This is a genomic window from Streptomyces sp. Je 1-4 4N24 (genome assembly GCF_026239515.1).
Lineage (GTDB): Bacteria > Actinomycetota > Actinomycetes > Streptomycetales > Streptomycetaceae > Streptomyces > Streptomyces nigrescens.
The window spans coordinates 1,542,893-1,769,274 of the sequence record NZ_CP110836.1 but is presented as its reverse complement, the minus strand read 5'-3'; the positions used below and the strand labels follow the sequence as shown (position 1 = coordinate 1,769,274).

The 226,382-nt window shown below is 70.9% G+C and carries 194 protein-coding genes, 1 tRNA gene, 9 pseudogenes and 1 riboswitch (2 of these 205 running past the window's edge); of the genes and pseudogenes, 89 read left to right on the top strand and 115 right to left on the bottom strand.

The window, feature by feature from the left end; translation table 11 throughout:
* The 4 genes from SLV14N_RS07450 to SLV14N_RS07435 form a co-directional block, all read left to right on the top strand.
* Positions 1-2,493 carry the 3' portion of a DUF3500 domain-containing protein gene (locus SLV14N_RS07450; RefSeq protein ID WP_263268659.1) on the top strand. The gene continues 435 nt to the left of window position 1, outside the view, so only the last 2,493 of its 2,928 coding nucleotides appear in the window; its start codon lies beyond the left edge, outside the window; the stop codon is at positions 2,491-2,493.
* 27 nt (positions 2,494-2,520) lie between these two features.
* Entirely contained in the window at positions 2,521-3,303 is a 783-nt protein-coding gene (locus SLV14N_RS07445; RefSeq protein ID WP_208680302.1) for an SDR family NAD(P)-dependent oxidoreductase, read from the top strand.
* 84 nt (positions 3,304-3,387) lie between these two features.
* Positions 3,388-4,206, top strand: a complete 819-nt coding sequence (locus tag SLV14N_RS07440; protein ID WP_208680301.1) for a fumarylacetoacetate hydrolase family protein — start codon at positions 3,388-3,390, stop codon at positions 4,204-4,206.
* An 88-nt stretch (positions 4,207-4,294) separates the two neighbouring features.
* Positions 4,295-4,729, top strand: a complete 435-nt coding sequence (locus tag SLV14N_RS07435; protein ID WP_208680300.1) for a transposase family protein — start codon at positions 4,295-4,297, stop codon at positions 4,727-4,729.
* A gap of 106 nt (positions 4,730-4,835) precedes the next feature.
* Here SLV14N_RS07435 and SLV14N_RS07430 read toward each other — a convergent pair whose 3' ends face one another.
* The 11 genes and pseudogenes from SLV14N_RS07430 to SLV14N_RS07385 all read right to left on the bottom strand — a co-directional run bounded on the left by SLV14N_RS07430 (position 4,836) and on the right by SLV14N_RS07385 (position 18,731).
* Entirely contained in the window at positions 4,836-5,555 is a 720-nt protein-coding gene (locus SLV14N_RS07430) for a TetR/AcrR family transcriptional regulator (RefSeq protein WP_221174678.1), read from the bottom strand.
* Positions 5,556-5,643: 88 nt separating this feature from the next.
* On the bottom strand, positions 5,644-6,417 hold the full coding sequence (locus SLV14N_RS07425; protein ID WP_208680299.1) for an enoyl-CoA hydratase-related protein: 774 nt from the start codon (positions 6,415-6,417) through the stop codon (positions 5,644-5,646).
* Positions 6,414-8,183, bottom strand: coding sequence for an acyclic terpene utilization AtuA family protein (locus SLV14N_RS07420; protein ID WP_208680298.1), 1,770 nt, complete (start codon positions 8,181-8,183; stop codon positions 6,414-6,416). Before SLV14N_RS07420 ends, SLV14N_RS07425 begins: the two co-directional genes overlap by 4 nt.
* On the bottom strand, positions 8,180-10,180 hold the full coding sequence (locus SLV14N_RS07415; RefSeq protein ID WP_263268654.1) for a biotin carboxylase N-terminal domain-containing protein: 2,001 nt from the start codon (positions 10,178-10,180) through the stop codon (positions 8,180-8,182). The genes SLV14N_RS07420 and SLV14N_RS07415 overlap by 4 nt, the downstream gene beginning before the upstream one ends.
* Positions 10,181-10,188: 8 nt before the next feature.
* Entirely contained in the window at positions 10,189-11,787 is a 1,599-nt protein-coding gene (locus SLV14N_RS07410) for an acyl-CoA carboxylase subunit beta (protein ID WP_263268652.1), read from the bottom strand.
* 808 nt (positions 11,788-12,595) lie between these two features.
* The gene (locus SLV14N_RS07405; RefSeq protein ID WP_208680295.1) at positions 12,596-13,420 is read right to left on the bottom strand and encodes an enoyl-CoA hydratase/isomerase family protein; all 825 of its coding nucleotides are present in this window, start codon (positions 13,418-13,420) and stop codon (positions 12,596-12,598) included.
* A gap of 815 nt (positions 13,421-14,235) precedes the next feature.
* A pseudogene (locus tag SLV14N_RS38955) lies at positions 14,236-14,298 on the bottom strand (hypothetical protein); the annotation flags it as partial.
* An 86-nt stretch (positions 14,299-14,384) separates the two neighbouring features.
* A complete protein-coding gene (locus SLV14N_RS07400) occupies positions 14,385-15,233 on the bottom strand; it encodes an NAD(P)-dependent oxidoreductase (protein ID WP_208680294.1) in 849 nt (282 codons plus the stop codon).
* Positions 15,234-15,365: 132 nt separating this feature from the next.
* Positions 15,366-17,024 carry a long-chain fatty acid--CoA ligase gene (locus SLV14N_RS07395; RefSeq protein ID WP_208680293.1) on the bottom strand — a complete coding sequence of 553 codons (1,659 nt, stop codon included), beginning with the start codon at positions 17,022-17,024 and terminating at the stop codon, positions 15,366-15,368.
* Positions 17,012-17,515 (bottom strand): enoyl-CoA hydratase/isomerase family protein, encoded by a 504-nt coding sequence (locus SLV14N_RS07390; protein WP_263268650.1) that lies wholly within the window; start codon positions 17,513-17,515, stop codon positions 17,012-17,014. The genes SLV14N_RS07395 and SLV14N_RS07390 overlap by 13 nt, the downstream gene beginning before the upstream one ends.
* Positions 17,516-17,588: 73 nt before the next feature.
* Complete coding sequence (locus tag SLV14N_RS07385; RefSeq protein ID WP_263268648.1) at positions 17,589-18,731, bottom strand: acyl-CoA dehydrogenase family protein; 1,143 nt, start codon at positions 18,729-18,731, stop codon at positions 17,589-17,591.
* 330 nt (positions 18,732-19,061) lie between these two features.
* On the opposite strand from SLV14N_RS07385, the gene SLV14N_RS07380 reads away from it, so the two are divergent.
* Positions 19,062-20,519: a sulfatase gene (locus SLV14N_RS07380; protein WP_208680290.1), complete on the top strand. Its 1,458-nt coding sequence runs from the start codon at positions 19,062-19,064 to the stop codon at positions 20,517-20,519.
* A gap of 117 nt (positions 20,520-20,636) precedes the next feature.
* Here SLV14N_RS07380 and SLV14N_RS07375 read toward each other — a convergent pair.
* From SLV14N_RS07375 to SLV14N_RS07360, 4 genes and pseudogenes are all read right to left on the bottom strand, one after another.
* Positions 20,637-20,837, bottom strand: a pseudogene (locus SLV14N_RS07375) (DUF2236 domain-containing protein); the annotation flags it as partial.
* 45 nt (positions 20,838-20,882) lie between these two features.
* Positions 20,883-21,935 carry a polyprenyl synthetase family protein gene (locus SLV14N_RS07370; RefSeq protein WP_263268646.1) on the bottom strand — a complete coding sequence of 351 codons (1,053 nt, stop codon included), beginning with the start codon at positions 21,933-21,935 and terminating at the stop codon, positions 20,883-20,885.
* Positions 21,928-22,209, bottom strand: coding sequence for a hypothetical protein (locus SLV14N_RS07365; RefSeq protein WP_263268644.1), 282 nt, complete (start codon positions 22,207-22,209; stop codon positions 21,928-21,930). The genes SLV14N_RS07370 and SLV14N_RS07365 overlap by 8 nt, the downstream gene beginning before the upstream one ends.
* A gap of 334 nt (positions 22,210-22,543) precedes the next feature.
* Positions 22,544-22,711, bottom strand: a pseudogene (locus tag SLV14N_RS07360) (urease accessory protein UreD); the annotation flags it as partial.
* A gap of 71 nt (positions 22,712-22,782) precedes the next feature.
* On the opposite strand from SLV14N_RS07360, the gene SLV14N_RS07355 reads away from it, so the two are divergent.
* The 6 genes from SLV14N_RS07355 (at position 22,783) to SLV14N_RS07330 (ending at position 30,000) form a co-directional block, all read left to right on the top strand.
* Entirely contained in the window at positions 22,783-23,046 is a 264-nt protein-coding gene (locus SLV14N_RS07355) for an integrase core domain-containing protein (protein WP_208680289.1), read from the top strand.
* Positions 23,047-25,396: 2,350 nt separating this feature from the next.
* Positions 25,397-26,428 carry an IS110 family transposase gene (locus SLV14N_RS07350; protein ID WP_263268643.1) on the top strand — a complete coding sequence of 344 codons (1,032 nt, stop codon included), beginning with the start codon at positions 25,397-25,399 and terminating at the stop codon, positions 26,426-26,428.
* A 310-nt stretch (positions 26,429-26,738) separates the two neighbouring features.
* Positions 26,739-28,022 (top strand): 4-carboxymuconolactone decarboxylase, encoded by a 1,284-nt coding sequence (gene pcaC, locus SLV14N_RS07345; RefSeq protein ID WP_208680288.1) that lies wholly within the window; start codon positions 26,739-26,741, stop codon positions 28,020-28,022.
* 21 nt (positions 28,023-28,043) lie between these two features.
* Positions 28,044-28,685, top strand: a complete 642-nt coding sequence (locus SLV14N_RS07340; RefSeq protein ID WP_263268642.1) for an MBL fold metallo-hydrolase — start codon at positions 28,044-28,046, stop codon at positions 28,683-28,685.
* A 38-nt stretch (positions 28,686-28,723) separates the two neighbouring features.
* Complete coding sequence (locus SLV14N_RS07335) at positions 28,724-29,503, top strand: exodeoxyribonuclease III (protein WP_263268641.1); 780 nt, start codon at positions 28,724-28,726, stop codon at positions 29,501-29,503.
* Positions 29,504-29,559: 56 nt separating this feature from the next.
* Positions 29,560-30,000 carry a hypothetical protein gene (locus SLV14N_RS07330; protein WP_208680286.1) on the top strand — a complete coding sequence of 147 codons (441 nt, stop codon included), beginning with the start codon at positions 29,560-29,562 and terminating at the stop codon, positions 29,998-30,000.
* A gap of 73 nt (positions 30,001-30,073) precedes the next feature.
* On the opposite strand, the gene SLV14N_RS07325 is transcribed toward SLV14N_RS07330, so the two are convergent.
* The gene (locus tag SLV14N_RS07325; RefSeq protein WP_263268640.1) at positions 30,074-31,891 is read right to left on the bottom strand and encodes an SGNH/GDSL hydrolase family protein; all 1,818 of its coding nucleotides are present in this window, start codon (positions 31,889-31,891) and stop codon (positions 30,074-30,076) included.
* A 216-nt stretch (positions 31,892-32,107) separates the two neighbouring features.
* Here SLV14N_RS07325 and SLV14N_RS07320 point away from each other — a divergent pair, with 216 nt between their 5' ends.
* The 5 genes from SLV14N_RS07320 (at position 32,108) to SLV14N_RS07300 (ending at position 35,939) form a co-directional block, all read left to right on the top strand.
* The gene (locus SLV14N_RS07320) at positions 32,108-32,548 is read left to right on the top strand and encodes a DUF6278 family protein (RefSeq protein WP_208680284.1); all 441 of its coding nucleotides are present in this window, start codon (positions 32,108-32,110) and stop codon (positions 32,546-32,548) included.
* Between the two features lie 176 nt (positions 32,549-32,724).
* Positions 32,725-33,468: an amino acid ABC transporter ATP-binding protein gene (locus tag SLV14N_RS07315; RefSeq protein ID WP_208680283.1), complete on the top strand. Its 744-nt coding sequence runs from the start codon at positions 32,725-32,727 to the stop codon at positions 33,466-33,468.
* 14 nt (positions 33,469-33,482) lie between these two features.
* Positions 33,483-34,412 (top strand): glutamate ABC transporter substrate-binding protein, encoded by a 930-nt coding sequence (locus SLV14N_RS07310; RefSeq protein ID WP_208680282.1) that lies wholly within the window; start codon positions 33,483-33,485, stop codon positions 34,410-34,412.
* 19 nt (positions 34,413-34,431) lie between these two features.
* Complete coding sequence (locus tag SLV14N_RS07305) at positions 34,432-35,076, top strand: amino acid ABC transporter permease (protein WP_208680281.1); 645 nt, start codon at positions 34,432-34,434, stop codon at positions 35,074-35,076.
* The gene (locus SLV14N_RS07300; protein ID WP_208680280.1) at positions 35,073-35,939 is read left to right on the top strand and encodes an amino acid ABC transporter permease; all 867 of its coding nucleotides are present in this window, start codon (positions 35,073-35,075) and stop codon (positions 35,937-35,939) included. Before SLV14N_RS07305 ends, SLV14N_RS07300 begins: the two co-directional genes overlap by 4 nt.
* Positions 35,940-35,986: 47 nt before the next feature.
* On the opposite strand, the gene SLV14N_RS07295 is transcribed toward SLV14N_RS07300, so the two are convergent.
* Positions 35,987-37,591, bottom strand: a complete 1,605-nt coding sequence (locus SLV14N_RS07295) for an alpha/beta fold hydrolase (RefSeq protein WP_263268639.1) — start codon at positions 37,589-37,591, stop codon at positions 35,987-35,989.
* A gap of 271 nt (positions 37,592-37,862) precedes the next feature.
* Here SLV14N_RS07295 and SLV14N_RS07290 point away from each other — a divergent pair, with 271 nt between their 5' ends.
* The gene (locus SLV14N_RS07290) at positions 37,863-39,080 is read left to right on the top strand and encodes an FAD-binding oxidoreductase (RefSeq protein WP_263268638.1); all 1,218 of its coding nucleotides are present in this window, start codon (positions 37,863-37,865) and stop codon (positions 39,078-39,080) included.
* Positions 39,081-39,144: 64 nt separating this feature from the next.
* On the opposite strand, the gene SLV14N_RS07285 is transcribed toward SLV14N_RS07290, so the two are convergent.
* Positions 39,145-39,972 (bottom strand): alpha/beta fold hydrolase, encoded by an 828-nt coding sequence (locus tag SLV14N_RS07285; RefSeq protein ID WP_263268637.1) that lies wholly within the window; start codon positions 39,970-39,972, stop codon positions 39,145-39,147.
* Positions 39,973-40,087: 115 nt separating this feature from the next.
* On the opposite strand from SLV14N_RS07285, the gene SLV14N_RS07280 reads away from it, so the two are divergent.
* Positions 40,088-41,416: a PLP-dependent aminotransferase family protein gene (locus SLV14N_RS07280; RefSeq protein ID WP_263268636.1), complete on the top strand. Its 1,329-nt coding sequence runs from the start codon at positions 40,088-40,090 to the stop codon at positions 41,414-41,416.
* A gap of 71 nt (positions 41,417-41,487) precedes the next feature.
* Here the strand turns inward: SLV14N_RS07280 and SLV14N_RS07275 are convergent, their stop codons facing one another.
* The 5 genes from SLV14N_RS07275 to SLV14N_RS07255 all read right to left on the bottom strand — a co-directional run bounded on the left by SLV14N_RS07275 (position 41,488) and on the right by SLV14N_RS07255 (position 47,353).
* Positions 41,488-41,787 carry a hypothetical protein gene (locus SLV14N_RS07275; RefSeq protein ID WP_263268635.1) on the bottom strand — a complete coding sequence of 100 codons (300 nt, stop codon included), beginning with the start codon at positions 41,785-41,787 and terminating at the stop codon, positions 41,488-41,490.
* 127 nt (positions 41,788-41,914) lie between these two features.
* Positions 41,915-43,060 (bottom strand): glutathione S-transferase family protein, encoded by a 1,146-nt coding sequence (locus SLV14N_RS07270; RefSeq protein ID WP_263268634.1) that lies wholly within the window; start codon positions 43,058-43,060, stop codon positions 41,915-41,917.
* Positions 43,061-43,184: 124 nt separating this feature from the next.
* A complete protein-coding gene (ligD, locus tag SLV14N_RS07265; RefSeq protein WP_208680273.1) occupies positions 43,185-44,156 on the bottom strand; it encodes a non-homologous end-joining DNA ligase in 972 nt (323 codons plus the stop codon).
* A gap of 111 nt (positions 44,157-44,267) precedes the next feature.
* Positions 44,268-46,589, bottom strand: a complete 2,322-nt coding sequence (locus SLV14N_RS07260) for an MMPL family transporter (RefSeq protein ID WP_263268633.1) — start codon at positions 46,587-46,589, stop codon at positions 44,268-44,270.
* Positions 46,590-46,714: 125 nt separating this feature from the next.
* A complete protein-coding gene (locus SLV14N_RS07255) occupies positions 46,715-47,353 on the bottom strand; it encodes a bifunctional 2-polyprenyl-6-hydroxyphenol methylase/3-demethylubiquinol 3-O-methyltransferase UbiG (protein ID WP_263268631.1) in 639 nt (212 codons plus the stop codon).
* 216 nt (positions 47,354-47,569) lie between these two features.
* Here SLV14N_RS07255 and SLV14N_RS07250 point away from each other — a divergent pair, with 216 nt between their 5' ends.
* Positions 47,570-48,307 carry an SDR family oxidoreductase gene (locus tag SLV14N_RS07250; RefSeq protein WP_263268630.1) on the top strand — a complete coding sequence of 246 codons (738 nt, stop codon included), beginning with the start codon at positions 47,570-47,572 and terminating at the stop codon, positions 48,305-48,307.
* A 246-nt stretch (positions 48,308-48,553) separates the two neighbouring features.
* On the opposite strand, the gene SLV14N_RS07245 is transcribed toward SLV14N_RS07250, so the two are convergent.
* Positions 48,554-49,429: a polysaccharide deacetylase family protein gene (locus SLV14N_RS07245; protein ID WP_208680270.1), complete on the bottom strand. Its 876-nt coding sequence runs from the start codon at positions 49,427-49,429 to the stop codon at positions 48,554-48,556.
* Positions 49,430-49,624: 195 nt separating this feature from the next.
* Here SLV14N_RS07245 and SLV14N_RS07240 point away from each other — a divergent pair, with 195 nt between their 5' ends.
* On the top strand, positions 49,625-51,556 hold the full coding sequence (locus SLV14N_RS07240) for an APC family permease (RefSeq protein ID WP_263268628.1): 1,932 nt from the start codon (positions 49,625-49,627) through the stop codon (positions 51,554-51,556).
* A 73-nt stretch (positions 51,557-51,629) separates the two neighbouring features.
* On the opposite strand, the gene SLV14N_RS07235 is transcribed toward SLV14N_RS07240, so the two are convergent.
* Positions 51,630-52,373 carry a hypothetical protein gene (locus SLV14N_RS07235; protein ID WP_263268627.1) on the bottom strand — a complete coding sequence of 248 codons (744 nt, stop codon included), beginning with the start codon at positions 52,371-52,373 and terminating at the stop codon, positions 51,630-51,632.
* Between the two features lie 228 nt (positions 52,374-52,601).
* On the opposite strand from SLV14N_RS07235, the gene ggt reads away from it, so the two are divergent.
* The 4 genes from ggt (at position 52,602) to SLV14N_RS07215 (ending at position 58,707) form a co-directional block, all read left to right on the top strand.
* Complete coding sequence (ggt, locus tag SLV14N_RS07230) at positions 52,602-54,485, top strand: gamma-glutamyltransferase (protein ID WP_263268626.1); 1,884 nt, start codon at positions 52,602-52,604, stop codon at positions 54,483-54,485.
* A gap of 172 nt (positions 54,486-54,657) precedes the next feature.
* Complete coding sequence (locus SLV14N_RS07225) at positions 54,658-56,145, top strand: amidase (RefSeq protein WP_263268625.1); 1,488 nt, start codon at positions 54,658-54,660, stop codon at positions 56,143-56,145.
* A gap of 406 nt (positions 56,146-56,551) precedes the next feature.
* Positions 56,552-57,394, top strand: a complete 843-nt coding sequence (locus SLV14N_RS07220; protein WP_263268624.1) for a nitrilase-related carbon-nitrogen hydrolase — start codon at positions 56,552-56,554, stop codon at positions 57,392-57,394.
* A complete protein-coding gene (locus SLV14N_RS07215) occupies positions 57,391-58,707 on the top strand; it encodes an aspartate aminotransferase family protein (RefSeq protein ID WP_208680265.1) in 1,317 nt (438 codons plus the stop codon). Before SLV14N_RS07220 ends, SLV14N_RS07215 begins: the two co-directional genes overlap by 4 nt.
* A gap of 146 nt (positions 58,708-58,853) precedes the next feature.
* Here the strand turns inward: SLV14N_RS07215 and SLV14N_RS07210 are convergent, their stop codons facing one another.
* Entirely contained in the window at positions 58,854-59,738 is an 885-nt protein-coding gene (locus tag SLV14N_RS07210; protein WP_263268623.1) for an ABC transporter substrate-binding protein, read from the bottom strand.
* 372 nt (positions 59,739-60,110) lie between these two features.
* Between SLV14N_RS07210 and hydA the strand changes: the two genes are divergently transcribed.
* Positions 60,111-61,517 (top strand): dihydropyrimidinase, encoded by a 1,407-nt coding sequence (hydA, locus tag SLV14N_RS07205; protein WP_208680263.1) that lies wholly within the window; start codon positions 60,111-60,113, stop codon positions 61,515-61,517.
* Positions 61,518-61,528: 11 nt separating this feature from the next.
* On the top strand, positions 61,529-62,530 hold the full coding sequence (locus tag SLV14N_RS07200; protein WP_208680262.1) for a TIGR03842 family LLM class F420-dependent oxidoreductase: 1,002 nt from the start codon (positions 61,529-61,531) through the stop codon (positions 62,528-62,530).
* Positions 62,531-63,161: 631 nt separating this feature from the next.
* On the opposite strand, the gene SLV14N_RS07195 is transcribed toward SLV14N_RS07200, so the two are convergent.
* On the bottom strand, positions 63,162-64,397 hold the full coding sequence (locus SLV14N_RS07195) for a helix-turn-helix transcriptional regulator (RefSeq protein WP_208680261.1): 1,236 nt from the start codon (positions 64,395-64,397) through the stop codon (positions 63,162-63,164).
* Positions 64,398-64,860: 463 nt separating this feature from the next.
* On the opposite strand from SLV14N_RS07195, the gene SLV14N_RS07190 reads away from it, so the two are divergent.
* Entirely contained in the window at positions 64,861-65,118 is a 258-nt protein-coding gene (locus SLV14N_RS07190) for a hypothetical protein (RefSeq protein WP_208680260.1), read from the top strand.
* A gap of 603 nt (positions 65,119-65,721) precedes the next feature.
* Positions 65,722-66,897, top strand: coding sequence for a protein-L-isoaspartate(D-aspartate) O-methyltransferase (locus SLV14N_RS07185; protein WP_263268621.1), 1,176 nt, complete (start codon positions 65,722-65,724; stop codon positions 66,895-66,897).
* Positions 66,898-66,947: 50 nt separating this feature from the next.
* Here the strand turns inward: SLV14N_RS07185 and SLV14N_RS07180 are convergent.
* Positions 66,948-67,357: pseudogene (locus tag SLV14N_RS07180) on the bottom strand (integrase core domain-containing protein); the annotation flags it as partial.
* Positions 67,358-67,379: 22 nt separating this feature from the next.
* Positions 67,380-67,946, bottom strand: coding sequence for an alpha/beta hydrolase (locus tag SLV14N_RS07175; RefSeq protein ID WP_263268620.1), 567 nt, complete (start codon positions 67,944-67,946; stop codon positions 67,380-67,382).
* Between the two features lie 61 nt (positions 67,947-68,007).
* On the opposite strand from SLV14N_RS07175, the gene SLV14N_RS07170 reads away from it, so the two are divergent.
* The gene (locus SLV14N_RS07170) at positions 68,008-68,355 is read left to right on the top strand and encodes a MerR family transcriptional regulator (RefSeq protein ID WP_208680257.1); all 348 of its coding nucleotides are present in this window, start codon (positions 68,008-68,010) and stop codon (positions 68,353-68,355) included.
* Between the two features lie 252 nt (positions 68,356-68,607).
* Positions 68,608-69,318, top strand: coding sequence for a hypothetical protein (locus tag SLV14N_RS07165; protein ID WP_263273428.1), 711 nt, complete (start codon positions 68,608-68,610; stop codon positions 69,316-69,318).
* 144 nt (positions 69,319-69,462) lie between these two features.
* Here SLV14N_RS07165 and SLV14N_RS07160 read toward each other — a convergent pair.
* The 3 genes and pseudogenes from SLV14N_RS07160 to SLV14N_RS07150 all read right to left on the bottom strand — a co-directional run.
* A pseudogene (locus tag SLV14N_RS07160) lies at positions 69,463-69,555 on the bottom strand (transposase); the annotation flags it as partial.
* A gap of 110 nt (positions 69,556-69,665) precedes the next feature.
* Positions 69,666-70,430, bottom strand: coding sequence for a Sir2 family NAD-dependent protein deacetylase (locus tag SLV14N_RS07155; RefSeq protein WP_263268619.1), 765 nt, complete (start codon positions 70,428-70,430; stop codon positions 69,666-69,668).
* A 37-nt stretch (positions 70,431-70,467) separates the two neighbouring features.
* The gene (locus SLV14N_RS07150) at positions 70,468-71,364 is read right to left on the bottom strand and encodes a hypothetical protein (protein ID WP_263268618.1); all 897 of its coding nucleotides are present in this window, start codon (positions 71,362-71,364) and stop codon (positions 70,468-70,470) included.
* Between the two features lie 405 nt (positions 71,365-71,769).
* Here SLV14N_RS07150 and SLV14N_RS07145 point away from each other — a divergent pair, with 405 nt between their 5' ends.
* The 4 genes from SLV14N_RS07145 (at position 71,770) to SLV14N_RS07130 (ending at position 76,777) form a co-directional block, all read left to right on the top strand.
* Entirely contained in the window at positions 71,770-73,635 is a 1,866-nt protein-coding gene (locus SLV14N_RS07145; protein WP_263268617.1) for a gamma-glutamyltransferase family protein, read from the top strand.
* A 136-nt stretch (positions 73,636-73,771) separates the two neighbouring features.
* The gene (locus SLV14N_RS07140; protein ID WP_208680253.1) at positions 73,772-74,698 is read left to right on the top strand and encodes an inositol monophosphatase family protein; all 927 of its coding nucleotides are present in this window, start codon (positions 73,772-73,774) and stop codon (positions 74,696-74,698) included.
* Between the two features lie 40 nt (positions 74,699-74,738).
* Positions 74,739-76,160, top strand: coding sequence for an NAD(P)/FAD-dependent oxidoreductase (locus tag SLV14N_RS07135; RefSeq protein WP_208687754.1), 1,422 nt, complete (start codon positions 74,739-74,741; stop codon positions 76,158-76,160).
* Positions 76,161-76,264: 104 nt separating this feature from the next.
* Positions 76,265-76,777, top strand: a complete 513-nt coding sequence (locus SLV14N_RS07130; RefSeq protein ID WP_263268616.1) for an O-acetyl-ADP-ribose deacetylase — start codon at positions 76,265-76,267, stop codon at positions 76,775-76,777.
* A 112-nt stretch (positions 76,778-76,889) separates the two neighbouring features.
* Here SLV14N_RS07130 and SLV14N_RS07125 read toward each other — a convergent pair whose 3' ends face one another.
* The 4 genes from SLV14N_RS07125 to SLV14N_RS07110 are packed head-to-tail and all read right to left on the bottom strand — an operon-like array spanning position 76,890 to position 79,853.
* Positions 76,890-77,303 (bottom strand): hypothetical protein, encoded by a 414-nt coding sequence (locus tag SLV14N_RS07125; RefSeq protein ID WP_263268615.1) that lies wholly within the window; start codon positions 77,301-77,303, stop codon positions 76,890-76,892.
* 17 nt (positions 77,304-77,320) lie between these two features.
* Positions 77,321-77,812 (bottom strand): protease inhibitor I42 family protein, encoded by a 492-nt coding sequence (locus SLV14N_RS07120; protein ID WP_208680251.1) that lies wholly within the window; start codon positions 77,810-77,812, stop codon positions 77,321-77,323.
* Positions 77,813-77,820: 8 nt separating this feature from the next.
* Positions 77,821-79,422 (bottom strand): peptidoglycan-binding protein, encoded by a 1,602-nt coding sequence (locus SLV14N_RS07115; protein ID WP_263268614.1) that lies wholly within the window; start codon positions 79,420-79,422, stop codon positions 77,821-77,823.
* A gap of 59 nt (positions 79,423-79,481) precedes the next feature.
* On the bottom strand, positions 79,482-79,853 hold the full coding sequence (locus SLV14N_RS07110) for a hypothetical protein (RefSeq protein ID WP_208680249.1): 372 nt from the start codon (positions 79,851-79,853) through the stop codon (positions 79,482-79,484).
* Positions 79,854-80,129: 276 nt separating this feature from the next.
* On the opposite strand from SLV14N_RS07110, the gene SLV14N_RS07105 reads away from it, so the two are divergent.
* Together SLV14N_RS07105 and SLV14N_RS07100 are read left to right on the top strand one after the other, a co-directional pair.
* Positions 80,130-81,602 (top strand): DNA-3-methyladenine glycosylase 2, encoded by a 1,473-nt coding sequence (locus SLV14N_RS07105; protein ID WP_263268613.1) that lies wholly within the window; start codon positions 80,130-80,132, stop codon positions 81,600-81,602.
* A gap of 10 nt (positions 81,603-81,612) precedes the next feature.
* Entirely contained in the window at positions 81,613-82,158 is a 546-nt protein-coding gene (locus tag SLV14N_RS07100) for a methylated-DNA--[protein]-cysteine S-methyltransferase (RefSeq protein ID WP_208680247.1), read from the top strand.
* Between the two features lie 54 nt (positions 82,159-82,212).
* On the opposite strand, the gene SLV14N_RS07095 is transcribed toward SLV14N_RS07100, so the two are convergent.
* Entirely contained in the window at positions 82,213-83,022 is an 810-nt protein-coding gene (locus SLV14N_RS07095; protein ID WP_208680246.1) for a DUF4037 domain-containing protein, read from the bottom strand.
* A 44-nt stretch (positions 83,023-83,066) separates the two neighbouring features.
* Positions 83,067-83,576, bottom strand: a complete 510-nt coding sequence (locus SLV14N_RS07090) for an NUDIX hydrolase (RefSeq protein WP_208680245.1) — start codon at positions 83,574-83,576, stop codon at positions 83,067-83,069.
* A gap of 206 nt (positions 83,577-83,782) precedes the next feature.
* Here SLV14N_RS07090 and SLV14N_RS07085 point away from each other — a divergent pair, with 206 nt between their 5' ends.
* Positions 83,783-84,931 (top strand): glycerate kinase, encoded by a 1,149-nt coding sequence (locus SLV14N_RS07085; protein WP_263268612.1) that lies wholly within the window; start codon positions 83,783-83,785, stop codon positions 84,929-84,931.
* Between the two features lie 96 nt (positions 84,932-85,027).
* On the opposite strand, the gene pssA is transcribed toward SLV14N_RS07085, so the two are convergent.
* From pssA to SLV14N_RS07040, 9 genes are all read right to left on the bottom strand, one after another.
* Positions 85,028-85,888, bottom strand: a complete 861-nt coding sequence (pssA, locus tag SLV14N_RS07080; RefSeq protein WP_127153885.1) for a CDP-diacylglycerol--serine O-phosphatidyltransferase — start codon at positions 85,886-85,888, stop codon at positions 85,028-85,030.
* Positions 85,875-86,522 carry a phosphatidylserine decarboxylase gene (locus SLV14N_RS07075; protein WP_026169774.1) on the bottom strand — a complete coding sequence of 216 codons (648 nt, stop codon included), beginning with the start codon at positions 86,520-86,522 and terminating at the stop codon, positions 85,875-85,877. The genes pssA and SLV14N_RS07075 overlap by 14 nt, the downstream gene beginning before the upstream one ends.
* 170 nt (positions 86,523-86,692) lie before the next feature.
* The gene (locus tag SLV14N_RS07070) at positions 86,693-87,898 is read right to left on the bottom strand and encodes an acyl-CoA dehydrogenase family protein (protein ID WP_018090464.1); all 1,206 of its coding nucleotides are present in this window, start codon (positions 87,896-87,898) and stop codon (positions 86,693-86,695) included.
* Positions 87,899-87,900: 2 nt separating this feature from the next.
* Positions 87,901-88,425, bottom strand: coding sequence for a MaoC family dehydratase (locus SLV14N_RS07065; protein WP_127153888.1), 525 nt, complete (start codon positions 88,423-88,425; stop codon positions 87,901-87,903).
* Positions 88,426-88,430: 5 nt separating this feature from the next.
* Positions 88,431-89,405, bottom strand: coding sequence for a CoA ester lyase (locus tag SLV14N_RS07060; RefSeq protein ID WP_208680242.1), 975 nt, complete (start codon positions 89,403-89,405; stop codon positions 88,431-88,433).
* A complete protein-coding gene (locus SLV14N_RS07055) occupies positions 89,402-91,438 on the bottom strand; it encodes a methylmalonyl-CoA mutase family protein (protein ID WP_127153890.1) in 2,037 nt (678 codons plus the stop codon). The genes SLV14N_RS07060 and SLV14N_RS07055 overlap by 4 nt, the downstream gene beginning before the upstream one ends.
* 39 nt (positions 91,439-91,477) lie before the next feature.
* Positions 91,478-92,815, bottom strand: coding sequence for a crotonyl-CoA carboxylase/reductase (gene ccrA / locus SLV14N_RS07050; protein ID WP_148588295.1), 1,338 nt, complete (start codon positions 92,813-92,815; stop codon positions 91,478-91,480).
* Positions 92,816-93,380: 565 nt separating this feature from the next.
* A complete protein-coding gene (locus SLV14N_RS07045; protein WP_259670162.1) occupies positions 93,381-94,181 on the bottom strand; it encodes a TetR family transcriptional regulator in 801 nt (266 codons plus the stop codon).
* A 136-nt stretch (positions 94,182-94,317) separates the two neighbouring features.
* Positions 94,318-96,138 (bottom strand): 3-hydroxyacyl-CoA dehydrogenase family protein, encoded by a 1,821-nt coding sequence (locus tag SLV14N_RS07040; RefSeq protein ID WP_263268611.1) that lies wholly within the window; start codon positions 96,136-96,138, stop codon positions 94,318-94,320.
* Positions 96,139-96,526: 388 nt separating this feature from the next.
* On the opposite strand from SLV14N_RS07040, the gene SLV14N_RS07035 reads away from it, so the two are divergent.
* A complete protein-coding gene (locus SLV14N_RS07035; protein ID WP_208680238.1) occupies positions 96,527-97,267 on the top strand; it encodes a HEAT repeat domain-containing protein in 741 nt (246 codons plus the stop codon).
* A gap of 117 nt (positions 97,268-97,384) precedes the next feature.
* Here SLV14N_RS07035 and SLV14N_RS07030 read toward each other — a convergent pair whose 3' ends face one another.
* A complete protein-coding gene (locus SLV14N_RS07030) occupies positions 97,385-97,921 on the bottom strand; it encodes a GNAT family N-acetyltransferase (RefSeq protein ID WP_208680237.1) in 537 nt (178 codons plus the stop codon).
* Positions 97,922-98,086: 165 nt separating this feature from the next.
* On the opposite strand from SLV14N_RS07030, the pseudogene SLV14N_RS38950 reads away from it, so the two are divergent.
* A pseudogene (locus tag SLV14N_RS38950) lies at positions 98,087-98,200 on the top strand (ketoreductase); the annotation flags it as partial.
* Between the two features lie 73 nt (positions 98,201-98,273).
* Positions 98,274-98,480, top strand: a pseudogene (locus SLV14N_RS07025) (MerR family transcriptional regulator); the annotation flags it as partial.
* A gap of 14 nt (positions 98,481-98,494) precedes the next feature.
* On the opposite strand, the gene SLV14N_RS07020 reads toward SLV14N_RS07025, so the two are convergent.
* On the bottom strand, positions 98,495-99,544 hold the full coding sequence (locus SLV14N_RS07020; protein WP_208680234.1) for an Rv2578c family radical SAM protein: 1,050 nt from the start codon (positions 99,542-99,544) through the stop codon (positions 98,495-98,497).
* Between the two features lie 157 nt (positions 99,545-99,701).
* On the opposite strand from SLV14N_RS07020, the gene SLV14N_RS07015 reads away from it, so the two are divergent.
* The 3 genes from SLV14N_RS07015 to SLV14N_RS07005 all read left to right on the top strand — a co-directional run bounded on the left by SLV14N_RS07015 (position 99,702) and on the right by SLV14N_RS07005 (position 104,087).
* Positions 99,702-100,145 (top strand): SRPBCC family protein, encoded by a 444-nt coding sequence (locus SLV14N_RS07015; protein WP_018090476.1) that lies wholly within the window; start codon positions 99,702-99,704, stop codon positions 100,143-100,145.
* A 504-nt stretch (positions 100,146-100,649) separates the two neighbouring features.
* Complete coding sequence (locus tag SLV14N_RS07010) at positions 100,650-103,019, top strand: MFS transporter (RefSeq protein WP_263273049.1); 2,370 nt, start codon at positions 100,650-100,652, stop codon at positions 103,017-103,019.
* A 129-nt stretch (positions 103,020-103,148) separates the two neighbouring features.
* Positions 103,149-104,087: an alpha/beta fold hydrolase gene (locus SLV14N_RS07005; RefSeq protein WP_208680232.1), complete on the top strand. Its 939-nt coding sequence runs from the start codon at positions 103,149-103,151 to the stop codon at positions 104,085-104,087.
* Here the strand turns inward: SLV14N_RS07005 and SLV14N_RS07000 are convergent.
* Entirely contained in the window at positions 104,078-104,929 is an 852-nt protein-coding gene (locus SLV14N_RS07000) for a class I SAM-dependent methyltransferase (protein ID WP_259670161.1), read from the bottom strand. The two genes, SLV14N_RS07005 and SLV14N_RS07000, sit on opposite strands and share 10 nt — an antisense overlap.
* 344 nt (positions 104,930-105,273) lie before the next feature.
* Between SLV14N_RS07000 and SLV14N_RS06995 the strand changes: the two genes are divergently transcribed.
* Positions 105,274-106,077, top strand: a complete 804-nt coding sequence (locus tag SLV14N_RS06995) for a hypothetical protein (protein WP_263268610.1) — start codon at positions 105,274-105,276, stop codon at positions 106,075-106,077.
* Between the two features lie 107 nt (positions 106,078-106,184).
* On the opposite strand, the gene SLV14N_RS06990 is transcribed toward SLV14N_RS06995, so the two are convergent.
* Together SLV14N_RS06990 and SLV14N_RS06985 are read right to left on the bottom strand one after the other, a co-directional pair.
* The gene (locus tag SLV14N_RS06990; RefSeq protein WP_263268609.1) at positions 106,185-107,060 is read right to left on the bottom strand and encodes a class A beta-lactamase-related serine hydrolase; all 876 of its coding nucleotides are present in this window, start codon (positions 107,058-107,060) and stop codon (positions 106,185-106,187) included.
* A 291-nt stretch (positions 107,061-107,351) separates the two neighbouring features.
* Positions 107,352-108,155 (bottom strand): CdaR family transcriptional regulator, encoded by an 804-nt coding sequence (locus tag SLV14N_RS06985; RefSeq protein WP_259670160.1) that lies wholly within the window; start codon positions 108,153-108,155, stop codon positions 107,352-107,354.
* A 461-nt stretch (positions 108,156-108,616) separates the two neighbouring features.
* On the opposite strand from SLV14N_RS06985, the gene SLV14N_RS06980 reads away from it, so the two are divergent.
* The 5 genes from SLV14N_RS06980 to SLV14N_RS06960 all read left to right on the top strand — a co-directional run bounded on the left by SLV14N_RS06980 (position 108,617) and on the right by SLV14N_RS06960 (position 115,831).
* Entirely contained in the window at positions 108,617-109,450 is an 834-nt protein-coding gene (locus SLV14N_RS06980) for a M55 family metallopeptidase (RefSeq protein WP_208680228.1), read from the top strand.
* Positions 109,443-110,807 (top strand): M20/M25/M40 family metallo-hydrolase, encoded by a 1,365-nt coding sequence (locus tag SLV14N_RS06975; protein ID WP_263268607.1) that lies wholly within the window; start codon positions 109,443-109,445, stop codon positions 110,805-110,807. Before SLV14N_RS06980 ends, SLV14N_RS06975 begins: the two co-directional genes overlap by 8 nt.
* Positions 110,808-110,851: 44 nt before the next feature.
* Entirely contained in the window at positions 110,852-112,879 is a 2,028-nt protein-coding gene (locus SLV14N_RS06970) for a prolyl oligopeptidase family serine peptidase (RefSeq protein ID WP_208680226.1), read from the top strand.
* Positions 112,876-113,808: an LD-carboxypeptidase gene (locus SLV14N_RS06965; protein WP_208680225.1), complete on the top strand. Its 933-nt coding sequence runs from the start codon at positions 112,876-112,878 to the stop codon at positions 113,806-113,808. The genes SLV14N_RS06970 and SLV14N_RS06965 overlap by 4 nt, the downstream gene beginning before the upstream one ends.
* Positions 113,809-114,016: 208 nt before the next feature.
* Positions 114,017-115,831 (top strand): CocE/NonD family hydrolase, encoded by a 1,815-nt coding sequence (locus tag SLV14N_RS06960; RefSeq protein ID WP_263273047.1) that lies wholly within the window; start codon positions 114,017-114,019, stop codon positions 115,829-115,831.
* A 120-nt stretch (positions 115,832-115,951) separates the two neighbouring features.
* On the opposite strand, the gene SLV14N_RS06955 is transcribed toward SLV14N_RS06960, so the two are convergent.
* From SLV14N_RS06955 to SLV14N_RS06945, 3 genes are all read right to left on the bottom strand, one after another.
* On the bottom strand, positions 115,952-116,146 hold the full coding sequence (locus SLV14N_RS06955) for a ferredoxin (protein ID WP_085922650.1): 195 nt from the start codon (positions 116,144-116,146) through the stop codon (positions 115,952-115,954).
* Positions 116,147-116,181: 35 nt separating this feature from the next.
* Entirely contained in the window at positions 116,182-117,369 is a 1,188-nt protein-coding gene (locus SLV14N_RS06950) for a cytochrome P450 (protein ID WP_263268606.1), read from the bottom strand.
* 143 nt (positions 117,370-117,512) lie between these two features.
* A complete protein-coding gene (locus SLV14N_RS06945; RefSeq protein WP_263268605.1) occupies positions 117,513-118,151 on the bottom strand; it encodes a TetR/AcrR family transcriptional regulator in 639 nt (212 codons plus the stop codon).
* Positions 118,152-118,196: 45 nt separating this feature from the next.
* Here SLV14N_RS06945 and SLV14N_RS06940 point away from each other — a divergent pair, with 45 nt between their 5' ends.
* From SLV14N_RS06940 to SLV14N_RS06930, 3 genes are all read left to right on the top strand, one after another.
* Positions 118,197-119,090: a DUF2867 domain-containing protein gene (locus SLV14N_RS06940; protein WP_263268604.1), complete on the top strand. Its 894-nt coding sequence runs from the start codon at positions 118,197-118,199 to the stop codon at positions 119,088-119,090.
* 91 nt (positions 119,091-119,181) lie between these two features.
* Entirely contained in the window at positions 119,182-119,733 is a 552-nt protein-coding gene (locus tag SLV14N_RS06935) for a GNAT family N-acetyltransferase (protein ID WP_208680222.1), read from the top strand.
* Between the two features lie 13 nt (positions 119,734-119,746).
* Positions 119,747-120,160, top strand: a complete 414-nt coding sequence (locus SLV14N_RS06930) for a glyoxalase superfamily protein (RefSeq protein ID WP_208687749.1) — start codon at positions 119,747-119,749, stop codon at positions 120,158-120,160.
* Here the strand turns inward: SLV14N_RS06930 and SLV14N_RS06925 are convergent.
* Positions 120,141-120,476, bottom strand: coding sequence for a DUF6204 family protein (locus tag SLV14N_RS06925; protein ID WP_263268603.1), 336 nt, complete (start codon positions 120,474-120,476; stop codon positions 120,141-120,143). The genes SLV14N_RS06930 and SLV14N_RS06925 overlap by 20 nt on opposite strands.
* A 108-nt stretch (positions 120,477-120,584) precedes the next feature.
* On the opposite strand from SLV14N_RS06925, the gene SLV14N_RS06920 reads away from it, so the two are divergent.
* Together SLV14N_RS06920 and SLV14N_RS06915 are read left to right on the top strand one after the other, a co-directional pair.
* A complete protein-coding gene (locus SLV14N_RS06920) occupies positions 120,585-121,490 on the top strand; it encodes an arginase family protein (RefSeq protein WP_263268602.1) in 906 nt (301 codons plus the stop codon).
* 108 nt (positions 121,491-121,598) lie between these two features.
* A complete protein-coding gene (locus SLV14N_RS06915; RefSeq protein ID WP_263268601.1) occupies positions 121,599-123,626 on the top strand; it encodes a DUF5107 domain-containing protein in 2,028 nt (675 codons plus the stop codon).
* A gap of 124 nt (positions 123,627-123,750) precedes the next feature.
* On the opposite strand, the gene SLV14N_RS06910 is transcribed toward SLV14N_RS06915, so the two are convergent.
* The gene (locus SLV14N_RS06910; protein ID WP_208680218.1) at positions 123,751-125,079 is read right to left on the bottom strand and encodes an aldehyde dehydrogenase family protein; all 1,329 of its coding nucleotides are present in this window, start codon (positions 125,077-125,079) and stop codon (positions 123,751-123,753) included.
* Between the two features lie 63 nt (positions 125,080-125,142).
* Here SLV14N_RS06910 and SLV14N_RS06905 point away from each other — a divergent pair, with 63 nt between their 5' ends.
* Positions 125,143-125,811, top strand: a complete 669-nt coding sequence (locus SLV14N_RS06905; RefSeq protein ID WP_263268600.1) for a TetR/AcrR family transcriptional regulator — start codon at positions 125,143-125,145, stop codon at positions 125,809-125,811.
* Positions 125,812-126,207: 396 nt separating this feature from the next.
* Positions 126,208-127,131 carry an NADP-dependent oxidoreductase gene (locus SLV14N_RS06900; RefSeq protein ID WP_208680216.1) on the top strand — a complete coding sequence of 308 codons (924 nt, stop codon included), beginning with the start codon at positions 126,208-126,210 and terminating at the stop codon, positions 127,129-127,131.
* A 264-nt stretch (positions 127,132-127,395) separates the two neighbouring features.
* Here SLV14N_RS06900 and SLV14N_RS06895 read toward each other — a convergent pair whose 3' ends face one another.
* Complete coding sequence (locus SLV14N_RS06895) at positions 127,396-128,586, bottom strand: serine hydrolase (protein ID WP_263268599.1); 1,191 nt, start codon at positions 128,584-128,586, stop codon at positions 127,396-127,398.
* Positions 128,587-128,814: 228 nt separating this feature from the next.
* Here SLV14N_RS06895 and SLV14N_RS06890 point away from each other — a divergent pair, with 228 nt between their 5' ends.
* Positions 128,815-129,483: an HAD family phosphatase gene (locus SLV14N_RS06890; protein ID WP_263268598.1), complete on the top strand. Its 669-nt coding sequence runs from the start codon at positions 128,815-128,817 to the stop codon at positions 129,481-129,483.
* 77 nt (positions 129,484-129,560) lie between these two features.
* Here the strand turns inward: SLV14N_RS06890 and SLV14N_RS06885 are convergent, their stop codons facing one another.
* The 4 genes from SLV14N_RS06885 to SLV14N_RS06870 form a co-directional block, all read right to left on the bottom strand.
* On the bottom strand, positions 129,561-129,920 hold the full coding sequence (locus SLV14N_RS06885; protein WP_208680213.1) for a VOC family protein: 360 nt from the start codon (positions 129,918-129,920) through the stop codon (positions 129,561-129,563).
* 36 nt (positions 129,921-129,956) lie between these two features.
* Positions 129,957-131,135, bottom strand: coding sequence for a CapA family protein (locus SLV14N_RS06880; RefSeq protein ID WP_263268597.1), 1,179 nt, complete (start codon positions 131,133-131,135; stop codon positions 129,957-129,959).
* A 274-nt stretch (positions 131,136-131,409) separates the two neighbouring features.
* Positions 131,410-132,225: a class I SAM-dependent methyltransferase gene (locus SLV14N_RS06875; RefSeq protein ID WP_263268596.1), complete on the bottom strand. Its 816-nt coding sequence runs from the start codon at positions 132,223-132,225 to the stop codon at positions 131,410-131,412.
* Positions 132,226-132,379: 154 nt separating this feature from the next.
* Complete coding sequence (locus tag SLV14N_RS06870; protein WP_208680210.1) at positions 132,380-133,861, bottom strand: phosphatase PAP2 family protein; 1,482 nt, start codon at positions 133,859-133,861, stop codon at positions 132,380-132,382.
* A 162-nt stretch (positions 133,862-134,023) separates the two neighbouring features.
* Between SLV14N_RS06870 and SLV14N_RS06865 the strand changes: the two genes are divergently transcribed.
* From SLV14N_RS06865 to SLV14N_RS06855, 3 genes are all read left to right on the top strand, one after another.
* On the top strand, positions 134,024-134,464 hold the full coding sequence (locus tag SLV14N_RS06865) for a GNAT family N-acetyltransferase (protein WP_208680209.1): 441 nt from the start codon (positions 134,024-134,026) through the stop codon (positions 134,462-134,464).
* A 127-nt stretch (positions 134,465-134,591) separates the two neighbouring features.
* On the top strand, positions 134,592-135,806 hold the full coding sequence (locus SLV14N_RS06860; protein WP_263268595.1) for an aminotransferase class I/II-fold pyridoxal phosphate-dependent enzyme: 1,215 nt from the start codon (positions 134,592-134,594) through the stop codon (positions 135,804-135,806).
* A 76-nt stretch (positions 135,807-135,882) separates the two neighbouring features.
* The gene (locus SLV14N_RS06855; protein ID WP_263268594.1) at positions 135,883-137,118 is read left to right on the top strand and encodes an MBL fold metallo-hydrolase; all 1,236 of its coding nucleotides are present in this window, start codon (positions 135,883-135,885) and stop codon (positions 137,116-137,118) included.
* Between the two features lie 90 nt (positions 137,119-137,208).
* Here the strand turns inward: SLV14N_RS06855 and SLV14N_RS06850 are convergent, their stop codons facing one another.
* Positions 137,209-137,844: a DedA family protein gene (locus SLV14N_RS06850; protein WP_208680206.1), complete on the bottom strand. Its 636-nt coding sequence runs from the start codon at positions 137,842-137,844 to the stop codon at positions 137,209-137,211.
* Positions 137,844-138,623, bottom strand: a complete 780-nt coding sequence (locus tag SLV14N_RS06845; RefSeq protein WP_208680205.1) for an MBL fold metallo-hydrolase — start codon at positions 138,621-138,623, stop codon at positions 137,844-137,846. The genes SLV14N_RS06850 and SLV14N_RS06845 overlap by 1 nt, the downstream gene beginning before the upstream one ends.
* A gap of 323 nt (positions 138,624-138,946) precedes the next feature.
* Between SLV14N_RS06845 and SLV14N_RS06840 the strand changes: the two genes are divergently transcribed.
* Both SLV14N_RS06840 and SLV14N_RS06835 read left to right on the top strand, forming a co-directional pair.
* Positions 138,947-141,082, top strand: a complete 2,136-nt coding sequence (locus SLV14N_RS06840) for a phage holin family protein (protein ID WP_263273043.1) — start codon at positions 138,947-138,949, stop codon at positions 141,080-141,082.
* Positions 141,083-141,167: 85 nt separating this feature from the next.
* Positions 141,168-142,580, top strand: coding sequence for an amino acid permease (locus SLV14N_RS06835; RefSeq protein WP_208680204.1), 1,413 nt, complete (start codon positions 141,168-141,170; stop codon positions 142,578-142,580).
* On the opposite strand, the gene SLV14N_RS06830 is transcribed toward SLV14N_RS06835, so the two are convergent.
* Positions 142,510-143,559 carry an acyl-CoA desaturase gene (locus SLV14N_RS06830; RefSeq protein WP_263268593.1) on the bottom strand — a complete coding sequence of 350 codons (1,050 nt, stop codon included), beginning with the start codon at positions 143,557-143,559 and terminating at the stop codon, positions 142,510-142,512. The two genes, SLV14N_RS06835 and SLV14N_RS06830, sit on opposite strands and share 71 nt — an antisense overlap.
* A 173-nt stretch (positions 143,560-143,732) precedes the next feature.
* On the bottom strand, positions 143,733-144,227 hold the full coding sequence (locus SLV14N_RS06825; protein WP_208680202.1) for an SseB family protein: 495 nt from the start codon (positions 144,225-144,227) through the stop codon (positions 143,733-143,735).
* Positions 144,228-144,953: 726 nt separating this feature from the next.
* On the opposite strand from SLV14N_RS06825, the gene SLV14N_RS06820 reads away from it, so the two are divergent.
* A complete protein-coding gene (locus tag SLV14N_RS06820; protein WP_263268592.1) occupies positions 144,954-145,916 on the top strand; it encodes a hypothetical protein in 963 nt (320 codons plus the stop codon).
* Between the two features lie 358 nt (positions 145,917-146,274).
* Complete coding sequence (locus SLV14N_RS06815) at positions 146,275-146,775, top strand: lamin tail domain-containing protein (protein WP_263268591.1); 501 nt, start codon at positions 146,275-146,277, stop codon at positions 146,773-146,775.
* Positions 146,776-146,929: 154 nt separating this feature from the next.
* Here SLV14N_RS06815 and SLV14N_RS06810 read toward each other — a convergent pair.
* Positions 146,930-147,028 (bottom strand): annotated as a pseudogene (locus SLV14N_RS06810) (transcriptional regulator); the annotation flags it as partial.
* Between the two features lie 44 nt (positions 147,029-147,072).
* On the opposite strand from SLV14N_RS06810, the gene SLV14N_RS06805 reads away from it, so the two are divergent.
* Positions 147,073-147,735, top strand: coding sequence for an HAD family hydrolase (locus SLV14N_RS06805; protein ID WP_263268590.1), 663 nt, complete (start codon positions 147,073-147,075; stop codon positions 147,733-147,735).
* On the opposite strand, the gene SLV14N_RS06800 is transcribed toward SLV14N_RS06805, so the two are convergent.
* Complete coding sequence (locus tag SLV14N_RS06800) at positions 147,716-148,948, bottom strand: helix-turn-helix domain-containing protein (protein ID WP_263268589.1); 1,233 nt, start codon at positions 148,946-148,948, stop codon at positions 147,716-147,718. The genes SLV14N_RS06805 and SLV14N_RS06800 overlap by 20 nt on opposite strands.
* A gap of 195 nt (positions 148,949-149,143) precedes the next feature.
* Here SLV14N_RS06800 and SLV14N_RS06795 point away from each other — a divergent pair, with 195 nt between their 5' ends.
* Positions 149,144-149,527: a DUF6415 family natural product biosynthesis protein gene (locus SLV14N_RS06795; RefSeq protein ID WP_263268588.1), complete on the top strand. Its 384-nt coding sequence runs from the start codon at positions 149,144-149,146 to the stop codon at positions 149,525-149,527.
* A gap of 329 nt (positions 149,528-149,856) precedes the next feature.
* Here the strand turns inward: SLV14N_RS06795 and SLV14N_RS06790 are convergent, their stop codons facing one another.
* Together SLV14N_RS06790 and SLV14N_RS38945 are read right to left on the bottom strand one after the other, a co-directional pair.
* Positions 149,857-150,123 carry a hypothetical protein gene (locus SLV14N_RS06790; RefSeq protein ID WP_263268587.1) on the bottom strand — a complete coding sequence of 89 codons (267 nt, stop codon included), beginning with the start codon at positions 150,121-150,123 and terminating at the stop codon, positions 149,857-149,859.
* Between the two features lie 64 nt (positions 150,124-150,187).
* Positions 150,188-150,313, bottom strand: a pseudogene (locus SLV14N_RS38945) (helix-turn-helix domain-containing protein); the annotation flags it as partial.
* Between the two features lie 146 nt (positions 150,314-150,459).
* Here SLV14N_RS38945 and SLV14N_RS06785 point away from each other — a divergent pair.
* Positions 150,460-150,681 (top strand): hypothetical protein, encoded by a 222-nt coding sequence (locus SLV14N_RS06785; protein ID WP_263268585.1) that lies wholly within the window; start codon positions 150,460-150,462, stop codon positions 150,679-150,681.
* Here the strand turns inward: SLV14N_RS06785 and SLV14N_RS06780 are convergent.
* Complete coding sequence (locus tag SLV14N_RS06780) at positions 150,665-152,050, bottom strand: MFS transporter (RefSeq protein ID WP_263268584.1); 1,386 nt, start codon at positions 152,048-152,050, stop codon at positions 150,665-150,667. The genes SLV14N_RS06785 and SLV14N_RS06780 overlap by 17 nt on opposite strands.
* 108 nt (positions 152,051-152,158) lie before the next feature.
* Between SLV14N_RS06780 and SLV14N_RS06775 the strand changes: the two genes are divergently transcribed.
* Together SLV14N_RS06775 and SLV14N_RS06770 are read left to right on the top strand one after the other, a co-directional pair.
* Positions 152,159-153,133, top strand: a complete 975-nt coding sequence (locus SLV14N_RS06775; protein WP_263268583.1) for an Lrp/AsnC family transcriptional regulator — start codon at positions 152,159-152,161, stop codon at positions 153,131-153,133.
* Positions 153,134-153,569: 436 nt separating this feature from the next.
* Positions 153,570-153,983: a nuclear transport factor 2 family protein gene (locus SLV14N_RS06770; RefSeq protein WP_263268582.1), complete on the top strand. Its 414-nt coding sequence runs from the start codon at positions 153,570-153,572 to the stop codon at positions 153,981-153,983.
* A 13-nt stretch (positions 153,984-153,996) separates the two neighbouring features.
* On the opposite strand, the gene SLV14N_RS06765 is transcribed toward SLV14N_RS06770, so the two are convergent.
* Positions 153,997-154,812 carry a helix-turn-helix domain-containing protein gene (locus tag SLV14N_RS06765; protein ID WP_208680198.1) on the bottom strand — a complete coding sequence of 272 codons (816 nt, stop codon included), beginning with the start codon at positions 154,810-154,812 and terminating at the stop codon, positions 153,997-153,999.
* A 219-nt stretch (positions 154,813-155,031) separates the two neighbouring features.
* On the opposite strand from SLV14N_RS06765, the gene SLV14N_RS06760 reads away from it, so the two are divergent.
* A complete protein-coding gene (locus tag SLV14N_RS06760; protein ID WP_263268581.1) occupies positions 155,032-155,343 on the top strand; it encodes a 4a-hydroxytetrahydrobiopterin dehydratase in 312 nt (103 codons plus the stop codon).
* Positions 155,344-155,355: 12 nt separating this feature from the next.
* Here the strand turns inward: SLV14N_RS06760 and SLV14N_RS06755 are convergent, their stop codons facing one another.
* The 3 genes from SLV14N_RS06755 to SLV14N_RS06745 all read right to left on the bottom strand — a co-directional run bounded on the left by SLV14N_RS06755 (position 155,356) and on the right by SLV14N_RS06745 (position 158,924).
* Complete coding sequence (locus SLV14N_RS06755; protein ID WP_208680196.1) at positions 155,356-156,300, bottom strand: YihY/virulence factor BrkB family protein; 945 nt, start codon at positions 156,298-156,300, stop codon at positions 155,356-155,358.
* 89 nt (positions 156,301-156,389) lie between these two features.
* Positions 156,390-157,769 carry a deoxyribodipyrimidine photo-lyase gene (locus SLV14N_RS06750; protein ID WP_263268579.1) on the bottom strand — a complete coding sequence of 460 codons (1,380 nt, stop codon included), beginning with the start codon at positions 157,767-157,769 and terminating at the stop codon, positions 156,390-156,392.
* Positions 157,770-157,826: 57 nt separating this feature from the next.
* Positions 157,827-158,924 carry a DUF1266 domain-containing protein gene (locus SLV14N_RS06745; RefSeq protein WP_263268577.1) on the bottom strand — a complete coding sequence of 366 codons (1,098 nt, stop codon included), beginning with the start codon at positions 158,922-158,924 and terminating at the stop codon, positions 157,827-157,829.
* A 101-nt stretch (positions 158,925-159,025) separates the two neighbouring features.
* Here SLV14N_RS06745 and SLV14N_RS06740 point away from each other — a divergent pair, with 101 nt between their 5' ends.
* Positions 159,026-159,937, top strand: a complete 912-nt coding sequence (locus tag SLV14N_RS06740) for a trans-aconitate 2-methyltransferase (protein ID WP_208680194.1) — start codon at positions 159,026-159,028, stop codon at positions 159,935-159,937.
* Positions 159,938-160,001: 64 nt separating this feature from the next.
* Here the strand turns inward: SLV14N_RS06740 and SLV14N_RS06735 are convergent, their stop codons facing one another.
* The 5 genes from SLV14N_RS06735 to SLV14N_RS06715 form a co-directional block, all read right to left on the bottom strand.
* Positions 160,002-160,793 (bottom strand): VOC family protein, encoded by a 792-nt coding sequence (locus SLV14N_RS06735; protein ID WP_263268575.1) that lies wholly within the window; start codon positions 160,791-160,793, stop codon positions 160,002-160,004.
* A gap of 203 nt (positions 160,794-160,996) precedes the next feature.
* Entirely contained in the window at positions 160,997-161,830 is an 834-nt protein-coding gene (locus tag SLV14N_RS06730; protein WP_208680192.1) for an aldo/keto reductase, read from the bottom strand.
* A gap of 41 nt (positions 161,831-161,871) precedes the next feature.
* Positions 161,872-162,942, bottom strand: a complete 1,071-nt coding sequence (locus tag SLV14N_RS06725; RefSeq protein WP_208680191.1) for a hypothetical protein — start codon at positions 162,940-162,942, stop codon at positions 161,872-161,874.
* A 112-nt stretch (positions 162,943-163,054) separates the two neighbouring features.
* Positions 163,055-164,881, bottom strand: a complete 1,827-nt coding sequence (locus SLV14N_RS06720; RefSeq protein ID WP_208680190.1) for a long-chain fatty acid--CoA ligase — start codon at positions 164,879-164,881, stop codon at positions 163,055-163,057.
* 254 nt (positions 164,882-165,135) lie between these two features.
* The gene (locus tag SLV14N_RS06715) at positions 165,136-165,999 is read right to left on the bottom strand and encodes a LysR family transcriptional regulator (protein ID WP_018090532.1); all 864 of its coding nucleotides are present in this window, start codon (positions 165,997-165,999) and stop codon (positions 165,136-165,138) included.
* 211 nt (positions 166,000-166,210) lie between these two features.
* On the opposite strand from SLV14N_RS06715, the gene SLV14N_RS06710 reads away from it, so the two are divergent.
* The gene (locus SLV14N_RS06710; RefSeq protein ID WP_263268572.1) at positions 166,211-167,305 is read left to right on the top strand and encodes a bile acid:sodium symporter family protein; all 1,095 of its coding nucleotides are present in this window, start codon (positions 166,211-166,213) and stop codon (positions 167,303-167,305) included.
* 132 nt (positions 167,306-167,437) lie between these two features.
* Here the strand turns inward: SLV14N_RS06710 and SLV14N_RS06705 are convergent, their stop codons facing one another.
* Positions 167,438-169,396: a sialidase family protein gene (locus tag SLV14N_RS06705; protein WP_263268571.1), complete on the bottom strand. Its 1,959-nt coding sequence runs from the start codon at positions 169,394-169,396 to the stop codon at positions 167,438-167,440.
* A 247-nt stretch (positions 169,397-169,643) separates the two neighbouring features.
* The gene (locus SLV14N_RS06700) at positions 169,644-170,588 is read right to left on the bottom strand and encodes a zinc-binding dehydrogenase (protein WP_263268570.1); all 945 of its coding nucleotides are present in this window, start codon (positions 170,586-170,588) and stop codon (positions 169,644-169,646) included.
* A 138-nt stretch (positions 170,589-170,726) separates the two neighbouring features.
* Here SLV14N_RS06700 and SLV14N_RS06695 point away from each other — a divergent pair, with 138 nt between their 5' ends.
* Positions 170,727-171,170, top strand: a complete 444-nt coding sequence (locus SLV14N_RS06695; RefSeq protein ID WP_208680186.1) for a MarR family winged helix-turn-helix transcriptional regulator — start codon at positions 170,727-170,729, stop codon at positions 171,168-171,170.
* A 33-nt stretch (positions 171,171-171,203) separates the two neighbouring features.
* Here SLV14N_RS06695 and fdhD read toward each other — a convergent pair whose 3' ends face one another.
* Both fdhD and SLV14N_RS06685 read right to left on the bottom strand, forming a co-directional pair.
* Positions 171,204-172,061, bottom strand: coding sequence for a formate dehydrogenase accessory sulfurtransferase FdhD (gene fdhD, locus SLV14N_RS06690; protein ID WP_208680185.1), 858 nt, complete (start codon positions 172,059-172,061; stop codon positions 171,204-171,206).
* Positions 172,062-172,257: 196 nt separating this feature from the next.
* Positions 172,258-173,553 (bottom strand): FAD-dependent monooxygenase, encoded by a 1,296-nt coding sequence (locus tag SLV14N_RS06685; protein ID WP_263268568.1) that lies wholly within the window; start codon positions 173,551-173,553, stop codon positions 172,258-172,260.
* 816 nt (positions 173,554-174,369) lie between these two features.
* Between SLV14N_RS06685 and SLV14N_RS06680 the strand changes: the two genes are divergently transcribed.
* Positions 174,370-174,756, top strand: a complete 387-nt coding sequence (locus SLV14N_RS06680) for a chorismate mutase (protein WP_263268567.1) — start codon at positions 174,370-174,372, stop codon at positions 174,754-174,756.
* A 463-nt stretch (positions 174,757-175,219) separates the two neighbouring features.
* Positions 175,220-176,815 carry an aldehyde dehydrogenase family protein gene (locus SLV14N_RS06675; RefSeq protein ID WP_263268565.1) on the top strand — a complete coding sequence of 532 codons (1,596 nt, stop codon included), beginning with the start codon at positions 175,220-175,222 and terminating at the stop codon, positions 176,813-176,815.
* A 22-nt stretch (positions 176,816-176,837) separates the two neighbouring features.
* On the opposite strand, the gene SLV14N_RS06670 is transcribed toward SLV14N_RS06675, so the two are convergent.
* Positions 176,838-178,172 carry a DUF2254 domain-containing protein gene (locus SLV14N_RS06670; RefSeq protein ID WP_263268563.1) on the bottom strand — a complete coding sequence of 445 codons (1,335 nt, stop codon included), beginning with the start codon at positions 178,170-178,172 and terminating at the stop codon, positions 176,838-176,840.
* A gap of 105 nt (positions 178,173-178,277) precedes the next feature.
* On the opposite strand from SLV14N_RS06670, the gene SLV14N_RS06665 reads away from it, so the two are divergent.
* Positions 178,278-178,365, top strand: a tRNA-Leu gene (locus SLV14N_RS06665).
* Between the two features lie 282 nt (positions 178,366-178,647).
* Here SLV14N_RS06665 and SLV14N_RS06660 read toward each other — a convergent pair.
* On the bottom strand, positions 178,648-179,589 hold the full coding sequence (locus SLV14N_RS06660; RefSeq protein ID WP_263268562.1) for a carotenoid biosynthesis protein: 942 nt from the start codon (positions 179,587-179,589) through the stop codon (positions 178,648-178,650).
* Between the two features lie 131 nt (positions 179,590-179,720).
* Here SLV14N_RS06660 and SLV14N_RS06655 point away from each other — a divergent pair, with 131 nt between their 5' ends.
* Positions 179,721-180,362, top strand: coding sequence for a TetR/AcrR family transcriptional regulator (locus tag SLV14N_RS06655; protein WP_263268561.1), 642 nt, complete (start codon positions 179,721-179,723; stop codon positions 180,360-180,362).
* A gap of 301 nt (positions 180,363-180,663) precedes the next feature.
* A riboswitch (TPP riboswitch) is annotated at positions 180,664-180,806 on the top strand.
* 14 nt (positions 180,807-180,820) lie between these two features.
* Here the strand turns inward: SLV14N_RS06655 and SLV14N_RS06650 are convergent.
* From SLV14N_RS06650 to SLV14N_RS06640, 3 genes are read right to left on the bottom strand one after another with little or no spacing between them, the layout of a single operon-like run.
* On the bottom strand, positions 180,821-182,383 hold the full coding sequence (locus SLV14N_RS06650; protein WP_263268560.1) for a GMC family oxidoreductase: 1,563 nt from the start codon (positions 182,381-182,383) through the stop codon (positions 180,821-180,823).
* A 15-nt stretch (positions 182,384-182,398) separates the two neighbouring features.
* Positions 182,399-183,973, bottom strand: coding sequence for an APC family permease (locus tag SLV14N_RS06645; RefSeq protein WP_263268559.1), 1,575 nt, complete (start codon positions 183,971-183,973; stop codon positions 182,399-182,401).
* Positions 183,970-185,439, bottom strand: coding sequence for an aldehyde dehydrogenase family protein (locus SLV14N_RS06640; RefSeq protein ID WP_263268558.1), 1,470 nt, complete (start codon positions 185,437-185,439; stop codon positions 183,970-183,972). The genes SLV14N_RS06645 and SLV14N_RS06640 overlap by 4 nt, the downstream gene beginning before the upstream one ends.
* A 233-nt stretch (positions 185,440-185,672) precedes the next feature.
* Between SLV14N_RS06640 and SLV14N_RS06635 the strand changes: the two genes are divergently transcribed.
* Complete coding sequence (locus tag SLV14N_RS06635; RefSeq protein WP_263268557.1) at positions 185,673-186,182, top strand: DUF6314 family protein; 510 nt, start codon at positions 185,673-185,675, stop codon at positions 186,180-186,182.
* Positions 186,183-186,291: 109 nt separating this feature from the next.
* Here SLV14N_RS06635 and SLV14N_RS06630 read toward each other — a convergent pair whose 3' ends face one another.
* The gene (locus SLV14N_RS06630) at positions 186,292-187,812 is read right to left on the bottom strand and encodes a hypothetical protein (protein ID WP_208680175.1); all 1,521 of its coding nucleotides are present in this window, start codon (positions 187,810-187,812) and stop codon (positions 186,292-186,294) included.
* 196 nt (positions 187,813-188,008) lie between these two features.
* On the opposite strand from SLV14N_RS06630, the gene SLV14N_RS06625 reads away from it, so the two are divergent.
* Positions 188,009-189,376, top strand: a complete 1,368-nt coding sequence (locus SLV14N_RS06625; protein WP_263268555.1) for a CdaR family transcriptional regulator — start codon at positions 188,009-188,011, stop codon at positions 189,374-189,376.
* A gap of 78 nt (positions 189,377-189,454) precedes the next feature.
* Here the strand turns inward: SLV14N_RS06625 and SLV14N_RS06620 are convergent, their stop codons facing one another.
* Together SLV14N_RS06620 and SLV14N_RS06615 are read right to left on the bottom strand one after the other, a co-directional pair.
* Positions 189,455-190,327: a class I SAM-dependent methyltransferase gene (locus tag SLV14N_RS06620; RefSeq protein WP_263268554.1), complete on the bottom strand. Its 873-nt coding sequence runs from the start codon at positions 190,325-190,327 to the stop codon at positions 189,455-189,457.
* Positions 190,328-190,391: 64 nt separating this feature from the next.
* Positions 190,392-191,039 (bottom strand): TetR/AcrR family transcriptional regulator, encoded by a 648-nt coding sequence (locus SLV14N_RS06615; protein ID WP_263268553.1) that lies wholly within the window; start codon positions 191,037-191,039, stop codon positions 190,392-190,394.
* Between the two features lie 518 nt (positions 191,040-191,557).
* Here SLV14N_RS06615 and SLV14N_RS06610 point away from each other — a divergent pair.
* The gene (locus tag SLV14N_RS06610; RefSeq protein WP_093645434.1) at positions 191,558-192,373 is read left to right on the top strand and encodes an SAM-dependent methyltransferase; all 816 of its coding nucleotides are present in this window, start codon (positions 191,558-191,560) and stop codon (positions 192,371-192,373) included.
* 89 nt (positions 192,374-192,462) lie between these two features.
* Here the strand turns inward: SLV14N_RS06610 and SLV14N_RS06605 are convergent, their stop codons facing one another.
* The gene (locus SLV14N_RS06605; protein WP_263268551.1) at positions 192,463-193,371 is read right to left on the bottom strand and encodes a helix-turn-helix transcriptional regulator; all 909 of its coding nucleotides are present in this window, start codon (positions 193,369-193,371) and stop codon (positions 192,463-192,465) included.
* Positions 193,372-193,637: 266 nt separating this feature from the next.
* A complete protein-coding gene (locus tag SLV14N_RS06600) occupies positions 193,638-193,880 on the bottom strand; it encodes a DUF397 domain-containing protein (RefSeq protein WP_208680171.1) in 243 nt (80 codons plus the stop codon).
* Between the two features lie 196 nt (positions 193,881-194,076).
* Here SLV14N_RS06600 and SLV14N_RS06595 point away from each other — a divergent pair, with 196 nt between their 5' ends.
* Positions 194,077-194,586 (top strand): ATP-binding protein, encoded by a 510-nt coding sequence (locus tag SLV14N_RS06595; protein WP_208680170.1) that lies wholly within the window; start codon positions 194,077-194,079, stop codon positions 194,584-194,586.
* A 112-nt stretch (positions 194,587-194,698) separates the two neighbouring features.
* Positions 194,699-195,601, top strand: coding sequence for a LysR family transcriptional regulator (locus SLV14N_RS06590; RefSeq protein WP_208687744.1), 903 nt, complete (start codon positions 194,699-194,701; stop codon positions 195,599-195,601).
* Between the two features lie 126 nt (positions 195,602-195,727).
* Here the strand turns inward: SLV14N_RS06590 and meaB are convergent, their stop codons facing one another.
* From meaB to SLV14N_RS06575, 3 genes are read right to left on the bottom strand one after another with little or no spacing between them, the layout of a single operon-like run.
* Positions 195,728-196,735, bottom strand: a complete 1,008-nt coding sequence (gene meaB, locus SLV14N_RS06585; protein WP_208680169.1) for a methylmalonyl Co-A mutase-associated GTPase MeaB — start codon at positions 196,733-196,735, stop codon at positions 195,728-195,730.
* 10 nt (positions 196,736-196,745) lie between these two features.
* Positions 196,746-199,019 (bottom strand): methylmalonyl-CoA mutase, encoded by a 2,274-nt coding sequence (gene scpA / locus SLV14N_RS06580; protein ID WP_259670157.1) that lies wholly within the window; start codon positions 199,017-199,019, stop codon positions 196,746-196,748.
* On the bottom strand, positions 199,019-200,902 hold the full coding sequence (locus SLV14N_RS06575) for a methylmalonyl-CoA mutase subunit beta (protein ID WP_208680168.1): 1,884 nt from the start codon (positions 200,900-200,902) through the stop codon (positions 199,019-199,021). The genes scpA and SLV14N_RS06575 overlap by 1 nt, the downstream gene beginning before the upstream one ends.
* A 222-nt stretch (positions 200,903-201,124) precedes the next feature.
* On the opposite strand from SLV14N_RS06575, the gene SLV14N_RS06570 reads away from it, so the two are divergent.
* Positions 201,125-202,399, top strand: coding sequence for a DUF4185 domain-containing protein (locus SLV14N_RS06570; protein ID WP_208680167.1), 1,275 nt, complete (start codon positions 201,125-201,127; stop codon positions 202,397-202,399).
* Between the two features lie 54 nt (positions 202,400-202,453).
* Here SLV14N_RS06570 and SLV14N_RS06565 read toward each other — a convergent pair whose 3' ends face one another.
* The 4 genes from SLV14N_RS06565 to SLV14N_RS06550 form a co-directional block, all read right to left on the bottom strand.
* Positions 202,454-202,855, bottom strand: coding sequence for a DUF1992 domain-containing protein (locus SLV14N_RS06565; protein ID WP_263268550.1), 402 nt, complete (start codon positions 202,853-202,855; stop codon positions 202,454-202,456).
* Positions 202,856-202,979: 124 nt separating this feature from the next.
* Positions 202,980-203,639, bottom strand: a complete 660-nt coding sequence (locus SLV14N_RS06560; protein WP_208680165.1) for a GerMN domain-containing protein — start codon at positions 203,637-203,639, stop codon at positions 202,980-202,982.
* Complete coding sequence (locus SLV14N_RS06555) at positions 203,636-205,234, bottom strand: HAMP domain-containing sensor histidine kinase (RefSeq protein ID WP_208680164.1); 1,599 nt, start codon at positions 205,232-205,234, stop codon at positions 203,636-203,638. The genes SLV14N_RS06560 and SLV14N_RS06555 overlap by 4 nt, the downstream gene beginning before the upstream one ends.
* Positions 205,231-205,938 (bottom strand): response regulator transcription factor, encoded by a 708-nt coding sequence (locus tag SLV14N_RS06550; RefSeq protein ID WP_127153966.1) that lies wholly within the window; start codon positions 205,936-205,938, stop codon positions 205,231-205,233. The genes SLV14N_RS06555 and SLV14N_RS06550 overlap by 4 nt, the downstream gene beginning before the upstream one ends.
* A gap of 150 nt (positions 205,939-206,088) precedes the next feature.
* On the opposite strand from SLV14N_RS06550, the gene SLV14N_RS06545 reads away from it, so the two are divergent.
* Complete coding sequence (locus SLV14N_RS06545; protein ID WP_208680163.1) at positions 206,089-206,853, top strand: polysaccharide deacetylase family protein; 765 nt, start codon at positions 206,089-206,091, stop codon at positions 206,851-206,853.
* A gap of 87 nt (positions 206,854-206,940) precedes the next feature.
* Here SLV14N_RS06545 and SLV14N_RS06540 read toward each other — a convergent pair whose 3' ends face one another.
* The 3 genes from SLV14N_RS06540 to SLV14N_RS06530 form a co-directional block, all read right to left on the bottom strand.
* Positions 206,941-207,354: an SsgA family sporulation/cell division regulator gene (locus SLV14N_RS06540; RefSeq protein WP_263268547.1), complete on the bottom strand. Its 414-nt coding sequence runs from the start codon at positions 207,352-207,354 to the stop codon at positions 206,941-206,943.
* A 444-nt stretch (positions 207,355-207,798) separates the two neighbouring features.
* A complete protein-coding gene (locus tag SLV14N_RS06535; protein WP_263268546.1) occupies positions 207,799-209,430 on the bottom strand; it encodes a PH domain-containing protein in 1,632 nt (543 codons plus the stop codon).
* Positions 209,427-209,945, bottom strand: coding sequence for a PH domain-containing protein (locus SLV14N_RS06530; protein WP_208680161.1), 519 nt, complete (start codon positions 209,943-209,945; stop codon positions 209,427-209,429). Before SLV14N_RS06530 ends, SLV14N_RS06535 begins: the two co-directional genes overlap by 4 nt.
* Before the next feature lie 134 nt (positions 209,946-210,079).
* Between SLV14N_RS06530 and SLV14N_RS06525 the strand changes: the two genes are divergently transcribed.
* Positions 210,080-210,772: a TetR/AcrR family transcriptional regulator gene (locus SLV14N_RS06525; protein ID WP_263268545.1), complete on the top strand. Its 693-nt coding sequence runs from the start codon at positions 210,080-210,082 to the stop codon at positions 210,770-210,772.
* Positions 210,773-210,914: 142 nt separating this feature from the next.
* Here SLV14N_RS06525 and SLV14N_RS06520 read toward each other — a convergent pair whose 3' ends face one another.
* A complete protein-coding gene (locus SLV14N_RS06520; protein ID WP_208680159.1) occupies positions 210,915-211,328 on the bottom strand; it encodes an SsgA family sporulation/cell division regulator in 414 nt (137 codons plus the stop codon).
* Positions 211,329-211,796: 468 nt separating this feature from the next.
* Between SLV14N_RS06520 and SLV14N_RS06515 the strand changes: the two genes are divergently transcribed.
* Positions 211,797-212,951 carry an oxidoreductase gene (locus tag SLV14N_RS06515; protein WP_265872828.1) on the top strand — a complete coding sequence of 385 codons (1,155 nt, stop codon included), beginning with the start codon at positions 211,797-211,799 and terminating at the stop codon, positions 212,949-212,951.
* 255 nt (positions 212,952-213,206) lie between these two features.
* Here the strand turns inward: SLV14N_RS06515 and SLV14N_RS06510 are convergent, their stop codons facing one another.
* Together SLV14N_RS06510 and SLV14N_RS06505 are read right to left on the bottom strand one after the other, a co-directional pair.
* Entirely contained in the window at positions 213,207-213,713 is a 507-nt protein-coding gene (locus SLV14N_RS06510; RefSeq protein ID WP_093645453.1) for a MarR family winged helix-turn-helix transcriptional regulator, read from the bottom strand.
* Positions 213,714-213,785: 72 nt separating this feature from the next.
* Positions 213,786-215,786: an FUSC family protein gene (locus tag SLV14N_RS06505; RefSeq protein WP_263268544.1), complete on the bottom strand. Its 2,001-nt coding sequence runs from the start codon at positions 215,784-215,786 to the stop codon at positions 213,786-213,788.
* Between the two features lie 258 nt (positions 215,787-216,044).
* On the opposite strand from SLV14N_RS06505, the gene SLV14N_RS06500 reads away from it, so the two are divergent.
* On the top strand, positions 216,045-216,662 hold the full coding sequence (locus SLV14N_RS06500) for a TetR/AcrR family transcriptional regulator (protein ID WP_208680158.1): 618 nt from the start codon (positions 216,045-216,047) through the stop codon (positions 216,660-216,662).
* Between the two features lie 203 nt (positions 216,663-216,865).
* Here SLV14N_RS06500 and SLV14N_RS06495 read toward each other — a convergent pair whose 3' ends face one another.
* The 5 genes from SLV14N_RS06495 to SLV14N_RS06475 form a co-directional block, all read right to left on the bottom strand.
* Positions 216,866-217,177 (bottom strand): hypothetical protein, encoded by a 312-nt coding sequence (locus tag SLV14N_RS06495; RefSeq protein WP_208680157.1) that lies wholly within the window; start codon positions 217,175-217,177, stop codon positions 216,866-216,868.
* Positions 217,178-217,347: 170 nt separating this feature from the next.
* Positions 217,348-217,725 (bottom strand): hypothetical protein, encoded by a 378-nt coding sequence (locus tag SLV14N_RS06490; protein ID WP_263268541.1) that lies wholly within the window; start codon positions 217,723-217,725, stop codon positions 217,348-217,350.
* Between the two features lie 191 nt (positions 217,726-217,916).
* The gene (locus SLV14N_RS06485) at positions 217,917-218,720 is read right to left on the bottom strand and encodes a DeoR/GlpR family DNA-binding transcription regulator (RefSeq protein WP_263268539.1); all 804 of its coding nucleotides are present in this window, start codon (positions 218,718-218,720) and stop codon (positions 217,917-217,919) included.
* 167 nt (positions 218,721-218,887) lie between these two features.
* A complete protein-coding gene (locus SLV14N_RS06480) occupies positions 218,888-219,769 on the bottom strand; it encodes a class II fructose-bisphosphate aldolase (RefSeq protein ID WP_263268537.1) in 882 nt (293 codons plus the stop codon).
* A gap of 60 nt (positions 219,770-219,829) precedes the next feature.
* A complete protein-coding gene (locus tag SLV14N_RS06475; RefSeq protein ID WP_263268536.1) occupies positions 219,830-220,735 on the bottom strand; it encodes an SIS domain-containing protein in 906 nt (301 codons plus the stop codon).
* Positions 220,736-221,049: 314 nt separating this feature from the next.
* On the opposite strand from SLV14N_RS06475, the gene SLV14N_RS06470 reads away from it, so the two are divergent.
* Complete coding sequence (locus SLV14N_RS06470) at positions 221,050-222,516, top strand: sugar porter family MFS transporter (RefSeq protein ID WP_208680152.1); 1,467 nt, start codon at positions 221,050-221,052, stop codon at positions 222,514-222,516.
* Between the two features lie 150 nt (positions 222,517-222,666).
* Here the strand turns inward: SLV14N_RS06470 and SLV14N_RS06465 are convergent, their stop codons facing one another.
* Entirely contained in the window at positions 222,667-222,966 is a 300-nt protein-coding gene (locus tag SLV14N_RS06465; protein ID WP_208680151.1) for a YciI family protein, read from the bottom strand.
* A gap of 187 nt (positions 222,967-223,153) precedes the next feature.
* A complete protein-coding gene (locus SLV14N_RS06460; protein ID WP_263268534.1) occupies positions 223,154-224,575 on the bottom strand; it encodes an amidase in 1,422 nt (473 codons plus the stop codon).
* A gap of 407 nt (positions 224,576-224,982) precedes the next feature.
* Here SLV14N_RS06460 and SLV14N_RS06455 point away from each other — a divergent pair, with 407 nt between their 5' ends.
* Positions 224,983-225,687: an endonuclease V gene (locus tag SLV14N_RS06455; RefSeq protein WP_208680149.1), complete on the top strand. Its 705-nt coding sequence runs from the start codon at positions 224,983-224,985 to the stop codon at positions 225,685-225,687.
* A gap of 33 nt (positions 225,688-225,720) precedes the next feature.
* Here SLV14N_RS06455 and SLV14N_RS06450 read toward each other — a convergent pair whose 3' ends face one another.
* Positions 225,721-226,382, bottom strand: the 3' portion of a protein-coding gene (locus tag SLV14N_RS06450; RefSeq protein ID WP_208680148.1) for a trans-acting enoyl reductase family protein. Its footprint extends 526 nt past the window's final position; only the last 662 of its 1,188 coding nucleotides appear in the window; its start codon lies off the right edge, out of view — the gene reads right to left on this strand; the stop codon is at positions 225,721-225,723.

Here is a 226,382-nt window from a genome sequence, read left to right as displayed (position 1 = left end):
GCTGCCGAACACGGGCCCGCAGGTGTGGTGAGTACGGTGGCCACGCCCAGTGGGCAATACCAACTGCCGTCGGCGTTCTTGGTGGCTGCCGATGGCGCGGGCAGTGCGGTGCGCGGAGCGCTCGGGATCACGATGCGCGGAGCCAACAGTTTCGCCTCGGTGGTCTCGATCACATTCGCCGCGGATCTGACCGCCTTCACCCGTAGCCGGCCTGGCGTTCTCCATTGGATTCTTGGCACAAAGCTGCGCGGGAGTTTGCTGTCGTACCAGCCGGACAGGTTGTGGGGCTACAGCGTGGCACTGCCTCCTGGGCAGGTCGACATGACGGCGTTCACTCCAGATCAATCACTCGCATACGTTCGTGAAGCGCTCGGCCCTGCTGCGGACAACGTGCCGGTGGAAATCGTCGCCGTCACGCCGTGGACCATGTATGCCCAGGTCGCCGATCGCTACCAGGTAGGCCGGGTCTTCCTGGCAGGCGATGCGGCACACCGTTTCCCGCCCACCGGCGGGCTCGGGCTCAACACCGGCCTTCAGGACGCTCACAATTTGGCGTGGAAGTTGGCCGCAGTGCTCGACGGCTGGGCACCGGAGTCTCTCCTGTCGACCTACGAAGCCGAGCGCCGGCCAGTGGCACGACGCAACGCTGACCAGAGCCTCACCAACCTTTCAGCAACATCTGCCCTCGACGTCTTCGGGAGTGCTACCCAGTCGGACGAGGCCGCGGAGGCCTACGTGGCCGATCCCGCAAACGCAGGTGTCATCGACGAGGCGATCGAACAGCAGCGGCCTCACTTCGACTCGGTCGCATTGCAGTTGGGCTTCTCCTACGACACGGCGGAACCACAGATCACAGACGTCACCACATTCGAGCCCCGTGCGACCGTCGGTCGACGCCTACCGCACGGTTGGCTCAACGTTGATGGACACCGCACCGCCGTCCTCGATCTCATCGACGATCAAGCGTTCACACTGCTGTTTTTCGACAGCGAACAGCCGGCACCCGAGATCGGCCCCACCGTTCCGGTGACCGTCGTCCCTCTCGACCCGTGTGCCGCCGACGTAGCCGCATGGGTGGAAAACGTCGGCCTGGGCTCCGCACGCGCCGTGCTGGTTCGCCCCGACGGCCACATCCTCAGTATCGCGGCTGACTCCGACCACTTGCCGGGATTCGACGAGGCCGTCCGTACCCTGTTCGCCGGCACCCGGCCGGAGGCTGTCTGTGAGTCGGACGACGAGCGACCCGGAGGCTTCCGAGACCACCTGTACCCGCTGAACCATCCACGTCTGGCAGGACTGGCACGCCACGACGCCACCAGCTTCGCCGACGCGTTGAAGACCATGCCGGTGATCGGCGACCTTCTGAATGAGTGGACCGACCGGTTCGAGTCCACGAGGTTCGAGGGAATCACTGCCGATGGCACGATCATCCCGGATCTGTACTCCCTCGGCGGCGCCGAGTCTGCGCCCACGAAAGCAGCGATGGGAGCGGCGGACGCCCTCCTGTCCGCGCTCGATCCGGATGTGCGCGCGCAGCTTACTCACCCGATCGGGAGCAAGGTGTGGCGAGCATGGATGAACCCCGAGATCTATCTCAACCGGTTCGGTCTGCGCTTGGAGGAGCACGACGCCACCGTCCAGGCCCTCGCCCTGGATCTGGTCCGCGCCAGCGTCAGTGAACGAGGCTTCCAACTCGTCCGCGACATCATGCGGACCAATGAGTTCCTCGGCGAGCTCGTCGACCTGCCACGCCTGCTCAACCAGTACAGCTACAACATCAACATCTTCGGTACCCCGTCGGCCACGGAGCCATGGGGCTGGAGCCTGTATGGCCACCACCTGTGCCTCAACTCCCTCTTCGTCGGTGATCAGCAAGTTCTGACTCCCGTCTTCTTCGGGGCCGAGCCAAATGAGATCGACACTGGGGACTACGCCGGAACGAGGCTCTTCACCGATCACGAACGGGGTGGCCGGGACTTCGTCCAGGGACTGTCCGACCCGCACGCCGACAGGGCGATCCTGTACACAGACAAGTGCGACCCGGACATGCCGCCCGGACGAGTGCATCCGGCCGACGAACTCCACCTCGCCGGCGCCTTCCAGGACAACCGGACGATTCCGCACGAAGGGCTCCGCCTCGTCGAGTGCACGGCCGAGGATCGGGATCGGCTGATCGACCTCGTCGAGGTCTTCCTGCAATACCTCCCCGATGGGCCGCGAGCCGCGCGGATCAACGCCGTCCGCGCTCACCTTGACGACACCTGGTTCTGCTGGATCGGTGGCACCTGTGAGGGTGAGCCGTTCTACTACCGCATCCAGAGCCCCGTCATCCTCATCGAGTTCGACCACCACGCCGGCGTCTACCTCGCGAACACCGAACCCCAGCCCTTCCACGTGCACACCCTGGTGAGGACGCCGAACGGCAACGACTACGGCGCCGCCCTCGTCAGTCAGTTCACCGGCTCGCCGCAACACTTCGACAAAGACTGCTGACCCGACAAACCAGCTAGTGAGGAATCCATGGATCTAGGAATTGCCGGACGCTGGGCGCTCGTGTCCGCCTCAAGCCGTGGCCTGGGTCGTGCCTGCGCCGCTGCCCTGGCGGCGGAAGGCGTCAACATCGTGCTCAACGGGCGCGATCCCGAACAGCTCGCTGCCACCGCGAAAGAGCTCACACAGGCATCACCCGGCCCTGAGATCCGGGCGGTCGCAGCTGACCTCACCACCGCCGAGGGCCGCTCCGCATTCCTGGCCGCGTGCGACGAGCCCGACATCCTGATCACCAACAGCGCTGGACCGCAACCCGGCGCACTCCTCGACACCACAGATGACCAGTTCGACTCGGTCTTCGCGCAGCACTTCTTCGCGCCCATCGACCTGGTCCGCGCAGTCGTCGACGGAATGCGGCAACGTCGCTTCGGCAGAATCGTCAACATCACTTCGGCGATGGTGGCGACTCCCCACCCACTGATGGTCGGGTCGGCAGGCGCGCGCACCGGTCTGACCGCCGTGATGAAGGGCTTCCAACGCCAGACCGTCGTCGACAACGTGACCATCAACCAGCTCATGCCCGAGCGCATTGACTCGGGCCGACAGCAGCAGATGGCGGCCCTCGCAGCAGAGGCCCACGGAATCAGCGTCGAGGAAGCTCGCCGCAGGCAAACGGAGTCCATCGCCGCGCGTCGGCTCGGCGATCCGGCCGAAGTCGGAGCGGCCTGCGCCTTCCTGTGCAGCGTCCATGCCTCCTACCTATCCGGCGTAGGCCTGCGACTGGACGGCGGCAGCTACCCGGGGCTCCTCTGACATGGCAACACGAACGACGAACTCACGCGAAGGGGCGGAGACCACCATGCCGAGCGACGCTTATCCAACGATCGGAGTCTGACGATGAAGCTTGCGACTATTGCCCTGAAGGACGGCTCCAGCGCGGCGGTGCGCATCGACCAGGACCAAGCGGTCGAGCTGGGTGCACCCGATGTCGGCGCCCTTCTGGCGACGCCCCAGTGGCGCACACTCGCCCAGGCCGGCAACGGTACCTGCCACCCGTTGGCCGGGCTTGAGTTCGTTCCCGTAGTCCCCTCACCGGCGAAGATCATCTGCGTCGGCTTGAACTACGCTCCTCACATCGAGGAGGTCGGCCTGCCCCGCCCCACCTACCCGACGCTGTTCGCCAAGTTCGCCCTCACCCTGACAGGCGCCAACGCGGACATTCCGTTGTCATCGGAGTCAGCCCAGTTCGACTGGGAAGCCGAGCTCGCCGTCATCGTCGGCGATCGTGTCCGTGACGTCGACGAGGCCGCCGCCGCTGCCGCCATTGCGGGATACACGGTGGCCAACGACGTGTCGGCCCGTGACTGGCAGCTTCGCAACGATCAGTGGCTTCCCGGCAAGATCTTCGAGGCGACGACTCCACTGGGGCCCTATCTGGTCACTCCTGACGAGGCCGGTGAGGATCACGAACTCGTCTGCGAGCTCAACGGAGAGGTCGTGCAACGCGCACAGACCGCAGACCTCGTCTTCGGACCCGCGACACTGGTGTCCTATATCTCCCGCACCATCACCCTTGAGCCCGGCGATGTCATACTGACCGGTACGCCCGGAGGTGTCGGGCTTATGCGAAACCCCCAGCGTTTCCTGGCCGACGACGACGAACTGGTCACCCGAATCAGTGGCATCGGCGAGTGCCGCAACACCTGCAGAGCGTAACTGGGCTCAGGTGCGCTAACGGCCCGGTCGGCGATAGTTGCTGGCCGTCCGGCCGTGACATGAGGACGGCCGCGCGGGTTCTTCGAGTGTGACCAAGAAGTGGGCCCGCGCGGCCTTGTCCCATCCTGCCTTCACCGGCCTTTCCCGCCAACATCTCAGCGGTTTGATCGAAGAGTTGGCCGAGCCGTGGTGCGCTCTGCACGAAGCGGCGCTGCACGAGCGGCGTGGCCACGAGCGCCTGAGGGCGGCGGGGGTCGGCCCCACGCACGAGCTGGTCTTCACCGACCGCGTCGTACTCACCCTCGTCCACCTGCGCACGAACCTGCCGCATGCCGCGCTCGCCGAGCTGTACGGCATCGGCCGCTCCACGATCAGCGAGGCGATCAGCGAGATCCGGCCCCTGCTCGCCCGGCGCGGCTTCGACCTGGTGTTTTCGGGCGGCTCGAGCTCGGGGCAGGCCGTGCGGATCTCCTTGACCCCGACGGCTTCGTCCGCAGGCTCGACGGGGCTTTGGCAGTGCTGACGGTGGGCGTGGCCACCATGCCCTCACGCAGGAGGCGGACGTAGCGGCTGACAGTCGTCCGTTCGCCTGGGAAGCCCACTCGCGTTGGGCGCTGCGGGCATTGACATCACTCGTCAGACGGGACACCCGGGTCCGTCAGCTGTGACGGCTCGGAGCGCTGCTCGTCACGTAGCCCGATCGCCTGCGCCCAGAGACGGGTGAGGGTGGCGACGGCTGCGTCCTCGTCGCAGGGGACCCCGTGCACGAACCACATCAGACCGAAGTGCTCCACCATCCCCCCCAGCATGGTGGCAGCGAGGGCGGCATCGACGGCAGGGTCGGCGAGTCCGCGTTTCTGGAGGCTGCGGATGCCTGCTTCGTTGCGCTGTAGGAAGGGCTCACGGATCTGGAGCTTGAGTTCGCTGAACCACGGGTCTCTGATCGCCATTTCTTCGATCACGGCGATCAAGCGGGCGTTCCGGCGGGCGACTTTCAGGTACTTGCGGTTGGCGTCCTCGATGCGGCTCAGCGGGTCCGGCGGGACGTCGGGAGAGGGGCGCGACGCCGTGAACATCTCGCCGGTAACGGTCGTGAAGAGCTCCCCGAGGATTGCCTCTTTGGACTTGAAGTAGTGGTAGAAGACGCCGTACGAGGTTCCGGCGCGCTCCGCGATGTCGGAGATGCGAGCATCCCGGAACCCGACTTCTTCGAACATCTCGCGTGCGGCGTGGATGAGAGCGGAGCGTGTGCGGCGTCCGCGAGCGGTGGTCGGAACCGGTGCCATCTCCTGGAGGCCTCGCCCGGCAGCCTTGTCGGACGAATTCGTGGTGTTGGTCCGGCGGGCCACCGTCTTCCCTCCTGTCCCGGGGCGCGCGCCCACGGAGTCGTGTCATCTCACAGTTTACGCACGTCCCCAGCGGGCTGGCGGGTACGGTTCAGGCGGTCCTCTCCGGCACCCAGGCGGCGTGTCGCTTCTCCCGGAATGCCGTTATGCCCTCCTGTCCCTCCGCCGAGGCGAAGTGCCGAGCAGACAGCTCACCCATCGCCGCCAGGTCGGCAGCCAGGGTCTTGGCCGATCCTCCGCTCAGCAGTTCCTTCGTCGCCGCGAGTGCCTGGGGGGCGCCGAGAGCGAGCGCGTCGACATGGGCGGCGACCGCGGCGTCAAGGTGATCAGCGGGGACCACCTCGGTGAGCAGGCCAATCTCCGCGGCCCGGATGGCATCGAAGGTCGCGCCGGTCAGAAAGAGTGCCTGTGCTGCCCGTGGCGCCAGCCGAGGAAGCACCGGTACAGAGATCACCGCCGGCACCACACCGATCCGTACTTCGCTGAAGGCGAAGGTGGCGGTCTCCACCGCGATCGCCAGATCGCTGGCGGCCACCAGTCCCAGGCCACCTGCCCGAGCGGGTCCGGCCAGCCGGGCAACGACCGGTTTCGGCGAAGTCCAGAGTGTTTCGAGGATTGCCGGGAAGGGATTCGCGTCCTCTTCGTCGGAGCAGGCGGCGGCCTCCTTCAGGTCGGCGCCGGCACAGAACACCGGGCCGGCGTGAGTCAACACGACAATCCTGACGGCCGGGTCGGCCAGCGCCGTGGCGAGGTGTGCCGCCAGGTCGGTGCGCAGCCTGCGCGACAGCGCGTTGCGGTTGTGTGGGGAATTAAGGGTGATCGTCGCAGTCCCCGACGCTGTGTCGAGGTGGACGAGTTCGGTCACGAGCGCCTCCCACTGAGAAGGAACACCGGCACATCCGCATGCCGGGCGCGCAAGTACTCTCCGAGGCCCTTGCCTTGCGAGTCGAGTTGGAGGTTGGCGGCGACGCCCCGCCCCAGCAGCCCGACGATGGTCACCCCGGCGGCTCGGAGGTTGGGCAGCCACCACGGTCTAAGCTCCAGACCCGCGGTCTGTGGCAGCCACTCGCGCCAGCGGTCTTCGGTGAGCCATCCGGCGAGCCAAGCGAAACCCTGCTCGTCCCTTGCCCACACACCGAGCGTCGCGTTACCTCCCTTGTCTCCCGACCGGGCACCCAGGAGGCGGCCCAGGGGCACGCGCTCGGTCGGTCCGGTGACGTCGGCGGTCACGAGGGGATCGAGGGGTGCGTCGGCCCCGGTCGCCGTAGAAGGAGGACGGTCGGCCACCCAGTTCCGTCCCTCGAACAGGACTCGCTGCTGGAAGTCCTCGGCCGGCAGCAGGGTCGGCCAGAACACCGAGTAGGAGGAGCCGGGACCGGGAGGGGAAGTCAGGTAGAACCCCGGGTAGCTGGAGAGTCCGGTCTCCACCGCCGCACGGGCCAGCCCACCGGCCACGACGCGGTCCCGGGCCGTGACACCGATCGTCAACAGGGCAACGGCGGCGTCGGGATCCGCCGGGTCGGACATGTCGGCACGGAGCAACCGGACGTCGACCTCGTCGAAGGTCTGCTCACCGCCCGGGACGGCTGCCCACAGCGCGCGCTGCGCCAGGTCCGCCTTCGCCTCGATGTCTCCGCCCGTCAGCACGAGGGTGACACTGTTGCGGTAACCGGGCGTCGTGATGAGGCCCACCTTGACCGTCGGCGGGGCGGGCTCGCCTCGCGTGCCGCTGATGCGGACGCGGTCCGGGCCTTCCTGCCGCAGGGACAGTGTGTCGAACCGGGCCACCACGTCCGGGTTCAGGTAGCGCGGGCCGTCGATCTCGTACAGCAACTGGGCGGTCACGGTTTCGACGGTGACCGCGCCTCCGGTATCTGGGTGTTTGGTGATGATGGTCGATCCGTCCGCGTGTATCTCCGCGATCGGGAACCCGGGCCGCTCCATTCCGGGCACCTCGGTGAAGAAGGAGTAGTTGCCGCCGGTGGTCTGGGTGCCGCATTCGATGACGTGTCCGGCGACGACCGCGCCGGCGAGGGCGTCCCAGTCGTTCCGGGCCCAACCGAAGTGCCATGCAGCGGGACCGGCGATGACCGAGGCATCGCTGACCCGGCCAGTGACTACGACCTCCGCGCCGGCAGCAAGGGCCTCGGCAATGCCCCAGCAGCCCAGGTAGGCGGAGGCGGTGTCGACTTCGGCGCTCAGATCGGCGAACGGGGCGCCGGTGTCCAGGTGCGGAGCTGTCCAGCCGTCCGCCCGTGCCCGTGCGACGGCGTCCGTGGCGTCGTCGCCTTCGACGACGGCGATCCGTACCGAGCGGCCGAGCCGGGCGGCGATCTCTTGCACCTTGGCTGCACAGGCGCGGGGGTTGAGGCCGCCCGCATTGGACACGATCCGGATTCCCCGGTCCAGGCAGTCGGCCAAGACATCGTCGAGCTGGGTCAGGAAGGTGCGAGCGTATCCGGCCTCGGGGTCGCGGCTGCGCTGCTTCAGGAGCACGCCCATGGTGAGTTCGGCGAGCCAGTCGCCGGTGAGGACGTCGATCGGGCCGGCGTCCACCATCTCTCTGGCGGCTGAGAGCCGGTCGCCGAAAAAGCCGGAGCAGTTGGCGACACGCAGCGGTGTCGGAGTCATGACAAGTCCTCACGGGTCAGGGTGACCAGGGCGGCTTTGGCTTCGACGTACTGGCCGACTTCGACGTGGACGCTCTGCACGACGCCTGGGCCCTCCGCCAGCGCGGCGTGCTCCATCTTCATCGCCTCCAGCACCACGAGTGTCTGCCCCGCCTTGATCCGGTCGCCGGGGGCGACCCGGACCGCCACGACGGTGCCGGGGAGGTCGGACACCGGGCCGCCGACGGCGGTGACAGCCACGGGGTCGGGCAGCCGTGATGCGGGTTTCCACAACGACTGGGCTCCAGGTGAGTTGACCCAGACCGTCCCATCGGCGTAGCAGGCGACGGTGCAGGGGTGCGCCAGCCCGTCGTGGCACACCCGCACCCCGTCGGTATCCAACCCGTGCAGTGACAGCTGGTGCCGCTCGCCGTCGACGTCGACGACCAGGTCGGTGTCGGCGCTCGCCGCTGCGAGGGCGTAGCCGACGGCACGCTCCGAGCCGTCGGGCCCCGTCCACGTCGACGAAGTCAGGGGGCTGCCGGGAAGCAGCCGGAAGCCCGGGGCGGCCTGCGTGGCGACCGCAGCCGTGGCTCGCCGCCTGGCCGCGGTGACCGCGACGGCGGCGGCGAGGTGCACGATCTGCGGGACCGCGGGGGGTGGGTCGAGCAGGGTCGGGTGGGTGTCCAGGAAGTTCGTGCGCGTGGCCCCCGCCAGGAAGTCGGGGTCTCGCAGCAGGGCGGCAAGCGACTCCCGGTTGGTGATCGTGCCGTGCACCTGCGTGGCGTCGAGCGCGTTGGCCAGCCGTGCGGCCGCCTCCTCCCGGGTGTCGGCGCAGGCGATGATCTTGGCGAGCATCGGGTCGTAGAACGCGGACACCTCGCCGGGCGCAGCGACCCCGTCCTCGTAGCGGACACCGGGTAGATCGGGGTGGAAGTAGCGGTGCAGCGGACCGGGGGTCGGCAGGTAGTCGCGCGTGGTGTCCTCGGCGTACAGCCGTACTTCAATCGCGTGTCCGCGCGGTGTGATCTCGTCCTGGGTGATGCTCAGGGGCCGCCCCTGGGCGACTTCTAGCTGCAGCCGTACGAGGTCCACACCGGTGACCTCCTCGGTGACGGGGTGCTCCACTTGCAGACGGGTGTTCATCTCCAGGAAAAAGTACCTACCCGTGGCGTCGTCGAGCAGGTACTCGACCGTGCCCGCACCCAGGTAATTCAGCTCGGCCACGAGGGAGACAGCCGTCTTGCCGATGGCCTCGCGCAGTTTGGGGCCGACCGCGGAAGAAGGCGATTCCTCCAGTACCTTCTGGTGTCTGCGCTGCACCGAGCATTCGCGTTCGCCGAGGTGGACGGCGTTGCCGTGCGCGTCGCCGAAGACCTGGATCTCGATGTGCCGGGCAGCGGCCAGGTAGCGCTCGCAGAAGACGGTGGGGTTGCCGAAGGAGGACGACGCCTCCCGTCGCGCGCTCGCCACGGCGTCGACGAGCTGCTTGGGCGTGTCGACCCGGCGCATGCCCTTGCCTCCTCCGCCCGCCGTCGCCTTCACCAGGAGCGGGTAGCCGACGCCGTCGCCCGCGGCGCGCCAGGCGTCCTTGTCATCGCCGTCGATCACGGCATCGGGCAGGACGGGCACGCCGGCCCGGCGGGCTATGTCCTTGGCTCGGTCCTTGAGCCCCATGGCGGTGATCGACTCAGGTGCCGGGCCGACGAACAGCACACCCGCCTTGGCGCAGGCACGGGCGAAATCCGCATTCTCGGACAGGAAGCCGTAGCCCGGGTGGACCGCGTCGGCACCCGAGCGCCGGACGGCGTCGAGCACTTTGCCGATGTCGAGGTAGGACTCGGCGCTGGTGAAGCCTCCGAGCGGGACCGCGACGTCCGCGTCGTGCACGTGTGGGGCGTCCGCATCGGCCTCGGAGAAGACAGCGACGGTGCGGATTCCCATCGCCCGTGCGGTGCGGAAGACCCGCCGAGCGATTTCGCCGCGGTTAGCGACGAGAAGGGAGCGAACGGTACTCACGGTGCTCCTCACATCCGGAACGGGGCGAAACGGGTGGTTCCCTCAACGGAGGCTGAGTGGACCGCGGACAGGGCGAGCCCGAGGACGGTCCGGGTGTGCCGGGGATCGATAACTCCGTCGTCCCACAGGCGCCCGGTGGCGTGGACGGCACCCGACTGGGCTTCGATCATCGCCTCGGTCTCCGCGCGGACCCTGGCGTCGGTCTCTTCGTCGTACGGCGTTCCCGCGCGCTCGGCAGCGGCCCTACGGATGATCGACATAACGCCGGCGAGCTGGGTCCCACCCATCACGGCGATCCGGTGGCTCGGCCAGGTGAAGACAAAACGCGGATCGTAGGCCCGCCCCGACATGCCGTAGTTGCCCGCTCCGTACGAGGCGCCGATCATCAGCGTGAGATGGGGCACCGCTGAATTGGACACGGCGTTGATCAGCTTGGCGCCGTCCTTGATGATGCCGCCGCGCTCCGCGGCGGAACCGACCATGAACCCGGTGATGTTCTGCACGAACAGCAGGGGGATGCTCCGGGCGTTCGCCAGCTGGATAAAGTGGGCACCCTTCTGGGACTCAGGAGAGAAGAGGATCCCGTTGTTGGCGAGCACGCCGATCGGAAAACCTCCGACCGAGCCCCACCCGCACACCAGTTGGGCGCCATAGAGCGGCTTGAACTCGTCGAACTGGGAACCGTCCAGCACTCTGGCAAGGACGTCACGCACCTCGACGGCACGGCGTGACTCCGACGCGGCACAGGCGAGGAGTTCCTCTTCGGGATGCACGGGCGGGTCGGCGGGCAGCGAGGGACCGGGACCGGCCTTGCGCCATCCAAGGTCGGCGACGATCTGGCGACCGATCCGCAGGGCGTCCCGCTCGTCCACGGCCAGGTAGTCGGCCAGCCCGGACTCACGGGCGTGCATCTCGGCGCCGCCGAGCGTCTCGTCGTCGACGTCCTCGCCGGTGGCCATCTTCACCAAGGGGGGACCGCCCAAATAGACTGCCGCCTGCTCCTTGACGAACACAGTGTATTCGCTCATCCCCGGCACGTAGGCGCCGCCGGCGGTGGAACTGCCGAACACGATCGCGATCGTCGGGGTACCCGCTGCCGACAGCCGCGTCAGGTCGCGGAACGCACGGCCGCCCGGGACGAAGATCTCCCCTTGACGGGGCAGGTCCGCGCCCCCGGACTGCACGAGGCAGACGACCGGCAGGCGGTTGCGCTCCGCTATCTCCAGCGCGCGCAGTTGTTTGGCCACGCCCGGGGGGCTCAATGACCCGCCCTTACTTGTCGCCTCGTTCGCGATGACCATGCATTCGACGCCGGCCACCGGCCCGATGCCCGTGACCATCCGCCCTCCGGGCTGTTCGCGTTCCTCGTGCGCCCCGGCATACGCCGAGAGTTCCAGGAAGGGGGCATCCTCGTCGATCAGAAGATCGACGCGCTCTCGGGCGAGGAGCTGTCCACGGGCTCTGTGCCGGGCCACGGCCCTCTCACCTCCGACGGTGAGGACGCGCTGGGCGAGCACGGACAGCTCAGTCAATGAGCGCTCCATGGCGGCCCGGTCCTTCTGAAAGCGCTCCGAGGCCGGATCTAGCGACGAGGTCAGTACAGCCATTCAGGGCACCACCCTTGGCTCAGGAACGGTCGACGCGGCACCTGGTGCGCCTACGTCGTCGCGATGTGATCACCGCAGTCACTCATCACGACAGTCATGGAACAATGAGTTGATTCACGAGTCAACTCATATGTCGTCAAGACTCAATGACTGGTGACGCATCATGCGGCCGGATGCCGTGCGAACAGCCACGAACTGTGATGATCGCCCAGGTCTCTAGTTGACTCATTGATCAAATTATCTGCAGTACAAGCTGACGGGGTGCGGTAGCGCCCGTACCGGTGCGTCAGAGCCAAGCCGGATCGGTGCCCAAAGTTGTACGGCCGAACGACGCCGGCAGCTCCACCTGAGGACCACCTTCGGCAGCTCGAATCGGGAAAAAGTACCGAGCAGCAGCTTCGCGTTCGCCAGGGTGAGGTCGGCGTAGGCCCAGCTCCCGATGTTGGCCGCCTGGAACCATGCCGGCAGGGCATGCCGGCGACGTGGGGGCAGTTGCAGGCGGCCGACCGTGGCATCCGCCGTCGCCGATAGCAGGCCGTCCTTGGCGAGCGCGCCGGGCGGGCTTGGCCTTGGAGTGCGGCTCGACCTGGCCGCCACGAACTGCGGAGCGAACTTGTCGACCGCAGTTCCAGCACCGCATCGGTGGTCTCACGCCAGTGCTCGGCGTAGCGATCACCCTGGTCCGTCCTCGACGTGCAGCCAGTCGTGCAGCAGGAACTCCGCGGCTGCGCGGGACAGGATGAGGTCTCGATCGCCGCGAGGCAGGACGACTCCGAGGCACTTGATGGACTGGAGGTGCAAGTGGGCGTCAGCGCCCGTGGTAGGTCGCTTTGCCCGGACCATCGGCGAGGAAGGACGCGACGGCGTCGCGCAAATCTTCAGTGGCGTAGAGAGCCGCAGCCAGCTGGGGAGTTACCGCATCGGCCGCACGCACGCCGCCCCGCACCGCGAGGCCGACCAGTTGCCTGGTCGCGGCATGTGCCACTGTCGGGCCCGCCGCCAGGCGGTGGGCGAAGTCGCGTGCGGCGCCGGCGAATCCCTCATCGGGCAGCACACGGTTGACCACGCCCCATTCAGCCAGCACCGCAGCCGGATAGTGCTCGCCGGTGAACACGAGCTCCTTGGCGCGGGCAGGTCCGGCACGCTCGGCGAGCCGTTGGGAGCCGCCCATCGCCGGGGTCAGGCCGACGACGGTCTCCACCAGGCCGAAAGATGCCCCCTCGGCGGCGAGCAGCAGGTCACAGGCCAGGGCCAACTCGAAGGCGGCAGTCAGGGTGAGCCCGTGCGCGGCGAAGACGGTGGGGACCGGAAGGTTTTCCAGCTCCTGAGTCATCCGGACGATCCTCGTCGTGAACGCGGTGGCACGCCCCACGGGATCGCGCCCCTCGGCGACCTCCTGGAAGGTATGTACGTCGACTCCACCTGAGACGATCCGGCCGCGGGCCTCGACCAACACCGCTCGTGCCCGGTCGGTCCGACCGGGCGCCGTGATGTCGGCGAGTGTCGCGAGCGCCTGCTCGAAGCCGTCGAAGACGGTTTCGTTGAAAAGATTCAGCGGCGGCCGGTCGAGTACGACGACGGCGACCTCGCCGTCACGCTCGACACGTACAGGCACGGATGCGTTCTGGCTCACGTCACTCACCTTCCGCGATGGTCAGGAACTCGTTGCCATCCATGACGATCCGCAGATGACGGCGCAGGTTGCCCGCACATCGCCGACCGAGCATCCGGTACCGCGTACACCCGTTCGGCGGCCGCACCACGACACCGGGCCGGGTCGGCAGGGTCCGCCGCCGGAAGGCTGCGGGCTGCGGCGATGACCCGCTGAGCGGTATTCGCGCGCTTGGCTTCGTCGCTGACGAGAACATCGTTTTTCACTCCTTTGGCTGGTCGTGAGTCAGGGCCACAGGTCCGCCGGTCCGCAGGTCCGGGGACGGCGGACGGCGAGCCGGAGGGGCTGGGCAGACACCCCATGTCGTTTGGGGTCAAGCGGCATGGGGGTGTGCATGGTGCGACCAGGCGGTCGCTTCGTCGTAGCGGGGTCGGGTCTTGAGGCATCCGTGGAGGATGCCGACGAGGCGGTTGCCGACCTGGCGCAGGGCTGGGTTGTAACAGGCCCCGCGGGCGCGCTTTGTCGTAGTAGCGGCGGGCTCCCGGCGAGGCCCGTAGGGCGGAGAACGCCTGGGTCTGCAAGGCGTCGGCAAGTCGGTTGTTGCGGACGTAGCGCGCCTGGACGGTGTGGCTCTTGCCAGAGGCCCGGGGGATGGGGCTGGTACCGGCGTAGTTCTTGCGGGCTTTCGCCCCGGCTGCCGGGGTGGGCGCCTTGATCAGCAGTTCAAGCGCGTCCGTGCTGGTCAGTGTGAGGTCCGCGTAGGCGTTCAGCGTGGCGGGGAAGGACTCGCGCAGCGTGCTGCGTAGCCGTTGGACGGTGCGGGTGCGTTCCCAGATCAGTGTCTGGTGAGCGCGGGCGACGACCTTGACCGCCTGTGCCTGCTCGCTGTCGCCGGCCATCGGCCGCAGCTGGGCCCGGTCGATGCGGACCATGTCGGCCAGCGCGTGCGCGTCAGCACCGAGTCTCACCGACCTGGCAGCTCCCATCAGGAGGCAGGCGCCGGAGCAGAGGCGGGATCGACGAAAAGGTCGAGTTCGGGTTCGTCACCGCCGCCGTAGTGGGAGAGATTCGTGATGCCGGCCTCGGCGAGGACGTCGGCGTCGATAAGCGTACGACCGGTCTGCTCCGCCGATGGGCGGGACAGGATGGCGACCGCGGCGTCACCGATGATCTCAGGGCCACGCGAACGGGCGGTGAGTTCCTCGCCACCGAGCACGTTGGCCACCGCCGCGGTGGCGATAACGGTCTGCGGCCAGAGGCAGTTCGCGGCAACCTCCTCCTCCGCGTACTCGGCGGCCCATCCGAGTGTCAACAGGGTCATTCCGTACTTGGACAGCGTGTAGGCGGGATGGGCACCGAGCCAGCGCGGAGCCAGATTCAGCGGTGGTGACAGGGTGAGGATGTGCGCGTGGTCGGACTCCCGCAGGTACGGCAGACATGCCCGGGTCAGCAGGAAGGTGCCCCGGCTGTTGACGGACTGCATCAAGTCGAACCGTTTGACCGGGAGTTCCTCGGTTCCCTGCAGGGTTATCGCGCTCGCGTTGTTCACGCAGACGTCGACCCCTCCGAACCGCTCGGCCGCTGTCGACACGGCGCGCTCGACGTCGGCTTCATCGCGGACGTCGCCGACCACAGCTACGGCCGACCCTCCGGCCTGCTCGATCGCCTCCACCGCGGTGTGCACGGTGCCCGGCAGCCTGGGGTCGGGCTTATCCGTCTTGGCCAGGATCACCGCGTTGGCGCCCTCGCGGGCGGCGGCCACCAGTATGGCCAGGCCGATGCCACGGCTGCCGCCGGACATGACGATGGTCCTGCCCCTGAGTGCTGTTCCCATGTACGTCCTCCTGAAGGTCTGCTTGTTGTTGAAGGGTCGGCCGACGACGGTGTCAGCGGCACCCGTCTTGGATGTGAGTCCCTTGCCTCGCGCGTCACGGCCGGGGCTCCGGCCGAGGCATCACGGCGCCGTTCAGCGCGGCTCGGTGGCGGCATCGGACGGTTCGCCCTCGGCGCCCGCCTCTCCTGGTCTGAACGTCCCATAGCGCGAGCGGACGTCCTTTTTGGAGAACTTGCCGACGCTGGTCTTGGGGATCTCGTCGATGAATTCGATGGCGTCGGGCAGCCACCACTTGGCGACCTTGTTCTGCAGGAACGTCCGGATCTCCTCAGCGGTCGCCTGCTCGCCCGGCACCAGCACGACGCAGGCCAGCGGTCGCTCGCCCCACTTCGGATGCGGAATGCCGACGACGACGGCCTCGGCCACCTTGGGGTGGCTCATGATCGTGTTTTCGAGATCGACCGAGCTGATCCATTCGCCGCCGGACTTGATCAGGTCCTTGGTCCGGTCGGCGATGCGGATCGAGCCGAACTCGTCCAACGCGGCGACATCGCCGGTGTGCATCCAGCCGTCCTCGGTGGTCAGGGAACCCCCGCGACTCGGACCGTAGTACTCCGCAGCGCACCACGCTCCGCGTACCTGCAGCTCTCCGGTGGCGACGTCGTCCCACGGCAACTCGGTGCCCGTGCCCGGTTCGACGATGCGGACCTCGACGCCGAGGAGCGGAGTACCGCAGCGGGCCAATTGGGCGGTCTGGGTATCCCTGTCGCTGTCGGCGTGACGTCGGGGCACCGACGCGAACGAGGCGACCGGTGAGGTCTCGGTCATTCCCCAGCCCTGCAGCAGCGGCAGGCCGACCTGGTCGCGGCAGGCTTCGGAGAGGGCCGGGGGCACGGACGAGCCGCCGCAGGTGATCATACGCAGGCGGTGATCGCGGCCGGCGAGATGCGGTATCACGCCCTGCCAGATCGTCGGCACTCCCGCGGCTACGGTGACGCCCTCATCGACGATGAAGCCGGCGAGCGTCTCCGGCAGCATCATCGGGCCGGGGAGGAGCAGCCCCGCGCCTGCGGCCGGGGCCGCGAAGGGGATGCCCCACGCGTTCGCGTGGAACATCGGCACCACCGCCATCGCCACGTCGCGATCGGTGAAGCCCACGATGTTGCCGGCGAGCACCGCCATCGTGTGCAGCCACGTGGACCGGTGCGAGTAGAGGACACCTTTCGGCTTGCCGGTGGTGCCGCTCGTGTAACACATCGACGCTGCGGAGTACTCGTCGCGGACTTCGAAGTCGACCGCTGGGGCGCCGGCCAGCAGGGTCTCGTAGTCGTGCACCCTAGGATCGTCGGGGATCTCGGCGCCACCTCCGTCGTCCATGACGACGACATGGCGCACGGTCTTCAACGTGTCGATCAGCGGCCAGAGCAGCGGCAACAGGCTGCGGTCGGCGAAGACGACCTCGTCCTGGGCGTGGTCGACGATGTAGTTGAGCTGTTCGTGGTGCATCCGGATGTTGAGCGTGTGCAGCACCCGGCCGGTGGACGGCACGGCGAAGTACAGCTCGAGGTGGCGTTGGCTGTTCCAGGCGAAGGTGCCTACGCGGCCGTCGGCGGAGATACCGAGCGTGTCGAGCACGCCGCCCAGACGACGGGTGCGTACGGCCCATTCCGCGTACGTCGAGCGGGTGATGCCATCGGCGGCCGTGAGGACGCTGCTCGCGCCGTAGTGACGTTCGATGTGACGGAACATCGCGTCGATGGTCAGGGGACGGTCCTGCATCAGGCTGCGCATGGCGTGCCTTCCTCGCTCAGGGCTCCGGTGGTTGTGGGGCCGGTCTCGGGTCGAATGGGCGTGGCCGTTGTCCTGTACCGCGGCAGGATTCGAAGCTGCCGCTCTCTTACGAGGCCAGGAGTAGCGATGACCACCTGTGGCTGCGCGGGCGGTTTGGAAACCAACGCGGCGAGGCGGACTTGCACGGCCATACCGGACTGAGGTGTGTGCTTCGCGGACCCAGGGCCGCTCATGTCGAAATCGGTGAGGTCCAGTCCGGTGCAGAACCCGCGGCCGGCGCCGATCACCACCATCACGCGCACGGACAGGTCGGCGGCGGATGCGTCAAGTACGGCGTGCAGCTCCCGCTGCAGGTCCGCTGACAAGGTGTTGAACGGCTCCAGTCGGTCGAGCATGATGATCACGAGGCCGGGTTCCGGGGTGGAAGGACGGAGAGTGCTCAGGTCTGTCGGCAGCGTGTGAGGCATTCCGGGCGTGGAGGGCGCGGCCATGACCACTTCCTTTGATCCACAGTGGCCCTGCCGGGTGAGGGCGAGGTCGGCTCTTCGGGACGGGGGATACCTGTCAGGTCGGCAGCCCGTCCAGCCGGGCGAGCACCTGGAGCATGACCTCGTCCGCGCCGCCACCGATCGAGGCCAGCCGGGAGTCACGGAAGAACCTGGCGGTCCAGGTCTCCTCCATGTAGCCCATGCCGCCGTGGAACTGAAGGCAAACGTCGGCCACCTCGCGCATCAGCCGTCCGGCGGTGAGCTTGGCAACGGTCGCCTGGCGGGTGGTGTCCTCCCCCGACATGTAGGCCTGAGCGGTTTGGTAGTTGTGAGACTCCAGCAGATCGACCTTGGCCGACAACTCGGCCAGCCGGTAGGCGACATGGTGGTTGGCCGCCAGCGGCTTGCCGAAGGCCTGACGCCCGCGGAGGAAGTCGCGGGTCAGCTCGAGCGCCCAGCGGCAACTGCCGACGGCACCGTAAGCGCCGAACATGCGCTCCACGACGAACTGTGCCATCTGCTGCTGGAAACCCCGGCCAATTTCCCCGATGGTGTTGGCGACCGGCACCCGGACGTCATCGAAGTACAGCTCAGCGGTGTCGGAAGAACGGTGGCCGAGCTTGTCCAGCTTGCGAGACACCGAGAATCCCGGCGTCGTCGTCTCGACGACGATCTGGCTCATGCCGCGGTACCCGCCCTCGTCGGAGGTGCGGGCCAGCAGGCAGAGCCAGTCAGCCTGCGTGCCATTGGTGATGTAGAGCTTGCTGCCGTTGATTACCCACTCATCGCCGTCGCGGCGCGCGCGGGTCCGCAGTCCCGCGACGTCGGAGCCGGCGCCGGGCTCGGTGACCGCGATCGAGCAGACCTGTGATCCGGCGAGTGCCGGGGCGAGGTAGCGGCGCTTGAGGTCGTCGCTGCCGAACTCGGCGAGCGATGGCGTGGCCATCATGGTCTGGACGCCAATGGCCATCGGGACGCCTCCGGCGCCGGCGCGATGCAGCTCCTCGATCAGTACCACACTGAAGAGGTGGTCGGCGCCCTGCCCCCCGTACTCAGGGTCGTACTCGAGCCCCAGCAAGCCGAGTTCACCGAGTTTTGGGAACAGCTCATGTGCCGGGAAGGCGCCGGCCCGCTCCCAGTCCTCGACGTACGGAATGATCTCGCGTTCGACGACACCCCGGACGAGCTTCCGAAACGCACGATGTTCGTCGGTGAACAATATGAAGTCTCCTGTCGGATCATTCTCCGCCTGCCGCAAGATCGGGTCGGCCGTCGCTGCCAGCGCGGACTCAGAGGGTCACCACACAACCCGACTCACATGTCAAATATGAGTCGATGAAACCATGCCCATGGCCATAGGGGTAGCCCCCCGGTCAGATGGGTTTAGGTGCTCACCTTCCGCGGCACGTCCGAAGTGAGTCGAGATTCAAAGTTGACCCATGAATCGGTTCTGGGGGACTTCCCCAACTCGCAGCCCTGTGAGAAATTGACGCCGTCCCGTTGATCGGGCGCGCATCGCGAGCGCCCTGCGACTCCCAGGGAACGAACCATGTCCTCTCACAACCTGTCCCGCCGCGCGTTCGGCGGCGTCCTCGGTGCCTCAGCGGCTGCGGTGGGCGCGGTCGGTCTGTCCGCAGCCCAGGCAACCCCGAAGTTGCCCCAGTCACCGGCTGCTCAGGAGCGGCCGTTCCGCGCGGCCCCGGCCCGGAACTCCCCGCGGCCCAACATCCTGTTCATCCTCGCCGACGACCTGGGCTGGGCCGACCTGTCCTCGTACGGCTCGCCCCATATCAAGACCCCCCACCTCGACCGCCTCGCCGGGCAGGGCGTCCGGTTCACCGACGCCTACTCCGGGTCGGCGACCTGCTCGCCCACCCGGATCAGCCTCTACACCGGCCGCTACCCGGGGCGTATCAAGGCGGGACTCGACGAGCCTCTCGAAGAGGAGGCGACCGTCGGTATCGACCCCACACACCCGACGCTCGCCTCTCTGCTGCGGGAGAGCGGCTACGCCACCGCCATGATCGGCAAGTGGCACTGCGGCTTCCTGCCTGACTACTCCCCCACCAGGTCGGGATGGGACGAGTTCTTCGGCAACTTCTCGGGCTCTCTCGAGTACTACTCGAAACTCAGCAGCGTCGGGGAGTACGACCTGTATGAGGGAGATGTTCAGCATAAGGACCTGCGCTATTACACGACCGTCCTCACCGAGCGGGCGAGCGAGTACATAGGGCGTCGGCACGACCGGCCATGGTTGCTGAACCTGAACTTCACCACGCCGCACTGGCCCTGGCTCGCCGAGGGCGACGTCGAGGAAGCGGCACGGCTGGAAAAGCTGATCAAAGCGGGCGGACCGGAGGGCCGTATGGCGCTCGGCCATCCGGACGGCGGTTCCATCGACACGTATCGGCGCATGGTCGAGGGCCTGGACCAGTCGATCGGCACGGTACTCGCCGCACTGAAGCGGTCAGGGCGGGAGCGCGACACCCTCGTGGTGTTCTCCAGTGACAATGGCGGCGAGCGCTTCTCGTACTCCTGGCCCCTGAGCGGCGCCAAGTCCACCCTTCAAGAGGGCGGCATCCGCGTACCGACCATCGTCCGCTGGCCTGCCCGCATCGACCCCGGCCAGGTCAGCCACGAACCCGTCTTCACACCGGACTGGACAGCCACCCTCCTGGAGATCGCAGGCACCCGCCCCAAGGCGTCCCACCCTCTGGACGGCACCAGCCTCGCCGGCTACCTGCTGCGTGGCGAGGACGCGCCCACGCGCGACCTGTTCTGGCGCGTGCGCGGTGAGCGCGCGCTGCGCCGTGGCCAGTGGAAGTACTACCGCGCTGCCAAGGACAAAGCGCCGCTCCGCGATGGCAAGGACCAGCTCCACGATCTGAAGCAGGACTCCCGGGAATGGGCCGACCGGTCCGCCCACGAACCAGCGCTGCTCGCCGAACTCAAGGCGGTGTGGGAGCGGATCGACGCGGAGCTGCTGCCCTACCCGTCCTCGGAGTGATCGCCCTCTTCGCCAACAGGTTCGGCGTCGACGATTTCGACGAGGGCCACGGGTGCGCTCACAATTGTCGGGCACCATCCGTTCCTTCAGCAGAGGGAAGGCCTGGCCTGGGCGCTGCGGTGCGCTGGTGGCGTGCAGGTATGCGCGGGCCACCTCCGGCAGTCCGGCGGGCGGGTCCTGGCCGGTGGTGGAGAGGTAACGCATGAGGGTGTTGAATTTCCCCACTTCCCCCCGCTCGAACAGGGTGGCCACGGTCGCGTCGGCGAGCTCGTCTCCGACCCGCCGGAGCGTGTCCATGGATGCTTCGGTGTAGGTCACACGGCTCCTTGCGGGCGGACTTGGTGAACATCGAGGGCGGTCCGGTCAGTTGCGGCGAACGGTGGCGGTCTGTGCCAGGCCGGCGAGTGCGCGGGCTGCGTCGGCGGGCAGGTGGGCCTGGTGCAGGGCGGTGGTGGCGGCCTGAACCCGTTCAGTGATCATGTGCTCGATGCGGGCGGGGGCCCGGGTGGCGTGCATGATCTCCCGAACCCGTGCGACCGACGCCTCGTCGAGGCTGCGACGCCCCAGCATCTTGCGCAGCTCATGCCGTTCCGCACCGGTGGCGTCCTGCCAGGTGAGCGCCAGTAGCGCGGTGGGGCGGTGCGCGGCGATGTCGTCCCCGTTTGCCTTGCCGGTGCGGTCTGGGTCGCCGAACAGTCCCAGCAGGTCGTCGCGGAGCTGAAATGCCTCGCCCAGAGGGAGCCCGAAATCAGTGAATAGCTCCCGCAGTTCCTGGGAGGCTCCGGCCAGGGCCCCGCCGATGTGCAGGGGGTGCTCGACGGTGTACTTGGCGGTCTTGTAGCGGATCACCTGCAGAGAAGCAGCCGTGTCGGGGCGCCCGCCCGTGCGCAGGATTTCCAGGCATTCCCCGGCCACCAGTTCACGGGCCAGCACCGCCCATAGCGGGCGTGCTCGCGAGAGATAGGCGGCGGGCAGGCCGCAGGTGGTGAACAGCTGCCCGGCCCACGACATCAGCAGGTCCCCCACCAGCATCGCCAGAGAGCGGGCCGCGGCCTTCGGGCGCGGGCCCTCGGCCACTGCGGTCCGCAGCCCGAGGTGGGCTGTGGGCAGGCCGTGCCGAAGCGCACTGTTGTCGATCAGATCGTCATGGACGACAGCCGCTGCATGGACGAGTTCCATCGCGGCAGCCGCCCGGACCAGGGCGTCCGAGTCCGGCTGCCCGGCCGCCCGCCAGCCCCAGTAGCAGAAGGCTGCCCGCAGGCGCTTTCCGTGCGTCGTGATGACCTGAAGCTGTTCAGCGACGGGTGTCAGATCCGTGTCGATCGCCAGCAGGTGATCGACTTCGTCCTCGACGAAGCGGTGCAGCGCCTGGTCCACACGGAGCTTGAAGGCAGCCTGGTTGCTGGTGTCAGCCATCGGTGGAGCCACGGCGGGCAGCGACGTGCTGGGCCAGTACCTCCAGATGCGCCGGTGAGCCGGCGGCGAAACGGTCCAGGGCCAGACGCCCGCGGGCTTTGAGCTCCTGCCGCCCTTCATCCGCCAGCTCGCCCACGTCCGCGCGGCCGAGCAGTCCGCGCACACCGCGCAGGACGGTGGTCAATCCGCTGACCGCCATGTCGGCGATACCCGCCGCCAGTAGTGCCGCATCATTCCCCTGGGGAACGTGCCCAGGCCCGATTCCGTGCGTCATGCCGCCCCCTCGTTCACAGGCAAGCTGCCGGCAGGCAGTGCCAACGGGCCGACGCCTCTGACAAGCCACCGGCGCCCCCGCAGGCAGCCTGCCCCGGAAGCTCCCGCGACACGACGGGAACCACTGATCGGGCGACTCGCCAAACGGGCGTGCTGGTGCGTTGTTGATCACGCCATTCGCCTGTCGGATGTGGTGAGTTCCATGCGGCGTTCCGCAACAGTCCCCATCCGACAGGTCCATGGCCTTGGCGGACAGCCCGGGGTTCATCTGCCTGGACGGTGAAGTCGATGCGCGCCAGGTCATGTTGGGCGCCGACCGTTGGCGGTGGATCGGTTCACGCCCTCCTCGGTCGCCTCATCCGTGCCGCGTCGAGGAGGCGACGCAGACGGAGGCCATCCGGGGCGATGGCAGTGACGAGCGCGGCGGGTCCCGCGAGGGGTGTCAGGACGGCTTGGCCGCCTTCCGGCTCGTCGACGAAGAGTTGGACTGCGGGGGGCTTGCTTTCGAGGGCCAGGTCGACGATGAGGCGAATACACATCTGAGGCGTTCCGGCATCTGTGCGGCCGGTGGGGCGTGGTGCAGCCGATAGGGCGAGTCGGTTCGGCCCTGGACAACGCCGCCGCGGAGTCGTTCCACTCGGTCCTCAAGGTCGAGTACGTGCACCGGCACACCTCCACCACCCGCACGGAGGCGAGGTTGAAGACCGCCACCTGGATCGCGGACTTCTACAACACGAAGCGCCGCCACAGCGCGGCCGGCGGGAAACCACCCATCGAGTTCGAATGCATCATCCAGAAAGCGCGAGCCCGGACCGATCAGAAAGACCAGGCCCCATAACCAACGTATCTACGAAACCAGGGGATTGACACTTCGTGAGCTGGAGGAGGAACCGGGGCTCGTTGCCGGCGACATACGTCCGCTTAGCGTGATGGATCCGCTCTCCGCCGTGACGTCCTCGCTGCCGACCTGCGGGCCGGCGCGGTCCACCGGGACGACACGGAGATCGGTATGACGGTGCGCTGGTGGAAGCTCAGCGAGGCCGTGGACGCTGTTCGCGCCGGTCGCATCACCGAGGCCGGCAGTGTCGCCGGGCTGCTCCTGGCGGCGCATGCGCAGGGTGTTCGTCCTGACGGTCACCGAGACCTCCTGCTGACCGACGACAACCTCCAGGCGATCACGGCTCCGGCCAGCGCGAGTGCTGCATCCGCAGCTCATACCACCCCTGCGGCCTGCGAATTCAAACGTTCGTGGGGGAGTCGGCCAGGATGTGACGGCTATAATCGGCCAACTCGATCGCCGCAAATTTGCGGTGATAGGCGAAAGACACGGACATCTTCTCTGATGGGTGCTGAGTACACGCGGTCCCATGGCCGGCCCCGCCCCCGGCGACGCCTGTCGGTGGCGGTCTTGACAATTCCCGACGATTGCAGCCTTGGCATCCCAGTCCCACTGGCCACAGCACCTCGCTTCACAGCAGGTGACGAAGTCCCGGTAGGGCGTATGGCACCCGCTGAGTTCCACGCCCTGTCTCACAACCCATGCCTTCCACGGTGACTGGAACTACACCCTGGCATCGCTTGTGCCCCGGCCTGCCGAGGCACTCAAGAGCAGACGATGGGTCGATCCCGCCCTGACCGCGAAGCTCAACGATCCGGCCCTGACCGGCATGCAGCGGCCCGCCTTCGACCTATGCCCCAGGGAAAGCCGAGTTGGAAGTCCGGCATGCCGACTCAGTCGCCAGTACTGGGTTCAGGCGTCTGCGCACCCACTACGAATTTCACGCCTGCATTCCATTCAGACTCCTCGAACTTGACTACTCCATACCGCGCTTGAGGCGGGCGTCGGCGACTGTTTCTGGGGCAGAAGCTCCTTGAGGCAACGCCGTTGATTCAAGGGGTTGTTTGAAGCTTGGGACACGGCTGTACTCTTGTGCGACAACTAGCATCGGGTTCCCGCCCCGGACGCTGCGGAGGTCTGGACCGCGGCGTGGCGCATGACCCCGGGGGGGGCCTGTTTCCCGGCGTAGCGCCGCCGATGCTGAGTTTGTGCTGACTTGCTGACCTCGATATGCCCTTTGACCTGCAACGATGTCTTGCCGTGCCTCTTCGGCTTCCACTGGTGCCGGTTTGGAGCGATGTTGCGGGTGTAGTGGATTGGCCAGTGTCTTTGCAGCCCCGCGGCCGATCCCGGCGGCACTGCGGCCACTGGAGACAATGGGCACCTGGCGTGGCTGGAGCCGGCTGCCTGGCGGCTTGCCTCCTGCTGGCCTTGTGGAGGGGGTCCACGGTATCGCGCTGGTACCCGCTTCTCATCGGGAGCGAAGACGGGGGGCGTCGTGGCGTTGGTGGAGCGAGGGGGCCGGGTGCGCTCCGCATGGTGTGAGGGGCGCGGCCGCACCGGTGTCGGTGGGCGGCTTTGGGGTGTTATTCATGGTCGGGTCGGCGAGCCAGAACCTGCGTGGCCGGTCGCTGACCTGCTCGGCGACTCTCAGACTGACGAGCCTGCTGGGGCGTTGGTGATGGTGCCTGAGGACCTATCAATGATGCGGTTGATCCGGGTGGCGATGAATGACTCGTCGGGGTGTGCCTGGAGGTGGTCAATGACTATGTGCCGGAGCGCTCGGCGCGAGCGGCCTTCCACGCTTGGCGCGGGTACGCCGGTTCCGTCGGCCGCCCCCAGTAGGTCGCTGACTGTGGGAGGGTGCTGGTCCGCGTCCGGTGGTCGGGGCCGAGGCGCTGTCGTTCGCCGGCGCCGCTGGTGTTCCTGAGGGCCGACCGTGATGTCGACCTTTGTGATCCGTGTGGTCGGTCAGAGTCAGATTCAGGGTGTTCCTTGAGCTGGGATTAAGAATGCTCTGCGGGCTTGGGCGAGGGGCCGTGAATTCCGGGAGGATTGGTGGGTGCTGTCCCGGGCCGGGGTCTGACTCGTGAGAACTCTGACCGCGGTGTCTTACTCACGCTGTGTCGACCGCTGACCGGGGCTGGTGTGTTGCTGGCACCGGGCCGGCCGGGTGTGTCCCGATAGGGGCCTGCCGACCTGCCAGGCGTTGTCACAGTTCTGACCGTCCGGGCGGTTCGGTGCCAGCTACGGGATGCGCCATCGGGTCGGAAGGTGAACGAACATGACCGCTACGTCCTTAACCCCGCGTACTCGCCGACGCCGGCCTACGGGGGAGGTGGTCCTCGGAGTGGACACGCACCGGGATGCTCATGTGGCTGCCGTGCTCTCCCCGGTGGGGGCGGTGATCGGTACCGAAGAGTTCCCGGCCACCGCAGCCGGATACCGCGAACTGCTTCAGTGGGCCAGCGGCTTGGGCGCGGTACGGCGGGCCGGGGTGGAGGGCACGGGCTCCTTCGGAGCAGCCCTGTCCCGCTACCTGCTGACCCAGGGCGTCGAAGTGCTCGACGTAAACAGGCATGACCGGACCGACCGCCGCCGGCGCGGCAAGTCGGACCCGCTCGATGCCCAGAACGCGGCCCGGGCGGTGCTGAGCGGGCGGGCACGCGCCCGGGTCAAGTCAGGCGATGGACCGGTGCAGATCGCCCGGATGTACAAACTCACCAAGGGGTCGGCAGTCAAAGCGCGCACCCAGGCGATCAACCAGCTCAAGGCCGTCCTCGTCACCGCCGACCCGGACCTGCGGGAAGAACTGGCCGGGCTGAACAATGCGGAACTCTTCCGTACCTGCGCACGGCTCGCCGACGACAGCAAGAACGACGAGGACGGCGAGGGCGGCGCAGAGGCGGTACTGCAGGCCACCCGCATCACCCTGTGCCTGCTGGCCCACCGAATCCAGCAGCTCACCCACGAGATCCAGGACCTGGAACGCCGCCTGGCCCTGCTCGCGGAACGCCACGCCCCGCAGCTGCTCACTGTGGTAGGCATCGGTCCGGACACGGCAGTCACGATGCTGATCACGATGGGGGACAACCCGGAACGTCTGCACAGTGAGGCGTCGTTTGCCGCGCTGTGCGGGGTCAGCCCCGTGGAACGCTCCTCGGGCAGTCGGCAGTACCGTCGCCTCAACCGCGGCGGCGACCGGCAGGCCAATGCCGCCCTGCACCGGATCGTGCAGACCCGCCTGCGCTTCGACACACGCACCCAGGACTACTTTGAGCGCCGCACCAAGGAGGGCAAGACCCGACGCGAGATCGTCCGATGCCTCAAACGCTACGCCGCCCGGGAGGTGTTTCACCTGGTCAGGCCCACACAGTCATGACCCCCGTCATAGGGGCAGTTGTGAGATCTGAGAGCGTGAAGGGGGTGAGGGAGATATCGACACACCCTGCAAGGCCGCTTTGATGGGCCAGTAGACGCCCCGGTCCTGATCACGAGCAAGGCACCCGCGTCCGTACCGGCGGATCATGGTGAGCTACGACGAGCCGGGGCATCTGGTTGTCTACGTTGTCTAGGCGGTAGAGTTCCTGACCTGCGAAAACTCCGCTTCGGGCGTGGCTCGCGGGCACTCTCCGACGGCTCTTCCTGACCCGGGTGTCAGGATCTTGTCAGAGAGTCGGTAGCGTGGCCGGGTGAGTGAGAAGACCCTGCAGCATCGGATCGACGGCCCCGACGATGCCCCCGTACTCGTACTGGGCGCCGCGTTGGGTACCACATGGCACATGTGGGACCGGCAGATCCCCGAGCTGACCCGCCACTGGCGGGTCATCCGCTTCGACCTGCCCGGCCATGGCGGCTCGCCCGCCCACGCGGCGTCGTCCGTCGCCGAACTGGCCGACCGGCTGATCGCCACCCTCGACGCACTGGGCGTGGACCGCTTCGGCTACGCCGGCTGCAACATCGGTGGCGCCATCGGCATCCAACTGGCGCTCACCCGCCCCCATCAGGTCACCTCGCTGGCCCTGGTGTCCACCTCGCCGCGTTACGGCACCGCCGACGCCTGGCGCCAGCGCGGTGTGGTCATCCGTACGAACGGGCTCGACCCGATCGCCCGCACCGCGCCCGAGCACTGGTTCACCCAGGGCTTCGCCGGTGCCCAGCCCGCGATCGTCGAATGGGCCGTCCAGATGGTGCGGACCACCGACCCCGGCTGCTACATCGCCGCCTGTGAGGCGCTGGCCTCCTTCGACGTGCGGTCCTCCCTCGGGCGGGTCGGCGTCCCCACGCTCGTCGTCGTCGGCTCCGAGGACCAGGTCACCCCGACCACCGACGCCCGCACCCTCGTCGCCGGCATCCCCGACGCGAGCCTGGCGCTGGTGCCCGGCACCTCCCACCTGGCCCCCGTCGAGCAGCCCTCGGCCGTCACCGAACTGCTTATCCGGCACTTCAGCACCGCCTGGCACGACAAGCCGGGCCCCGGCGGCCAGACCGCCATCGGTGCCGCCGTCCCCAAGCCGCAGATCGCGCCCCCGCCGGCCCCGCAGGCGCCGCCCGCCGCCATAGAGTCCGGTCTCGCACAGCCGGAGCAGGTCCGCGGGGCCACCTACGAAGCGGGCATCAAGGTCCGCCGTGAGGTGCTCGGCGACGCCCATGTCGACCGGGTCGAGGCCGCCGCCGACGACTTCACCGGCGACTTCCACGACTTCATCACCCGCTACGCCTGGGGCGAGACCTGGACCCGGCCGGGCCTGGACCGCCGTACCCGCAGCATCATCACGCTCACCGCGCTGGTCGCCCGCGGCCACCACGACGAGCTGGTCCTGCACACCCGCGCGGCCCTGCGCAACGGCCTCACCCCCACGGAGATCAAGGAAGTACTCCTGCACACCGCCATCTACTGCGGTGTCCCGGCCGCGAACTCCGCGTTCGCCGTCGCCCAGCGGGTGATACGGGAGGAGACCACGCCGGAGGCGTGAGGCGCGGGGCAAGATGGCTCCATGGAACTCACCAAGAAGACGCACGCCTGTGTCCGGTTGGAGAAGGACGGGCGGGCACTCGTCATCGACCCCGGTGTCTTCAGCGAAGCGGACGCGGCCGTCGGTGCGGACGCGATCCTGGTCACCCATGAGCACATGGACCACTTCAACGAGGAGCGGCTGCGGGCGGGCATGGAGGCCAACCCGGCAGCCGAGATCTGGACGCTTGCCGCCGTCGCCGAGCAGCTGTCGGCCGCGTTCCCCGGCCGGGTGCACACGGTCGGCGAGGGGGACACCTTCACCGCCGCCGGGTTCGAGGTGGAGGTGCACGGCCAGCTGCATGCCGTCATCCACCCCGACATCCCGCGCATCACCAATGTCGGCTACCTCATCGACGGCGGTACGGTCTTCCACCCGGGCGACGCCCTCACCGTCCCGGAGGGCCGTTCGGTCGACACCCTGCTGCTGCCCGTCCACGCCCCCTGGAACAAGGTCGCCGAGATCATCGATTACGTCCGCGAGGTCGCGCCCCAACGGGCCATCGACATCCACGACAGCCTGCTCCAGGACCACGCCCGCCCGATCTATGACTCCATGATCGACAAGCTGGGCGGCACCGATCACGGCCGGCTCGCCCCCGGCGCCAGTGCCGCTCTCGGCTGACGGCATGACTGTCAGTCCCTCGCTGTAGGTTTACAGACATGCGCATCGCGACCTGGAACGTCAATTCGATCACCGCCCGCCTCCCGAGGCTGCTGGCCTGGCTGGAGAGCACCGGCACGGACGTGCTGTGCCTCCAGGAGACCAAGTGCACCGCCGAGCAGTTCCCGCACGACGAGCTGCGCGAGCTCGGCTATGAGGCCGCCGTCAACGCCAACGGCCGGTGGAACGGTGTCGCCCTGCTGTCCAAGGTGGGGCTCGAGGACGTCGTCATGGGCCTCCCCGGCGGTCCGGACTACGAAGGGGCGCAGGAACCGCGGGCCGTCTCGGCGACCTGCGGCCCGGCCCGTGTGTGGTCGGTGTACGTCCCCAATGGCCGCGAGGTCGGCCATGCGCATTACGCCTACAAGCTCGGCTGGTTCGAGGCGCTGAAGACGGCGGTCGCCGAGGACGCGGCGGGCCCCCACCCGTTCGCGGTCCTCGGCGACTACAACGTCGCACCGACCGATGAGGACGTCTGGGACCCGGCCGTGTTCGAGGGCGCCACCCATGTCACCCCGGCCGAGCGGGCCGCGCTGACGGCCCTGCGCGAGGCGGGCCTGTCGGACGTCGTCCCGCGCCCCCTGAAGTACGACCGGCCGTACACCTACTGGGACTACCGCCAGCTCGCCTTCCCCAAGAACCGCGGTATGCGCATCGACCTCGTCTACGGCAACGAGCCGTTCGCCAAGGCCGTCTCGGACGCCTATGTGGACCGCGAGGAGCGCAAGGGCAAGGGCGCCTCGGACCACGCCCCGGTCGTGGTGGATCTCGACGTGTAGCCCGTTTCCTTGCCCGTGGGTAGCTTCTTGGGAACCACGTCCACCTGGGGGGAACCTTGCACGAGGAGAAGGAGCGGCTCGGTCGGGGGCCGGGCCGGCTGAGGTCGTTGGGGGTGTGGCTGGCGGCCCTGGCGGTGCCCGCTGCGTTCGTCGCCTTCCTCGCGGTCTGGGTCGGCGGCAACGCCCGGAAACTGATGACCGGTGAGTCAGCCGTCGTACGCAGTCTTACGCGGTGCGTGGAAGGCGGTGGCCTGACGCTGCCGTCCTCCCACTGCGACGGTTCATGGGTGTTCGCGGACGGCCACACCGGTATCGGCGAGATCACTAGCGCCAAGGTGGCCGTGGGGGAAACGATCTTCGCGGGCGACGGGTGGGCCTACTCCTCCGCTGCTCCGCTGCACCGGCTGGTGTGGATTCCGGGTGGTGTCTTCTGCGCGGGGATCGTGTGCGTCGTGGTGATGTGGCTGAGGTATCGGAGGAGCACCGACCAGGCTTGAGCGACCGGATCCGGCTCAGGGCCGCCTCCGGGGGCCTGTCGCCGCCGTCCGGGCGACGACAGGCCCCGGTGCGTCAGCTCCGCCCCGGCACCAGCGCCCGGAGGTCCACGGAGTCACCGAGGGCCTTCAGGCCCGCGTCGCCGGGGTGGAGATGGTCGCCGCTGTCGTAGGCGGGCAGCATCCGCTGGGGCCGCTGCGGATCGCGGATCACGGCGTCGAAGTCCAGGGTCGCATCGAAGACCGCGCCGGCGTTGGCGCGGACGAAGGCGTTGACGGCCTGCCGGCGGGCCTCCACGTCCGGGGTGCAGTCGCGGTAGCCCTCACAGGGCGCGATGGTCGCCACCACGACCCGCAGCCCCCGCTCGTGCGCCCGCCGCGCGAGAGCCCGCAGACCGGCGATGACCTCCTCGGACGATGTCCCCCAGCGCACGTCGTTGATGCCCTCGAACACCACCACCGTCCGCGCCGAGGGCTGCGCCAGCACATCCCGCTCCAGCCGGTGCTGGGCACTGACCCCGCCGGTGTCGGTGCTGACCCCGTCACCCGGATAGCGGTCGGTGACGATGCGGTTCGCCGAGATGCCGTGGTTGAGCACGCCGTAGCGGGGCAGCGCCTGCTGCGTCTGGAAGCGGCGGGCCAGGACATCGGGCCAGCGCCGGTTGGTGCCGCTCGTCGACTTCACCCCGTCGGTGATCGAATCGCCCAGCGCCACGATCGAGCCGGGGCCGCCCTCGACCTCGACGCCCGTCAGGAACGGCCAGACGGTCAGCGTCTCCGGGTAGGCCGTGCCCCCGGCGTCCGCGGTGCGGTCCCCGCTGCCCGCCGCGCTCAGATACGACAGCTGGGCCGCCTCCTGGTGCACCGGCGCGGCGGTCACCGTCCCCGGCAGATGGATGCTCACCAGCAGATCGGCGCCGGCCGGAACGGAGAAGTCCACGGGATCGCTGAACGCCTCGGCCCCGGCCGCGATACGGGTCCCGGTGTGCCCCCGCCCGAACGTCAGCGGCACCGGCGCGCGGTCCGCCGCCGCCCCCGCGCCGCGCACCGCGATACTGGCCGCCCCGATGTCCACCGGCGTGGCCGCGAAGGTGTTGGCGAGCCGTATACGAGCCCGTGGCCCGCCGGCACCGATGTGCACGACCAGCCGCAGCGTACGGTCCGTCCAGGGCCCGACCGCCCGGTAGCCCGCGGTGCTCGCCGCCCAACTCCCGGTCCTGCGCCCGGAGTCACGTACCGCCACCGCGAACACATGGAGCGCGCCCGCCGCCCCGTCCGCCGTGGGCAGCACCACCGAGGCCACCTCTCGCCCGGCCCGCAGCGGCACGGTCACCGCGTACAGCCGCGCCGACTCGTCCGACGGCCCGCCCGGAGTGTTGAGGTGCGGCAGCCCCACCGCCTTGGTGCTCATCGGCCCCGACCGCCAGTCGGGCGCGGTGAGTTCATAGCTGCTGCGCGAGCCGTCCCGGTAGTGCACGGTCCCGGTGCCGGAGGCCGTGCCGCCCGTCCCGGTGACCAGGAAGGTGAGCGCCTCGCCCCGGCCGTGGACCGCCACCGCCTGGCCGTCCGCCACCACGTTGTCCGGCGCGCCGGGCGCCGTACGCGGCAGGCCGAGCCGCGTACCGTCGAGCGTCAGGACGCTCCCCGGCGACCAGCCGGCCGCCGCCAGGTCCTGGGCGGACAGCGACCGGCCCGCACCGTCGAAGTCGGCCGCGCCGGGTGCGGAGTTGTCACTGACCGCACGGTTGTCGAAGTGCCGCGCCAAGGGCAGCGGGCGGTGCGAGGGCTGTGCCGGGCCGGCCGGCGCGGCCGTGGCCGTGCCGGGGCCGGTGGCCGGCAGTGCGGTGGCAGTGAGCAGCAGTGTCAGGGCGGTGCCCCATCGTCGTACACGCATCGGTCCGTATCCCTCCGGGTGGCGCCAACGGGCAGGTGGTGCGCTGCGATCCAGGCCGGTCCCGCGAAGGACAGGGAGCTACTGCGGATCCAGCAGATCCGATCCGAGCGCCATGAAGTTAGGGAGACGAAGAGGGAGCGTCAAGGTGACGAACGGGGCACGATGGCGCCGCGCGCCTGTGGCCGCGTCCGTAGACCGGGTGGGACCCTGCACACCATGAACATGTCTTTCCTGGACAAGTGGCGCAAGCGTCAGCGGGCGCACCGGTCCGTGCCGCTCGCGGAGTCGGTGCGGGCCGATCCCGAGAGCGTCGTCGAGCTGCTGTCCGAGTGCGAGCTGCTCCGGGCCCAGGCAGCTACGGCGGGCGTGGAACTGGACGACTCCGTGCGCTCGTTGGAGCTGCTGGACCAGCTCCAGCCCGTGTGGCGGGACGATCCGGAGGTGCTGCCCTGGCTCGGCAACGACGCCGGCCTCTACCTCGGCACGGTGCTGGTCCGCACGGTGCGCGGCGCCGTCTGGCACGTCTGGCCGGACGGACAGCCGGTGGTCCGGCTGGCGTCCGGGCGGGAGATCGATGTGGTGGCGGCGGGCCATGAATGGGCCGACACCGGTGTGCCCGAACTGTCCCAGGTCTGTGCCGAGGTCTCCGAGGCCTGAGACCGGCGTCAGGGGGCCGGGTGGCGGTCCCGTACCGGGCCCGCGGGACGTTCATCGGTAACCCTGATTTATCCGCCCATCTCCGCGCATACGTGCGTGTCAGTGGAGAAGTGCCCCTTTCGCCCCGGTAGGTTGCGGGCTCTCCGCTGTACGGATGAGAGTGGGCAGGTCTGCATATGGCCGGTGATGCGCTGATTGAACTGCGCGGGGTCAACAAGCACTACGGAAAACTCCATGTCCTCCGGGACATCGACCTCACCGTCGGCCGCGGGGAGGTGGTCGTGGTCATCGGGCCCTCCGGGTCCGGGAAGTCCACACTGTGCCGGGCCATCAACCGCCTGGAAACCGTCGAGTCGGGCAGCATCAAGCTGGACGGCAGACCACTGCCCGAAGAGGGCCGGGCGCTCGCCCAGTTGCGCGCCGAAGTCGGCATGGTCTTCCAGTCCTTCAACCTCTTCGCCCACAAGACCGTGCTGGCCAATGTGATGCTGGCGCCGGTCAAGGTCCGGAAGAAGAGGAAGGACGAGGCCGCCCGGCAGGCCCGTGAACTCCTCGACCGGGTCGGGCTCGCCTCCCAGGCCGACAAATATCCCGCGCAGCTCTCCGGCGGCCAGCAGCAGCGCGTCGCCATCGCCCGCGCCCTCGCCATGGACCCCAAGGCGCTGCTCTTCGATGAGCCGACCTCCGCCCTCGACCCGGAGATGATCAACGAGGTGCTGGAAGTCATGCGGCAGCTCGCCCGGGACGGTATGACGATGGTCGTCGTCACCCATGAGATGGGCTTCGCCCGCTCCGCCGCCAACCGTGTGGTGTTCATGGACGACGGCTGCATCGTCGAGGACCGCACCCCCGAGGAATTCTTCACCGCGCCGCGCAGCGAACGGGCGAAGGACTTCCTCTCCAAGATCCTCAAGCACTGAACGGGGGCGTCGCGATGCCGCACAGTCACTCCTCGCCCCTGCGCCGCGCCCTCGTGGCGCTCGCGCTCGCCGTGCTCGCGCTGGCCCTCGCCGGCTGCGGCCGGGCCGGCAGCCCGCCGGTCAAGGGCCCCACGGGCAGCGAACTGCCCCAGTACCCGGTCGCCAAGAACTTCTCCCTGCCCGAGTCCCCGACGTGGGTGAAGGCCAAGCGCCGCGGCCATCTCGTCATCGGCGTCAAGGAGGACCAGCCCTACCTCGGCGAGAAGGACCCGGCCTCCGGCCGCTACGCCGGCTTCGACATCGAGATCGCCAAGATGATGTCCGCGGCCCTCGGCTTCCCGCCCCACACCATCGAGTTCAAGACGATCGCCTCCGCCAACCGCGAGACCGCCCTGCAGAACGGCCAGATCGACCTCTACGTCGGTACGTACACCATCAACGACAAGCGCAAGAAGCTGGTGGGTTTCGCCGGCCCCTACTACATGGCCGGCCAGTCGCTGCTGGTGCGCACCGACGAGAACGACATCAAGGGACCGCAGGACCTGGCCGGCAAACGGGTCTGCTCGGCGGCCGGCTCGACGCCGTACCAGCGCATCCAGGACGAGTACCCCAAGGCCAACCTGGTCGCCTACGACACCTACTCGGTGTGCGTCGACAACCTGCTCACCTACCAGGTCGACGCGGTCACCACCGACGACGCGATCCTGCTGGGCTACGCCGCCAAGGTGCCCGACGAGCTGAAGGTGGTCGGGAAACCGTTCTCCGAGGAGCCGTACGGCATCGGCGTCCCCCGTGGCGACAACGCGCTGCGGTTCGCGCTGGACGACGCCCTCGCCGCGGGCGAGAAGAACGGCCTCTGGCAGAAGGCGTACGACGCGACCCTCGGCCTGTCCGGGGTGCCCGCCCCCAAGCCGCCCCCGATCGACCGCTACCCGGCGACCTGAGCCGGCAAGGAACTGACCGATGAACGTTCTCCTGGACAACCTCTCCCTTTACGGGGAGGGCCTGCTGGGCACCGTCGAACTCACCGTCTACGCCTCCCTGCTCGCCCTCGTCCTCGGCTTCCTGATGGCCGCGTTCCGGGTCGCGCCGGTCGGCTCGCTGCGGGCCTTCGGCACGGCCTGGGTGACGGTGCTGCGCAACACGCCGCTGACGCTGCTGTTCTTCGCCGTGGTGCTGGGGCTGCCGCGGTTCGGCCTCGTCCTGCCCTTCAAGCTGTTCGCCATCCTCGCGCTGGGCTGCTACACCTCCGCCTTCATCTGCGAGGCGGTGCGCTCCGGTATCAACACCGTGCCGGTCGGGCAGGGCGAGGCGGCCCGCAGTCTGGGCATGACCTTCCCGCAGACCCTCGGTGACATCGTCCTTCCCCAGGCCTTCCGGTCCGTCATCCCGCCGATCGGCTCCACGCTGATCGCGCTCGCCAAGAACTCCGCGATCGCCGGCGCCTTCAGCGTCGTCGAGCTGCTCGGGGTCTACAAGCCGCTCAACGAGATGGGTTACAGCATCATCTGGACCTTCATCTGGATCGCCGTCGGCTACCTGCTCGTGACCCTGACCATCAGCGCGATCTTCAACGTGCTGGAGAAGCGCTTCGGAGTCGCCCGATGACCACCGCTCTCTACGACGTCCCCGGCCCGCGGACCCGGCAGCGGCACCGGCTCTACGGCCTCGGCGGGACGATGGTGATCCTTGCGCTGATCGCCTGGATCATCTACCTCCTCTTCGCCACCGGCCAGTTCGTCGCCGCGAAGTGGACTCCCTTCACCTACACGGGAATTCAGGACCTCCTGCTCCGGGGTCTGGGCAACACCCTGAAGGCCTTCGTTCTCGCGGCGGTGCTGTCGCTGGCGCTCGGCGCGGTGCTCGCGACCGGCCGGCTCTCCGAGCACCGGATCGCCCGCTGGGTGTGCACCCTGCTGGTGGAGTTCTTCCGGGCCATGCCCGTCCTGGTCATGATCTTCTTCATCTATGTCGCGCTGAAGGTGGAGCCGCTGCCCGCCCTGGTCGCCGGACTGACCCTCTACAACGGCTCGGTGCTCGCCGAGGTCTTCCGTTCCGGCGTCCACTCCGTCGACCGTGGCCAGCGGGAGGCCGCCTACGCACTGGGCATGCGCAAGACCCAGGTCATGACGCATGTCCTGGTGCCGCAGGCGGTCCGGGCGATGCTCCCGGCCATCATCAGCCAGCTGGTGGTCGCCCTGAAGGACACCTCGCTCGGCTTCCTCATCACCTACGAGGAGTTCCTGCACGCCGGCAAGCTCATCGCGTCCAACCTCGACTACGACCTGCCGTTCATCCCCGTCGTCATGATCATCTCGCCGATCTACATCGGGATGTGCATGCTGCTGTCCTGGCTGGCCAACTGGGTCTCCAAGCGGCAGAAGCGCAACCCCAAGGTCGAGGCCGTCGAGGTGGCCGCCCCGGAACCGGGCACCTTGCTGCCGGGGGGCCGCCCGCAGCCGCCGGCCTGAGGGCCGGGCCCCGGCCCACCGGATTGCCCCGTCACGGCGGAGAATCCCTAGTCGCGCACCGGCACCGACACATACGACGGATCGTTCGCCGGGGAGGAGAACGTCAGCCGGGCGCCGGACGGGTTGTGCTCGATGTACAGCGGGTCGACGGTGTCCACGACCACGGCGAGACGGTGGCCGGCCGGTACGTCGTAGGCCGTGGAGAACAGCTCCAGGTCGACGCCGAAGGGCTGGTTCGGGGTCTTGCCGTGGAAGGTGTACGGCGCATGGGTGACCAGCTTGCCGATGCCGAGCGGGCCCACGTCGTAGAGGTAGGCGATGGCGGTGCCGCTCTCCGCGGTGCTGGTCACGGTGGTGTGCAGCCGGGTGGTTCCCCGCACCCGCTGGCCGCTCTCGTAGCGTTCGGACTGCCAGACGGCGGCGAGGGGGCGCGGCAGCAGCGGGATCGAGGCCATCGGCGGCAGCCGGAAGAACTGGTCCATCATGCTGGAGAGGAAGATCAGGCCGCCGTTGGCGCCGGAGTCCCAGTTGGTGTGGATCCGCTTGCTGTCGGCCAGCTCGATCCTCCGGTGCGCGGACGGCACGTCCTTCCAGCTCTTGTAGCCCTCGTACGCGCCGGTGGAACGGGACTTGAGCAGCACCGGCGACTCGTGGTCGATGCCGTTGTCCGCACCTTGGAGGTAGTGGTCGAACCACCGCTTGGTGTTGGTCCAGGTGTCGTTGGGCAGCCCGAAGAGTCCGAGCCCCTCGGCCGTGGCATGGTCACCCGGGCGGAACTCCAGCCGCTTGGGGCCCTTCAGCTTCTCGTAGAAGCCGGCGTACTCATTGGGCGGGAAGAGGGAGTCGCCCCAGGCGTTGCCCAGCATGATCGCGGCGCCATTGGCGTTGATCTTGTCGAGGTAGGTGCTGGGGGAGCGCTTCCTCCCCCACTCGATCATGTCCTGTTCCTTGGAGAGGTCGGAGGCGAGGAAGTCCTTGAGGATCGTTCGGAGTTCGGCGCTGGGACGTCCCGTCAGGGCGCCGGTGCCGCCGAGCATCGCGGCCGCCTGTTTGTGCTGTGTCCGGCCGCTGTAGATCGAGCTGATGAGGTCTCCCCAGCCGCTGAGTGCCGCAACTGCCTTGATCCGCTTGTCGAACGCGGACGCCAGCAGGCTGATCCCGGCGCCGTAGGAGACCCCGGCCATACCGACCTTCCGCGGATCGGCCGGGGTGTGGGCCAGCGCCCAGTCGATGACCTTCGAGGCATCGGCGATGTCCTTCGGGCCGGCCGTCTCGATCTCCCCGCCGGACTGCCAGAACCCGCGGGAGTTGTATCCGACGACCACATAGCCCGCCTCGGCCAGTTTCCTGGCCTGTGCCAGGTACTCGACCTGCGGCATCGACCAGCTCGTGGGCAGCACGATGACGGGGTGGCGCCGGGTGCCGTCGGCGCCGGCCGGGGTGAAGACGTTGGCCTTGAGCGTGATGCCGCCGTCGCCCTTGATGTCGACGAACCGCAGGGAGGCGGAGCCGCCCGAAGTCGCCGCCGCGGGGGCGGATTCCGGTGTTGCCGCCTGGGCGGTGGCCGGTGCGCCGGTGAGGACCGTGGCGGCGAGGACGGCCGCGGAGACGGTGCCGATCGCGACGCGCAGCGTCGTACGGGAGGGCGTCATCTTCTGCTCCAGATCTCAAGATGCGGGCCGCCGCACGCTGTCCGAGGACAGGTGGGGCGTGCGGCGGACCCGAATGTGACTGGAGAGTAAGGTCCGCTCCTTACCTCTGGTAACCCGTCGGTAGGTTACGGGTGGGTAACGCCCGTGTGTTCAGGGGGAGTCGGGGGCGGAGTAGGGGGTGCCCCCGGAGCGGACGGCTGACCGGCCGGCGGCTTACGATCCGGGGGCGAGAACGTCGTTACCGTCGACCGGTCGGAAGTGGGGGAGCGGTATGGCCGCGGGAGAAGAGGTGCTGGTCGTCGGGGCCGGTGTGGTGGGCGCTTCGGTGGCGTACCACCTGACGCGGCTCGGCCATGAGCGGGTGACCGTGCTGGACTCCCGGGGGCCGCAGGCGCTCCCCGGTTCAACGGGCCTGGCTCCGGGGTTCGTCGGCCAGCTCAGCGCCACACCGGAGCTGGCCGTACTGGCGAAGGACAGCGTGGCCACGTACCGGGCGCTGTCCGCCGCCGCGGACGAACCGGCCTTCTGGCAGGTCGGCTGCCTCGAAGTCGCCACCACCGAGGAGCGCCTCGCGCAGGCCCATCAGGATGTCGAGCACGGCCGTGGGCTGGGCATCGAGGCGCGGGTGCTCGACGCGGCGGAGGCCGTGGCGCTGGCTCCCGCACTGGTCGATGCCGAGCGGGCACTGGGGGCGCTGCACATCCCGTCCGACGGGGCCGCCGATCCGGCCGGCCTGACCCGGCTGCTCGTCGCCGCCGCCGAGTCGGCCGGTGCCCGCTTCCGCTGGCGGACGCCCGTACAGGCCCTGGAAGCGGACCGCGGGCGCCTCGTCGGGGTGCGCACCGGCACGACGGGCGAACTGCTGCGGGCCGACCGGGTCGTGCTGGCCACCGGCATCTGGGGCCCGGTGCTGGCCGCCGGGGTGGGGGTGCGGCTGCCGATGGTGGACGTCCAGCATCCGTATGTCTTCACCGCCGAGCGGCCCGAGCTCGACGACACCCCCATTGACGCGCCGATCGTGCGCTATCCCGACCACGCCGTCTACACCCGCCGCCACGGCCGCCGCTACGGCCTGGGCAGCTATGCGCACCGCCCCCTGCCCTGGGAGCCGTCCGCCACCCGTGACAGTGCCGAAGTGCCGTTCCGGGAGGCGGATTTCGGCTCGGCGCTCGCCGAGGCGCGCCGGCTCGTCCCGGCCTTCCGGCAGGCCTCGCCGGGGCGCCGGCTCAACGGTGTCTTCGCCCTGACCCCCGACGAGCTGCCGCTGGTCGGCCCGGTGACCGAGGTGCCCGGACTGTGGGTCGCGGAGGCGAGCTGGGTGACCCATGCCGCCGGCGTCGGCCGGCAGGTGGCGGCCATGCTGCTGGAAACCGGGAGGCTCGCCGTGGACCCCGCCCGGCTGGCGCCTGGGCGCTTCGACCACTGGAGCGACCGCACGGTGTACGAGACCGCGCTCGGCCACTATCAGGGCATCTACGACGCGCACTGAGGGCCGTTGAGGGGTGGGCGGGCGCGCGAGGCGGACCGGCCTCCGCGCCCTTTCCCGTCCGGCGTCAGCCGCTCGCCGCGGCCGTTTCCGCGCTGTCCGGCAGGGAGCGGAGAAACTCCGCCAGCACGGCGTTGAACTCGTCCGGCCGTTCCAGGTTCGGCATGTGGCCCGCCTGCTCGATGACCGCCAGCGTGGCGTCCGGGACCCGCGCATGGATGTCGCGGGCGTCGCTCACGGGCGTGTAGGCGTCCTCCGTACCGACCACCACCAGGGCAGGTACCGATATCCGCGACAGCAGGTGCGTGTAGTCGGGGCGTTCGGCACGGCCGCGCAGTGCGGCAGCCGCACCCTCGGGAGGGGCGGCCGTCATCATGGCGAGGACGTGGGCGGCGACCTCCGGCCGGTGGGCGAGGGTGTGCGGGGAGACCATCTTGTCCAGCACCTCCTGCGCATAGCCGGCCATGCCCTCGCGGAGCAGCCGCGCCGCCATGTCCCGGCGCGCGGTCCTGCCCTCCTCGGTCTCCGCCGCGGCGAAGGTGTCGGCGAGCACCAGGCCCCGTATCCGCTCCGGGAAGAGCCGGTAGCACTCCATGACGATCTGGCCGCCCATGGACAGACCGCCGAGGACGAAGCGCTCGATACCGAGCCCGTCGAGCAGGGCGAGGAGGTCGCGGGCGAAGGTCTCCAGCGGGGTCGTGCCGGGGACGACCGTGCTCTCCCCGTAGCCACGGAGATCCGGGGCGATCACCCGCCGTCCGGCCCGGCTGAAGTGCTCGGTCTGCGGGCGCCACATCGAACGGTCGAAGGGGTGACCGTGCACCAGCACCAGCGGCTCACCGCTGCCCTCGTCCTCGTACCCGACAGTGATCTCTCGGCAATCGACCGAAGCCATGGCCCGTCCCCTCCACTGCGACTTGACGCCTCGATGCTATAGAGGGCAATCTCTCGGTGCAATATAAATATTGCGCTCGGTGCAATATGCTTCGGGTGTCTTATGGGAGTGACCGATGGACGACTATCGCGCGATTGCCGAGGAGCTCGCGGCCGAGATCGCCGCCGGCCGCCTCCGCCCGGGGGAGCGGCTGCCGCCGCTGCGCCGGTTCGCCCGTGACCGGCGTATCGCGAGCTCGACCGCGGCCCGGGTGTACCGGGAATTGAGCCGACGCGGGCTGACGGTGGGCGAGGTCGGCCGCGGCACCTTCGTCCGCACCGCCGTGCCCGCTGCCGAGCCCGCCCTGGCCGAGCCGGGCGAGGCCCGGGTTGACCTGGAGCTGAACTTCCCCGTACTGCCCGGCCAGCCCGCGCTGCTCGCCAAGAGCCTGGGGCATCTGCTGCGCCCCGACGCCCTGGCCGGCGCGCTCCGCCCGGTGGGGGCCGCCGGCACGTCCGTGGCCCGCCGGGCCGCGGCCGCGCACCTCGCCCGTGGAGACTGGGCCCCCGATCCCCGGCAGCTGCTCTTCGCGGGCAACGGCCGGCAGGCGGTGGCCGCCGCGGTCGCCGCGCTGGTTCCGGCTGGTGAGCGGCTCGGCGTCGAATCGCTCACCTACCCCGTCGTGAAGGGCATCGCGGCCCGCCTCGGCGTCACGCTCGTCCCCCTCGCCATGGACGAGCACGGCCTGACCCCCGAGGCGCTGCGCACCGCCCCTCCGCTGCGCGCCGTCTATGTCCAGCCCGCCCTGCACAACCCGCTGGGTATCACCATGCCGGCCAGTCGGCGTTCGGAACTCGCGGAAACCCTGCGGGAGTTGGGCCTCCACGCCATCGAGGACGCGATCTACGGGTTCCTCCGTCACGACCTGTCCCCCCTCGCCGCCCTCGCACCGGAGCGCACCGTGGTCATCGACAGCCTGTCCAAACGGCTCGCGCCCGGACTGTCGCTGGGATTCCTCACGGTGCCCGACGGCGCCACACAGGACTTTGCGACCGCCCTCAGAACGGGCACCTGGACCGCCTCCCGCTTCGCGCTCGACGCGGCCACCCGCTGGATGGCCGACGGCACCGCGGCGGCCGTCGAGGAGGAGAAGCGCGCCGATGCCGCGGCACGTCAGCGGATCGCCGCCGAACGGCTCGCCGGCTTCCGGGTCCGGGCCGATCCACAGGCGTATCACTGCTGGTGGGAACTGCCGGACCCCTGGCGGGCCGACACCTTTGTCGCCGCGGCCGCGCGCCACGGGATCGCCGTCACCCCGTCCGGAGCCTTCGCCATCAGCCCGGGCCACGCCCCCAACGCCGTACGTCTGGCGCTCGCCTCGCCGCCCCTCGACGTCCTGGCCGAGGCGCTCGACGTCCTGGCCGGGCTGGCGCAGGGGGCGCCGGAGGACACCGGGGCGGAGTGAGGGAAGCGCCGGGCTGGGCGGGCGGCGGCTCAGATGCCGCTCGTCAGGTGCCGCTCGTCAGGTGCTGCTCATCAGGTGCCGCTCATCAGGTGTCCGAGACCGGTGCGCAGTTCCGCCGTGTTCATCACCGGCTGCAGCGAGACCTTCGCGTGCAGGTCCATGAAGAACGATTCGAGGAGCGTCGGCATCTGCGACGACTCCGTCATCTCGAAGTAGAAGTAGGCGGTGCGTTCACCGCTGTCGAGGGTGAAGTAGGCCGCCTCCGGCTGCAGGGCGGCGATGGCCGTCTCCATGATCTTCGGCAGACTGCCGTTCTGGATCACTTCGTTGCCTGTCTCGGTCGGTATCCGGGCCGTCAGAACCATCCTCATCGGGCTCACTCCTCGCATGGAGGGCGTGGGGCGGGTGGAGCGCGGCGGCGAACCGGGAGCCCGGGTGCTCGGCGCCTCCGTGGGACGCTCCGGTGCACCGCTTGTGCGTATCTGTCCCTGTATGTTCTCAGGATCTCATGGCCCGGGAGCCGGGGTCAGGTCCGGCCCCGGTGTGCGGACGCGGATCGGAGCCGGTCAGCAGATGCTCGGGGCGGCCGCTGGGCGGGACCTCCTCGGCCGGCGGCACTGGGCCCGGAGGGGTGCCGTCACCGAACGGCCGGCCGCCCAACTCCTCGCGGTGGTGCGGCGTCAGCCAGCCGGAGAGGTCCGGACCGTCCGGAACGATGCCGGTCGGGTTGATGCCCGTGTGTACCCGGTAGTAGTGCTGCTTGATGTGGTGGAAGTCGACGGTGTCGCCGAAGCCGGGTGTCTGGAAGAGGTCCTTGGCGTAGGCCCACAGCACCGGGTCCTCGGCCAGCTTGAACCGGTTGCACTTGAAGTGCCCGTGGTAGACGGCGTCGAAGCGGACCAGCGTGGTGAACAGCCGGATGTCGGCCTCCGTGAGGGTGTCGCCGACGAGGTAGCGGCGGTCATGGAGGCGCTCGGACAGCAGGTCCAGGCGCCGGAACAGATCGCGGAAGGCGGCGTCGTACTCGCTCTGCCCGGTGGCGAAACCGGCCCGGTACACGCCGTTGTTGACGTCCCGGTAGACGCCCGCCATGACGACATCGATCTCCTCGCGCAGCGGTTCCGGATACAGATCGGGCGCGCCGGGCCGGTGCAGCGCCGTCCACTCCGTCGCGAAGTCCAGGGTGATCTGCTGGAAGTCGTTGGTGACGAGCTGCCCGCTGGGCACGTCGACGAGGGCGGGGACGCTGACCCCGCCGGGGTAGTCCGTCTCGCGGGCGTCGTAGGCCTCGCTGAGGAAGCGGATGCCGAGTACGGGGTCGCGGCCGTCCGGGTCCAGGGTGAAGCGCCAGCTGCGGTCGTCCTGGATCGGGTCGGTGATCGCGAGCGAGAGCGACTCCTCCAGGCCGAGCAGCCGTCGTGAGATGACGGCACGGCTCGCCCAGGGGCAGGCGCGGCTGACCACCAGCCGGTAGCGGCCGGCCTCGACCGGCCAGCCGTCGCGGCCGTCCGCCGTGACCCGGTCCGCGAAGTGGCTCTTGGACCGCTTGAAGGGCTTCCTGCCGTACGCGACATTGCCGTCGGTGGCGGTGTCCGAGGTGCCGTCCGTGGGGCCGCCGTTGTTGCCGGCGTCGGGGTGGGGCATCACCGACTCCTTCCGTCTGCGGTTGCTCCGGGTCCTCAGGGCGAGCCTTCCCTGACGGGGGCGGGTTCTCCCCCGCGTCAGCCGCCCGGCGCACGGCCGCGGCCGGGCCACGGGACGGCCCGGCTCAGCCGAGGTGGGTGAGATCGGGGCGCAGCCGGTGCCAGATCGGATGCCGCAGCCGGCCGGCCGAGGTCCAGCCGGTGAGCGTGATCTCGGCGACGAGCCGGGGCTCGGCCCAGTGCACCCCCGCCAGCTCCACCGGGTTGAGGAACGGGGACCGGTCGAGCCGGATCACTTCCAGATACCGCGCCAGCTCATGGCGTTCCCGGTCGGACAGCCCCGAGCCGACCGAACCGACATAGCGCAGCCCCGCGGGCTCCGCCAGGCCCGCCAGGACGGAACCGGGGAGTCCGGCCAGCCCGCCATGCCCTTCCGTCCAGCCCCCGATGATCACGTCGAGGGTCAGCAGATGCTTGGTCTTGCGCCACTCGGGTGACCGCACACCCGGCAGATAAGCCGAGGTCAGCCGCTTTGCCACCACCCCTTCCAGACCGGCCTGCAGCGAGGCGTCCCACGCCTGCTGCCCATGGCCCTCCACATATCCGGGCGCCGACCAGTTCGGGCCGCGCAGCCCCAGCCCGGACAGCAGGGACCGGCGCTCGTAGTACGGCGACCCGAGCAGCGAGCCGTCCAGATACATCAGGTCGAAGAGGACGAGGTGTACGGGGTAGTCCATGGCCAGCCGGGCCGTGCGGCGCGGGTTCACCACGCCCATCCGGCGCTGCAGCAGCCCGAAGTCGGGCCGTCCGCGCGCGTCCAGCACCACCACCTCCCCGTCGAGCACCGCGGTCCGGCCCCGCAGCTGCTCACCCAGCGGCGCCAGCTCCGGGTAGGTGCCGGTCGCGTCGTTGCCCGCCCGGGTCACCAGCCGGATGGTGCCGTCGCCGGAGGTGTTGACGATGCAGCGCGCACCGTCCCATTTGGCCTCGAACGCCCAGGCCGCCTCCTCGTTCCCGGCAGGCAGCGGGCCGACCGTGGCCAGCATCGGCCGGATCACGGGGTAGGAGGCCGAGCCACGCTCGGCGGACGGGGCCATGGTTCGATGATCGGGCGATACGGGGACGTTCGCAGATCGGCATGCGGGCGGGCGATACGGGGACGTTCGCAGATCGGCACGCGGCCGGGCGGGGCGGTCACGCCCGGGTGCTCAGGCGCCCGTGCCCGGACGTACCCCGCTGCGAGGGGCGTCCCCGCGCGGCGGTCCCCCCACGGGCAGCTGCTCCTCGCCCTCCGTACGGACATGCGGCAGGATCCGGTCCAGCCACCGGGGCGTCCACCAGGCCGCCGGGCCCAGCAGCGTCATCACCGCGGGGACCAGCAGCAGTCTGACCACGGTGGCGTCGATCAGTACGCTCACGGCCAGCCCGAGGCCCAGCATCTTCACCACGATGTTGTCGCTGATGATGAACGCGGCGAACACGCTCACCATGATCAGTGCGGCGCAGGTGATCACCCGGGCGGTGATCTCCAGGGCGTGCGCCACGCTCGCCTTCGCGTCGGCGGTGCGCAGCCATGCCTCGTGCACCCGCGACAGCAGGAAGATCTCGTAGTCCATGCTCAGCCCGAAGACGATCGCGAACATCATCATCGGCACATAGCTCTCGATCGGCACCGTGCCCGAGACCCCGAGCGCCGGCCCGCCCCAGCCCCACTGGAAGACCGCCACCACCACCCCGTACGAGGCGGCGATCGACAGGACGTTGAGCACCGCCGCCTTCACCGCGACCAGCACGCCCCGGAAGACGGCCAGGATGATGACGAAGGCGAGCGCGACGACCACGGCGATGATCAGCGGAAGCCGGCTGGAGACGATGTCCAGGAAGTCCACCTGGCCGGCGGTCGTGCCCGTCACATAGCCGTGCGCATCGGTCCCCTTCACGGCCTCCGGCAGCAGGTCGTGCTTGAGCCGGTTGACCAGATCCGTGGTGTCCGCGTTCTGCGGGGCCTGGGTGGAGTAGGCGGTCCCGGTCAGCACCGCGCCGTCCGGGGTGGCCTTCAGCGGGGTGATGAAGGCCGCGCCCGGGACATCCGTGAGCACCTTCCGGGCCTGTGTCGCCAGCATCGGGCGGTCCGCCTGCGGGACCGCGGACTCGTCGATGACGAGGGTCAGCGGGCCGTTGGAGCCGGGGCCGAACGCCGAGGACATCAGATCGAAGGTGCGTCGGTCGGTGAACGACTTCGGGTCCGCGCCGTCGCCGATGTGCCCCAGCTGGATGGAGAAGAGCGGGATGGCGAGCACGACCACGACGAGCACCCCGCCGGCCAGATACCACCACGGGCGGCGCTCCACCCGCTGCGCGTACCGGTGCCAGCTGCCCTGTGCCGCCTCACCCGGTCCGGCGTCCGTCTCGGCGATCGGGCAGCGGACCCGGAGCCGGTCGATCCGGCGGCCGATCAGCCCGAGCAGCGCCGGTACGAGGGTGAGCGCGCCGAGCACCGCCGAGACCACGGTGATGGCGGCCGCCACGCCCAGTTTGCCGATGAAGGAGACGCCCGAGACCCACAGCCCCATGAGCGCGATGATGACCGTGCAGCCGGACACCAGCACCGCCCGGCCGCTCGTGGCCACGGCCCGGCCCGCCCCGGTGACCGGGTCCGCACCGTCCATGAGGTTCTGCCGGTGCCGGGTGATCAGGAAGAGCGCATAGTCGATGCCGACGCCGAGGCCGATCATCGTGGCCAGGGTGGGGGAGACGGTGGCGAAAACGAAGACGGCGGCGATCAGCCCCAGACACGCCAGCCCGCACAGGGCGCCGATCAGCGCGGTCAGCAGCGGCACACCGGCGGCCAGGACACTTCCGAAGCCGACCAGCAGCACCAGGATCGCCACCCCGAAGCCGATCACCTCACTGGTCCGGTCGTCGGGCTCGGGCCGGGCCAGCTCGCCCAGCGGCCCGCCGTACTCCACCTCCACACCCGCGGAACGCAGCGGCCGCACGGCCGAGTCGACCCCGTGCAGATAGTCCGGCTTCAGCGTGGACGGCTGCACACTGAACCGCACCGTGATGTACGCGGTCCGGCCGTCGGTGGACAGCGGACCGACGTGGGGCGTCCCGGGCGGCGGCTTGGCGGGCGGTGCGCCGGGCGACGGCAGCGGGTTCTGCGCGGACAGCACATCCGGCAGTTCGCCGAGAGCGGTGACGGCGCTGTCGATGTCGCCGCGGAAGTCCGTCAGTGGCTTGGCCGTGTCATGCAGCACGACCTGGCTGCTGTAGCCCCCCGCCTTCGGCTCGTGCTCCTGGAGCACCTCGCGGCCCTGTGTCGACTGGACCCCGGGCAGCGCGAAGTCGTCGGAGTACTCCCCGCCGTACGCACGCTGCAGGAACTGCAGCCCTGCCAGGGCGACCAGCCACAGCACGAGGACGACGACGAAGTGCCGGGCACACCACTCGCCGGTCCTGCGCAGCACGCCCTTGTCGCCGGACGCGCCGAGTGCGGCCGCCCCGCTCGGCTTCCTCGGCGACGACATAGGTGCTCCCGATGCGGGCCGGCGCTCCTGGCACATGCGGACAGGCAGCAGTCAACGCCGGTTCCGCCGCCACGGCATGCCCACCGGGGAATACGGGTGTCGGCCGAACGGGTGCGTCACCGGCCTCAAGCGCCGGTGGGGAGCGGTTCCTTGCGGAACACCAGCAGATAGCGCCAGAAGAGCAGCCGGCGGATCCGGCAGCCGGGGAGCAGCGCGGCGGCCTCCCGGCGGATGCGGGGCAGCGGCATGCCCGGCGGTGCGACGGGTGGTTTCACCGGAGCCGTACCGGACGGACGGAGCCTTTCCGAGGCGCCGACGGCGAGCCTGATCCCCGCATTCACCGGCGCGGCGGCCAGCCCCCAGCCCCAGTCGGCCGGCGACTTCTCCTGATAGCAGCCCAGGACGACCAGCACTCCGCCCGGCGCGAGGGCCTTGCGCAGAGCGGTGACCGTGTCGAACGGCATGTGATGGAGGCTCGCCAGGCAGGAGATGAACCCGTAGTGGCCCTCGGGCAGTTCCAGCCGGGTGATGTCCGCGTGCTCATAGCGGGGCAGCCCGCCCCCGTCCGCGGTCTCCCCGTCCGCGGCACGGGCCTGTGCGAGGACTTCGGCGGACGGATCGACCGCATGGACATCGAGCCCCAGCCCGGCCAGCCGGCGCGCGAACCGGCCGGTCCCGCACCCGACGTCGAGGGCGGTGCGGCAGTCGCGCGGCAGGTGCCGTAACAGCAGACGGTGGTAGTGGTCGTTGTGGTCAAAAGGCATCCACCGACCCTAGGTCCCTGCCGGCGGCCCCACCAGGATCATCCGCTCACGCCTGTTCCCCTGCGGCTCCTTACGATTCCTTACGATCACTTGTGGCACGGCACGAGGTAAGGACGATCTGTTGATGAACCATTCCTGGGCGTCTGTTGAGCGCGGTATGTCCCTTGGGCGTTCCGGCTGTTGCCGTGGTGCGTGGGCCGGGGCGGGGGTTGCCCGATGAGCCGGGCGGTGCTGGTGACCGGGGCGTCGCGGGGGATCGGGCGGGCGGTGGCCGAGATCTTCGCCGAGCACGGGGACCGGGTCGCGCTGCATTACGCGTCGCGTCGGGCGTCCGCTGAGGCGGCGTTCGCGGGGCTGGCGGGGAGCGGGCATGTGCTGGTGCAGGGGGATGTGAGTACGCCCGAGGGGGCGGCGGCGCTGGTCGACGCGGCCGTGGACGGGCTGGGCGGCGTCGATGTGCTCGTCAACAACGCGGCCGCGAATGTGGCGCACCCCCTGGACCGCACCTCGTTCGAGGACTGGCAGCACGCCTGGCGGCAGGTCGTGGACGTGAATCTGCTGGGGGCGGCGCACATCAGCTACTGCGCGGCGCGGAACATGATCGAGCGGGAGGTGGAGGGGCGGATCGTCAACATCGGGTCGCGGGGCGCGTTCCGCGGTGAACCGGATCACCCGGCGTACGGCGCGTCCAAGGCGGCGCTGCATGCGATGGGCCAGTCGCTGGCGGTCCACCTGGCGCCGTACGGCATCGGTGTGGCCTCCGTGGCTCCGGGATTCGTGGCGACCGAGCGGGTCGCGGACCGTATCACGGAGGACGTGCAGCAGCAGAGCCCGTTCGGCCGGGTCGCCGCGCCCCGGGACGTGGCGTCCGCCGTCCACTACCTCGCCTCGCCCGAGGCGCTCTGGTCCTCCGGGACGGTGCTGGACGTCAACGGGGCGTCGCATCTGCGCTGAGAACGGGGAAGCCCCGGCCGAACGGGGGAATTCGGCCGGGGCGGTTTCGGGGGGCGCGGGCGGCGACGGCGGTGGCCTCCGGGCCTGCTGCCGAGCGGCGGTGGGCCGGCTTCCCGGCGAGGGCCGTGCGGCGCCGTCGGGTCGGCACCCGCTTCCAATTGAACGATAAACCATTGAGTCGGTTTTCGGCCACCTGGTGACCGCTCTCGCCCGTGACCGGACCCGCCGCCCCGCGCAAGTCCCTCGTCAGGGCTCGATACGGATCGGACGATAGCCGTCGTCCAGCAGCCGCGGCAGATACCAGTCCAGTGCCTCGACGGTCTGGCTGCGCTCGCCGCCGCCGTCGTGCGACAGCACGATCGCCCCGGGGTGCATCTCGTCCAGGACGGTGTAGGCGATGGTCTCGGCCCCGGGGGTGGTCCAGTCCTGCGAGTCGACCGCCCAGCCGACGGGGGACATGCCCAGGGCGTTGCAGATGCTCAGCGAGGGCTCGTCCCAGTCGCCGTACGGAGCGCGGGCGAGGTCGGGAGCGGTGCCGAGGACGTCCTCGATCAGGTCGCTGGTGCGGCCGAGTTCGCTGCGGACGGCACCCGGCGGCAGCGTGGTGAGCAGCGGATGGGACCAGGTGTGGTTGGCGACGGCATGGCCATCGTCGGCGAGGGCGCGCAGCAGGTCAGGGAACTCCAGGGCGTTCTCGCCGATGACGAAGAACGTGGCGCGGATGTCGTGGCGGCGCAGGATCCGCAGGATTTCGGGGGTGTGGGCGGGGTGCGGCCCGTCGTCGAACGTGAGGAAGATTTCCCGGCGGTCGGTGGACAGACGGAAGGCGACATTGGGGTGCGGGGGTGAGGCGCCGGGCCCGGAGCGGGAGGTCTCGCCGGCCATCGGGCGGAGCCGGAACGGGCCCGGGGCACTCGCCGGACCGGCGTACTCGGCGGGCAGCGGCGGCCCGGCCGAGGTGGCAGGTGGCTGCGTCGGACGCATTGGGGCCGACGGCCGCGGACCGGTCTCCGGAGCGCCGCCGTCGGAGGAGAACAGGACCCGGGCGGCGGAGAGCGCACCGACCACGACCGCGGCCTGCAGGAACTTCCGCCGGGTGTTCGTATGCCTATCGGAATCCACCCCTCACGTGCTCTCACGCGGCCTCCGGCGGACATGGGAGCGACACCGGGGCGGGCGGGTTCCGTACCCGATCGGCCCGCACCCGCGGGCCGTCCGGCAGCCGCCACCGGGGGGCGCCGGGGCGCCGGCCGCGATGCGGTGTGGGCCCGCGAGCCTCCCTCTCCCACTGCCGGACGGCCCTTAGTTTGTCCGCCTATGAGCCAATTCTTCAGGCCGAAGCGGATGATGGTGGGCCGTCCGCTGGACAGTGCGCGGCTCGGTGAGACGCTGCTGCCGAAGCGACTGGCGCTACCGATCTTCTGCAGTGACCCGCTGTCCTCGGTCGCCTATGCCACCGAGGAAATCCTGCTGGTCGTCGGCCTCGGCGGGATCGCGCTGCTCCACCTGACCTGGTACGCCGCGGCCGCCATCGTGCTCGTGCTGGTCACGGTCGTGGCGTCCTACCGGCAGACCTGTTACGCGTATCCCAGCGGCGGCGGGGCGTACCGGGTCAGCGCCCAGAACCTCGGGCGGAACGCGGCGCTCACCGCGGCCAGCGCGCTGCTGGTGGACTATGTGCTGACCGTCGCGGTGTCCGTGGTCTCCGGCGTCGCCGCGATCACCTCCGCGATCCCGTCCCTCGGCGGCCATGACGTGGCGCTGTCCGTCGGGTTCGTGGCACTGCTGGTCCTGATGAATCTGCGCGGGGTACGGGAATCGGGCCGGGTCTTCGCCGTTCCCACCTATGGGTTCGTCTTCTTCATCTACCTGATGTTCGTGTTCGCGGCCGTACGGATGGCCACCGGCGCGCAGATCCGCGCCGAGTCCGCGGACCTGCCGCTGCACCCCGTCTCGCCCTACACGGGTCTGGCGCTGGTCCTGCTGGCGATGCGTGCCTTCGCCTCCGGCTGCACCGCGCTGACCGGTGTCGAGGCGATCAGCAACGGAGTGCCCGCCTTCCGCCGGCCGAAGAGCCGCAACGCCGCCAACACGCTGCTGGTCATGGGGTTCTTCTCGGTCACCATGTTCGGCGGGATCACGATCCTGGCCATGCTGTACGACGTGCATGTCGCGGTGCAGCCCACCGAACTCGGGCTGCCGCCGGACACCCCGACCTCCACCGCGCTCGCCCAGATCGCCCGGGCCACCTTCGGCGACCTCGACACGCTCTTCTATCTGCTGCAGGCCTTCACTGCCGGGGTGCTGATCCTCGCCGCCAACACCGCCTTCAACGGCTTCCCGATGCTGGCGTCGATCCTCGCCGAGGACGGGTTCGTGCCCCGGCAGCTGCACAACCGCGGGGACCGGCTGGTCTTCTCCAACGGCATCGTCCTGCTCGCGCTGGCCGCGATCGGGCTGATCATCCTGTTCGACGCGGAGCTCACCCGCCTCATCCAGCTCTACATCATCGGCGTCTTCGTCTCCTTCACGCTCTCCCAGACGGGCATGGTCCGGCACTGGCGGACCGTCCTCGCCGCGCCGGGGCTGCCGTCACGGGAGCGGGCCCGGCACCGGCGCTCCCAGGCGATCAACGCGGTCGGCGCGGTGCTCACCGGGGTGGTCCTGGTCATCGTCCTGATCACCAAGTTCCTGCACGGCGCCTGGATCGTGGTGATCGCCATGCCGCTGCTGTTCCTGGGGATGCGCGGGATCCACCAGCACTACGGGCGCCTCGGACGGGAGTTGGCGGTCGCCCCTGACGCCCGGCCCTGGGAACCGGCCGGGAACCATGTGCGGGTGCTGGTCAACTCCCTGCACGCGCCGACCCTCAAGGCCCTCGGCTATGCCCGCGCGATGCGTCCCACCTCGCTGGAGGCGCTGACCGTCGCGGTCGAGCCCGGCGATGTGCGGGAGCTGCGCGCGCAGTGGGACGCCCATGACATCGACGTACCGCTCCAGGTGCTCAGCTCGCCCTACCGGGACTTCACCCGGCCGGTGATCGACTACCTCCTGGACGTCTGTGCGCGGTATCCGGGCGGCGCCGTCACGGTCGTCATCCCCGAATACGTCGTCGGACGCTGGTGGGAGCAGCCGCTGCACAACCAGAGCGCACTGCGGCTGAAGGCCCGGCTGCTGTTCACACCGGGCGTGACGGTGGTCAACGTGCCCTATCGGCTTCCGTACGGCAAGGAGCAGGGGGAGACATAGGGGGAGGGCCGCGTCGGGCGCGTCCGGACCGGGTGCTTCACACGCCGGGGGCCGGCGCGCCGCCCCGCCGGGCTCAGGCCGCCGCCCGGTGCCCCTTCGGCTCCGCGGCCGTGAGCGCGGCCTTGGTGACATCCGCGACCAGCTCCACGACATCGGGCCCGTACGCCTGCGAGTTGACCACCTTCAGCAGCAGACAGAACTGGCCATCGGTGCCGTGCTTCCGAGCCAGCCGGGCCCGGTTGCGGACGAGATGACGGACCGCGGCCCGGTGGGTGACCGGGCGCTGGCCGGCCGCCAGGAACACCGGGCGGTCGCCCTCCCCGGCGGTCAGCCGGGCCAGCAGGACATATTCGACGGCGCCGGGCTCCACCCGGTACGCCGTGCCGCCGATGGTGAACGTGCCCCGGCCCGCGCCGGACTCGTCACCGGGGTGCACCGCGACACCCGGCAGCAGATTCGCCAGATGGGCCGCCAGCCGGCGGTGCGCGGTCGGGTCGCCGACACAGAACTCGGTGCGCGCCCCGAAGCCCTGGAGACCGGTGTCGTGCGGGGCGACCTCGGGGTGCGCACCGCAGTTCTCGATCACCGCGGCCAGCCCCAGCAGCGCCAGCGCGTCATGGCGCGGGATGCTCCAGTGGGCCGAGGCGCTGTCCCGGTGGGTGACCAGTACGCACTCCGAACCGCCCGGCAGCCCGAAGAAGCCTTGCTCACGGGTCAGCTTCCGGCGGGCCACCGCGGATTGCACGGCCCAGCCGGCGGCCAGGCCCACGATCAGGGCCGCGGCCGCCACGGTCAGGAGCAGCAGGGTGTCGTCCATGGGCGGGGAGCGTAGCGGCATTCCGGGTGGGCGTTCGAGGGCGGGGCGGGCGGCTGGGACGGCTTGTCCCGGTCCGTACGGGCATACCTGATCCGTACGGAAACGGGCAGCTGATCCCGGCCGCCACCGGGGCCCCGTGCCCGAAATGCCCTCTGTCGGCGCGGTGTTGCCGCGAGTAGGCTCCGGGCCTCTGCCGACCCCGCGCACCCTCTTGGAGGAAACCCCGGTATGACCAGAGCCCGACGCCTCACCGTCCTGGGAGCGGCCGCCGCGCTGGCCGGCTCCCTGGTGGCGGTCCCGGCCGCCGCCGGATCCGCCGCGCCCGCGCGGCCCGCCCCCGCGGAACGGGACCGCGCCACCACCGTCACACCGGAGAAGACTCCGGTCGCCGTCGGCCACGGCGGGGCCGTCTCCAGCGTCGACCCGGATGCCTCGGCCGCCGGTATCTCGGTGCTCAAGAAGGGCGGCAACGCCGTCGACGCCGCGGTCGCCACCGCCGCCGCCCTCGGCGTCACCGAGCCCTACTCCGCGGGCATCGGGGGCGGCGGCTACTTCGTCTCCTACGACGCCCGGTCCAGGACCATACGTACCCTCGACGGCCGGGAGACGGCCCCGCGCTCCGCCGGCAAGGACCTCTTCCTGGAGAACGGCACCCCGCTCCCGTTCGACGACGTCGTCACCAGCGGGCTGAGCGTCGGCACCCCGGGCACCGCCGCCACCTGGGACACCGCCCTGCGCAAATGGGGCAGCCGGTCCCTGCACCAGGTCCTGCGCCCCGCACAGCGGCTGGCCGCGGGCGGCTTCACGGTCGACGAGACCTTCCGCCGGCAGACCGCGGACAACGAGGCGCGCTTCCGCGACTTCCCGGCGTCCGCCCGCCTCTACCTGCCCGGCGGCAAGCTCCCGGTGGTCGGCTCCACGATGAAGAACCCCGACCTGGCCCGTACGTACCGGGAGTTGGCGACGAAGGGCGTCGGTGCGCTCTACGACGGGGCGCTCGGCCGGGACATCGTCCGCACCGTCCGCAAGCCGCCGGTGCGCGCCGGCTCCCCGCGCACGGTACGGCCCGGCGATCTGACCGCGGGCGATCTACGGGCCTACCGGGTCCTGAGCCAGGCGCCGACCCACACCGCCTACCGCGGGCTCGACGTCTACGGCATGGCGCCGTCCTCCTCCGGCGGCACCAGCGTCGCCGAGGCGCTCAACATCCTGGAGAAGAGCGAGGTCTCCCGGCTGAGCGAGAAGCAGTACCTGCACCGCTTCATCGAGGCGGCCCGGATCGCCTTCGCCGACCGCGGCCGCTGGGTCGGCGACCCGGCGCAGGAGGACGTCCCGACCAAGGGCCTGACCTCCCAGCGGTTCGCCGATGACCGTGCCTGCCTCATCCACGACAACAAGGCACTGACCAGCCCGCTCGCGCCCGGCGACCCGCGCCACCCCGAGCGCTGCGGTACGGGCGGACGGGCCGCGCCGACGACGTACGAGGGGGAGAACACCACCCATCTGACCGTCGCCGACAAGTGGGGCAATGTCGTCGCCTACACCCTGACCATCGAGCAGACCGGCGGCAGCGGCATCGTCGTCCCGCACCGTGGCTTCCTGCTCAACAACGAGCTCACCGACTTCTCCTTCGCGCCCGCCGGCGCCTCCGTGCGCTTTGCATCCAAGGACTCGGAAAGGAGCAAAGACGGAACGAAGTGGAGTGACCCGAACCTGCCCGGTCCCGGCAAGCGGCCGCGCTCGTCGATGTCGCCGACGATCGTGCTGCGGCACGGCCGGCCGGTGGTGGCGCTCGGCTCGCCCGGCGGCGCGACCATCATCACCACCGTGCTGCAGACCCTGGTCAACCACCTCGACCGCGGAATGCCGCTGGTCGACGCCATCGCCGCCCCGCGTGCCAGCCAGCGCAACGCGGCCCGGACCGAGCTCGAACCCGGCCTGTGGAACAGCCCGCTCCGCCGGCAACTCGAAGCGATCGGACATGCCTTCAAGGAGAACCCGGAGATCGGCGCGACGACCGGCGTCCAGCGACTGCCGGACGGCCGCTGGCTGGCCGCGGCCGAAAAGGTACGGCGCGGCGGCGGCTCGGCGAGGGTCGTGCACCGGTCATAACGCCCGCGGCACGGGAGCCGGATGTCACACCGCCGACACGGACGGACCGCTGTGTGCCGTCCGTGTGTCGTCGATGTTCCGCTCCGCGCGGCGTCGTTGATGGCCAAGGCGGTGGCGATTAGCCTCCTGGGACCGTTCGTTCGAATGAGCGGTCCCAGGGAGGGCACGCAGCGTGAGCGTTGACGAGAGCCAGGACAGCGAGACCGGGCAGGTCCCGGCCCGGCACATCGGTGCCACGGCAGGCGAGTTGGAAGGCCTCGCCGAGCAGGCGCGGGCGCTCGCCGAGGGCCGGGTGACCTCGACCGCGCTGGTACGGCGGTCGCTGGAGCGCATCGAGGCCACCCAGGGCACCGTCAACGCCTTCCGGCGGGTGCGGGCCGAGGCGGCGATGGCCGAGGCCGCGGAGGCGGACCGCAGGCTGGCGGCCGGGGAGCGGCTGCCGCTGCTCGGAGTGCCGGTCGCGGTCAAGGACGACACCGATGTGGCGGGGGAGCCGACTGCCTTCGGCTGCGCCGGAGAGTTCCCGCCCAAGGAGCGCGACGCCGAGGTCGTCCGCCGGCTGCGCGCGGCCGGCGCCGTCATCGTCGGCAAGACCAACGCCTGCGAACTGGGACAGTGGCCGTTCACCGAGGGCCCGGCCTTCGGCAACACCTGCAACCCGTGGAACCTCGCCCACACCCCGGGCGGCTCGTCCGGCGGTTCGGCCGCCGCGGTCGCGGCCGGGCTGGTCCCCGCCGCCCTCGGCACCGACGGCGCCGGCTCGGTCCGTATCCCCGCCGCCTGGTCCCATCTCGTCGGCATCAAACCCCAGCGCGGCCGCATCTCCACCTGGCCGGACCCCGAGGCCTTCCAGGGGATCACCAGTATCGGACCGCTGGCCCGTACGGTCGAGGACGCGGCGCTGCTGCTGGACGTGGCCAGCGGCAACCACGACGGCGATCTGCACCGGCCGCCTGCCATCGCGGCCCACGAGGCCGCCGGCCGCGACCCGGGACGGCTGCGGATCGCGCTGTCCTGGAAGGCGGCCTTCACCTTCACGCCCAAGCCGCTGCACCCCGACGTCCGGGCCGCGGTGACCGGTGTGGCCCGGACGCTGGCCCGCCTCGGGCACTTCGTCGAGGAGGCGGAGCCGGACTACGGGCTGGTCGGGCTGGCCTTCGTGCCGCGCGCCACGGCCGGGGTGGGGGAGTGGGCGGAGCGGGTCCCCGACCGCTCGCTCCTGGACCGCCGTACGCGGGAGGCGGCCCGGATGGGCCGGCTGCTCGGCGGGCCCGTACTGCGCCGGGCGCGCGCCGTCGAGCGGCGCCAACAGCGGCGGATCGGCGCACTGTTCGGCCCCTACGACGTCCTGCTGACACCGACCACGGCCACCCCGCCGCCCCGCATCGGCACCCTCGCCAAACTCAGCGGCTGGCGTACGGATCAGGCCATGATCGCCGCCTGCCCGTACGCCTGGCCGTGGAACGTCCTCGGCTGGCCGGGGGTGAGCGTCCCCGCCGGGTTCAGCACGGACGGTCTGCCGCTGGGCGCCCAGCTGCTCGGCCCGGCCCACGGCGAGCCGCAGCTGATCTCGCTGGCCGCCCAGCTCCAGGACGATCTGCGCTGGCACGAGCGGCGGCCGGCCGGACATCCGGTGCCGTATGACGGGGTCCGGCCCTGAGCTGCGGGGGCGGCCGCCCCTGAGCCGCCAGGGCGTCCGTCCCTGAGCCGCCGGGGCGTCCGTCCCTGAGCCGCCGGGGGCCGGCGGGCTCGCCGGAACCGCCCGGCGCGTCCCTGGCCTGGGCCGTAGCGCCTTCCGTGGCGCCTTCCGCGGTCGCGGTCCCGCTCATGGAGACGGTGGCGCCCAGCTCCGTCGCGAGACGTTCGTGGTCCTTTTCGGGCATACCGCCGGCGTAGGAGAATGACAGGCAAACTTGCGAGTTTGCCTGTCGAACCGGACCGGGTTGCCGGGTCGCGCCACGCGAGAGATGGTCTTGCCACGGTGCGTGACGGGGCCTACGGTCACCTCCACACGCGTAGATCCCGCGCGGGCTGCAGGGCTGAACGCATCGACAAAGGAGCAGCTCATGGCCGATGTTGTGCGTGCCGCACTGGTCCAGGCGACCTGGACCGGCGACACCGAATCGATGATCGCGAAGCATGAGGAGTACGCCAGAGCGGCGGCCGCGCAGGGCGCGAAGGTGATCGGCTTCCAGGAAGTCTTCAACGCTCCGTACTTCTGCCAGGTCCAGGAGCCCGAGCACTACCGCTGGGCCGAGCCGGTGCCCGACGGCCCGACCGTCCGGCGGATGCAGGACCTGGCCCGCGAGACCGGCATGGTCATCGTCGTTCCCGTCTTCGAGGTCGAACAGTCCGGCTTCTACTACAACACCGCGGCCGTCATCGACGCCGACGGTACGGTCCTGGGCAGCTATCGCAAGCACCACATTCCGCAGGTCAAGGGCTTCTGGGAGAAGTACTACTTCAAGCCGGGGAACGCCGGCTGGCCGGTCTTCGACACCGCCGTCGGCAAGGTCGGCGTCTACATCTGCTACGACCGTCACTTCCCCGAAGGCTGGCGGCAGTTGGGCCTCAACGGCGCTCAGCTGGTCTACAACCCCTCCGCCACCTCCCGCGGCCTGTCCGCCTACCTCTGGCAGCTGGAGCAGCCCGCGGCCGCGGTCGCCAACGAGTACTTCATCGCGGCGATCAACCGGGTCGGCGTCGAGGAGTACGGCGACAACGACTTCTACGGCACCAGCTACTTCGTCGACCCCCGGGGACAGTTCGTCGGCGACGTCGCCAGCGACTCCAAGGAGGAACTGGTCATCCGGGACCTGGACTTCTCCCTCATCGACGAGGTCCGCCAGCAGTGGGCCTTCTACCGCGACCGCCGCCCCGACGCGTACGACGGGCTGGTGCAGCCGTGACCCACGACCCCGCGAGCCTGCACGCCCGCCACCAGGCCGTCCTGCCCTCCTGGCTCAGCCTCTACTACGAGCGGCCCCTCGAACTCACCCATGGCGAGGGCCGCCACGTCTGGGACGCCGAGGGCAACCGCTATCTCGACTTCTTCGGCGGCATCCTCACCACCATGACGGCGCATGCGCTGCCCGAGGTGACCAAGGCCGTCAGCGACCAGGCCGGCCGCATCATCCACACCTCGACGCTCTACCTCTCCCGGCCCATGGTCGACCTGGCGGAGCGGATCGCGGCGCTCTCCGGCATCCCCGACGCCCGGGTCTTCTTCACCACCTCCGGTACGGAGGCCAATGACGCGGCCCTGCTGCTGGCCACCACGCACCGCCGCTCCAACCAGATCCTGGCGATGCGCAACAGCTACCACGGCCGGTCCTTCTCCACCGTCGGCATCACCGGCAACCAGAGCTGGTCGCCCACCAGCCTCTCGCCCCTCCAGACGCTGTACGTCCATGGCGGGGTGCGCAGCCGCGGCCCGTACGCCGAGCTGAGCGACGGCGCGTACATCGCGGCCTGCGTCGACGACCTGGAGGACATGCTCCAGCAGACCGCGGGCGGGGTCGCCGCGCTGATCGCCGAACCGGTCCAGGGCGTCGGCGGCTTCACCATGCCGCCGGACGGTCTGTACGCCGCGTTCCGCGAGGTGCTCGCCCGGCACGGCATCCTCTGGATCAGCGACGAGGTGCAGACCGGCTGGGGCCGTACCGGCGACCACTTCTGGGGCTGGCAGGCGCACGCCGACAACGGCCCGCCCGACATGCTGACCTTCGCCAAGGGCATCGGCAACGGCATGTCCATCGGCGGGGTGGTGGCCCGCGCCGAGGTGATGAACTCGCTCTCCGCGAACTCCATCTCCACCTTCGGCGGCAGCCCGGTCACCATGGCCGCGGGCCTGGCCAACCTCGGCTACCTCCTTGAACACGATCTCCAGGGCAACGCCCGGCGGGTCGGCGGTCTGCTCATCGAGCGGCTGCGGGCGGTCGCGGCCGGCCTCGATCTCGTACGGGAAGTGCGCGGCCGCGGCCTGATGATCGGCATCGAACTGGTCCGCCCGGGCACCGACGAGCGCTCGCCGGAGGCCGCCTCCCTGGTTCTGGAGGCCGCCCGCGAGCGCGGTCTGCTGATCGGCAAGGGCGGCCAGGGCGGCGCCTCGCTGCGCATCGCGCCCCCGATGACGCTGACCGTCGCCGAGGCGGAAGAGGGCGCGGATCTGCTGGCGGACGCACTGCGGACGGCGCAGGGGCGGCTGGCGGCCCCGGCATAGGGAACACGGCGGGGGCGGGGGCTTCGTCGGGCGCGAGCCCCCCGCCTGCCCACGGCCGGCGTCCGTGGGGGAGAGGGGTGTGCCGTGCCGGACGACGCGGGCCCGGACGGACGGCGCAGGGAGGGCAAGCCCGGCCCCGGAAGGCCTTATGCGGTCCCGGCGGCCTCGCGCACCGTGTCGGCCACCAGGGTGAAGAAGCGCGTGTGGGCGCGCCGGCTGCACGGGGCCTCCGGGTTCCACGGCAGCAGCCGGGACCGGGCCTCGATCGCGCGCCAGTGGGCGTCGGACCGGAGCTGTTCGGGCCGGGCGGCGTTGGCCCGTACGTCCATCAGCACGATGTCCGGGTCCATCGCCGCGGCCTCCGCCCAGCCGACGGTGGACCAGTTCATCCCGGCCCCCGCGGCCGGCTGCAGCAGTCCCACGCCGTGTTCGGTCAGCGCCCGCAGATCCGGCCAGGAGCTGGGCCGGGCCAGATGCACCCGCTCCGGGCCCGCGGGTGACAGCGCCAGCGCCCGAGGCCGTACCGCCCCGCCGGTCGCCTGCCGCAGAGTGTCCTCCGCTGCGTCCAACTCCCGTGCACGGACGAGTGGTTCGCCCTGGCCGAGCGAGCCGGCGAGCGCCGCGAACCGTTCGCGCACCTCGGCCAGGCTCCGGCCGGGGCCCACCGCGACGGTGGCGACCGGGACATGAGCCTCCAGCTCCAGGGCGGTCTTCGGCTCCAGCCCGTAGACCTGCTCGCCGTCATAGGTCACGGCCACCACGAGGTCCGGGCGCGCCTCCAGCAGGGTGTCCGGGTGCAGCGCGCCGCCCGAGCCGAGATAGGGGATCTCCGCGAGCGGCAGCTCACCGCCTTTGGCGGGGTCGGGGGCGGCGCCGTCGTGCTGGGACCCGAAGAGCCCCACGGGGCGTATGCCGTGGTCCCACAGCGTCGCCCCCGCCTGTATGTACGTCACGATCCGAAGCGGCCGGTCACCGGCCACCGCCAGGCGCCCCCGGTCGTCGGAGAACTCCCACGGTGTGCTCTGCTCCATGAACCCGCCGCCTTTCCGATCCGTCCGTCAGAATGCCGGGCCGCCCGCAGGGTTCGCCCGCCGGTGTCGGCGGATATCTGCCCATCGCACCACTCCCGCACCCCTCCCGCGACCGCCGCGCCCACCGCTCCCGCGCCCCGCGTTGAACCGTCCAGCTGATCATCGGTGCAACACGAACGTCTCCGCTGATTAACGGTCACGGTATTGCCACCGTGGGTGACATGCTTCTACGGTCTCCTTCTCGACCGTGATCTACGGGTGTAGACCGGTTGTGGCGTGGCGTCAGCGGAGCAGACCTGCCGAGGGGATGGTGCGCGTCGAGCTCCGCCTTCCCGTGCCGCCGATGTCGCTGGTGTGGAAGGGAGCAGGATTGTGAGCCGTACGGTCGTTCAGGGCGGACTGGTGATCACCGCCGCCGATGAGGTCCACGCCGATGTCCTGGTGGAGGACGGCCGGGTCGCCGCCCTCGCGGCGCACGGCAGCCCCGGTGCGGACAGCTGGGCCGGGGCGGCGGACCGTGTCATCGACGCCACCGGCAAATACGTCATCCCAGGGGGCGTCGACGCCCACACCCACCTGGACTTCCCCTTCGGCGGGACCTTCTCCTCGGACAACTTCGAGACCGGGACCCGCGCCGCTGCCTGGGGTGGCACCACCACCCTCATCGACTTCGCGGTCCAGTCCCGCGGCAAGTCGCTGCGCGCCGGCCTGGATGCCTGGCACGCCAAGTCCGACGCCCAGTGCGCCATCGACTACGCATTCCACATGATCCTCTCGGACGTCAACGAGCACACCCTCAAGGAGATGGACCTCCTGGTGGCGGAGGGCGTCACCTCCTTCAAGCTGTTCACCGCCTACCCCGGCGTCTTCTACAGCGACGACGGACAGATCCTGCGCGCCATGCAGCAGTCCGCCGACAACGGCGGGCTGATCATGATGCATGCCGAGAACGGCATCGCCATCGACGTCCTCGTCGAACAGGCGCTGGCCGCGGGCCGGACCGATCCGCGCTACCACGGCGAGGTCCGCCGGGTCCTCCTGGAGGCCGAGGCCACCCACCGCACCATCCAGCTGGCGCGGGTGGCCGGCGCCCCGCTCTATGTCGTCCATGTCTCCGCCGAGGAAGCCCTCGCCGAGATCGCCCAGGCCCGCGACAAGGGGCTGAACGTCTTCGGCGAGACCTGCCCGCAGTACCTGTTCCTGTCCACCGACAACCTCGCCGAGCCGGACTTCGAGGGCGCCAAGTATGTGTGCTCCACGCCGCTGCGGCCGCGCGAGCACCAGGCGGCGCTGTGGCGCGGGCTGCGCACCAACGACCTCCAGGTGGTCTCGACCGACCACTGCCCGTTCTGCTTCCAGGGGCAGAAGGAGCTCGGCCGCGGCGACTTCTCCAAGATCCCCAACGGGATGCCGGGCGTGGAGAACCGGATGGACCTCCTCCACCAAGGGGTCGTGGAGGGCAGGATCAGCCGCCGCCGCTGGATCGAGATCGCCTGCGCGACCCCGGCCCGGATGTTCGGCCTCTACCCGAAGAAGGGCACCCTCGCCCCCGGCTCCGACGCCGACATCGTCATCTACGACCCCACCGTCGAGCAGACCGTCTCCGCCGAGACCCACCACATGAACGTGGACTACTCGCCGTACGAGGGCAAACAGCTCACCGGGCAGGTCGAAACCGTCCTCTCCCGGGGTGAACTCGTCCTCGACCGACGGCAGTTCACCGGACGCGCGGGACACGGGCAGTACATCCCGCGCGGCACCTGCCAGTACCTCATCTAAGGAGTGCCGCTGTGGACTTCGGAGTTGTCCTGCAGGCCGACCCGCCCGCTTCCGCCGTTGTGTCCCTGATGCGCCGTGCCGAGCGCAACGGCTTCCGCTACGGCTGGACCTTCGACTCGACCGTGCTGTGGCAGGAACCGTTCGTCATCTACAGCCGCGTTCTGGAGCACACCGAGCGTCTGATCGTCGGCCCGATGGTCACCAACCCCTCCACCCGCACACCGGAGGTCACCGCCTCCACCTTCGCCACCCTCAACGAGATGTACGGCAACCGCACCGTCTGCGGCATCGGGCGTGGCGACTCCGCGATGCGGGTGGCCGGGCGCCCGCCCAACACCCTGGCCCGGCTGGGCGAGTCGATCGGCGTCATCCGTGATCTCGCCGAGGGCCGGGCGGCGGACGTCGGCGGGCACCGGATCCAGATCCCCTGGATCAAGAACGGCAAACTGCCGGTCTGGATGGCCGCCTACGGCCCCAAGGCCCTCGCCATGGCGGGCCAGTTGGCCGACGGATTCATCCTCCAGCTCGCCGACCCCTTCCTCACCGAGTGGATGATCAAGGCCGTACGGAAGGCCGCGGTGGACGCCGGCCGCGATCCGGCCGAGGTGACGATCTGTGTCGCCGCCCCCGCCTACGTCGGCGACGACCTCGCACACGCCCGTGAGCAGTGCCGCTGGTTCGGCGGCATGGTCGGCAACCACGTCGCCGACCTCGTCGGACGCTACGGCGAGCACTCCGGCATGGTGCCGGACGAACTGACCGACTACATCAAGGCCCGCAAGGGCTACGACTACTCCCACCACGGCCGGGCCGACAACCCGGACACCGCCTTCGTGCCCGACACCATCGTCGACCGCTTCTGTCTCCTGGGCCCGGCCGCCGCCCACATCGAAAAGCTGCGGCAGCTCCAGACGCTGGGCGTGGACCAGTTCGCGCTCTACGCCATGCACGACGCCAAGGAATCCACCATCGACGCCTACGGAGCGGAGATCCTTCCGGCGTTTGCCGGCTGAACGGGCCTGGTGTGCACCAAGCCCTTGGGGGCCGTGTCTGATAATTGATCTTGTGGTGAGTCGCGGTGAGCTGGGTTGAGCTGCTTCAGTCCTCCCTGTGACCACGCAGCTGACGGGAGTGACAAGTAAACGGCGAAGTCACGGAGTCTGGTCGCAGTCCTGACGTCCTGGTGAAGCATGTCCACGCGTTCTTGGCGGTTGGCGGCCCTGCTGTCGAACCAATTGGACCTCACCTCGATCACCACATCCAAACCGCTCCGGTCCAACGGACCCAGCCTCCGGAAGCGAATCTCCACATCGCCCGGCTGCAAGGCCCCGTCGTACGGTTCCTCGGGACACGCCACGGCCTTGGACACCAGGTGCGGCAGCGCCGAACCCAGTTCTCGGAGCTTCGATTCAGCGACACCTGGCGCATAGGTAACTTCCGCAAGCGGCATCGGACCACCCTAGGCTCGATCTGGCCGGCACGGAGTGCGGCATCCGGTACGCCGCGGAGAGTGCCGGGCTGACGCCAAAACGGGGGCCCTGGGCGCTGCGAAGCTCCTCAGATTCTGACCACCCGGGCCCTGGGCCCGACGCAAGACGACCCCTTCCTGAGCATCCAGGAGGGGACCACAGCCATATCCGTGCCTCAGGCGGCGGGGTACTCCCTGAGGAGCGCCGCTACCTCCGGGACCTTTCGGAAGGGCTTCAAGCTCTCAAGAACGACCCGCGCCCGGTCTGCCGTTCGCTCAGAGGCCCCGCCGGTAGACAGAGCCAGCATGCGTTCAGCCGTTGCTGCTGCTTCCTCCGGCTCGTTGGCGTCCGCATAGGCCACCGCCAACCATGAGAGGTAGAGCGCCAACTCTCGTGCGTGTGTTGCGTCGTAGCGATCCAAGACCTGGGACAGGAGCGGCACGGCGCGGAGCGGCCTGTGCAGTTCGGTGTAGACCCTGGCGTCCATGACTTCCAGCTCCTCCACGGACACCCAGTAAGTCCAGTCTGGCTCATCCGCGCCGTGCTCATCCGTGAGCGCTTCGTGGGCCTTGCCCAGTGCCTGAATCGCCTGTTGAGGGCGGTCGGCTCTGGTGTGTGCCCATGCCACGCGGTCCAGGAACAGCGCGCGTGCGCGGGGCGGAGCGTCCGGGCCGGCGGCGTCAACGGCGGCCACCGCCATATCCACGGCTTCACGCGGATCACCCTGATTGGCTACCTGGTAGGCGAGCGTGCCCAGAAGCTGACCCGCCAGGGTGCCATCTCCGGCTTTCTGCGCGGCAGAGAGCCCCAGTCGGTAGACCTTCTCCGCCTCCGCGTACTCTCCGGCGTCACTGGCCACCCAACCCACAATCTGGGCCAGCTCGGCAATCCCTCGGAGTAGCTCCCGCCCAACGGCAGCTGTGTGCGTGGTCGTTCGGTACAGGTCCACCGCGGATCTCAGGTCACGGCGTGCGCGCCCGATCAGGTCACGTCCGTACACCACATCGTCCGCCAGTCGAAGACCGTGCACCCGGTTGGCCAGGTCCACCACCGTGGATTGCCCGATCCGCCCGCCAAGACCGTCGACCAGCGGGGCGAACGGATCACCGGGCGGGAGGAAGTCGTCCACCGTGCGCGGTTCGGGTGGGGCGGTCGCATCCTCTACAGCCGCCGCTGCCTCTAGTTCCTCCCTGGATACCCCTAAGGCGGTAGCCAGGACCGGCAGCCATTCGCGCGGTTTCCGCTTCGCTGCCTCCCACCGGTACACGTCCTGGCGACTCAGGGAGGCATTCAGCCCCAGCATGGGCAGATCGCGGGCAACTTCGTTCAGCTTCTCCGCCAGACGTTCCTGTGACCAGCCGCGCGCTTTGCGGAGGCGTCTGATCATTGCCTGGATGGTCTCCCCAGTCATGACCCCAGTCTGGCCTACACAGAGGCATACACGCAGGCTGCTCCGGAAGCACACGGGGGCCGGAATGCTGGCCGTCATGGCAGGTTATCCGGGCAGAGACGCGGAAGCAGCGGAAGACGGCGCCTTGACGCCGTTGGACACCACGGTCCTCCGGTGGGAGAGACGACGGTGGCACCTGGATGCGTCGGCGCCGCCGCGTAACCCGTACGTGACGCCGAGTCGTTCCCTCATGGAGCGCACCCTGGCCGGGTTGTGGAGCGTGCGTGATGGCTGCCGCTGATCGCGCCCCGGTCGTCGTGATGTCTTCCGGTCCGGAGCTGGAACCCGTCGCCGTTCCTGGGTGCGACGTGTGCCAATCCTGCGACCGGGAGAGTGAGTCGGCGCGCCGGGACGGGCTCTCGTTGACCGTCCGGAGCTGTAACGCCGTAATCGCGGGCCATCCACACGGAAGGGAGGTACGGGAATGACCACGACTGAGACGCAACCCGCGTCCTTCAGATCACCCGAAGAGGTCACGGTGGGGACTGTCGTCTTCGACCGGGACGCCGACATGGTGGCCGTAGGCCGAGAGGTGAAGGGCCTGATGGTCGACCTGGAGCGGCCCACGGGCCTTATCTGGGGCGTGGCGTACGCGCGCCTGCGGCCCGGTACGAAGCGCGAGGAACGACAGCTCCAGGCCCTGGCGAAGCTCCAGCGGGCCCGGAAGCGGGGTATGCCGTGAGCTGTACCAAGTGCGCTGAGCTTGAACGTGATTTGGAGGCGGCCGAACGGGTCGGCGACCAGACCAGAGCGGTGGACTGCCGGGTGTTGCTCCGGCGTCACCCACAACACGATGGCGTACCCGTGGAGACCACTGCGCACTCCCAGAAGGGAGGTGGCACGAAGTGAGTAGGTCGCTTGGCGCCCGCAAGCCGCGGGCGATGTGAAGCAGACCAGCGCCGTGGTCAAGGACGACCGCAACGCGGGCAGGCAACGAGCCGGAAAGGCCGACCTGTTGGCCCGGATGCGGGACCGCAACAACGGCAGGCCGCCCGCTGGACAGCCCCGAGACTCCGTTCCCTTGCCGGATGCCCCATCCGGCGTCCCCCGCGTTGTCGAGCGATCCCGGCAGGGGGGCGGGCAAGACCCCGGGCGACCGCCTCACGGACAGCGGTGGCCGCCCGGGTGAACAATCACTGAGAGAACACCAGGAGGAAACGTGATCATGGTCCTTGCGAACGACGGTGGCGACAAGCTCCCCGGGGAGCCGTACCCCGGCCCGCATCAGCCTCCATCCCCTGACGGTGGCCCGGGTCAGCCGAACCCGCCCAAGGCTGCCTGACCAGTGACCACCAACGCACACAACGAGCGCCCCGGCCTGGACGGGCTGGGGCGCGCCCTCATGTCTTCAGGGGCCCTTTCCTCCGACTGGGCCCCCTCGTACGCGGCCGTTCCCCGGTCCACCGTGTTGCCGGACCTCATGTGGCCGTTCGACATGGAGGCAGGCCGGAGCGTGGCCGTTTCCAAGGCGGACGATCCCGCCAAGTGGCGGGAGTACGCGGACTCCGACGTACCGATCGTCACCCAGTGGGACGACGGGAAGCACACCGGCACCGCACCGGGCCACGTCCCCACCAGCTCCGCGTCCATGCCCTCAGTGGTGTTCCGGATGCTCCAGGATCTGGACCTTCAGCCGGGCCACAAGGCGCTGGAGATCGGCACCGCTACCACCTGGAATGCGTTGCTCATGGCCCATCGTGCGGGGCCGGGGTGTGTGACCACGGTGGAGGTGGACCGGGCGGTGGCCACGGCCGCCATGGCGACGGTGGAGCGGCTGGGAATCCCCCTTCGCGTCGTCCACGGCGACGGGTTCCAGGGCTGCCTGGAAGGGGCGCCGTATGACCGGGTGATCGCTACGTGTGGTCTCCGGTCCATCCCGTTCGCGTGGGTGGAGCAGTGCCGGCCCGGCGCCGTCATCGTGGCCCCGTGGGGGACGAACTACAGCCACGCCGACGCGGTGGCCCGCCTGGTCGTGGCGCCGGACGGTCAGAGCGCGTCCGGCACGTTCACCGGCCCCGTGGAGTTCATGAAGCTCCGGTCCCAGCGGATTGCCCACCGGGCGCATTCTGAGTACGTAGAGGGGAGCGTGGCCGACGGCGATGAATCGTCCACGACGATCACGGAAGCGGAGTTCGTCGGGGACCAGTTCGGCCCGGAGCGGTTCGCCATGGGGCTCCGCGTCCCCCAGTGCTCGTACGTCGTGGCGGAGAAGAGCGAAGGCGCACGGCCGGTCTGGTTCTACAGCCTGAGTGACCACTCATGGGCGTGTGTGCAGTTCCGCGACGGGAAGACGGCCCGGGTGTGGCAACAAGGGCCCCGCCGGCTCTGGGACGAGGTGGAGAAGGCGTTCCGATGGTGGGTCCACCGCGGAACGCCGGATCAGACCCGGTTCGGTCTGACCGTGACCGCCAAGGGCGAAAGGGTGTGGCTGGACGACCCGGCCGACTCCTGGGCCCTTTGAGACTGGCCCCGTCTGTGCGTTGACGCCGTGGCGCGTGGGCGGTGGCCTTGTCATGTCCGGCTGTGGCCGCCTTGGCGTGGCCGGGCAGCCGGCGGACGGCCGAGGATACGACGAAGGGCCGACGCACCAGCCAGCCGCGTCACCAGCCTCTTCGGACAACACACCCTGTGCTGTTCGGAGAGGCTGGTGACGCCCGTCCGTAGGCGAGCCGCAGGCGCCTGGTCACAGAGGAGCGGGGTCGGTGGTAGTTGTAGTGAATGTTCCAGACTCCCAAGGCTTCTGTCCGCTCAGTCTCGGACGCCCAGAGCCTGGCGTAGAGGAACTCCTCGGCCAAGATCCGGTTGTACCGCTCGACTCTCCCGTTGTGGCGGGGTGTGTACGGGGTGATCCGTTGGTGCCAGGAGTTGAGCAGTGCGCGGGCGAACGCGTCGGCGCGGTAGCAGGGGCCGTTGTCGGCCACGTGTGCAGTCCTCTTCTCTCCATTACGACGCGATGGCTTCAAGAACCTCGCGTAGCGAAGTGACGCCGTCAGAAGCGAGGAAGTGACCGGCTCCGGGAACCACTTCTGCAGAGGCCCCGAGCAGGTCGGCAAGACGGTCGGTGTGACCAGCCGGAACGTACGGGTCCGCGTCAGACCGGATGATCGTGAGTCGACCGATGTGGTTGCTGAGCCCGTCCACGTCACAGCCGTCTCCGATGTAGGAGTTCAGGTCCGGGAGTGCGGGCAGTTGGTCGACGAACCCGGAGACCAGCACGAGGGTGCCAAGGTGCCAGGGGTCCGGAAGTGAGCGCAGAGAGCGCAGCACGGTCAGGCAGCCCAGGCTGTGCGCGACGATTATCGAGCCCTCGTCAGGGGCTCCCAAGCCGGCGCGTACGGCCTCCGTCCACTGCGCGGGCTCTGGCTCTTGTGGGTTCGGAAGAGCTGGGATCGTGGTCGGGATGCCGTCCGCGTTGAGTTGCTCGGCAAGCCAGCCAAACCAGTGGTCTTCGGGGGATGCGCCGTAACCGTGGATGATCGAGGCACGCCGCTGGGTTGTTCCAGTTGTCATGCCGCAGGACGGTATGGGTTCACGTCAGCGTGAAGGTCAAGCCGATGAGGAGGAATCGACGGTGCTGATCAGCGAACTCGCCGAGCTGACCAGCGTGAGCGCGCGAGCGCTACGCCACTACGAGGACCGAGGACTGTTGGTCCCAGCTCGCAACAGCAGCGGGTACCGGGACTACTCCGAGTCCGATGTCACCCGCGTAGCCCAGATCAGGATGATGATCTCTGCTGGTTTGGGAACCTCGGTCATTCAGCGATATCTCGATTGCGCCCGCACCGGCGATCACGGTACTTACCTCGTGATGTGCCCCGACCTGCGGGCTGAGCTGGACGCCTTGGCTAGCCACCTCGACGCAAGGCAAGCCGAACTCCGCGAGACCCGGCGACGATTGAGCGAGCTCGCAGTTGGTTGACGCGTGTCAACAACGTCATGGCCAGCAACATCCAGGCAGTGCCGTTTGGATCACCGCGTGCTTGGCGACCAGCGCACGCGGTTCGGGCCGAGGAGTCGGAACGCCGGGCGTGGAGGCCGCGCAACTTGCGTGTCAGTGGGCGCAGTTAGGGTGCTGCTATGAAGGAACGGTGATCAAATGACTGCCTGTTCGTGGCCTTCCTTCCTGTCACCTTCGCCTGTCGAGCAGCCCGCTCACAAAGGGAGCGCAACCATGACCGACCTCTATACGATCTCCGTCGACGCGGTGGAGGGCGTCACCTGCCGCGGGCGGGTCCACATCATCAACCCCGACTCCCTCTTCGTCCCGACGGGCCGGACTTTCCCCGTCTCATTGATTTTCGAGACCTGGTTCCCGGAGGACGGCGAGGCCCCCAGTACCGCAGAACTCGGTGACGAGGATCCTTTCGTGACCGCTCAGCGCCCCGAGCTGGAGCCGATGATCTACTGCAGGCGACAGATACGTATCGACAAGGACGGCTACCTCCTGTCGTACGACGGTCAGACCCTTCTCGAACCACGCCGGCACGCGAAGGACGTGCCCGGGAAGAGCCGCGGCTCCGGACACGACGAGGTCTCCGCATACATCTCCGTGGACGTCCCCGCGGAGCACCTCATCCAGCACGCCCCCTCGATCGTCACCTCCTATGAGGTCAGCCCGCTGCGGAACGTGCCGCTGCGCAGCGACGTCCTCCGATTCAACGACGGAGACCCGCTGAGCGAGGAGGAGTTGGCAGAGGAGGAAGAGGCTCTCGAGGGTGTCGAGTTGGAGGAGGGGGAATTGATGGACGACGGTTGGAAGCTGATCATGGACCGGCCCTTCGAGGAACGACCGTATGCGGACATCACCTTCACGGTGACCGACGCCCGCTATCTGAAGCACCTCACCCCCGGCCTCCGCTGGCGCACGGCGGTCTGGCGGTAGCACCAAACGGGCCAGGCAATCGTTTGGATCAGTCGATCGTTGGTCCCGGTGTGTCGTTAAGTGATGTGCAGTGGGCACGAGTTGAGCCGTTGCTCCTGGACCGGACGCCGAAGCGGGGTGGCCGCTGGCGTGACCACTGGGAGGAGCGTAGGCGAGGAAGACGCCGACCCGGCAGTTCTCCGTCCGTCCTGCGGTCCCGGAGTACTGGCGTTGGACACCTGCCGAACGGGTTCCCTTCCCCGCGACCGCGAGATCGACCACCACGAGCTTGCCGCCCGGCACCTTGTACTCACCGTGATGCCTGCCCTGCACGCCGCTTTCCCCTCCCTCGGAGCCGCTGCCCTGCCTCACGGTCGCGCCGCCAGCCCCTCCAGCAGCCGGGGCAGCGCACTGCCGATCGGCTCGCGGATCACCTCGGCGGCGAGCTCGTCATACGGCGTCGGCGCGGCGTTGATGATGATCAGCCGTGCGCCGTGTTCGGCGGCCACACCCGCGAGCGAGGCGGCCGGCTGCACCTGCAGCGTCGTACCGACCGCGAGGAAGATCTCCGCCGCCTTCGCCACGCCCAGTGCCGTGCCGAGCACCTGCGGGTCCAGCCGCTCACCGAACATCACCGTCGCCGACTTCAGAATCCCGCCGCACACCAGACACACCGGATCCGGCTCGCCCGCGGCCACCCGCGCCAGCGCCTCCTCCATCGAGGACCGGGCATGACAGCGGGTGCAGGTCACCTTGCGTACAGTGCCGTGCAGTTCGAGCACCTTGCGTTCGGGCATCCCGGCGCGCTGATGCAGTCCGTCGACGTTCTGCGTGATCACCCGCACCGGGGTCCCGGACCGCTCCAGTCTGGCCACCGCCTCGTGCGCGGCATTCGGCCGCGCCCGGAACGCCGGGCTCTCCTGACGCATCCGCCACGACCGCCGCCGGATCTCCGGATCGCCCATGTACGTGTCGTACGTGACCAGCTTCTCCGCCTCCGGGTCCCGCCGCCACAGCCCGTTCGGCCCGCGATAGTCGGGGATCCCGGAGTCGGTGGAGACACCCGCTCCGGTGAGGATCGCGACGAGGGGGCGGCGGGGCGGCTGGTCGGGGGAGGGGGTGGTACCGGTCATGGTGCGAGCGTACGCAGTCCCTGTGGGGTGCGTCGTGTCAGTTTTCGGTGTCCGGGTGCCAGCCGGGGGCGTGGTGCCGGGCGAGTGCGTCCCAGGCGGGGGCGCCGCCGGGGAGGGGCCAGGCGCAGGTCCGGTCCGGGGCGGTGACCAGCTCGTGCAACTGCTGCCCGAGCCGTCTGTCGGCCGCCCGGGTCAGGGTTTCGACGAGCGGGGGGCACTCGGCGTGTGCCCGTTCCAGGCCGGTGACGTGCTCCTCATGGTGGCTGATCAGGGGCTGGGCGTAGCGCGTGGCCCACTGGTCCGGGAGTTCCCGGCCCAGGGCGAGGACGTGTGGGCGGCCGTGCTCGGCGAGCGCGGCCGCGAGGCGGTCATGACCGTCCAGCACCAGGAAGGTGTCGAGGCCGCTCACCCACCAGAGGAGGACCGGAGGCAGGACGCCCTCACGGTATTGGCGCCGGTACGCCTTCACCCGCGCGGTGTCGGGGCCGGGCAGTGGGCGCAACGGCAGCATGTCACGGGCGTCCTCCTCGGGATCGCCGTAGCCGAACCAGGTGATGTGGCCGATGGCCGGGTCGTGTTGCGGCAGCCGTGCCCAGTTCGGGGTGATGTCCCACCTGGGGGGAAGGCCGCGGGTGAGCTGCCAATCCCCTCCATGCAGCGGCCCGTTGGCGCTCGCCCGCAGCGCACTCGCGAAGTGATGCGCCCACCGGGCGAACCAGGCGTCGTCGTCCGGGCAGGCCTCCCGGTACGTACGGGCCGTCTCGGCGCGCAAGGGAGGTATCGGCGAGGCGTAGCGGCCGGTGCGCGCGTAGTGCACCCCGCGATGGGTGACGCGCTGCCGCGCCAGCAGGACGACCTGGTCTCCCTGGAAGAGCACCAGCCGCCGCCCGTCGGCGACTTCGGCCCGCAGCGGCGGGCGGGCCGGTCCGTCCACGCCCAGCGCCAGCCCTTCCCAGCGGACGCCCCTCGGCGGAGCGGGGGAGCGTGGTGCGCTTCATGGGTGTCGCCTCGCTTTTTCGGGGGGCGGGGGGCCGGGGGGTAGGAGTGACTCCGGGAATCGGGGACGCCGGGCTGCCGGAGCCGGGGGACGAGCCTATGGCCCGCGGGCCGGGGCGGTCTTCCCCCGGCCGGCGAGGGGTGTCCTCGGCCGGCGAGGGGTGTCCTCGGCCGGCGAGGGGTCTCCTCGGCCATCCGCGCAGGGCCTCTGCCGTGTCCGCGGGCCGTACGTATGACCCGCCGCCGCGGTGGACCGTACGTACGATCGCGAAGGGCCCGGCCGACGGGAGCGGCCGTCCCGCGCCCACCGCACCGCCTTCCCACCGCACCCCGAGGAGTCACCGTGTTCACCACCCGCCCGACCCTCCAAGGCACCTTCGGCATGGTCTCCACGACGCACTGGCTGGCGTCGCAGTCCGCGATGGCCGTCCTGGAGGACGGCGGAAACGCCTATGACGCAGCGGTGGCCGCCGGGTTCGTGCTGCATGTCGTGGAGCCGCATCTGAACGGACCGGCGGGTGAGGTACCGATCATCCTGGCCCCCGCGGACGGGCCCGTGCGGGTGCTGTGCGGCCAGGGCCCGGCGCCTGCCGGTGCGAGCGTGGCGCACTACACCTCACTGGGGCTCGACCTGGTGCCCGGCACCGGACCGCTCGCCGCCGCGGTCCCCGGCGCCTTCGACGCCTGGATGCTGCTGCTGCGCGACCACGGCAGCAAGTCCCTCGCCGAGGTGCTGCGGTACGCCATCGGCTACGCCGAGCACGGCCATCCCGCCGTCGAGCGGATCGGTGAGACCGTCGAGACGGTCCGTGCGCTCTTCGAGACGGAGTGGACCTCCTCCGCCCAGATCTACCTCCCCGACGGCCGGCCCGTCGCCCCAGGAGGGCTGCTCAGGAACCGTCCGCTGGCCGCCACCTGGCGCCGGCTGACCGCCGAGGCGGAGGCCGCCGCGACCGGCCGCGAGGCGCAGATCGAGGCCGCCCGCCGCATCTGGCGCGAGGGCTTCATCGGCGAGGCCCTCGCCGGCTTCGTGGCCCGCCCCGCCATGGACACCTCCGGTGAACGCCATGCGGGCACCCTCACCGGCGACGACCTGGCCGCCTTCTCCGCCACCTACGAGGCGCCCGTCACCCACGACTGGAACGGCTGGACCGTCGCCAAGGCCGGCGGCTGGTCCCAGGGCCCCGCCTTCCTCCAGCAACTCGCCCTGCTCCCACCGGAGTTGCCCGCGTACGGCAGCCCCGAGTACGTCCATCTGCTCATCGAGGGCTGCAAGCTGGCGATGGCCGACCGCGAGGCCTGGTACGGCGACGCCGCCGAGGTGCCGCTCGACGCTCTGCTGAGCGACGGGTACAACGCCGACCGCCGGGCCCTGATCGGCGCGCAGGCCTCGTACGAGCTGCGCCCCGGCAGCCCGGACGGCCGCACCCCGCGGCTGAGCAAGCACGCGGCGGCGGCAGCGGCGGGCGTGGACGGCTTCGACGCGCGGGGCGTCGCCGGGAGCGGAGCGGGCGAGCCGACCGTCGCACAGGGGGTGCCCGGGGCGGCCGGCCCCGGCGCGGTACCGGCGGATGTCGCCCCCGAGATCGACCGGAACGGTGCCACCCGCGGCGACACCTGCCATATCGACGTCGTCGACCGCTGGGGCAACCTGGTCTCCGCCACCCCGTCCGGCGGCTGGCTGCAGTCCAACCCCGTCGTCCCGGCGCTCGGCTTCCCGCTCGGCACCCGGCTGCAGATGGCCTGGCTGGAGGAGGGCCTGCCCAACTCGCTCACCCCGGGGCGCCGCCCGCGCACCACCCTCACCCCGTCCCTCGCACTGCGCGACGGGGTGCCGGTGATGGCCTTCGGGACGCCGGGCGGCGATCAGCAGGACCAGTGGCAGGTGCACTTCTTCCTGGCCGTGGCGCTGCGCGGGGCGGTCCGCAGCGGCCTCGACCTGCAGGGCGCCGTCGACGCCCCGAACTGGCACAACGACTCCTTCCCCGGGTCCTTCTTCCCGCGCGGGATGCGGCCGGGGAGCGTGACCGTGGAGTCCCGGATCGGGCAGGGGACCATCGACGGGCTGCGCCGGCGTGGTCACCGCGTCACGGTGGGTGACGCCTGGTCCGAGGGGCGGCTGTGCGCGGTGGCGCGCGACCCGGAGTCCGGGGTGCTGTCCGCGGCGGCGAATCCGCGGGGCATGCAGGGGTACGCGGTCGGGCGCTGAGGCGCTCCGCCGGGCCGGGTACGGGCACGCCTCCGGTGAGCACCGGGCGGCCCGGCTCCCGGCCGTGCCCGCCGCGGCATCCGGAATTCACCTGGAGTCCAGGCGTCGTGTCAGTGGCTCGTGTTTCGATGGACACATGATCGAAGCACTTCGTACCCAAGATTCGGGAGAGACCGCGATTACCCCGACTGCCGCCACCCCGCCCGCCGCGACCCCGGCCACCGCCCCGGGCGAGCCGTCGCTCGACCTGTCCGTGCTGGACCTGGCCGCCGTCGAGGCCGCCGTCCGCCGCGCCGCGGCCGACGAGATCGTGCCCCGCTTCCGGCAGCTCACCGCCGAGGACATCGTCGAGAAGAACGGGCCGCACGACCTCGTCACGGTCGCCGACCGGCTCGCCGAGGAGCACCTCACCGCCTCCCTCACGGCCCTGCTGCCCGGCTCCCGGGTCGTCGGCGAGGAGGCGGTGCACGCCGACCCGCGGGTGCTCGAAGCACTGCACGGTGACGACCCCGTCTGGATCGTCGATCCGGTCGACGGCACCCGCCAGTTCGTGCACGGCGACCCCGGTTTCTGCACGCTCGTGGCGCTCGCCCACCGCGGTGAGGTGCTGGCCTCCTGGACGTACGCCCCCGCACTCGGCCTGATGGCCATCGCCCGCCGCGGCGCCGGCGCCCAGCTGAACGGCGTACCGCTGCAGGCCGGCAGCCCGTCCTCCGGTGCGGTCCTCGATGTCGCCACGTCCCACTACGACTTCACCGACGACGACCAGAAGCGGGTGCTCGCCACCCTGGACACCGGCGGTATCGCCCCGCGCCCCTGCGGCTCGGCGGGCTTGGAGTATCTGCACATAGCCCGCGGCGAGATCGACGCCATAGCCTTCAGCTGGGAGAACGCCTGGGACCACGCGGCCGGGCTGCTGCTGGTCCATGAAGCGGGCGGCGCCAGCGGTACGGTCGCCGGACAGCCGTTCCGTATCGAAGGCGGCAACGCGCTGCCCTTCACCGCGGCGCGGGACGCCGAAACGGCGCGGCGTATCCTCGGACTGCTGGCAGCCGCCAACTGACCCTCAAGGACGAGGGCCGGACGTGAGGGGAGTGGCGCAGGTGCCGAGGATGCTCGATGCCGTGGTGATCGGAGCGGGACCCAACGGCCTGACGGCGGCCGTCGAACTGGCCCGCCGCGGCATGTCCGTGGAGGTCTTCGAGGCCCGCGGCACCATCGGCGGCGGCGCCCGGACCGAGGAGCTGACCCTCCCCGGCTTCCGCCACGACCCCTGCTCGGCGGTGCACCCCACCGGCATCGGCTCACCCGCCTTCTCCGCCATGCCGCTGGACCGCCACGGCCTCGAATGGCTGCACCCCGACCTCCCGATGGCGCACCCGTTCCCGGACGGCACGGCCGCCGTGCTCGCCCACTCCGTCGGCGAGACCGCCATGTCCCTCGGACCGCGCGACGCCGGCACCTACCGCAGGCTCATGGCGCCCTTCATCGGCAAGTGGGACACCATGGCCCACGACTTCCTGCGCACCCAGTGGCTGGGCCTGCCGCAGGACCCGCTGACCTACGCCCGCTTCGGCCTGGTCGGGATGCAGCCGGTCAGCCTCCTCAACTGCCGCTTCCAGGACGAGAAGGCCCGCGGGCTGCTCGCCGGGCTCGGCGCCCACGCCAATGCCCCGCTCAGCGGCTTCGGGACCTCCGGTATGGCCCTGATGTTCGCGCTCGCCGCGCACCACAAGGGCTGGCCGGTGCCGCGCGGCGGCTCCCAGGCCATCTCCGACGCGCTCGCCGGGCTGCTGCGCGCCCATGGCGGAGTGGTGCACACCGACTTCGAGGTCAAGCGGCTGGACGATCTGCCGCCGGCCCGCGCGTATGTCTTCGACACCTCACCGACCGCGCTCGCCCGGATCGCCGGACTGGGCAACGCCTACCGCGAGGTGAAGTACGGCCCCAGCGTCTTCAAGATCGACTACGCGCTGTCCGCCCCGGTGCCGTGGAGGGCCAAGGAGGCCCAGCGCGCCGGCACCGTCCACATCGGCCCCACCAGCGGCGAGATCGGCGCCTCGCTCAACGCCGCCACCCACGGCCAGGACCCCTCCGTCCCCTTCCTGATCACCGCTCAGCCCAGCCTGATCGACCCCACCCGCGCCCCCGAGGGCAAGCACACCTTCTGGGCGTACGGCCATGTCCCCCACGGCTGGGAGGGCGACGCCACCGACGTCGTCGAGCGGCAGATCGAGCGCTTCGCCCCCGGCTTCCGCGACCTCGTGCTGGCCCGTGCGGTCGCCGGCCCGCCCCAGATCGCCGCCCGCAACGCCAACTACGTCGGCGGCGACACCGCCACCGGCTCCGCGGCCGGTCTGCGTCTGCTCATCCGCCCCAAGCTCGCCCGGGTCCCCTACGAAACCGCGCACCCCGCCGTCTACCTCTGCTCCCAGGCCACCCCGCCCGGCCCCGGCGTCCACGGCATGTCAGGCCACTACGCCGCCAAGGCGGTCTGGCGCCGTCTGCGCGCCAACCGCCGCTGACCAACGGCCCGTTCGGCGCCCCGCCGTGCGGGCGGGCTCCCCGCACCCCGCCCCCGCCCGTCGTTCGCCGCAGATCCGCTGGACACCGCCTAGGCTCAGCCACCATGAGCACCTCCCTCACCCTCATCCAGGGCGACATCACCGAACAAGCCGTGGACGCCGTGGTCAACGCCGCCAACTCGTCGCTCCTCGGCGGCGGGGGAGTGGACGGCGCGATCCACCGGCGCGGCGGCCCGGAGATCCTCGACGCCTGCCGCGACCTGCGTGCCGCGCAGTACGGCCGCGGCCTGCCCACCGGCCAGGCCGTCGCCACCACTGCCGGCCGGCTGCCGGCCCGCTGGGTCATCCACACCGTCGGCCCGGTCCACTCCGAGACCGAGGACCGCTCCGCCCTGCTCGCCTCCTGCTACCGGGAGTCCCTCCGGATCGCTGACGAGCTGGGCGTGCGGACGGTCGCGTTCCCGGCCATCTCCACCGGCGTCTACAGGTGGCCGATGGAGGAGGCCGCTCGCATCGCGGTGGAGACCGTGCGGGATACGGAGACGGCAGTGGAAGAGGTGCGGTTCGTCCTCTTCGACCAGCAGGCGTACGCGGTCTTCGCTGCGCTCGTCGACTGACTACGGCAGAAACGAGTGCAGCGTGGCGAAGGCGCGCCTGCTCCCTCCACTGAGCTACGGGCGCTGAGATACGAGTGCTGAGCTACGGCTGCTGACCTGCGGAAACGCAGGCTCAGCCGGTGCCGGGTCCGGCGGTCCTGGTCCGGTAGGTGAGCCGGAGCGCCATGAGGGTGGAGACGGACCGCAGCCACCGGGCGACGTCCTGGTCGCCTTCCACGGTACGCACCACGGACGCCGCCGACTGCAGCCAGCCACGTACCAGTTGGGCCGCGGCGCCGCCCGGCACCGGCTCGGGGAGCGCCGCGGCGTACCCGGCCCCGCCGCTGCGGACGACTTCGGCGAGGAAGGCGACCGCGCGCGGAAGGACGCGCTGCCGGTCGAGTACGACGGCGGCGCCCACCGCCCCGTCCCCGAAGAGCGTGGTGCGGTGCGGGCCACCGAATCCGATGCCGTAGCGCAGCAGCGCCGTGACATCCAGCGTGGCGAGTTCGTCGTCGGTCCTGCCCGGGGAAGGTGAGGGATGCATACCTGTCTCGGAATCGGTCACTTCACGGTGACGGTGTAGGTGTGGTAGGTCGGACGGCTCGATGCCGGTGCGGCCGTGGAGCCGGCGGGCGGGGGCGGGGAAGCCGTGGCCGAGTCGTCGCCCTGGTCGATGCAGGCGTGCACAGGGCAGTGGATCAGCCGGATCGTGGTGCTGCCCCGGCCGACGGCCTTGAAGCGGAAGAGCTGGCTGCCGCCGCCTGCCCCGTCCGCCTCGCTCCCCGAGTTCTCCTGATCCTCGCCCGCCGCGCGCACCACACGGGCGGCGGGCTTCGGCTCGGCCACGTACCAGCGTTCGCCGAGCGAGGCGTTGGAGGGCACGGAGAGCGTGAACTCCTCGCCGGAGTCGGCCTCGATGGCGGTCTCGTCCGTGTCGTACGTGCTGGGCCCGATGAGACCGCACCCCGTGAGGGCGGTGAGGACGATGAGGGCGGTGAGTGCCGGTGTGAGTGCCCGGCGAAGGGCGGTGTCCGGGAATTGAGTACGCATCATGGATCGCTTCAGTCGGCGGGCAGGTGGACGGCGTAGGCGTCGGGCATGCGGTTGTCGGAGGCCTTGTCCATGCGGCCGTTGACGAAGTCGTCCTCACTGACCCAGGTGGTGGTGCCCCACGGGTTGTAGACCTGGAGCATGTCGCCCTCCTGGCCGATGATCATCATCGCGTGACCGGAGCGCTCATCGTCCTTGTTGTACCCCTCGACGCCGATCGGCACCGGCTTGCCCTCGGCCACGGACTTCTCGATGTCCGGCAGCACATCGCGCCGGGCATCGGCGCTCCTGGTCTCCTGGAAGTCGTACGACGCTCCGGTGTGCGGGCTGATCTCCTTGTCGACCACGGTGGTCTTGCCGTCGTTGTCCATGCCGTCGGGGTGCCGGGAGAACGGGAAGTCGTAGTCGTAGTTCCCGTCGCCCTCGTCGTGCACCCGCTGCTGTTCGGCGCCCAACCGGTCGCGGAACGCCTCGGGGTCGTCCTCCTGGCCGGACGGGCCGCCGGTGAGTTCAAGGGCGTAGACGGGGTCGACCATGGCCCGTGCGCTCACGGTGGAGGACGGAACGCAGGTGTTTCCGTCCTGCGACCACCGCTCGCCGTTGAAGGCCTGGTCGTCGGTGTTGTTGTTCCTGCCGTCCTTGGCGCGCCCCTCGTTGTCCATGCTGTCCGCGGCGGTGGTCACCGGGGTGAGGTGGCGCTGGAGCCAGGCCGGGTCCTTGCCATGGATCTTTCCCTGGAATTCCGACACGGCGTTCAGGTCGTACCCCGCGGCCAATGCCTTGACCAGGTAGGCGCGTTCCTGCGGCGACTTGGAGTCGGCGAGCATCTTGTCGAACGCGGCGCGGTCGCGGGCGCTCATCTTCTCCATGTACTGACCGGAGCGTTCGAGGTCGTTCGCGCTGAGCAGCTCGTTCATCTCCGCCGGGCCGTCGGGGCCCGCGGTGTCCGCGAGGGCGAGTTTGTCGGCGGCGGAGAGGCCACTCGTGTGCATCTTGCCGGCCCGCGCCTCGGAGGCGAACTTGTTGAGGTCACGGGCGGCCGCGCGGGCCGCGTCGTCGGCGGACCGTGCCGCCGAGCGCATCTTGTCGACACCGGCGCCGGCCACCGTGCCGGCCCGCCAGATCGCGTCCTCCTCCTCGTCGGTGTCCACCATGTTGTCGAAGAAGCCGTCCTCGGCACCGAGAATGGACAGCGCCTCGCGCAACTGGCCGCGGCCGGTCTCGTCCAGTTTCTGGGCGTCGTCGACCGCGTCACTCAGGGACAGCAGCGCATTGCCCCCCTTCTGCAGGGCTTCGGTCATCTGCTGGGCCGCGCGGGCCGCGGCCTGGACGACCTCGGACGCCGCCACGCCGGATTTCCCCACCCAGACCTCCGGCAGGCCTGACGTGGCCACCTGGTCGACCTTGACGGCTACCTCTTCGGCGGACTTCGACTGGGTGCGGTAGCGCTTGCCCAGCAGTTCGAGTGTGCCGGGGGAGCCGACCGGGGCCGGGACGGCGAGGGCGGTATTGATCTCGGCGATCATCTCGTTCTTGTCGTCGCAGTCGAGGAGCCGCTTGTAGCACTCCTCCAGCTTGGCGCGACGCTCCGTGGTGGATCCCTGCTCAGCCATCGAGTGTGGAAAGGCCTTTGTGTGCGATGCGGTCGGGGGACGGAAAGCGCGGGCCGGCCTCAGCCGAAGGGGGAGGGGCCGGTCACGGCGGCAGGCCTCGTCGACACCTGGGAATCTCCGGCGCTGCCCGCCGAGTTGACCTGGGCGATCACTTCGTGGTCGGCCTGGTCGTAATTGGCCCGGGAGGCACGGACCTTGCCGGCGAGTTCGTGGAGCGCGCTTTCGAGCGTCTTCGCTTCGTCCTGCCAGGCGGTGGAGAACGACCGGTAGGCGGGGCCGGAATCGGTGCCGCCGAGTATGTCGTCGTCGAAGCGGACCGCGTCGGCTATGGCGGACTTGATGTCGCCGGTGTCGTCGCCCGCCGAGTCGAGCTTGTCCGCCTCGGCGTCCATGCCGCCCTGTTGGACGTGGTATCCGGACTGGCCGGCCATCGATCCCCCGAGTGTTCTGTGATGTCCGCACATGGCGTCGGACGCCGAAACGGCAGCATGCCCATGACACGCTGCCGCAAGACGACGCCCGAGTGGAGCTCATCTTAACGGTGCGGCGGGCGGCCGGGCGGCGGGTCTTTGCCGCCGTCCCCGCGAAAGCGATGCCGGTTCCTCCACCGACGGAGGACAACGGGAGGACCGCGCCCTCCCTGGTCACCCGACGTTGATGTCGGATTCTCGCCAGCCGAAGGGCCCCGGCTGAGGAATCCTGAAGGCATGCACACCGACACCGAGCGCTGTCTGCGCGCCGTGCAGTCCAAGGACGCCCGCTTCGACGGCTGGTTCTACACCGCCGTCCTCACGACCCGTATCTACTGCCGTCCCAGCTGCCCCGTGGTGCCTCCCAAGCCGGAGAACATGCGCTTCTACCCGAGCGCGGCCGCCGCCCAGCAGGCCGGTTTCCGGGCCTGCAAGCGGTGCCGCCCGGACGCCAGCCCGGGGTCCCCGGAGTGGAACGAGCGGGCCGACCTCGTCGCCCGCGCCATGCGGCTGATCGCCGACGGCATCGTCGACCGCGAGGGCGTCCCCGGACTCGCGGCCCGGCTCGGCTACAGCACCCGGCAGATCGAGCGGCAGCTGCTGGCCGAGCTGGGGGCCGGCCCGCTCGCCCTGGCCCGCGCCCAGCGGGCGCAGACCGCCCGGCTCCTGGTGGAGACCACCGCACTGCCGATGGCCGAGGCCGCCTTCGCCGCCGGTTTCGCCAGCATCCGCACCTTCAACGAGACGGTGCGGGAGGTCTTCGCCCTGTCCCCGACGGAGCTGCGAGCGCGCGCACGGCCCGGCCCTCGGGGGACGGTGCCCGGTGCGCTCGCGCTGCGACTGCCCTTCCGGCAGCCGCTCAACCCCGACAACCTCTTCGGGCATCTCGCCGCCACCGCCGTCCCCGGAGTCGAGGAGTGGCGGGACGGCGCCTACCGCCGGACCCTGAACCTCCCCTACGGGCACGGCATCGTCGCCCTCGCGCCCCGCCCCGACCACATCGACTGCCGCCTCTCCCTCACCGATCTGCGCGATCTGGCCGGCGCCATCGCCCGCTGCCGCCGGATGCTCGACCTCGACGCCGACCCGGAGGCCGTCGACGGGCTGCTCCGTGAGGACCCGCGACTGACCCCGCTCGTCGACAAGGCACCCGGCCGCCGGGTCCCGCGGACGGTCGACGCCGACGAATTCGCGGTCCGCGCCGTCCTCGGCCAGCAGGTCTCCACCGCGGCGGCCCGTACCCACGCCGGACGGCTGGTCCGTGCGCACGGCGAACCGATCGCCGACCCGGGCGGCGGCCTCAGCCAGCTCTTCCCGTCCGCCGCCGCGCTCGCCGGGCTGGACCCGGAGCAGCTGGCGATGCCCCGTACCCGCCGGGCCACCCTCACCGGCGTCATCGCCGCCCTCGGCTCCGGTGCGCTGCAACTGGGCGTCGGCAGCGACCGGGACGCCGCCCGGGCGCAGCTCGCGGCGCTGCCGGGCATCGGCCCCTGGACCGTCGAATGCATCGCCATGCGCGCGCTCGGCGACCCGGACGCCTTCACCCCGACCGACCTCGGTCTGCGCCGCGCGGCCGCCGGCCTCGGCCTGCCGCACACCCCGGCGGCCCTCATCCGGCACTCCGCGCTCTGGCGCCCGTGGCGCGCCTACGCCGTCCAGTACCTCTGGGCGACCGACGACCACCCCATCAACCACCTCCCGACGAACTGAGCCCACCACCATGACCGTTCACGCACCCGAACCCACCGCCCCCGTCACCCACACCGTCCTGGACGGCACCCCGGTGGGGCCGCTCACCCTCGTCGCCGCCGGCGAGGCCCTCAGCGGCCTCTACATGACCGACCAGCGCCACCGCCCGCCCCAGGAGACCTTCGGCGACCCGGCGGGCCCCGACGAGCCGCCGTTCGCCGAGACTATCGCCCAGCTCCAGGCCTATTTCCGCGGCGAGTTGACCACCTTCGACCTGCCGCTCGCCCTCCACGGCACGCCCTTCCAGCGGCGCGTGTGGGCGGCGCTGTGCACGATCCCGTACGGCGAGACCGTCTCGTACGGGCAGCTCGCCGAGCGGCTCGGCGCCCCGTCGGCGTCCCGCGCGGTCGGCCTGGCCAACGGACGCAACCCGGTCGGCATCATCGTCCCCTGCCATCGCGTCGTCGGCGCCAACGGCAGCCTCACCGGCTACGGCGGCGGCCTCGACCGCAAGCGCCGGCTGCTCGCTTTCGAACGGACGGAGGACGGCCTGTTCCCGGCGGAGGCGTGCGGGTGACCCGGCGGTCCGTACGGACGCACCCGACACGCTCAGCCCGCGCCGCGGCCGGCCCTAGCCGCCCGTCACTGCCCGTACCTCCGCCACCAGTTCCTCCGCCGCCGTCAGTGACCGGCGCAACTCCTCGTCCGTGCGGCCGAGTTCGCCGAGCAGGGCGGTGGCACGGGCATCGAAGCCGGGCGGTGTCTCCGGCATCGCCGCGGCCGCCGCGAGTGCGCCCTTCTCGTTGAGGCACCAGACGCGGTGATGGGCGTGCAGGGCCTGGACCAGGTCGCCGACGGCGCGGGACAGGCACAGGGCCGCATGCAGCACGTCCCGGGCCGCGTACGACTTGCCCGCCATCGCCACCGAGAACCCGGCGTCCCAGACCCCGTCGCGGGTGAGCGCCTTGCGGAGGGCCTCCGGGTAGTCCTGGGTCTCGTGGCGGAGGCGGGCCAGTTCGCCATCGGTGTCGGCGAGCACCCGGCCCAGTGCCGCCTCGCCCGGGTAGGCGGGGGACCAGAAGCCGAGCGGGTGGCCGGCCTGGATGCCGATCTCGAAGCGGCCCGCGCGGCACTCCTCCCACACCTGCCGCACCCGGTCGACGTCCCGCAGGATCCAGTCCACATGACGGCCGTCGGGCAGCACCAGCCAGGCCCCGCCGTTGACCCATGAGCCCCAGGTCCCCGGCCCGTACACCTCGACGGGACCGCCGGTCACCTCCGCGGCCAGCGTCTCCAGCGCCACCAGATCCGGCTCACCCCGGTAATAGACACCCAGATCCCAGTCGGAGTCCGCCCGATGAGTGCCCCGCGCCCGGCTTCCGCCGAGCATCACCCCGACAACTCCCGGCACCTGCGCGACCTGTGCTGCGATCTCTTCCATGACGCTCAGCCTAGGCAGCACCGCCGCTCCGCTGTCCATCTCCTTTACGACGGACCGTCAGCCCCGCTCTGCGGAATTCCGTCCTCCAGTTCTGCCGGGCCGCGGCCGGCCGCGAGGGCCTTCAGTGCGGCGTCGATCCGCAGGGCCATCTCGTGGTTCACCAGGGTCCGGGCCTCGTCCCAGTGGACCAGCCGCCAGGAGAGCAGCTCCTCCTCCTGCAGCCGGATCGCGGCCAGCCGGGCAGCGTCCAGCACCCCGCCGTCGTAGAGGTAGAACACCAGCGGCGGCCGCTCCTTGCCGCGTACCCAGTCGACGGCGAGCAGGGCGCCCGGCTCGATGTCCAGGCCGATCTCCTCGGCGGTCTCACGGCGGGCGGCCTGGCGGGGCGATTCGCCGGCGTCCGACTCGACGGTGCCGCCGGGCAGGATCCAGGTGTCGCGGTAGTTGGGCTCCACGAGCAGCAGGCGGCCCTCCGCGTCGCGGAAGAGGGTGCCCGCGCCCGCGAGCACACGGGGCAGACCGGCGATGTAGGCGGCGTAGTCCAAGGTCGTCACGGCGCGAGCCTAGACGGAGCGGCTCCGGCGCCGCGCCCGCCCGGCGGATCTTCGAGGGGCGCACTCCGGGGGCGCTCGGCGGCACCGCGGACCGGTGTGCCCTGTTCGCCGCGCCGCGTGCCGGATAAGGTCACAGCGGCGCGACTGCCAGTTCGAAAGCAAGGGGTCACACGGTGGCGGACGCATCAAGGACACACTCAGCACATGTGCTGATCGCCGCGGACAAATTCAAGGGTTCGCTCACGGCCGTCGAGGTCGCCGAGCATGTCACGGCCGGTCTGCGGCGCGCGGCCCCCGGTCTGGAGGTCTCGGCCGTTCCGGTCGCGGACGGCGGCGACGGCACGGTGGCGGCGGCCCTCGCGGCCGGCTTCACCCGCCACGAGGCCCGGGTCACCGGCCCCACGGGCGTGCCGGTCACGGCCACTTTCGCCCTGCGCGTGGGGGTACCCCCAGCGGTAGCTGGGGGAGGCACCGCGGTGGTGGAGATGGCGGAGGCGTCCGGACTCCAGCACCTTCCCCGAGGCGTCTTCGCGCCCCTGACGGCCACCACGTACGGCACCGGCGAGCTACTGCTCGCCGCCCTCGACGCGGGCGCGACCTCGATCGTCTTCGGTGTCGGCGGCAGCGCCACGACCGACGGCGGGGCGGGGATGCTCGCGGCGCTCGGCGCGCGGTTCCTGGACGCGGACGGTGAGCCGGTCGCCCCCGGCGGCGGCCCGCTGCGCGACCTGGCCACCGCCGATCTGTCGGGGCTGGACCCCCGGCTGGCCAGGACCGCGATCGTGCTCGCCAGCGACGTCGACAACCCGCTCACGGGCCCGAAGGGCGCCCCGGCGGTCTACGGCCCGCAGAAGGGCGCGAGCGAGGAGGACGTGGCCACGCTGGACGCGGCCCTGGCGCACTACGCCGAGGTGCTGGAGCGTGCGGTGGGTCCCCGGGCCACGGAACACGCCCTGGCGCCCGGTGCGGGCGCCGCGGGCGGTATCGGCTACGGCGCGCTGGTCGGCCTGGACGCGGACTTCCGGCCGGGCATCGACGTGATGCTCGACGTCCTGGGCTTCGCCCCGGCGCTGGCGAAGGCCACCTTCGTCATCACCGGCGAGGGCTCGCTCGACGAGCAGACCCTGCACGGCAAGGCGCCGGCCGGTGTCGCCGCCGCGGCCCGGGCGGCCGGCCTGGACGTGGTCGCGGTCTGCGGCCGGCTCCAGCTGTCCCAGGAGGCGCTGACCGCGGCCGGTATCCGCCGTGCGTACGCCCTGGCGGATCTGGAGTCCGACCCGGCCCGCTGTATGGCCGAGGCGGGGCCGCTGCTGGAGCGGGCGGCGGCGCAGCTGGCGCGGGACTTCCTGGTCTGAGGCGCGGTGCGGCCCGCCGCGGGCCGCACCCACCACAACGCCGCGGGCCCCGAGCGAAAGATTCGCTCGGGGCCCGCGGCGTTGTGCTGCGTTCCGCTAGGGAAGCTGTGCGGCGCGGGACTCCGCGCGCGACTCACGGCGGTTGTCGCGGAAGGTGTTGACCCTCCGGGCCGTCGCGAACAGCGGGATCATCGCGCCCAGGACCACCTGCAGGGAGCAGCCGGTCTGCAGCAGCAGCTGGCCGCCCGGGGCGTCCAGGGCCCAGGCGGTGAGCATGCCCATGCTGAGCAGGATCCAGCTGAGCATCGCCACCGCGAGCCGGCCCCGCGGCTTGGGGTACTCGACCCGGCTCACCATCAGCCAGGCCACCCCGACGATCGCCAGCAGCGTCGGCACGAACGGCAGCTCCAGCAGCACGATGGCCACGACGGTCAGCGCGCCGAACGGGCCGGGCATGCCCTGGAACATGCCGTCACGCATCGGCACGCAGGAGAACCGCGCAAGCCGGAGCACCACCGCCAGCAGCACCACGACGGCCGCGACCACGGACACCCGCTGGTTCGCGTCGTGGGTGACCATGCCCCAGGTCACCACGAAGTACGCGGGCGCCAGTCCGAAGCTGATCAGGTCGGAGAGGTTGTCGAGCTCGGCCCCCATCGCCGAGGCGCGCAGCTTGCGTGCCACCAGCCCGTCGAAGAGGTCGAAGACCGACGCGAGCAGCATCAGGATCACGGCCATGGCGGCGCTGTGCCGCGCCATCCCGCCGTCCTCGTTGCCCGTCAGATGCGGGATGAGGACCCCGGTGGTGGTGAAGTACACGGCCATGAAGCCGCAGATCGCGTTGCCGAGGGTGAGGGTGTCCGCTATTGACAGCCGCGTGGACAGCGGCATGTCGTCCTCGTCCTCGTCGGTCTCGGGCGCCCAGCCGGCTTGTGTTTCCGGATCAATCACGGTCAAGGCGAGTCACCCCCGCGGTAGTGGCCTGGCCGACCTCGACCGCGGCCTCGACGCCCTCCGGGAGGTAGACGTCGACCCGCGAGCCGAAGCGGATCAGTCCGATCCGCTCGCCCTGCTCGACCTTGGTGCCCTGGGGCACGTAGGGGACGATGCGGCGGGCCACCGCGCCGGCGATCTGCACCATCTCGATGTCGCCGAGCTCGGTGTCGAAGTGCCAGACCACCCGCTCGTTGTTCTCGCTCTCCTTGTTGAACGCCGGAACGAATCCGCCGGGGATGTGCTCCACGGAGGTCACCGTGCCGGCCAGCGGCGCACGGTTGACATGAACGTTCAGCGGGCTCATGAAGATCGCGACGCGAGTCCGTCCGTCCTTCCACGGCATGATGCTCTGCACCACGCCGTCGGCCGGAGAGATGACCCGGCCCTGAGCGATCTCCCGCTCGGGGTCGCGGAAGAACCACAGCATGCCCGCCGCCAGTGCGGTGGTGGGCACGGCAACGGCGGCCCAGCGGCCCGACCGGCGGGACCGGGCGAGGCTGACCGCTGCCGTGGCAACGGTCGGCAGGAGCCACGGCGACGCTCCGCGCGCGAGGCGGACACGACCGCGTGATGCAGAGGATTGGCTGTGGGGCATGGATGACCTTCGTAGCGGAGGATGCCGCTTATGGACACGGGGGACGGCGGCTTTCCATGGATGCTATCGGTTACGAGCGGCAACTGGCCAAGAGCCAGAGCCAATCCGTGGCCGAAGAACGATGACGGGGTGTGATCTTTGTCTAGGTCATACCGGCCCAAACGGGATGTTCACCCCTGGATCCGGTACTCCTCGAGTAGCCGCCGCCCAATGATCATTTTCTGGATCTCGGCGGTACCTTCACCGATCAGGAGCATCGGGGCCTCGCGGTAAAGACGCTCGATCTCGTACTCCTTAGAGAAGCCGTAGCCACCGTGGATGCGGAAGGCGTCTTCCACTACCTCCTTGCAGTACTCGGAGGCCAGGTACTTCGCCATGCCTGCTTCGAGGTCATTTCGCTGGCCCGAGTCCTTTTTGCGAGCGGCGTTAACCATCATGGCATGCGCCGCTTCGACCTTTGTCGCCATTTCCGCCAGTTTGAACTGGATGGCCTGATGCTGGGCGATCGGCTTGCCGAAGGTGTGACGCTGCTGTGCGTACGAAACGCCCAGCTCGAAGGCGCGCTGGGCGACACCGCAGCCGCGCGCGGCGACATTGACCCGGCCGACCTCGACGCCGTCCATCATGTGATAGAAGCCACGTCCGGTCTCGCCGCCGAGCACCCGATCGGCCGGGATCCGCAGCCCGTCCATGATCAGCTCGGTGGTGTCGACACCCTTGTAGCCCATCTTGTCGATCTTGCCCGGGATCGTCAGGCCGGGGCGCACCTCGCCGAAGCCGGCTTCCTTCTCCACGAGGAAGGTCGTCATCGACTTGTGCGGCGCGGTGCCTTCCGGGTGACCCTCGTCCGTACGGCACAGCACCGCGACGAGCGTGGACGAGCCGCCGTTGGTGAGCCACATCTTCTGGCCGTTGAGGACGTATTCGTCACCGTCCCGCACACCCTTGGAAGAAATGGCCGAAACATCCGAGCCCAGTGCGGGCTCCGACATCGAGAAGGCGCCCCGGATCTCACCGGCCGCCATCTTCGGCAGGAAATAGTCCTTCTGCTCCTGGGTGCCGTGCTGCTTGAGCATGTACGCCACGATGAAGTGGGTGTTGATGATTCCCGAGACGCTCATCCAGCCGCGGGCGATCTCCTCGACGGTCAGCGCATAGGTGAGAAGGGACTCACCCAGACCGCCGTACTCCTCGGGGATCATCAGGCCGAACACGCCGAGTTCCTTGAGGCCCTCGACGATCTGCGACGGGTATTCGTCGCGGTGCTCCAGCTCGGTGGCGACCGGAATGATCTCCTTGTCCACGAAATCGCGGACGGTGGAGAGGATCTCCTGCTGAATGTCGGTCAGGCCCTCGGTCTGCGCGAGACGGGTCATGGCTACTTCTCCTTCTTGGCCGGCGGGGCCTGCAGCTCCGGGCGGCCGGGCTGCTCGCCGCCGCGCTCCTTGATGTAGGTGGCCGTGGGGACCATGACCTTGCGCCGGAAGACGCAGACCAGGGTGCCGTCCTGCTTGTATCCCTTGGTTTCGACGTGCACGATGCCGCGGTCCGACTTGGAGCGGGACGGGGTCTTGTCGAGCACGGTCGTCTCGCCGTAGAGGGTGTCGCCGTGGAAGGTGGGCGCCACATGCTTCAGCGACTCGATCTCCAGATTGGCAATGGCCTTTCCGGAGACATCGGGCACCGACATGCCCAGCAGCAGGGAGTAGATGTAGTTACCGACGACGACATTCTTTCCGAAGTCGGTGGTCTGCTCCGCGTAGTTGCTGTCCATGTGCAGCGGGTGATGATTCATCGTGAGCAGACAGAAGAGGTGGTCGTCGTATTCGGTGACGGTTTTCCCCGGCCAGTGCTTGTACACATCGCCGACGGTGAACTCTTCATAGGTGCGGCCGAACTGCATCGCGCTTAAGCCTCCGGGGCCTCGAACTTGGACGTGCGGATCATGCCGGCGGCCCGGCCCTTGCCGGCGACGACCAGCGCCATCTTCCGGCTCGCCTCGTCGATCATCTCGTCGCCGAGCATCGCGGAACCCTTGGCTCCGCCCGCCTCCGAGGTGTGCCACTCGTAGGCGTCCAGGATCAGCTCGGCGTGGTCGTAGTCCTCCTGGGAGGGGGAGAACACCTCGTTGGCGGCCTCGACCTGGCCGGGGTGCAGTACCCACTTGCCGTCGAAGCCGAGGGCGGCGGCGCGGCCGGCGACCTCGCGGTAGCCGTCAACATTCTTGATCTGAAGGTACGGACCGTCGATCGCCTGCAGATCGTAGGTACGTGCCGCCATCAGAATGCGCATCAGAATGTAGTGATACGCATCCGCCCCATAGCCGGGCGGCTGCTCGCCGACCACCAGGGACTTCATGTTGATGGACGCCATGAAGTCGGCCGGGCCGAAGATGATGGTCTCCAGGCGCGGCGAGGCCCCGGCGATCTCATCGACGTTCACCAGACCCTTGGCGTTCTCGATCTGCGCCTCGATGCCGATCCTGCCGACCTCGAAGCCCATGGTCTTCTCGATCTGCGTCAGCAGCAGGTCCAGCGCCACGATCTGCTGGGCGTCCTGGACCTTCGGCAGCATGATGCAGTCGAGGTTGGGGCCGGCGCCCTCGACGACCGTGATGACGTCCCGGTACGTCCAGTGCGTCGTCCAGTCGTTGACCCGCACGACCCGCGTCTTGCCCGTCCAGTCGCCCTCGTTCAGCGCCTCGACGATGTGGTGCCGGGCGCCCTCCTTGGCGAGCGGCGCACAGGCGTCCTCCAGGTCCAGGAAGACCTGGTCGGCTGGGAGGCCCTGGGCCTTCTCCAGAAAGCGGGGATTACTGCCGGGGACCGCGAGACAGGAGCGGCGCGGTCGCAGGCGGTTTACCCGGGGGTGAGCCTGGGTCATGCGGGGACCTCCAGAGGGTCGAGCTGGTTCGCTTTCCGGATTTCGTCGACGATACGGCCGATGATCTCCGTAATACCGAAATCCTTGGGGGTGAAGACGGCCGCCACTCCGGCTTCCCGGAGCGCCGCCGCATCGGCGGAGGGGATGATGCCGCCGACGATGACCGGTATGGGAGGGCCGCCAGGCCCGGGAGTGGTGTCGACGCCGGTGCGGCGCAGCCGGGCCAGCACGTCCGGCACCAGCTCGGCGTGCGAGCCGGACAGGATCGACAGCCCCACACAGTGCACGTCCTCGGCGACGGCGGCCGAGACGATCTGCTCCGGGGTGAGCCGGATGCCCTGGTAGATCACCTCGAAGCCGGCGTCCCTGGCCCGTACGGCGATCTGCTCGGCGCCGTTGCTGTGCCCGTCCAGGCCGGGCTTGCCGACCAGCAGCCGCAGCTTGCCGCTGCCGAGCTCGGCGGCGGTCTTGGCGACCTTCTCGCGGACCGCGGCGAGCGGGCTGCCCTCCTCGGCGGCGACCGCCAGGGGGGCGCTGGAGACGCCCGTGGGAGCCCGGAACTCACCGAAGACGTCCCGCAGCGCCCAGGCCCACTCACCGGTCGTCACACCGGCACGGGCGCATTCCACGGTGGCCGCGAAGAGGTTGCCGTCGCCCGCCGCGGTCTTCTTCAGGACCGACAGCGCGTCCTGGGCGCGCGTCTCGTCGCGGTTGTCCCGCCAGTCGTGCAGCGCCTGGACGACCCGCGCCTCGTTCGCCGGGTCGACGGTCATGATGGCCGTGTCGAGATCCGCGGTGAGCGGGTTGGGCTCGGTGCCCTCGAAGCAGTTGACGCCGACGATCTTCTCCTCGCCGGCCTCGATCCGGGCCCGCCGCTCGGCGTGCGCGGTGACCAGCTGCGACTTGAGGTAGCCGGACTCGACCGCGGCCATCGCGCCGCCCATCTCCTGGATCCGCTCGATCTCCGCGAGGCAGTCGGTGACCAGGGCGTCCACCTTGGCCTCGATGACATGCGAGCCGGCGAAGATGTCCTCGTACTCCAGCAGATCGCTCTCGTGGGCGAGGACCTGCTGGATACGCAGGGACCACTGCTGGTCCCAGGGGCGCGGCAGCCCCAACGCCTCGTTCCAGGCGGGGAGTTGCACCGCGCGGGCGCGGGCGTCCTTGGAGAGCGTGACGGCCAGCATCTCCAGGACGATCCGCTGGACGTTGTTCTCCGGCTGCGCCTCGGTCAGGCCGAGCGAGTTGACCTGGACGCCGTAGCGGAACCGGCGCTGCTTCTCGTTCTCGATGCCGTAGCGCTCGCGGGTGATCTTGTCCCAGATGCGGCCGAAGGCGCGCATCTTGCACATCTCCTCGATGAACCGGACTCCGGCGTTCACGAAGAAGGAGATCCGGGCCACGACATCACCGAACTTCTCCGGCGGCACCTGCCCGGAGTCCCGCACCGCGTCCAGCACCGCGATCGCGGTGGACATCGCGTAGGCGATCTCCTGGACCGGTGTGGCGCCCGCCTCCTGCAGGTGGTAGCTGCAGATGTTGATCGGGTTCCACTTGGGGATGTGCGCCACCGTGTACGTGATCATGTCGGTGGTCAGCCGGAGCGAGGGGCCCGGCGGGAAGACATGCGTCCCGCGCGACAGGTACTCCTTGACGATGTCGTTCTGTGTGGTCCCCGACAGCTTGGAGATGTCGGCGCCCTGCTCCTCGGCGACCACCTCGTACAGCGCCAGCAGCCACATGGCCGTCGCGTTGATGGTCATCGAGGTGTTCATCTGGTCCAGCGGGATGTCCTGGAACAGCCGTCGCATGTCACCGAGGTGGGACACGGGGACCCCGACCCGGCCGACCTCGCCGCGGGCGAGGACGTGGTCGGGGTCGTAACCGGTCTGCGTCGGGAGGTCGAACGCGACCGACAGGCCGGTCTGGCCCTTGGCGAGGTTGCGTCGGTACAGCTCGTTGGACGCCTCGGCGGTGGAGTGGCCGGCGTACGTCCGCATCAGCCACGGACGATCCTTCTGACGCTCAGTCATATCAGGCCCGTATCTTCGTGGTCCGGAGTCCGAGTCGCCTCAGACGTTCCGGAACCGGTTGATGGCGTCGAGGTGCTTGGCGCGCATTTCTTCGTCGCGCACGCCCATCCCCTCCTCGGGGGCCAGTGCCAGCACGCCGACCTTGCCCTGGTGGAGGTTGCGGTGCACGTCGTACGCCGCCTGCCCGGTCTCTTCGAGGGTGTACGTCTTCGAGAGGGTCGGGTGGATCTTGCCCTTGGCGATCAGGCGGTTGGCCTCCCACGCCTCGCGGTAGTTGGCGAAGTGCGAGCCGACGATCCGCTTCAGCGACATCCACAGGTAGCGGTTGTCGTACTCGTGGTTGTAGCCCGAGGTGGAGGCGCAGGTGACGATGGTGCCGCCCTTGCGGGTGACGTACACCGAGGCGCCGAAGGTCTCCCGGCCGGGGTGCTCGAAGACGATGTCCACGTCCTCGCCGCCGGTCAGCTCGCGGATGCGCTTGCCGAAGCGCTTCCACTCCTTGGGGTCCTGGTTGTGCTCGTCCTTCCAGAACTTGTAGCCCTCGGCGTTGCGGTCGATGATCGCCTCGGCGCCCATCTTCCGGCAGATCTCCGCCTTCTGGTCGGAGGAGACCACACAGATCGGGTTGGCGCCGCCGGCCAGCGCGAACTGGGTGGCGTACGAGCCGAGTCCGCCGCTGGCGCCCCAGATCAGGACGTTGTCGCCCTGCTTCATCCCGGCGCCGTTCTGCGAGACGAGCTGGCGGTAGGCGGTCGAGTTGACCAGACCGGGCGACGCCGCCTCCTCCCAGCTCAGGTGCTTCGGCTTGGGCATCAGCTGGTTGGACTTGACCAGCGCGATCTCGGCCAGGCCGCCGAAGTTGGTCTCGAAGCCCCAGATGCGCTGCTCGGGGTCGAGCATCGTGTCGTTGTGGCCGTCGGAGGACTCCAGCTCGACGGAGAGGCAGTGCGCGACGACCTCGTCGCCGGGGCCCCAGGCGTTGACACCGGGGCCGGTGCGCAGGACCACGCCGGCCAGGTCGGAGCCGATGACGTGGTACGGCAGGTCGTGCCGCTTGGTGAGCGGGGAGAGCTTGCCGTAGCGCTCCAGGAACCCGAACGTCGACATCGGCTCGAAGATCGAGGTCCACACGGAGTTGTAGTTCACGGAGGAGGCCATGACGGCCACCAGCGCCTCGCCCGGACCCAGCTCGGGCACCGGCACCTCATCGACGTGCAGCGACTTGCGGGGGTCCTTCTCCTTGGTCTCCAGGCCGGAGAACATGTCGGCCTCGTCCTTGTGCACGGTCACCGCGCGGTAGGACTCGGGGATGGTCAGGCCGGCGAAGTCGGCGCTGGTGGTGTCAGGCGCGAGGATTGCGTCCAGGATTTCGTTCACGGGGTGCCTCCGGCGGTTGGGGCCTCCCCTGCTCGACCGAAGTGGAGAGCTTGGGGAACCGTTAAGGGAACGGCTTGAGGGAACGTCGGGGGTGGTGCGGAGGTGGTGCCGTCGGTTCGGCCGGGGTGGCGCCGTTGCCGTCGCCTCTGCGGGGGTCGCAGAGCCGTCGGCCGCGGTGCCTGGCAGCGCTGGGTGAGCGCGGTGCCCAGCGGCAGCTGGGAGGTGCCTGTGACGCAGGCATCCGGGCGGACAGCCACGTAGGGCTGGTGGGACAGCCGGCGCGCGTGGGTTCATCAGCACGCCGGCCGCCCGGACACTCTCAACGTATGACACCGCGTGCCAGGCGACAAGACACTGAGTGCCAAGAATTTCTCTCAGATGTCATCTGGTCGGCACGCATGAGCAAAAGAGGGCCGATGGGAGCCCTGGAGGTGACACAAAGAAAGGTGATGCGTGCGCAGCGTGTGCAGGGAGGGCGTTACGCCATCCGGGTCGCGGCCCGGCCGGCCCAAGGGCGCCGGGCCGCGCTCATGCCCCGTTCCGGCCGGAGGGCCGTTGTGTGCGCTTACTTGCGCTCTTTGATCGCCTTGCGGATGGTGCGCATGACCTCGTCCAGCGGGGCGTCCGTACGGGCCACCGCGACCAGCACCTCGCCCTCCCGCGAGACGGACGCCGGAGGGGTCTCCCCGCCGCTGGTGCGGCCCGCGCCGATACCGGCGCCGAAGGTCTCCCGGACGATCTCGAAGGCGTGGTCGAGCTGTGCCTCGACATCGCCCTCCGCGCCGGCCCGCAGCCAGCGCCGCAGTACGTGGTTGTGCGCGGTGACCACGGCGGATGCCGCGACCTCGGCGAGCAGCGGATCGTCGTCACCCTCGCGGTGTGCGCCCTCGTCGAAGTGGCCCAGCAGGTAGCGGGTGAACAGCCGCTCGTAACGGGCCACCGAGGCGATCTCGGCCTCGCGCAGCGTGGGGACCTCACGGGTCAGGCGGTAACGGGCCACCGACACGGCCGGGGAGGCCGCGTACATCCGCATGACCTCCTTGATGCCGCGGCAGACCGTGTCGAGCGGGTTCTCGTGCGGCGGGGCGGCGTCCAGGACGGCCTCCGCGCGGACCAGGGTGTCGTCGTGGTCGGGGAAGATCGCCTCTTCCTTGGAGCGGAAGTGGCGGAAAAAGGTGCGCCGGGCGACGCCCGCGGCGGCCGCGATCTCATCGACCGTCGTCGCCTCGTAGCCCTTGGTCGCGAACAGCTCCATCGCCGCAGCCGACAATTCACGGCGCATTTTGAGCCGTTGTGCGGCCGCCCGGCGGGCCCCGGGAGTGGCGGCGTCGGGGTCGGAGGGCTGCGTACGAGCGGGCTGGGACATGTGGGGACGGTACTGCATATTTACGCGACCTGCGGCATGAGGTGCCACCTCCGCCCCGGTGAGCGGGGGTGGACCGCCGTCGGGTTCCAGCAGTCCACCCCATCCTCCCCCGGCCGGGCCGGGGTGCCGCCACGCGTCAGCGCCGGGCGTACTCACGGAAGCCGCGGCCGGTCTTGCGGCCGAGGCAGCCCGCGGCGACGAGGTGCTCCAGCAGCGGCGCCGGGGCCAGCCCGGGGTCGCGGAACTCCGCGTGCAGCACCTTCTCGATGGCCAGCGACACGTCCAGGCCGACCACGTCGAGGAGTTCGAACGGGCCCATCGGGTAGCCGCCGCCGAGCTTCATGGCGGCGTCGATGTCGTCCAGGGTCGCGTAGTGCTCCTCGACCATCTTGATCGCGTTGTTCAAGTAGGGGAACAACAGCGCGTTCACGATGAATCCGGCCCGGTCGCCGCAGTCCACGGGGTGCTTGCGGACCTTGGCGCAGACCGCCCGCACGGTGGCGTGGACGTCGTCGGCCGTCAGGACCGTACGGACCACCTCGACCAGCTTCATGGCGGGCGCCGGGTTGAAGAAGTGCATCCCGATGACGTCCTGCGGGCGCGAGGTGGCGCGGGCGCAGGCCACGACCGGCAGCGAGGAGGTGGTGGTGGCCAGGACGGCGCCCGGCTTGCAGACCTTGTCCAGCGTTCTGAACAGCTCCTGCTTGACCGCCAGATCCTCGGCCACCGCCTCGACCGCGAGGTCCACATCGGCGAACGCGTCGAGCGATCCGGCCGGGGTGATCGACGCCAGCGCGGCGTCCCGGTTCTCGGCGCTCATCCGGCCCTTGTCCACCGAGCGGCCCAGCGACTTGGCGATCCTGGCCTTCGCCTTCTCGGCCTTCTCCAGGCTGCGGGCGGCCAGCACGACCTTGTAGCCGGCCTTGGCGAAGACCTCGGCGATACCGCTCGCCATCGTCCCGGAACCGGCCACGCCGACACCGGTGACCGTACGCCCGGCGGCGAGCTCATCGGCGGACGCCGGGCTCTCCGCGTCCGGCACGGCCGTGCCGCTGCCCGGGGCGTCGTACGTGTAGAAGCCGCGGCCCGCCTTGCGGCCGGTCAGCCCCGCCTCGGCGAGCTGGCCGAGGATCGGCGCGGGGGCGTGCAGCCGGTCCTGGGACTCGGCGTACATCGCCTCCAGGACCGTACGCGCGGTGTCCACGCCGATCAGGTCGAGCAGCGCCAGCGGGCCCATGGGCAGACCGCAGCCGAGCCGCATCGCGGCGTCGATGTCCTCGCGGGTGGCGTACTTGGACTCGTACATCGCCGCGGCCTGGTTCAGGTAGCCGAACAGCAGGCCGTCCGCGACGAAGCCGGGGCGGTCACCCACCGCGATCGGGTCCTTGCCCAGGTCGCGGGCGAGCTCGGTGACTGCCGCGACCGCGGTCGGCGCGGTCAGCACCGAGGAGACCACCTCGACCAGCTTCATGGCCGGCGCGGGGTTGAAGAAGTGCACGCCGAGCACCCGCTCGGGGCGCTGCGAATCGGCGGCGAGACGGGTCACGGACAGGGCGTTGGTGCCGGTGGCCAGGATGGTGTCCGGCCGGACCACCGCGTCCAGCTCGGCGAAGACCTGCCGCTTGAGCTCGTAGTCCTCGGGCACCACCTCGATGACGAGATCGGCGTCCGCGGCGGCCTGCAGATCGGTGAAGGTACGGAACCGGGCCAGGGCGTCCTGGCGCTCCCGCTCCGTGAGCCGCTCGCGCTGCACGGCGCGGGCGGTGGCGGATTCGAGGGCGGAGACGGCGTGGCGGGCCGCGGCTTCGTCGGTGTCGATACCGATGACCTCGCGGCCGGCCCGGGTCAGCACCTCGGCGATACCGGTGCCCATGGTGCCCAGGCCGATGATGGCCACGGTGGAAAGGGACAGTGAGGGGGCTTGAGTTGAGAGATCAGGGGTGGACTGAGTGCCCATCGCGAGACTCCTGAGGGTGTTCCCCTGAGGGCAGGGGAGAAGTGACGACTGAGGGGTATCCGCGCGGACGCGAGGCCTGCGATCGCAGCGGCAGAACAGCGGCGGAAAGCCGCGAGGAGCCGCAGCGCCATGGCAGCGCCGGCGGTGCGGGAGACGCGGCGGTAGCCCTGTCCCGGGGCCCTGCCGTGTGCTCCGTACTGTGTCGTGCTGTGCCGAACCGACTTCACTCTGTGGCGGCTGCGTCACCAGGCCGCCCGAGCAGTGGTGCTGCTCGTTCCAGCAGGTTAACCGGTGAGTAACCAGAGCGCCAGGGGTAGCGGGGGTCACTAGGCTGTGGTGCAGGCCACGTCGCGGGAGGCGGGGCGGCCCGGCGGGAGGGGAGCGGCAAATGGAAGAGGAATTCCACGAGTTGACCGACCGGGTGCGGGCCGAACTCCGCTCCCCACAGGATCTGGTCGCCTACGAGCGGCTGCTCGGGCTGGCCCGCAAGAACACCCCGGCCGGGCGGGAGGAACTGGCCCGGATGCTGATCGCCGTCGAACGTCCGCTGTGGGCCCGGGAGATCGCCGCCTTCATCCTCGGCTGCGCCGGCGACAAGCGGGCCTTCGAGACGCTCGTGCTGTTACTGAACTACCGCGACCCGGTGCGCTGCGCCACCGCCGCGCATGCGCTGGGCCGGCTCGGCGACCCCCGCACCGCCCGCGCCGCGGCCGCGCTCGCCACCAATCCGCTGCGCACCGCCTACGCGCTGCACCCGGTCCGGCTGCTCGCCGAACTCCGCGCACCACAGTCCGTCCCCGCGCTGATCGCGACCCTGGAGCGGCTGCTCACCCCGCACAACCCCTACTGGCGGGTGGCGCTCGCCTGTGTGGAGGGCCTGGGCGCACTGGGCGACCGGCGCGCGGTCCCCGCGCTCACCGCCGCCGTCACCCACCCGCGGCTGGCGGCCGCCGCGGCGGCGTCCCTGGCACGGCTGGGGGTCCACGAGGACGTGACGGCGCCGGACGGAGCCGCGGCCACGGACGGGCCGGACGACGGGGACGACGCCCGCGCGGCCCGCCCAGCGGACCGGGTCCCCGGCCCGGAGCGGGGTGCGGGACCGGGCGGTGGTCAGGGGCTGTCCGGCTAAGGGGGTGTCCGGCCAGGGGGTGCGTGAGGCCGGCTTCGGCCCGGTCGGTTCCTACCTCTCGGTTTCTACCTCGCGGCGGGCCAAGCCGGTTCCCGCTCGGCGGACGCTCCGGCCGGTTCAGGGCTCCGGCGTCAGCCGGCGTCGGTAGCGCAGCTCCGGGACGCTGCTTCCGCCCACCTCGTACGCCTCCTCGGCGCCGTCCGGCACGAAGCCGGCCCGCTCGTAGAACCGCTGGGCGCGGGTGTTGCCGCGTACCACCCACAGATACAGCGTGTGGAAGCCGTGCCCCCGGGCGCGGGCGGTGCCGGCGGCCATCAGGGCGCGTCCGATGCCGGTGCCGATCAGACCGGGCGCCACGTAGAGGGCGAGCAGTTCGCCCGCGGTCGGCTTCGGCGCGGGCAACTCCCCGGATCCCGGGGCGATATCGGGGTCACGGGCCGGACCGACGCACGCCCAGCCGACGACCTCGCCGTCCCGCTCGGCCACCAGGTCCGACACCTCCGGCGACCGGCGCCCGAACCATGACCGCCGCCGCTCGGCATCCGCCGCCACGCTCATCGCGTCCAGATACGCCTGGGGCATCAGCCCGCGGTAGGCCGTCTGCCAGCCGCGGACCCGCACCGCGGAGACGGCTTCGATATCCGCTTCGGTCATCTCCCGTATCCGTACGGGGCGCGGCGGCCGTGTGGATACGTGCGCAAAAGTCCTCTCGGTCCCATCCATGCCGGAGAGGGTAGGGGGTCCGTCAAGGGGTTTTCCCGGCCGCGCCCGGGGCGCCGCTTGACCTTGCCCCAGGGGACAGGGTTCGAGACTCCCGGCATGGAACAGGCAACGAACTCCGGGCCGTCCGCGCCCGGAACGCATCGCAGGGTCGTGCTCGTCACCGGCGCCGGCACCGGGATCGGGCGCGCCACGGCCCACGCCTTCGCGGCGGAGGGGGCACGGGTACTGGCGGTGGGCCGCCGGCCCGGACCGCTGGCGGAGACGGCGGTGGGGGACCCCCATCCTCCTAGCGGCCGGGCTCACGCTCGCCGACGTTCACTGCTTCACCCCCTGTCTGGACGGCGATATGACCACCGCCGCGCCGTCACCCGAGGGGCTGCGCATCGCCCGCGAGCGGCTGGCGGTCATCGATGAGCGGATCGCCGCCCAGACAGCGGCCCGCAACCGGCTGGCGCGGGCCCTGGAATCGGTGCCGCCCGGCCCGGCCTGAGGGCCGCGGCAGGGTCAGATCAGGGTCAACTGGGTCGGTTCCGCAGGGCGGTCGGAGGCCTGGTCGCCGGGGTCGCCGGCCGGTCCGGGAGCGGTGGCCGGTGGCGGGATGCGGCGGGCCTCGCCGGGCCGGGCGGGCCCGATGCCGTACTCCGCGGCGAGTTCATGGACCTGGCGGGTGATCCGGCGCTGGTACCACTTGGGGGCGTAGGCGCCGTCCGCGTACATCGTCGTGTAACGCCGTACCAGATGCGGGTGGTGCTGCCCCAGCCACGCCATGAACCACTCGCGGGCGCCGGGCCGCAGATGCAGCACCAGCGGGGTGACGGAGCCGGCGCCGGCCTCCGCGATGGCCCGGACCGTGGCCCGCAGCTGGTCCGGTGCGTCCCCGAGGAACGGGATCACCGGCGCCATCAGCACACCGCACGGGATGCCGTGCGCCGTGAGCGTCCGCACCACGTCCAGCCGGCGGTCCGGGGCGGGCGTGCCGGGCTCGACCGTGCGCCACAGCTCGCGGTCCAGGAAGCCTACGGAGACCGAGATGCCGACGTCGGTGACCTCGGCGGCCTGCTGCAGCAGCGGCAGATCGCGCAGGATGAGCGTGCCCTTGGTGAGGATCGAGAACGGGTTGGCGTGATCGCGCAGTGCGGCGAGGATGCCGGGCATCAGGCGGTAGCGGCCCTCGGCGCGCTGATAGCAGTCGACGTTGGTGCCCATCGCTATGTGGTCGCCGCGCCAGCGGCGCCCGGACAGCTCGCGGCGCAGCAGCTCGGGGGCGTTGACCTTCACCACGATCTGCGAGTCGAAGCCCTCCCCGGTGTCCAGGTCGAGGTAGCTGTGCGTCTTGCGGGCGAAGCAGTAGACGCAGGCGTGGCTGCAGCCGCGGTAGGGGTTCACGGTCCATTCGAACGGCATCCGGGAAGCGCCCGGGACGCGGTTCACGATGGAGCGGGCGCGCACCTCGTGGAAGGTGATCCCGCGGAACTCGGGGGTGTCGATCGTCCGGCTGACGACATCCGTGCCGAACAGCGCGGACGGGCTTTCGCCGAGATTGTCCCAGCGCATCGGGCCTCCTTCTGGATCCTGCCGAGCCCCCTACGCAATAATAGAACACACGTTCCCTTGCGGCCCGGCGGCCCTGAATTTGGGCGTGCCGCCGAGGGGTGGTTGGCTTGGCGGCGCACCGCAGGACCGGCAGGTCTACTACTGGAGGAAGACGCACATGGGGCAGGTCGAGGCCATCACGCAGCGCGAGATCGCGGCGGACCCGGAGGACGTGTTCGACGCGCTCGCCGACTACACCGGCACGCGCCGGCAGCTGCTGCCCGAGCACTTCAGCGAGTACGAGGTCCGCGAGGGCGGCGACGGCAAGGGCACCCTCGTCCACTGGAAGCTCCAGGCCACGAGCAAGCGGGTGCGTGACTGTCTGCTGGAGGTCGACGAGCCGACCGACGGCCAGCTCGTGGAGAAGGACCGCAACTCCTCGATGGTGACCACCTGGGTCATCACCCCGGCCGGCGAGGGGCGCGCCAAGGTCGTCGTCACCACCACCTGGCAGGGCGCCGGCGGTATCGGCGGCTTCTTCGAGAGGACCTTCGCCCCCAAGGGGCTCGGCCGGATCTACGACAGCCTGCTCGCCAACCTCGCCGCCCACGTGGAGAAGTGAGCGGCCGTCACTCCCGTCACCCGGCATGTATGCCGTCACACTCACCGGTTCGGGTGGTTTCCGCTGAGCCGAAGTGTGCGGTCCGCCGGAGCAGTTCCGTACGGAAAGCCCTGATGGGAGCCCAATAGGCGCCCCGGGCAACGTACTTGACGTCCGTCCCCGCCCCGTCCGTACCCCTTTGCCGCGCTTGATCGGTGTTGTCGCCCAATGCGAGAACTTGGGCGGCAACAGGCGTGACGAGGGGAGCAGCACGTGGGCGGGACCACCCTGAGCGAGCGGGCCGGGCGAACCGGTCCGCCCGTCTCCGGTGCGACAACGGCAACGACAGCGACAACGGCAAAGGCGCCGGTAACGCCAATGGCACCGGCGACGTCAATGGCACCGGCGACGTCAATGGCACCGGCTCCGGCTCCGGTCGCGAGCGGCGGGCCCGAGGAGCCCGGCCGCCCCGGTGCGCCGGTGCCGGTCAGCCCCCGCCGTCGCCGGCTGGTCGTCGCCGGTCTGATGCTGACGCTGCTGCTCGCGGCCCTCGGCGAGACCCTCGTCGTCACCGCGCTCCCGAAGATCGTCGGTGAGCTGCACGGGCCGGTCACGATGTCCTGGGTGGTGACGTCCTACCTGCTCGCCTCGGCCATCGGACTGCCCCTCTACGGGAAGCTCGGCGACCTCTTCGGCCGTAAGCCCGTCTTCCTCTTCGCCCTCCTCGTCTTCACCGTCGGCTCGGCGCTGGCCGGCTGGTCGCGGACCATGGACGAACTGGTCGTCTTCCGGGCCGTCCAGGGCGTCGGCGCCGGCGGGCTGATCATCGGCGTCCAGGCGATCACCGCCGATGTCGTACCGCCCCGGGCCCGCGGCCGCTCCATGGGCCTGATCGCCGCCGCCTTCGGCCTCGCCTCCGCGGCCGGACCGCTGATCGGCGGTTTCTGTGCCGACCATGCCTCCTGGCGCTGGTGCTTCTCCCTCAACGTTCCGTTGGGTGCGCTGACGTTCCTGGTCCTCGCCTGCGTGCTGAAGCTGCCCCGGCCCACGAGGCGCGCCAAGCCGGACCTCGCCGGAGCGCTGCTGCTCGCCGCGTTCTGCATCTGCCTGTTCCTGCTGGCCAGTTGGGGCGGCACCACCTACGCCTGGGACTCGCGGGTCGTCCTCGGCCTCGGCGCCGGTGCGCTCGGCACCGCCCTGCTGTTCCTGGCGGTCGAGTACTTCGCCACCGAACCGCTGATCCCGCTGCGACTGTTCCGCGACTCGATCTTCAACGTCATTGGACTGATCGGCGCCGCCGTCGGCCTTGCGCTCTTCGGTGCCGTCAGCTACCTGCCGGCCTTCCTGCAGAGGGCCGACGGCGCCACGGCCACCGAGTACGGGCTGCTGATGCTGCCGCTGACGGGCGGCATCGTCATCGCCTCCCTCGTCTCCGGCCGGCTCATCAGCCGCACCGGCCACCACAAGGTCTTCCCCGTCCTGGGGTGCGCCCTGGCCGCGGTAGGGATGTGGCTGCTGTCGCGGTGGCGGCCGGACACCGCGTGGGAGGTCCACAGCCTCGGGACGGCCCTCCTCGGCCTCGGTATCGGCTTCGTCCTGCCGGTGCTGGTGCTCGCCGTGCAGCACTCCCTTCGCACCGCCGGCCTCGGCGCCGCGACCAACCCCACCCATTACTTCCGGCAGATCGGCGGCAGCATCGGCGCGGCCCTCTTCGGCACCCTCCTCGCCGACCGGCTGGCCCGCCGGCTCGGCGACCGGCTGCCCGCGTCGGCGCAGCTTCCCGATCCGGAGTCGCTCACCCCGCAGCTGGTACGGGCGCTGCCCGCCTCGCTGCGCGACAGCCATGTCGCCGCGTACGCGGACGCCATGCCGCGGATCTTCTTCCATCTCGTGCCGGTGCTCGTCCTGGGCCTTGTGCTCGCCTTCTTCCTGAAAGGGAAACCCCTGGTGTCCCACGCCTCTCATGCTCCGCAGGCCGCCCCGTCCCCGCAGATGTCGTACGGCGACCCGGCCGACCCCGCCGCCGTACCGCAGGCCCGTGCCGCCACGGACCCGAACCCCGCCAACTCCCGTGTCTCCGCCTCCCCTTACACTCGCGCACACCGCCACGCCACCACCGGACACACCGCCGTCATGGCCGGCGTCCCGGTCTGCGGCACCGTCCAGCACCACGACGGCAGCATCGTGCCGCGCGCCGCGCTCACCCTCATCGATGTCGCCGGCCGGCAGATCGGCCGCGGTGCCACCGGAGAGGACGGACGGTATGCGCTGAGCACACCGGGCGCCGGCTCGTATGTGCTGATCGCGTCGGCGGGCGGCCACCAGCCGCAGGCGGTCACCGTCACGGTCGGCGAGCGGCCGGTCGAGCTGGATGTCGTGCTCGGCGGCGCGGGGCGGCTCGCGGGCACCGTCACCACAGCCGACGGCACCCCCGTACGCGATGCCATGGTCACCCTCACCGATGTACGCGGCGAGGTCGTCGCCACCACCCGCAGCGGACGCGAAGGCGGCTATGTCATCGGGGAGTTGGTGGCCGGCGAGTACACCCTGGCCTCCAGCGCCCCGGCGTTCCGCCCGGCCGCGCTGCCGGTGACCGTTCAGGCCTCCCGGGAGACCCGCCAGGACATCGAGCTCGCCGGTGGCGCGGTGCTGCGCGGGACCGTACGGGCCGGCGGCGGCCGCCCCGTCGAGGACGCCAGGGTCACCCTGCTGGACGCCGCCGGCAATGTCGTCGACACCGCGACGACCGGGGCCGACGGGCTGTTCCGCTTCGTGGATCTGTCGGCCGGCGAGTACACCGTCATCGCCGCCGGATACCCGCCGGTGGCCACCGTCCTCCAGGTGGCCGGCGGCGGCCGCACCGAACGCGACCTCCAGTTGGGGCACGAGGACTGAACGCACCGAGACGGTTTCGGAACAGCGATAGCTGACGCGCCGTCAAGTACACATGCGGTTAAGGGGGATGGGGCATGGGCCTGTCCCCCGAGGCTCTGGCGGCAGGCGTCGCCGTGGTTGGATGCCCGGATGGCGGAGATCAGCTTTCCGGGGCCGCGCATCGGACCGGAATGGGCGCGGCGGCGCATCGGGGCGTTCCGTGACGCGGCGGCGTTCGAGCGGTTCGCGGCGGTCTACCGGGAGGCGATGGACGGTCTGCCCGAGCCCGATGAGCAGCGGACCGTGGACACCTCGTACGGGGCGGTGCGGGTGTACCGCTTCGGTACGGGGGACGGAGTGCCGCTCGTCCTGATGCCGGGAAGGCAGTCGTGCACCCCGCTGTGGCGGACGAATCTGCCGGGGCTGACGCGCAGCGGACGTCCCGTGTACGCCGTCGACGGCCTCGGGGAGCCGGGCTGCAGCGTGCAGTCGGCGCCGATGACGTCCGGCGCCGACCAGGCGGCCTGGATCGACGAGATGCTCGCCCGGCTCGCACTGCCCCGGGCACATGTGCTGGGGGTGTCGATCGGGGGCTGGCTGGCGGTGCAGGTCGCCCTGCACCGTCCGGAGCGGATCGCTTCGGTGATCGCGCTGGATCCGGCGAACACCTTCGCGCCGCTGAGCTGGAAGATGATCGTCGTCTCACTGGGCAGTGTGCTCCCCGGGATGCCGGAGGGGCTGCGCAACCGGCTGCTGGGCTGGATCTCGGGCGGGATCGACGACGCCTCGGAGCACATCGAGGGCCGGCTGATCGCCTCCGGTATGCGGGACTTCAAGGTCAGCTTCCCGGCCCCGGCCCTGCCGGGCGAGGACGCGCTGCGCTCCCTCGGCGTCCCCGTACTCGCACTGATCGCCGGGAAGAGCATCGCGCATGACGCCGGGAAGGCCGCGGCCCGCGCCCGTACCCTGCGCGACAGCACCGTGGAGGTCTGGCCGGAGGCCTCCCATGCGATCAACGGGGAGTATCCGGAGCGGCTCGCGGAGCAGGTGCACGCCTTTCTCGACGGGGTGGAGAACCGTCAGGGCTGACCCGTGAGGGAGGCGGGGGCCGCGCCGAAGCGCAGCCGGGTGATGAGCGGGCGGTCCGTACGCAGCAGCGGCAGGGTGGCGGCGCGCGGGGCGAGATAGCCGATGAAGCCGCGGCCCGCGGGGAGCGGCACCTCGGACACCTCGCTGATGGCCGGATGGGCCTGCCACAGGCGGTCCCGGTCGACCGCGTCCATGCCCCAGGGCATCGGGGGCAGGCGATGGGCGCCCGGCCCCTTCGTACGGGTGCGCGTGCGGGTGCTGAAGCGCCGCGAGACGGTGTCGAACACCATCGTGCCGCCGGGGAACGCCTCGGCGCAGGCGGCGATCAGACGGGTCACCTGCGCGGGCTGCAGATACATCAGCAGGCCCTGTGCGGTCACCAGGACACCGCGTGAGGGATCGATGCCCGCCATCCACTGGCTGTCCCGGGCGTCGCAGGCCACCAGCCGCTGCCGCGCCCCGTGCGGCAGCACGCGCCTGCGCAGCGCCAACGGGCCGTTGATGTCGACGGTGACCCACTGGGCCCGGCCGTTGTCCACCCGCCAGAACTGCGTCTCCAGGCCCTCGCCGAGAGCGATCACGGTGCCGTCCGGACGGTCGGCGAGAAACGCGCGCACCACATGGTCGAACCCGAGGGCGCGCAGCGCGATGGCCTGCGCCAGCCAGGGCCGGGCGGCGCCCATCCGTTCCCGGAAGGGGAATTCGATCTCGGTGAGGAGCTGTACGGCGCGTGGATCGGGCAGCACCGTGTCCGGGCGGGCGGCCTCGGTGGCGCGGTGATAGAGCGTCCACAACGCCGTTTCGGGAACTCCCTTGAGGTCTGCCTTGACGCGGCCTGGCACCGAGTTCCTCCCAGAGTGCGGTGTGGGGCGGTGAGCGGGCGGCGTGCAGGCCCGGCGGACCACCGGTTGCGCTGCCTCACCGGTTGCGCTGTCTCGCTCATGCGGCGTTGATATCCCGGTCCCGTCCCGCGCGGGGCCGTTCGGGGTGCCGGTCACCCCGGGGAGTGCAAAGTCGTACCGCCTCCTACGGCGGCCGGGAGGGCCGGGAGGGTCCGGAAGCGGCCGGGCGGCCCGCCAACGGCCCGTGCCCGTACGGCGCGTAGGGTTTCTGCCGCGGGTTCCCCGGGAATCCGCCGCGGGGCCAAGGGGGACGGGGGAGTCATGGGGGCAGTGGGGTGGCGGAAGTGGAATCCGACCCCGGAGAGGTGGACCGCCTGCTCAGCCGCGAATTCACCATCCCCACCCCGCCGCGGTTCGTCTTCCCCGCGGGAATCCCCGGCTTCCAGGCCGGACTGGGGCACTACCTCGTGCAGGAGTGCCCGGACCTCGGGCGGGATGCCCACGGCCGCAAACGGCGGCTGGTCACCTGGGTGAACGGCAGGTGGGACGAGAAGCACGGCACGCCCGCCACCCTGCGGATCGCCGTCGCGCTCGCCAACGGCGCCGCGGAGAAGGCCGGTTGCGGCGCGCCGCGGCTGCCACTGCCGCAGCGGGCGGTGCTGCGTCCGACGGCCGTGCCGCTGGAGAAGGGCGGCGCCGGCTGTGGCTGGCTGGCCCGTGCCCGGCTCCCCGAGAAGCCGGCGGGCAAGCCCTGGCGGGTCATCGCGCGCACGGACCCGCATGCGTCGGTCACCAGCTGCGCACTCGTGGACGGCACGAGCGGGGCGGAGTACGCCGAGTTCAGCGGCTGGTACGGAGACTGGACGGACAAGTCCTTCGACAGACTGATCGGCGGCAACGTCCGGCTGCCGCGCGGCTTCCCGGACGACGGCCAGGTGATGACCGACAACTTCGGCACCGCCGCCGCCCGCTGCGAGGGCGAGTCCGCCCATTGGGAGGCGAGCAGCTCCCCGGACAGCGCGGGCCGGTATCTCGCGGGGCGTGAACTGCGGCCGCTGCTCGTCGCGTTCGCCCGGGACCAGGCCGAGCGCCGGGGGTGTGGCCATCTGGCGCTGCCGGGGCAGCGGATCTTCCCGAGCGGGAGATGAGGGAGGGGCCCTCCGCCGCCTGCGGGCGGGTGCAAGCCGGCCCTGCGGGCGGGCGCGAGCCGGCAGCGGAGTAGGTGGGCAGCCGCCCGGCGCCGTGGGACCGGAGGTCAGTGCGTCAGATCGCGGTGGATGACCCGGGCGGCACGCTCGACGGTGGCCACGCCGTCGTCCATGGTGTGGTTTCCGGTGGAGAGGACGGCCATGCCGTAGTCGTTCCCGCTGCCGTTGAAGGTGCCGACGCTGTTCACCCGCCAGCCGTCGGTCTTGCGCGGGAGCCAGCCGTTCTTGACGTGGACGGCGTCAGGGTCGGGGGCACCGGCGGGAACGCCCCACCGCTGGTCGGGGACGACCCGGTGCATCAGGTCGAGGGCGTAGCCGCGGGAGGCGGCGGTGAGCACCCGGTTGTCCGTGGTGAGCAGCTGCATCAGTGTGAGCTGGTCGGCGGCGGTGATCTGGGTCAGACCCCAGGCGCCGTGTGTGCCCGGGACGGTGTGCCGCATACCGGCCAGGGACAGGAAGTGCTTGATGCCGGCCGGGCCGACGCGGCGCCACAGCGCGGTGGTCGCCTTGTTGTCCGACTTGGTGATCATGGCGGTGGCCAGCCGCTTCTCGTGCGGGGTCAGCTTGCGGTGGGCCTCCTCGGCCTGCCGCAGCAGGGCCGCGAGCACCGTGACCTTCACCACACTCGCCGAGTCGAAGTGGGTGCCGGCCTTGAACTCGCAGTGGGTCCTGGTGCGCCGGTCGTAGACCGCCAGCGCCGAGGCGCCCTCCCGCCCGTGGAGGGCGTCGGCGATGTCCTGGGACAGTGCGGGCGCCAGACCCGGCTTCTTCGAGGTGCACACGACCTTGGAGTCGCCCACCGGCGTGCTGGCGGAGCCGGCCGAGGCCGGGGTCGCCGTGGTGAGCACCGTGAGCAGCGATCCGGCAGCCACGACCGCGGCCAGCCCGCGGCGCGCGCAGGTCGATATGCGTGATCCGTGCATGGAGAAGGTGTCCTGTCCCGCTGTGTACCGGAGGCTCCGCCGTCGGGCGGCCGGCCTCGTGCGACCGGCTGTGCGTCGGGTCACTGCGACCGTGCGGCCGGCCGGTGTCCCGCTTCATGGGTCACGGCGACGATACGCGGCGGGGGTGCGGACACCCCGGGCGTGATGGGTGGATTGTCCGTATTTGGGGTGTGTGTCGTGATGTGACATTCGCCAAATCCGAGGGCGAATGCGGGCATGTCTCCAGGGGTGTCTTCCCGGTCGAGTCCAGTCTGATCGGGAAGACACCCTCTAGGGGCGTGGCAGGGCCTTACGGGGCTTGGTGGTGGTGCGCGGACGGCGGGTGGCGGCCGCCCGGCGCCGGCGTGCGGCGGCCATCAGCTGGCGGCTGCGGAGGGCCATCTCGATCTCGAAACGGGTCCGTGGGTCCCGGAGGCGGGCGCCGAACAGCTTCTCCAGCTGGCGCATCCGGTAGCGGACCGTCTGCGGGTGGATGCTGAGCGCCTTGGCCACCTCCGGGGCCCCCATGCCGCCGAGCCAGGCGAGCAGGGTGGCCTCCAGGCGCTCGCACCGCTCCGGCGTCAGCCCCGCGAGCGGGCGCAGGCGGTGGGCGATCAGGGTGTGGGCCAGTGACTCGTCCTGGAGGAGGACGAGGGAGGAGAGGTGGTCGTCCACGAACACCACTCCGGCGTCGGGGCCGTCGTGCGCGGACGCCAGGTCCAGCAGCCGGGACGCGGCCCGCACGGAGGTGGCGGCCTCCGTCGGCGGCACCGCATGACCGACCACCGCGGCGCGATGGCGCAGGACGCCCTTCAGCCTGGCCCGTCCGCTCTTGCCGTCGGCCAGCGCGGCGGGGATCAGCAGGCCCGGTGCTTCGCCCGGTGTGCTGACGAGACAGTCGCCCAGCGCGGACGCCACCAGATGGATGTCGGTGTCGGTGCGCAGCATGACCGCGCGCACCTTCTCGGGCAGCGGATGGCCGGACCGCAGGACGTCCTGGATCAGCCTTGCCACCTGCTGCCGGCCGCCCCGCTCGATCACTTCCTTGAAGCTTGGATTGCGATCGCAAAGAGACTGCGCGATCAGTTCAGTCAAGATCGCGAGTTGGCCTTCGCTGTCGGCTCGCGTGTCACCGCATTGCGGTAACCGGACGCCATTGAGTGCCTCGCTCACCATTCTGCCTCTGTTTCATCGCGTGGGAAGCTGGTCCGGCCTGTTGTACCTCACCTGGCATGTGCCGTCGGCAGCTGACAGAACTCGTTCAGAAGTCCTTACGGATTCCGTCGGAAGTCCTTCCGCTTTGCGGCAGAAACTGTGCGAGATGCGGTGGGAGACGAGCGTACCCCCAGCTTCCGTTTGAAAGGAATCGTGTTGCTGTGATGAAGAAGGCGTGCTGGTTGCCCTCAACGCGCCTGCCCTGGAACGTGCTGGACGGGGTGTCAGGCGGCAGGTCCTGGTTAGGCTGGGCAATCCGTTCGGTATCGCCGAAACTGTGGTGACCGGGCGACGTGAGATGTCGTGCGTACCGCCTCCTAGCTGCGACGGGACTGGTGCATGTGAAGATCCTCATCTCCGCGGACATGGAGGGCGCCACGGGCGTGACCTGGCCGGCCGATGTGCTGCCGGGCACACCCCAATGGGAGCGTTGCCGCCATATGTTCACGTCCGACGTCAATGCGGCGATTGCCGGATTCTTCGACGGTGGCGCCGATGAGGTCCTGGTCAACGAGGCGCACTGGACGATGCGCAATCTCCTGCTGGAACAGCTCGACGAGCGCGCGCAGATGCTCACCGGACGGCACAAATCGCTGAGCATGGTCGAAGGTGTGCAGCACGGGGACGTCGACGGGATCGCCTTCGTCGGCTACCACACCGGGGCGGGCACCGAAGGGGTCCTCGCGCACACCTACCTCGCCAACACCCTCACCGGCGTCTGGGTCGACGGCACCCGCGCGAGCGAGGGCTATCTGAACTCCCTGGTGGTCGCCGAGTACGGCGTCCCCGTGGTGCTGGTCACCGGCGACGACCGCACCTGCCAGGACGCGCTCGGGTACGCCCCGCAGGCGCCCGGTGTGGCGGTCAAGGACTATGTGTCGCGCTATGCGGCGGTCTGCCGGCCGCCGGCCCGTACGGCGGCCGACATCCGGGCCGCCGCCCACAAGGGAGCGGCACTGGCGGAGCGTCATGAACCGTCCCGGCGCGGGCCGTTCCGGTTCGAGCTGGAATTCGACGCGGAACATCTGGTGGGCGCGGCCACCTGTGTGCCCGGCGTGGAACGATGCGGGGAGCGCCGCATCGCGTATACGAGTCAGAACATGTACGAAGCCATCCGGTGCTTCAAGGCGGTCACCACCGTCGTCTCGTCCGCCGTGGAGGAACAATATGGCTGAGGTGGAGTTCGCCGGGGAGCCCGGGACCGGGCAGGCCCCCGGCGTGGACCGGCAGGCGCTCGACGAGGTGGTGCGGTTCACCTCCGACCTGATCCGGATCGACACCAGCAACGCCGGTGACGGCGCCTGCCAGGAGCGCCCGGCCGCCGAGTACGTCGCCGAGCGGCTGGCCGAGGCCGGACTGACGCCGACGCTGCTGGAGCGCACCAAGGGCCGTACCAACGTGGTCGCCCGTATCGAGGGCACCGACCCCACGGCTGATGCCCTGCTGGTGCACGGCCATCTCGACGTGGTGCCCGCCGAGCCCGCCGACTGGAGTGTGCACCCCTTCTCCGGGGAGATCCGCGACGGTGTGGTCTGGGGCCGCGGCGCCATCGACATGAAGAACATGGACGCGATGGTGCTCGCCGTGGTCCGCCGGTGGGCCCGCAGCGGGGTGCGGCCACGGCGGGACATCGTGCTCGCCTTCACGGCCGACGAGGAGGCCAGCGCCGAGGACGGCTCCGGTTTCCTGGCCGACCGGCACCCCGGGCTCTTCGAGGGCTGCACCGAAGGCATCAGCGAGTCCGGGGCCTTCACCTTCCATGCCGGCGGCGGGATGCAGCTGTATCCGGTCGCGGCGGGGGAGCGCGGGACGGCCTGGCTGAAGCTGACCGCCCGGGGACGGGCCGGACACGGCTCGAAGGTCAACCGCGACAACGCCGTCAGCCGGCTCGCCGCTGCCGTGGCCCGGATCGGCGAGCACGACTGGCCGGTCCGGCTCACCCCGACGGTACGGGCCGCGCTCCGCGAACTCGCCGCGCTGCAGGCCATCGAGGTGGATGTCGATTCGCCGCGCTTCGATGTCGACGCGCTGCTCGGCAAGCTCGGCCCGGCCGCCAAACTGGTCGAGCCGACGGTCCGCAACAGCGCCAACCCGACGATGCTGGCGGCCGGTTACAAGATCAATGTGATCCCGGGAACCGCTGTCGCCCATGTCGACGGCCGGGTGCTCCCCGGCGGCGAGGCGGAGTTCCGTACGACCATGGACGAGCTCACGGGACCGGAGGTGAGCTGGGAGTACCACCATCGCGAGGTGGCGCTCGAGGCCCCGGTCGACTCCCCGACGTTCGCCGCGATGCGGGCCGCGATCGAGCGCTTCGACCCGGACGGCCGTGTCGTGCCGTACTGCATGTCCGGCGGCACCGACGCCAAGCAGTTCTCCCGGCTGGGCATCACCGGCTACGGCTTCTCGCCGCTGAAACTGCCCGAGGGCTTCGACTACCAGGCGCTCTTCCACGGTGTGGACGAATGTGTGCCGGTCGAGGGACTGCACTTCGGTGTCCGGGTGCTCGATCATTTCCTGCGTGCGGTCTGAGCGGCCGACGCATGGCCCGACCGGTGGTGGAGAGGAACTGCAACATGGTGACCACGGCTCCGTACGGCGGCTGGACGTCCCCGATAGATGCCCGGATGGTCGCCGCGCACGACGGCCGGCCGGCCTTCGTGGGTGTCGTCGGCGACGAGGTGTGGTGGACGGAGCCGCGGCCCGCCGAGGGCGGCCGGCGGGCGCTGGTCCGCCGGCGGCCGGACGGCGCCGAGGAGTCGGTACTCCCCGCGCCCTGGAACGTCCGCAGCCGGGTGCTGGAGTACGGCGGCCAGCCCTGGGCCGGTGCGGTCACCGAGCGCGGACCGCTGATCGTCTTCAGCAACTTCGCCGACCAGCGGCTGTACGCCTACGCACCGGACAGCGACGAGGCCCCGCGCCCGCTCACCCCGCACTCCGCCGTCGGTGACGGACTGCGCTGGGCCGACCCGGTGCTGCACCCGGAGCTCGGTGAGGTGTGGTGCGTCCTGGAGGAGTTCACGGGCGACCGGCCGACCGATGTGCGCCGGGTGATCGCGGCCGTGCCGCTCGACGGCTCCGCCGCCGAACACCGGTCATCGGTAAGGGAGTTGAGCGACGACCGGCATCGCTTCGTGACCGGTCCGCGGATCTCCCCGGACGGGCGGCGGGTCGCCTGGCTCGCCTGGGACCACCCCCGGATGCCCTGGGAGGGCACGCTGGCGATGGTGGCCCGGATCACCGGGAAGGGCGAGTTCGAGGACATCCGGCCGCTCGTCGGCGACCTCGGCCCCGGAGAGCCGCACGGCGGTGCGGCCGGTGAGTCCGTCGCCCAGGTCGAGTGGGCGGCCGACGGCTCCCTGCTCTTCGTCTCGGACCGCAGCGGATGGTGGGAGCTCCAGCGCATCGACCCCGACGGCCAGGGTGACGGTGTGGTGGCGAGCCGCGCGTTGTGTCCGGGCCGGCAGGAGGAGTTCGGCGGACCGCTGTGGACCGTCGGCCAGCGCTGGTTCCTGCCCCTGGGCAATGGCACCCTCGCGGTGATCCACGGCCGGGGCGCCACCGCCCTGGGCATCCTCGACACGGTGAGCCGCGAACTGGTCGACGCGGCGGGCCCATGGACCGAATGGGCGCCCAGCCTCGCCGTGGACGGCAGCCGCGTCATCGGCATCGCCGCCGGCCCGCACAGCTCGTACGAGATCGTCGAGCTGGACACCTGCACCGGACGCGCCCGGGTGCTCGCCCGCCGGCACACCGATGTCCTGGACCCGGCCTACTACCCCCGGCCGGTCGACCGGACCTTCACCGGCCCCGACGGGCGGGACATCCACGCCCACATCTATCCGCCGCACAACCCCGACCACCGCGCCCCCGACGGTGAGCTGCCGCCCTTCGTGGTGTGGGCGCACGGCGGCCCCACCGGCCGGGCCCCGCTGGTGCTCGACCTGGAGATCGCCTACTTCACCACCCGCGGCATCGGCGTCGCCGAGGTCAACTACGGCGGCTCGACGGGCTACGGCCGGGAGTACCGCGAGCGGCTGCGCGGCGAGTGGGGTGTGGTGGACGTAGAGGACTGTGCCGCCGTCGCCCGCGCGCTGGCCGACGAGGGCACCGCCGACCGCGCCCGGCTGGCCATCCGCGGCGGCAGCGCCGGCGGCTGGACCGCCGCCGCCTCCCTGACCGCCACCGACCTCTACGCCTGCGGCACCATCAGCTATCCGATCCTGGACCTCACCGGCTGGGCCACCGACGAGACCCATGACTTCGAGTCGCGGTATCTGGACTCGCTGGTGGGACCGCTCGCCGAGGTGCCCGACCGCTACCGCGAGCGCTCGCCGCTGCACCGCGCGGACCGGATTGCCGCGCCCTTCCTGCTGCTCCAGGGCCTGGACGATGTGATCTGCCCGCCCGCGCAGTGCGAACGGTTCCTCGCCGAGGTCGCCGGGCGCGGCATGCCGCACGCCTATCTGCCGTTCCCCGGGGAGGGACACGGCTTCCGCCGAGCGGAGACCATCGTGCGTGCCGTGGAGGCCGAACTCTCCCTCTACGCCCAGACCTTCGGCGTCACCCGCGGCGATGTCCCGACACTGGAGCTGCGCGGATGACGCCGGCCGGGGCGATCCGGCCACCGCGGCTGCGGCCCGGCGACCGGGTGGCGGTGGTGGCGCCCAGCGGCCCGCTCGTGGCGGAGCGGCTGGACCGCGGGCTGGATGTGCTCCGCGGCTGGGATCTCGACCCGGTCGCCGCGCCCCATGCCCGCGGCGCCCACCCCACACTGGGTTATCTCGCCGCCTCCGACGAGGAGCGGGCCCGCGACCTCCAGGAGGCGTGGTGCGATCCGTCCGTCAAGGCGGTGTTCGCGGCGCGCGGTGGCTACGGCGCCCAGCGGATGGTCGACCTGCTGGACTGGGACGCCCTCCGCGCCGCGGCCCCCAAACCGCTGATCGGCTTCAGCGATGTGACGGTGCTGCACGAGGCGTTCGCGGTGCGGGCGGGGGTGTCCACCCTGCACGGGCCGGCCGTCGCGGGGGAGGTCTTCCTCAAGGACGACGCCACCCGTGACCATCTGCGGCGCACACTGTTCGCACCGGAGACCGTCCGCACCCTGGTGTCGCCGTCCGCCCGGCCGCTGGCGCCGGGCCGGGCCCGCGGGGTCACCCTCGGCGGCTGTCTGGCCATGCTCGCCACCGAGCTGGGCACCCCGCGGGCCCGGCAGGGCGCGGCGGGCGGGCTGCTCCTGCTGGAGGACGTCGGGGAAACGCCGTACCGCGTCGACCGGGCGCTCACCCAACTCCTGCGCGCCGGCTGGCTGGACGGGGTCGCCGGGATCGTGCTCGGCTCCTGGGCCCGCTGCGGTCCCTACGACCGGGTGCGGGAGGTCCTGGTGGACCGGCTGGCCGGGCTCGGGGTGCCGGTGGCCGAGGAGTTCGGCTTCGGCCACGGGGATTCCGCGTTGACGGTGCCGCTGGGCCTCCCCGCCGAGCTGGACGCCACGGCCGGCACGCTGACCTTCGAGGAGCCGGCGACGGGGTGAGCGCACCACCGGTTTGACGGCTTGTCATCCTCCGGCCGTCCAGGGCCTCATGGGAAATCCCCGGCTCTCCCGGACCGTGACGCTCCTGAACGCACGTCCTAACGACGACGCGTGTCAGGAGCGTTGACTTGCCATTACTCGTGTCACAGCATGAGCGCGCCGCTACCGACTGGTTGGTACGACCTGTGTGGAGGTCCTCGTGCCCAGCGTGTCCCGAGCCGTGTCCCGCCCCGTGCTCCGCAGGTCCCTCGCCCTGCTGGCCGGCTCCGCCCTCGCCGCGCCGCTCTTGCTGACCGCCCCCGCGGTTGCCGCCGCCGACCCGTACACCGTCACCGCGCTGAAGGTCACCGTCCGGGCCGGGGAGCGCCACTGCACCCTGGACGCGGATGTCTACCGCCCGGCCGGAGCCGACGCCGCCCACCCGGCGCCCGCCGTGCTGACCACCAACGGCTTCGGCGGCAGCAAGGCGGACGGCTCGACCGACGCCCTCGCCAAGGCCTTCGCCACCCGCGGGTATGTGGCGCTGGCCTACTCCGGGCTCGGCTTCGGCAAGACCGGCTGTCCGATCTCCCTCGACGACCCCGGGATCGACGGCCGGGCGGCGAGCGGGCTGGTCGACCTGCTCGCCGGTGCCCGTACGGCCGACAACGGAACACGTCTGGACTACGTCGCCAAGGACGGCGCACGGGATCCGCGGGTCGGCATGATCGGTGGCTCCTACGGTGGCGCGATCCAGCTGGCCACCGCCGCCGTCGACCACCGGGTCGACGCGCTGGTGCCGCTCATCACCTGGAACGACCTCTCCTACTCGCTCGACCCGAACAACGCCGGCCCGAGCCACGGTGTCACCGGCCCGCTGCCCGGCACCTACAAGTGGCAGTGGACGAACGGGTTCTTCCTGATCGGCGAGGCGCAGGGGCTGCTGCATCCGCAGCTCGACCCGTCGCGCACCGGCGGCTCCGGCTGTCTGCACTTCGTCGCGCGGGCCTGCGAGACCAAGCGGCTGCTGGATTCCGGAAAGTACCCGGCGGAGAAGACCGACGCCGTGTTCCGCTATGCGCGCAGCGTCTCCCCGGTCTCGTATCTGCCGTCGGTCAAGGCGCCGACGCTGCTCGTACAGGGCCAGAACGACAGCCTGTTCAACCTCAACGAGGCCACCGCCACCTACCGGACCCTCGCCGCGCAGGGCACCCCGGTCAAGATGATCTGGCAGGCCTGGGGCCACAGCGGCGGGATGAAGAAGCCGGCGAAGGGCGAACTCAACCTGGGACAGGGCAACCTGGACACCAGCTACGTCGGACAGCGGATCCTGGCGTGGTTCGACCGCTATCTGCGGCACCGGACGGCGACCGGCACCGGCCCGGCCTTCGCCTACTACCGGGACTGGGCGACCGAAGGGTCCGCCTACGCCACCTCGCCGGCTTTCCCGGCGGGCGGTACCCGGCGGCTGTATCTCTCCGGGGACGGCAAGCTCGTCGGCCACCGCAGTGAGGTGACGCGCGGCAGCCGGTCGTACCGCAATCTGCGGATGGCGAGCAGCCACTCGGAGAGTTCGCTGGCCGGGATGCTGGGGATGCCGGACGTGGCGCCCTACGACGCCAGGGGCACCTATCTGGACTGGACGTCGGCGCCGGTGGCGGGCGGTCCGGTGGAGGTGGTGGGCGCGCCCAGGGTGACGCTGAAGGTCGTCTCACCGCGGGCCGAGCAGGCGCAGAAGTCCTCGGACGCGTCCGACAAGCTGGTGCTGTTCGCCAAGCTCTACGATGTCGCGCCGGACGGCAAGAAGACGCTGGTGCACCGGTTGGTGGCCCCGGCCCGGGTGTCCGATGTGACCCGGCGGTTCACCGTGGAACTGCCGGCCATCGTGCACCGTTACGAGCCGGGGCACCGACTGCGCTTCGTGATCGCCGCGAGTGACGACGCCTATGCGGGCAATCGCGGTGTGAAGCCGGTGACGGTCAGCAGTACGCCCGAGGACACCGGGGTCCTCGAACTGCCCGTCACCCAAGGGGTGTTGCGGTAGCGGATGGGGGTGGATGCCGTAGGGACAAGTGGAGGGGCGGAACGTCTCGGGCACGCTGCGGGCGCCGGGTGTCAGCCGGGGGCCGCGCGCGTCAGCCGGGTCGTCCGCGAGGGGGACGGCTCAGTCGTCCGTGACCGCGATGGCCTGCACGGGGCAGGCGCGGGCGGCTTCCCGCACCAGCGGGTCGCCCGCGCCGTCCTCACGGCCGGGCAGCAGCGCACTGAAACCGTCGTCGTCCTGGGTGAAGACCCCCGGCGCGGTCAGGGCGCACTGGCCGGCGCCGATACAGCGGTCGGTGTCGATCGCGATCCGCATTCCGGACCCCTTTCGTCGGTCTGCCGTCATGGCTGCTACCAGGCCAGCGGCAGTTCGATCATGCCTTGCAGCGTGTCTCCGGGCTTGAACGGAATCTCGGCGGCCGGCACGGCGAGCCGCAGCTCCGGGATCCTGGTGAACAGCGAGCGCAGCGCGATCTCCATCTCCGCGCGGGCGAGGTTCTGCCCCAGGCACTGGTGGATCCCGAAGCCGAACGCCACGTGATGACGGGCCGAACGGTCCAGGTCCAGCTCGTCCGGTGCCGGATAGACGGTGTCGTCCCGGTTGATCAGCGAGGTGGGGAACAGGACCCCGTCATCGGCGCGGATGATCTGCCCGCCGATCTCGATGTCCTCCTTCGCCACCCGCAGCACGCCGTCCGCGATGGACAGGAACCGCATCAGCTCCTCGATGGCGGCCGGCATCAGGCCCTCCTCGGCCCTGAGCCGGTCCAGCTGTTCGGGGTGCTCCAGCAGGGTGAAGGTGCCGAGCGAGATCATGTTGGCGGTGGTCTCATGACCCGCCACCAGCAGGATCATGGCGAGCCCGACCAACTCCTCGTGGGTGAGGGAGCCGGTCCGCAGCCGCTCCTCGATCAGCTCGTCCAGCAGCCCGTCGCCCGGGTTCTTCTGCTTGGCGGCGATCAGCTCGGCGAAGTACTCCTCCAGCTTCAGCTGGGCGTCCTCCGCCTCCTCGGCCGTCCGGCCGCGCAGGATGCGGCGGGACTCCTCCTCGAAGAACTCATGGTCGGCGTACGGGACACCGAGCAGTGAGCAGATCACCATCGAGGGGACCGGCAGCGCGAACGCGGAGACCAGCTCGGCGGGCGGGCCCTGCTCCAGCATCCGGTCGAGCAGCCCGTCGACGATCCGGTGGATCTCCGGGCGGAGCGCGGCGATCCGTTTGACGCTGAAGCTGGGGATCAGCATCCGGCGCTGGGTGTTGTGCTCCGGGTCGTCGACCCCGATCAGCGGTGCCCGGACCCGGCGGATCACCTCGAAGCGCTCGACCGGTATCGGGAAGGCCGGGTTCTGCCGGTCGGAGGAGAGCCGCTGGTCGCTCAGCAGCGCCCGCGCCTCGGTGTGGCCGGTGACCGCCCACACCTTGCGGCCGTCGTAGAACGTGACATGGGTCAGCGGACCGGCCTCGCGCAGTGGCTGATAGCCGGCGGGTGGGTGGTAAGGACAGGTGCGGTCCTGAAAGTAGGGGATGGCTTCGGTCACGGAATTCCTCCCGTACGAGGCTCGAGTGGCTCGAGTTGCTCGTGAGTGAGTGGGCAATGCTGCGGCGCGCTGTCATCGCCGCGCCGATCTCACCTCATGCCTCGGATACCGGGCATGTCTACGCGCAGTTCGGCCAACTTCTTTCAGGTTCGGTCGAGTTCGGACTGGTCACCTCCGTTTCGCGGCCGTACGAGGGTGTCGATCACGCCGTCCAGATACCGGTCGCGTGCGGCGTCGGTCGGCAGGCTCTGCGGGACGGCGTGCCCCAGCTGGGCGTGTCCGAGGTAGGCGGTGTACGCCAGCAGACCGCGGTGCCGTGCCTCGTCCCCGGGGAAGCCCAGTGCCTCGAAGAGCGCGGCGACATAGCCGATGCGCCGGTCGGTCACCCGGGCGAGCGTGGCGGCCACCCGCGGATCGGCCGCGCTCGCCAGCAGGGAGACCTCCAGCGGGTCCGTGGCGGCCAGGGTCGTGGCCTGCCAGAGCAGCAGGCGCAGTCGTCTGCCCGGATCGGGCTCGGCCTCCACCTCGGTGATCACGGCTTCGGTGCCGGCCTCTTCCCAGCGCTCCAGTGCGGCCTCGATCAGGGCGTCCCGATTGCTGAAGTGCCAGTAGAAGCTGCCCTTGGTGGTGCCCAGCCGGGCGGCCAGCGGCTCCACGGCCACCGCGGCGAGACCGCCCTCACCCATGGCCGCCAGGGCCGCATCGGCCCAGTCCCGGGCGGTCAGCCGCTGCCGTGCACTGCTGCCGCCGGGTGCCTTCACTCGCTGCTGCGCCATATCCATACGGTACCGTACGGTCAAACATACGCCACCGTATGGAGGTGCCCTGTGCATACCGTCCGCGATGTTCATGCCCGCACCGTCCAGGCCCCGGCCGACACCGTCGGCGCGCTGCTCGACCGGCTCGGCGGTGCGGACGATCCGCTCTTCCCCACGCCCGCCTGGCCGCCGATGCGCTTCGACCGCCCCCTGGGTGTCGGCGCAGACGGCGGGCACGGCTTCGTCCGCTACCGGGTCGCGGCCTATGAGCCCGGCCGCCGCATCCGCTTCGACTTCACCGGCGGCGAGGACGGGTGGCACGAGATCACCGTCCGGCCCCTGGGACCCGACAGCTGCCGGGTGGAGCACGTCCTGCAGAGCCGGCTCCCGCTGGGTCAGCGAGTGATGTGGACACTGGCGATCCGTGCCACGCACGGCACCGTCGTCGAGGAGATCCTCGACAACATCGAACGGGCCGCCACCGGCCGGGCCTTGGCACCGGTCCGACGGTCCCCGCGGGTACGCCTGCTCAACCGGCTGCTCTGGGACCGGCCCCGGGCCGTCGAGCTCCCCGCCGCGGCCCGGCTGGCGCACCACGCCTTCCCGCGGACCGACTTCCAGGACGCCTGGCAGATGGATCTGCTGCCCGGTATGCCGCAGGAGCCGGAGGCGTGGGAGGGGGTGCTGCGCGGCGCGTCCTTCCCGGTCGTCGGGCGCGCGGACGGCGAGATCCTGCTCGGCGAGGACGCCCGGCACCTGGACTTCCGCGCCTCGATCCTGGTCGCGGACGGCCGGGTCACGCTCGGCACGGTCGTCCGCCTCCACCGCACCGCCGGCCGGCTCTACTTCGCCGTCGTACGCCATGTCCACCCGTTCATGGCCCGTCTGATGCTGCGCCGTATCCACCGCCGGCTGGCGCTCGCCGCACCGACGGCGGGGGAGCGGGCGGTTGCCCGGGGGTGACTCGGGTGATGGGTGGGACACCGCCGGACCGCCCCGGGCGCGCCGCGGGCTTCGGCTGGCCTGCCGCTGCCGCCCTTCGTACGATCTGCCGATGACGAGCAACGACCGCTACCTCGTGCGCGGCCCGCGGGTGGGCATCCGGCACTTCACCGCCGCCGACCGGGAAGAGTTCACCGCGCGGGCGCGGGAGAGCGTGGAGCTGCACCGCCCCTGGCTCTTCCCGCCCACCACGGACGCCGCGTACGACAGCTATCTGCTGCGGCTCCAGGAGCCGCAGCGCGAGGGGTTCTTGATCTGCGAGCTGGCCGACGGCCGGATCGCCGGCTACCTCACCGTCAACAACATCGTGCACGGTGCGTTCCGTTGTGGCGCGATCGGCTACGGCGCCTTCGCGCATGCCGCCGGCCGCGGGCTGATGAGCGAGGGCCTGCGGCTCGTGCTGCACCACGCCTTCACGGCGATGGGGCTGCACCGGCTGGAGGTCAACATCCAGCCGGCCAACGAGCTGTCGATCGCCCTGGTCAAGCGGGCCGGGTTCCGGCTGGAGGGGTTCTCCCCGGACTTCCTCCTCATCGACGGCGCCTGGCGCGACCACGAGCGCTGGGCGATCACCGCCGAGATGGTCTCCGTGCAGGCGGAGTGATTCGATGTCCGTCATGACCCTCGACTTCCACCGCACCGTGCCGGTCTTCCGGATCTTCGACGTGGCCAAGGCCCATGAGTTCTACCTCGACTACCTCGGCTGCACGGTCGACTGGGAACACCGCTTCGAGCCCGGTATGCCGCTCTACACCCAGGTGTCGCGCGGTGACCTCGTGCTGCATCTGTCCGAGCACCACGGCGATGCGACGCCCGGCTCCACGGTCTACACGGAGCTGACCGGGGTGCGTGCGCTGCACGCCGAGCTCGCCGGCAAGAACTACCCGTATCTGCGGCCCGGTCTGGAGCAGGACGAGATCGGGACCTCGCTCACACTGACCGATCCCTTCGGCAACCGGCTGCGCTTCAACGAACCCGGCGCCTCCGCGCAGCCGTCCGACGGCGCCCCGGCTACCGGGACCTGCGGTTGATCTTCATGGTGTCCATGTCGGTGGCCGTGGACCGCAGGTCCCGGTAGCCCAGCCCGGCGGCCCGCAGCGCGGTCTCCGCCTTGTCCTCGGCCAGCGCGGCCGCCATCTCCTCGCCGTCCGCCGCATCCGAGACGATGACATAGCGGTAGCTGAAGGAGTGCAGCGCGGTGTCGTACGCCAGCGAGCCCTCGGGCGTGAACTGCAGCTGGGCCAGACCGTGCTCGTCCACCTCGGCCAGCAGTTTCGCCCGGGACCCGGCCGTCAGACCGTCCCACTTGCCGCGGACGATGACTCGGTAGGTGTGCTGGGTCGCCATGGGGGCCGTTTTCCGTTCTGCGGGTGTCAATGAGCCGAGTTGCCAGGCTATTTCGCCGGATCTTCCCGGGCCTCCCATTTTCCGGTGAGCCTGTGTGACGATCACCGTATGCGCCGTACCGTACTGATCGATGCCCCCTCCAACCTGGGGCTGCGACCGCCCGCCCCCGGCACCGTTCCCGGCTGCTACAAACTCGCGGGCGCACTGCGTGAACAGGGACTGCTGCGCCGGCTCGGTGCCCTGGAGGGCGGCGTGGTGGTCCCGCCGCGCTACGACCTGGGGGAGTGGAAGGAGGGCGACGGCGACTTCAACGCCGCCGCCCTCGCGGCCTACACGAGCCGGCTCGCGACCCGCGTCGAGGGGCATGTGGGCAGCGGTGACTTCCCGGTGGTGCTGGGCGGTGACTGCAGCATCCTGCTCGGCGCGGTGCTCGCGCTGCGGCGGCTGGGGCGCTACGGCGTCGCCTATCTCGACGGGCACGGCGACTTCCGGCATCCGGGCAACGTGGCGGTCTCCGGCCCGGTCGGGGCCGCGGCCGGGGAGGGCGTGGCGCAGATCACCGGACGGGGCCAGGCGGATCTCACGGACCTCGACGGGCTGCGGCCGTACGTCCGCGACGAGGATGTGTGCGTCCTCGGCATCCGCGACGCGGACGAGGACCAGGAGGAGCTGACCGGCCTCGGCATCAGCCACGCCCCGGTCGGTGAGATCCGGCGGCGCGGCCCGGAGACGGTGGCCCGCGAGGTCCTCACCCACTTCCAGCGCTCCCCGCTCGACGGCTTCTGGATCCATCTCGACGCCGATGTCCTCGACCCGTCCGTCATGCCGGCCGTCGACAGCCCCGACCCCGGCGGTCTGCTCACCGATGAACTCCGGGCGCTGCTGGGCCCGTTGGCTGCCTCACCGCGCTGTGCCGGTATCAACGTCACCATCTACGACCCGGACCGCGACCCCGAAGGGACCGGTGCGGTGCTGCTCGCCGATCTCCTTGAGAGTGTCTTTGCGCAACCCTGACCTCGCCCGGCCCCCCGGAGCCCTGTGCAGAGCGGCGATCACGCGGTTCCATGGTCAACAGGAGGCCGCCGCAGCCGAGGTGGCCCGGTCCAGCATTGCGAGGCAGCCGTGGCCACGAGTGTGCGACGCACCACCCTGGCCCTTCCCGCCGCCCCCCTCGGCCCGGACAACCCCCTCCCCGCGCTGCGCGCCGGCCATGACCCGCACCGCATCGAGGTCCCCCGGGACGCCGGTCTGCCCGCCGACATGGCGCGGCAGATCGGCTGGGCACCGCTGCGCTCGATCCTGCCCGCCCCGATGCGCGACGGCTACGGCCGGGCCCGCCGCAGCACCGACCTCGACGCGCTGGTCATCGAGAACGACCGGCTGCGCGCCACCGTCCTGCCCGGCCTCGGCGGCCGGGTGTACTCCCTGCACCACAAGCCCACCGGCCGTGAACTCCTCTACCGCAACCCGGTGTTCCAGCCCGCGGCCTTCGCCCTCAACGGCGCCTGGTTCTCCGGCGGAATCGAGTGGAACATCGGCGCCACCGGCCACACCACCCTCTCCTGTGCCCCGCTGCACGCCGCCTGCGTCCCGGCGCCGGACGGCGGGGAGATGCTGCGGCTGTGGGAGTGGGAGCGGCTGCGCGATCTGCCCTTCCAGGTGGACCTGTGGCTGCCCGAGGGCTCCGACTTCCTCCATGTGGGCGTGCGGATCCGTAATCCGCACCACCACACCGTGCCGGTCTACTGGTGGTCCAACACCGCCGTGCCCGAAGGCGAGCGCACCCGCGTCCTGGCGCCCGCCGACGAGGCCTGGCACTTCGGCTACGAACGGACCCTGTGCCGCGTCCCGGTCCCCGAACACGACGGCACCGACCGCAGTTACCCGCTGCGCGGCACCTACCCCGCCGACTACTTCTACGACGTGCCCGATGGCGCCCGCCGCTGGGTCACCTCCCTCGACGCGGACGGCTGCGGTCTGGTGCAGACCTCCACCGACACCCTGCGCGGCCGCAAGCTCTTCCTGTGGGGCGCGGGGCAGGCCGGTCGGCGCTGGCAGCAGTGGCTCACCGAGCCGGGCACCGGCGGCTACGCCGAGATCCAGGCCGGTCTGGCCCGTACCCAGCTGGAGCATCTGCCGCTGGACGCCGGCGGCGAGTTCACCTGGCTGGAGGCGTACGGGCCGCTGGACGCCGACCCCGCGACGGTGCACGGCGCGGACTGGGGCGCGGCCCGCGAAGAGGTCGCGTCACGGCTGCAGGCGGTTCTGCCCCGGGCGGATGTCGAGGCCGCGTACGCCGCCTGGCTGCCGTATGCCGGCCAGGAACCGAAGGAGTCGCTGGCCACCGGCTCCGGCTGGGGCGCACTGGAGGTGGCCCGCACGGGCCTGGACCTGCCCGGTACGCCTTTCGGCCCGGCCACGCTGGGCGCGGAGCAGGAGCCGTGGCTGACGCTGCTGAGAACCGGGGACCTGCCGGCCGGCGGCCCCGTACCCGGACCGGTGCTGACCGCACCCGCATGGCGCGACCTGCTGGAGTCCGCACCTCCCGGCCCGTCCACCGACTACCACCTGGGGCTCGCCCAGTGGCAGGCCGGCGACCGCGCCCAGGCCGTCCGCAGCTGGGAGCGGGCCCTGGGGAACGGTGCCGGCTGTCTGCCGCTGTACTGCCTGGCCGTTGCCGAGGCCACGGCGGGCGAGCCGGCGCGCGCCGCCGACCGGTATGCGCAGGCCTGTGCCGAGGCGGTCCGGGCGGCCTCGGCGCCGGACCCGGCCGCGCGGGCCTGGCGGGTGGTGCTGCCGGCGCTCGCCCGGGAGGCGGTGCCCGCGCTGCTCGCGGCCGGCCGTACCGACGAGGCCGCGCAACTGCTGGCGGACCTGCGGCCGGCCGACCCGGCCGACGGCCGCTTCCAGCTGCTGACCGCACAGGTGCTGCTCGCCCAGGGACAGCCCGCCGCGGCCCGGGAGATCTTCGAGGCCGGCTTCGAGATCGCCGGTCTGCGGGAGGGCGACGAGGTGCTCGGCGACACCTGGTACGCCATCGCCGAGCAACTGGTCGCGGGCGGCGGCCCGGTCACCGAGGAGGTCCGCGCCGCGGCCCGGTCCGCGCATCCGCTCCCGGAGCGCTACGAGTACCGGATGCGGCCGGTGTAGCAGGCGGACGGCGACCGATGGTCCGGCGCCCGGCGCCCGATGCCTGACGGACGGCACCGGCACCGGCACCGGCACCGGCGCCGTCCGCCGTCACCTGCCGTCCGCCGTCCCGCCCCGTCCGCCGTCAGACCAGCGGCTTGTCGAGCACCGCCCTGGTGTGGCTGAAGGTGTCCAGCGAGTACTCGCCGTGGTAGCGCCCCATCCCGCTCTCGCCGACCCCGCCGAACGGCAGCTCGGGCGCGGTGAGATGGGCGACCGGCAGCCCGAAGGTGAGCGCGCCCGAGGAGGTCTCGGCCAGCAGCCGGCGCTTGGTGTCCTCGGACGCGGTGAACGCGTAGAGCGCCAGCGGTTTGTCCCGTTCGTTGATGAAGGCGATCGCCGCGTCCAGGTCGGGCACCGGCACGATCGGCAGGATCGGGCCGAAGATCTCCTCCTGCATCACCGGTGCGTCGGGGGCGACATCGGCGAGGACGGTGGGCGCCAGATAGCGGGTGGTGCGGTCGTGCGCACCGCCGATGACCGTGCGGCCGCTGTCGAGCAGGGCCGTCAGCCGGTCGAAGTGCCGTTCGTTGACGATCCGTCCGTACTCCTTGGCGCCGGCCGGGTCGGCTCCGTACGTCTCGCGCACCGCCGCGGCGAGATGCGGCTCGATCTCGCGGGCGGTGTCACCGATCGCCAGGACGTAGTCGGGTGCCACACAGGTCTGGCCGGCGTTGAGGAACTTGCCGGTCACCAGCCGCCGGGCGGCCGCGGCCAGATCGGTGCCCGGGTCGAGGACGACCGGGCTCTTGCCGCCCAGCTCCAGGGTGACCGGGGTCAGATGCGGTGCGGCGGCGGTCAGCACGATCCGGCCGACGGTGCCGTTGCCGGTGTAGAAGATGTGGTCGAAGCGCTGGGCCAGCAGGGCGGTGGTCTCCGGGACGGCGCCCTCGACGACGGCCACCGCGTCGCTGTCCAGATAGCGCGGCAGCAGCCGGGCCAGGGCGGCCGAGGTGGCGGGGGCGAGTTCGCTGGGCTTGACGACGGCGCAGTTGCCCGCGGCCAGCGCGCCGACGAGCGGGGCGAGCGCCAGTTGCAGCGGATAGTTCCAGGGCGCGATCACCAGGACGACGCCGAGCGGTTCCCGGACCGTCCGTGCGGTGGCCGGGAGCAGTCGCTCGGGCAGCTCCGCGGGCCGCGGCTCCAGCCAGTCGTCGAGCCGGTCCAGGGTGTGGTCGATCTCGTGGAGGGTGAAGCCGATCTCCGTGCGATAGGCCTCCTCGGGGCCCTTGCCGAGGTCTTCGGCGAGCGCGGCGAGGAGGTCGTCGCGGTGGTCGGTGAGCAGGGTGCGCAGGGCCGCCAGCTGGCCGCGCCGCCATTCCGGGGAGGTGGTGCGGTGGGTGGTGAAGGTGCGGCGGAGCCGGTCGACGACGGCGGCGGCGTCCAGGTCGGTGGTGTGGGTCTGAGGAGCCATGACGCCGAGGCTACACGAAACGAAAATATTTCGTTTCGTAATGCTGGCCGGTAGACTCCGGGTGTGGCCGAACGCACCGACAGCAACCAGACCGCGCCCCCCGAGGGGCAGCCCGCCCGCGGCAGGCCGCGGGACGCCGAGCGCGACCGGGCACTGCTGGCGGCCACCCTCCAGGTCCTGCAGGAGAGCGGCTACGGCGGACTGACCACCGCGGCCGTCGCCAAGCGGGCCGGGGTGTCCACCGCGACCCTCTACCGCCGCTGGCGCTCCAAGGAAGATCTGGTCGTGGGCACCGCCGTCAGCTGGGCGAGCGACCTCGGCCCGCAGCCGGACACCGGCAGCCTCAAGGGCGACCTCGCCGTCCTGCTCCGGGACAAGGCGGAAACGCTGGAGGGCCCCGGCGGACGGCTGCTGCACATCCTGATCGGCGAGGCCGCGCACAATGAGGCGCTGGCCCGGGTCCTGGACTCCGCGATCGTCCAGCCGGTCCGCGACCGGGCCGCCGATGTGGTGCGCCGCGCGGTCGCCCGCGGCGACATCCCGCCGCTGGAGAATGCCCATGTGCTGGCCGATCTCGTCGTGGGCTCCATGGTCAGCCGCCTCTTCCTGACCCCCGATGTGACGTACCAGGGCGCTACGGACGGCCCCACCTCCGGTGAGGCGGCGATCAGCGAACTCCTCCCGTTCCTGCTGCGCGCCCTGGGGCACGGCCCGGCTGAGGAGCCGGGGTGAGGCCGCCCTGGCGGCGCGCTGCACCGGGAGCCGCGGCCGCCCGTCCCGCTCCGCGGGGTCTCAGCGGACCGCAGCGATACGGGTGAGGGCCTCGGTGAGCGTCCGCGGTGCGCAGCCGAAGTTCAGCCGCGCGAAGCCGTGGCCGGAAGGGCCGTAGCGGTGAGCGGCGTTGAGGGCGACCCGGCGCCGGCAAGGAGGTGCGCGGTGGGGTCGTCGCCCCAGCCGAGCGCGCGGAAGTCGAGCCAGGCCAGAAAGCCTGCCTGCGGCTGCCGGTAGCCGCGCTGACCACGCCGGCCAGCCCTGCTCCGCCCGGTCGCCGCGAGCCTCGTACGCCATTTCGGTGACCGTCCGCGCGACCGTGGAATGAACCCCGGCCGTCACGCGTTGTAGCGGATCATGAAGGCAATCATCGCAAAGAGCTACGGCGGCCCCGAGGTCCTCGAATACACCGACCACCCCGATCCGAAGGTGGGCCCGGACTCGTTCCTGATCCGGGTCAAGGCGGCCGGCGTCAATCCGGTGGACTGGAAGATCCTCGCGGGCTATCTGGACCCGATGATGGACGGCCACTTCCCGCTCATCCCCGGCTGGGACGTGGCGGGCGTGGTCGAGGCGGTCGGCGCGGACGCCACCGAGTACGCGATCGGCGACGAGGTCATCGGCTATGTCCGCAAGGACGAGGTCCAGCACGGCACCTTCGCCGAGCTGGTCGCCGCACCGGTCAGGACCCTGGCACGCAAGCCGGCATCGCTCAGCTGGCAGCAGGCCGCCGGGCTTCCGCTCGCCGGACTGACGGCCTATCAGGCGCTCGGCCGGGTGGGGGTGACGGCTGGCGAGACCGTTCTGGTCCATGCCGCCGCGGGCGGTGTCGGCTCGCTCGCCGTCCAGATCGCGGTCGCGCAGGGAGCGCGCGTCATCGGCACGGCCGGCGAGCACAATCATGAGTTCCTGCGGTCCCTGGGCGCCGAACCGGTCACGTACGGTGACGGTCTCGCCGGCCGGGTGCGCGAGCTGGCGCCCGAAGGCGTCGATGCGGCCGTGGACTTCGTCGGCGGTGGCGTCGTTGACGTCTCGCAGGAACTGCTCAAGGACCGCAGCCGGGTGGCCTCCATCGCCGACGGCGAGGTGAAGGCGAAGGGCGGCCACATGGTGTGGGTCCGCCCCGACACCGCCGACCTGACGGCTCTCGGCGCGCTCGCGGACGCCGGCAAGCTGACGGTGCCGGTCGCCGCGGCCTTCCCCCTGACCGAAACGGCCGAGGCATTCCGGCAGAGCATGACGGGGCGGACCCGCGGCAAGATCGTGCTGGACGTGTCCTGAGGCGGGGGGTGTTACCCGGCCATGGAGTGAGCCGGGCTGTTCGAGGCGACGGCGCCCGGCCCGGCTCCGCGGGCGGGGGGCCGCACCGTCGTCCGCTGGGGGCACCAGCGCCCTGACCCCTCCGCATGCTCACCAACTCGCCTTGCGGAGACCGACAGGGCCAGGCGTGGCCACCGATGCCGCACGGTCACAGGCCCGTCGGTCACAGGCCCGTCGGTCACAGGCCCGTCGCTCACAGGCTCGTCGCTCACAAGCCCGTCGGGCTCAGCTGCAGAGGGCGGCGTCGAGGAGGGCCAGGACATCGCCGGGGCCCTCCTCGGTGGGCGGTCCGTCGGCGGTGACGGCGACCGTGACGGCGCGGCCGTCATCGGTGACACCGGTGCGTGTGGCGTAGCCGGGGATGTCCCCGCCATGCCCCCACGACCGGCCACCGCAGCTCAGCGGCGCGCTGGTCACGCCCAGCCCGTACCGGACGCCGGGCCCGATCCCGGCACTCTCGGGGACCTTGACGGTGGTGCGCATCTGGGCGAGCTGAGCGGGCTTGAGCAGCTCGCCGTCGAGCAGGGCGGTGAAGAAGCGGTTCAGGTCGCTCGGGGTGGAGATGACCTGTCCGGCGGCCCAGCCCCAGGACGGGTCCAACTCCGTGATGTTCTCCAGCGGTCTGCCGGGCTTCACGGCGAAGTAGCCCTGAGGGTGCGCTTCCCGGATGCCCTCGTCGCCCACGCCGGGGAAGTAGGTGTGACGCAGCCCGATCCGGTCGATGACCCGCCGCGTGAGCTGCTCGGCGAGCGGGCGGCCGGTGACCTTCTCGATGAGCAGCCCGGCCAGGAGGTAGTTGGTGTTGCTGTACGCCCAGTCGGTTCCGGGAGCGAACACCGCCTTGTGCGCCAGCGCCGTGTCGAGCAGGGTGCGGGGCCGGACGTAGGTGTGGCGGGCCCTGCCGGTGGGGTCAGCGATGAAGTCGGTGTAGTCGGGCAGTCCACTGGTGTGCTGCAGCAGCTGACGTACCGTGATGCGGCGACCGTCGATGCCCTCGCCTCGCACCAGGCCCGGCAGATACCGCTCGACGGGGGCGTCGAGAGCGACCTTGTCTTCGCCGGCCAGCTGGAGGACGACCGTGGCGGTGAACGCCTTGGTGTTGCTCCCCGCCCGCACCTGCCCGTCGACCGGCACCTTCGCCCCGGTCCGCAAGTCCGCGACACCGGCGGTGAAGTGGCGGGCGCGGCCGTCACGGCCGATGGTGGAGGCCAGGGCGGCGGGGTACCGGTCCTCGTACACCAGACGGTCCAGCCCCTTCCGCACGGCATCACCGGCCCCATCAGCCTGCGTCGCGGACGACGGCAGTGCGCCGCCCACGGCCAGAGCGGCAGCCATCACGGCACCCATCGCGATCACCCTCCGCCGCCCGGACGCCGAGACACGCACACACCGCACCCGACGAGAACGATCGAGCATGGGGACCCTCCTTGTGCACCCTGCTGGGCACCTCGCGCATCCGACCCGTTCAGCCTGCGCATTCGCGATCCACTGAACCGTCCGGACAGCAGGCCCATGCACTGTAGAGGCAGCCCCCCGGACCTCGCGCATCCATTCACCGCCGCCTCACCAGCCTCACCAGCCTCACCCGCCTCCCCCGCCGCATTCCCGTAGATGTTCTTCAGGGTCCCCTGGCATGATCACGGCGTGACCAGTGAGATGGTGCAGCCCGACCCCAGGAAGTGCGTTCTCCTCGATGTCGACGGCACGTTGATCGACGCCGTGGACAACCAGCGCCGGGTCTGGGCAACGTGGGCCGGGCGATACGGATTGGACGCGGCGGAGGTCTACCGGGTGGCGCTGCGGACGCGGCCGTTGGAGACCTTCGCGAGAGTGGTTCCGGACCAGGATCCACGGGAGTGCCTGGCGGCGCTGCACACGTTGGAGGACGAGGACGTCCGGTCCGGCGTCTACGCGGCCTTCGACGGTGCGTCGGAGCTGCTGGGTGCTCTGCCGTCGGAGGCGTGGGCGCTCGTGACCTCCAACTACGAGCACCGGGTGCGCGGGCGATTCGCCCGGACCGGTCTGCCGGTCCCGCCCGTCATCGTGGATGCCGCGGCGGTGGAAGAGGGCAAACCCTCGCCCGTGCCCTACCTCCTGGCCGCCGAGCAGCTCGGTGCCCGACCCGAGGACTGCCTGGTCATCGAGGACGCCCCGTCCGGAGTCGAAGCAGGGCTTCGGGCCGGCATGACGGTGTGGGGCGTCAACACCGCGGCTGCGGTGGCCGGTGTGCACCGTCACTTCACGAGCCTGCGCGAAGCGGTCCCCGACATCCTCGCCTTCGCCCGGCCGGTGGGGGCAACCGGAGCGGGATGAGCACCGGGGAACTCACCTACGTGACCCAGACCGGGCATCGCCTACGACCACCGACCAGGACATGGGAATTGCTCGTCCTAGGCCTCCCCGTCCTGCTTCCGGTCGACGTACTCGAAGACCGAACCGTCCGGGTGGCGGGCCACCAGGTTGCGGCCGATCGGCGTGGACAGGGGGCCGGCGATGATGTCCGCGCCGACCGCCTTCAGGTCGGCCACCGCATCGTCCACGTCCTTGACGGCGAGCGTCGCGGTGATCTTCCGCAGCACCGACAACTCCGCCTCGGGGCCGCTCATCAGGAAGAAGCACCCGACGGCCGCGACCGCCACCCCGCCGCGCTGGAAGCGGATGGCCTCGGCCCCGGTCAGCCGTTCGTAGACGCCGATCGCGGAATCCAGATCGCTGACGCACACCCGCAATGAGGTCCCCAGAATGTCCATACGGACCACCCTAGTTGGGGGCCTGCCGGTACGCGATCACTTGGCCATGATCAGACCGCTCTTCGCCGCGCCCCGGGACAGCACGATGTCCCGGATGCTGTCCCGGGCCCGTGCGTAGTCGCTGCGTCCGGGCTGCGCGGCCAGCGCCGCGTTGAGGTTCACGACCCGGAAACCGTCGTTGACGTCGGTGAGTTGGGGGAGGAACTCCGCCTTGCGGACCGTCCAGCGCCCGCCGGGAGCGGTCGGTCCGGCGAAGGTGAAGCGGGCCATCGAGCTCTGGTTGCCGCGGCCGTCCGGCCGGTCGCTGTGGTTGAACATATGGCCCGCGAGCTGGTCGCCCATCCCGTAGACGACCCAGGTGCCGTTGACCTTCTCGTAGGCCTGCGGGACATGTGCATGGGTGCCCAGGATCAGATCGATGTCGGGCCGTCCCGCGGTGCGTGCGGCGGTCAGCGCGCGGGCCAGGGTGCGCTGTTGTTCGTCCGGCGGCTGCTGCCACTCCGTGCCCCAGTGGATGCTGACGACCACCACATCCGCACCGGCCCGGCGGGCCGCGCGGGCATCGGCGAGGATCTTCTTCCGGTCGATCAGATTGACCGCCCAGGGCGCCTTGCCGGGCAGCGGGATGCCATTGGTGCCGTAGGTGTACGAGAGCTGGGCGACCTTCGCGGGGCCGGCCCGCAGCAGCGTGACCCGGGAGGCCTCGGTGGCGGAGCGGGCCGAGCCGGCATGGCGCAGACCGACCGCGTCCATGGCGCCGAGGGTGCGGTGCACCCCGTCGGCGCCGTCGTCGAGGGTGTGATTGGAAGCGGTGGAGCAGGAGTCGTAGCCGGCGTCCTTGAGGGCGGCGGCTACCTGGGGCGGGGACTTGAAGCTGGGGTAGCCGGTGAACGGCCCGCTGTCCCTGCCGTAGATCGTCTCCATATGGCAGATCGCCATGTCGGCGCTGGCGACCACCGGTTTCACCCCGGCGAACATGGCGCGGAAGTCATGGCCCTTGCCGTGCGCATCGGCGCCGGACCGCCGGATGATCTCGCTGTGCGGCAGCACATCGCCGGTGGCCAGGAGGGTGAAGCCGGCCGCGGCGGAGGCGCGCGCGCCGCCCGGCGGGGCGGGCGGCGCGGAGCGTGCGGGGCCAGCGGACTGCTGGGTGCCGCAGCCCGCCGCCAGGAGAGTCAGCGCCGCTATCGCGGCCAGGCGTCGTTGTGGGGTCACGCCCCATCCATACCGGGATTAATAGGATTTATCTGCCGGGGAGAGGGTGTGGCTGGGCCGTCGGAGGGATGGGTGGAGGGATGCGCGGAGGGGTGGCTCGCGGAGGGACGGGCCGGTTGGGGCGTCCGCGGAGGGCCAGACGGTTCGCGGAGGGCCGGGCCGACCGGCGGCTCATGGCCGCGGGGTCGCGGGGCCGCGGGACTGCCGGACCGCGGGGCCACGCGGCCGGTGTCGGGGTGAACGGTCCGTCAGCGCCGGGCAGGGGGTGCCGTGGTCAGACGCGGCAGAGGATCTCGCCGTGCAGGACGCCGAACCAGCCGTCCTCGTCGGTGCCCCAGGTCCGCCAGGCCTGCGCGATCCGGTGCAGCTGCTCCGCTGTGGCGTGCCCGCCGTCCACCGCGATCTGTGCGTAGGAGGAGCTGACCGTACGGTCCGCCCACAGCTCGCTCCACCAGGTCCGCTCCTCGGGCCTGCGGAAGAGCCAGGTGGCGGCCGTGGCGGTGATCGCGTCCGGGGCGAAACCCGCCTGCCGCGCCCAGGCCTGCAGCCGGCGTCCGGCGTCCGGCTCGCCCCCGTTGGCGCGGGCCACCCGCTGGTACAGGCGCTGCCAGTCGGCCATCCCGTCGCTCTCCGGGTACCAGGTCATCGCCGCGTAGTCCGAATCGCGGACGGCGACGATGCCGCCCGGCCTGGTGACCCGGCGCATCTCGCGCAGCGCCTGGACGGGGTCGCCCACGTGCTGCAGGACTTGATGGGCGTGCACCACACAGAAGGTGTCATCGGGGTAGTCCAGTGCGTGGACATCCCCGACCGCGAAGCGGACGTTGGTCAGCCCGCGGGCGGCGGCCGTGGCGCGCGCCCGCTCCAGGACGTCCGGCGCGTACTCCAGGCCGGTGACCTGCCCGTCCGGCACCAGCGCGGCCAGATCGGCGGTGATGGTGCCGGGGCCGCAGCCGATGTCCAGGATCTGCATGTGTGGACGCAGTGCGCCGAGCAGGTATCCGGCCGAGTTGGCGGCGGTGCGCCAGGTGTGGGAGCGCAGTACGGACTCGTGGTGGCCATGGGTGTAGACGGCGGATTCCTGCGGCATGGTCGCTCCTTCGCATGCGTCGGAGGGCGGCCGGGCGGCGCACGACAGCACCCCCGGCCGCCGCCCGGGCGACCGCTCGCACCGCGCTGCGGGCGCCCCTCGGCGTGGTGTCCAACCGTACGCCGCTATCCCGAATGATGAGAGTGGGATCTCATCATTCGGGCAGCAGGCGATAGACCGTCAGCGCCTCGTTCTGCTTCTCCAGCGTCAACTCGCTCGGTGCATGGGCCACTTCACCGTCGAAGGCCAGTGTGGTGCCCTCCGGGAGATCACTGATCCGCAGCCGGGACAGCCGCGCCTCACCGAGTACCGGAGAGCTGCGCGGGGTGCCCGTCAGGGCCGCGAGGAGCAGCCGGGTGCGGGCCAGCCGGCCGCCGTGCACCACCCGCACATCGAGCACCCCGTCCGCCAGATCGTGCCGCCGCACCGGTGCGAACCCCAGCCCCCGGTACTGGCAGTTGCCGACGAACAGCAGCCATACGGCGCGCCGCTCGCCATTGATCCGTACGGTCAGCGGCTCGGCGGTGCGCAGCACCTCCCACGCCGCCAGCACCCCGGCGGGCCAGGCGCCGATCCGGCCCGCCCACCGCTCGCGGATCCGCACCAGCTCCGGATACGCGCCGATCGAGAAGGTGTTGAGGAACTGCCGCCCCTCCAGATGCGGCCCGGCCCGGAAGCGCGCCACATCCACCGCGACGGCCTCACCGGACTCCACGGCGCGTGCCGCCGCCGCATAGGTCTCGATGCCCAGGTCGTAAGCGAAGTGGTTCAGCGTGCCGCCGGGCAGCACCGCGAGCGGCAGCCCGTGCCGTACCGCGACCGCCGCCGCGGCATTGACGGTGCCGTCCCCGCCGAGCACCCCCAGCGCACCGCCCAGTGCCCTGGCCCGCTCCGCGGCGTCTTCCAGGGCCTTGTCCAGCGACGGCCCGTCCGGTTCGCCGCACACCGTCACCTCGGCCTGCGGCAGCACCCCGTGCACCTCCTCGGCCCGGTCCGGGCGGGGGCCGGAACGCTGTCCCGACCTCTGGTTCGCCACCACGACCAGACCGCGGCCACGCGGCAGTGCGGGCGCCTCCGCGCGCGGCCGGGCGGGCGGCGCCAGCTGGGCGCGGGTCGGTGCGAAACCGCGCACCGCGAACGCCGCGCCGGCCCCCAGTGCGGCACCCGCCAGCACATCACCCGGATAGTGCACGCCCGTATAGACGCGGGAGAACGCCACCGACGCGGCGACCGGCGCCAGCGCCAGCCCCCACCACTTGTTCTCCATGGCCACACCGGTCGCGAAGGCCACCGCCGAAGCCGAGTGCCCGGAAGGGAAGGACGAGGTGAAGGGCTGGCGGTGCAGCTGCCGTATCACCGGCACCGCGTCCAGCAGCGGCCGCTGCCGCCGTACGGAGCGCTTGCCGAGGGTGTTCACCGCAGCCGACGCCACGGCCAGCGAGGCCACTCCGCGCAGCGCGGCCCGACGCATCGGCCGGCCGCCCAGCGCGGCCGCACCGGCCGCGAGGCCGAACCACAGCAGCCCGTGGTTGGCGCTCCGGGTCAGCCGGGGCAGCACCCGCTGCGCGCCCGGCCATTCGCGCGTGGCGATCAGGTCAAAGGTCCGCCGGTCGAGATGGGTCAGTAGCGATCGCATGCGCCACCTTGTACCCCACACGGCCCGGAACAGGCAGGATCCCGCCGCGGAGGGCCCCGCGCGCGGCGCAGCGGAGCGTCCGGAGCCACGGAGATCGGGGAGGCACCCCCTGGCGGCCAACGGGCTGCCGGCCCCCCCCGCCGGCCGTGCTTCCATGCCCGGATGATCAGAAGACGTCACGACAGCGACCTCGACGCCTGTGTGGCCGTCCTGGCAGAGGTGCACACGCACAACGGCTATCCGCACCACTGGCCGGACGATCCGGCGCGCTGGCTGACCCCCGACGGGCTGACCGCCGCCTGGGTCGCCGAGACGGACGGCACGGTCACCGGCCATGCGGCGCTGTGCGGCCCCGAGGTCAGTCGGCTCTATGTCGCCCCCACCGCCCGCGGTGCGGGCCTCGGCGGACGGCTGCTGCGTGCCGTCGAGGCGGAGGCGGCGGCCCGCGGACTGCGGCCCGTACTGGAGGTGAAGACCACCGACACCACGGCCATCGCCCTCTACGAGCGGCTGGGCTGGCGGCGCCGCGGCACCGAGCGGCAGGACTGGGGCACCGGCGAGGTGGTCACGGTGCATCGCTACGAGGCGCGCCCGGCGCATTGAGCGCCGGTACCACCCTCCGCTGACGTGTCGCCCGCCGTCGCCACCCCCGTGATCTGCCAAGGTGGACGGGGCCGCCCTTCATGTGATGGGCCCACGATCGACCCGCCGTCGTGGAGTGGAGGAACGGATGCAGCGGACCGCCCCGGATCCGCGGCCTGAGCCGGACCCGGATCCGCCGGTGGGCCTGCCGGTCCTCCCGGAACTCGCCGCCCACCTCGCCGCGGCCGCCGACCGCACCGAACCCGAGCCCTTGGGCGGCGCTGCGCCGCTGCGCACCGCCGCCTGCGGCTACTGGGAACGCCGCGGCCTGGTCACCACCCCCGACCGGGTGCTCGCCGCCCCCGGGGCGCCGACCCTGCTCCTCGCGCTGTACGCCGCGGCCGGCGGCGCCGTGGTGCTGCCGCGGCCCTGCTCCGCGTCGTACGCACCCCCCGCCCGGCTGCTCGGCCGGCCGGTGCACCTCGCCCCCGTACCGGCCGAATCGGGCGGGGTGCCCGACCCGTTCGCGCTGCTGGAGACCGTCCGCCGGGCCCGGATGCACGGCGACACCCCCCGCGTGCTGGTCCTGTCCGTCGCCGACGACCCGACCGGCACCTGTCCCGCGCCGGAGCAGATGCACGAGGTCTGTGAGGCGGCGGCGGACGAAGGGCTGTGGGTCATCAGCGACGAGAGCCGCCGCGATCTGCTGCACGATCCGCATGACACCGTGGTGCTCAGCCCCGCCGAGATGCTGCCCGACGGGGTCGTGGTGCTCACCGACCTGCGGGCCACGCTGGTGCCCGACTCCTGGCCCGCCGCGCTGGCCCGCTTCCCCGGCACCGACCGGGGAGCCGTCCTCCAGGCAGCCGTGCTGGACGCGCTCGCCGCGGTCGGTACACCGCTTCCGGGGCCGCTCGGCTGCGCCGTCACCCATGCGCTCGGCGAGCCCGACGAGGTGCGCGCCAGGACGGCCACCGTCGCCCGGGTGTACGGCGTGCTCGCCGCGGCGCTCCACCACACCGTCACCGAGGCCGGTGCCGTCTGCCGTCCCCCGCACTCCGGCAGCCATCTGTACGCCGACTTCGAGCCGCTGCGCCGGCCCCTCGGGGCCCGTGGGATCGTGGAATCCCACGCGCTGGAACGGAAGTTGGCGCCCTGGGCGGCGCGCGGCGGACACCACTTCGGTGACGCGCCGGGCGCGCTGCGGGTACGGCTCGGCGTCGAGGCGCTGCTGGGCGCCGACCGGGAGCAGCGGGGGCGCGCCCTGGCGGCCCCCGATCCGCTGGAACTCCCGCACATCACCGAGGTGTTGACCGCCCTGTCCCGCGCACTGGCCGGGCTCACGACATCTGCGGACGGCTGACCGCCGCCCGGCGCCCGCCCGCGCCCCGCCTCATCCCGAACCCGCCCCGGTTCTGTCCACCGAATGGAGCCCCTCGATGACCGAACAGACCGAGCGCTCCCTCGCCGAGCAGCCCCCCGACACCGAGCAGCCCCCCGACACCGAGCGGCTCCCCGACACCGAGAGGCTCCCGCCCGCCGCACCCGGCGAGGCCGCCGAACGGGGCGGGGGAGCGGGCCACACCCCGGGCCCGGCCACCGGACAGGCCCCCGGACAGGCCACCACGGACGCGCCCGTCCTCCCGCAAGCCACCACGGACGCGCCCGTCCTCCCGCGGGCCACCCCGCCCCCGCTCACCGCACCCCGCCCGCTGGGCGAACCCCGCACCTGGCCGCGGGACTTCACCCACCGGCTGACCGCGCCGCTGCCCGGTGTCCGCGCCCTGGCCCGGATCGCCCGGGAGGGCAAACTGCGCCCGCCGCCCGAGACGCTCGCCGAGATCCAGCAACTCCCCTTCGCACCGGGCCCGATGCCGGCTGTCGACACCACCACCCTCGCCCTCACCTGGGCCGGGCACGCCAGCTGGATCATCCGGATCGGCGGGCTGACCGTACTGACCGACCCGGTCTGGTCCCGCAAGATCCTCGGCACGCCCGCCCGGGTCACCCCCGTCGGCGTCCGCTGGGAAGACCTGCCGCCGGTCGATGCCGTCGTCATCAGCCACAACCACTACGACCACCTCGACGCCCCGACCCTCAAGCGGCTGCCGCGGCACACCCCGCTGCTGCTCCCCGCCGGACTGGCGCCCTGGGCCCGCCGGCGCGGCTTCACCCGGGTCACCGATCTCGACTGGTGGGAGGCGGTCGAACTGCCCGCCCCCGGGGGCCCCGTACGCCTCGACTTCGTCCCCGCCCACCACTGGAGCAAGCGGACCCTGACCGACACCTGCCGCTCCCTGTGGGGCGGCTGGCTGCTGACCGCGCCCGACGGGCGGCGGATCCACTTCGCCGGGGACACCGGCTACGGCCACTGGTTCGAGGAGATCGGCCGCCGCTACCCCGGCATCGACCTGGCACTGCTGCCCATCGGCGCCTACGACCCGCGCTGGATGCTGCGGCCGGTGCACACCGACCCGGAGGAGGCGGTCAAGGCCTGTCAGGACCTGGGCGCCCGCGCCCTGGCCCCGATGCACTGGTCGACCTTTCTGCTCTCCGGCGAGCCGCCCCTGGAACCGCTGCACCGGGTCCGCGCCGCCTGGGCCGCCACCGGACGCCCCCGCGCGGACCTCTGGGATCTGCCCGTCGGCGCCTCCCGGGTGCTGGCCGCGCACTGAGCGGATGCCGGCCGCAGGCTGAGCGGGTGCCGCCGCGCACTGAGCGCGTCCGCGGACCGGAACGGGCGGACGCGGGCGGGACTTGGGGCTCTACGCCCGGCCCTCGCCGCGGGCCGGTCCGAGGCGCCGCCAGGCGGCCGGCGCCGCCGCGATCACCACGGTCAGGACGATCGCCATGGCCACGCCCTGCCACGCACTGCGGAACAGTGAGCCGCTCAGCAGCCCGATGAGCTGATACGTCGCCGCCCACGCCAGACACGCCGGAACATCGCCACGGACGAACCGCCGCAGCGGCATCGCCGCGAGCAGACACGCCAGCATGACCGGGATCCGCCCGGCCGGCACCAACCGGGACAGCACCAGTACCAGGACGCCGTGCTCCCGCAGCTTGTGCTGCGCCTGGGCCAGCCGCTCCGGCGCGGCGCGGGCGCGCAGCCGTGCCAGCCAGCGCGAACCGTGGGGGGAGTGGCTGCCGCGCCGCCCGAGCGAATAGAGCCCCACATCGCCGAGGAACGCTGCGGAAGATGCCACCACGAAGACCATCAGCAGGGCGAACGGCGAGGTGTGATGGAAGGCGACCACCGCCGCCGAGCTGACCAGTGCCCCCGTCGGCACCACGGGCACCAGCGACCCGAGCACCACCAGCAGGAACAGCGACGGATAGCCGACCACCTGCTGCGTCGACTCCGGCGGCACGCTCGGCACCAGCTCACCGAAGAGCGTCATCACACGACCTTCGGCCGGACCGACTCGCCGTGCCCGAGCCGGTGCACCGTCACCTCCGGCGCCAGCAGCGCCATCTGCCGCTCGAACTCCTGGCCCGGCGCATGGAATTCATGCGGCCGTACGGCATCCATCCCGATCGGCCAGTACGTGCCGTAGTGCACCGGGACCGCGCAGCCCGGCGCCAGCCGCACCGCCGCCTGCGCCGCCCGCCGCGCATCGAGATGGCCGTGCCCGAGGAACGGTCCCCAGCCGCCCACCGGCAGCAGCGCCACCTCGCACGGCCCGACCTCCTCCGCCATCTCCTCGAACAGCCCGGTGTCGCCCGCGAAGTACGTCCGGGCCGCGCCCCGTACGACATAGCCGAGCGCGGGCACCCGGCGCGGTCCGTAGGGCAGCCGCCGCCCGTCGTGCGCGGCGGACACCGCACGGACCGTCAGCGCACCGGCCGCGCACTCCTCACCCGCCCGCAGCTCGGTGACCCGCAGCGCACGGGCCGCGGCCACCCGCCGCAGCCCCGGCACCGCGGCCGTCGCCCCGCGCGGCACCACCAGCCGGGTCCCCGGCGCGAGCCGGGCCAGCGAGGCGGGGTGCAGATGGTCGGCGTGCAGATGCGAGACCAGGACGACATCGGCCCGTGCGGCCTCGGCCGGCGGCAGCGCGCCCCGCCGGCGCCGCAGATGGGCCAGCCGGCGCACGAACAGCGGGTCCGTCAGCACCCGCACCCCGGAGTCCTCGACCGTCACAGTGGCATGCCCCCACCAGGTGACCTCCACCGACACCGAGCACCTCCCGTCCTGGACGCGCCGCCCCGTTCCGTGGGCGGCCGTCCCGCTTCCCGTGTGCGCCCTCTCGATCCTCCACCATCCGGCCCGGAAAACGGCCGGCGGGGGAGCGACCGGCCCGGCGCACCGGGTGCCACCGACCCGGCCCCGGGCGCGCCGGCAGAGCCGTATGGGCGTCGCCGAGCGGCGCGTCCCCGTATCAGCGGATGCGTGCAACGCCGTGTACGGGGCAGCGCTTGTGCCCCCGGCACCTGGTGCCATGCTGGCGGCAGGCCCGCACGGCCGGGGCGGGCCGGAGGGTGAGGTGGAACGGCGTGCGGATGCCGCGGTGGAAGGCCCTCAGCGGTGCCCTGTTCCGGGTGCTCGCGGTCTGGCTCGTCTCCAGCCTCACCCTGCTCGCGCTCGCCGCGCTGCTGCCCGACTTCCGGCTGCAGTCGCCGGGCGGCGACAGCCTCACCCGTACCGCCGTCACCGCCGCGCTGGGCGCCGGCGCGTTCGGCCTGCTCAGCGCGCTGGTGTGGCCCGTGCTCGTGCGGGCCCTGCTGCTGGTGCCGGCACTCGTCCTGGGACTGCTGGTCTTCTTCCTCAATGGCTCCCTGCTGCTGCTCGCCCTGGATCTGATCCCCGAGGGACGCGGACAGGCCGCCCCGGAGACCGCGGTGATCGTCGCGGCCGTGATGTCCGCCGCCTCCTCCGCCACCTCCGCCTTCCTCGCGGTGCGCAATGACGAGGCCTACCACCGCAGACTCGTCCGGCTCGCCGGACGCCGCCGCGGCCGCCGGACCGGCCCCGCCCGCGGCCCGGCCACCCCGGGCACGGTCTTCCTCCAGCTCGACGGCGTGGGCCACGACCTGCTGTGCGAGGCCGTCCGGGGCGAGCGGCCGCTGATGCCGACCGTCGCCCGCTGGACCGGCGCCGGCCACCGCCTCACCCCCTGGCGCACCGACTGGTCCAGCCAGACCGGCGCCAGCCAGCTCGCCCTCCTGCACGGCAGCAACGAGGACGTACCGGCTTTCCGCTGGTACGAGAAGGACACCCGCACAGTCGTCGTCAGCAACCGGCCCAGCAGCGCCGCCGCACTCCAGCGCCGCGCCGTCGAGCGCACCGGCGACGGCGGACTGCTCGCCCACGACGGCGCCAGCCGCGGCAACCTCTTCAGCGGCGGCGCCGACCAGGTCGCCCTGGTGATGTCGGTGGCGGCCCGGCGCGGCAGGTACAACCGCTCCCGCTCCGGCTATTTCGCCTACTTCTCCGACCCGGCCAATGCGACCCGTACCGCCGTCTCCTTCGTCGCCGAGGTCGTCCGCGAGCTCGTCCAGTCACTGCGCACCCGCTTCCGCCGCGAACTGCCCCGGGTCACCCGAGGCGGCCTCTACCCCGTCATCCGGGCCTTCGCCACCGTCGTCGAGCGCGATGTGGTGGTCGCGGCCGTCATCGGCGACCTGCTCGCCGGCCGCACCGCCATCTACGCCGACCTCGTCGCCTACGACGAGGTGGCCCACCACTCCGGGCCCGCGCACCGCGACGCGCTCCAGGTCCTGCGCGGCCTCGACCGGGCCATCGCGCTGATCGCCAGGGCCGCCCGGCACGCACCGCGCCCCTACCGCATCGTGCTGCTCTCCGACCACGGCCAGAGCCACGGCCCGACGTTCCTGGAGCATTACGGGCTGAGCCTGGGCGATCTCGTCCGCGCCGGCTGCGGGCTGCCGGTACCCCGCCGCGCGGGACGCACGCCGAGCGGAGCCGAGGCCAGGGAGGCGGCGCGGGCCGCGCTGCACCGCCCCGAGGAGGCCGCGGGACAGCAACCGGAGCGGACGGCGGGCCCGGCCTCTTCCCAGCCCCTCGTGCTGGCCTCCGGAAACCTCGGTCTGGTGTCCTTCCCCGACGTGCCCGGCAGGATCACCCGCGAGGAACTGGACCGCAGACACCCCGCCCTGCTCTCCACCCTCGCCAACCACCCCGGCATCGGCTTTCTGCTGGTCCGCTCCGCGGTGCACGGCCCCGTGGTGCTCGGCCCGGCCGGCGCCGAGCACCATCTCGACACCGGCCGCCTCATCGGAGCCGACCCGCTGGCACCGTTCGGCGACGGCGCGGCCGACGCCGTACGCCGCACCGACCGCTTCCCGCACGCCGCCGACGTCATGGTCAACTCCGCCTGCGACCCGAAGACCGGCGCGGTACACGCCTTCGAGGAGCAGATCGGCTCGCACGGCGGGCTGGGCGGCGCACAGAGCCATCCCTTCCTCCTGTGGCCCGCCGAACTGACGCCGCCGGCCCCGGACGGCGAGACGCTGACCGGCGCCGAACAGGTGCACCGGGTGCTCCGCCGCTGGCTGGGGGAGGCCGAGGGGCCACAACTGCCCCTGGGACCCGCTGCGGACGAACTACGGCGCGGAGTGCGTCCGCCCGAAGGTTTTTCACCCCCGGACCCCGCCGCGCAGGACAAATCCCGTTGATTTTGGCGGACGCCGCCGATCGCCGACGATGAGCACCGCTCGGTAACCCCGGGTGCACAGCGCACGACGAGAGGCCCACCACGCCATGGACGACCGGCACACGCGCCGCTTCGGTCTGGGAACCGCCACCTGCCTAGTGATGGGCAACATCATCGGTGGCGGCATTTTTCTGCTGCCGGCATCGGTGGCCCCGTTCGGCACCGTCAGCCTCGTCGCCTTCGGCGTACTGACCGTCGGCGCCGTCGCCCTCGCCCTGGTCTTCGGCCGGCTCGCCGAGCGCCACCCGGACACCGGAGGCCCCTACGTCTACGCGCGCGAGGCGTTCGGCGACTTCGCCGGATTCCTCTCCGCCTGGTCGTACTGGACCATGACCTGGGTCAGCAACGCGGCGCTCGCGGTCGCCATCGTCGGCTACGTCCATGTCCTGCTCCCCGGCCGCCCCACCGACGCCACCGACCTCGCGATCGCTCTCGGCGCGCTCTGGCTGCCGGCCCTCGCCAACTTCGCCGGCACCCGCTACGTCGGCCTGGTCCAGACGGTCTCCACCGTCCTCAAGTTCATCCCGCTGCTCTTCATCGCCGTCGTCGGCCTGTTCTTCTTCGACCCGGCCAACCTCGGCTCGTTCCACGAAGGCAGCGGCAGCGCGCTCGGCGGGATGTCCGCGGCCGCCGCGATCCTGCTCTACTCCTACGTCGGTGTGGAGTCCGCCGCGATGAGCGCGGGCGAGGTCCGTGACCCGGAGCGGAACGTCGGCCGGGCCACCGTCCTCGGCACCATCGGCTCCGCCGTGGTCTACCTCCTGGGCACCGTAGCCGTCTTCGGCACCGTCGCCCACGACAAGCTGGTGAAGTCCCAGGCGCCGTTCTCCGACGCGGTGAACGCGATGTTCGGCGGGCACTGGGGCGGCACGGTCGTCGCGATCGCCGCCGTCGTCTCGATCATCGGCGCCCTCAACGGCTGGACCCTGATGAGCGCCCAGTCCCCGTACGCCGCGGCCAAGGACGGGCTGTTCCCCGCACCGTTCCTGACCAAGCGGCGCGGTGTGCCGACCTTCGGCGTCCTGGCCGCCGTCGTCCTGGCCAGCGCCCTCACGGTGCTCAATTACCTGATCGGCTCCGGCGGCGTCTTCGAGATCCTGGTACTGATCACCACCTTCTCGGCGACCGTGCCCTACCTCCTCGCCGCCGGCGCCCAGGTCTACTTCCTGCTCACCGGCCGCCGCGACAAGGTCCGCCCCGCCCGCTTCGCCCGCGATCTGACCCTCGCCCTGACCGCCTTCGGCTTCACCTTCTGGCTCGTCGCCGGCGCCGGCTACGCCGCGATCTACCAGGGCGTGCTCTTCCTGTTCGCCGGCATCCTCGTCTATGCCTGGATGGCGGCCCGTCGTACGGCGCGCCAGGAGGAGGCGGCGGCCGCGACGGCGCTGCCTACGCCCGCGGACCACGAAGCGGTTCCCCCACCCGCCGCAAGTGCCGCAGCGCCTCCGCATACGACCTGATCAGACCGGTCTCGTGGTACGGGACACCCAGCTCGGCGCAGTACGCCCGCACGATCGTCTGCGCACGCCGCAGATGCGGTGTCGGCATGCTGGGGAAGAGGTGGTGCTCGATCTGGTAATTGAGCCCACCGAGCAGGACGTCGGTCAGTACCCCGCCCCGGATGTTCCGTGAGGTCAGCACCTGACGGCGCAGGAAGTCCGGCCGGGTGCCGCCCGTCAGCGTCGGCATCCCCTTGTGATTGGGCGCGAAGGTGCACCCCAGGTAGACACCGAAGAGTGCCTGGTGGACGAGGAGAAAGGCGAGCGCCCTACCGGGCGACAGCACCAGGAACAGTGCGCTGAGATACAGGACGATATGCGTCAGCAACAGCGCCGCCTCGCTTCCCCAGTGCTTCATCGTGGGGGACCGCAGCGCCCGGATGCTCGACACCCGCAGGTTGAACCCCTCCAGCGTGAGCAGCGGGAAGAACAGCTGTGCCTGATAGCGGCCGATGAAGCGGGGCAGCCCCGTGGCGGCCCGCGCCTGGTCCCGCGACCACACCAGGATGTCCGGTGCGACATCCGGGTCCAGCTCCTCATGGTTGGGGTTGGCGTGGTGGCGGGTGTGCTTGTTCATCCACCAGCCGTACGACATCCCCACACCGAGGTTGCCGAACAGCAGACCGCCGACCTCACTCGGCCGGCGCCCGCGGAAGACCTGACGGTGCGCCACATCATGGGTGACCAGCGCGACCTGCGCGAACACCAACGCCAGGAACGCGGCCACGGCCATCTGCCACCAGCTGTCACCCAGCGCGAAGAACGCCACCCAGCCACCGGCGAACGCCATCGTCACGAGCGTGAGCCGCACGGTGTAGTAGCCGGGCCGGCGCCGCAACAGCCCCGCCGCCACAATGCGGCGCGACAGCCGTGCGAAATCGCTGCCCGCGGACGCCGTCGGACCGCCGGCCGAACGGGAGAACTCAAGACTCGTCGTCATACCGACGAGTCTTCTGACCCGGCCCCCACCCCGACAGCCGGTCCGCCCCCGCACCGAGCCGGGGGTTAGCGCTACCTCGGGGCTGTGCCTGCCTCCTCGCGCCGGGGCCCCGGGGCGCTCGCCGACTGCCCCGGGGCGCGCCGGTCATCCGTCACGGAGAGGGGGTGTGCGGGTCATCCGTTCGGGGTCCGGCCGGGCTCCCCGGCGCCACCACCCTCCGCACCAGCCTGGCCCGACAGGTCGACCTGGCCGTCGCCCCGGCTGAAGACGGGCAGCGCCCGCACCAGGTCGGGGGGAAGGGCGAGGCCCTCCTCGGTGGACGGGTTGACCGCCAGCCACAGGTCGTCCGCCGGCCAGTTCGCGGCCAGCTCGACAACGGGGATGCTGAGCGCGGCACCGGGATCTCCCCCGGCCGCCACCAGCGCGTCCTCGGTGGTGAAGACGGGGATGTACCGATTGCCGTCCTGCTCGATCACCGGCAGCGAGATGGCGCCCTCCGGACGCGGCTCCTCGCCCTCGACCGGCGGTGCCTGCGGCAGCAGGGCCATGCTGTTCGCGAGATCGACGAGGGCGGCCTGGGTATCCGCCGCCTCCGCCGCTGACGGCGCTCCCTCGGGGGACGAGGCTCCGCTCGGGGGCGCGTTTTCGTCGGGTGTCGGGGTGCTCATGGCTTGTCCTCTCGTCGGCGTCGCTCACCGGCCACCCGCTCGACACGGGCGGACACGGGTTTGCCGCAGTCGCCGCCGGATGCCGCCCAGCGGCACGGGGCCGGGGCAAGCGTGGCAATACCCCCCAGGCTATGCCGCTCCACGTTCTGCGCAACGTTCACGACGCCGCGGGGGCCGGTCACTCCCCCGGTGACCTGGACTTTTCATGCCGAGGAGCCCAACGGTGCAGACCAGCCTCGCAGAGCTGGTCGCCGTCGCCCCTCCAGCTGCTTCTCGATTGCGTCGCACACTCGCACCGAGGCCGGAAACGCCCCGACGCTGCTCACGGCGAAGACCGCGGTCACCCTCCAGCCAGCACCGGCAGCACCGTGGCACCGGCGCCCGACAGCCACCCGGATGCCGCACCCGGGCTTGCCTCGTTGCTCGTAGGTCAAAAGAGGCCAGGCTACCTGCCTGACGTGGCACTAGAGTTGCTTTGTGACGGTCCTCAACTGGTGCCAATTTGCAGCGACTTGCCTCGTCATCATGCTCACCTCTGTAGTACTTACGAGGATGGCGAGCTACGTGGTCTCCGCTTTTTCGCGAGCTCGACTGTGGCGGAGTGGAACCATCTCTTCCTTCCCGTTGTCGTTTACTCTCCGTGGAGCGCACCCCGCCGCCCGAGTGCGACTCAGCTGCCGGACCTTCGGGGTGCGCTTCTCCATACCTGGCCCCACGCTGACATGGATGATCAGGGATGGTTTTCGGGCCGGCATCGGTATTCCCTTGTTTGGGTTGATGAGTGCGTTCTACCTGCCAATGGCTTCCTTCATGCTGGGGATCTTGCTAGCCACGCCTCTCGTGAGAAGGGCGTACGAATCAGGTTTCGAGGAGCTGGGGCACAGAGGGCAGTTCTATTTCGCGATATTTCTCTTTGTCTTTGCCGTGTGCTGGTGGCCGCTTGAATTGCGCAGAATCAGAGGCGTTGCTGGAGAAGAGAGTTTCAGGAGGGCTTTCTATCTGTGCTGCCGGTGCATTGACGATTGCCTGCGCACGCAAGAGGGGGAAGTCCCACTGCTGCACCTTGACAGGGAGATTCATCGTTTTGGGCTGGCGCTGGTTCGCTTCGGGAAGTCTGGTTTGGTGCAGGGGAGCCCAGAGCGCAAGCGCCAACTGCTGGAGCACACAACCCGTGTGAGTGCTGCCCTCGACGCAAGCGCAGAGCGGCTGCTCAGAGACGGCGAGGACGCCATTCCGGATATGGTGAGGTGCCTTGTGGGAATCCTCGAACGGCTGGCGGATGAGAAGTGGCTCAATCTTGTAGATGAGACTGAACTACCGACTTACCAGCCCCCTTCGTCCGAGGAAATGGAATCCGAGATTCGCAGGGCAGACGGCCGTATCGTTCTTGTCGGTGCCACAGCCGCTGCGATACTCGTCGGGGTCATGATCGCCCTCGGGGTTCCCGCGGGTGCTGTGATTCCCGCAGCCCTGATCTTTCTGCTGGGGCCGGCGAGTATATGGGGTAGCAAAAAGCTCGGGAGTCCACGAGAGATGCTCGATGCCCTCAGGAGCGGTGTTACGCAGCCGACGGAACCACAACAGCCGACGAGTGCGCCATCGGCGCCGTCCTTGCCCTCACCCACTGCCCCGGTGCCGCATGATCCAACGGCTGTCCCGACTGACACGAACAGTCGGTCACGGAGCTGAGCTGACCGGCTTGGGGAGAACTGACCGGGAGCGGCACCGGCCGGCGATCCCACAGCGGATGCGCCGCCGTTCACGATCTTCCTCGCCGCCCTGCTTGCCTGCGTGACCTTCCATGTGACGGTGCAAATCCCGTCAGGCCTGCTGGGCAGCGCGTTCTACAGGTTGCAGGTCACGCGGATGGCACCGGACGAAGGGTGCTTCGCGCCGCTGGTGAGGCGCGCTCGGACGTACATTCCCGGGCAAACTTCGATCCCCTTCGGTTGAGTTCAGTCGCTGTTGTTCACCGTGCAACCATCGTGGGTCGTTGCCAGTCCTCCACATGCAACACGAATTCGTCAAACTGTGGAGGGGATCTCTCTTGCGTAAGCGTCCTGTCATCGCTGCTGCCGCCGCTGTCACTGCCGGCGCGCTGTCCTTTCTCGCCGCCACCCCGGCTCAGGCCGCGGAATACCACTCAGCGTTGAAGATTCGCGGCGTCCAGTACGACGCGCCCGGCCGGGACTCCAACAGCTGCTCCTCGGGCAACACGCACCAGGAGTACCTGACGATCAAGAACTACTCGTCGTCGGCGACCATCAACCTCAAGGGCTATGTCGTCAAGGACGCCACCGGCAATCGCTTCACCTTCACCGCCAGCCACTACCTCCAGCCCGGGGACTATGTGAAGCTCCGTGGTGGTCACGGCACCGACAGCGACACGTACAACGTGGTCTATCGCGACAACTGCAACTTCATGTGGAACAACGACCGCGACACGATCTACCTGTACAAGCCCTCCGGCAGCCGCTCGGATGTCCACTCCTACACAAGGAGCGGCTCCGACTCCGACGGCAACGGCTACATCCGCTATCACAGCTGAGCGAGATACCCGCGGCCCACCTCCTGAGCAGAGGTGACCGTGCACCACCGTGCACACAACGCCGCCGAGCAAGGCCGTACAGGACCCGGCGCCCAACCACCCTGTACGGCCCCCCACCCGCGCACGCCCTCTGCAGCCCCACTTGCCCCCGCAGCTACGCCGCAGTCTCCGGGTCGGCCGGCAGGAAGGTTTCCACCGCGAGTTCGGAGACGGTCACATCCACGGGGGTGTGGAAGGTGGAGCGGGAGGAGAGTATGCGGCAGTACCGACCCGCGAGTCGCTCAGTAGGGTGTCGGCATGATTCGGGCTGTGGTCTTCGATGTCGGCGAGTGCCTGGTCGACGAGACGCGGGAGTACGGGACCTGGGCTGACTGGCTCGGGGTGCCGCGGCATACCTTCGCGGCGATGTTCGGCGCGGTCATCGCACAAGGACGGGACTACCGCGAGGTGTTCCAGGAGTTCCGGCCCGGGTTTGACCTGTACGAGCAGCGCGACGCGCGCGCCGCTGCGGGCCAGCCGGAACACTTTGATGAGTCAGATCTCTACTCCGACGTACGGCCCGCCCTGGCGCAGTTGCGCGGCGAGGGCCTGTGGCTTGGCATCGCAGGGAACCAAACCGTACGGGCGGGCGGGATCCTCCGCGGCTTGTTCGCCAACGATGTCGACCTGATCGGTACGTCGGATGACTGGGGAGCCAGCAAGCCCGATCTGCTCTTCTTCGAGCGCGTGGCCGACGTTGTTCCCTTCGAGAACGACCAGATTCTGTATGTCGGGGACCGCGTGGACAACGACCTGAGGCCCGCGGTGGCCGCGGGTATACACACGGCACTCGTTCACCGAGGCCCGTGGGCCACGATCCAGTGGGACACCGTGGAGGCGCGCAGGCTTCCCACGTTCCGTATCGAGTCGCTGTTGGAGCTGCCGGAGGCCATCGCGCAGTTCAACGGGCGAGAGCGCTGACCGTCGTAGCCCATCCGTACAGCCGGTCGTCGAGGTCGCGCACACACTGGTCGTGTTGGTGCGGGGCGAGTGCTCGCCGCACTTCCCGGATGCGGTCCATGCCCGTCGCATACCAGGTGACCTCCAACTGGTCGAGGGCAAGGCAGGCGTACCGGCATGCTTCCTCTGGTTGACCGGCTGCGGTCTCGACCGCAGCCAGATCGCCATAGATGACGGTGCGCTGCTTGTCCTCCGAGGCCGACATCTGTTCCAGGACAGCGAGCAGCGTTGCGCGGGCTTGCGGCAGGTGGCCGGCCGTCAATTGGGTGTGGCCCTTGAATGCGGCCAGACGTACCGGACTGAACCAGTCCATCCATGCGGGCGTGGTGTGTTCGGACCCTGCAGCGAGTGTGTCCTCGGCATGCCTGATCAAGTGCAGTGCGGTGCGGGTGCTCCCGCACCGGGTCTCGCACTCGGCCTCGACGGCATCGAGCCACGCCCAGAACTCGGCCGAGGCAGGGCCACGGCGGGCATATGTACGGGCAGCGACCATGCGCTCCCCAGCGGTTTCACGCTCTCCCGCCCACCCGGGGATGAAGGCTGTGTGCGCGAGGATCGCGGATCCGATCAGGGAATCGTCCGCCTCGCCGGCGGCCTGTAGAGCACGGAGCAGGGTCGCGCCGGCGCCATCAGGCTCTCGAAGGTCGAAGAACTCGATACGCCCAGCGAGCAGCCACGTCTCAGCGAGTGCCGCAGCCATGGTGCGGCGCGTCTGTCCGGCGGTCCCGGGAAGCAGCACGCAGCCGAGGTCGGCATGGGCGATGACGGCTGGGTGAAGGGCGGTGGGAGCCACGGACCAATACAGACGTCGATGGGAGCGAGTGACGCTTGCGTAGTCGGCCGCCGCTGATGCGGGCTGCATCGGCGTAGCGGACTGTGAAGGCACGGTGGACAGGTGGCTGCTGGCACTTCTTGGGGCGACGGGGGTGTAACTACGGTGCGCGGTGGGGTGGTCGCGGCCGGGCGGAACGGTGAAGCCGAGGGCTTCCATATCCTGGCCGGTCAGCTGCGTCAGGCGCTGTTGCATGTCCGGATGAGGCCATGGCGGATTGTCGGATTCCCAGCGTCGGACTTGTCGTACGCCTACGCCGAGCGCCTCGGCGAAGATCTGCTGGGTGTGGTAACCAGCCGCAACACGGGCGGACTTGAGCTTGGCGTTCCCTGCGGGCCTCATCACGGTGCACCTCCGTCGTGGGGTTGCCGACAGTGTCTCCCTGAAGCCCTCACCCTGGCTACTCATCACCCGTGAGGCATCGTCAAAGTCCCATTTGCTGCTCACAAAAGACCTTTTGAAGCCCTCGCACTGGGCGATTTGAAGGGCCAGCCTTGATGCACGTTGACCGAGCAACGGTGTGAAAGGAGCCGCACTATGCCCACCACCCGAGGTCCTTCCGAAGGCGACCGAGACTCCGCATCCCGTGGCCCGGAAGCAATTGACGTGGTCACCATCGAACAGACCATTGAGATGGCATTGGGCGTAAGCCGCGGCCAGCTCCAGGTGAGCACGCTCGTCGACCTTGAGGCGCAGCTGCGCGGCCATATCGCGTTACTTCGGGAGCCTGCCCGGAAGGCCACTGACCGGATGTGGCAGGGCGGCACCAAGTGGCATCGGCATATCACGCGGTTGGACGGCATCGAGCGTCAGACAGAGCAGGAACTGAACCCGCTTCCGTTCGGTGCTCTGATCGAGGTGCAGCTGATGGCGCGCGATTGCCAATGGCTGCTCGACGGCTACAAGGAGAACTGGCGATGATCGAAGGACGGTGCCCCGGCCGCCGCCGGGTTTTGACCTCAGAGGCTGCCTGGTGAGCGCCCGTCATCCGGAGGTCGGCGATGAAGTCGAGTACGCTCCCGGCCGTCGAGCCGTCGTGACGGACATCCGGAGAGGCGACTACTACCTCCGAACGTCCGGAAACCGGGAGTGGCCGGTGCAGGACCCCGACCAGTTGATGGTGAGGCGGACGCGTGCTGAGCGGACCGCGTCGGGAGATCTCTGATGAGCGGCGTGCACGCGCGGCCGGATCCGGCCGCGCGTCGTCTCGCCCGCTTAGTGGTCGGCTCCGGAAGTCCTTCGGGGGTTGATCACGCTGCCAGGGCGATGGAGGATTCTTGCTGGTGATCGGCGGTGTGCCGGTCGAGCCTGGCCAGTAGATCGTCCAGGTCGGAGGTGGTGAACTTCCACTGGAACGGCTGTGCTGTGGCGTTGTAGCGGTCTTCGAAGGCTCGAAGCCGGTCCTTGACCTCGCCGAGGTCGGTGAAGTCGTTGGGTGAGACGACCTTGCGCTGGACGACGGAGAAGTAGATCTCCACCTGGTTGAGCCAGGAGGCGTGTACCGGGGTATGAACCATGACCGCGTTGGGGAAGGCGGCGGCCAGGCGATCGGCGGCTTTCTTGGCTGCGGTCGGCTAGCCCGGGTATGCCGTTCTCGGCGAACCGGCCCCGCCACTTCCGCACGGTGTCCAGGTGCAGGCCCGTCTCCCGAGTGATGCGCGCGTTGGAGCGGCCCCTGGCCGCATGCAGCACGATCTGCGCGCGCATCCGGGCCTGGTAGGGGGTCTTGTGGCCATAGGCCATCTTCTTCAGTCGATGCCTTTACGAGGCAGTCAGGAATATCGAGCAGGCGGAGGCAACAGGCAAGACAGGCAGGCCGATCAGCAGAAGTCGATCTCCTGGAGCAGGGATCGGTGATAGAGCCGGAGAACCTGGCCCAGGTCTCCTCGCACCTGACCGAGCGCAGCCAGCGGTTCGGCGAGTACTCCACGCACGAGCTGGGCATCCAGCCCGCGGCGTACGGCCCGAAGCTGGACGTCGACTTCACCCGCTCCAGGACGACGCGCCAGGCAGGGTCAGGTGCCGGCGAGCCGCCTGACGAGGCGGCTCGTCGTAGGGTCAGCGGGAGTCGGTGAGGTCGCGGCGGGCAGGTACCGAGGCGTTCGCCGCTGTAGGTTTCGGCACGAAAATGTAGGCGAGTACGGAGCCGATGATCCCGGCCGCCGCGGCGACGGTCAGGGCCCGGTTCAGGCCCTCGGGCAGAGCGGCGCCGCTCTGCTGGAACAGTACGCCGAAGACCGCGACCCCCAGCGTTTGCCCCAGTTGTCGGAAGGTGGTCATGGCCCCGGCGGCCATGCCTCCTCGCTCCGGCGGAAGCGCCGCGAAGACCGCGGCTCCCATCGCCGGGCCCATCAACCCCACACCTACGCCGGTCAGGGCCAGCCCTGCCGCAAGGGAGCTGGCAGAAGAACCCACGTCCAGCCCTGTCTGCACCGCACAACCGATCCCGCTGAGCAGCAGGCCAGTGGTGAGAATGGCGCGCGGAGACTTCCCGTGCAGCCTGCGCCCACTGATCAGCGAGGTGGCAAAGGAAGCCAGCGCGAGCGGCATGAGCGCGAGCCCGGCGCGTACCGGCCCCAGGCCGAGCCCCGACTGCAGCCACACCGAGGTGTAGACGAGCGCCGCGAAGGCGGCCGTGGAGGCGACCACGCACATCATCACGGCCGAGAAGGAAGCCCGGGCAAACAGCCGTACGTCCAGCAGCGGCGCAGGGCTGTGCAGCTCAACGCGAGCAAAGATGATGAGGGCGAGTGCGGCAAGCGCCAGCAGGCTCAGCACCGCAGGGGAGGTCCAGCCCTCTTCACCAGCCAACGTCATGGCGTAGGTCAGCGAGCCCGCGCACAGGGCAAAGGCGATCATGCCTGGCAGGTCGATGCGCGTCCCGGCACTCTGCCGCCCCGGAGCCAGGACCCGCAGGGACAGCGCGGCGGTAACAGCGATGAGAGGGATATTGAGAAAGAAGACCGCCCGCCAGCTGACGTACTGGGTGAGAATGCCGCCGAGCATCGGCCCCACTGCGGCGGCAAGGCCGGTCACCGCGCCGAAGACGCCCATCGCCCGTCCCATGTCGGGTCCCCGGTAACAGGAGCCGATCAGAGCGAAGGTGGTCACGGCCATTGCCGCGCCACCGATGCCCTGCACTCCGCGGGCTGTGACCAGTACACCCGCGTTCGGGGCCAAGCCGCAGATCAGCGAGGCGATGCCGAACACCACCAGACCAGCGACGTACACCGTTCGCGCGCCGAACCGGTCCACCAGAGACCCCATCGTGAGCATCAGCACGGCCAGGACCAGCGTGTAGATGTTGGCCACCCACTGCAGTGCGGACAGCGAGGCGGACAGCCCCTCCCCGATATCGGGAAGCGCGACAGACAACACGGTGGTATCGAGCAGGAACATAAAGGTGCCAAGACAGACGGCCACCAGCGGCCACCACTTGCGCATAAGGCTTCCTCCGCAGAACGTGTCGGACGCCTCCCACGGTCCGGATCAACGCCCGCATGCCGCCACCCAGCCCCTCATGCCTGACGGATACTGGCACACTTATTCCTTATGAAGACGGATACCGTCACCCTGGATGACGTTGATCAGGGGCTGGTGCATGCCCTGCAGATCGACGGCCGGGCCCCGCTCCGCCTCATCGGCCAAGCCCTCGGCGTCTCCGAGAACACCGTCGCCCGCCGCTACCGCCGCCTGCGCACAGCTGGCATCCTCCGCGTAGTCGGCACCCTCAACGGTGCCCGCCTCGGCTATGACGCCTGGACCATCCGGCTGCAGTGCACACCAGACGCAGCAACCGCCATCGCCAAGGCCCTCGCTGCCCGCCCCGACACCTCCTACGTCTACTTGCTCTCCGGCGGCACCGAGATTTCATGCAGCGTCCAAACACCCACCACAGACGAGAGCGAAACGCTACTGCTGCACAAGCTCCCCAGAACCAGCCGCATCACCGACGTCTCCGCCCACCTACTGCTCGGCAACTACGCCCTGCCCAACAACTGGGCCGGGCCCACCCATCTCGCCCCCGACCAGGCCGCGCTACTCACCCCGCCGCCCGTCGAAACTACCGACGCCTCCCTGGAGCCCGTGGACGGCCCACTCTTTGACCTCCTGTCACAAGACGGACGGGCGAGCCACACCGAACTCGCCGCCGCCACCGGTGTGTCCGAATCAACCGTGCGACGCCGACTCACCGACCTGCGCCAGTCCGGGGCGCTCACCTTCCTTGTCGATATCCCGCCGGCCGCCCTCGGCTTCCGTGCCGAAGCTCGCCTGTGGATGGCCGTTCGCCCCTCCCAGCTCACCGCCGTGGCCTCCGCGATGGCTGACCATCCCGAGGTCTCGCTCGTGGCCCAAACCACGGGGCCGACCAACCTGCTCGCGGCCGTCAACTGCAGGGACTCCCTGGACCTGGCACGGTACTTGGCCGAGCGGATCGCGTCACTGGACGCGATCCACACGATCGAGACGGCCCCCGTCATCCGCACGGTGAAACGAGCCGGAGCCCTGCTCCCGTTCGAACGCTGAGCCACGAACAGCTCGCGAGGGACCCGGCCCGCCAGGCTGGCCGACATCGACGCCCTTGCCCACCAGACCGTTTAGCACCGCGATGCGCGTCCCAGAAAGAGCAATTGCGGCAGCCGACAAGCTGGGTGCCCCACCCCGACACCACCACGTACAACACACGGCCCGAAGTCAACCCCCGAAAGACTTCCAGAACGGACCACTTAGGCCCGCGCCTCGGCAGGGCGTCGGTGTGCCCGCCGGGCCGGCGGAGGGGCCTGGTTCCCTCCGTCATTACCTCCCGAGTAATCGACCCCCACCCCACCACCCGGCAAGGTGAAGCCATCGGTTCACGGGCCGGCGCACTCCGGCCCGTGGATCGGTGCCAGGCAGTGGTGCGGTTCGGGGCATCACGCATCACGCATCACGCGATACGCATCACGAGGAGTGGGAGTACGTCATGACGCAGCAACAGGAGCAGAACGTTCAGCAGGCGCCTCACGCGGGGGACCCGTACACGGTTGCCGTTGCGCGGTACTTCGAGGCGTGGAATGCGCGTGAGGAGGGGGCGCTGGGGAAGGCCGTCGGGGCGGCGTGCTGTGAGGACGTCACGTACACCGATCCGTTGGCCGATGTCGCGGGGCACGAGGGGCTGGCGGCTGTGATCGCCGGGGCCCATGTGCAGTTCCCCGGTCATGTCTTCCGGCAGCTGGGTGAGGTGGACGGCCACCACGACATCGCGCGGTTCGGGTGGGAGCTGGTCAGTGTGGCGGACGGGTCGGCGCCGGTGGCCGGGTTCGATGTGATCCGGCTGGGGGAGGACGGGCGGGTCCGGTCCGTCCTCGGGTTCCTGGACCGGGTGCCTGCTGTGTGAGCCCGCCCCGCCCCTACAACTCCACCGCCCGCAGATACGCCGCCGTCTCCGGATCGGCCGGCAGGAGGGTTTCCACCGCGAGTTCGGAGACGGTCACATCCATGGGGGTGTTGAAGGTGGCGATGGTCGAGATGAAGGACAGCACCGTGTTGTCGTGTTCGATCATCATGGGGAGGGCGAAGGGGCAGTGCTCGCCGAGGGCGGCTGTTTCGTGGCCGCCCGGTGGAGGGGGGTAGGCGCACACCTCGTCGTAGAGCGCGCGCAGGGGGGCGGAGCGCATCAGGGCCAACTGCCGCTCCACCTGGGAGAGAAGGTGGCCGCGCCACTCCCGGTAGTTGCGGATGCGGGGGGCCAGGCCGTCGGGGTGCATGGTGATCCGCAGGGCGTTCAGCGGCGGCCGCAGCAACGAGGGGGCGACGTCCTCCAGCAGCATGAGGATGCCGCGGTTGGCCGCCTGGACGTCGTAGGTCCCGTCGACCACCAGCGCGGGGAACGGTTCGTAGCCGGTCAGCAGGCGTTCCATACCGGAGCGCAGGGCGGCCATCGACGGATCGTCCAGCGGGGTCTCCGGGAAGGTCGGGGCGTAGCCCGCCGCGATCAGCAGGGCGTTGCGCTCCCGTACGGGGACGTCGAGATGTTCGGCGAGCCGGAGGACCATCTCCTGGCTGGGGCGGGAGCGGCCGGTCTCGATGAAGCTGATGTGGCGGGCGGAGGAGTCGGCGCGCAGCGCCAGTTCCAGCTGGCTGATCCGGCGCCGGCCGCGCCATTCACGCAACAGTGTGCCCACACCCGTGGTCGTCTCCGGCGAGGACGCCGCAGCAGTTGTCATGGGAGGGACGGTAGCCGAGGGGTGGGTGGTGCGGGCAGGCAGACCAGGGGGCAAGCCATACGGGAGCGGGTGTGTGCCGTGCCGCCGTTACGAGGGAAAGGGGCGGCGGCGTGCCAGGGTGGGAGTGGCGTGGCCGGCGCGGCAGGAGGCGGCGGCCGGACAGTGATACGTATCGGGAGCCGGCTCATCGGTGCCGGCACACGGCGAGAGGCGAGCGCGATGAATGCTCAGGTGGAACCGCTCAGTGCGACGGACGTCGAGGAGCGTCTCGCGGAGCTGCCGGGATGGTCCGTCGAGGGTGAGCAGCTGCGCCGGCGCTACCTCTTCCACGGGCACTTTCCGGCCGCCGCCATGGTCCTCCACATCGCGCAGATCCAGGAGGAGTTGGGGCACCACGCGGATCTCACCCTGGGCTACAACCGCATCGACATCGCGGTGAACACCCACAGCATCGGCGGCCGGATCACCCACCTCGACTTCGGTCTCGCCCGCCGTATCGAGGAGATCGCGCCGGGCCACGGGGTGCGCTGACCCGGCGCGGGCTCAGCTGCCGGTGCGGGGCCGAACCACCCGCCCCGCACGTGCCAGCTCCACATTGAACTGGGCGCCGGACAGCAGCGACAGATGGGAGAACCACAGCCAGATCAGGAACACCACCGGCCCCGCGAGCGAGCCGTAGAGCCGGTTGAAGGTGCCGACGTACGAGGCGTAGAGGGCGAATCCGGCGGAGGAGATCAGCCAGAGGAGCACGGCGACCACGCCGCCGGGGGCCGCCCTGCGCACACCGCGGGAACTGGGCGGTCCGGAACGGAACAGCACCATCGCCAGCACCGTGGCCAGGAGCAGCAGCAGCGGCCACTTCAGCACGTTCCAGGTCGCCTCGCCCGCCTCCCCGAGCCCCACGGCCCGGCCCAGCGCGGTCGCGATCGGCCCGCTCACCAGCAGCGCCACCGCACTGCTGATCAGCAGCGCCATCAGCAGCAGCGCCGTGCACAGGATGCGCGGCGCCTTGCGCCACGGCGGCCGGTCGTCCTTCGTGCGGTGCATGGCGTGCAGTGCACGGCGGAACACCGCCAGATAGCTGCAGGACGACCACAGCGCACTGATCAGGGCGCCACCCACCACCACCCATGCGGCGGTCCGCTGCTGCGCCATGCCGGCCAGCGCCCGGTGGACGGTCGGGCCCGCCTCGGCCGGGGCGAGCGAACTGATCTGGTTGATGAGCTGTTCGGTGGCCGGCGGATCGGCGAGACCGATCAGCGAGACCGTGACGATCAGCGACGGCAGCAGCGCCAGCACCGAGTAGTACGTCAGGCTCGCGGCCCAGTCCGTCACATCGTCGTGCCACACGGACAGCGGCGTACGGCGTAGCGCGGTGCGGCACTGGGCCCAGGTCGGCAGCGCGGCCGGCTGCCTCGGCCCCGCCGCCCCGAGTGCCCGGTCCAGCAGTGTCCGGTCCAGCTCGCGGCGCATACCGCTCCCGCCCATGTCGTATCCGTCCTTTTCTCCGTCGGCCCGCCCTGCATCATCTCCCGGCCCGGGTGCCGCCCACGACCCACGGCCCTCCGGTGCCCCGCTCACTCCAGCCCGCGCGCCCGCTTGAACCGGACCAGCGCGTCCGCCAGGTCCACCACCGGATCCGGGTAGTCGTACGCCGCGCGCTCGGGCCCGGACAGCTTCCACGGCTGGTGCACCGCCGGGCCCGCGAGCCCCGCCAGTTCGGGCACCCAGCGCCGTACGTACGCGCCCTCGGGATCGAACCGCCGGGCCTGGACGAGCGGGTTCAGCACCCGGTTGGGCCGGGTATCGGTGCCGGTCCCGGCCACCCACTGCCAGTTGAGCTGGTTGTTCGCCACATCGCCGTCCACCAGCAGGTCCAGGAAGTGCCGCGCGCCCACCCGCCAGTCGACATACAGCGTCTTGGTCAGAAAGCTCGCCACCAGCATCCGGGCCCGGTTGTGCAGCCACCCCTCGTGCAGCAGCTGCCGCATCCCCGCATCGACCACCGGATAGCCGGTACGGCCCTCCTTCCAGGCCGTCACCTCGGCGCCGTCATAGCGCCAGCGGTCGCCCTTGGTGCGGTAGTCGGCGTGTGCCGCACCGGGCCGGGCCGCCAGCACCTGATGGTGGAAGTCCCGCCAGGCCAGCTGCCGTACGAACGCCTCGGCACCGGCGTCGCTCCGGCCGGACGCCTTGTGCACCAGCTCGACCGGTGAGAGGCACCCGAAGTGCAGATACGGCGACAGCCGCGAGGTGGCATCGCCGGGCAGATCGTCCTGCCGGTCCTGATAGTCGGCCATTCCCGACCGCTGCCAGGCCCCGAACCGGCGGCGCCCCGCCCGCTCGCCGCCCTCCGGCAGCGCGGGCGACGGCTCGCCGTCCGGGCACAGAACCTGCGCGGACGGCAGCCTCTCGGACCGCACTTCGGCGGGAACCCGTACGGAGCGCGGCGCGGGCAGCACCGACCGACGCCCCGCGGCCTGCCAGCGCCGGAAATACGGGGTGAAGACCGCGAAGTGGTCCTTGCCCGGCCCGGAGGGCAGCACCGCGCCGGGCGGCTGCGCGGTGATCACCGCGTCATGGACCACCAGGGAACGCCCCGCCGCCGACAGCTCCGCGCCCAGCCGCCGCTCCCTGCGCAGCGCATAACCGCTCACCCCGGCCGCGAGATGCACCTCCCCGGCCCCGGTCTCCGCCGCCACCCGGCAGGTCTCGGTGACCACGTCCCCCGTACGGATGACCAGCCGACCGCCCCGTTCGCACAGCCCCGCATCCAGATCCGCCAGCGCATCGGCCAGAAACGCCGCCCGGTTGGGCACCATGAACCCGGCGTCAGCGATCCCCGTGTCGATGACGAACAGCGGTACCACCTGTGGCGCGGCCCGCAGCGCGGCATGCAGCACCGGCTGGTCATGCAGCCGGAGGTCGGAGCTGAACAGGCACAGTGCTACATCCATGCCCTACGTCTACACCGAACCGGTGCCTCACGAGCCGCCTGCCGCGGCGCCCGAGGGTCAGGCGAAGGGCAGCCCGCGCCACGGCGAGGACGGGTCCTGGGTGAGGGCGCGGTGGAGATGCACCGCCTCCGCGTACTGCGGCCCGAACCAGCCGTTGTCGAACGCCAGCATCCGGCCCAGGGCGTAGCCCGCGGCGAACTCCTCCCACGAGCCGTACACCTCCCTGGCCCGCGCGACGGCCTGCTGCACGGCCTGCTCGGCCTGGTGCGGTGCGCACAGCCGGGCGCCCAGGCCCCAGCGGACGAGATTGACGGCATGCGCATGGTCCAGCGCGACCAGGGACACCACCCGGCCGTCGGCCGGCAGCAGCCCGTCCGCGCGGAACCGCTCCTCGTAGCGGGTCACGAGCTCGGGGACGGCGGGGGTGTCCGCGGCGTCCGGGGAGCCCGCGGTCTCCGGTTCCTCGCCGGCCGCGTCCTTCGGGCCCTCGGCGGCCCGAGCGCGTGCGCGCAGCGCCGTCTCGGTCTCCGCCGGGACGAACTGCCCGCCGAGCAGCTGGTCCAGACGCTGCTGCCAACTGGCGGGGTCGGTCACCGACCACTGGTCGCGCAGGGTCTGCGCGTCCGCGGCGTGGTCGAGGAAGACCGTACCGAGTTCGTTCCACGGCACGCTGTGGTGCACCGCGATCGGCGCACCGCACGCCAGCCCCTGGGCGACGGGGCCGTGCAGCGGACCGCCGTAGTGCGTGACGAGCAGTCCGCCGGGCCGCACCCCGCCCTGGGCGCGGAGCCGCAGCCAGCCGGCGCGGTGGGTGTGTGACGCGGCGAGGTACGCGGCGCACGGCGTCCCGGGGTTCACCGCGAGCCGCCACTTGTCGTTCGGCCAGTCCTGAGCCAGTTCCTCCACCGAAACCCGGTCGAAGAACTGCTGCGCCTGCCACGGCGGCAGCATGCCGCGGGTCAGGACGGGAATGCATTTACCGCCCGCCGCCGGGTCGTCGTAGACGGGCAGCGGGTCCTGACCCTGCTGAGGGACCGCCAAATACAGATCCTCACCGGCGATCGCCGCGACCTGAGCGTCCCAGTCCCCACGTGCCGTTGCTTCGCACAGCCGCCGCTCGGTATCCGTCGGCGGTATCCATCCCGGAGTAGCCACAGGCCAAGACCCTACGATCACCCGCTCTCCCGCGGGAACCTGGGGTTGCCGGACCGGCAAGGAAGATTGCATGCGCACCATCCGTCACGGAGGCTCGGAGCATGAGCAACCCCGACCGGCCCGGCCCCGGGCACCACCACCCGCACGACAGCGCCCACCCCGACTGGGAGGTGCTCGGCCCGCACCTCGAACGGGGCGCCGAGCTGTACACACCGCTCTACGAACAGGTCACGGCCTGGCTGCGCGAGCCGGCCACCGGCGCGCCCGGCCCCGGCTCGGGCGGCGTGCGCAGAGTGCTCGACATCGGCAGCGGGCCCGGCGTCGTCAGCTGTCTGCTGGCCCGCGCCTTCCCCGACGCCGAGGTGGTCGCGGTGGATGCGACCGAGGCACTCCTGGAGCGGGCCCGCGACCGGGCAGTCCGCCTCGGACTCGGCGACCGGGTCCACATCCATCCCGCCGAGCTCCCGGACGGACTCGACGCCCTCGGCGGCGCCGATCTCATCTGGTCGAGCAAGGCCCTGCACCACATCGGTGACCAGCGTGCCGCGGTCGCCGCCCTGGCCGGTCATCTGCGCCCCGGCGGACTGCTCGCCATCGCCGAGGGCGGTCTCGCCCCGCGCTTTCTGCCGCGCGACCTCGGTATCGGCCGCCCGGGGCTGCAGTCCCGGCTCGACGCGGCCGGCGAGGAGTGGTTCAGCGAGATGCGTGCGGCGCTGCCCGACGCCGCCGACGAGACCGAGGACTGGCCCGCCTTCCTCGCCGACGCCGGTCTGCGCACCCCGCGAACGCGCAGCTTCCTGCTGGATCTGCCGGCCCCGCTGTCCGCCGATGCCCGCGCCTACGTTGTGGCCAACTTGACCCGCGCGCGCGACATGTACGGCGACCGCTTCGACGAGGACGACCTCGCCACCCTCGCCCGCCTCACCGATCCCGAGGACGCCGCCGGTATCACCCGCCGCCCCGACGCCTTCTTCCTGTCGGCGCAGACCGTTCACACGGCGCGGGCGCTGTAGTCCACGGGGCGGCGGCCGGCGCCACACCGCGCCCGTGCGCGCCGGCCGGCCGTCTCCGCCCGGATCAGCCCTGATCCATCGGCTTGGGATGGATGACGGCGAAGGTCGCGCCCTGCGGATCGCTCACCACGGCCATCCGGCCGGCAATCATGTCGAAGGGGCGCTGCAGTGCCGCGCCGCCGGCCGCGGTCACCTTGTCGACGGTCTCATCGGTGTCCGCCACCGAGAAGTACGCCAGCCAGTGCGAGGGGGTGTCGGCCGGCATCTGCTCGGACATCGGCTGCATCCCGCCCACCGGACGGTCCTTCACCACCAGGGAGTAGTAGTTGTCGGCGTCTTCCATGGGGGAGCTCTCGATGCCGAGGGCGGCCTTGTAGAACGTGGCGGCGGCGGACGGGTCGGTGGTGTTGAGCTCGTTCCAGATCAGCGCGCCGTGCTCGTTGACGATGCCGGCGCCGGGGAAGTCGATGGCCTGCCAGACGCCGAACACCGCGCCGGTGGGGTCGGCCGCGATACACATCTTGCCGAGCGTCATCACGTCCATGACGGGCATCAGCACCGTGCCGTCGGCCCCCCGCACGGCTTGGGAGGTGGCGTCCGCGTCGGCGGCCGCCAGATAGGTGGTCCATACGGTCGGCGGCGCGGGCTGGCCGCCCATCGGCACCGCGGCCATGATGCCGGCCACCGGCTTGCCGTGGAGCTCACACACCGCGTAGCCGCCGGTCTCGGCGGGCCCGATCTCTCCCGTCCACCCGAAGACCTGGGAGTAGAAGTCGATGGCCGCTTGCTGGTCAGGGGCCGCGAGGTCGATCCAGCAGGGCGTCCCGGGCTGGTAGGGAGCTGTGACTTCAGGCATCAAGGCCTCCTCGATGGGGCACCTCCCAGACCCTTCAGGCACGGGGGAGGAGCGGAACGCGGAGGGGTACCGGCCCCGGTCGGCACGCCTCGGGAGCCACCCCACACTCACCCTCCACATTCACCGCCGTCCGCCGAGCCCGCCACTCGGATGCACCGCGGCGCCGCCCGGAGAAGCCGGGCGGCGCCGGGACGGGCAGCGGATCAGGCCACGTCGAAGGTGGCCGGGTCCGGACCGAGGCGGTTGCCGGATTCCAGGCCGGCCAGCGCGGTGAGGTCCGCGTCGTCCAGCTCGAAGTCGAAGACGTCGATGTTCTCGGCGATGCGCGAGGGGGTGACGGACTTCGGGATGACGACATTGCCGAGCTGGAGGTGCCAGCGCAGCACGACCTGGGCGGGGGTCTTGCCGTGCTTGGCGGCGAGCTCCGCGATCGTCGGGTCCTCCAGGAGGCCCTTGCCCTGGCCGAGCGGCGACCAGGCCTCGGTCACGATGTGGTGCCGGGTGTGGAAGGCGCGGGAGGCGGCCTGCTGGAACCGGGGGTGCAGCTCGATCTGGTTGACGGCCGGGACGACGGAGGTCTCGCCCAGCAGCCGCTCCAGGTGCTCGGGCAGGAAGTTGGAGACGCCGATGGCCTTGGCGCGGCCGTCCGCGTAGATCTTCTCCACGGCCTTGTACGTCTCGATGTACGTGTCCCTGGACGGGAGCGGCCAGTGGATCAGATAGAGGTCGACGTACTCCAGGCCGAGCTTGCTGAGGGAGGTGTCGAACGCGCGGAGCGTCGCGTCGTGGCCCTGGTCGGCATTCCAGAGCTTGGTCGTGACGAAGAGCTCGTCACGGTCGATGCCGGAGGCGGCGAGCGCCTTGCCGGTGCCTTCTTCGTTGCCGTAGATCGCCGCGGTGTCGATGCTGCGGTACCCGGTGTCCAGGGCCTGGCCGACGGCGCTGAACGCCTGCTCGTCCTCGACCTGCCAGACGCCGTAGCCGAGCTGCGGCATCGCGACGCCGTTGTTGAGCGTGATGGACGGAACCTTGCTCACGGGGGAATCGATCCTTACGTCGGCATTCGTCTTCAGGGATGTCAACGATCATCCGCTGTCGCACATTCCCGTGCGGCGGGGCGGGATGCGGGAAGTGCCTCGCTTTCCGGGGCGCCCGCCGTGGCCGGGGCCGGGTGACCGCCCGCGGCCGTGGGTGCGGAGCGGGTCGCGGCGGTGAGTTCGCAGAGCGCGAACGCCCCGGCGCAGAGCACGGTGAGTCCGGCACACAGTTCCAGGGCGCCGACAAGTCCTGGGAGCCCCTCGGGGACCGCGGAGGCGCCGGGCGAGAGGCCGTCGGCCACCGCCTGCCCGAGCCACAGACAGCCCCCGCAGGCGAAGGCCGCGGCACTGCCGGACCAGGCCAGGGCCAGCGGCGTACGGACCCTCAGCCGGGGCAGCAGGCCCGGCAGGACCAGCAGCAGCAGCCCGGCGGCGCCGGCGAGCGAGAGCAGGCCCGCGGCCCATTCCGACGCGGAGCTGATGACGGTACGGGCGGCCACATCGGGCGCCGCCACACCCAGGGTCGAGCCCGCGCCCCAGAGGATGTGGACGGTGCCCAGCGCCGCGAGCAGCACCGCGGCGGGCAGCAGGAAGATCCGCTGCATCGCCCGGGTGCCGGTGTCCGGCAGTGCGTGCAGCGGACGCCGCAGCAGGGCGCCCCAGCGCTGGTGTGCGTACAGCGCGAAGGCGCCGAGCAGGGTGACGGCCTCGACGGCGAAGCCGCCGTAGACGACGCCGAACACCCACGGGGCGAGGAAGTCGCCGGCGGACAGCGGGTTGCGGGCGCCGGTGACCAGGGCGGTGACGCCGCCGCCGGCGAGGCCCGTCATCAATGGGATGAGCAGCCCTGACGCCATCCACAACGGGAAGGCCAGCAGCCAGGCCGGGGTGCGGCGGCCGGCCGGGCGGGTGAGGGTGTGCGCCACCACGGCGGCGACGGCGTCCAGGAGGAAGGTGACGACATTGGCCGTGATCCAGGCGGCGCGGCCGATGCGGTGGTTGTCGACGACGCCGATGTCGAATCCCAGCACCCACAGCAGCTTGAGCGCGAGGTACGGGACACAGGCGACGACCGCGAGCCGGCCGAGGAGAGTGAGGCGTCGGGTATCCATGGCAGGAGCCTCGTCGGCCGCGGCGCGGACGGCGTCCGACCGGCGGACGATCCGGGTCCGCCGGACGGGGGAGCGCCGCGGTGCCGGCCGGCGCCCACGGCCGCCCAGCCCGTCACGTCTGGTACAGCGCGTCCACCTCGGCCATGTACGTCGTCTCGATCGCCTTGCGCTTGAGCTTCAACGACGGCGTCAGCAGTCCGTGTTCCTCACTGAACTGGTTGGCCAGTATCCGGAACGTACGAATCGACTCGGCCTGGGAGACGAGCGTGTTGGCGGCGACGACGGCGCGCCGGATCTCGGTCTCCAGGTCCGGGTCACGCACCAGCTCGGTGGCCGTCATCTCCGGCTTGTCGCGCATGGCCAGCCAGTGGGTGACCGCCTCCGGGTCCAGGGTCACCAGCGCGGCGATGAACGGCCGGTCGTTGCCGACGACGATGCACTGGGCGACCAGCGGATGCGCCCGTACCCGTTCCTCCAGGCCCACTGGCGAGACGGTCTTGCCGCCGGAGGTCACCAGGATCTCCTTCTTGCGACCGGTGATGGTCAGATAGCCGTCCTCGTCCAGCGCGCCCAGGTCACCGGTGGAGAACCAGCCGTCGTGCAGCACGGCATCGGTCGCCTTGGGGTCGTTGTGGTAGCCGTGGAAGACCTGCCCGCCGTACAGCCAGATCTCGCCGTCCTCCGCGATGTGCACGGTGGTGCCCGGGATCGGGGTACCGACGGTGCCGAAGCGGGTCCGCTCGGGCGGGTTGGCGGTGGCGGCCGCGGTGCTCTCCGTCAGGCCGTAGCCCTCGAAGATCCGCACACCGGCGCCGTCGAAGAACAGCCCGAGCCGGCGCTCCATCGCGGAGCCGCCCGACATCGCATGCCGCACCCGGCCGCCCATCGCCGCCCGGACCTTGCTGTAGACCATCTTTTCGAAGAACTGATGCTGCATCCGCAGCGAGGCGCTCGGGCCGGGCCCGGTGCCGAAGGCCTTGTTCTCCTGCGCCTCGGCATAACGGACCGCGACCTCGACGGCCTTGTCGAACGGCCCCACCTTGCCGTCCGCCTCCGCCCGGCGCCGGGCGGAGGCGAAGACCTTCTCGAAGATGTACGGCACCGCCAGGATGAACGTGGGCCGGAAGCTCTGCAGGTCGGGCAGGAGCGCACGGGCCGCCAGCTCGGGCTGGTGACCCAGCTTGACCCGGCCGCGGATCGCGGCGACCTGGACCATTCGCCCGAAGACATGGGCCAGCGGGAGGAACAGCAGGGTGGCGGCTTCGGTGTCGCCCTTGGAGGTGAAGACCGTCTCGTGGCGCAGCACGATGTTGTCGGACTCGGCCATGAAGTTGGCGTGCGTGATCAGACAGCCCTTGGGACGGCCGGTGGTGCCGGAGGTGTAGATGATCGTCGCCGTGGCGTCCGGCGTGACGGCCATCCGGTGGCGGTGGACGACATCGTCGTCGATATGCGCACCGGCCGCGGTCAGTTCGGCCACCGGGTCGGCGTCCAGCTGCCACAGCTTGCGCAGCTGCGGCAGCCGGTCGATGACCGAGCCGACGGTCATCGCATGGTCCTCGTGCTCGACCAGGCATGCCGAGACACCCGCGTTGTGCAGCATCCAGAAGACCTGCTCCGCCGACGAGGTCGGATACAGCGGTACGGACTGGACGCCGATGGACCACAGGGCGAAGTCGAACAGGGTCCACTCATAGCGCGTACGCGACATGATGCCGACGCGGTCGCCGAACCGGACGCCCTGGGCCAGCAGGCCCTTGGCCAGTGCGAGGACCTCGTCCCGGAACTGTCCGGAGGTGACGTTCTGCCAGTTCCCCGCGTCGTCCTTACGCGCCAGCGCGACGCGATCGGGGTCGGATTCGGCGTGCTCGTAGACAGCGTCCGCCAGCCCGCCGACCCGGGGCGCGGTCGCCAGAGGCGGGACGGTGAACTCGCGCAATGACCCAGCTCCTCGTGGTGTTGCTCACAAGGCCGCGACCGTACCCCACCGTGACGGCATCCGGCAGAGCCGTACCACGTCGCGAACACGGCCGCACGGGAACTGGCCAACTGGAGAAAACGGGTTACTTCGGAGAAGCGTGGACATGATCGAGCCGGTTCAACGCCGGACGATCACGACGCCGGGACCATATCTGCACCAAATCTCTGCACGTGACAGTGGATCAGCCGGTCCGTCCGGAACCTTCTCGCCGATCAGGGGAGCTGCAGGCGGTCGCCGCCCGCGAGGATCGCGTCGGCCAGCGCCTCCGCAGGGCCCCGCGCCGCGCGGTCGAGCTGTCCGTACAGAAGAACGAAATCCACGCCGCCCAGTTCCGGAAGTCCGGCACGTGGCTGAATCTGGACCAGTCCTGGCGGAATCATGCCCCTCGTATGTGCCATAACGCCCAGGCCTGCCCGGGTTGCGGCAATCAGTCCGTTCAGGCTTCCGCTGGTGCAGGCGATCCGCCACTCCCGGCCCGCGCGCTCCAGCGCCTCCAGCGCACGGGCGCGGGTCAGCGCGGGTGGCGGGTAGACGACCAACGGGACCGGGCGCTGCGGATCGAGGCGGAGCCGCTCGGCCCCCACCCACACCAGCCGGTCGCGCCAGACCAGCCGTCCGCGGGAGTCCTCCGTGCGCCGCTTGGCGAGGACGAGATCAAGCCGGCCGGCCGCCTCCAGTTCGTGCAGGGTCCCCGACAGTTCGACGGTCAGCTCCAGATCGACCTCGGGATGGTCCCGCCGGAACTCTTCGAGGACCTCCGGCATCCGGGTCAGCACGAAGTCCTCGGAGGCGCCGAAGCGGAGCCTGCCGCGCAGCCGGGTGCCCGCGAAGAAGCTCGCGGCGCGCTCGTTCGCCTCCAGGATCGTGCGGGCGAAGCCGAGCATCGCCTCGCCGTCCTCGGTCAGCTCCACGCCGTGCGTGTCCCGGGCGAACAGCCGGCGCCCGGCGGCCTCCTCCAGCTTCCGTACGTGCTGGCTCACCGTCGACTGCCGCAGCCCGAGCCGGTGCGCGGCCTGGGTGAAGCTCAGTGTCTGCGCCACGGCGAGAAAGGTGCGTAGTTGAGCGGGTTCGAACATGGGCCCTCCGTCCCTGGCAGGCCGGCCCTCGGGCCTGCCGACCCCTGGGCGCTCATCGCCAAGTGTAATAACAGTGACCACGGTAAGAGGGGTTCCCGATCGCTGCAGCTCACGGCACCCTGGACAGGGCCCACCCAGGCACAGGACCCGCCAGGCACAGGACCCGCCCGGGCCACCGTGCCCCGAGCCGCCGAACGACCGAAGAGAGACCATGCGCCGCCCCCCTCTGCCCAAGCTCCTGTCCCGGCTGCCCGTGGACGGCTACATCCTGGCGCTGGTGGGCACCGTCGCCCTGGCCGCGCTGCTGCCCGCCCGCGGACCGGCCGCCACCGCCGCCGAGGGTGCCTCCACCGGAGCCGTCGCGCTGCTCTTCTTCCTCTACGGCGCCCGGCTCTCCACCCGGGAGGCGATGGACGGCCTGCGCCACTGGCGGCTCCATCTCACCGTCCTGGCCTGCACCTTCGTCGCCTTCCCGGTGCTCGGCCTGGCCGCCCGCGTACTGGTCCCCGAGATCCTGCCGCCCACCCTCTACACCGGTCTGCTGTTCCTGTGCCTGGTGCCGTCCACGGTCCAGTCCTCGATCGCGTTCACCTCCATCGCCCGCGGCAATGTCGCGGCGGCGATCTGCGCCGGCTCGTTCTCCAGCCTGGTGGGCATCGTCGTCACACCGCTGCTGGCGGGCCTGGTCCTGCACGGGGGCGGCGGCGGCTTCTCCGCCGGGTCACTGGTCTCGATCGTCTGCCAGCTCCTGCTGCCGTTCCTCGCCGGGCAGTTGCTGCGGCGGTGGGTCGGGAACTGGCTCATCCGGCACAAGAAGGCCCTCGGTTACGTGGACCGCGGCTCGATACTGCTCGTCGTCTACGCCGCCTTCAGCGCCGGTATGGTCCAGGGCATCTGGCACCAGGTCTCCGCGCTGCGGCTGCTGTGTCTGCTCGGAGTGGAGGCCGTGCTGCTCGCGGTGATGCTGTCCGCCACCTGGTACGGCTCGAAGAAGCTCGGCTTCCACCGGGCGGACCGGATCGCGATCACCTTCGCCGGCTCCAAGAAGAGCCTGGCGGCCGGTCTGCCGATGGCCAGCGTCCTCTTCGGCGCACAGGCCGGGCTCGCGGCGCTGCCGCTGATGGTGTTCCACCAGATGCAGTTGATGGTGTGCGCGGTCCTTGCGAAGCGTTTCGCGGCATCCACGGCATCCACGGCATCCACGGCCTCCGCGGCACCGGAGGCGGCGGTGGCGGGCGCCGCTGCGGGAAGCGCGGCGGTGACGGAGGCAGCGGGGGATCTGGCGGCCGGTGGGGCGCGGCGTTAGCGGGGTCCCGTGCGGTTCAAGGGGAGGCCGCGTGCCGGACCCCGCGAGCCCGCCCGGTCCGCAGGACGCCCATGGCCCGCCCGACGCGGTCGCATCCGGGCAGGCCATGGATGTTGTCGTCCGCCGCGCTGATCAGTTCTTCGCACCCCCGCGCACCCGGTCCAGCGACAGCCCCGTGACCAGTGGGCCGTTCGCCGGGGCGTTGTCGGCCCGTACACCGGACAGTTCGGCATCGGTCAGCGCCCGCCGGTAGACGCGTACCTCGTCCAGTGCGCCCGTGAACTGGACGCGGCTGTCGGGCTTCTGGCCGAGGTGGACGCCGAAGACCGAGCCGCGGCTGACTGACCCGGGGACACCGGGGGCGACGGTGGTCTCGCCCTCGTCCACGGTGAGCAGCAGCCGGCCGCCACTACGGCGCAGCGCCAGATGGTGCCAACTGCCGTCGTTGTAGGCGTCGTTGGTCACCGCCTGGGCGGTGGCGGGCGGTTGGGCGCCGTCGACAGCGGTGAGGCGGGTGACGATCCGGTCATGGGCGGGGTCGCCCGCGAGCGAGACCTGCGGGGACCTGCTGCCCACACCACCCATCCACAGCAGCGGCTGTTCACCGGTGGTGGCGTCATAGCGGAACCACAGGCTGCAGGTGAACTCGCCGGTGCCCAGGGGGAGGGAGCGGCGGAAGGGGAGGCGCACCGCATCGTCGGTGCCGTCGAAGGACAGCGCCCGCCCGAAGCGGCCATCGGTGCCGCGGGCGCCGCCCAGGACGAGCGCCGGCCGGGCGCCGGGAGCGGTGTCGCGGGTCGTGGGGTCCGGGGCGCGCCGCGGGCCGAGCCAGTCCTCGGTGAAGCGGGCGAAACGGATCTCGTCCCGGGCGTCGACCGCGCCGCCCTCGTACATCAGGCCGGTGACCTCATGGGAGATGGCGACCAGATCGGAGTAGCCGGACCAGTCGGTGGCGACGCGGGCGCCGCGGTCGGCGCTCTCCCAGGTGCGGCCCTCGTCATAGGAGGAGCGGATGGTCATGGTCCGGCGCCGGTCGGGGTCGGCGGGCGCCGCGAACAGGGTGCGGCTGCGGCCGGTGCCCGCGTGCGGCAGGCGCAGCGCCGAGCCCTGCACCATCGGGGTGTAGAGGTCGGGAAGGGCGCGGAACGGTGCGACGAAGGAGCCGCCGCCGTCGTGGCTGACCGCCGCGGTGCGATGGCCCAGGTCGGTGCCGTCCTGTTCGCGGCCGTTGACGTAGACCGAGCCGTCGGAGCGCTCCAGGAGGGTCATCTCCGAGGGCTTTTGACGGAACGTCCCACCGGCCGTGACGGGCCAGGTGTCCAGCGCGCCGACCTTCCAGGTGGCGCCGCCGTCGTCGCTGTGGATCAGGGCGGCGTGGTTGGCGGTGACCCGGTGGTCCGCATAGCTCTCGGCATTCATGCTGAACACCAGCCGGCCCGCGTGCCGTCCGTGGGTGAGCTGGATGCCGTGCACCGGACCGGTGGCGTACCAGGAGTTCCACCGCGGAGGCCGGATGCTGTCGGTCAGATCCCGGGGCGGGGACCAGGTCGCGCCGTCATCGTCGCTGTACTGGAGATGCGGGGTGCGATCGCAGGGGACATCGCAGCTGAGCCCGTCGATGCGGCCCGTGTTGTAGGTCTCGGCGAGGACGATACGGCCGGTGCGGCGGTCCACGATGGGCGCCGGATTGCCGTGGGTGTCGCCGTTTCCGCGGTTGATGACCTGGAGCGGTCCCCAGGTCCGGCCGCCGTCGGTGGAGCGTTTGAGGACGAGGTCGATATCGCCCGCGTCGCCGCAGTCGTGCCGCCGGCCCTCGGCGAACGCGAGCAGGGTGCCGCGCGTGGACTGTACGACGGCCGGTATACGGAAGCAGTAGTAGCCCTTCTCTTGCGACGCCTTGAAGAGGATCTGCTGGTCGAATCCACCGGCGGGGGCGGCGGGGGCGCCCGGCGCACCGTCCGGCGCGGCATGGACGGGGGCGGTCGGCAGGAGGGCGACGGCGGTGGCGGTCAGTGCGGCGAGCAGCGCCGCGACGCGGCGGCGCCGGGGTCTGCTGCGGGGGCTGGGGTGTGCGCGGAGAACTGACGTCATGGTCCGGCCTGCCCTTCGAGGCATCGGCGTCGGGTCATCAGGACATCCCACGTCCTATGTGCATCGCGACGGAAGCTACTGCCGCGTGCGGACCGCGACAAGGAGCATGCGCCGGTTCTCCGTGCCGCAGCCGGAATTCACTCTCCCGGCCCGCAGGTACTGCGCCGGGTGCGCCGGGTGCGCTGCGGGGGCCGGGAGTGCCGCGTGTGCCGGGCGCACCGCATGTGCCGTTTACGCCCCCCGGGCTTCATGGCCGCAGCACCACCTTGCCGAGGTTGGCCCGGCCCTCGATGATCTCGTGCGCCTTCGCGGCCTCGTCCAGCGGCAGTTCGGCATGGACGGCGGCCCGCAGCCGGCCGGACCCGGCCAGCTCCCACAGCTGTGCGCGGTGCTCCTCGTACAGCTCCCGGTGGACGGTGGAGAAGTGGCGCATCGTCAGCCCGGTGACGGTCTTGTCGCCCGCCAGCAGTTCATACGCCGGGACCGTGCCGCCACCGGAGTTGAAGAAGATCAGCCGGCCGCCGGGAGCCAGCGCGGCCAGCGCCCGCGGCAGCAGCTCGCCGCCGACGCCGTCCAGGACGATATCGGCCGGTGCACCCCAGGACTCCTGGTCATAGGTCACCACCTCATCGGCCCCCAGTCCGCGGAGGAACTCCGCCTTGGCGGCCGAGCTGACGGCGGCCACCACCCGGGGCACCCCCTGGAGCTTGGCCAGTTGGACGGCGAGATGCCCGGTGGCGCCGGCCGCGCCGGTGATCAGTAGGGACTCGGTGCCCCGCGGTGCGGCGGTGCTGAGCGCGGCGAGCGCGACATGCCCGCTGCGCACCAGCGCCACCGCCTCCACGGCGCTCGCCCCGTCCGGTATCCGGCTCGCCAGAAAGGTGGGCGCAAGGGCGAGTTCGGTATAGGAGCCGGTGAAGGTGAGCGAGGTGACGCGGTCGCCCAGGGCGAAGCCGGTGACGTCCGGGCCGAGCGCGACGACCGTACCGGCGATCTCACCGCCGGGCATGGAGGGCAGCGGATCGCCCCCGCCGTTGCCGTCACCGCGCACCCGCCGTACGCACGGCAGCGTGACGCCGATCGCCTCCGTACGTACCAGGAGTTCACCGGGGCCGGGCGCCGGCTCCTCCGCCGTCTCCTCGACGCGCAGGACGTCGGGACCGCCGTAGGAATGGAATCGGACGCGGCGCATGGGCGGACACCTCCAGGATCGGCGGCCGGTGCGTACCGGCCAGGCTTCATTGGATCCCCCAACGATAACGCCAAATCATTGGTGCTGCCAATGGTTTTTCGTTGGGCCCTCCAATGGGTTTCTCGCTACGGTGGCCCCATGGCCGACACTCCCTATGCCCCCAGCCGTATCCGCGCGCTCCCCAGCTGGCTGCTGGGCCGCGCCGCCGCCCGCGGCCACCGCCTGGTCGCCGACGCCCTCGCCGCCGAAGGCATGCGGATGATGCATCACGCCGTCCTCTCGGCGGTCGACGAACTCGGTCCGGTCTCCCAGGCGGAGCTCGGCCGGACGCTGGCCATCGACCCCAAGGACATGGTCGCGATCGTCAACGACCTTCAGAAGGACGGGCTGGTGACCCGCACCCCCGACCCCAAGGACCGGCGCAAGAACGCCGTCGAGATCTCCGCCGACGGCCGGCGGCGGCTGCGCCGCACCCAGCAGCTCGGCGACGAGGCCAACGCGGAGCTGACCGCGGCCCTGACCCCAGCCGAACGCGAGCAGTTGATCGCCCTGCTGACCCGGATCGCGCTGCCGGAGGGGTGAGGTTCGGCCGCCGGGCCGTGCGCGGTGTGCGCCTCAGTCCGTGGAGGCCGCCGCGCTCAGCGCGAGCCGGTGCTCACCCGCGTACACATTCATCGAGGCGCCGCGCAGAAACCCGACCAGGGTCAACCCGGTCTCGACGGCCAGATCGACGGCGAGCGAGGACGGCGCCGAGACCGCGGCCAGCACGGGAATGCCCGCCATCACCGCCTTCTGCACCAGCTCGAACGAGGCCCGGCCGGAGACCATCAGCACACAGGAGGACAGCGGCAGCTGCCCCTGTTGCAGCGCCCGTCCGACGATCTTGTCGACGGCGTTGTGCCGCCCCACGTCCTCCCGGATGTCGAGCAGCTCGCCGTCCGTCGTGAACAGCGCCGCGGCATGCAGGCCACCCGTCCGCTCGAACACCCGCTGGGCCGCCCGCAGTCGGTCGGGGAGGGTGCTGAGCGTCGCCGGTTCGATCCGGACCGGGGTGTCGGGGGAGGTGTCCAGGGGCCAGCGGGCGGTGGTGCGCACCGCGTCCAGGCTGGCCTTGCCGCACAGTCCGCACGACGAGGTCGTGTAGACATTGCGCTCCAGGGAGATGTCCGGGACCGGAACCCCGTCCGCGAGCCGGACATCGACCACGTTGTAGGAGTTGCTCCCTCCCTCACCGGTGGCCCCCGCGCAGTAGACGATGTTCGCCAGTTCGGCGGCGCTCGCCAGGACGCCCTCGCTGACGAGGAAGCCGGCGGCGAGCGCGAAGTCGTCCCCCGGGGTGCGCATGGTGATCGCCAGCGGCTTGCCGCCGAGCCGGATCTCCAGCGGCTCCTCGGCGACGAGGGTGTCCGGGCGGGTGCTCACGGCACCGTCGCGGATGCGGATGACGCGGCGTCGCTCGGTGACCCGTCCCATGTCTGATCAGTCCCGTCCGCACCGGGCGGGCGCAGTCCCGGTGCTGTATGTGTCGTCGGCCCAAGCGGCCCTTGATACGGAGATCGCCGATACGGAGATCGCCGTGGCCACCGGGCTGTCGTGGGGGCGAGGTGACCTCGGCGTTCTCATTCTCCTGCACAGGGCGGGTGGGGCGGTGCGCCGGGGACGGGCGGTGTCAGTTCTGCATCTCGCGGCCCCCGAACGCGCCCGAGCCGTCGGCCGCGGACCAGGCCGCCGCCAGGCCGGCCTGGTCCAGCGTCCGCCAGTCCGGGGTGTCCTGCACCAGGAACCGGCCCAGCCGCCGTCCCAGCTCGACCATCGCCCGGCCGGTCGCACCGCGCTCGGCGCCGTACGCGTCCAGCGCATCCGGCCGCTCCGGTACGGCGCGCAGCGCCGCCTCCAGGGCGGCGGCATCCTGCAGTGCCTTCACCGCACCGCCGGCCGTGTGCGGGCGGGCGACGGTGGCCGCATCGCCCGCGAGCAGCAGCCGGCCGGCGGTGTAGCGCGGCGCCGTGAAGTCGTACATCGGCTGGATGAACATCTCTTCGCGGGGCGTCAGCCGGATCAGCCCGCCCCAGTAAGGCGGCAGCAACTCGTCGGTGACATGGGCGAGATGGGTGTGCAGGGCGTCGGTGAGGGTGCCGGGCGGCAGGCTGGTGGGGGTGTCCAGCGCCAGGTCGGGACCGGCGGGCGGGGCGGTGTACAGGACCCAGTTGGCGCGGTGGCCGCCGTGGCCGTCCGGGATGCGGTAGATGATGACGTGACCGCCGGGGAAGACGACGTAGATACAGTCCTCCACCGCCCAGGGAGTGGCCGGCAGGCCCGGCAGGTCGAGTGCCGCCAGCCGCTCGGCGGGGACGGCGCCGCGCCAGGCCAGATAGCCGGCGTAGCCGGGCCGCACCTGGGGAAACGCGGCGTCGCGGACCGTCGAGCGGTAGCCGTCGGCGCCGATGACCAGGTCGAAGCGCTCCGTACGGCGCCCGGCGTGAGGCCGCGCGCCGCCGCTCTTGTCGCTGCCGATTCCGCCGTCGTCGAGTTGCAGGGTGGCGCCGTCCGCGGAATGGCTGACCCCGGCGACCCGTACGCCTGACCGGAAAACGGTCTCCTCCGGCAGCCGCTGCCGTAACTCCCGCCAGAGTGGCCCCCAGCAGTACGAGCGGAACGGGAAGGGCAGGACGGCGAGCGGGCGGCCGAGCGGTGCGGTGCCGTCGCGGTGGTACCAGCGGCGGGTGGTCAGCTGCACCCAGGGCATGGCGGCATCCAGGTATCCGGCGGCCGCGAGTTCGGCGTACCGGGCGTCGTGCACCGCCAGGCCGACACCGCGGTCGGCGAGGTGGCCGGCGGTGCGTTCGAGGACGGTGATCCGGCCCGCGCCGGCGCGATGCGCGGCCAGTGCCGTGGCGCAACCGGCGATACTGCCGCCCACGACGGCGACATCGGCACCTGCGATCTGGAAGCGATTCGAGTTCATACGGCGGGTCCCCCTGCACTCTCCGGCGGCCGGTGGTCGGCCGGCGGCCTGCTGTCGACGGGCCACATTCTCACAGGAGTTGCCCCTTTCCGGACGTGACCCGTGCGGCGGAGCAGCGGGGTCGTCCAGGAGGGGGCAGGGGACGCGCGTGCGGCGACCTCGGTTGTCCGGAGGTGGACGCCGGGGGTGCCGCGGTCGCCGGGACGCGGCCGCTCCCGCGTACGACGGCCGGCCGCGGACCGGGTCACGATCATGAGCCCGGCCGGCCATGGGAGAAACAGGAGAAGAAACAGGAGGAAGACGGAGGGATGGCCGGGTCGTGGTGTGGGTAGGTGGTTGAACCGGGGCCTGGTCAGCGCCCCGGATTCCGGGCCGGCCGACGCCGTGGCCCGCGAGGAACGGCCCGGTGACGGGATCTGTGGGGGATCCCGCCACCGGGCTTACCGAAGACACCGCCTCCTTACGAGGGGGAGTCACCGGCACCGGCGGCCTCGGTCACCGCCGCTGATCCCGTGCCGAACTCCTCCGTATCCCGGCCCTCTTCACCGTTTCGGGTGCTCTGCTCGCGCGGCCCTCACTGTCGGCTCCCGGCACCACCGCCGGACCGCGCTCGCCTCCGGCGCCTGTGATCGATGCCGGCACCCTCCCACCGACCCGGCCGGATCAGGCCACCCCACCCCACCTACCCGGTCCGATCCGCGAGACCAGCCCAGGTCACCGGCCTCTGTCCGGGTAATGTGCAGCCGATCACGCAGGACGTGCCCGAAGCACGACACCGCATCAGGCACCCGACCGACCACGAATGGCGAGACGCACATGAGCGAAGGGACAGCACCGGCGGCCGGCGAAGCGGCCTCCGTCGCCGACGAGGCGGCCCGTGAGCGGCTGCGCTACCTGCGCGGCAGCATCGACAACCTCGACGCCGCCCTGGTGCATCTGCTCGCCGAGCGCTTCAAGTGCACCCAGCAGGTCGGCGAACTCAAGGCCCGGCACAGCCTGCCGCCCGCAGACCCGGCCCGGGAGGCCGCGCAGATCGAACGGCTGCGCCGGCTGGCCGAGGACGCCAAGCTGGACCCGGCGTTCGCCGAGAAGTTCCTGAACTTCATCATCGGCGAGGTCGTCCGCCACCACCGGGCGATCGCCGACCGTACGCACGAGGCGTCGACGGAACCGGTGGAATCAGCCGGACCCGCCACGGGCTGAGCCCCGTACGCACGACGGACGCCGTCGCACCGCCCGCGCGGCACCGCCCCGCGGGCGCCCTCGTCTCCGACGCGGCCGGCAGCACACCGGGCCGTGAAGCCGACGGCGCCCCGGCCGCGAAGCCCACGGCCCACCGGCCATGAAGCCCACGGCCCACCGGCCGCGAAGCCGACGGCGCCCCGGCCGCGAACCACCACGCCCTGAACGCAGTTCGGCGGCGGGGCGGGCCCCCGGATGCCCCTCTCCCCGCAGATTGGCGCAGCTCGTCCTTGACCATCCGCCCCACGGTCGCCTCACCCAGCTGGCCCCGCCGCCCACGCCGAGTGACACTCGCCATACCTGATGCCGGACCGTCCCGCAGTGTCACCGCGCCCACTACCGTCCAGTAACACGGTTCCCCCGGGAGCCGCCCGAGCGCCACCACCCTGCCCCTCCGGCCGTGCACCGAGAGCGGAGACACACGATGGCCACCACCCCCGAATCCCCCGCGGACCCGCGGCGGAGCGCCCGCCCCGCGCCCGTCCCGACGCTCGTCCTGAAGCCCGGTACGTCCTGGCAGGACGCCTGGCAGCGCAGTCTGGCCGCGGCCCCCGAGGCGTTCCGCGACGACCAGGCCCTCAACCTCTGGGGCGCCGCCTGGCACCCGGACGGCCACCCGCTGCCCGCCACCAGCCCCGTCGACGGGAGCCCCACCGCCGGCCCGCCCCGGCTCGACGCGGACGCCGCGCTGCACGCCGTACGCGCCTCCCTCGACCAGCACCGTGCCTGGCGCCAGGTCCCGTTGGCCGAACGCAAGGCCCGGATCTCCGCCACCCTCGACGCGCTGACCGAACACCGCGAACTGCTCGCGCTCCTCCTCGTCTGGGAGATCGGCAAACCCTGGAAGCTCGCGCAGGCGGACGTCGACCGGGCCATCGACGGGGTCCGCTGGTACGTCTCCGAGATCGACCGGATGCTCGTCGACCGCACCCCGCTGCCCGGCCCGGTCAGCAACATCGCCAGCTGGAACTACCCGATGTCGGTCCTGATCCACGCGATGCTCGTGCAGGCGCTGGCCGGCAATGCGGTGATCGCCAAGACGCCCACCGACGGCGGTCTGGTCTGTCTCACCCTCGCCTGCGCCCTGGCCGCTCGGGAGGGCGTCCCGGCCACCCTGGTCAGCGGCAGTGGCAAGGAGCTCTCGCCCTCCCTCGTCCGCTCACCCGAAATCGGCTGTGTCTCCTTCGTCGGCGGGCGGGACACCGGCGCCCGGGTCGCCACCGCGGTCGCCGACCTCGGCAAACGCCACATCCTCGAACAAGAGGGCCTCAACACCTGGGGCATCTGGAACTTCACCGACTGGCCGGCCCTGACGCCGCTGCTCCGCAAGACCTTCGACTACGCCAAGCAGCGCTGCACCGCCTACCCCCGCTTCGTCGTCCAGCGCGAGGCCTTCGCCGACTTCCTCGCCGCCTACCTCCCGGCCGTCCGCAGCGTCCGCTTCGGCCACCCCCTGGCCGTCGCCGACCCCGCCGATCCGCTCCCCGAGCTCGACTTCGGCCCGCTGATCAACGCCGCCAAGGCCAAGGAACTCGCCGACCTCACCAGCGAGGCGATCTCCCGGGGCGCGGTCCCCCTGCACCGCGGCAGCCTGGCGGACGGTCACTTCCTGCCCTCCCAGGACACCTCGGCCTACCTCCCGCCGACCACCCTCCTGGCCCCGCCCCCGTCCTCCCCGCTCCACCACGCCGAGCCGTTCGGCCCCGTCGACACCCTCGTCCTCGTCGACACCGAGGCGGAACTCCTCGCCGCCATGAACGCCAGCAACGGCGCCCTGGTCGCCAGCCTTTCCTGTGACGACAAGGACACCTACGACCGCCTGGCACCGCAGATCCGCGCCTTCAAGGTCGGCCACGGCAAGCCCCGTTCCCGGGGCGACCGCGAGGAGCTCTTCGGCGGCTTCGGCAACTCCTGGAGCGGTGCGTTCGTCGGCGGCGAACTCCTCGTCCGCGCGGTCACCGAAGGCCGGGCGCCCGAACGCCCGCCGGGCAACTTCCCCGACTACCACCTGATGCCGTAACCAGGACACGGAACCGGCGGTCCTAGCCGATCCCCTGCCGATCGGGGGACGAGGCGAACCGCCGGTCCGGCGCCGACGGCACCGCACGCTCCACCGCCTGCAACAGGAGCGTGCGGTGCCGCACCAGCGGCTCGCGGCGCGGCTCCGGCGCGAGCAGCAGCAGATCATCGATCCCGGCCAGCATCCGCCGGGTGACCTGCGGACTGTGCACGGCGGCCGCCCGGATCTCGGTGAGCCCCAGGTCCACCAGATCGGCCCAGCCCGGCACGTTCTGCACCAGCCGTACGGTTCCCCGCCGGTCCCGGTGGTGCACCGCCCCGAGCGGCCGCCGTACCACCGCCGCGAGAATCTGCACGATCCGGTCCAGGCACTGCACGGCCGTGGTCGGATCGTTCACCGCCGGCGACAGCGCACGCAGCGCGATGTCCGACAACTGCCGCAGCCCGAGCCCGAGATCCTGGTGAAAGGTGCGCTCCACCCCCACCGACACCGTGCGCCGCAGCGCCCACCGGGGCGGCGTCGTCCCGCCGTGCACCGCCAGCACCGGCGTCCCCGGCAGCACGAAATCCCCGATCCGAGGAATCAGCCGCAGCACCACGCCCTGCCGCCGCGCCACCCGCACCAGCCGCGCCACATGCGCATCCAGCACGACCCCCGCCCGGCCCGCATGCGCCACGCGCCCCGTCTCGGGCGCCAGGGAGGCCCGGTCCTCCGCGCCCTCCCCGCCCGTGCCCTGCCGCGCCAGCATCCGCAGCGTCTCCCGGGTGATCCGGTCGACCACCGGCCCCACCTGCATCAGCCGCAGCGTGGCCGACACATACGCGATGAACAGCACGAGGCTGAGCCCCACCAGGACCATTGTCAGCAGGCTCTGCACCACGGGCACCGACGTGATCTGCCGGACATTGGTCTCACTCTCGTACGAGGTGAGCACCAGCAGGGAGAAGAGGAAGGTCGCCAGGAACACCGTGAGCGTGATCTTGCTGATCCGGCTGCGGATGAAGATCCGCACCACCCGCGGGGTGAGCTGACCGCTGGCCATCTGCACGGCGACCAGCGAAATGCTGAAGACCACACCGATGAAGGTCATCATCGCCGAGCTGATCGTCGTCACGATCGTCCTGGTGTCCTCGGCGATCGACACCAGTTCCCGGACCGCCGCATACGCCTTCTCGCGCTGCAGCAGCGCGACGATCTCCAGGTCGAGCGTCGATGCCCCCCACCACAGCAGCACCGCACCCACCAGCCCCGCCGACGGCGCGAACCAGAAGGTGTCCCGCAGATGCTCCCGCAGCGGTGACAGCGCACGTGGCCTGCGCGGACCACTGATATGTGCGATATGTCCCTCATTGCCCATAAATCGAGGTTATGTGGGCGACGGATATGCAGGTGAAGGGCACTCCGAAAGCTTGGTATTGTTGTCCATGTCGCCGCGGGGAACGCCCCGCGAAGATCACACCTAGTCCGGGTGGCGGAATGGCAGACGCGCTAGCTTGAGGTGCTAGTGCCCTTTATCGGGCGTGGGGGTTCAAGTCCCCCCTCGGACACCAACAGGGACCCCAGTTGATCTGGGGTCTTTCTGTTTCTCCGGTGAGCGGTGCCGGACGCTGACGGAGGCCGCTTCGAGGTTCTCCCCCCTCCCGTCTCCAGGTCGGACCCGCAGCAGAAGGGGACCCCGGAACGGATCCCGGCGCGGCGTGCGGCGCCGGGCTTGCCGGTTGTGGATGCCGGCAAGCCCGGGGCGGGCGCTCCATCGATTTCTTGATGGTGCGCGCTGAATGAGGTGGTTTCTCAACTGCGGCAACGGAGCGGGGCGATGGAGGTGCCCGTGGTCATGAGGATCGCTGACCGGCTGCGCTCAGGGTCGGAGTGTCCGGGTGGTCCGTCCTCGGCAGGGTGGGGCGCCCCTGGGCGAGCTGCAGTGCGGCGAGGACGGCCACGAAGAACATGGTGACGATGCTCATCAGCGCGGCGGTCTCATCGATGTCCCCGGTCCACCACGTGTGGCCGGCCGCATCCGTCACCGACTCGCTGTCACCACTGACAAGTCCGGCAAGGTAGCGAGTCGGGTACTTGAGCGCGACGGCGGCGTACATGGCGATGGCTTGGTAGTAGTACGACTTCGGCAGCGGTATGACGTCGACCGTGGCCTCGCCGCGGTGGCGCAGGAAGAGCGCGAACAGCTGGAAGAACAGGTAGACCGTGAGGAACCAGCCGAGGTAGTTGACCAGCGGTACGCCGAAGAAGCCACCCCCTTCCTCCCAGATCCAGTTCTGCTGCACGGTGGCCATTCCGGGGTCCATGCAGATGTCCCAGAAGACCATCGCGAACGAGGCGACGGCGGGGACGGCCACGGTGTTGAACAGGCCCGATCCCCTTCGCACGGGTCCGATCAGGACGGTGCCCATCACCCATGACAGATACCCGACAGCGATGTATGCGGGTCCGATGAGCAACGGTACGAGGAAGAGCTTGGCGCCCAGTCCGTCCGTGTAGTGGTAGTGGCCGAAGGGGAAGCCCGTGATGATGCTCAGGTTCTCCATGATGTTGCTGACGACCAGCGTGATGACGGCGAAGGTCACCACGGCCCGCCAGCCGTAACGCTTCGTGCCGTGCACCGCCCCGAAAACAATCAGGGGACCGACGAACGCCAGGTCGGCCAGGGCGCTGGGAAGCACCGGCGACAGTAGCGCGCACAGCGTGAACACGGCGACCACCGCCCACAGGGCAAGGCTGGATGAGGCTTTGCCTCGCTGGTTCGAGTGCTGGTTCATCTTCGCGGCTCCGTTGTTCAGGGTTACGCCGATGTGGCGAGCGAGTCAGCTCGGATCGACAGCAAAACCGACTACTGCGGTAGTCAGAATGCTAAAACTGAAGAACCCGTTCGTCAATTAGACTGACTGCCATGACAACCCCCCATCCGCCCGTCCGCGCCTACGCCGGGGTCGGCGCCTCCGAGCGCATCGCCGCTCGGCGAACGAAGCTGATCGAGGCAGGTCTCAAGCTCTTCACCACCCGGGGTTACATGGCCACCGGGGGCAAGGACCTGTGCCGCGAGGCCGGACTCACCGACCGCTACTTCTACGAATCCTTTGCCAACCGGGAGGTTCTCCTCCTCGCCGTGTTCGACACCGTGACCGAGCAGTTGCTGGACCGCATCGCGCAGGCGGCGGCCTCGGCGCCCCAGACCTCCCCGGAGCGAGAGCAGGCCACGGTCGAGGCATTCGTGCGCGAACTCGCCGCAGACCCGCGCAAGGCCTGCCTGATCTTCATCGAGGTGCACGGCGTCAACGACGTCGTGCGACAGCATGCCCGCGTGGGCTTCCTGCGCTTCGTCGATCTTGTCGCCGCCGTGATCCGCGACATCCTGCCGCCGGGCACACCTGAGACCCAACTCCGCATGACGGCCCTCTCCGTCATCGGGGCGATGGCTCAGGCGGTGACCGCCTGGCACAGCAAGGAAGTGGACATCCCGACCGAGCGCCTGATTGAGCACTGTGTCCAGGTTTTCGAGGCCCTCGTCCGGGCGGGCGGGTCGCACTCGTAGGGCGCATCAGGCGGCGTGTGCATCGGAATGCTCCGGAGTGCCCGGCAGCGAGCGCGTGATCTCGAGGGGTGGCCAGATCCCTTCAGGCTGGTGTTTTTGCAGGTCGGAGGCCTGAAGGGTGGGTGTCTGGGAGGGGCACTCAAGGCTCCCTCGAGCACCGGTCAAACCCCTGCTGAGCAGGGGTTTTCTGCATTTCTGGGACAGCGGGGCAAGAGGTATCCAAATTGTCTGTTCCATCCCCTTTGTTTGGGAGTATCCTGAAGACCGGCCTACGGGGCGAGCGAGGGAGTTCGACCGGACTGGCCTCGGGGAAGGGAGCTCTGGCTCTCGCCGAGGACAAGAGGAAAGGTCGGGCTGAGAGGCCGAAAGGTCGTAAGACCGGACGGCGACCCCCAAGCACCTGATCCGGACAATGCCGGCGAAGGGAGCCCACCTCGTAGGTCTTTTGTGTGCGCCGGTCAGCCGCTCCGCATCATGTCCGCGCACTTCTCCCCGATCATCATCGTGGTGACGCACGGATTCACGGCCGGCAGGAACGGCATCACCGAACCGTCGGCCACCCGCAGACCCGTGACGCCCTTGACCCGCAGCTGGGGGTCGAGCGGTGTGACCTGGTCGTCGGCGGCGCCCATCCGGACCGTGCAGGAGGGGTGGTAGACGGTGTTGTGCGTGGTGCGGATGTAGTCGAGGAGCTCGGTGTCGGAGTGGGCGGAGGGGCCCGGGGCGAGTTCGGTGCCGGCCCAACCGGCCATGGGGGACTGGGAGATGATCTCGCGGGCGAGCCGGAGGCCGTGGATCATGACGCGCTGATCGTGTTCGTCGGTGAAGTAGCGCGGGTCGACCTTGGGCTTGTCACGGAAGTCGCGGGTGCGCAGGCGCACGGTGCCCAGGGAGCGGGCGCGGGTGACGTTCGGGGTGAGACAGAAGGCGTTCTCCGAGGTGGGGTAGCCGCGGCGGTAGGTGTTCATGTCGAAGGGCACCTGGCCGTAGTGGAACATCAGGTCCGGGCGGTCCAGGCCGGGCTCGGTGTCGGCGAAGATGCCGATCTCCCACCACTGGGTGGAGGAGCGGACCATGGGCTGCTTGGCGTCCCACATGATCACGCCCTCCGGGTGGTCCTGGAGGTAGGAGCCGACGCCGGGGGAGTCGACGATCGGTTCGATACCGGTGGCGCGCAGATGGGTGGCCGGGCCGATGCCGGAGAGCATCAGGAGCTTCGGGGAGTCGATGGAGCCGCAGGAGACGACGGTCTCCCGGCGGGCGTTGACCGTGCGGGTGTGGATCAGGTCGGGGGCGAGGTAGTCCACGCCGGTGCAGTGCCGTGCGGAGTCGAAATTCAGGCGCTTGGCCTGAAGGCCGGTGCGTACGTCGAGGTTCTTGCGGGTGCCCATGACGGGGTGGAGGTAGGACACCGAGGCGGAGGAACGGGTGCCGTCGGGGCGGCAGTTGATCTGGAACCAGTTCGCGCCGCGGATGACGGTCTCGCCGGTGTTGAAGGCAGTGGTCGGGATACCGGCCGCGGCGCAGGCCTCCAGGAGGGCCGCACCGCAGGGGTCGTGGGGCGGGACGGTGCGCAGGACGACCGGGCCGCTGCGGCCGTGGTGGTCGCCGGCGGCGTCGTTGTTCTCCAGCCGCTGGTAGAGCGGGAAGCAGTCGGCCGCGCTCCAGCCCGTACAGCCCATCGCGGCCCACTCGTCGAGGTCCTCGGCCGGGGCCCAGAAGGCGATACAGGAGTTGTGCGAGGAACAGCCGCCGAGCACCTTGGCGCGGGCGTGCCGCAGGAAACTGTTGCCGTTCTCCTGTGGCTCGACCGGATAGTCCCAGTCGTAGCCGGACTCCAGCAGCCCCATCCAGCGGTCCAGGCGCAGGACGTTCTCGTCGCCGGCGTCGGAGGGGCCGGCCTCCAGCAGGCATACGGTGACGCTCGGATCCTCGCTGAGCCGGGCCGCCACGACGGCGCCGGCCGTGCCGCCGCCGACCACGACATAGTCGAACTCGTCCACAGGGGCCTCTTCGGACATCGTGCCGTCTCCAGATCAGGGGGTCGGGTTGCCGGCGTCGCCCGGGGTGCCGCCGTCAGGGCGGAGGGCGGCGTGCATGGCGAGGACGCCCGTGCGCTTGCGCTGGACGAACCAGTAGTAGGCGAAACCGCCGAGCGCCACGACGCCGATGAACAAGAAGGCGCCCCAGCGCAGATACCAGTGCTGCGGACCGGTCGCGTTGTAGACCGCGGCACGCGGCCAGGCGAGGTTGAGGGACATCGCGATGCCCCAGAGCACCGCCAGGACGTTCACCGGAATGCCGAACCTGCCGAGGGAGAACTTGCCCTTGGCCGGGGTCCAGTTGCCCCGCAGCCGTTGGACCAGCATCGGCAGGGTGACCGACAGATACGCCAGATAGATCATGATGATCGCGATGCTGGTGATCACCGAGAAGATCTGCGGCTGGTTGACGTTGATGACCAGGATGCCGACCGCCACCAGCCCGATGACCACGGCCGGCAGCACCGGCGTCTGGAAGCGCGGGCTGACCTTGGCGAGCAGGGAGGCGGCCGGGAGGTTGTTGTCCCGGGCCATCGCGAACGCCAGCCGGATGCCGGCGGTGTGCACCGCCAGTTCGCACACGGTGATCGCGATGACCACACACCAGAGAACGATCTGCCCCACGGTCGAGCCGAGCGTGGAGAGCACCACGTACTGCAGCCCGTCCACCTTCAGCTGTTCGGCCTGCAGATCGGGCACGGCGAGCAGGGCGAAGAGCAGGATCAGACCGCCGATGAGGAAGGACGCGACCAGTGCCCGCAGGATCGCGCGGGGCGCGTTGCGGCCGGGGTCCTTGGACTCCTCACCGAGCGACGAGGCGGTGTCGAAGCCGTACATGACGTAGGCCGAGGCCAGTGACGCGGTCAGGAACGCGCCGAAGTAGCCGAGGCTCTCGCCCTCGCCCAGACCGAAGGTGTTCGTCACCACGGCGGGGCCGCGGGTGACATGCGCGGCGAGCAGCAGGATCAGGACGATGGCGGCGATCAGCTCGATCGCCACGCCCGCGGAGTTGATCCGCGCCATGAGCTTGACGCCGAAGGCGTTCACCAGGGTGGTGAAGGTGATCAGCACGGTGCCGAGCAGTACGGCGTTCTCGGCCGCGGACTTGCCGGTGCCGTCGCCGATGAACTGGAACCACGACGAGATCTGCGGCAGCGTCACCTGGTAGGCCAGCGCCACCGCGGACAGCGAGACCATGGTCGCGGTCACCATCATCCAGCCGCCGAGCCAGCCGATGTGCGGGCCGCCCAGCTTCTTGGCCCAGTTGTAGACCGATCCGGCCACCGGATAACGGGCGGCCAGCTCACAGAAGCACAGCGCCACCATCAGCTGTCCGGCGAAGACCATCGGCCAGGACCACCAGTACGCCGGGCCGCCATGGGCGATACCGAAGTAGAACAGCTGGAAGGTGCCGGTGAGGATGGAGATATAGCTGATTCCGGCGGCGAAGGTGTGGAAGTTGCCCAGCGTGCGCTTGAGTTCCGGCTTGTAGCCGAGCTCGGCGATCGCGTCGTCGTCGTGCGAACCGTCGGCCCGGGTGCCGGGGCGGGAGGGTTCGGGACCGGTCACTCGAACCACCTCTGCGGCCGTGGCGCGGTGTTGCGCCAGACGTGCTTGGCCTCCTGGTACTCGGCCAGCCCCGCGGGCCCCAGCTCACGGCCGACGCCCGACTGCTTCATCCCGCCCCACTCCGCCTGTGGCACATAAGGATGGAAGTCGTTGATCCACACGGTTCCCGCGCGCAGCCGGGCGGCGACCCGGTGGGCACGCTCGCTGTCCTGGGTCCACACCGCCCCGGCCAGTCCGTACACCGTGTCGTTGGCGAGCGAGACCGCCTCGTCCTCGTCGCGGAACCGCTCGACGGTCAGCACCGGGCCGAAGCTCTCGTCGCGGACGACGGACATGTCCGGGGTGCACTCGTCCAGCACGGTCGGCAGGTAGTAGAAGCCGTTCGCCAGCGACGGATCGTCGGGTGCGGAGCCGCCGCAGAGCAGTACGGCGCCCTCGTCGAGCCCGGCCGACACATACGCCTCGACCTTTGCGCGGTGCGCGGCCGAGATCAGCGGGCCGGTGCGGGCATGCTCGTCGAACGGCCCGCCGAGCCGGATCCGCTGGGCGCGGGAGACCAGTTCGTCGACGAAGGCATCGTGCAGCTCCTCCTGGACGAGCAGCCGGGCGCCCGCCGAGCAGACCTGCCCGGAGTGCAGAAAGACCGCCATCAGGGCGTAGTCCACGGCGGTGTCGAAGTCGGCGTCCGCGAAGACGATGTTCGGGTTCTTGCCGCCCAGCTCCAGCGCGATCTTCTTCACGGTGGGGGCCGCCGCGGCCATGATGCGCCGGCCGGTGACCAGACCGCCGGTGAACGACACCATGTCCACCCGCGGGTCCTCGGTCAGCAGCGCTCCCACGGCCGGGCCGGTGCCCAGCACCAGGTTGGCGGCCCCGTCGGGCAGTCCGGCCTCGGCCAGCAGCCGCATGAGGTGGATGGCGGTGTGCGGAGTCAGCTCACTGGGCTTCAGGACGAAGGTGTTGCCCGTGACCAGACAGGGCGCGACCTTCCAGGCGGTCTGCAGCAGGGGGTAGTTCCACGGGGTGATCAGCGCGCAGACACCGAGCGGCTCATGATGCACCGTGCTGGCGATCTCCGTGGCACCGGCGTCCACCACCCGGTCGGTGCCCCCGGCCGCGCCGAGGTTGCCGAAGTAGCGGAAGCAGTTGGCGATGTCGTCCATGTCGTAGCCGCTCTCGACCAGCCGCTTGCCGGTGTCCAGCGACTCGGCCCGGGCCAGCACGTCCCGGTCGCGCTCCAGCAGCTCGGCGACGCGCAGCACCAGCCGGCCGCGCTCGGCCGCCGGGGTACGGGGCCAGGACCCGTCGTCGAACGCCGTACGGGCCGCGGAGATCGCCGCCGCCGCTTCCTTCGGCCCGCCCTCGTCCACGGTCGCGACCAGCGTGCCGTCCGCGGGGCAGCGGATCTCGCGCACCTGCCCGTCGGCCGCTGCGGTCCACTGACCGCCGATGAACAGCTCCGGCATGGTGGTGCCTCCGGTCTCCGGGCTCGTACGGGGCGGCCGCGGCGGGCGCGGCCGCCCCGGCCGGCGGCGTCAGGCCGCCGGCCGGCCCGCCGTGCGGACCTGGGTGACGATCACTGCACCGAGAGTAAGACGGGCGGTGCGGCTCCGCACGGTACGAGGGGCCGGGGGAGAGGGGAGCGGCACCGGGTGGGGCCGACGGAGTGACGCGGGCGGGCGGACGGGAGAATGGACGGATGGGCAGCGAGCTGGGCCGGGACCGGAAGCCGGAGCGGGATGGGGATCGGGATCGGGAGGAGTCGGCCACCGGGCGGCACCCCGTCCCCGACGTCGCGGCGTACCTCTCCGGGCGCTGGAGCATCGAGCGCACCGTCTCCGACCTGCGGACCGGCGCCGAGGGCAGCTTCCGCGGCACCGCCGCATTCCGGCCCGATGCGGCCGGCGGCGGGCTGCTGCACAGCGAGGAGGGACAGCTGAGCTGGGGCGGGACGGTGGCTCCGGTGAGCCGCACCCTGCGCGTACGGCCCCGCCCGGACGGCACCGCCGCGATCGAGTTCGCCGACGGACGGCCCTTCCACGACCTCGACCTGCGGACCGGCCGGTGGACCGCCGTCCACCCCTGTGCCGCGGACCGGTATGAGGGGACCTTCACCGCCGTCGGGCCCGACACCTGGCATCTGGAGTGGCGGGTCGGCGGTCCGGCGAAGGACCAGTTGCTGTGCTCGGTCTACCGGCGGCTGGGGTGACCGCGACCGGGCCGGTGCGGGCGTCCGCGGGATCGGCACACGTACGCAGCGCACGGCACCCCCGGGGACAGGTGTCCCCCGGGGGTGCCGGCGTCGGTCAGGTGAAGGTTCAGGCGGCGGGCAGCTTCCCCCGTCCGAAGAGCTTCCGCTCGTCGTGCAGGGCGAACGGTGTGGTCCGCAGATCGGCGATCTGGATGCCGAAGATCTTCAGTTGCAGCATCAGCTCGGTCTTCAGGTCGTAGCCCGCGCTGAGCGCCCACGCCGGGGTCCCGCCACCGGTCGCCCCGGCGGCCCGTCCGGTGAGGTGGACGGACAGCTCGCCGCCCACGCCCGCCGTGTCGTAGAGGAACACCTCGGCCCGCGCCCCGATACGGGCCGTCGCGGAGGCCGCGCCCTCGACCCGCGGCGCCGTGCCCTTGGTCTGCTGCCGGGCCTCGTGCAGCGGCTGCCAGCCCTGGCTGCGGTCGTACTTCGCGCCGACGGCGAACGAACCGGAGGTGCGCTGGTCGGCGTCGAGCACGATGCGGCCGTCAGCGTTGAAGCGGTAGGTGAAGGTGACCTCGGTGCTGACCACGACGGGAACCGGGCCCACCCAGAAGACGTGCCGTCCGGTGACCGCCGCGAGCGGCACCGCGACCTGCCCGGTGTCCGCCTTACCCCGCACCTTGCCGTGCACCTGCCAGCCATAGCCGTAGGAGCCGCCCAGGCCGATGGCCGCGCGCTGCGGCAGCAGGTTCAGCCCGCCGCGCTTCTCGTACTGGAAGATCAGCTCCGGCCGGAACGACACCTCGCCGGACAGCCGGGCGGGCGATTTGGCGGTTGCCTGCACGCCCTTGGGCAGCGGCACATTGACGCCCAGCCGCAGGGTGGTGAGCGCCTTGCGCGCCTCGGGCGACAGCGCGCTGCCGGAGGAGCTGGGGGCCGGGCTGGTGCCGGAGGGGACGAGCTGGGTGCGCACCCCGGAGGAGTCGGACGCCGACGGGCTCGGGGAGCCGGAGGCGGTGGCGTCCGGGCTGCCGGACGGCGTGTCCGGACCGCCGGACGGAGTGGCCGGGCCGCCGCTGTCCGAACCGGCGCCGGAAGCGGGCTTCTTGACGGTGACACCCGAGGACAGCGGCTTGACCGAGATCTCACCGGGCTGCAACGCCGAGCGCTGGTCCACCTTCTGATCGCCGAGCAGCTCCGAGAGCGTGGCGGGGGACGTGGTCACCCGGACCTTGCCGTCGCGGGAGCCGGTGACCTTGCCGACCTTGAACAGCGCGCCCGAGGGGGCGTGCCGGTTGGGCGCGGCGGCGATCACATCACCGGTCCGTACGGTCTTGCCGGCCGACGGCTTGAGCTCGGCCTGCTTGCGCTGCGCGTCGTACGACGAGAGCTGCACGGAGACCGAATTGCCGGAACGGGTGGGTGCGTCGGACGGCCGGGCGACCGCGGCAGCGCCCTCCGGACCGGAGGCGCGGGCATCGTCCGGTACGGCACCGGGGGCCGTCGGGCCGGTGGCGGGTATGCCGGCCGAGGACGTGCGCGGCGTGTCGGGACCCGAGAGCAGGGCGTGGGTGCCGAGCGCGGCGGGGACGAGTACGCCGACCGCGGCGGCGGGCACCGCGAGGCGACGCCAGGAAACAGCCATGGGATTCCTTGGTGGTGCGGGGGGGGTGACGGGGGTGGAACAGCGGGGCCGCGCACCGAACGCCGGGACGAGTCCGGATGACTGGGGAAAGTCATCCAAGATCGAACATCTGTAGGGGTTCGGGCGGCTTCCTCGTAGCATGGCGACGAATGATCGCTTTCGCCATGGGGAAAGACACCGAGTCGGGAGGGGACGGGTGGAGACTTCCACAACGGTGCCGGAGTCCGCCGCCGCGCTGCACGCCGGGATCGACGCGCTCACCGATGAGGTCATCGACGGCCTGCGGGCCCAACTCCCCTCCTACGCGGCGGTGTCGGCGGACCAGATCCGGCCGAGGGTGATGGCGTCCCTGCGCAACGGCCTCTCGCTGGTACAGCGCTGGACCGAGGAGCGGCGGGCCGCGCGGGGAAGCGGCCGTGACGGCGGTCCGGCGTACGGCATCCCGTCGGCACACCTCGACGAGGTGACGGCCCTGGCCCGTTCGGTGCCCGTCGAGGACATCATCTCGGCCTACCGGATCGGGACGGACATCGTCTGGCGGCGGTTCGGCGAGGAGATGACCGCCCGGGGCGGGACCGCCGAGGATCTGCTGCCGATCGCCGAGACCCTGCGGGCCTGGGTCGACGCCAACACCCTGCGGATCGTCCGCAGCTGCCGGGTCGGCCTCCCGGGCGACGACCCGGCGGCGGACCACCGGCATGCGGCCATGGTCCGCGCCCTGCTGCTCGGCGAGGCACGGTGGGACAAGTCCCCGGCCGGCTTCGGCACCTGGGGCGCCGGGTTCACCGGCGACGGCCCGGCCGACGGACACCGGACCGAGCGGCAGGCCGACGACGCGGAGACCCCGGACGGCCCATACGTGCACAGCGCCCTCCGCCTCCCCTTCCGTGCGCGGCTGCCCGAGTCTTCCCCGCCCGGCGACCCGGGCGGAGCCCCCGCCGCCGCGGGCCATACGGGCCCCGGAGCCCCCGCCGCCGCGGGCCATACCGGCCCCGGCGACCGCGTCTTCCGCCGGACCGTCGATCTGCTGCGTCCCTGGCTCGCCCTGGACGAGGCGGGGCGTCCCCTGGTCACGACCGTGGACGGGGATGTGGCGGGACTGCTGGTCGGGCGCCCGGCCGGGCTGTGCCGCAGCCTGATGCTGGGACTGGGCGCCCCGGCGCCCGCGTCCGGACTCGCCACCGAATTCACCCGGGCCACCCAGGCGCTGCGGGCCGCCGCCGGATTCGGGCTCGTCGGGGCGTTCACCCGTGAGGAGCTGGGGCTACGGGCCACGGTCGTGGCGCTGCCGGCCGTGGGCGAACAGCTGGTACGGCTCCGCCTGTCCCCGCTGGCCGAACGGGGCGAGGACGGCGCCCAGTTGGAGGAGGCCGCGGCCGCCTATCTACGGCAGGGGCTGCGCCTGGAGGCTGCCGCGCGGACCCTCTACGTCCACCCCAACACCCTGCGCAACCGGCTCCGGCGCTTCGAGGAGATCACCGGTACCAACCTCCGCGACCCGGCAGATCTCGCCGAGGTCTGGTGGGCGCTGACCCACCGCCGGTTCCACGGGCCGGCGAGCTGAGCCGCATACGGCAGTCCCCGCCCGGTCCCGGATGCCAAGGCGCCCAACGGGACCGGACAGGGTGGGCCGGCCGAGGGCTCAGCTCTTGACCGCCCGCAGTGCGTACAGCAGCGGAACGATCGGCTCCGACGGCGGAAGGCGCCACCAGCCGTTCTCGGCCGGCACCATCGCATCGAACCGCTTCCAGGGCAACAGCTCGGTCTCCCGCACCAGTTCGACGGTCAGCCCCGCGCCGATCACGGCGGAGATGACCTCCCCGAGCCCGTGCCGCCACTCATAGCTCGTCGTGGCTCCCTGCACCGGCGGACCATCGGTGTAGGTGCACGGCGTATCGCTCCTGAGGGGACCGCGGCCCCCTAAGTAGTCGTTCCGGAGCAGGAGTTCCTGCTGGTCCGGCCCCCCGGCCGGCCCCAGCGAGTCCAGCAGTGGATGGAACTCGACCAGATAGAACATCCCGCCGGGCCGGAGCAGTGAGCTGACGATCCCCGCCCAGGCGGTCAGATCCGGCAGATAGCACAGCGCCCCCTTGCCGGTGTAGACGACATCGAACCGCCGTCCACCGAGCGCCTCCGGGGCCCGGTGCACATCCGCCTGGACGAACTCCATGGTCCGGCCGCCCTCCTCGGCGAGCCGCCGGGCCTCCGCGACCGCCGCCGCTGAGAAGTCGAGCCCCACCGTGTGCGCCGCGCCCCGTTCGGCGAACGCGGCCGTCTCCGTGCCCAGATGGCACTGCAGATGCAGCACCTCCCGCCCGGCCAGTTCGCCGAGATCCGTCCACTCGAACGGCGCGAACCAGTCCTCGGCGGTACGGGAGCCGTCCAGTCCGTAGAACTCGCTGGCCACATGAACCGGGGTACGGGCGTCCCAGTTCGCCTGGTTGGCCAGGACCATCTCCTCGGCGGTGGGCGGGATTCCCGGAAGGGGCGTCAGTTCACTCTTGTTCATGGTCATCCGTCCCTCCTACCCACCGGGCCGGGGAGGCCACCCGTAGGGAACGTCGGGACGGCGGGCGCCTCTACCCCTCCTCGGCCGGTGTCGTCCACACCTCCCCGTCGAGGACATTGCGCATCCCCACCCACACCATGTTCATCAGCCGCACGGTGATCCGCTCCGGGGGCTCGCCGGGATGGAGCACCATCCAGTCGGTGAGCGAGTCCGCCGCCCCGACCAGGGTGTACGCCACGAAGTCGGCCTCGTCGTCGGGGCGGGCGGGGCCGGAGGTCTCCGCGCCGCAGCTCCGGACCAGTCCGGAGACCTCGGTCAGCACCGCCCGTCGGGTCCGCGCCAGCTCCGCCGCTATCGCCGGGCTCAGCTCCGACGCCTGGCGGTGCAGCACGACCCAGCTGTCCGGGTGTTCGGTGACGAAGGTGAAGAACGCCAGCAGCCCCGCCCGCAGCCGTAGCTCGGGGGAGGGCGCGGGGCCCGCCGCGGCCCGGAACGCGGCCACCAGGCGCTCGGCCTCGCGGCGCAGACAGGCGAGGAACAGTCCTTCCTTGGAGTCGAGGTAGAGATAGACCATCGGCTTGGAGATTCCGGCGAGTTCCGCGATCTCGTCGACCGAGGAGGCGTGGTAGCCGCGCTTGGCGAAGACCCCGATCGCCGCGTCGATGATCAGCTGCTCCCGGACCGGCCGGGGGATGCGTCGCCTGCGTGTATCGCTCATTCGTGCCAGCCTACCCCAGCCTTACTGATGAGTAAGTTTACTTCGAAGTAAGGTCACGGGGGAGGGTGCGCCGCTTGCCGGGGCTGCCATCGAGAGGTGTAAAGCGGGGTGACGGTGGTAGGCGACCCCACGCAACGCTCCATTCCGCAACGGCAGTTGTCCGGGTGGCTGCTGAGGCGGACGGATGCGGCAGGGCCCGGGTGTTCCTGGGTCGGGCCCGGACCGCGCGGGGCGTGCCCGGCGTTGGGTGTCGCCGGGAAATGGAACGGGCCGCCGCCTGTGAGTGGCGTGGTGGCGGCCCGTACCCCCCGCATCGGCCGGAATCCTCTCCGCGGCCTGGCCGCCTGTGTGGTGACGCACCGTCACCTCGCAACCGGTCACAAGGAACACTGTCGCTCGTCTGCAACAACCGCCCTCCGCTAGGTATGTTGGGGACTGCGGGGCGTGGTCGTACAATCACGCAACGATCGGCCGCTGCCCCCTGGCTGATGGCTGCCGAAGCGACGGGAAAGTGTGGAATGAGCCAAGAAACGCGACCGCAGTCCAGCGCCGTCGACGTCAGCATCCCGAGTGTGGCGCGGATGTACGACTACTACCTCGGCGGCAAGGACAACTACGCGGTCGACCGCGAGGCCTGCGAAGAGCTGAGCAAGGTCGTACCGAGCACCCAGGTGCTGGCGATCAACAACCGGCGTTTTCTGCAGCGGGTGGTCCGCTGGCTGGCTCGTGAACACGGCATCCGGCAGTTCATCGACCATGGATCAGGCCTGCCCACCCAGGACAACGTCCACCAGGTCGCCCAGCAGGTCGACCCGGATTCCCGCGTGGTGTACGTCGACAACGACCCCATCGTGCTGGCACACGGCCGTGCCCTGCTGGAGGAGAACGCCAACACCGCCGTCATCCAGGCGGACATGCGGGACACCGACGGGATCTTCGGCAGCCCCGAGGTCGAGCGGCTGATCGACTTCGACCAGCCCGTCGCCGCGCTGTTCGTCTCCGTGCTCCACTGCATACCGGACGCCGACGACCCGGCCGGTCTGATCAAGCGGGTCGCCGACCGGCTGGTGCCCGGCAGCTTCCTGGTGGTGTGCCAGCTGGTCAGCGAGGACGCCGCGACCCGCGACTTCGTCACCGAATTCATGCGGGTCAGCACCCACGGGCAGTGGGGCCGGGTACGGCAGGCGCATGAACTGGCCGGATTCCTGGAAGGGCTGGAGGTCCAGGAGCCGGGCCTGGTGGAGGTCTCCACCTGGAAGCCGGACGCGGACATCGGCCCCAAGCAGCTCACCCAGGAGTGGATCGAGTACGGCGGCGTCGCCCGCAAGCCGTAGCGCCGGCACTCCGCGACACGGGAGCGGGGCGGGGCACCCCGGTGGGCACCCCGCCCCGTTTCGCTCCCGCTCCGCCGGCGCCGGGCGGATCAGCTCTCCTGTTTGAGCAGCCGCTCCAGGATCGCCATGGATTCGCGCGGCGACTCGGACTGGGCGCTGAGCCGGTCCATCACCGCGAGGTAATGATCCACATCATCGCGCTTGTCCAGGTAGAGCGCGCTGGTCAGCTGTTCCAGATAGACGATGTCCGGCAGATCCGGCTCCAGGAACCGCAGGATCGTGATCGGACCACCGGCGGCAGCCAGCCCACCGAGGCTGAACGGGGCGATCTGCAGCGTGACATTCGGCAGCTCGGTCATCTTCAGCAGATGTCTGAGCTGACCTGCCATCACCTCCGGCCCGCCGAGCGGGCGGCGCAGTGATGCCTCGTCGATCACCGCCCACACTCGTGGCGCGTCCGCGATGGTCAGCAGCTCCTGGCGCTGTACCCGCAGCTGCACCCGGCGCTCGATCTCCTCGGGCGAGGACCGCGGATGGCCGAGCTGCGCCACCGCGCGGGCATAGTCCGGAGTCTGCAACAGGCCCGGCACGAACTGGACTTCGTAGGTGCGGATCACCGAGGCGGCCTCTTCGAGGCCGATATGCGTCTCGAACCAGCCGAGCAGCACATCGCCGTACTGATGCCACCAGCCGGGGCTGCTGGTCCGGCGGGCCAGCTTGAGGAAGTCGGCGCGGACCGCCTCGTCCGTGACGTTGTAGAGCGTCAGCAGATCGGCGACATCGCGCTCCTTGCAGCTCACCCGGCCGAGTTCCAGGCGGCTGATCTTTGCGTGCGAACCGCGGATGGCGTCCCCGGCGGCCTCCCGGGTGATGCCCGCACCTTCCCGCAGCCGGCGCAGCTGGGTGCCCAGCACAATGCGCAGGACGGTCGGACCGCCCCGCGGGTGGTCGAGATAGCGGCGCAGGGACGGACCGCTGCTCGGCTGCGCGGCACTCATGCCGAAACCCCGCTTCGCTCGGCCCCGCATTCGCGAGGCGCGCACCTTCCCATGATTCGCTCGCCGCGCTCGCTCATGCCGAAACCTCGCCTCGCTGGGCCTCGCATGCACGAGGCGCGCACCTTTTCCTGATGGGCTCGCCGCGCTCGCTCATGCTGGCTCCCCTGAGTGGTCGGGCGAACGCCCAGTGTCCCATCGCCCCCAGGCTGCGTACAGCCGGGGGGATTATCCAGTCGACATATGCGCCAATCGTGGCGGCGTCCGCGTCAGTCCCGGGCGATGAGATCGTCGAAGTCGCCGTCCTTGGCGCCCTGGACGAAGGCCACCATCTCCTCGCGGGTGTAGATGAGTGCCGGACCGGAGGCGAACCGGGAGTTGCGCACCGCCACTCCGCCGTCCGAAAGAACCGCCAGTTCAACGCAGTTGCCACTGGGGTTGCTGCGGCGGCTCTTGCGCCAGACGGCCCCTTCGATGCTGGTCGCCCGCATGCCGTTGCTCACCGACTCCATACCAACTGCTCCCTTGCTGGAGGGCATTCCTCCGACCGATGCCGAGCCTGCGATCACCTTGGCGTGAACGAGCCCCTGTGTCGCCGTACTTACCGATGTAATTGCAGATGCACTTGCACCGGGCGACGGCTGCCGAGGATATTAGCCCTCCGAGGCAGTCCGGCCCAGCCCCGAAATCCCCTTCGCGGAGATGTTGATGACCACACATCCGGCAGAGACCGTGCATGACGCCCTTCGGGAGGAACCGTGTGAGGACGCCTGGTGGGCGCCCGCCCCCGACGGCTTCGCCGCCTGCGCCCTCAGCGGCTCCGCGCGCACCGTGCCGGAAGCCCGCCGGTTCACCCGGGCGACCCTCGAAGGCTGGCAGGTGTGCGCCGGCCTCGCCGACGACGCGGTCCTGGTCGTCTCCGAACTCGTCAGCAACGCCCTGCGCCACGGCCTCCGGGGCCCCGGACCGGGCGACGAGGGGGCCGCGGCCCCCGTCCCCTTCTGCAGCGCCTGGCTGGCGCTGACCCGGCAGGAGACCACCGTGCTGTGCGCGGTCTCGGACGCCGGCCCCGGCGCCCCCGTCATCAAGCCCCAGGACGCCCTGGCGGAGTCCGGACGGGGTCTGTACATCGTCGACCGGCTGAGCGACTCCTGGGGCTGGACGCCCCCCGACCGGTCGGGGAAGACGGTCTGGGCGACGATGTCGATGCGCGGCTGAGACCTGCCCGTACGGGACGCTGCGCCGGCCTCTCGTGCAGAACGGGTCGTGGATCTGCCGTATGTGACGATTCCCGGGTCGCCGTTACATGAGCGGAAGGCCCGAGAAACCGATGGATCTGCTGTCCCTGCGCTACTTCCGGGCGGTCGCGCGCCGGGAGCACATCAGCCGGGCCGCCGAGGAACTACGGGTGGCCCAGCCCTCGGTGAGCCGGACGATCGCCCGGCTGGAGGCCGAGCTGGGCGTGCCGCTCTTCGACCGGCACGGCCGTGCCATCCGGCTCAACCGTTATGGCGCCGCGTTCCTGACCCGGGTCGAGCGGGCGCTGGACGAACTCGACGACGCCCGCCGGGAAATGGCCGATGCGGCCGGACTCGACGACGGCGGGGTCGCGGTCGCCGCCGAGACCCTGCTGCCCCTCACCGAGCTGCTGGCGGGATTCCGTGCCGCCCACCCCGGCGTCACCGTCCGGTGCCTCCAGTCCACCCCCGAGGTGATGCGGGAGTATCTGCGCGCCCGGGAGGTGGACTTCTGCATCGCCTCGCAGCCGCTGGCCGGACCCGGTCTGGGCGCGGTGCGGCTGTTGCGTGAGGAGGTGCTGCTCACGGTCCCGGCCGGGCATCCGCTGGCCGGCCGGGAACGGGTCACGGTCGAGGAGATCGCGGAGGAACCCTTCATCACCACCCGGCCGGGCCACTGGCAACGGGCGCTGCTGGACCGGCTGTTCACCGCGATCGGACGCCGCCCGGTGATCTCCTGTGAGGGCGATGAACCAAGCGCCACCCACTTCATGGTCGCCGCCGGTCTCGGCATCGGCCTGATGCCCGCGCTGGCCCGCGCCGACCTCGCCTCGGTGCCGCTCGCCTGGCTGCATCTGGACGCCCCCGACTGCGTACGGATCCTGAGCCTGGTCCGGCGCGAGGGCGGCTATCTCTCCACGGCCGCCGCGCACTTCCGGGACCTGGCCGTCGCGCACTTCGCCGAGAGGGCGCAACGGGTCGTATCGGCGAGGTAGTTGAGGCGGCCTCGGGGCCGCTCTCGCGGGAGGGGTGGGATGAGCGGGCGGGGCGCCCGCCGTGCCCCGGCGCCGAAGCACCGGGTACGGCGGGCGCGGAAGCGGAACTACCGCCGGCGCCCGGCGCTATGCCTCTCCCGGCGCACGGTCCGCCAGGCCGAAGGCCGTCAGCAGCCGTTCGGCGGCCAGTGTCGCGGTGATCTCGCCGTCGCGCACCGCGCGTTCGACCTCCGGACCCAGTCGGCGCACCTCGGGGTGTTCCTGCAGGCGGTCGATCAGCCGCTCGCGCACCATCGACCAGGTCCAGTCGACCTGCTGGGTACGGCGCCGCTCGGCCAGTGCGCCCGTGGACTCCAGCAGGGTGCGGTGCTGCTCGACCCGCTCCCAGACGCCCTTCAGACCGGTGCCCTCGCGGGCGCTGCAGGTCAGCACGGGTGGGGTCCAGGCCGCGTCCGGCGGCTGCAACAGCCGTAGCGCACCGGCCAGTTCGCGGGCCGCCGAACGGGCGTCGCGCTCGTGCGGGCCGTCGGCCTTGTTGACGGAGACCAGGTCCGCCAGCTCCAGCACGCCCTTCTTGATGCCCTGGAGCTGGTCGCCGGTGCGCGCCAGGGTCAGCAGCAGAAAGGTGTCGACCATGTTGGCGACGGTGGTCTCGGACTGGCCGACGCCGACCGTCTCCACCAGGATCACGTCATAGCCCGCCGCCTCCATCACCACGATGGACTCCCGGGTGGCCCGTGCCACCCCGCCCAGCGTGCCGGACGTCGGGGAGGGCCGGACGAACGCCGCCGGGTCGGTCGCCAGCCGCTCCATCCTGGTCTTGTCGCCCAGGATGGAGCCGCCGGTACGGCTGGAGGACGGGTCGACGGCGAGCACCGCCACCCGGTGCCCCATCCCGGTCAGCAGCGTGCCGAGCGCGTCGATGAAGGTCGACTTGCCGACACCCGGCACCCCGCTGATGCCCACTCTGCGGGCCGAACCGGAGTACGGCAGCAGCTCGATCAGCAGCCGCTGGGCCGCCGCCCGGTGGTCCGGGCGGGTGGACTCGACCAGGGTGACGGCGCGGGCGATCCAGGCACGGGAACCCGCCCGGACACCCTCGGCGTACCGTTCGACATCGATCGTCGCAGGCATGACCCCCCGCTCAGAGCTCGTGGCCGAGGACCGACGCCAGGTCCCGCACCAGATCGTGGGCGGCCTCGGGGATGACCGTGCCGGGCAGGAAGACCGCGGCGGCGCCCATGTCCCGCAGCGGCTGCACATCCTGCGGCGGGATCACCCCGCCCACCACGATCGTGATGTCCTCGCGGTCCTCCGCCGCCAGCGCCTCCTTCAGCGCGGGCACCAGGGTGAGGTGACCGGCGGCGAGCGAGGACACCCCGACGATATGGACGTCCGCCTCCACCGCCTGGCGGGCCACCTCGGCCGGCGTCTGGAACAGCGGGCCGACATCCACGTCGAAGCCCAGGTCGGCAAAGGCCGTGGCGATCACCTTCTGGCCGCGGTCATGGCCGTCCTGGCCCATCTTGGCCACCAGGATGCGGGGCCGGCGGCCCTCGGCGCGCTCGAACTCGGCCACCAGCGCCCGGGTGCGCTCCACACCGGAGGAGGGGCCCGCTTCGTCTCGGTACACACCGGAGATCGTACGGATCTGGCCGGAGTGCCGCCCGTAGACCGACTCCAGTGCGTCCGAGATCTCACCGACGGTCGCCATGGCGCGGGCCGCGTCCACCGCCAGCGCCAGCAGATTGCCCTCCAGCCCCTCACCGGGACCGGACTTGGCCGCCGCGGTCAGCGCCCGCAGCGCCTCCTGGCAGGCATCCTCGTCCCGCTCGGCACGCAACCGCTTGAGCTTCTCGATCTGCTGGGCGCGCACCGAGGAGTTGTCGACCTTGAGGACCTCGATCTCCTCGTCGGTCTCCACCCGGTACTTGTTGACGCCGATCAGCGCCTGCCGCCCCGAGTCGATCCGCGCCTGGGTACGGGCCGCGGCCTCCTCCACCCGCAGCTTGGGAATGCCCGCGTCGATGGCCTTGGCCATCCCGCCGGCCGCCTCGACCTCCTCGATGTGCTGCCAGGCCCGCTGCGCCAGATCGTGGGTGAGCTTCTCGACGTACGCACTGCCGCCCCACGGGTCGATGACCCGGCAGGTGCCCGACTCCTGCTGCAGGAACAGCTGGGTGTTGCGGGCGATACGGGCGGAGAAGTCGGTGGGCAGCGCGAGGGCCTCGTCGAGGGCGTTGGTGTGCAGGGACTGGGTGTGCCCCTGGGTGGCGGCCATCGCCTCCACACACGTCCGCGTGACGTTGTTGAACACGTCCTGCGCGGTCAGCGACCAGCCCGAGGTCTGCGAATGGGTGCGCAGGGAGAGGGACTTGGGGTTCTGCGGGTCGAAGCGCTGCACCAGGCGTGCCCACAGCAGCCGGGCTGCCCGCAGCTTGGCGATCTCCATGAAGAAGTTCATGCCGATCGCCCAGAAGAACGACAGCCGTGGCGCGAAGGAGTCCACATCCATGCCCGCCGCGATCCCCGCGCGCAGGTACTCCACCCCGTCGGCCAGGGTGTACGCCAGCTCCAGGTCGGCCGTCGCGCCCGCTTCCTGGATGTGATAGCCGGAGATCGAGATGGAGTTGTAGCGCGGCATCTTCTGCGAGGTGTACGCGAAGATGTCGGAGATGATCCGCATCGAGGGCTGCGGCGGATAGATGTAGGTGTTGCGGACCATGAACTCCTTGAGGATGTCGTTCTGGATGGTCCCGGCCAGCTTCTCGGGCGGTACGCCCTGTTCCTCCGCGGCCACGATGTAGAGCGCCAGCACCGGAAGCACCGCGCCGTTCATCGTCATCGACACGGTCATCTTGTCCAGCGGGATGCCCTCGAAGAGCTGCCGCATGTCATAGATCGAGTCGATCGCGACGCCCGCCATGCCGACATCGCCGGTCACCCGGGGGTGGTCGCTGTCGTAGCCGCGGTGCGTGGGCAGGTCGAAGGCGACCGACAGGCCCTTCTGGCCGGCGGCGAGATTGCGCCGGTAGAAGGCGTTGGACTCCTCGGCGGTGGAGAAGCCCGCGTACTGCCGGATCGTCCAGGGCTGGTTGACGTACATCGTCGGGTACGGGCCGCGCAGATACGGCGTGATACCCGGGTAGGTCCCCAGGAAGTCCAGACCGTCGAGGTCCGCCTCGGTGTACAGCGGCTTGACGTCGATGCCCTCCGGCGTCTCCCACGTCAGATCCGCCACGCCCTTGCCGGTGGCCTGCTGGACGGCCGCGGCCCACTCACCGGCCCCGCCGGCGGCGTCCGTGGTGACCGGGCCCCCGAGTTCGACCGTGCTGAAGTCCGGGATGGTGCCCTCGGGCGCCGAGGAACCGTGCGGCGGCCCGCCGACGGCGCCCGTCTGCTGCGTCGTCTCCTCCATCACGCCACCTCCATGACATCCAGGGCCGAGGACAGCACCTCGACCGCGTCGCAGCCCGTGAAGACGAAGGAGTCCACACCGGCCGCTACGAATTCGTCCCGCTGCCCGCGCGGCTTGCCGGCCAGGTGCACCCGCAGCGCCCCCGCCGACTTCAGCGCGGCCGCCACGGCCGCCCCCTGCTCGCCGTACACCGCGTCGCCCGCACACAGACAGGCGATCCGCGCGCCACTGCGGGCGAACGCCTCGGCCACCGACTCCGCATCCACCGGCGCGGGCTCGGCGACCGTCTCGATGCCGCCCGCCTGGAACAGATTGGCGGCGAACGCCACCCGCGCGGTGTGCGTCGCGACCGGGCCCAGCGCGGCCAGGAAGACCTTCGGGCGGGCGCCGCTCGCCGCCAGATGCGCATCGGAGCGCGACCGCAGCCGCTCGAACGTATCGTCCCTGCGCACCCGCGGCAGCCCCCCGCCGATCGGCGCGGGCGCCGGCTCGCGGTTCACCGGCGGCTCGGCGAGGTGCGGGAACTCACTGACCCCGGTGATCGGTTCGCGCCGGTGGGCGAGGTCCTCGGTACGGCGCTCCCAGGTCTCGGCCAGCCGGCCGGCGATCATCCCGGAGCGCAGTGCAGCGGCCTGGCCACCGGCCCCCTCGATCTCCTGGAACCACGCCCAGGCCGCACGGGCCAGCTCATCGGTGAGGCTCTCCACGTACCAGGAGCCGCCCGCCGGGTCGATCACCTTCGACAGATGCGACTCCTCCAGCAGCACGGACTGGGTGTTCCGGGCGATCCGGCGGGCGAACGCGTCGGGCAGGCCCAGGGCGGCGTCGAACGGCAGCACCGTCACCGCGTCGGCGCCGCCCACTCCCGCGGACAGCCCGGCGACCGTGGTGCGCAGCATGTTCACCCACGGGTCCCGACGGGTCATCATCACCGTGGAGGTGACGGCGTGCTGGCGCTGCGCGGACGCGGCGGGGGAGGCCCCGCACACCTCGGCGACCCGCGCCCACAGCCGGCGGGCCGCGCGCAGCTTGGCGATCGTCAGAAACTGGTCGGCGGTGGCGGCGTAGCGGAACTCCAGCTGCCGGCAGGCGTCGTCGATGCCGAGGCCGGAATCCGTCAGCTGCCGCAGATAGGCGACGCCGGTGGCCAGCGAGGTGCCCAGCTCCTCGGCGGCGGAACCGCCCGCCTCGTGGTACGCCAGCGCATCGACGGCCAGCGCCCGCACACCGGGTGCCTCGGCGGAGCAGCGCGCTGCCATCCGGGCGGCCGACTCCAACTGGACGCGCAGCTTGGCGTCGTCGCCCGTACGGGCCAGCAGGCCGAGCGGGTCGGCGCCCAGGCAGCCGGCCGCCTCGCGCACCGGCGCACCGGACGCGGTGTACAGCCGCAGCAACTCCTCGGCGGCCGCCGCGAAATCGGCACCCGCGTCCAGGACCACCGCGGCGAGATCCAGATAGACCCCCCGCAGCGCCCGCTCCAGACCGGCCACCGGCACCCCGCCGTCGCCGACGGTCAGCCAGACCGAGGTGACGCCGTTCTCCAGATCGGCCAGGACCGACTCGTTGGCGCGCTCGGGCTCGGTGTGGACATGGCGCTGGCGTACGTCCCACCCGGCGACGGTCGTGCCCTCGGGCCGGCCGGCCCGTACGAACGGCGGGAAGCCCGGGTGGCCCGGGGCGGCCGTACCGTCCTCGGCGGTATAGAGCGGGCGGACGCGGATGCCGTCCTGGAGATCGGTGGCGAGCGCGTCCTCGGCGGCGGCGCCCGTTGCTTCTGCGACGCCCGATTTGCGCAGCACACCTTCGACGAGGCGCTGCCACTGTGCGCGGTCGGCATCCGGGAAGGCTGCGGCCAGGGGGAGTTCGGGGGACTCGGCGGTCATGGCAGCAGGCTAGGCGAACGACCGTTAGCTGGAGCAGGGGCTCCAGCTGTGACGTTGCACTCGTTGACCGCGCAGAAATGTTGATATCCATGGGCCGGATGGGGCAGGTGGGGCGGGTCGCCCGTATCGCGCGGAGTCGTCATGTGACCCACGGGCCGTGCCTCGGCAGGGGCGTCGGTGCAGGTTCAGTACGGTGGGCGCGGCACCCGACCGAGGAGCGCGATGCCCAAGGCGCCGCTGACCCGCACCGTGACCGCCGCCACGCTGCTGCTGGCCGTCGCCGCGCTCCTCTGGGCGCTTCCACGGCCCGGCGCCCCCGGCCGCGCCGCGGACTGCGCCGGACGCCGGATCGTCTCCTGGTCCGCCGATTCCCGGCATACCGCGGAATTCGCCCGTTACGGCAATGACAACACCCGGACGGACGACTGGACCGGCGGCGACGGCACCCACTCGGTGCGGCTCCCCGACGGCCGGACGCTCTGGCTCTTCTCCGACACCTTCCTCGACCGCATCCAGGCACCGCCCAACCCACAAGGGGAGAACCGTCGTTGGCGCACCGCCGACACCGGCGGCCCCCCGTTCCTGCGACACAACTCCGCCGTGGTGATGTCCCGTTCGGGCCGGCTGGAGCGCACCCTGACCGGCGGCACCGCTGCCGCCCCCGGGCCGTTCTTCCCCGACCCGCCCGGCGGCGGCTGGCGCTGGCCGGTCCGCGCGAGCGTGGAGCCCCGCAGCCCGGGATCGCCCGAAAAAGTGGTCCGTGTCCTGCTGTGGAACCGCGCCCCCGGCACCGGACCGTGGATCTTCGGCGTGCCGCGCGGCACCGAGGTCGCCACGCTCTCGCTCCCCGGCCTGCGCCTGGAAGGCATCGCCCCGGCCGTCGGCCCGAGCCCGGCGGACCCGGGCCGGCGGGTCCTCTACGGTGCGGCGGCGGTCCGCGACGGCGGCTGGACCTATGTCTTCGGCAGCGACGACCCGCCGTCGTCACCGGCCTCCAGCGCCTATCTCGCCCGGGTCCCGGCCGGGCGGCTCGGGGACCGCGGAAGCTGGCGGTTCTGGGACGGCGCCCACTGGCAGCGGCGGGCCGGGCGGGCCGGGCCGGTGCTGCGGGACGGCGGCCGGCGCGGCGTGGGCAGCGCCTTCACCGTCGTCCGTGACGGCCCCGCCTGGGTGCTGATCACCATGGACGCCGGGGGCGGCGGTGCGGCCGGGATGCGGTCCCTCACCAGCTACTGGTCCTGCTCACCCCACGGCCCGTGGCACGGGCCGAACGGCCGGCTCACCCCGCCCCGCCCACCGGCCGCCGACCCGCAGTACGTCGCCGCCTACAACCCGCAGGCGCATCCCGAATTCAGCGCGGACGGCGCGCTCGTGCTCAGCTACGACATCAATTGGCTCGGTCCGCCGGGCGTCCCGGCCGACCCCCGGCTCAACGGCGATGTGGATCTGTACCGGCCGCGGTTCCTGCGGGTCCGGACGGGCCCCGCCGGGCGGTGAGCCGGGGCGCGTGGTCCGGCGGCCGGTCCGCGCGCTCGGCCGGCCTCCGGTCATTCAACTCCCGTGCCGCTCCTGCCACTTACGGGCCACCTCGTCGATGTCGAACGGTACGAGGTTCAGCGGCGGGCCTTCGAGCGGGGTGCGGAGCGCCGCGCTGATGCGCTCATTGACCGCCGTCAGGATGCGGCGCAGCGCCGTCTCGGTGGGAGCGGCGGCCGCGGCCTCCAGGGCGTCCTCCGCCTCCTTGCGCAGGGCGAGGGTCGGCGGCAGGTAGGAGAGGTGCTCCCGGTGCATCTTTTCCTTGATCCACCACATCTCGTCATACGGCTGGTCGAGATGGGGGAGGGGCTTGCCGGCGCCCGCGAGGCCGGCGAAGTCGCCGCGCTCCGTCGCCTCGCGGATCTGCTTGTCGATCCAGGTCTCGAAGGTGACACCGGGGGGTTTGCGCTCGGTCATCGCGTGCGTCTCCCGAGGGTTCAGGGGCCGTTCGGCCGATCTGCACCGGGCGGTGTGCCAGGAAGGTGCGTGCCTGCTTTCACGGTAACGCGGAGCCGGGGCGCGACGGGCGGCCCGTGGCGGTTCAGCCCGTCGGGCCCGGCTCCGCGCCGGACTCGCCCGTCCCGGACCCGTCCGTGCCGGGCGGGCTCGTGGCGGGCGGGCTCGGCTCGACGACGGGAAAGGCGTTGTTGCCGCCGCACACCATGGGGCCGACCTTGTCGGTCTTGCTCACGAGGGTCACGGTGACCTGCTCCGGCGCCTTGTCCCCGGGCACCCGGGCATTGGCCGCGGTGCACACCAGCTGGTTCAGCGAGGCGGAGTCCAGCCGCTCGACGCCCATCGGCAGGGTGATCACGACGGTGCCCTCGCCGGTGTCGGCGGTCGGCGGGGCGAGGAACTCCGGCAGGGCACTGGACAGGCCGCGCATCCGCTCCGCGTGGTTCGGCCCCTTCATGAGCTGCTGGAGGGCCCCCTCCGGGTCGGCCGGTGTCTTCGCCGGCCGGGTCGCGGACCGCAGCCCGGAAGGCCCGTAGAAGAACAGCTGGACATCGGCGTCGGGCTGGCCCGGCGACTTCACTCCGGTGGCGGGCTCTCCGGCGTCAATGACATCGGTGGGCGCGATTCCGCAGCCGGTCAGTCCCCCGGACAGGGCGCCGGCCAGCGTCCCGGTGAGGACACCGCCCAGGACGAGCCGCCGGGCCCGCACCGCACGCAGGGCGTTCAGGGCGTTCGAGGCGCTCATACGTGGTTCTCTTTTCCGGCTTCGGGACGTGTGCCGTCCCGGTCGTCGTCCGCGGTCTCCTCGGCCGCGCAGGGGCCGTCCGGCGGGCCGGCTGCCCTCTCGGTGGCCGTACCGGCCGTCTCGCCGTGGCGCAGCGGCAGATCCACCGTGAACACCGCACCGCCCTCGGGGGAGTTGGCGGCGCGCATGATGCCGCCGTGCAACCGTACGTTCTCCATCGCGATGGCCAGACCCAGGCCGCTGCCCTCCGAACGGGCGCGGGCGGAGTCCGCCTTGTAGAAGCGCTCGAAGACATGCGGCAGGACCTCGGGGTCGATACCGGGCCCGCTGTCGGAGATCTCGATCAGCAGCCGGTCCGCGCCCGGCTCCGGGGCGTGCAGCCGCACCCGGACCGGTTCGCCGCCGTGGTGCAGGGCATTGCCGACCAGGTTGGCGACCACCACATCGAGCCGCCGCGGATCGAGCCGGGCCCGGACGTCGGCCGGCAGCTCCGCCGTCACCCGCTTCTGCCAGGCCCTGGCCTGCAGGGTCTTGCGGATGGTCTCGGCGACGTCCACCTCGTCGAGGTGGAGCGCCGCGGCCCCGGCGTCGAACCGCGAGACCTCCATCAGGTCCTCCACCATCCGCGCCAGCTTCCCGGTCTCCTGGCTGATCAGCCGGACCGCGGAGGCGGTGTCGGGGTCGAGGGAGTCGGCGTCCTCGTCGAGCACATCGGTGACCGCGGACATCGCCGCGAGCGGCGTCCGCAGCTCGTGCGAGACATCGGCCGCGAACCGCCGGGCGTTGGACTCCAGCCGGCGCAGCTCGGCCATGCTCTCCTCCAGCCGGGCCGCCATGTCGTTGAACGTCCGGGACAGATCGGCGAGTTCATCGGCGCCCTTGACCTCCAGCCGGGTGTCCAGCTTGCCCTCGGCGATCCGTCCGGCGGCCTGCCGCAGCCCCCGTACGGGCCGGAGCACACCCCGCGCGGCGAGCAGCGCCGGGATCACGGTCAGCACCAGCACCGGCAGCGCGCCCCGCTGGGCGGCGGCCACCAGCGCCTCGATGTTGGTCTCCTCGTCGTCCAGCGGAACCTGGGCATAGACGGAGAGCGCGGAGGCCTTGCCGTCGGTCTGCCGCACCGGCATCCCGATCAGCAGATAGGGGCTCCCGTCGCGGTTCACGCGCTGGAAGACCGGCACATGGCGCTTCTCCACCGAACTCGTGAAGGCGGCCGGCACCACGAGATTGCTCCGCCCGCTCCCTGCGCCGCTGTCCCGCATGTCGCGGTAACGCACCGAAATGCTCCAGTCCCGCGACTCTCCGGAGCGCTCCAGCTGGACCCGGAGGGAGTCCAGGTCCGCCTGGGACGGCGGCACCGGCAGCTCGGGCGCCAGCGAATTGACCTGCGCCCGCAGATCGTTGACGGCGGTGTCCTGGGAGCTCTGGAGGATGGCGTTACGGGCCTCCTGGTAGGTCAGCAGCGCGGTGGTCAGCGCACTGACCGCGGCCACCACCAGGAATCCCACGACGAGCCGGGCCCGCAGTCCACGCAGCAGCTGGGTGTTCCCGTGCCGGAGGCGGGGGAGGTCCGCCCAGCGGCGGGGGCGCTTCACAGGGGTCCGAAGCGGTAGCCGAAGCCGCGCACGGTCTGGACGTAACGGGGGCTGCGCGGGGTGTCCTCTATTTTCGTCCGCAGCCGCATGACACAGGCGTCGACCAGCCGCGCATCGCCGTGGTAGCTGTGCTCCCACACCTGCTCCAGCAGCTGCTGGCGGCTGAAGACCTGCCCGGGGGTGGCGGACAGGAACAGCAGCAGTTTCATCTCCGAGGGGGCGAGCGCCAGGTCCTGGCCGCCCTTGCCGACGACCAGACCGGCGCGGTCTATGGCCAGTTCGCCGTAGGTCTCGACCGGGGCCGGGCCCGGCTCGGCGGCGGCCGGTGAGCCGTCGGCCGGCAGTGCGGTACGGCGCAGCACGGCACGGATGCGGGCTTCGAGGACCTCACCGCGGGCCGGCTTGACGATGTAGTCGTCGGCCCCGGCCTCCAGTCCCAGCACCACATCGAGGTCGTCGCCACGGGCGGTCAGCATGATGATCGGCAGCTGCCGGTCGGCGCGGATCAGCCGGCAGACCTCGAAGCCGTCCTTGCCGGGGAGCATCAGATCCAGCAGCACGATGTCCGGACGGAAGCCCGGCAGGACATCGAGGCCCTCCTCGCCGCTGGCCGCGGCGGCCACTTCGTGGCCGCGCCGCCGTAGCGCGAGGGTCACTCCGTCCCGTACGGCGGCGTCGTCCTCGATCAGAAGTACACGTGGCATGGGTCCAGTATCAATAAGTTTCATGATGGATCCGTAACAGGAGCAGCCTGCCCGGTCCCTGGCGCATCTGTCCTGGTGCAAGGCGGTGCGTGTGCAGCACCCACCGCCCGTCGGAACGCACAAGAGCACGGTACAAGGGACGGGATCGGGATGGCACGGGGCTTCGGTATACAGGGCGGCATCATCGGAGTGGCCGCGGCGGCTGTGGTGGCACTCGCGGCCGCGGGGACGCTCGTCTTCTCCGGGGCCGGCACGGACTCCAGCGCGGCGGACGCCGCCAAGCAGCCCAAGAAGGCGCCCAGTGTCGTACCGCTCAGCCCCAAGCTCGCGCATGCCTCGGACCGTCCCGGACGCAGCCTGAACATCACCATCGATGACGGCCCGGACCCGCAGTGGACCCCGAAGGTGCTCGAGGTGCTGAAGCAGCATGACGTCAAGGCGGTCTTCTGCATGATCGGCCCGCAGGCCAAGGCGCACCCCGACCTGGTCAAGAAGGTGGTGGCCGCGGGGCACAAGCTCTGTGACCACACCATCACCCACGACACCGCTATGAATCACAAGTCACAGGGCTACCAGTCGCAGCAGATACTCGACGCACAGAAGATGATCGAGGACGCGGCGGGCGGCGCAAAGGCCGAGTACTACCGCGCCCCCGGCGGCGCCTTCACGCCCTACAGCCGGCAGCTGGCCGCGGATCACGGCATGCGACCGCTGGGCTGGAACGTCGACAGCAAGGACTTCGAGGGCGGCAGCGTCGAGACGATCGAGGCAAGGGTGCGCGGTGAACTCTCCAAAGGCCCGACGATCCTGTTCCACGACGGCGGTGGCGACCGCTCCCGGACCGTCGAGGTGCTGGAGCGGCTGCTGCCGTGGATGAAGCAGCAGGGGTACGGGTTCGGGTTCCCGAAGCGCTAGCGATGCTGCCCGGCACCCTTAGGGCGCCGGGCAGCATTGGTGAGGCGGGGGGCGGCGGTAGCGGATACCGCCGCCCCCCGCTCCGTCTTACGCCACGCCGAACAGCTCCGCGAGGCCGCGCTCCATGCCGAGGTAGGCCGGCTCGGCGCCCGCGGGTACGGCCTCGTAGGAGCGGGCGAGGAACCGCCGTACGTCCGCGGTCTCCAACTGGACCATGGCGATGCCTTCGTCCGCGTGGAACTCCATCACCGTGCGGTCCGGACCGGACGGCCGTACCCGCACATCGCCCCGCCCGGCCGGCACCCGCAGCCCCTCGTCGAGCAGTTCGCGGGCGAACGCCCAGTCCACCGCCGAGCCGTCCAGCGAGATCTCCGGGGGGAAGGACATCCGCACCGCCAGCGGGTCGGCGGGCTGATAGTGCAGCACCGCGGGGACCGCATGCGGGCCGGGGGCGGTGGCGATGAGGCGGACCTGGACGGCTTGGTCGATGACGGGGTTCATCGCGCTGCTCCCTCACGGCTGTCGGGTCATGGGCAAAGACTCGTCCAGTAGGACGGTGTGCCCGGCCTCGTCGTGCACGTGACACGGGTGTGAGGTATCTCATGTTGCGGTGGTGGCTGATTCATGCCGCATCACGGCGTGTGTGCAGGTCATACGGCCCCCGGCCGGGCGTCGGCCCGGCGCCCCGGCCGCCGTACGGGAGTTGCGCAATCGAGGCGGGCGAGCCATAGGGCGAGGCCGGCGTCCGGTCCCGTACGAAAGGCGGCCCGTCCTCGGTGGACGGGCCGCCGTCGTAGGCGTCGGCTGCCGTGTGGCTGCCGACTGCCGACTGCTGCCTGCCGACGGCCGGTTGCCGACTGCGTCGGCCGTTGTGGGCGCTGGTATCCGCCCCGCGGCCCAACTGCTGGGCAGACACCGCGCGTTCCTGCGTGCCCCGCCCTGCCGCTACCGCAGTCGCTGTCCCGGAAGGTGTTCCGGCCCGGGGTGCACCAGGAACTCGTCCAGGATTCCCGGGGCCGCCGTCGTGGCGAAGGCGGGGGCGTCGGCGGACGGGAGGTCCGGGATGCGGTAGCCGTCCTCGCCCGCCGCGACCGCCGCGGTGAGCGTGACCAGACCGGCCCGGCGGGTGAACGGCGAGGTCGAGAACGTCCAGGCGGCGATGGCGTCGCGCTGGAGGGCGACGGTGTCGCGGCTGAAGGTGCCCGAGCGGGCGACCAGATACGGGCCCTGCAGGCCGTGTCCCAGATTGCGGTACGCGTCCCGGGCCAGCCACAGCGACATCGCCGTGGTGACCACCGCGTAGATCCATGCGCAGTGCAGCAGGACAGGAGTGAACGCCGCGCCGAGACCGGCGAGGACGGCGGTGCCCGGCAGGACCACGAACAGCAGACCACGCACCCGGCGCCGGCGCAGGGCGACCTTGGGGTGCGGTGTCAGCTCCGCCGGTGCCGCGCTTCCCGGGAAGGGCGAGCGCAGGGCGCCGCCCGCCACCCGCAGTGCCTGCGCGCGGGGCGCCGGCGGCAGCAGCCCGCTGCGCTTGCGGTTCTCCTCACGGTTGCCCAGACCGCCCGCCACCGCGCGCACCAGCGCGCCGCCGCCCGCCCGCAGCAGCAGCGGCTCCCGCAGCGCCACACCGCGCAGCCGGGCCCGTTCGATCGTGACCGCACGGGTGGTGAGAAGCCCGCGGCGCACCCGCAGGGTGCGTGCGTCGGTCCACTCCAGGCAGTAGTTCCACCAGTTCTCGACGTACAGGATCACGGCGCCGACCGAGCCGAGGGCGAGGATGGCGAGCAGCGCCGCCGGGATCGTCAGCCAGAGCGCGCCGGCTCCGAATTCGGCGAACGCCCGCTGGACGAAGCCGAGTTTCCAGGCCTCGATACCGATGCCGTCCAGGGCCCGGTAGACCGCTCCGGCCACCACGAACACCCCGCCGATGACCCAGAAGGTGAGCGGCGCATAGCGCAGCCAGCGCCAGTTGATGCGCGCCACCACCGGGTCGTTCGCGACCGCCTCGGCATCGGCGTAGGCGAGCAGTTCCGTGCGCAGCCGCTCCGCTTCGGGAACCGCGAGCGCCTCCAGGGACAGTTCACTGCTGCCGTCCCCCGAGCCCGCCGTACCGGCCCGCAGCACGGTGACGCCCAGCACCCGGTGGATCGGTGTCGCGGTGAGATCGACGGTACGGATCCGGTGCAGCGGCACACTGCGCAGCCGCCGGGTCAGCAGCCCGCTCCGCACATCGAAGGTGGGGGAGGCGCCGCCTGGTCCGCTGCCGGGCCGGGGCATGGTGATACGGAAGTCCGTACGGGCCCACCGGATGAGGCCGAGCGTGGTGAGGACGGCGAACGAGGCGGTGAGGGCGGCGAGCGTGATCCATGCCTCGACGCTGATCCGGCCCCCGGTGGCCAGCGCCGTCAGCGCCAGCGAACCGAACGGTGCCGCCATCCAGCCGCAGTGCACCAGAAGGGTGCGCGGATCCAGCCGCCGCCACGGCGTCTCCTCGACAGCGGCGTCGGGACCGGACCCGGCGGACGCGTCCGGGTGTATGCCGGGCGCACCGGGTTCCCGTGGCGTGCTCATGCGGCATCACCCGGCACAGCCTGTGCGGCCTCGCCGATCCGCTGGGACAGCTCCTCCGCGTCCGCGTCGGACAGTCCGGCGATCTTGATGTCGCCCGCGGTCGAGGCGGTCGTGACGGTCACCGTCGCCAGCCCGTACCGCCGCTGGAGCGGCCCGCGCACGGTGTCCACCGTCTGCACCCGGCTCAGCGGCGCGATCCGCCGCTTCTGCCAGAACCAGCCGCCCGCCGCGTAGACCGCCTGGCCGCCCAGCTCCCAGGCATGCACCGCATACCGCCACCGCGGCATCACCACGAGATAGCCGAGGGCCGGCAGCACCAGCACGACCAGCAGCAACGGGCCCAGCCACGGCAGCGCGCCCGGGAAGAAGAGCAGGGACAGGACCGCCATGGTGAGCGCGGTGAGCAGCATCGGGCCGCTGAGGGTCAGCAGCGCCTGGAGCGTCCACCAGCGGCGGGCCCGGGGGTCGACACGGTGGCGGGGTGGTCGCAGCAGCGGGGCGGCGTGCTCGGGCATGAGGGTCACCGGTTTCCAAGTCAAGCGTATTGAGTAGCGGTACGTTATAACGGTACAAGCGACTTGTAAAAACGGGCCGGGTCTACGGAATCGACCCCGCGCGTGGACCGCGCACCGTACGAGGGAGGTCATCCGTGCCCAAGAAGGTGGACCACGAAGCCAGGCGCCAGGAGATCTCCGAGGCACTGTGGCGGATCGCCGGCAGCCGAGGTCTGGACGGGACGAGCCTGCGCGATGTCGCCGCGGAGGCCGGCATCTCGCTCGGCCGGCTGCAGCACTACTTCCGCACCAGGGACGAGATGCTGCTCTTCGCCCTCCAGCACATCAACCGCCTCGCCGCGGACCGGATCCGGGAGCGCATCGCGGCGTTGGCCAAGGAGCCGACGCCCCGTGAGGTGCTGCGGGCCTGTCTGTCGGGCATGCTGCCGCTGGACGAGAAGAGCCGCATCGGGCTGCTGGTCGGCGCCGCCTACTACGCCCGCGCCGTCCATGACGAGGCGCTGCGCGCCGAGGCCAAGAACGGCATCCCTCCGCTCCGGACGTTCTTCGCCGACCAGCTGCGGCTGGCCGCGGACCGCGGCGAACTGCCGCCGGAGCGTGCCACCGAGGACGAGGCGATGCTGCTGATCAGCATGACCGAGGGGCTCGCCACCTACGTCCTGCTGGGTGTGCACGGCCCCGAGACCGCACTACGGCTGCTGGATCTGCATCTGGAGAATCTCTTCGGGGCGGAGCGGGCTGTGGGAGGCGGGACGGAGCGGGCGGCGGAGGTTGGCGGTGGGCGGGCGGCGGAAGCCCCGGCGCCGTCCGGCCGGGCCGCACCGTGAACAGGGGCGGCGTCTGCCGTACCTCGGGCGGCATGCCGAAAGCCGGCGGCATGCCGCAGATGAGTGGTCGGCCCGCGCGCGGCGGCTCGACACGGTGGTGCGCCGGGGCGTCGGTCGGGCTCCGGCGCGGACGGGGTGCGGCTTACGCCTCGCGCAGCAGGGCCGCGAGATCGGCCTCGACATCCAGATGCCGCGCCTCCTCGCCCTTCGCGACGAGCTCGTACGACTGCGTCAGAAAGGCCCTCAGCTCCTGCGTCTCGAACTGCACCACCGCCATGCCGCCGACGGCGTGGAACTCCACGACTACGGCATCGTCGTCGTACGGCCAGATCTGCACATCGCCCGCCCCGGCGGCCCCGTGCAGTCCCTCCTCCAGCAGTTCACGCCCGAACGTCCAGGTCACCTCCGCCCCGTCCAGCGACGCGGCCGGCGGAAAGACCAACCGCACCGCGAAGGGATCGGCGCGGTCGTAACGCAGGCTCGCCGGAATCACCTGCGACCGGGGAGCGGTCGCGATGAGACGGGCCTGAACGGCTTGGTCGATGACGCTGGACATCGCCGGCTCCCTTGTGTTCGGTGCGGTTCATTGAGTCTTCGACCACTAAGACGCACGGGTCATCGGACCAGGTGCATTGGATTCCTACGTGACCTGCGTCACGGACCTTTGAATGTACGCATTTGCCCTCTTTGCTGTGCGCTCGGTGCTCGCGTGAGGCCCTCGGGGGCTCAACTTGATGGCCCGTCAGGTGAGTTGGCGCCACGCGGTCGCGGCCCACCGGCCACTGAGGGCTCATCGGAGAGTGCGGGCAGTAACGGGCCACGACGGCCGGCGGCGAGGGGGCGGCGAGAGGCGGCGGTCTGGACGGGGCGGTCGGGCTGAGCTAGCTTCCAGCCCAAAACCAGAGCGGGGTGGGGCGAAATGCGGCGCACGGGACGTTTGTTGTGTCTGGGCTCGGGACGAGGGACGAACCGTGGGCAGCGCCCGCCGGGAGCCGGACGCCGGGCGGCCCTCACCGGCGGTGCCGTGGTCCTCGCCGCGATGGCGGCCGGCCCCGCGGCCGTCGCCCGGCCGATGAACACCCCCACGGGCACGGCCTCCTATGCGATCCCCTATACGCCCCCGCACATGGCCTCCTACACGGCTTCCTCCGCGACGACTCACGCCCCGGCTAGGGAGTCGGGGGCAGCGGCCTCGCTCACCACCCCGCCCGCCGGCTGGCGGCTCAAGGACAGCGGCAGCACCGCCCGTTTCCGCGGCCTGGCGGCCATCAGCCGTACGACCGCCTGGGCCGCCGGCACGGCCGGTACCGTGCTGCGCACCCACGATGGCGGCAAGCGCTGGAGCAACATCTCCCCACCCGGTGCCGGGGCGCTGGAGTTCCGCGACATCGAGGCGCTCGATGCGCGCCGCGCGGTCGTCCTCGCGATCGGCGAAGGGGCGGCCTCGCGTGTCTTCCGTACGGATGACGCGGGCGCCACCTGGACCGAAAGCTTCCGCAACCCCGACCCACGGGCCTTCTACGACTGCCTGACCTTCTTCGACCGCCGGCACGGCATCGCGCTCAGCGACCCCGTCGACGGGAAGTACCGCATCCTGTCCACGGCGGACGGCGGCCGCAGTTGGCGGGTCCTGCCCTCGGACGGGATGCCGCCGGCCCAGCAGGGCGAGGCCGCATTCGCCGCCAGTGGCCAGTGCCTGGTCTCCTCCGGAAGCCGCGACGCCTGGATCGCGACCGGCGGCGCGGCCACCGCCCGCGTCCTGCACACCGCCGACCGCGGCCGCACCTGGTCGGTCACCGACACCCCGCTGCCCGCGGGCGACCCGGCGCGCGGCGTCTTCGCGCTCGCCGTCCGCGACCGCGGCCACGCCCTCGCGGTCGGTGGTGACTACCGCCCCGACCAGCCCTCACCCCACGCCGCCGCGGTCAGCGACGACGCCGGCGCCACCTGGACGCCGGCCGCCGAGCCCCCGAAGGCCTACCGCTCCGGCGCCGCCTGGCTCCCGCACTCCCGCCGCCTCGCCCTGGCCGTCGGCCCGTCCGGCAGCGATCTGACCCTCGACGCCGGCCACACCTGGCACACCTTCGACAACGGTTCGTACGACACCGTCGACTGCGCCCCCGACCTGGGCTGCTGGGCCGCGGGCGAGCGGGGGCGGATCGCCCGGCTGGAGCCGTGAGGGCCGGTCAGCCGCGTGGGGTGGGGCCTTGGGGCGCAGGATGCGGGGGGGGGGGGATCGGCCGGGTCTGCGAGTGAGCCGGGTGCCCTGCGCGGTCCCGCTGTCCTGCGCGGGCGCGCCACGTCTGCGCGCGCGGTCCCGCTGTCCCTGCCCGGGTGCGCCACGCCTGCGCGGTCCGGCCGGTCCCGCCGGTCCTTCCCGTCCGCCGGTCCTTCCCGGGCGGACGCACTCCTGCGCCCGGGGGCGCCGCCCTCCTCACTCCAGCAGGCTGCCGAGCCGTCCCTCCAGAACCACCAGCAACTCGCCCAGCGCCGTGGAGAGTTCCTCCTGCCGCTGATCGCCGATGCCGTCGAGCAGCGACGCCTCGTACCGCAGCTGTTCGGGCAGCAGCCGGTCGATGGTGTCGCGCCCCTCGTCGGTGAGCGAGAGATGGCTGACGCGGCGGTCCCGGTCGTCGGGGCGACGGACGATCAGACCCCGCTCCTCCAACTGCCGTACACGTTTGGTGACCGCGGCACCGGAGGCGAAGGTCTCGCGGGCCACCCGCCCGGGGGTCAGTTCGCGGTCCATCCGGCGCAAGGTGCCGAGAATGTCGAACTCGGGACGGGTGAGTCCGGCCCTCCGCAGCGGCGCGTCCGACGCCTGCTGCAACAGTGCGGAACAGCGGTTGAGCCGCCCGATCACCGCCATCGGGCCGGTGTCCAGCCCGGGGTGCACCTGCTGCCACTGGCGCAGCACCCCCGCGACGATGTCCTCGGTCACCCGCAGTCTCCTCTCGGCCGTGCCGTACGCCGCTCATTGTGCCTGCCGTACGGCGCCGGGCAGACGCACGGGTCAGGCGGCGAGTGCCGGCGCCGAGAGCCGCCGGACGAGCCCGGCCAGCGCCCGGTGACCTCGTTGTTCGGCGTGGGCGATCCGCTCCTCCGGAAGGGCCCGCTGCCACCACTCACCTGCCGCGACCTCCACGGCCTCACGGAGCTCGACCAGACATCCCGCCAGCCGGTCACGGGCCCAGCCGATGTCCCGGGTTTCGTCAGCGCCGGCCGCGGGCCCCGCCGCGAGCAGCCCGAACGCGACGGCCTCCGCGGCCGCCACCCGCCCCAGGGCCACCTCGATACGGTCCGCGGCACGCCGATTGGTGACCAGCACGCAGCAGGCCAGGCCCACCGCCACCCCCACCACGGTGTCGATCCAGCGGTCGGCGATCAGCGTCGTCGCCGGCACCGGACTGCCGAACTCGGTCAGCAGCAGCGCCATCGGGGTGACGCACACCGAACCGAGCCAGTAGTTGCGGGTGATACCGGCCTCCGCGCCGAGCTGGCAGGCCAGCGCGAGCGCGATCATCGCGAGCGGCCCGAGGTGCATCAGCGGCAGCAGCGCGGTGTAGAGGAGCAGCCCGAGCAGATTGCCGAGGGTGCGCTGCAGCGCCCGTTGCCAGGAGAGCGTGGTGTTGGCCTGGTAGATGGAGGCCGCGGTGACCACGGCCCAGTACGGATGCCCGACTCCGACGGCCATCGATGCCCAGCCCGCCAGCACACACCCGGCGGCGACCCGCGCGCCGATGGGCAGCAGCGGTGACCCGGGCGCCAGCCGGGCGAGCACCGCCCGCACCCCACGCGGGTGACCGGGCGCGGGCCGCCGTGGCCCCGGCCGCCGTGGCCCCTGCTCTTCCGCGGCGACGCCCGCCAACTCCTCGGCCTGTGCCACGGAGAGCGCAACCTCGGGCAGCGGCCGCCCGCTCCGCAGTTCACACGCCCAGCCACCCAGCCGGTCGGCCTCGGCCTCGGTGGTCCGGGTGTCGCGCGGCTCGGTCTTGGCGATCCGGGTGTTGCGCGGCTCGGTCTCAGGGATCCGGATGTCGCGCGGCTTGGCCCCGGTGGTCCGAGGGACGCGCGGCTCGGCCTCGGTGGTCCGGGTGTTGCGCGGCTCGGTCTCGGGGATGCGGGGGGCGCGCGGCTTGGCCCCGGTGATTCGGGGGACGCGCGGCTCGGCCTCGGCGGATGCCTCGATGGCGTGCCCCGTATCCCCCAACGTCGACTCGGCGCGTACCAGCAGCCGTTCGAGCCCGGCCCGCGCCGCGGCCCTGGCCGGGGTGCGCACCGGGACCAGGAACAGCGTGTTCCAGGCAGCGTTCACCGCGGCCGCAGTGGCATGGCGGGCGTGCGGCACCCCTGCCGGTTGCCCGCCGCCGGTGCCCGCTTCCGTACGCAGCAGCCCCGCAGCCGCCTCCAGCGCGCGGGCGACAACGATCCGCTCGGGCCCCTGCGGCCGTATCAGCGCCGGAGCCATACAGACCAGCCAGCCGAGTACCCCGGCGCCGAGCGCCAGCGCCATGTGCAGGGGCACCTGCCCGGGGTGCTGCGGCACGAAGAACGCCGACGCGGCGATAAAGGTCAGGATGATGTTGCCCGGCGGGCCGATACGCGTCGCCTCACAGACCACCTTGTGGACCGCGGCGACCAGCGAGGCGCACACGACGAGCAGTGCGGTCGAGGTGATCAACGAGGCGGCGGTCAGCGCGATGCCGAGGCTCGCGACCATTCCGAGCACCACCCACGCCAGCGTGCGGGCGCGGGCGGCGTACGGCAGACCGTGCGCGTACAGGGCGCACATCGCCCCGGCCGAGGTGTAGAGGATCAGATCCAGCCGCCCCAGCGCCCACAGCGTGAGGTCAGGGATCGCCAGAGCCACTACCGCGCTGAGCGCCGGCTTGTGCCAGATGTCGACGGGGCGGCGCAGTCGCACGGCGCTCCTGACCGGCAGGGGCCGGGCGCGCACCATGCTCCCCGGAGCCTCGTACGCACTCTTCCCGGACGGCTTGGCATGCTTCCCCATGAGGAGAAGATTAGCAGGTGTTTTACTCGTGAAATATGTGCGGGGTGGGTGGAACGGCTGGGCGCGTGACGGGCGGGACGGGCGACGGGCGGGACCGGACGGGCGGGACGGGTGGCCGTTGACCGGGAGTGCGGGCGACAGGAGGGGGCGACGGGAGATGCGAGCGACCGGCAGGAGGTGCGGGCGGGCGACCGGCAGGAGAAACGCAATCGCCGAGCGGTCGACTAGCGGGGTGGTGCGGAGGGTGACAATGGCCGGGTGCCAGCCGCCAAGAAGAAGACGACGACCGCGAGTGCCTCGCCCGAACGTCGCCGCGAACTGCTCACCATCGCGGCGGACGTTTTCGCCGCGCACGGCTACAACGCCACCACCGTCCGTCGCATCGCGGACGAAGCCGGGATGCTCGCGGGCAGCCTCTACTACCACTTCGACTCGAAGGAATCGATGCTGGACGAGATCCTGTCCAGCTTCCTGACCGAGCTGTGGGACGGCTACGACGCCGTACTCGCCGCCGGGCTCGGACCCAGGGAGACCATCGAAGCCCTGGTCACCGAGTCCTTCCGGGAGATCGACCGGCATCGGGCGGCCGTCGCCATCTACCAGAAGGAGTCCAAGCACCTCGTCGCACAGCCCCGCTTCGGCTATCTCGCCGACTCCCAGCAGAAATTCAAGAAGGCCTGGCTGGGCACCCTGGAGCGCGGTGTGGCCGACGGTGTGTTCCGCACGGACCTCGACATCCGGCTCACCTACCGCTTCGTCCGTGACACCGTCTGGGTGGCGGCGAGCTGGTACCGGCCGGGCGGCCAGCACAGTCCTGAGGAGATCGCCCGCCAGTACCTCTCGATGGTGCTGGACGGTATCGCCGTACGCGCGTGACCCGCTCCCGCAAGGGGCGCCTCCCGCAAGGGACGCCTCCCGCAAGGGACGCCTCCCGCATAGGGCGGCTCCGCCAAGGGGCGCCTCCCGCAAAGGGGTGGCTCCGGCAAGGGGCCCTCCCGCAAGGGGTGGCTCCGGCAAGGGGGCGGTCCGCCAACCGCGCCGCGACCCGGCCCCGTGGTTGTGGCCGTGGCCGTGGCCGCTCAGCAGGGAACGTTCTTCACATACAGGGCCCGCGGCGCCCCGGTCGTGCCGTAACGGATGTCCTTGGTCACGCCCTTGGGGAGCCTGCCACGGGGGTCGTGGTGGCGCGGGACGACGATGGTGAAGCACGAGGTCCGCTGAGTGCACAGATTCGTCAGTCGGACGTAGCGCTGGTGGCCCTTGTTGAAGTACTTCCGCACCTTGACGCACTGCGGCGCCCGGCCCGCGGCTGCCGCTTCCGAGGCGGTGGCCAGTGTCAGCGAGGTGCTGCACGCCACGGTTGCCAGCGCTATGGCCATGATCTTCCGCACGTGATCTCCCCCGTTGAAAACCTTGGAATTCCCTCGCGAACCTCTACCGTGTTCGCACGTTCATTCCCCATTGTCCATACCCGCCCAATGGAAATCAGCCCCGGGGGCCACACAGGGACACAAGCGCTACATAAGAGCGACCCTTTCGGAACCGGGCCGGGCTACCGGGGCTACTCGTCGATGCGCAGATAGTGCAGTGCGCGGCGGGTCAGCTCCGCCACGTCCTCCGGTTCGTCCTGCCAGGCCCAGCGCTCCATGGCGACACCGATCGCATCGAACAAGACGCAGGCCGGCAGCCGTACCTCCATGCTGTTCTCCGGAGCGCCCTTGCGTGCCGCGAGCGCCGGCACCAGTCGGTCCTGCATCTCCCGGCCTGCCGCGAGCCACCGCATCCGAATGGCCGGAACGCTGCCCATGCCCCGGACCAGCCGGCGGGCCCGCTCGGGGTCCGCGAGCCACCGGGCCGAGGCCGACGAGGCCAACGACGCCTGTACGGCGCTGCTCAGTGGTTCATCGACGGGGTGCCCGACCAGCTCCTCGACGAGCACGTTGATGCCGGACGTCAGGAGGGGGCCGGCGCGTCCCTCCTTCCCCGCTCACTAACGGTAGAAGGTGCGCAGCGAGATACCGGCGCCGCCGACGCGATGTCCTCGACCGTCGTCGCCTCGCACCCTGGCCCGAGAACAGGGCCGCCGCGGCCTCGGCGATCTCCAGCCGCTGTCGTCCGGAGGCCGGTGAGTCACTCGCCGGCAGACGGGCGTGCCGTCACCACTTTCAGCCCCCGGTCCGCGAACTCACGGCGGGTTGCCTCCTTTGCTCCGTTGTCCGTGATGAACGTGTCAAAGACATCCGCGTCGCCGACCCGGGCGAAGCAGCGCTCGCCGATCTTCGATGAGTCCGCGACGACCACGGCACGCCGGGCACGCTCGGCCATGAGGCGGTTGACCCGGGCCTCCGCTTCGTCGTGCACCGTGGCCCCCATCACCGGGTCCATGCCGTTGGCCCCGATGAACGCGACGTCGATGGAGATCTGCTGCAGCACCAACTCGCTGAACGGGCCCACCAGTTCGAACGACCGTGAGTGTGCGACCCCGCCGGTGAGCACGATCTTGATCTGCGGCCGCACCGCCAGCTCATTGGCGATGTTGAGGGAGTTGGTGACAATCGTCAGATGCGGCTGTGGGCCCGCCTCCGCGAAGTCCGGACGGGTGGCGAGCACCCGGGCGATCGCCGTGGTCGTCGTGCCACCGCTCAGCCCGACCACATCACCCCGCTCGACCAGCTTCGCCGCGGCCTTCGCCACCGCCTCCTTCTCCTCCGACCGGTGAGCATGCTTGTAGCGGATCGGCAGGTCGTACGCCACCGAACTGAGCACCGCCCCGCCCCGGGTGCGGGTCAGCAACTGCTGCTCGGCCAGGGCGTCCATGTCGCGCCGCATCGTGGCGGCCGAAACCTCCAGTGCGGTCGCCGCCTCCTCGACGTCCACCCGGCCGCGGTCCCCGAGCAGCTCAAGCAGTGCGTTCATCCGTTCATGGCGCTTCATGGCCTGAGCCTAATTCGTTTCGGCACACCACGGTCACGCGCGGTAGGCGCCCCGGCGGACGTCGCCGAAGCCGGGGTCGGTGGCCCCGGGCGGCACATCATGCCGGGGGCCGCCGCGGGGACTCTGCCGCGACGAGGTGTGACCGGGGCGGCCGTCCGTCCGCTGACTCATCCCCGAGCAGGCGCCTGGGCTGCGTACTGGCCCGGAACCGTCGCCGGAGTGCCCAGCACGCCCAGCAACCTCGCCGCTTCCTCGGCCACCGCCTCCCGGGCCGGCTTGATGTACTTACGGGAGTCGACGAGCGCGGGGTCGGCGCCCAGCGTCTGCCGTATCGAGTGGGTGAAGACGGAGACCAGATGCGTGGAGATATTGATCTTCGTCATTCCGGCGGCGATGGCGCGGCGCAGCTCATCGTCCGGCACCCCCGACGAGCCGTGCAGGACCAGCGGTACCGGCAGAGTGGTGTGCAGCGCCGTGATGAGGTCCTTGTCCAGTACGGCCGTGCGCTCATGCATCGCATGTGAGGAACCCACGGCCACGGCGAGGGCATCCACGCCTGTCGCACGGACGAAGGTCAGGGCCTCGTCCGGGTCCGTGCGTACCCCGGGCGCATGGACCCCGTCCTTGCCGCCGACCTCGCCGAGTTCGGCCTCGACGTAGGCGCCGCGGTCATGGCACCAGGCGGCGAGCTCGGCGGTGGTGGCGACGTTCTCTTCGTACGGAAGAGCGGAGGCGTCGACCATGACGGACCCCACCCCGGCGGTGATGCCCTGATGGACGAGGTCCGCGTCGGTGATGTGGTCGAGGTGGACCGCGATCCGGGCCGTGGAGTCCTCGGCGAGGGCGAGTGTGGCGCGGGTAATGGGCAGCAGGCTGCCGTGGTAGCGGATGCAGTTCTCGCTGATCTGCAGGATCAGTGGGATACCGGTGCGCTCGGCGGCGGTGACGAGTGCCTCGGCAGTTTCCAGGTGGATGACGTTGAAGGCCGCGGCACCGACCCGCGCCTCACGCGCGGCGTCGACGATCGATGAGGTCGGAACGAGTGGCATGGGATGCCGGCTCCCTTCTCCCTTGCGGGCGGGACTGGTGGAGACAGGGGAGGTGGATATCTACGAGGCGGCCGGCGTCTCGAGCATCACCGAACGGGTCAGGCTGCGCGGGTTGTCCGGGTCCAGACCGCGGGCGCGGGCCCGCTCCAGCGCCACCCGCTGGACCAGCACCAGATCAGCCAGCGGATCGCGCGCATGGTGCACAAAGCGCGCACCGGTCCGCACGACATCGGCCTCCAGCCCGTCCGGTGCCTGACCGAACAGCCAGGTCACCCGGCCGGGTGCGGCTATCGCGATCGGACCGTGGCGGTACTCCATCGCGGGGTAGGACTCCGTCCAACTCTGCGATGCCTCCCGCATCTTGAGCGCGGCCTCATTGGCCAGACCGAACGTCCAGCCCGAGCCGAGGAAGGAGAACTGCTCGGCGTCCACCCACTCCTTCTCCATCGGCGCCGCCAGCGCCTCCTCCGCGTCGGTCACCGCCCGGGAGATGTCCTCGCCCAGGTGCGCGCGCAGCAGTGTCAGCGCCGTCGTCGCGAACCGGGTCTGCACCACCGACTTCTCGTCGGCGAAGGGCAGCGTGACCGTCTCGTCGGAGAGCGCCACCGCCGGCGTCTCGGGGTCACCGAGGATCGTCACCGTCGGGATGCGCCCCTTGAGTGCGTCGAGTACGCGCAGTACTTCGGTCGTGGTGCCGGACCGGGTGATCGCCACCACCGCGTCATAGCCGCGGTCGCTGCCGAGGAACGCCTCGGACGCGGCGAACGGATCCGTCACCCCCTGTCCGGCCGCCTCGCGCAGTGCCGCATACGACTGCGCCATGAACCATGAGGTTCCGCAGCCGACGACGGCCACTCGCTGGCCGGCCTTCGGCAAGGGTCCCGCCCCCGCCCCGATCCGTGCGGCCTGCCGCCAGGTCTCCGGCTGGCTGCACAGCTCCTGCTCCATGTACGAGGTCTCGCTCATGGTCCACCCTCCCGTGATATGGCAATCGAATGCGTGAAACTGCAAAATTTGGCTTCGTTACAATCGACTGTACGCAGAACCCTCACCGCGATCCATCCCTCGTACGAGTGGATGCGCCAGAGGGGGTGAGGGTGTGCGGGCCAGGTCAGCTGCTGGGGTGCGGCGCAGGCGGGGCGGGTGTGGGGCGGGCGACAGGCCGGAAGGCGAGTCGACGAAGTGTTGACAGTTGCTTGAAAGGCGCCGAATACTCGCAAGATCAGTCATGCGCCAGGCATCATGCAGCAAGGCCCGCTCCGTCGCACGGAGGACTCCCCATGTCCATTGCCACGCTCTCGGCGACGCCCCCGCCGCCGTCACCCAAGACCGCACACCGCACCGGCAGGCTGTTCGCGCTCACCGGCGCCGTCGTCGGTGTCATCTACGGCTACGACACCGGCAGCATCTCCGGTGCCCTGGTGTTCCTGAGCAAGGACTTCCATCTCACCGAGACCGAAAAGGGCCTGGTCAACAGCATTCTGGTGTTCGGCTCCATCGTCGGCGCGCTGATCGGCGGCAAGCTCGCCGACGCCCTGGGCCGTAAGGCCGCGATGCTGATCGTCGCCGCCTCGTACGCCGTGTTCGTCGCCCTCTCCGCGGTCGCGCCCAACGTCGTCGTGCTGGACATCGTCCGCTTCCTGCTCGGCATCGCCATCGGCATCTCGATCGTCGCCGCCCCGCTCTACGTCGCCGAATCGACCCCGGCACGCATTCGCGGAGCCTCTGTCGCCGCCTACCAAGTCGCCACGGTCGCGGGCATCGTCCTCACGTACTTCGTCAACTGGGGCCTGTCCGGCGGTGGGCACTGGCGCTGGATGCTCGGCCTCTCCGCGATCCCCGCCGCACTCGTCCTGATCCCGCTGCTCCGGCTGCCGGACACCCCGCGCTGGTACGTCCTCAAGGGCCGTACGGAACGAGCCGTCGAGGTCATGGCCACGACGGACCCCGACGTCGATCCGCGCGCGGAGGTGGCGGCCGTGGAGGCCGCGCTCGCGGAGGAGAGCGGCGGGTCGGCGCGCTCCTTGCTGCGCAAGCCCTACGCCCGAGCGGCGGTCTTCGTCGTCGGACTCGGATTCTTCTGCCAGATCACCGGCATCAATGCCGTGACGTACTACAGCCCGCAGATCTTCGAGGAGATGGGGTTCACCGGAAACGGCCAGAACTTCCTGCTGCCGTCCTTCGTCCAACTCGCCTCGCTGGCCGCGACGGTGCTCGCCATCCTCATCATCGACCGGCTCGGCCGCCGGGTGGTGCTGCTCTGCGGCATCGGCACGATGGTCGTCATGCTCGCCGTCCTGACGGCGGTCTTCGGCATGGGTGAGCTGCACGGGGCGACGACCTGGGTGGGGTTCGCCGCCATCCTCCTGTTCACCGCAGCCTTCAACTTCGGCTTCGGATCGCTGATCTGGGTTTATGCGAGCGAGTCATTCCCCGCTCAGCTGCGCTCGACCGGGGCCTCGGTGATGCTCACCGCGGACCTGGTGGCCAATCTACTGATCGCCCAGTTCTTCCCCGCCCTGATGGCCTGGGCGGGCGCGGCCCGGACCTTCGCGGGCCTCGGCGTCCTCGCCCTCGCCGCCCTGGTCTTCGCCTCCGTCACCGCACCCGAGACCAAGGGCCGTCAGCTGGAGGAGATCCAGGGCTACTGGCGTAACGGAGGGCGCTGGCCCGCACCGGTCGCGCCCGCCTCCGCGGGCCCCGGCCGGCCCGCCAATTCAGCGGTTCCTCCGACCACGGCTTCATAGCTTCGGGGCATCGGGAGCGAGAGGCCGCAACCAGAGCCGCCGTCCACCATGAGGATGGGGGACGGCGGCGAGCGGCTCCGTATACGGAGCGACGGGAACCCCGGCGCGAAGGCAGCAGTCCGGCGGTCCGGGCCCCGGGATGACGGCGCTTCAGGAGGGCAGCTGCTCCCGGTACTGCTCCAGTGCCGGCGCGGTCGTCGTCGCCACGAACTCCGTGATCCGGTACTCACACACCCCGGCGAGGGTGAACGGGTCCTCGGAAACGATCCGCTCGACGGCGGCACGGTCCATCCCGGCGGCGAGAATCACGCCTCCGTCCCGGGGGACCTTGCGGCCGGCGGCGAGGAAATGCCCGGCGGCGTACTCCTTGTGCAGCCACTCCACATGCTGCTCAAGGACGGCATCGACGCGTTCGAGGGGCGCGGTATAGGTCAGTTCCAGTACGAACATAGCTGCAATATAGAGGAGGGGACGGGTGGGGCCGCGGCGTCCTCCCGCGCAAGGAATGCGCAGGCCAGGACGGTGCGTGGGGTGTCTTGGCAGATGAGGAGCCAATGTGCCCGTTGCTCTTCCTCCACCCAGGGCGAGCGCTCCCGGTCGGCCCCGCCCCCGCCCCCGATGGGAGCGGACGTCGGCTTCAGGCCGTCGGCAGGTCCGGTCGGCGCCGCCCGTGCCGTGTCGCGCTCTCGTAGGCATGACCGGCCTGGAGGACGGCGAGATCGGCGCGCGGCGCACCGATGAACTGCAGCCCCACGGGCAGACCGCCAGGAGTGAATCCGGCGGGCACCGAAAGGGCGGGGACGCCGAGCACCGAGATGAGGTAGGCGGACCGCATCCAGTCCAGATAGCTGTGTGTGGGCCGGCCCGCGACCTCACGCGGATACTCCAACTCCGCGTCGAACGGCGCGACTTGGCTGACAGGCGCGAGGAGCAGGTCGTACCCGGAGAAGAAATCCAGCGTGCCGAGGTACAGCCGGCTGTGGGTTGCGGTGGCCGTGCGCAGGTCGGCCGCGGTGAGGCGGCGGCCCTGTTCGATGTTCCAGACGATGCTGGGTTTGAGGGCCTCCCGGTCGGAGTCGAGCAGGTAGCCGAGGGCGAGGTCGAAGTTGTGCGCCCGCAGCGTACGGAAGGTCTCGTCGGCGCCGGTGAGGTCCGGGCAGGCGTTCTCGACATGGCAGCCGAGCTCCTCCAGGACCCTCAACTGGGGCTCCAGAACGGCGAGTACGTCTGGGTCGGCCGGGGCGAATCCACTCAGGTCGGGTGCCCAGGCAATCCGCAGCCCGCGCAGATCGCGGTCGAGCGGCACACGGAAGGCCGCTCCTGGGGTCTCCAGGCTGATGGGGCAGCGCGGATCGGGACCGGCCATCGCCGACAGCAGCAGCGCGGTGTCGGCGACGGTCCGTCCCATGGGGCCCGGGACGGACAGGGTGTCCCAGAGGTTGCTGCCGGGGTGCGAAGGGACGCGGCCCGGCGTCGGCCGCAGTCCGACCACATTGCAGAACGAAGCGGGGTTGCGGAGTGAGCCGCCCATGTCACTCCCGTCGGCGAGGGGTTGCAACCCTGCCGCCAGCGCCGCGGCGGCGCCACCACTGCTGCCGCCCGCGGAGCGCGTGAGGTCGTACGGATTGCGGGTGGTGCCGAACACCGGGTTGAAGGTGTGCGAACCGGCAGCGAATTCGGGGACGTTGGTCTTGCCGAGGCGGATGGCGCCCGCCCGCTGCAGCCGGTCGACCAGCAGATCGTCGTCGTCCGGGATGTGGTCGGCGAAGAGTGGTGAGCCGTGTGTGGTGCGCATACCGCGGGTGAGACGGGTGTCCTTGAAGGCGATCGGCAGGCCGTGCAGGGGTGGGACAGCGGCGCCCCGGACCAGCCGTTCGTCGGCGCGTGCGGCGGCGGCGAGGGCACCCTCGGGGTCGAGGGTGACGAGGGCATTGACGGCCGGATTGACCTGTTCGATGCGGTCCAGATGGGCCTGTACGACCTCTCGGGCGGAGAGGTCGCGGCGGCGCAGCAGGGTGGCGAGGTCGGTGGCATCGAGCTGATGGAGTGCGTCGGGCATCAGGGACCTCCGGGGGCGTCAGGGAGGCAGGCGGCGGGGGAGCGGGCAGGCGGATTCTTCACGGCGGGTGACACCGTGGCATCGTGGGCCGGCAGCCCCGTGTCCGGCGCCGGTCGGCCGCCGGGCGACCGCTGTGCCGGGCGGGTCGGCGGGCGGCCGTACGCTCGCGGTGGCCGAGTGCCGAGGTGATCCGCCGCCGCACAGCACGCACGTCGTGTCGCCGGGCAGCGATGCTCCGGCGGTCGAGAGCGTCCAGGTCAACACCGGCTGGATTCACGCTCATCACGTTACCGAGCACCACTGACAGTGAGCTCTGGACTCCGTGCCCTGAGCCCCGAACAGCTGAACCTTGAGCCGATCCGCCCGGTCATGGGATCGATCACCGGTTCGGTAGCGTTGCGGCCATCATGGACACTCCCGGAATGATCTCCTGCGACGACGAACTGCGGCACTGGCCGACCGACGAAGCCCAGGCGCGTGCGGTCCAGGACCGGTTGCGGCCCTTTGTAAGGCTCGATGAAGCGGGACCGGAACCGGGGTTCGAGGGCACCGTGGTCGGGGTGGACGTCGCCTACGACGACGAACGAGACGTCGTCGCCGCGGCCGCCGTCGCACTGGATGCCCGCACCCGCGCCGTCGTCGACCGGGCCACCGCCGTCGGGCAGATCTCCTTTCCGTACGTCCCCGGCTTGCTCGCCTTCCGCGAGATCCCTACCGTGCTCGACGCTCTCGGCCGTCTCGCCCGCACTCCTGACCTGGTGGTCTGCGACGGCTACGGGCTGGCGCACCCGCGCCGCTTCGGGCTCGCCAGCCACCTGGGGGTGCTGACCGGGCTCCCCACCATCGGTGTCGCCAAGAATCCCTTCACCTTCCGGTACGCGCCTCCTGGCCCGGAGCGCGGCGCCACCTCGCCTCTTCTGGACGGGACCGAGGAGGTGGGACGTGCGCTGCGTACCCAAAAGGGCGTCAAGCCGGTCTTCGTCTCCGTGGGGCACCGCACCGACCTCGACCGGGCCTGTGCGCACACCCTCCATCTGGCGGCCGATTACCGTCTCCCGGAGACGACCCGGGCCGCCGACGCCCTGTGCCGGAGGGCGCTCGCCGACGCCTGACGGTCGTACCGGGGTGCGGGTCCGGGCCCCGGGCTACTCCTGGACGACGCCGAACTTGATGCCCGCTTCCTGGAGGCGAGTCGTCAGCGCGGCCCCCATGGCCACCGCCGTCGTCACCTGACCGGCCGTCTCCGGCAGGTCGTCGAAGGCCAGGCTGAGCGCCGACTCGGCGAGCATTTTCGCCGTCTCGTCGTAGCCGGGGTCGCCACCGGATACCTCGGTGATCAGACGTGTGTCACCGCCGGAGGCGACGAAGCGCACCTTGAACCAGCTGCGCGCACGCCGCTCGGCGCTCGGCCCGTCGCCCGGCTCCAGACGCCCCGACAACCAGCGCCGCGCGGGCGGCACCTGGGCGAGCGCACACAGTGCCCCCGCCCCGAGTGCCCCGCCGACGGCGATCGGCAGCCGCCGCACCCCCGCGTAATGGCGGTAGCGGAAGTCGGGCCCGTAGCGGTCCAGCGCGGCCGCCGAGCGGGCGACGATCTGCGGATCGAGGGTCGGCAACGGCACACCCCAGGTGCGCGTTTCGCTGCTCCGAATCGGAGGGCCGAAGGGCGCGTGTACCGTACGGCCGGCCGGTCGTGGTTCGACCCGCTGACGCTCGCGGGCGGCCCGCGCCATGGCGACCGGACGCGAGGCGGCGGTCAGCGCCGAGGACAGCGTGCCGCCGGAGAACGACGCGTTGGTCCGTACGA

What these genes read in the sequence shown, in the direction of transcription:
- SLV14N_RS06750 (WP_263268579.1), bottom strand. Translation starts at nt 157,769, where the DNA reads ATGGATGTAGCACTGTGCCTGTTCAGCTCCGACCTCCGGCTGCATGAC.
- SLV14N_RS07410 (WP_263268652.1), bottom strand. Translation starts at nt 11,787, where the DNA reads ATGGCTGTACTGACCTCGTCGCTAGATCCGGCCTCGGAGCGCTTTCAG.
- SLV14N_RS07400 (WP_208680294.1), bottom strand. Translation starts at nt 15,233, where the DNA reads ATGGGAACAGCACTCAGGGGCAGGACCATCGTCATGTCCGGCGGCAGC.
- SLV14N_RS06560 (WP_208680165.1), bottom strand. Translation starts at nt 203,639, where the DNA reads ATGAGCGCCTCGAACGCCCTGAACGCCCTGCGTGCGGTGCGGGCCCGG.
- SLV14N_RS06570 (WP_208680167.1), top strand. Translation starts at nt 201,125, where the DNA reads ATGCCCAAGGCGCCGCTGACCCGCACCGTGACCGCCGCCACGCTGCTG.
- SLV14N_RS07110 (WP_208680249.1), bottom strand. Translation starts at nt 79,853, where the DNA reads ATGGCCGGCCAGTCCGGATACCACGTCCAACAGGGCGGCATGGACGCC.
- SLV14N_RS06455 (WP_208680149.1), top strand. Translation starts at nt 224,983, where the DNA reads ATGGACACTCCCGGAATGATCTCCTGCGACGACGAACTGCGGCACTGG.
- ggt (WP_263268626.1), top strand. Translation starts at nt 52,602, where the DNA reads ATGACCAGAGCCCGACGCCTCACCGTCCTGGGAGCGGCCGCCGCGCTG.
- SLV14N_RS06740 (WP_208680194.1), top strand. Translation starts at nt 159,026, where the DNA reads ATGAGCAACCCCGACCGGCCCGGCCCCGGGCACCACCACCCGCACGAC.
- SLV14N_RS06855 (WP_263268594.1), top strand. Translation starts at nt 135,883, where the DNA reads ATGACCGAACAGACCGAGCGCTCCCTCGCCGAGCAGCCCCCCGACACC.
- SLV14N_RS06850 (WP_208680206.1), bottom strand. Translation starts at nt 137,844, where the DNA reads ATGACGCTCTTCGGTGAGCTGGTGCCGAGCGTGCCGCCGGAGTCGACG.
- SLV14N_RS06955 (WP_085922650.1), bottom strand. Translation starts at nt 116,146, where the DNA reads ATGCGGATCGCGATCGACACCGACCGCTGTATCGGCGCCGGCCAGTGC.
- SLV14N_RS06755 (WP_208680196.1), bottom strand. Translation starts at nt 156,300, where the DNA reads ATGGGCGGGAGCGGTATGCGCCGCGAGCTGGACCGGACACTGCTGGAC.
- SLV14N_RS06870 (WP_208680210.1), bottom strand. Translation starts at nt 133,861, where the DNA reads ATGCGATCGCTACTGACCCATCTCGACCGGCGGACCTTTGACCTGATC.
- SLV14N_RS07010 (WP_263273049.1), top strand. Translation starts at nt 100,650, where the DNA reads ATGCTGACGCTGCTGCTCGCGGCCCTCGGCGAGACCCTCGTCGTCACC.
- SLV14N_RS06650 (WP_263268560.1), bottom strand. Translation starts at nt 182,383, where the DNA reads ATGTCCGAAGAGGCCCCTGTGGACGAGTTCGACTATGTCGTGGTCGGC.
- SLV14N_RS07340 (WP_263268642.1), top strand. Translation starts at nt 28,044, where the DNA reads ATGGAACTCACCAAGAAGACGCACGCCTGTGTCCGGTTGGAGAAGGAC.
- SLV14N_RS06795 (WP_263268588.1), top strand. Translation starts at nt 149,144, where the DNA reads ATGCCCACCACCCGAGGTCCTTCCGAAGGCGACCGAGACTCCGCATCC.
- SLV14N_RS06790 (WP_263268587.1), bottom strand. Translation starts at nt 150,123, where the DNA reads ATGGTTCATACCCCGGTACACGCCTCCTGGCTCAACCAGGTGGAGATC.
- SLV14N_RS07190 (WP_208680260.1), top strand. Translation starts at nt 64,861, where the DNA reads ATGACCACGACTGAGACGCAACCCGCGTCCTTCAGATCACCCGAAGAG.
- SLV14N_RS07270 (WP_263268634.1), bottom strand. Translation starts at nt 43,060, where the DNA reads ATGCCCCACCCCGACGCCGGCAACAACGGCGGCCCCACGGACGGCACC.
- SLV14N_RS07005 (WP_208680232.1), top strand. Translation starts at nt 103,149, where the DNA reads ATGGCGGAGATCAGCTTTCCGGGGCCGCGCATCGGACCGGAATGGGCG.
- SLV14N_RS07095 (WP_208680246.1), bottom strand. Translation starts at nt 83,022, where the DNA reads ATGGAAGAGATCGCAGCACAGGTCGCGCAGGTGCCGGGAGTTGTCGGG.
- SLV14N_RS07035 (WP_208680238.1), top strand. Translation starts at nt 96,527, where the DNA reads ATGGAAGAGGAATTCCACGAGTTGACCGACCGGGTGCGGGCCGAACTC.
- SLV14N_RS07195 (WP_208680261.1), bottom strand. Translation starts at nt 64,397, where the DNA reads ATGACTGGGGAGACCATCCAGGCAATGATCAGACGCCTCCGCAAAGCG.
- SLV14N_RS06895 (WP_263268599.1), bottom strand. Translation starts at nt 128,586, where the DNA reads ATGCTCGATCGTTCTCGTCGGGTGCGGTGTGTGCGTGTCTCGGCGTCC.
- SLV14N_RS06535 (WP_263268546.1), bottom strand. Translation starts at nt 209,430, where the DNA reads ATGAGCACGCCACGGGAACCCGGTGCGCCCGGCATACACCCGGACGCG.
- SLV14N_RS06875 (WP_263268596.1), bottom strand. Translation starts at nt 132,225, where the DNA reads ATGCCGCAGGAATCCGCCGTCTACACCCATGGCCACCACGAGTCCGTA.
- SLV14N_RS06840 (WP_263273043.1), top strand. Translation starts at nt 138,947, where the DNA reads ATGCCGCGGTGGAAGGCCCTCAGCGGTGCCCTGTTCCGGGTGCTCGCG.
- SLV14N_RS06620 (WP_263268554.1), bottom strand. Translation starts at nt 190,327, where the DNA reads ATGACCATGAACAAGAGTGAACTGACGCCCCTTCCGGGAATCCCGCCC.
- SLV14N_RS07175 (WP_263268620.1), bottom strand. Translation starts at nt 67,946, where the DNA reads ATGACAACTGGAACAACCCAGCGGCGTGCCTCGATCATCCACGGTTAC.
- SLV14N_RS06520 (WP_208680159.1), bottom strand. Translation starts at nt 211,328, where the DNA reads ATGTCCAGCGTCATCGACCAAGCCGTTCAGGCCCGTCTCATCGCGACC.
- SLV14N_RS06660 (WP_263268562.1), bottom strand. Translation starts at nt 179,589, where the DNA reads ATGAACCAGCACTCGAACCAGCGAGGCAAAGCCTCATCCAGCCTTGCC.
- SLV14N_RS07155 (WP_263268619.1), bottom strand. Translation starts at nt 70,430, where the DNA reads ATGACCGGTACCACCCCCTCCCCCGACCAGCCGCCCCGCCGCCCCCTC.
- SLV14N_RS06615 (WP_263268553.1), bottom strand. Translation starts at nt 191,039, where the DNA reads ATGAGCGATACACGCAGGCGACGCATCCCCCGGCCGGTCCGGGAGCAG.
- SLV14N_RS07130 (WP_263268616.1), top strand. Translation starts at nt 76,265, where the DNA reads ATGAGCACCTCCCTCACCCTCATCCAGGGCGACATCACCGAACAAGCC.
- SLV14N_RS06800 (WP_263268589.1), bottom strand. Translation starts at nt 148,948, where the DNA reads ATGAGGCCCGCAGGGAACGCCAAGCTCAAGTCCGCCCGTGTTGCGGCT.
- SLV14N_RS06860 (WP_263268595.1), top strand. Translation starts at nt 134,592, where the DNA reads ATGCAGCGGACCGCCCCGGATCCGCGGCCTGAGCCGGACCCGGATCCG.
- SLV14N_RS06965 (WP_208680225.1), top strand. Translation starts at nt 112,876, where the DNA reads ATGACGCCGGCCGGGGCGATCCGGCCACCGCGGCTGCGGCCCGGCGAC.
- SLV14N_RS06685 (WP_263268568.1), bottom strand. Translation starts at nt 173,553, where the DNA reads ATGAACTCGAATCGCTTCCAGATCGCAGGTGCCGATGTCGCCGTCGTG.
- SLV14N_RS06485 (WP_263268539.1), bottom strand. Translation starts at nt 218,720, where the DNA reads ATGAAGCGCCATGAACGGATGAACGCACTGCTTGAGCTGCTCGGGGAC.
- SLV14N_RS06910 (WP_208680218.1), bottom strand. Translation starts at nt 125,079, where the DNA reads ATGGCTCCTCAGACCCACACCACCGACCTGGACGCCGCCGCCGTCGTC.
- ligD (WP_208680273.1), bottom strand. Translation starts at nt 44,156, where the DNA reads ATGGCCCCGTCCGCCGAGCGTGGCTCGGCCTCCTACCCCGTGATCCGG.
- SLV14N_RS07075 (WP_026169774.1), bottom strand. Translation starts at nt 86,522, where the DNA reads ATGCCCCACAGCCAATCCTCTGCATCACGCGGTCGTGTCCGCCTCGCG.
- SLV14N_RS06550 (WP_127153966.1), bottom strand. Translation starts at nt 205,938, where the DNA reads ATGCCACGTGTACTTCTGATCGAGGACGACGCCGCCGTACGGGACGGA.
- SLV14N_RS06460 (WP_263268534.1), bottom strand. Translation starts at nt 224,575, where the DNA reads ATGCCCGACGCACTCCATCAGCTCGATGCCACCGACCTCGCCACCCTG.
- SLV14N_RS07060 (WP_208680242.1), bottom strand. Translation starts at nt 89,405, where the DNA reads ATGACCCAGGCTCACCCCCGGGTAAACCGCCTGCGACCGCGCCGCTCC.
- SLV14N_RS06655 (WP_263268561.1), top strand. Translation starts at nt 179,721, where the DNA reads ATGACAACCCCCCATCCGCCCGTCCGCGCCTACGCCGGGGTCGGCGCC.
- SLV14N_RS07395 (WP_208680293.1), bottom strand. Translation starts at nt 17,024, where the DNA reads ATGCGCAGCCTGATGCAGGACCGTCCCCTGACCATCGACGCGATGTTC.
- SLV14N_RS06710 (WP_263268572.1), top strand. Translation starts at nt 166,211, where the DNA reads ATGCGCCGCCCCCCTCTGCCCAAGCTCCTGTCCCGGCTGCCCGTGGAC.
- SLV14N_RS07105 (WP_263268613.1), top strand. Translation starts at nt 80,130, where the DNA reads ATGCACACCGACACCGAGCGCTGTCTGCGCGCCGTGCAGTCCAAGGAC.
- SLV14N_RS06590 (WP_208687744.1), top strand. Translation starts at nt 194,699, where the DNA reads ATGGATCTGCTGTCCCTGCGCTACTTCCGGGCGGTCGCGCGCCGGGAG.
- SLV14N_RS06735 (WP_263268575.1), bottom strand. Translation starts at nt 160,793, where the DNA reads ATGCCTGAAGTCACAGCTCCCTACCAGCCCGGGACGCCCTGCTGGATC.
- SLV14N_RS07100 (WP_208680247.1), top strand. Translation starts at nt 81,613, where the DNA reads ATGACCGTTCACGCACCCGAACCCACCGCCCCCGTCACCCACACCGTC.
- SLV14N_RS07260 (WP_263268633.1), bottom strand. Translation starts at nt 46,589, where the DNA reads ATGTCGTCGCCGAGGAAGCCGAGCGGGGCGGCCGCACTCGGCGCGTCC.
- SLV14N_RS07065 (WP_127153888.1), bottom strand. Translation starts at nt 88,425, where the DNA reads ATGCAGTTCGGCCGCACCTATGAAGAGTTCACCGTCGGCGATGTGTAC.
- SLV14N_RS07380 (WP_208680290.1), top strand. Translation starts at nt 19,062, where the DNA reads ATGTCCTCTCACAACCTGTCCCGCCGCGCGTTCGGCGGCGTCCTCGGT.
- SLV14N_RS07015 (WP_018090476.1), top strand. Translation starts at nt 99,702, where the DNA reads ATGGGGCAGGTCGAGGCCATCACGCAGCGCGAGATCGCGGCGGACCCG.
- SLV14N_RS06695 (WP_208680186.1), top strand. Translation starts at nt 170,727, where the DNA reads ATGGCCGACACTCCCTATGCCCCCAGCCGTATCCGCGCGCTCCCCAGC.
- SLV14N_RS06975 (WP_263268607.1), top strand. Translation starts at nt 109,443, where the DNA reads ATGGCTGAGGTGGAGTTCGCCGGGGAGCCCGGGACCGGGCAGGCCCCC.
- SLV14N_RS07390 (WP_263268650.1), bottom strand. Translation starts at nt 17,515, where the DNA reads ATGGCCGCGCCCTCCACGCCCGGAATGCCTCACACGCTGCCGACAGAC.
- SLV14N_RS06635 (WP_263268557.1), top strand. Translation starts at nt 185,673, where the DNA reads ATGGGCAGCGAGCTGGGCCGGGACCGGAAGCCGGAGCGGGATGGGGAT.
- SLV14N_RS06705 (WP_263268571.1), bottom strand. Translation starts at nt 169,396, where the DNA reads ATGACGTCAGTTCTCCGCGCACACCCCAGCCCCCGCAGCAGACCCCGG.
- SLV14N_RS07220 (WP_263268624.1), top strand. Translation starts at nt 56,552, where the DNA reads ATGGCCGATGTTGTGCGTGCCGCACTGGTCCAGGCGACCTGGACCGGC.
- SLV14N_RS06925 (WP_263268603.1), bottom strand. Translation starts at nt 120,476, where the DNA reads ATGGCGACCCAGCACACCTACCGAGTCATCGTCCGCGGCAAGTGGGAC.
- SLV14N_RS06920 (WP_263268602.1), top strand. Translation starts at nt 120,585, where the DNA reads ATGCGCCGTACCGTACTGATCGATGCCCCCTCCAACCTGGGGCTGCGA.
- SLV14N_RS07210 (WP_263268623.1), bottom strand. Translation starts at nt 59,738, where the DNA reads ATGGAGCAGAGCACACCGTGGGAGTTCTCCGACGACCGGGGGCGCCTG.
- SLV14N_RS06945 (WP_263268605.1), bottom strand. Translation starts at nt 118,151, where the DNA reads ATGGATATGGCGCAGCAGCGAGTGAAGGCACCCGGCGGCAGCAGTGCA.
- SLV14N_RS07445 (WP_208680302.1), top strand. Translation starts at nt 2,521, where the DNA reads ATGGATCTAGGAATTGCCGGACGCTGGGCGCTCGTGTCCGCCTCAAGC.
- SLV14N_RS06825 (WP_208680202.1), bottom strand. Translation starts at nt 144,227, where the DNA reads ATGAGCACCCCGACACCCGACGAAAACGCGCCCCCGAGCGGAGCCTCG.
- SLV14N_RS07305 (WP_208680281.1), top strand. Translation starts at nt 34,432, where the DNA reads ATGAACGTTCTCCTGGACAACCTCTCCCTTTACGGGGAGGGCCTGCTG.
- SLV14N_RS06610 (WP_093645434.1), top strand. Translation starts at nt 191,558, where the DNA reads ATGAGCCAAGAAACGCGACCGCAGTCCAGCGCCGTCGACGTCAGCATC.
- SLV14N_RS07370 (WP_263268646.1), bottom strand. Translation starts at nt 21,935, where the DNA reads ATGGCTGACACCAGCAACCAGGCTGCCTTCAAGCTCCGTGTGGACCAG.
- SLV14N_RS07290 (WP_263268638.1), top strand. Translation starts at nt 37,863, where the DNA reads ATGGCCGCGGGAGAAGAGGTGCTGGTCGTCGGGGCCGGTGTGGTGGGC.
- SLV14N_RS07315 (WP_208680283.1), top strand. Translation starts at nt 32,725, where the DNA reads ATGGCCGGTGATGCGCTGATTGAACTGCGCGGGGTCAACAAGCACTAC.
- SLV14N_RS06540 (WP_263268547.1), bottom strand. Translation starts at nt 207,354, where the DNA reads ATGAACCCCGTCATCGACCAAGCCGTCCAGGTCCGCCTCATCGCCACC.
- SLV14N_RS07365 (WP_263268644.1), bottom strand. Translation starts at nt 22,209, where the DNA reads ATGACGCACGGAATCGGGCCTGGGCACGTTCCCCAGGGGAATGATGCG.
- SLV14N_RS06830 (WP_263268593.1), bottom strand. Translation starts at nt 143,559, where the DNA reads ATGACGACGAGTCTTGAGTTCTCCCGTTCGGCCGGCGGTCCGACGGCG.
- SLV14N_RS06505 (WP_263268544.1), bottom strand. Translation starts at nt 215,786, where the DNA reads ATGGGGAAGCATGCCAAGCCGTCCGGGAAGAGTGCGTACGAGGCTCCG.
- scpA (WP_259670157.1), bottom strand. Translation starts at nt 199,019, where the DNA reads ATGGAGGAGACGACGCAGCAGACGGGCGCCGTCGGCGGGCCGCCGCAC.
- meaB (WP_208680169.1), bottom strand. Translation starts at nt 196,735, where the DNA reads ATGCCTGCGACGATCGATGTCGAACGGTACGCCGAGGGTGTCCGGGCG.
- SLV14N_RS07320 (WP_208680284.1), top strand. Translation starts at nt 32,108, where the DNA reads ATGAACATGTCTTTCCTGGACAAGTGGCGCAAGCGTCAGCGGGCGCAC.
- SLV14N_RS06470 (WP_208680152.1), top strand. Translation starts at nt 221,050, where the DNA reads ATGTCCATTGCCACGCTCTCGGCGACGCCCCCGCCGCCGTCACCCAAG.
- SLV14N_RS06575 (WP_208680168.1), bottom strand. Translation starts at nt 200,902, where the DNA reads ATGACCGCCGAGTCCCCCGAACTCCCCCTGGCCGCAGCCTTCCCGGAT.
- SLV14N_RS06760 (WP_263268581.1), top strand. Translation starts at nt 155,032, where the DNA reads ATGAATGCTCAGGTGGAACCGCTCAGTGCGACGGACGTCGAGGAGCGT.
- SLV14N_RS07310 (WP_208680282.1), top strand. Translation starts at nt 33,483, where the DNA reads ATGCCGCACAGTCACTCCTCGCCCCTGCGCCGCGCCCTCGTGGCGCTC.
- SLV14N_RS07020 (WP_208680234.1), bottom strand. Translation starts at nt 99,544, where the DNA reads ATGCGCTGGGACAATCTCGGCGAAAGCCCGTCCGCGCTGTTCGGCACG.
- SLV14N_RS06885 (WP_208680213.1), bottom strand. Translation starts at nt 129,920, where the DNA reads ATGGACATTCTGGGGACCTCATTGCGGGTGTGCGTCAGCGATCTGGAT.
- SLV14N_RS07070 (WP_018090464.1), bottom strand. Translation starts at nt 87,898, where the DNA reads ATGACCCGTCTCGCGCAGACCGAGGGCCTGACCGACATTCAGCAGGAG.
- SLV14N_RS06725 (WP_208680191.1), bottom strand. Translation starts at nt 162,942, where the DNA reads ATGGATACCCGACGCCTCACTCTCCTCGGCCGGCTCGCGGTCGTCGCC.
- SLV14N_RS07335 (WP_263268641.1), top strand. Translation starts at nt 28,724, where the DNA reads ATGCGCATCGCGACCTGGAACGTCAATTCGATCACCGCCCGCCTCCCG.
- SLV14N_RS07030 (WP_208680237.1), bottom strand. Translation starts at nt 97,921, where the DNA reads ATGACCGAAGCGGATATCGAAGCCGTCTCCGCGGTGCGGGTCCGCGGC.
- SLV14N_RS07055 (WP_127153890.1), bottom strand. Translation starts at nt 91,438, where the DNA reads ATGACTGAGCGTCAGAAGGATCGTCCGTGGCTGATGCGGACGTACGCC.
- SLV14N_RS07275 (WP_263268635.1), bottom strand. Translation starts at nt 41,787, where the DNA reads ATGAGGATGGTTCTGACGGCCCGGATACCGACCGAGACAGGCAACGAA.
- SLV14N_RS06700 (WP_263268570.1), bottom strand. Translation starts at nt 170,588, where the DNA reads ATGCGCCGCGTCCGATTCCATTCCTACGGCGGTCCCGACGTCCTGCGC.
- SLV14N_RS06475 (WP_263268536.1), bottom strand. Translation starts at nt 220,735, where the DNA reads ATGAGCGAGACCTCGTACATGGAGCAGGAGCTGTGCAGCCAGCCGGAG.
- SLV14N_RS06595 (WP_208680170.1), top strand. Translation starts at nt 194,077, where the DNA reads ATGACCACACATCCGGCAGAGACCGTGCATGACGCCCTTCGGGAGGAA.
- SLV14N_RS07325 (WP_263268640.1), bottom strand. Translation starts at nt 31,891, where the DNA reads ATGCGTGTACGACGATGGGGCACCGCCCTGACACTGCTGCTCACTGCC.
- SLV14N_RS06670 (WP_263268563.1), bottom strand. Translation starts at nt 178,172, where the DNA reads ATGGGCAATGAGGGACATATCGCACATATCAGTGGTCCGCGCAGGCCA.
- SLV14N_RS06640 (WP_263268558.1), bottom strand. Translation starts at nt 185,439, where the DNA reads ATGCCGGAGCTGTTCATCGGCGGTCAGTGGACCGCAGCGGCCGACGGG.
- SLV14N_RS07165 (WP_263273428.1), top strand. Translation starts at nt 68,608, where the DNA reads ATGACCGACCTCTATACGATCTCCGTCGACGCGGTGGAGGGCGTCACC.
- SLV14N_RS06780 (WP_263268584.1), bottom strand. Translation starts at nt 152,050, where the DNA reads ATGCGCAAGTGGTGGCCGCTGGTGGCCGTCTGTCTTGGCACCTTTATG.
- SLV14N_RS06900 (WP_208680216.1), top strand. Translation starts at nt 126,208, where the DNA reads ATGAAGGCAATCATCGCAAAGAGCTACGGCGGCCCCGAGGTCCTCGAA.
- SLV14N_RS07040 (WP_263268611.1), bottom strand. Translation starts at nt 96,138, where the DNA reads ATGGGCACTCAGTCCACCCCTGATCTCTCAACTCAAGCCCCCTCACTG.
- SLV14N_RS06770 (WP_263268582.1), top strand. Translation starts at nt 153,570, where the DNA reads ATGACGCAGCAACAGGAGCAGAACGTTCAGCAGGCGCCTCACGCGGGG.
- SLV14N_RS06680 (WP_263268567.1), top strand. Translation starts at nt 174,370, where the DNA reads ATGAGCGAAGGGACAGCACCGGCGGCCGGCGAAGCGGCCTCCGTCGCC.
- SLV14N_RS07440 (WP_208680301.1), top strand. Translation starts at nt 3,388, where the DNA reads ATGAAGCTTGCGACTATTGCCCTGAAGGACGGCTCCAGCGCGGCGGTG.
- SLV14N_RS07045 (WP_259670162.1), bottom strand. Translation starts at nt 94,181, where the DNA reads ATGTCCCAGCCCGCTCGTACGCAGCCCTCCGACCCCGACGCCGCCACT.
- SLV14N_RS07125 (WP_263268615.1), bottom strand. Translation starts at nt 77,303, where the DNA reads ATGCATCCCTCACCTTCCCCGGGCAGGACCGACGACGAACTCGCCACG.
- SLV14N_RS07255 (WP_263268631.1), bottom strand. Translation starts at nt 47,353, where the DNA reads ATGCCTTTTGACCACAACGACCACTACCACCGTCTGCTGTTACGGCAC.
- SLV14N_RS07295 (WP_263268639.1), bottom strand. Translation starts at nt 37,591, where the DNA reads ATGACGCCCTCCCGTACGACGCTGCGCGTCGCGATCGGCACCGTCTCC.
- SLV14N_RS06805 (WP_263268590.1), top strand. Translation starts at nt 147,073, where the DNA reads ATGATTCGGGCTGTGGTCTTCGATGTCGGCGAGTGCCTGGTCGACGAG.
- SLV14N_RS07300 (WP_208680280.1), top strand. Translation starts at nt 35,073, where the DNA reads ATGACCACCGCTCTCTACGACGTCCCCGGCCCGCGGACCCGGCAGCGG.
- SLV14N_RS06935 (WP_208680222.1), top strand. Translation starts at nt 119,182, where the DNA reads ATGACGAGCAACGACCGCTACCTCGTGCGCGGCCCGCGGGTGGGCATC.
- SLV14N_RS06715 (WP_018090532.1), bottom strand. Translation starts at nt 165,999, where the DNA reads ATGTTCGAACCCGCTCAACTACGCACCTTTCTCGCCGTGGCGCAGACA.
- SLV14N_RS07250 (WP_263268630.1), top strand. Translation starts at nt 47,570, where the DNA reads ATGAGCCGGGCGGTGCTGGTGACCGGGGCGTCGCGGGGGATCGGGCGG.
- SLV14N_RS06600 (WP_208680171.1), bottom strand. Translation starts at nt 193,880, where the DNA reads ATGGAGTCGGTGAGCAACGGCATGCGGGCGACCAGCATCGAAGGGGCC.
- SLV14N_RS07115 (WP_263268614.1), bottom strand. Translation starts at nt 79,422, where the DNA reads ATGGCTGAGCAGGGATCCACCACGGAGCGTCGCGCCAAGCTGGAGGAG.
- SLV14N_RS06630 (WP_208680175.1), bottom strand. Translation starts at nt 187,812, where the DNA reads ATGGCTGTTTCCTGGCGTCGCCTCGCGGTGCCCGCCGCCGCGGTCGGC.
- SLV14N_RS06465 (WP_208680151.1), bottom strand. Translation starts at nt 222,966, where the DNA reads ATGTTCGTACTGGAACTGACCTATACCGCGCCCCTCGAACGCGTCGAT.
- SLV14N_RS06545 (WP_208680163.1), top strand. Translation starts at nt 206,089, where the DNA reads ATGGCACGGGGCTTCGGTATACAGGGCGGCATCATCGGAGTGGCCGCG.
- SLV14N_RS06530 (WP_208680161.1), bottom strand. Translation starts at nt 209,945, where the DNA reads ATGCCCGAGCACGCCGCCCCGCTGCTGCGACCACCCCGCCACCGTGTC.
- SLV14N_RS06990 (WP_263268609.1), bottom strand. Translation starts at nt 107,060, where the DNA reads ATGCACGGATCACGCATATCGACCTGCGCGCGCCGCGGGCTGGCCGCG.
- SLV14N_RS06605 (WP_263268551.1), bottom strand. Translation starts at nt 193,371, where the DNA reads ATGAGTGCCGCGCAGCCGAGCAGCGGTCCGTCCCTGCGCCGCTATCTC.
- SLV14N_RS06565 (WP_263268550.1), bottom strand. Translation starts at nt 202,855, where the DNA reads ATGACCGAGCGCAAACCCCCCGGTGTCACCTTCGAGACCTGGATCGAC.
- SLV14N_RS06675 (WP_263268565.1), top strand. Translation starts at nt 175,220, where the DNA reads ATGGCCACCACCCCCGAATCCCCCGCGGACCCGCGGCGGAGCGCCCGC.
- SLV14N_RS06930 (WP_208687749.1), top strand. Translation starts at nt 119,747, where the DNA reads ATGACCCTCGACTTCCACCGCACCGTGCCGGTCTTCCGGATCTTCGAC.
- SLV14N_RS07285 (WP_263268637.1), bottom strand. Translation starts at nt 39,972, where the DNA reads ATGGCTTCGGTCGATTGCCGAGAGATCACTGTCGGGTACGAGGACGAG.
- SLV14N_RS06865 (WP_208680209.1), top strand. Translation starts at nt 134,024, where the DNA reads ATGATCAGAAGACGTCACGACAGCGACCTCGACGCCTGTGTGGCCGTC.
- SLV14N_RS07235 (WP_263268627.1), bottom strand. Translation starts at nt 52,373, where the DNA reads ATGGACGACACCCTGCTGCTCCTGACCGTGGCGGCCGCGGCCCTGATC.
- SLV14N_RS06835 (WP_208680204.1), top strand. Translation starts at nt 141,168, where the DNA reads ATGGACGACCGGCACACGCGCCGCTTCGGTCTGGGAACCGCCACCTGC.
- SLV14N_RS06480 (WP_263268537.1), bottom strand. Translation starts at nt 219,769, where the DNA reads ATGCCACTCGTTCCGACCTCATCGATCGTCGACGCCGCGCGTGAGGCG.
- SLV14N_RS06775 (WP_263268583.1), top strand. Translation starts at nt 152,159, where the DNA reads ATGAAGACGGATACCGTCACCCTGGATGACGTTGATCAGGGGCTGGTG.
- SLV14N_RS06820 (WP_263268592.1), top strand. Translation starts at nt 144,954, where the DNA reads ATGATCAGGGATGGTTTTCGGGCCGGCATCGGTATTCCCTTGTTTGGG.
- fdhD (WP_208680185.1), bottom strand. Translation starts at nt 172,061, where the DNA reads ATGGGACGGGTCACCGAGCGACGCCGCGTCATCCGCATCCGCGACGGT.
- SLV14N_RS07140 (WP_208680253.1), top strand. Translation starts at nt 73,772, where the DNA reads ATGATCGAAGCACTTCGTACCCAAGATTCGGGAGAGACCGCGATTACC.
- SLV14N_RS07420 (WP_208680298.1), bottom strand. Translation starts at nt 8,183, where the DNA reads ATGACTCCGACACCGCTGCGTGTCGCCAACTGCTCCGGCTTTTTCGGC.
- SLV14N_RS06970 (WP_208680226.1), top strand. Translation starts at nt 110,852, where the DNA reads ATGGTGACCACGGCTCCGTACGGCGGCTGGACGTCCCCGATAGATGCC.
- SLV14N_RS07240 (WP_263268628.1), top strand. Translation starts at nt 49,625, where the DNA reads ATGAGCCAATTCTTCAGGCCGAAGCGGATGATGGTGGGCCGTCCGCTG.
- SLV14N_RS07120 (WP_208680251.1), bottom strand. Translation starts at nt 77,812, where the DNA reads ATGATGCGTACTCAATTCCCGGACACCGCCCTTCGCCGGGCACTCACA.
- SLV14N_RS07280 (WP_263268636.1), top strand. Translation starts at nt 40,088, where the DNA reads ATGGACGACTATCGCGCGATTGCCGAGGAGCTCGCGGCCGAGATCGCC.
- SLV14N_RS06765 (WP_208680198.1), bottom strand. Translation starts at nt 154,812, where the DNA reads ATGACAACTGCTGCGGCGTCCTCGCCGGAGACGACCACGGGTGTGGGC.